Source organism: Leptospiraceae bacterium (genome assembly GCA_015075105.1).
Classification (GTDB): domain Bacteria; phylum Spirochaetota; class Leptospiria; order Leptospirales; family Leptospiraceae; genus JABWCC01.
Genome location: JABTUZ010000001.1, coordinates 1,771,441 through 2,002,126, shown reverse-complemented (window position 1 = coordinate 2,002,126; position 230,686 = coordinate 1,771,441). Strand labels below are relative to the sequence as shown.

221 protein-coding genes, 2 tRNA genes and 7 pseudogenes (2 of these 230 running past the window's edge) are annotated in these 230,686 nt (G+C 34.6%); 124 read left to right on the top strand and 106 right to left on the bottom strand.

What is annotated here, in order from left to right; genetic code table 11:
- The 5 genes in view from HS129_09895 to HS129_09875 are tightly spaced (at most 45 nt apart) and all read left to right on the top strand, a layout consistent with a single transcriptional unit that may run on beyond the window.
- Window positions 1-1,249 carry the 3' portion of an ABC-F family ATP-binding cassette domain-containing protein gene (locus HS129_09895; protein ID MBE7412351.1) on the top strand. Its footprint begins 665 nt before the window's first position, so the window shows 1,249 of its 1,914 coding nt (coding positions 666-1,914); its start codon lies beyond the left edge, outside the window; it ends in the stop codon at window positions 1,247-1,249.
- A gap of 14 nt (window positions 1,250-1,263) precedes the next feature.
- Complete coding sequence (locus tag HS129_09890) at window positions 1,264-1,599, top strand: rhodanese-like domain-containing protein (protein MBE7412350.1); 336 nt, start codon at window positions 1,264-1,266, stop codon at window positions 1,597-1,599.
- Window positions 1,600-1,621: 22 nt separating this feature from the next.
- Window positions 1,622-2,509 (top strand): DMT family transporter, encoded by an 888-nt coding sequence (locus HS129_09885; protein MBE7412349.1) that lies wholly within the window; start codon window positions 1,622-1,624, stop codon window positions 2,507-2,509.
- 45 nt (window positions 2,510-2,554) lie between these two features.
- Window positions 2,555-3,385: a hypothetical protein gene (locus tag HS129_09880; protein ID MBE7412348.1), complete on the top strand. Its 831-nt coding sequence runs from the start codon at window positions 2,555-2,557 to the stop codon at window positions 3,383-3,385.
- Window positions 3,382-4,065 carry a hypothetical protein gene (locus HS129_09875; GenBank protein ID MBE7412347.1) on the top strand — a complete coding sequence of 228 codons (684 nt, stop codon included), beginning with the start codon at window positions 3,382-3,384 and terminating at the stop codon, window positions 4,063-4,065. Before HS129_09880 ends, HS129_09875 begins: the two co-directional genes overlap by 4 nt.
- A 1-nt stretch (window position 4,066) precedes the next feature.
- On the opposite strand, the gene HS129_09870 is transcribed toward HS129_09875, so the two are convergent.
- Window positions 4,067-5,365 (bottom strand): adenylosuccinate lyase, encoded by a 1,299-nt coding sequence (locus HS129_09870; protein ID MBE7412346.1) that lies wholly within the window; start codon window positions 5,363-5,365, stop codon window positions 4,067-4,069.
- Window positions 5,366-5,532: 167 nt separating this feature from the next.
- Here HS129_09870 and HS129_09865 point away from each other — a divergent pair, with 167 nt between their 5' ends.
- Together HS129_09865 and HS129_09860 are read left to right on the top strand one after the other, a co-directional pair.
- A complete protein-coding gene (locus tag HS129_09865) occupies window positions 5,533-6,570 on the top strand; it encodes a DUF2804 domain-containing protein (protein ID MBE7412345.1) in 1,038 nt (345 codons plus the stop codon).
- 12 nt (window positions 6,571-6,582) lie between these two features.
- Window positions 6,583-8,463 (top strand): ABC-F family ATP-binding cassette domain-containing protein, encoded by a 1,881-nt coding sequence (locus tag HS129_09860; GenBank protein MBE7412344.1) that lies wholly within the window; start codon window positions 6,583-6,585, stop codon window positions 8,461-8,463.
- On the opposite strand, the gene HS129_09855 is transcribed toward HS129_09860, so the two are convergent.
- From HS129_09855 to HS129_09845, 3 genes are read right to left on the bottom strand one after another with little or no spacing between them, the layout of a single operon-like run.
- On the bottom strand, window positions 8,457-10,199 hold the full coding sequence (locus tag HS129_09855) for a hypothetical protein (protein ID MBE7412343.1): 1,743 nt from the start codon (window positions 10,197-10,199) through the stop codon (window positions 8,457-8,459). The genes HS129_09860 and HS129_09855 overlap by 7 nt on opposite strands.
- A complete protein-coding gene (locus HS129_09850; protein MBE7412342.1) occupies window positions 10,196-11,521 on the bottom strand; it encodes a hypothetical protein in 1,326 nt (441 codons plus the stop codon). The genes HS129_09855 and HS129_09850 overlap by 4 nt, the downstream gene beginning before the upstream one ends.
- Window positions 11,512-14,520 carry a lamin tail domain-containing protein gene (locus HS129_09845; GenBank protein MBE7412341.1) on the bottom strand — a complete coding sequence of 1,003 codons (3,009 nt, stop codon included), beginning with the start codon at window positions 14,518-14,520 and terminating at the stop codon, window positions 11,512-11,514. Before HS129_09845 ends, HS129_09850 begins: the two co-directional genes overlap by 10 nt.
- A 149-nt stretch (window positions 14,521-14,669) precedes the next feature.
- Here HS129_09845 and HS129_09840 point away from each other — a divergent pair, with 149 nt between their 5' ends.
- From HS129_09840 to HS129_09795, 10 genes and pseudogenes are all read left to right on the top strand, one after another.
- Entirely contained in the window at window positions 14,670-15,629 is a 960-nt protein-coding gene (locus tag HS129_09840) for an AraC family transcriptional regulator (GenBank protein ID MBE7412340.1), read from the top strand.
- The gene (locus HS129_09835) at window positions 15,616-16,299 is read left to right on the top strand and encodes a hypothetical protein (GenBank protein MBE7412339.1); all 684 of its coding nucleotides are present in this window, start codon (window positions 15,616-15,618) and stop codon (window positions 16,297-16,299) included. The genes HS129_09840 and HS129_09835 overlap by 14 nt, the downstream gene beginning before the upstream one ends.
- 240 nt (window positions 16,300-16,539) lie before the next feature.
- On the top strand, window positions 16,540-18,042 hold the full coding sequence (locus HS129_09830) for an N-6 DNA methylase (protein MBE7412338.1): 1,503 nt from the start codon (window positions 16,540-16,542) through the stop codon (window positions 18,040-18,042).
- Entirely contained in the window at window positions 18,039-19,214 is a 1,176-nt protein-coding gene (locus HS129_09825) for a restriction endonuclease subunit S (GenBank protein ID MBE7412337.1), read from the top strand. The genes HS129_09830 and HS129_09825 overlap by 4 nt, the downstream gene beginning before the upstream one ends.
- Window positions 19,214-21,415: pseudogene (locus tag HS129_09820) on the top strand (AAA family ATPase). The gene HS129_09825 and the pseudogene HS129_09820 overlap by 1 nt, the downstream one beginning before the upstream one ends.
- A pseudogene (locus HS129_09815) lies at window positions 21,412-22,275 on the top strand (DEAD/DEAH box helicase family protein). The pseudogenes HS129_09820 and HS129_09815 overlap by 4 nt, the downstream one beginning before the upstream one ends.
- Window positions 22,267-23,938 (top strand): annotated as a pseudogene (locus HS129_09810) (DEAD/DEAH box helicase family protein). Before HS129_09815 ends, HS129_09810 begins: the two co-directional pseudogenes overlap by 9 nt.
- A 41-nt stretch (window positions 23,939-23,979) precedes the next feature.
- Window positions 23,980-24,303, top strand: a complete 324-nt coding sequence (locus HS129_09805) for a transposase (protein ID MBE7412336.1) — start codon at window positions 23,980-23,982, stop codon at window positions 24,301-24,303.
- A gap of 21 nt (window positions 24,304-24,324) precedes the next feature.
- Window positions 24,325-24,585: a transposase gene (locus HS129_09800; GenBank protein ID MBE7412335.1), complete on the top strand. Its 261-nt coding sequence runs from the start codon at window positions 24,325-24,327 to the stop codon at window positions 24,583-24,585.
- 484 nt (window positions 24,586-25,069) lie between these two features.
- Window positions 25,070-25,456 carry a hypothetical protein gene (locus tag HS129_09795; protein MBE7412334.1) on the top strand — a complete coding sequence of 129 codons (387 nt, stop codon included), beginning with the start codon at window positions 25,070-25,072 and terminating at the stop codon, window positions 25,454-25,456.
- 910 nt (window positions 25,457-26,366) lie between these two features.
- Here the strand turns inward: HS129_09795 and HS129_09790 are convergent.
- Window positions 26,367-27,575 (bottom strand): annotated as a pseudogene (locus HS129_09790) (IS256 family transposase).
- Here HS129_09790 and HS129_09785 point away from each other — a divergent pair.
- Window positions 27,569-28,975, top strand: a complete 1,407-nt coding sequence (locus tag HS129_09785; GenBank protein MBE7412333.1) for an N-6 DNA methylase — start codon at window positions 27,569-27,571, stop codon at window positions 28,973-28,975. The pseudogene HS129_09790 and the gene HS129_09785 overlap by 7 nt on opposite strands.
- A gap of 156 nt (window positions 28,976-29,131) precedes the next feature.
- On the opposite strand, the gene HS129_09780 is transcribed toward HS129_09785, so the two are convergent.
- The 3 genes from HS129_09780 to HS129_09770 all read right to left on the bottom strand — a co-directional run bounded on the left by HS129_09780 (window position 29,132) and on the right by HS129_09770 (window position 29,625).
- A complete protein-coding gene (locus tag HS129_09780) occupies window positions 29,132-29,311 on the bottom strand; it encodes a hypothetical protein (protein MBE7412332.1) in 180 nt (59 codons plus the stop codon).
- Window positions 29,312-29,413: 102 nt separating this feature from the next.
- A tRNA-Tyr gene (locus tag HS129_09775) sits at window positions 29,414-29,495 on the bottom strand.
- 57 nt (window positions 29,496-29,552) lie between these two features.
- Window positions 29,553-29,625, bottom strand: a tRNA-Thr gene (locus HS129_09770).
- A 157-nt stretch (window positions 29,626-29,782) separates the two neighbouring features.
- On the opposite strand from HS129_09770, the gene HS129_09765 reads away from it, so the two are divergent.
- From HS129_09765 to ilvD, 5 genes are all read left to right on the top strand, one after another.
- Complete coding sequence (locus HS129_09765) at window positions 29,783-30,601, top strand: transketolase (protein MBE7412331.1); 819 nt, start codon at window positions 29,783-29,785, stop codon at window positions 30,599-30,601.
- A gap of 68 nt (window positions 30,602-30,669) precedes the next feature.
- Window positions 30,670-31,566 carry a transglutaminase gene (locus tag HS129_09760; protein ID MBE7412330.1) on the top strand — a complete coding sequence of 299 codons (897 nt, stop codon included), beginning with the start codon at window positions 30,670-30,672 and terminating at the stop codon, window positions 31,564-31,566.
- A gap of 31 nt (window positions 31,567-31,597) precedes the next feature.
- Window positions 31,598-32,551 (top strand): polyprenyl synthetase family protein, encoded by a 954-nt coding sequence (locus HS129_09755; GenBank protein MBE7412329.1) that lies wholly within the window; start codon window positions 31,598-31,600, stop codon window positions 32,549-32,551.
- 180 nt (window positions 32,552-32,731) lie between these two features.
- Complete coding sequence (locus HS129_09750) at window positions 32,732-32,980, top strand: hypothetical protein (protein MBE7412328.1); 249 nt, start codon at window positions 32,732-32,734, stop codon at window positions 32,978-32,980.
- Window positions 32,981-33,001: 21 nt separating this feature from the next.
- Window positions 33,002-34,684 (top strand): dihydroxy-acid dehydratase, encoded by a 1,683-nt coding sequence (ilvD, locus tag HS129_09745; GenBank protein MBE7412327.1) that lies wholly within the window; start codon window positions 33,002-33,004, stop codon window positions 34,682-34,684.
- 5 nt (window positions 34,685-34,689) lie between these two features.
- Here ilvD and HS129_09740 read toward each other — a convergent pair whose 3' ends face one another.
- On the bottom strand, window positions 34,690-35,472 hold the full coding sequence (locus tag HS129_09740; GenBank protein ID MBE7412326.1) for a hypothetical protein: 783 nt from the start codon (window positions 35,470-35,472) through the stop codon (window positions 34,690-34,692).
- A gap of 193 nt (window positions 35,473-35,665) precedes the next feature.
- Here HS129_09740 and HS129_09735 point away from each other — a divergent pair, with 193 nt between their 5' ends.
- Window positions 35,666-36,274 carry a transglycosylase domain-containing protein gene (locus HS129_09735; GenBank protein MBE7412325.1) on the top strand — a complete coding sequence of 203 codons (609 nt, stop codon included), beginning with the start codon at window positions 35,666-35,668 and terminating at the stop codon, window positions 36,272-36,274.
- A gap of 10 nt (window positions 36,275-36,284) precedes the next feature.
- Here HS129_09735 and HS129_09730 read toward each other — a convergent pair whose 3' ends face one another.
- Window positions 36,285-37,154: an alpha/beta hydrolase gene (locus HS129_09730; protein MBE7412324.1), complete on the bottom strand. Its 870-nt coding sequence runs from the start codon at window positions 37,152-37,154 to the stop codon at window positions 36,285-36,287.
- Between the two features lie 264 nt (window positions 37,155-37,418).
- Here HS129_09730 and HS129_09725 point away from each other — a divergent pair, with 264 nt between their 5' ends.
- Window positions 37,419-38,015, top strand: a complete 597-nt coding sequence (locus HS129_09725) for a Holliday junction branch migration protein RuvA (protein ID MBE7412323.1) — start codon at window positions 37,419-37,421, stop codon at window positions 38,013-38,015.
- Here HS129_09725 and HS129_09720 read toward each other — a convergent pair whose 3' ends face one another.
- Window positions 38,016-38,951, bottom strand: coding sequence for a hypothetical protein (locus HS129_09720; GenBank protein ID MBE7412322.1), 936 nt, complete (start codon window positions 38,949-38,951; stop codon window positions 38,016-38,018).
- 671 nt (window positions 38,952-39,622) lie between these two features.
- Between HS129_09720 and HS129_09715 the strand changes: the two genes are divergently transcribed.
- The 8 genes from HS129_09715 to lpxB all read left to right on the top strand — a co-directional run bounded on the left by HS129_09715 (window position 39,623) and on the right by lpxB (window position 47,695).
- Window positions 39,623-39,820: a hypothetical protein gene (locus tag HS129_09715; GenBank protein MBE7412321.1), complete on the top strand. Its 198-nt coding sequence runs from the start codon at window positions 39,623-39,625 to the stop codon at window positions 39,818-39,820.
- A gap of 391 nt (window positions 39,821-40,211) precedes the next feature.
- Entirely contained in the window at window positions 40,212-41,378 is a 1,167-nt protein-coding gene (sucC, locus tag HS129_09710) for an ADP-forming succinate--CoA ligase subunit beta (protein MBE7412320.1), read from the top strand.
- Between the two features lie 9 nt (window positions 41,379-41,387).
- On the top strand, window positions 41,388-42,263 hold the full coding sequence (gene sucD, locus HS129_09705) for a succinate--CoA ligase subunit alpha (protein MBE7412319.1): 876 nt from the start codon (window positions 41,388-41,390) through the stop codon (window positions 42,261-42,263).
- A gap of 38 nt (window positions 42,264-42,301) precedes the next feature.
- A complete protein-coding gene (locus HS129_09700; protein MBE7412318.1) occupies window positions 42,302-43,900 on the top strand; it encodes a TolC family protein in 1,599 nt (532 codons plus the stop codon).
- A 92-nt stretch (window positions 43,901-43,992) separates the two neighbouring features.
- Window positions 43,993-45,360: an SH3 domain-containing protein gene (locus tag HS129_09695; protein ID MBE7412317.1), complete on the top strand. Its 1,368-nt coding sequence runs from the start codon at window positions 43,993-43,995 to the stop codon at window positions 45,358-45,360.
- A 14-nt stretch (window positions 45,361-45,374) separates the two neighbouring features.
- On the top strand, window positions 45,375-45,650 hold the full coding sequence (locus HS129_09690) for a zinc ribbon domain-containing protein (protein MBE7412316.1): 276 nt from the start codon (window positions 45,375-45,377) through the stop codon (window positions 45,648-45,650).
- 1 nt (window position 45,651) lies between these two features.
- Entirely contained in the window at window positions 45,652-46,497 is an 846-nt protein-coding gene (locus HS129_09685; protein ID MBE7412315.1) for an LpxI family protein, read from the top strand.
- Between the two features lie 55 nt (window positions 46,498-46,552).
- Window positions 46,553-47,695 (top strand): lipid-A-disaccharide synthase, encoded by a 1,143-nt coding sequence (gene lpxB, locus HS129_09680; GenBank protein MBE7412314.1) that lies wholly within the window; start codon window positions 46,553-46,555, stop codon window positions 47,693-47,695.
- Here lpxB and HS129_09675 read toward each other — a convergent pair.
- The 5 genes from HS129_09675 to HS129_09655 form a co-directional block, all read right to left on the bottom strand.
- Window positions 47,664-48,044: a hypothetical protein gene (locus HS129_09675; GenBank protein ID MBE7412313.1), complete on the bottom strand. Its 381-nt coding sequence runs from the start codon at window positions 48,042-48,044 to the stop codon at window positions 47,664-47,666. The genes lpxB and HS129_09675 overlap by 32 nt on opposite strands.
- Window positions 48,029-50,248 carry a hypothetical protein gene (locus tag HS129_09670; protein ID MBE7412312.1) on the bottom strand — a complete coding sequence of 740 codons (2,220 nt, stop codon included), beginning with the start codon at window positions 50,246-50,248 and terminating at the stop codon, window positions 48,029-48,031. Before HS129_09670 ends, HS129_09675 begins: the two co-directional genes overlap by 16 nt.
- Window positions 50,223-50,888: a tetratricopeptide repeat protein gene (locus HS129_09665; GenBank protein ID MBE7412311.1), complete on the bottom strand. Its 666-nt coding sequence runs from the start codon at window positions 50,886-50,888 to the stop codon at window positions 50,223-50,225. The genes HS129_09670 and HS129_09665 overlap by 26 nt, the downstream gene beginning before the upstream one ends.
- Window position 50,889: 1 nt before the next feature.
- A complete protein-coding gene (locus HS129_09660) occupies window positions 50,890-52,893 on the bottom strand; it encodes a UvrD-helicase domain-containing protein (protein MBE7412310.1) in 2,004 nt (667 codons plus the stop codon).
- Between the two features lie 190 nt (window positions 52,894-53,083).
- Window positions 53,084-54,361 (bottom strand): citrate synthase, encoded by a 1,278-nt coding sequence (locus HS129_09655; GenBank protein MBE7412309.1) that lies wholly within the window; start codon window positions 54,359-54,361, stop codon window positions 53,084-53,086.
- Window positions 54,362-54,482: 121 nt separating this feature from the next.
- Between HS129_09655 and HS129_09650 the strand changes: the two genes are divergently transcribed.
- The 8 genes from HS129_09650 (at window position 54,483) to HS129_09615 (ending at window position 61,853) form a co-directional block, all read left to right on the top strand.
- Window positions 54,483-55,520 carry a serine/threonine protein kinase gene (locus HS129_09650; GenBank protein MBE7412308.1) on the top strand — a complete coding sequence of 346 codons (1,038 nt, stop codon included), beginning with the start codon at window positions 54,483-54,485 and terminating at the stop codon, window positions 55,518-55,520.
- A gap of 190 nt (window positions 55,521-55,710) precedes the next feature.
- The gene (locus tag HS129_09645) at window positions 55,711-56,580 is read left to right on the top strand and encodes a porin OmpL1 (GenBank protein MBE7412307.1); all 870 of its coding nucleotides are present in this window, start codon (window positions 55,711-55,713) and stop codon (window positions 56,578-56,580) included.
- Between the two features lie 18 nt (window positions 56,581-56,598).
- A complete protein-coding gene (locus tag HS129_09640) occupies window positions 56,599-58,191 on the top strand; it encodes a hypothetical protein (protein ID MBE7412306.1) in 1,593 nt (530 codons plus the stop codon).
- A 557-nt stretch (window positions 58,192-58,748) separates the two neighbouring features.
- The gene (locus HS129_09635; protein ID MBE7412305.1) at window positions 58,749-58,988 is read left to right on the top strand and encodes a CopG family transcriptional regulator; all 240 of its coding nucleotides are present in this window, start codon (window positions 58,749-58,751) and stop codon (window positions 58,986-58,988) included.
- Complete coding sequence (locus tag HS129_09630) at window positions 58,978-59,253, top strand: type II toxin-antitoxin system mRNA interferase toxin, RelE/StbE family (protein MBE7412304.1); 276 nt, start codon at window positions 58,978-58,980, stop codon at window positions 59,251-59,253. Before HS129_09635 ends, HS129_09630 begins: the two co-directional genes overlap by 11 nt.
- A 430-nt stretch (window positions 59,254-59,683) precedes the next feature.
- Window positions 59,684-60,442 (top strand): ParA family protein, encoded by a 759-nt coding sequence (locus tag HS129_09625; protein ID MBE7412303.1) that lies wholly within the window; start codon window positions 59,684-59,686, stop codon window positions 60,440-60,442.
- Window positions 60,435-61,112, top strand: coding sequence for a hypothetical protein (locus HS129_09620; GenBank protein ID MBE7412302.1), 678 nt, complete (start codon window positions 60,435-60,437; stop codon window positions 61,110-61,112). Before HS129_09625 ends, HS129_09620 begins: the two co-directional genes overlap by 8 nt.
- 36 nt (window positions 61,113-61,148) lie before the next feature.
- Window positions 61,149-61,853, top strand: a complete 705-nt coding sequence (locus HS129_09615; protein ID MBE7412301.1) for a hypothetical protein — start codon at window positions 61,149-61,151, stop codon at window positions 61,851-61,853.
- Between the two features lie 237 nt (window positions 61,854-62,090).
- On the opposite strand, the gene HS129_09610 is transcribed toward HS129_09615, so the two are convergent.
- Together HS129_09610 and HS129_09605 are read right to left on the bottom strand one after the other, a co-directional pair.
- On the bottom strand, window positions 62,091-63,122 hold the full coding sequence (locus HS129_09610) for a hypothetical protein (GenBank protein MBE7412300.1): 1,032 nt from the start codon (window positions 63,120-63,122) through the stop codon (window positions 62,091-62,093).
- 10 nt (window positions 63,123-63,132) lie between these two features.
- Window positions 63,133-64,098: a hypothetical protein gene (locus tag HS129_09605; GenBank protein MBE7412299.1), complete on the bottom strand. Its 966-nt coding sequence runs from the start codon at window positions 64,096-64,098 to the stop codon at window positions 63,133-63,135.
- Between the two features lie 176 nt (window positions 64,099-64,274).
- On the opposite strand from HS129_09605, the gene HS129_09600 reads away from it, so the two are divergent.
- From HS129_09600 to mtaB, 7 genes are all read left to right on the top strand, one after another.
- A complete protein-coding gene (locus tag HS129_09600; GenBank protein ID MBE7412298.1) occupies window positions 64,275-65,531 on the top strand; it encodes an ABC transporter permease in 1,257 nt (418 codons plus the stop codon).
- Between the two features lies 1 nt (window position 65,532).
- Window positions 65,533-66,207: an ABC transporter ATP-binding protein gene (locus tag HS129_09595; GenBank protein ID MBE7412297.1), complete on the top strand. Its 675-nt coding sequence runs from the start codon at window positions 65,533-65,535 to the stop codon at window positions 66,205-66,207.
- The gene (locus tag HS129_09590; protein ID MBE7412296.1) at window positions 66,179-67,120 is read left to right on the top strand and encodes a hypothetical protein; all 942 of its coding nucleotides are present in this window, start codon (window positions 66,179-66,181) and stop codon (window positions 67,118-67,120) included. The genes HS129_09595 and HS129_09590 overlap by 29 nt, the downstream gene beginning before the upstream one ends.
- Window positions 67,121-67,295: 175 nt before the next feature.
- Complete coding sequence (locus HS129_09585) at window positions 67,296-69,848, top strand: ATP-dependent Clp protease ATP-binding subunit (protein ID MBE7412295.1); 2,553 nt, start codon at window positions 67,296-67,298, stop codon at window positions 69,846-69,848.
- A gap of 5 nt (window positions 69,849-69,853) precedes the next feature.
- On the top strand, window positions 69,854-70,279 hold the full coding sequence (locus HS129_09580; GenBank protein MBE7412294.1) for a hypothetical protein: 426 nt from the start codon (window positions 69,854-69,856) through the stop codon (window positions 70,277-70,279).
- An 86-nt stretch (window positions 70,280-70,365) separates the two neighbouring features.
- Window positions 70,366-71,109 carry a tetratricopeptide repeat protein gene (locus HS129_09575; protein MBE7412293.1) on the top strand — a complete coding sequence of 248 codons (744 nt, stop codon included), beginning with the start codon at window positions 70,366-70,368 and terminating at the stop codon, window positions 71,107-71,109.
- Window positions 71,099-72,397: a tRNA (N(6)-L-threonylcarbamoyladenosine(37)-C(2))-methylthiotransferase MtaB gene (gene mtaB, locus HS129_09570; GenBank protein MBE7412292.1), complete on the top strand. Its 1,299-nt coding sequence runs from the start codon at window positions 71,099-71,101 to the stop codon at window positions 72,395-72,397. Before HS129_09575 ends, mtaB begins: the two co-directional genes overlap by 11 nt.
- Here the strand turns inward: mtaB and HS129_09565 are convergent.
- Entirely contained in the window at window positions 72,386-73,855 is a 1,470-nt protein-coding gene (locus HS129_09565) for a DEAD/DEAH box helicase (protein ID MBE7412291.1), read from the bottom strand. The two genes, mtaB and HS129_09565, sit on opposite strands and share 12 nt — an antisense overlap.
- A 2,481-nt stretch (window positions 73,856-76,336) precedes the next feature.
- Here HS129_09565 and HS129_09560 point away from each other — a divergent pair.
- Window positions 76,337-76,696 carry a DUF1564 family protein gene (locus HS129_09560; protein ID MBE7412290.1) on the top strand — a complete coding sequence of 120 codons (360 nt, stop codon included), beginning with the start codon at window positions 76,337-76,339 and terminating at the stop codon, window positions 76,694-76,696.
- Between the two features lie 9 nt (window positions 76,697-76,705).
- Here the strand turns inward: HS129_09560 and HS129_09555 are convergent, their stop codons facing one another.
- Window positions 76,706-77,485: a sterol desaturase family protein gene (locus HS129_09555; GenBank protein ID MBE7412289.1), complete on the bottom strand. Its 780-nt coding sequence runs from the start codon at window positions 77,483-77,485 to the stop codon at window positions 76,706-76,708.
- A gap of 104 nt (window positions 77,486-77,589) precedes the next feature.
- Here HS129_09555 and HS129_09550 point away from each other — a divergent pair, with 104 nt between their 5' ends.
- On the top strand, window positions 77,590-78,120 hold the full coding sequence (locus HS129_09550) for a hypothetical protein (GenBank protein ID MBE7412288.1): 531 nt from the start codon (window positions 77,590-77,592) through the stop codon (window positions 78,118-78,120).
- Here the strand turns inward: HS129_09550 and HS129_09545 are convergent.
- Window positions 78,112-79,476 carry an MBL fold metallo-hydrolase gene (locus HS129_09545; GenBank protein MBE7412287.1) on the bottom strand — a complete coding sequence of 455 codons (1,365 nt, stop codon included), beginning with the start codon at window positions 79,474-79,476 and terminating at the stop codon, window positions 78,112-78,114. The two genes, HS129_09550 and HS129_09545, sit on opposite strands and share 9 nt — an antisense overlap.
- Before the next feature lie 68 nt (window positions 79,477-79,544).
- Window positions 79,545-81,020 (bottom strand): hypothetical protein, encoded by a 1,476-nt coding sequence (locus HS129_09540; GenBank protein ID MBE7412286.1) that lies wholly within the window; start codon window positions 81,018-81,020, stop codon window positions 79,545-79,547.
- 75 nt (window positions 81,021-81,095) lie between these two features.
- Between HS129_09540 and HS129_09535 the strand changes: the two genes are divergently transcribed.
- Window positions 81,096-81,671 carry a hypothetical protein gene (locus tag HS129_09535; GenBank protein ID MBE7412285.1) on the top strand — a complete coding sequence of 192 codons (576 nt, stop codon included), beginning with the start codon at window positions 81,096-81,098 and terminating at the stop codon, window positions 81,669-81,671.
- Window positions 81,672-81,734: 63 nt separating this feature from the next.
- Window positions 81,735-84,011: a hypothetical protein gene (locus HS129_09530; protein MBE7412284.1), complete on the top strand. Its 2,277-nt coding sequence runs from the start codon at window positions 81,735-81,737 to the stop codon at window positions 84,009-84,011.
- On the opposite strand, the gene HS129_09525 is transcribed toward HS129_09530, so the two are convergent.
- The 4 genes from HS129_09525 to HS129_09510 all read right to left on the bottom strand — a co-directional run bounded on the left by HS129_09525 (window position 84,008) and on the right by HS129_09510 (window position 86,928).
- Complete coding sequence (locus HS129_09525) at window positions 84,008-84,790, bottom strand: hypothetical protein (protein ID MBE7412283.1); 783 nt, start codon at window positions 84,788-84,790, stop codon at window positions 84,008-84,010. The genes HS129_09530 and HS129_09525 overlap by 4 nt on opposite strands.
- 74 nt (window positions 84,791-84,864) lie before the next feature.
- Window positions 84,865-85,884, bottom strand: a complete 1,020-nt coding sequence (locus tag HS129_09520; GenBank protein ID MBE7412282.1) for a hypothetical protein — start codon at window positions 85,882-85,884, stop codon at window positions 84,865-84,867.
- A 38-nt stretch (window positions 85,885-85,922) separates the two neighbouring features.
- On the bottom strand, window positions 85,923-86,513 hold the full coding sequence (locus HS129_09515; GenBank protein MBE7412281.1) for a hypothetical protein: 591 nt from the start codon (window positions 86,511-86,513) through the stop codon (window positions 85,923-85,925).
- 43 nt (window positions 86,514-86,556) lie between these two features.
- Window positions 86,557-86,928, bottom strand: coding sequence for a DUF2784 domain-containing protein (locus tag HS129_09510; GenBank protein ID MBE7412280.1), 372 nt, complete (start codon window positions 86,926-86,928; stop codon window positions 86,557-86,559).
- A gap of 227 nt (window positions 86,929-87,155) precedes the next feature.
- Between HS129_09510 and HS129_09505 the strand changes: the two genes are divergently transcribed.
- Entirely contained in the window at window positions 87,156-88,427 is a 1,272-nt protein-coding gene (locus tag HS129_09505) for a hypothetical protein (GenBank protein MBE7412279.1), read from the top strand.
- The gene (locus HS129_09500; GenBank protein MBE7412278.1) at window positions 88,424-89,620 is read left to right on the top strand and encodes a tetratricopeptide repeat protein; all 1,197 of its coding nucleotides are present in this window, start codon (window positions 88,424-88,426) and stop codon (window positions 89,618-89,620) included. The genes HS129_09505 and HS129_09500 overlap by 4 nt, the downstream gene beginning before the upstream one ends.
- Here the strand turns inward: HS129_09500 and HS129_09495 are convergent.
- The gene (locus HS129_09495) at window positions 89,607-90,560 is read right to left on the bottom strand and encodes a metalloenzyme (GenBank protein MBE7412277.1); all 954 of its coding nucleotides are present in this window, start codon (window positions 90,558-90,560) and stop codon (window positions 89,607-89,609) included. The genes HS129_09500 and HS129_09495 overlap by 14 nt on opposite strands.
- Before the next feature lie 57 nt (window positions 90,561-90,617).
- Between HS129_09495 and HS129_09490 the strand changes: the two genes are divergently transcribed.
- The 5 genes from HS129_09490 to HS129_09470 all read left to right on the top strand — a co-directional run bounded on the left by HS129_09490 (window position 90,618) and on the right by HS129_09470 (window position 94,714).
- Window positions 90,618-91,544 (top strand): hypothetical protein, encoded by a 927-nt coding sequence (locus tag HS129_09490; GenBank protein ID MBE7412276.1) that lies wholly within the window; start codon window positions 90,618-90,620, stop codon window positions 91,542-91,544.
- A complete protein-coding gene (locus HS129_09485) occupies window positions 91,534-93,561 on the top strand; it encodes a hypothetical protein (GenBank protein MBE7412275.1) in 2,028 nt (675 codons plus the stop codon). Before HS129_09490 ends, HS129_09485 begins: the two co-directional genes overlap by 11 nt.
- 75 nt (window positions 93,562-93,636) lie before the next feature.
- Entirely contained in the window at window positions 93,637-94,119 is a 483-nt protein-coding gene (locus HS129_09480) for a tetratricopeptide repeat protein (protein ID MBE7412274.1), read from the top strand.
- Complete coding sequence (locus HS129_09475) at window positions 94,119-94,313, top strand: CopG family transcriptional regulator (protein MBE7412273.1); 195 nt, start codon at window positions 94,119-94,121, stop codon at window positions 94,311-94,313. The genes HS129_09480 and HS129_09475 overlap by 1 nt, the downstream gene beginning before the upstream one ends.
- Window positions 94,310-94,714 (top strand): hypothetical protein, encoded by a 405-nt coding sequence (locus HS129_09470; GenBank protein MBE7412272.1) that lies wholly within the window; start codon window positions 94,310-94,312, stop codon window positions 94,712-94,714. The genes HS129_09475 and HS129_09470 overlap by 4 nt, the downstream gene beginning before the upstream one ends.
- Here the strand turns inward: HS129_09470 and HS129_09465 are convergent.
- The 4 genes from HS129_09465 to serC are packed head-to-tail and all read right to left on the bottom strand — an operon-like array spanning window position 94,682 to window position 98,458.
- Window positions 94,682-96,259, bottom strand: coding sequence for a hypothetical protein (locus tag HS129_09465; protein MBE7412271.1), 1,578 nt, complete (start codon window positions 96,257-96,259; stop codon window positions 94,682-94,684). The genes HS129_09470 and HS129_09465 overlap by 33 nt on opposite strands.
- A 3-nt stretch (window positions 96,260-96,262) precedes the next feature.
- The gene (gene rpiB / locus HS129_09460) at window positions 96,263-96,691 is read right to left on the bottom strand and encodes a ribose 5-phosphate isomerase B (GenBank protein MBE7412270.1); all 429 of its coding nucleotides are present in this window, start codon (window positions 96,689-96,691) and stop codon (window positions 96,263-96,265) included.
- A 28-nt stretch (window positions 96,692-96,719) separates the two neighbouring features.
- On the bottom strand, window positions 96,720-97,328 hold the full coding sequence (locus HS129_09455) for a hypothetical protein (GenBank protein MBE7412269.1): 609 nt from the start codon (window positions 97,326-97,328) through the stop codon (window positions 96,720-96,722).
- Window positions 97,329-97,360: 32 nt separating this feature from the next.
- Window positions 97,361-98,458, bottom strand: coding sequence for a 3-phosphoserine/phosphohydroxythreonine transaminase (gene serC, locus HS129_09450; GenBank protein MBE7412268.1), 1,098 nt, complete (start codon window positions 98,456-98,458; stop codon window positions 97,361-97,363).
- A 413-nt stretch (window positions 98,459-98,871) separates the two neighbouring features.
- Between serC and HS129_09445 the strand changes: the two genes are divergently transcribed.
- The 4 genes from HS129_09445 to HS129_09430 all read left to right on the top strand — a co-directional run bounded on the left by HS129_09445 (window position 98,872) and on the right by HS129_09430 (window position 100,568).
- A complete protein-coding gene (locus HS129_09445; protein ID MBE7412267.1) occupies window positions 98,872-99,408 on the top strand; it encodes a Uma2 family endonuclease in 537 nt (178 codons plus the stop codon).
- Between the two features lie 243 nt (window positions 99,409-99,651).
- Complete coding sequence (locus HS129_09440) at window positions 99,652-100,113, top strand: transposase (GenBank protein MBE7412266.1); 462 nt, start codon at window positions 99,652-99,654, stop codon at window positions 100,111-100,113.
- A 48-nt stretch (window positions 100,114-100,161) separates the two neighbouring features.
- Entirely contained in the window at window positions 100,162-100,431 is a 270-nt protein-coding gene (locus HS129_09435; protein MBE7412265.1) for a hypothetical protein, read from the top strand.
- On the top strand, window positions 100,359-100,568 hold the full coding sequence (locus tag HS129_09430; protein MBE7412264.1) for a transposase: 210 nt from the start codon (window positions 100,359-100,361) through the stop codon (window positions 100,566-100,568). The genes HS129_09435 and HS129_09430 overlap by 73 nt, the downstream gene beginning before the upstream one ends.
- A gap of 106 nt (window positions 100,569-100,674) precedes the next feature.
- Here HS129_09430 and HS129_09425 read toward each other — a convergent pair.
- The 5 genes and pseudogenes from HS129_09425 to HS129_09405 all read right to left on the bottom strand — a co-directional run bounded on the left by HS129_09425 (window position 100,675) and on the right by HS129_09405 (window position 103,235).
- Window positions 100,675-101,882: pseudogene (locus tag HS129_09425) on the bottom strand (IS256 family transposase).
- A 140-nt stretch (window positions 101,883-102,022) separates the two neighbouring features.
- Window positions 102,023-102,394, bottom strand: a pseudogene (locus tag HS129_09420) (DUF86 domain-containing protein).
- The gene (locus HS129_09415) at window positions 102,387-102,680 is read right to left on the bottom strand and encodes a nucleotidyltransferase family protein (GenBank protein ID MBE7412263.1); all 294 of its coding nucleotides are present in this window, start codon (window positions 102,678-102,680) and stop codon (window positions 102,387-102,389) included. The pseudogene HS129_09420 and the gene HS129_09415 overlap by 8 nt, the downstream one beginning before the upstream one ends.
- 116 nt (window positions 102,681-102,796) lie before the next feature.
- A complete protein-coding gene (locus HS129_09410; protein MBE7412262.1) occupies window positions 102,797-103,096 on the bottom strand; it encodes a hypothetical protein in 300 nt (99 codons plus the stop codon).
- A complete protein-coding gene (locus HS129_09405; GenBank protein MBE7412261.1) occupies window positions 103,089-103,235 on the bottom strand; it encodes a hypothetical protein in 147 nt (48 codons plus the stop codon). Before HS129_09405 ends, HS129_09410 begins: the two co-directional genes overlap by 8 nt.
- Window positions 103,236-103,292: 57 nt before the next feature.
- On the opposite strand from HS129_09405, the gene HS129_09400 reads away from it, so the two are divergent.
- Window positions 103,293-103,460, top strand: coding sequence for a hypothetical protein (locus HS129_09400; protein ID MBE7412260.1), 168 nt, complete (start codon window positions 103,293-103,295; stop codon window positions 103,458-103,460).
- Between the two features lie 270 nt (window positions 103,461-103,730).
- Here HS129_09400 and HS129_09395 read toward each other — a convergent pair whose 3' ends face one another.
- The 4 genes from HS129_09395 to HS129_09380 all read right to left on the bottom strand — a co-directional run bounded on the left by HS129_09395 (window position 103,731) and on the right by HS129_09380 (window position 106,200).
- Window positions 103,731-104,138 (bottom strand): transposase, encoded by a 408-nt coding sequence (locus HS129_09395; GenBank protein ID MBE7412259.1) that lies wholly within the window; start codon window positions 104,136-104,138, stop codon window positions 103,731-103,733.
- 163 nt (window positions 104,139-104,301) lie between these two features.
- Entirely contained in the window at window positions 104,302-104,400 is a 99-nt protein-coding gene (locus HS129_09390; protein MBE7412258.1) for a transposase, read from the bottom strand.
- A gap of 126 nt (window positions 104,401-104,526) precedes the next feature.
- On the bottom strand, window positions 104,527-104,724 hold the full coding sequence (locus HS129_09385) for a hypothetical protein (GenBank protein MBE7412257.1): 198 nt from the start codon (window positions 104,722-104,724) through the stop codon (window positions 104,527-104,529).
- 444 nt (window positions 104,725-105,168) lie between these two features.
- Window positions 105,169-106,200 carry a putative Ig domain-containing protein gene (locus HS129_09380; GenBank protein MBE7412256.1) on the bottom strand — a complete coding sequence of 344 codons (1,032 nt, stop codon included), beginning with the start codon at window positions 106,198-106,200 and terminating at the stop codon, window positions 105,169-105,171.
- Window positions 106,201-106,565: 365 nt separating this feature from the next.
- On the opposite strand from HS129_09380, the gene HS129_09375 reads away from it, so the two are divergent.
- Window positions 106,566-107,009 carry a hypothetical protein gene (locus HS129_09375; protein MBE7412255.1) on the top strand — a complete coding sequence of 148 codons (444 nt, stop codon included), beginning with the start codon at window positions 106,566-106,568 and terminating at the stop codon, window positions 107,007-107,009.
- A gap of 76 nt (window positions 107,010-107,085) precedes the next feature.
- Here HS129_09375 and HS129_09370 read toward each other — a convergent pair whose 3' ends face one another.
- Window positions 107,086-107,325 (bottom strand): hypothetical protein, encoded by a 240-nt coding sequence (locus HS129_09370; GenBank protein MBE7412254.1) that lies wholly within the window; start codon window positions 107,323-107,325, stop codon window positions 107,086-107,088.
- A 363-nt stretch (window positions 107,326-107,688) separates the two neighbouring features.
- On the opposite strand from HS129_09370, the gene HS129_09365 reads away from it, so the two are divergent.
- The 3 genes from HS129_09365 (at window position 107,689) to HS129_09355 (ending at window position 109,790) form a co-directional block, all read left to right on the top strand.
- Window positions 107,689-107,880: a type II toxin-antitoxin system VapB family antitoxin gene (locus tag HS129_09365; GenBank protein ID MBE7412253.1), complete on the top strand. Its 192-nt coding sequence runs from the start codon at window positions 107,689-107,691 to the stop codon at window positions 107,878-107,880.
- Entirely contained in the window at window positions 107,877-108,260 is a 384-nt protein-coding gene (locus tag HS129_09360) for a PIN domain-containing protein (GenBank protein ID MBE7412252.1), read from the top strand. Before HS129_09365 ends, HS129_09360 begins: the two co-directional genes overlap by 4 nt.
- A 975-nt stretch (window positions 108,261-109,235) precedes the next feature.
- The gene (locus HS129_09355; protein MBE7412251.1) at window positions 109,236-109,790 is read left to right on the top strand and encodes an NAD(P)H-dependent oxidoreductase; all 555 of its coding nucleotides are present in this window, start codon (window positions 109,236-109,238) and stop codon (window positions 109,788-109,790) included.
- Between the two features lie 11 nt (window positions 109,791-109,801).
- Here the strand turns inward: HS129_09355 and HS129_09350 are convergent, their stop codons facing one another.
- From HS129_09350 to HS129_09320, 7 genes are read right to left on the bottom strand one after another with little or no spacing between them, the layout of a single operon-like run.
- Complete coding sequence (locus tag HS129_09350) at window positions 109,802-110,560, bottom strand: MCE family protein (GenBank protein ID MBE7412250.1); 759 nt, start codon at window positions 110,558-110,560, stop codon at window positions 109,802-109,804.
- A 34-nt stretch (window positions 110,561-110,594) separates the two neighbouring features.
- Window positions 110,595-111,389, bottom strand: coding sequence for an ABC transporter ATP-binding protein (locus HS129_09345; GenBank protein ID MBE7412249.1), 795 nt, complete (start codon window positions 111,387-111,389; stop codon window positions 110,595-110,597).
- A 36-nt stretch (window positions 111,390-111,425) separates the two neighbouring features.
- Complete coding sequence (locus HS129_09340) at window positions 111,426-113,384, bottom strand: hypothetical protein (GenBank protein MBE7412248.1); 1,959 nt, start codon at window positions 113,382-113,384, stop codon at window positions 111,426-111,428.
- Between the two features lie 33 nt (window positions 113,385-113,417).
- Window positions 113,418-114,365, bottom strand: a complete 948-nt coding sequence (locus tag HS129_09335) for an ABC transporter ATP-binding protein (protein ID MBE7412247.1) — start codon at window positions 114,363-114,365, stop codon at window positions 113,418-113,420.
- Entirely contained in the window at window positions 114,358-115,341 is a 984-nt protein-coding gene (locus tag HS129_09330; GenBank protein ID MBE7412246.1) for an ABC transporter ATP-binding protein, read from the bottom strand. The genes HS129_09335 and HS129_09330 overlap by 8 nt, the downstream gene beginning before the upstream one ends.
- Before the next feature lie 2 nt (window positions 115,342-115,343).
- Window positions 115,344-116,387, bottom strand: coding sequence for an ABC transporter permease subunit (locus HS129_09325; protein MBE7412245.1), 1,044 nt, complete (start codon window positions 116,385-116,387; stop codon window positions 115,344-115,346).
- A complete protein-coding gene (locus HS129_09320) occupies window positions 116,387-117,397 on the bottom strand; it encodes an ABC transporter permease subunit (protein MBE7412244.1) in 1,011 nt (336 codons plus the stop codon). Before HS129_09320 ends, HS129_09325 begins: the two co-directional genes overlap by 1 nt.
- Before the next feature lie 150 nt (window positions 117,398-117,547).
- Here HS129_09320 and HS129_09315 point away from each other — a divergent pair, with 150 nt between their 5' ends.
- From HS129_09315 to HS129_09305, 3 genes are all read left to right on the top strand, one after another.
- Window positions 117,548-120,211 (top strand): SpoIIE family protein phosphatase, encoded by a 2,664-nt coding sequence (locus HS129_09315; protein MBE7412243.1) that lies wholly within the window; start codon window positions 117,548-117,550, stop codon window positions 120,209-120,211.
- A 537-nt stretch (window positions 120,212-120,748) separates the two neighbouring features.
- Window positions 120,749-121,051, top strand: coding sequence for a DUF1564 family protein (locus HS129_09310; GenBank protein ID MBE7412242.1), 303 nt, complete (start codon window positions 120,749-120,751; stop codon window positions 121,049-121,051).
- A 359-nt stretch (window positions 121,052-121,410) separates the two neighbouring features.
- Window positions 121,411-121,782, top strand: coding sequence for a hypothetical protein (locus HS129_09305; protein MBE7412241.1), 372 nt, complete (start codon window positions 121,411-121,413; stop codon window positions 121,780-121,782).
- A 166-nt stretch (window positions 121,783-121,948) separates the two neighbouring features.
- On the opposite strand, the gene HS129_09300 is transcribed toward HS129_09305, so the two are convergent.
- From HS129_09300 to HS129_09185, 24 genes and pseudogenes are all read right to left on the bottom strand, one after another.
- Complete coding sequence (locus HS129_09300) at window positions 121,949-122,188, bottom strand: DUF2442 domain-containing protein (GenBank protein MBE7412240.1); 240 nt, start codon at window positions 122,186-122,188, stop codon at window positions 121,949-121,951.
- A 493-nt stretch (window positions 122,189-122,681) separates the two neighbouring features.
- Entirely contained in the window at window positions 122,682-123,050 is a 369-nt protein-coding gene (locus tag HS129_09295; protein ID MBE7412239.1) for a hypothetical protein, read from the bottom strand.
- Window positions 123,028-123,324, bottom strand: a complete 297-nt coding sequence (locus HS129_09290) for a hypothetical protein (GenBank protein MBE7412238.1) — start codon at window positions 123,322-123,324, stop codon at window positions 123,028-123,030. The genes HS129_09295 and HS129_09290 overlap by 23 nt, the downstream gene beginning before the upstream one ends.
- Window positions 123,311-123,856: an N-acetylmuramoyl-L-alanine amidase gene (locus tag HS129_09285; protein MBE7412237.1), complete on the bottom strand. Its 546-nt coding sequence runs from the start codon at window positions 123,854-123,856 to the stop codon at window positions 123,311-123,313. Before HS129_09285 ends, HS129_09290 begins: the two co-directional genes overlap by 14 nt.
- Window positions 123,853-124,239 carry a hypothetical protein gene (locus HS129_09280; protein ID MBE7412236.1) on the bottom strand — a complete coding sequence of 129 codons (387 nt, stop codon included), beginning with the start codon at window positions 124,237-124,239 and terminating at the stop codon, window positions 123,853-123,855. Before HS129_09280 ends, HS129_09285 begins: the two co-directional genes overlap by 4 nt.
- Window position 124,240: 1 nt before the next feature.
- Entirely contained in the window at window positions 124,241-124,660 is a 420-nt protein-coding gene (locus HS129_09275) for a hypothetical protein (GenBank protein ID MBE7412235.1), read from the bottom strand.
- 99 nt (window positions 124,661-124,759) lie between these two features.
- Complete coding sequence (locus tag HS129_09270) at window positions 124,760-124,984, bottom strand: hypothetical protein (GenBank protein ID MBE7412234.1); 225 nt, start codon at window positions 124,982-124,984, stop codon at window positions 124,760-124,762.
- A 207-nt stretch (window positions 124,985-125,191) separates the two neighbouring features.
- Window positions 125,192-125,815: a tail fiber protein gene (locus HS129_09265; GenBank protein MBE7412233.1), complete on the bottom strand. Its 624-nt coding sequence runs from the start codon at window positions 125,813-125,815 to the stop codon at window positions 125,192-125,194.
- Window positions 125,794-126,555, bottom strand: a complete 762-nt coding sequence (locus HS129_09260) for a hypothetical protein (protein MBE7412232.1) — start codon at window positions 126,553-126,555, stop codon at window positions 125,794-125,796. The genes HS129_09265 and HS129_09260 overlap by 22 nt, the downstream gene beginning before the upstream one ends.
- On the bottom strand, window positions 126,556-127,194 hold the full coding sequence (locus tag HS129_09255; GenBank protein ID MBE7412231.1) for a hypothetical protein: 639 nt from the start codon (window positions 127,192-127,194) through the stop codon (window positions 126,556-126,558). It abuts the gene before it with no gap.
- Between the two features lie 4 nt (window positions 127,195-127,198).
- Complete coding sequence (locus HS129_09250; GenBank protein MBE7412230.1) at window positions 127,199-127,600, bottom strand: hypothetical protein; 402 nt, start codon at window positions 127,598-127,600, stop codon at window positions 127,199-127,201.
- Between the two features lie 7 nt (window positions 127,601-127,607).
- On the bottom strand, window positions 127,608-128,324 hold the full coding sequence (locus HS129_09245; protein MBE7412229.1) for a hypothetical protein: 717 nt from the start codon (window positions 128,322-128,324) through the stop codon (window positions 127,608-127,610).
- A 34-nt stretch (window positions 128,325-128,358) separates the two neighbouring features.
- Complete coding sequence (locus HS129_09240) at window positions 128,359-128,922, bottom strand: hypothetical protein (protein ID MBE7412228.1); 564 nt, start codon at window positions 128,920-128,922, stop codon at window positions 128,359-128,361.
- Complete coding sequence (locus HS129_09235; protein ID MBE7412227.1) at window positions 128,919-129,182, bottom strand: hypothetical protein; 264 nt, start codon at window positions 129,180-129,182, stop codon at window positions 128,919-128,921. Before HS129_09235 ends, HS129_09240 begins: the two co-directional genes overlap by 4 nt.
- Window positions 129,179-129,760, bottom strand: coding sequence for a hypothetical protein (locus HS129_09230; GenBank protein ID MBE7412226.1), 582 nt, complete (start codon window positions 129,758-129,760; stop codon window positions 129,179-129,181). The genes HS129_09235 and HS129_09230 overlap by 4 nt, the downstream gene beginning before the upstream one ends.
- A 12-nt stretch (window positions 129,761-129,772) precedes the next feature.
- Complete coding sequence (locus HS129_09225) at window positions 129,773-130,318, bottom strand: hypothetical protein (protein MBE7412225.1); 546 nt, start codon at window positions 130,316-130,318, stop codon at window positions 129,773-129,775.
- 132 nt (window positions 130,319-130,450) lie between these two features.
- A pseudogene (locus HS129_09220) lies at window positions 130,451-130,948 on the bottom strand (hypothetical protein).
- Window positions 130,888-131,034, bottom strand: coding sequence for a hypothetical protein (locus HS129_09215; GenBank protein ID MBE7412224.1), 147 nt, complete (start codon window positions 131,032-131,034; stop codon window positions 130,888-130,890). The pseudogene HS129_09220 and the gene HS129_09215 overlap by 61 nt, the downstream one beginning before the upstream one ends.
- Window positions 131,021-131,308: a hypothetical protein gene (locus HS129_09210; GenBank protein MBE7412223.1), complete on the bottom strand. Its 288-nt coding sequence runs from the start codon at window positions 131,306-131,308 to the stop codon at window positions 131,021-131,023. The genes HS129_09215 and HS129_09210 overlap by 14 nt, the downstream gene beginning before the upstream one ends.
- 169 nt (window positions 131,309-131,477) lie before the next feature.
- Entirely contained in the window at window positions 131,478-132,578 is a 1,101-nt protein-coding gene (locus HS129_09205; protein MBE7412222.1) for a replication initiation factor domain-containing protein, read from the bottom strand.
- 186 nt (window positions 132,579-132,764) lie between these two features.
- The gene (locus tag HS129_09200) at window positions 132,765-133,166 is read right to left on the bottom strand and encodes a hypothetical protein (protein ID MBE7412221.1); all 402 of its coding nucleotides are present in this window, start codon (window positions 133,164-133,166) and stop codon (window positions 132,765-132,767) included.
- Window positions 133,167-133,170: 4 nt separating this feature from the next.
- Window positions 133,171-133,392, bottom strand: coding sequence for a hypothetical protein (locus tag HS129_09195; GenBank protein MBE7412220.1), 222 nt, complete (start codon window positions 133,390-133,392; stop codon window positions 133,171-133,173).
- Window positions 133,389-133,556, bottom strand: a complete 168-nt coding sequence (locus HS129_09190) for a hypothetical protein (GenBank protein ID MBE7412219.1) — start codon at window positions 133,554-133,556, stop codon at window positions 133,389-133,391. The genes HS129_09195 and HS129_09190 overlap by 4 nt, the downstream gene beginning before the upstream one ends.
- Window positions 133,553-133,807, bottom strand: coding sequence for a hypothetical protein (locus HS129_09185; GenBank protein MBE7412218.1), 255 nt, complete (start codon window positions 133,805-133,807; stop codon window positions 133,553-133,555). The genes HS129_09190 and HS129_09185 overlap by 4 nt, the downstream gene beginning before the upstream one ends.
- 262 nt (window positions 133,808-134,069) lie before the next feature.
- Between HS129_09185 and HS129_09180 the strand changes: the two genes are divergently transcribed.
- Both HS129_09180 and HS129_09175 read left to right on the top strand, forming a co-directional pair.
- Window positions 134,070-135,229 (top strand): IS3 family transposase gene (locus HS129_09180; protein ID MBE7412217.1). Its coding sequence is split into 2 segments (ribosomal slippage): window positions 134,070-134,346 and window positions 134,346-135,229, totalling 1,161 coding nucleotides; the frame shifts between segments, so codons are not numbered across the junction.
- A 516-nt stretch (window positions 135,230-135,745) separates the two neighbouring features.
- Window positions 135,746-135,913, top strand: a complete 168-nt coding sequence (locus HS129_09175) for a hypothetical protein (GenBank protein MBE7412216.1) — start codon at window positions 135,746-135,748, stop codon at window positions 135,911-135,913.
- A 38-nt stretch (window positions 135,914-135,951) separates the two neighbouring features.
- On the opposite strand, the gene HS129_09170 is transcribed toward HS129_09175, so the two are convergent.
- The 4 genes from HS129_09170 to HS129_09155 form a co-directional block, all read right to left on the bottom strand.
- Window positions 135,952-137,187, bottom strand: a complete 1,236-nt coding sequence (locus HS129_09170; GenBank protein ID MBE7412215.1) for a hypothetical protein — start codon at window positions 137,185-137,187, stop codon at window positions 135,952-135,954.
- Window positions 137,188-137,330: 143 nt separating this feature from the next.
- Window positions 137,331-137,645: a hypothetical protein gene (locus HS129_09165; protein ID MBE7412214.1), complete on the bottom strand. Its 315-nt coding sequence runs from the start codon at window positions 137,643-137,645 to the stop codon at window positions 137,331-137,333.
- 12 nt (window positions 137,646-137,657) lie between these two features.
- Window positions 137,658-138,809 (bottom strand): serine hydrolase, encoded by a 1,152-nt coding sequence (locus HS129_09160; protein MBE7412213.1) that lies wholly within the window; start codon window positions 138,807-138,809, stop codon window positions 137,658-137,660.
- Between the two features lie 53 nt (window positions 138,810-138,862).
- Entirely contained in the window at window positions 138,863-140,773 is a 1,911-nt protein-coding gene (locus HS129_09155; GenBank protein MBE7412212.1) for a sensor histidine kinase, read from the bottom strand.
- Window positions 140,774-141,030: 257 nt separating this feature from the next.
- Here HS129_09155 and HS129_09150 point away from each other — a divergent pair, with 257 nt between their 5' ends.
- Window positions 141,031-141,495, top strand: a complete 465-nt coding sequence (locus tag HS129_09150; GenBank protein ID MBE7412211.1) for a hypothetical protein — start codon at window positions 141,031-141,033, stop codon at window positions 141,493-141,495.
- 90 nt (window positions 141,496-141,585) lie between these two features.
- On the top strand, window positions 141,586-142,458 hold the full coding sequence (locus HS129_09145) for a hypothetical protein (GenBank protein MBE7412210.1): 873 nt from the start codon (window positions 141,586-141,588) through the stop codon (window positions 142,456-142,458).
- Between the two features lie 24 nt (window positions 142,459-142,482).
- Here HS129_09145 and HS129_09140 read toward each other — a convergent pair whose 3' ends face one another.
- Window positions 142,483-142,737: a hypothetical protein gene (locus tag HS129_09140; protein MBE7412209.1), complete on the bottom strand. Its 255-nt coding sequence runs from the start codon at window positions 142,735-142,737 to the stop codon at window positions 142,483-142,485.
- Window positions 142,738-142,794: 57 nt separating this feature from the next.
- A complete protein-coding gene (locus HS129_09135; GenBank protein MBE7412208.1) occupies window positions 142,795-143,004 on the bottom strand; it encodes a hypothetical protein in 210 nt (69 codons plus the stop codon).
- Window positions 143,005-143,129: 125 nt separating this feature from the next.
- Here HS129_09135 and HS129_09130 point away from each other — a divergent pair, with 125 nt between their 5' ends.
- Both HS129_09130 and HS129_09125 read left to right on the top strand, forming a co-directional pair.
- Window positions 143,130-144,596, top strand: coding sequence for an HDOD domain-containing protein (locus HS129_09130; GenBank protein ID MBE7412207.1), 1,467 nt, complete (start codon window positions 143,130-143,132; stop codon window positions 144,594-144,596).
- The gene (locus HS129_09125; protein ID MBE7412206.1) at window positions 144,580-145,386 is read left to right on the top strand and encodes an ATP-binding cassette domain-containing protein; all 807 of its coding nucleotides are present in this window, start codon (window positions 144,580-144,582) and stop codon (window positions 145,384-145,386) included. The genes HS129_09130 and HS129_09125 overlap by 17 nt, the downstream gene beginning before the upstream one ends.
- Window positions 145,387-145,440: 54 nt before the next feature.
- Here the strand turns inward: HS129_09125 and HS129_09120 are convergent, their stop codons facing one another.
- The 4 genes from HS129_09120 to HS129_09105 all read right to left on the bottom strand — a co-directional run bounded on the left by HS129_09120 (window position 145,441) and on the right by HS129_09105 (window position 148,615).
- Complete coding sequence (locus tag HS129_09120; protein ID MBE7412205.1) at window positions 145,441-146,604, bottom strand: acyl-CoA dehydrogenase family protein; 1,164 nt, start codon at window positions 146,602-146,604, stop codon at window positions 145,441-145,443.
- A 287-nt stretch (window positions 146,605-146,891) separates the two neighbouring features.
- Window positions 146,892-147,650 (bottom strand): 2-C-methyl-D-erythritol 4-phosphate cytidylyltransferase, encoded by a 759-nt coding sequence (locus tag HS129_09115; GenBank protein MBE7412204.1) that lies wholly within the window; start codon window positions 147,648-147,650, stop codon window positions 146,892-146,894.
- Entirely contained in the window at window positions 147,651-148,160 is a 510-nt protein-coding gene (locus tag HS129_09110) for a hypothetical protein (protein MBE7412203.1), read from the bottom strand. It abuts the gene before it with no gap.
- Window positions 148,157-148,615, bottom strand: a complete 459-nt coding sequence (locus HS129_09105) for a RidA family protein (protein ID MBE7412202.1) — start codon at window positions 148,613-148,615, stop codon at window positions 148,157-148,159. The genes HS129_09110 and HS129_09105 overlap by 4 nt, the downstream gene beginning before the upstream one ends.
- 80 nt (window positions 148,616-148,695) lie before the next feature.
- Between HS129_09105 and HS129_09100 the strand changes: the two genes are divergently transcribed.
- The 6 genes from HS129_09100 (at window position 148,696) to HS129_09075 (ending at window position 155,144) form a co-directional block, all read left to right on the top strand.
- Window positions 148,696-149,400, top strand: a complete 705-nt coding sequence (locus tag HS129_09100; protein ID MBE7412201.1) for an MgtC/SapB family protein — start codon at window positions 148,696-148,698, stop codon at window positions 149,398-149,400.
- Window positions 149,400-150,200 carry a class I SAM-dependent methyltransferase gene (locus HS129_09095; GenBank protein ID MBE7412200.1) on the top strand — a complete coding sequence of 267 codons (801 nt, stop codon included), beginning with the start codon at window positions 149,400-149,402 and terminating at the stop codon, window positions 150,198-150,200. The genes HS129_09100 and HS129_09095 overlap by 1 nt, the downstream gene beginning before the upstream one ends.
- Window positions 150,197-151,783, top strand: coding sequence for a DEAD/DEAH box helicase (locus HS129_09090; GenBank protein ID MBE7412199.1), 1,587 nt, complete (start codon window positions 150,197-150,199; stop codon window positions 151,781-151,783). Before HS129_09095 ends, HS129_09090 begins: the two co-directional genes overlap by 4 nt.
- A 47-nt stretch (window positions 151,784-151,830) precedes the next feature.
- Window positions 151,831-152,865, top strand: coding sequence for an N-acetylmuramoyl-L-alanine amidase (locus tag HS129_09085; protein MBE7412198.1), 1,035 nt, complete (start codon window positions 151,831-151,833; stop codon window positions 152,863-152,865).
- Window positions 152,840-153,682, top strand: a complete 843-nt coding sequence (locus HS129_09080; GenBank protein MBE7412197.1) for a hypothetical protein — start codon at window positions 152,840-152,842, stop codon at window positions 153,680-153,682. The genes HS129_09085 and HS129_09080 overlap by 26 nt, the downstream gene beginning before the upstream one ends.
- Window positions 153,683-153,752: 70 nt before the next feature.
- The gene (locus HS129_09075; GenBank protein ID MBE7412196.1) at window positions 153,753-155,144 is read left to right on the top strand and encodes a hypothetical protein; all 1,392 of its coding nucleotides are present in this window, start codon (window positions 153,753-153,755) and stop codon (window positions 155,142-155,144) included.
- Here the strand turns inward: HS129_09075 and HS129_09070 are convergent.
- Window positions 155,134-155,985 (bottom strand): hypothetical protein, encoded by an 852-nt coding sequence (locus HS129_09070; protein ID MBE7412195.1) that lies wholly within the window; start codon window positions 155,983-155,985, stop codon window positions 155,134-155,136. The genes HS129_09075 and HS129_09070 overlap by 11 nt on opposite strands.
- A 169-nt stretch (window positions 155,986-156,154) precedes the next feature.
- Between HS129_09070 and HS129_09065 the strand changes: the two genes are divergently transcribed.
- From HS129_09065 to HS129_09050, 4 genes are all read left to right on the top strand, one after another.
- Window positions 156,155-156,343 carry a hypothetical protein gene (locus HS129_09065; GenBank protein ID MBE7412194.1) on the top strand — a complete coding sequence of 63 codons (189 nt, stop codon included), beginning with the start codon at window positions 156,155-156,157 and terminating at the stop codon, window positions 156,341-156,343.
- A 332-nt stretch (window positions 156,344-156,675) separates the two neighbouring features.
- Window positions 156,676-158,577 (top strand): type I DNA topoisomerase, encoded by a 1,902-nt coding sequence (topA, locus tag HS129_09060; protein ID MBE7412193.1) that lies wholly within the window; start codon window positions 156,676-156,678, stop codon window positions 158,575-158,577.
- Window positions 158,578-158,639: 62 nt separating this feature from the next.
- Entirely contained in the window at window positions 158,640-160,412 is a 1,773-nt protein-coding gene (locus HS129_09055; GenBank protein MBE7412192.1) for a UbiD family decarboxylase, read from the top strand.
- A gap of 21 nt (window positions 160,413-160,433) precedes the next feature.
- Window positions 160,434-160,853 (top strand): hypothetical protein, encoded by a 420-nt coding sequence (locus HS129_09050; GenBank protein MBE7412191.1) that lies wholly within the window; start codon window positions 160,434-160,436, stop codon window positions 160,851-160,853.
- A gap of 23 nt (window positions 160,854-160,876) precedes the next feature.
- Here the strand turns inward: HS129_09050 and HS129_09045 are convergent, their stop codons facing one another.
- Window positions 160,877-162,034 carry a hypothetical protein gene (locus HS129_09045; GenBank protein ID MBE7412190.1) on the bottom strand — a complete coding sequence of 386 codons (1,158 nt, stop codon included), beginning with the start codon at window positions 162,032-162,034 and terminating at the stop codon, window positions 160,877-160,879.
- 292 nt (window positions 162,035-162,326) lie between these two features.
- Here HS129_09045 and HS129_09040 point away from each other — a divergent pair, with 292 nt between their 5' ends.
- The 8 genes from HS129_09040 (at window position 162,327) to HS129_09005 (ending at window position 173,237) form a co-directional block, all read left to right on the top strand.
- Window positions 162,327-163,823, top strand: a complete 1,497-nt coding sequence (locus tag HS129_09040; GenBank protein MBE7412189.1) for a porin — start codon at window positions 162,327-162,329, stop codon at window positions 163,821-163,823.
- An 11-nt stretch (window positions 163,824-163,834) separates the two neighbouring features.
- Window positions 163,835-164,314, top strand: a complete 480-nt coding sequence (locus HS129_09035) for a hypothetical protein (GenBank protein MBE7412188.1) — start codon at window positions 163,835-163,837, stop codon at window positions 164,312-164,314.
- Window positions 164,315-164,452: 138 nt separating this feature from the next.
- The gene (gene pdhA / locus HS129_09030; GenBank protein MBE7412187.1) at window positions 164,453-165,436 is read left to right on the top strand and encodes a pyruvate dehydrogenase (acetyl-transferring) E1 component subunit alpha; all 984 of its coding nucleotides are present in this window, start codon (window positions 164,453-164,455) and stop codon (window positions 165,434-165,436) included.
- A complete protein-coding gene (locus tag HS129_09025) occupies window positions 165,436-166,410 on the top strand; it encodes a pyruvate dehydrogenase complex E1 component subunit beta (GenBank protein ID MBE7412186.1) in 975 nt (324 codons plus the stop codon). The genes pdhA and HS129_09025 overlap by 1 nt, the downstream gene beginning before the upstream one ends.
- 2 nt (window positions 166,411-166,412) lie before the next feature.
- Window positions 166,413-167,729: a 2-oxo acid dehydrogenase subunit E2 gene (locus tag HS129_09020; protein MBE7412185.1), complete on the top strand. Its 1,317-nt coding sequence runs from the start codon at window positions 166,413-166,415 to the stop codon at window positions 167,727-167,729.
- Between the two features lie 262 nt (window positions 167,730-167,991).
- Window positions 167,992-168,864: an efflux RND transporter periplasmic adaptor subunit gene (locus tag HS129_09015; GenBank protein MBE7412184.1), complete on the top strand. Its 873-nt coding sequence runs from the start codon at window positions 167,992-167,994 to the stop codon at window positions 168,862-168,864.
- Window positions 168,865-168,870: 6 nt separating this feature from the next.
- A complete protein-coding gene (locus HS129_09010) occupies window positions 168,871-171,966 on the top strand; it encodes an efflux RND transporter permease subunit (GenBank protein MBE7412183.1) in 3,096 nt (1,031 codons plus the stop codon).
- Window positions 171,966-173,237 carry a TolC family protein gene (locus tag HS129_09005; protein MBE7412182.1) on the top strand — a complete coding sequence of 424 codons (1,272 nt, stop codon included), beginning with the start codon at window positions 171,966-171,968 and terminating at the stop codon, window positions 173,235-173,237. Before HS129_09010 ends, HS129_09005 begins: the two co-directional genes overlap by 1 nt.
- A 7-nt stretch (window positions 173,238-173,244) precedes the next feature.
- Here HS129_09005 and HS129_09000 read toward each other — a convergent pair whose 3' ends face one another.
- The gene (locus HS129_09000) at window positions 173,245-174,453 is read right to left on the bottom strand and encodes a polysaccharide deacetylase family protein (protein MBE7412181.1); all 1,209 of its coding nucleotides are present in this window, start codon (window positions 174,451-174,453) and stop codon (window positions 173,245-173,247) included.
- Window positions 174,454-174,852: 399 nt separating this feature from the next.
- Here HS129_09000 and HS129_08995 point away from each other — a divergent pair, with 399 nt between their 5' ends.
- From HS129_08995 to HS129_08975, 5 genes are all read left to right on the top strand, one after another.
- Entirely contained in the window at window positions 174,853-175,296 is a 444-nt protein-coding gene (locus tag HS129_08995; GenBank protein MBE7412180.1) for a hypothetical protein, read from the top strand.
- A 19-nt stretch (window positions 175,297-175,315) separates the two neighbouring features.
- Window positions 175,316-175,933, top strand: a complete 618-nt coding sequence (locus HS129_08990; protein MBE7412179.1) for a transposase — start codon at window positions 175,316-175,318, stop codon at window positions 175,931-175,933.
- A gap of 189 nt (window positions 175,934-176,122) precedes the next feature.
- Window positions 176,123-176,275 carry a hypothetical protein gene (locus tag HS129_08985; GenBank protein MBE7412178.1) on the top strand — a complete coding sequence of 51 codons (153 nt, stop codon included), beginning with the start codon at window positions 176,123-176,125 and terminating at the stop codon, window positions 176,273-176,275.
- A complete protein-coding gene (locus HS129_08980; protein MBE7412177.1) occupies window positions 176,265-176,555 on the top strand; it encodes a hypothetical protein in 291 nt (96 codons plus the stop codon). Before HS129_08985 ends, HS129_08980 begins: the two co-directional genes overlap by 11 nt.
- 1 nt (window position 176,556) lies before the next feature.
- Window positions 176,557-177,051, top strand: coding sequence for a hypothetical protein (locus HS129_08975; GenBank protein ID MBE7412176.1), 495 nt, complete (start codon window positions 176,557-176,559; stop codon window positions 177,049-177,051).
- Between the two features lie 788 nt (window positions 177,052-177,839).
- Here the strand turns inward: HS129_08975 and HS129_08970 are convergent.
- Window positions 177,840-178,331, bottom strand: a complete 492-nt coding sequence (locus HS129_08970; protein MBE7412175.1) for a DUF1564 family protein — start codon at window positions 178,329-178,331, stop codon at window positions 177,840-177,842.
- A gap of 665 nt (window positions 178,332-178,996) precedes the next feature.
- The gene (gene lpxD, locus HS129_08965; GenBank protein ID MBE7412174.1) at window positions 178,997-180,061 is read right to left on the bottom strand and encodes a UDP-3-O-(3-hydroxymyristoyl)glucosamine N-acyltransferase; all 1,065 of its coding nucleotides are present in this window, start codon (window positions 180,059-180,061) and stop codon (window positions 178,997-178,999) included.
- Window positions 180,062-180,379: 318 nt separating this feature from the next.
- On the opposite strand from lpxD, the gene HS129_08960 reads away from it, so the two are divergent.
- The 3 genes from HS129_08960 (at window position 180,380) to HS129_08950 (ending at window position 186,907) form a co-directional block, all read left to right on the top strand.
- On the top strand, window positions 180,380-183,478 hold the full coding sequence (locus HS129_08960) for a SpoIIE family protein phosphatase (protein MBE7412173.1): 3,099 nt from the start codon (window positions 180,380-180,382) through the stop codon (window positions 183,476-183,478).
- 103 nt (window positions 183,479-183,581) lie between these two features.
- Window positions 183,582-184,901, top strand: a complete 1,320-nt coding sequence (miaB, locus tag HS129_08955) for a tRNA (N6-isopentenyl adenosine(37)-C2)-methylthiotransferase MiaB (protein MBE7412172.1) — start codon at window positions 183,582-183,584, stop codon at window positions 184,899-184,901.
- A 5-nt stretch (window positions 184,902-184,906) separates the two neighbouring features.
- Window positions 184,907-186,907, top strand: coding sequence for a YjgP/YjgQ family permease (locus tag HS129_08950; protein ID MBE7412171.1), 2,001 nt, complete (start codon window positions 184,907-184,909; stop codon window positions 186,905-186,907).
- A 10-nt stretch (window positions 186,908-186,917) separates the two neighbouring features.
- On the opposite strand, the gene HS129_08945 is transcribed toward HS129_08950, so the two are convergent.
- The 4 genes from HS129_08945 to lon are packed head-to-tail and all read right to left on the bottom strand — an operon-like array spanning window position 186,918 to window position 192,129.
- Window positions 186,918-187,928 (bottom strand): NAD(P)-dependent alcohol dehydrogenase, encoded by a 1,011-nt coding sequence (locus HS129_08945; protein MBE7412170.1) that lies wholly within the window; start codon window positions 187,926-187,928, stop codon window positions 186,918-186,920.
- A gap of 2 nt (window positions 187,929-187,930) precedes the next feature.
- Window positions 187,931-188,629: a hypothetical protein gene (locus HS129_08940; GenBank protein ID MBE7412169.1), complete on the bottom strand. Its 699-nt coding sequence runs from the start codon at window positions 188,627-188,629 to the stop codon at window positions 187,931-187,933.
- Window positions 188,616-189,737 (bottom strand): DegT/DnrJ/EryC1/StrS family aminotransferase, encoded by a 1,122-nt coding sequence (locus tag HS129_08935; GenBank protein ID MBE7412168.1) that lies wholly within the window; start codon window positions 189,735-189,737, stop codon window positions 188,616-188,618. The genes HS129_08940 and HS129_08935 overlap by 14 nt, the downstream gene beginning before the upstream one ends.
- Window position 189,738: 1 nt before the next feature.
- The gene (lon, locus tag HS129_08930) at window positions 189,739-192,129 is read right to left on the bottom strand and encodes an endopeptidase La (protein MBE7412167.1); all 2,391 of its coding nucleotides are present in this window, start codon (window positions 192,127-192,129) and stop codon (window positions 189,739-189,741) included.
- Window positions 192,130-192,195: 66 nt separating this feature from the next.
- On the opposite strand from lon, the gene HS129_08925 reads away from it, so the two are divergent.
- Window positions 192,196-193,368 carry an amidohydrolase family protein gene (locus HS129_08925; GenBank protein ID MBE7412166.1) on the top strand — a complete coding sequence of 391 codons (1,173 nt, stop codon included), beginning with the start codon at window positions 192,196-192,198 and terminating at the stop codon, window positions 193,366-193,368.
- Window positions 193,358-194,776, top strand: a complete 1,419-nt coding sequence (gene lpdA / locus HS129_08920; protein MBE7412165.1) for a dihydrolipoyl dehydrogenase — start codon at window positions 193,358-193,360, stop codon at window positions 194,774-194,776. The genes HS129_08925 and lpdA overlap by 11 nt, the downstream gene beginning before the upstream one ends.
- A 410-nt stretch (window positions 194,777-195,186) precedes the next feature.
- Here lpdA and HS129_08915 read toward each other — a convergent pair whose 3' ends face one another.
- Window positions 195,187-195,660 carry a hypothetical protein gene (locus tag HS129_08915; GenBank protein MBE7412164.1) on the bottom strand — a complete coding sequence of 158 codons (474 nt, stop codon included), beginning with the start codon at window positions 195,658-195,660 and terminating at the stop codon, window positions 195,187-195,189.
- A gap of 45 nt (window positions 195,661-195,705) precedes the next feature.
- Window positions 195,706-195,876, bottom strand: a complete 171-nt coding sequence (locus HS129_08910; protein ID MBE7412163.1) for a class I SAM-dependent methyltransferase — start codon at window positions 195,874-195,876, stop codon at window positions 195,706-195,708.
- 93 nt (window positions 195,877-195,969) lie between these two features.
- Between HS129_08910 and HS129_08905 the strand changes: the two genes are divergently transcribed.
- A complete protein-coding gene (locus HS129_08905; protein MBE7412162.1) occupies window positions 195,970-196,122 on the top strand; it encodes a hypothetical protein in 153 nt (50 codons plus the stop codon).
- A gap of 318 nt (window positions 196,123-196,440) precedes the next feature.
- On the opposite strand, the gene HS129_08900 is transcribed toward HS129_08905, so the two are convergent.
- The 8 genes from HS129_08900 to HS129_08865 all read right to left on the bottom strand — a co-directional run bounded on the left by HS129_08900 (window position 196,441) and on the right by HS129_08865 (window position 204,247).
- Entirely contained in the window at window positions 196,441-197,118 is a 678-nt protein-coding gene (locus tag HS129_08900) for a hypothetical protein (protein MBE7412161.1), read from the bottom strand.
- Window positions 197,119-197,180: 62 nt separating this feature from the next.
- Window positions 197,181-198,758, bottom strand: a complete 1,578-nt coding sequence (locus HS129_08895) for a hypothetical protein (protein MBE7412160.1) — start codon at window positions 198,756-198,758, stop codon at window positions 197,181-197,183.
- A 137-nt stretch (window positions 198,759-198,895) separates the two neighbouring features.
- A complete protein-coding gene (locus tag HS129_08890; GenBank protein ID MBE7412159.1) occupies window positions 198,896-199,495 on the bottom strand; it encodes a hypothetical protein in 600 nt (199 codons plus the stop codon).
- Entirely contained in the window at window positions 199,492-200,904 is a 1,413-nt protein-coding gene (locus HS129_08885; protein MBE7412158.1) for a diguanylate cyclase, read from the bottom strand. Before HS129_08885 ends, HS129_08890 begins: the two co-directional genes overlap by 4 nt.
- A gap of 83 nt (window positions 200,905-200,987) precedes the next feature.
- A complete protein-coding gene (locus HS129_08880; GenBank protein ID MBE7412157.1) occupies window positions 200,988-202,127 on the bottom strand; it encodes a GDSL family lipase in 1,140 nt (379 codons plus the stop codon).
- Window positions 202,124-202,876 (bottom strand): hypothetical protein, encoded by a 753-nt coding sequence (locus tag HS129_08875; protein MBE7412156.1) that lies wholly within the window; start codon window positions 202,874-202,876, stop codon window positions 202,124-202,126. Before HS129_08875 ends, HS129_08880 begins: the two co-directional genes overlap by 4 nt.
- A 78-nt stretch (window positions 202,877-202,954) precedes the next feature.
- Window positions 202,955-203,872, bottom strand: a complete 918-nt coding sequence (locus HS129_08870) for a heme A synthase (protein MBE7412155.1) — start codon at window positions 203,870-203,872, stop codon at window positions 202,955-202,957.
- 12 nt (window positions 203,873-203,884) lie between these two features.
- Window positions 203,885-204,247: an aspartate 1-decarboxylase gene (locus HS129_08865; protein MBE7412154.1), complete on the bottom strand. Its 363-nt coding sequence runs from the start codon at window positions 204,245-204,247 to the stop codon at window positions 203,885-203,887.
- Between the two features lie 890 nt (window positions 204,248-205,137).
- Here HS129_08865 and HS129_08860 point away from each other — a divergent pair.
- The 3 genes from HS129_08860 (at window position 205,138) to HS129_08850 (ending at window position 209,355) form a co-directional block, all read left to right on the top strand.
- A complete protein-coding gene (locus HS129_08860; protein ID MBE7412153.1) occupies window positions 205,138-205,602 on the top strand; it encodes a DUF1564 family protein in 465 nt (154 codons plus the stop codon).
- Between the two features lie 224 nt (window positions 205,603-205,826).
- The gene (locus tag HS129_08855; protein MBE7412152.1) at window positions 205,827-207,218 is read left to right on the top strand and encodes a DNA gyrase subunit A; all 1,392 of its coding nucleotides are present in this window, start codon (window positions 205,827-205,829) and stop codon (window positions 207,216-207,218) included.
- A gap of 97 nt (window positions 207,219-207,315) precedes the next feature.
- Window positions 207,316-209,355 carry a DNA gyrase subunit B gene (locus tag HS129_08850; GenBank protein MBE7412151.1) on the top strand — a complete coding sequence of 680 codons (2,040 nt, stop codon included), beginning with the start codon at window positions 207,316-207,318 and terminating at the stop codon, window positions 209,353-209,355.
- Here the strand turns inward: HS129_08850 and HS129_08845 are convergent.
- The gene (locus HS129_08845) at window positions 209,352-209,996 is read right to left on the bottom strand and encodes a dihydrofolate reductase family protein (protein MBE7412150.1); all 645 of its coding nucleotides are present in this window, start codon (window positions 209,994-209,996) and stop codon (window positions 209,352-209,354) included. The genes HS129_08850 and HS129_08845 overlap by 4 nt on opposite strands.
- Window positions 209,993-210,181, bottom strand: a complete 189-nt coding sequence (locus HS129_08840; protein MBE7412149.1) for a (2Fe-2S)-binding protein — start codon at window positions 210,179-210,181, stop codon at window positions 209,993-209,995. The genes HS129_08845 and HS129_08840 overlap by 4 nt, the downstream gene beginning before the upstream one ends.
- Before the next feature lie 415 nt (window positions 210,182-210,596).
- Between HS129_08840 and HS129_08835 the strand changes: the two genes are divergently transcribed.
- Window positions 210,597-211,424: a citrate lyase beta subunit gene (locus HS129_08835; protein ID MBE7412148.1), complete on the top strand. Its 828-nt coding sequence runs from the start codon at window positions 210,597-210,599 to the stop codon at window positions 211,422-211,424.
- Window position 211,425: 1 nt separating this feature from the next.
- Here the strand turns inward: HS129_08835 and HS129_08830 are convergent, their stop codons facing one another.
- From HS129_08830 to HS129_08820, 3 genes are read right to left on the bottom strand one after another with little or no spacing between them, the layout of a single operon-like run.
- On the bottom strand, window positions 211,426-212,988 hold the full coding sequence (locus HS129_08830; GenBank protein MBE7412147.1) for a hypothetical protein: 1,563 nt from the start codon (window positions 212,986-212,988) through the stop codon (window positions 211,426-211,428).
- Window positions 212,969-215,143, bottom strand: coding sequence for a FecR domain-containing protein (locus HS129_08825; GenBank protein MBE7412146.1), 2,175 nt, complete (start codon window positions 215,141-215,143; stop codon window positions 212,969-212,971). The genes HS129_08830 and HS129_08825 overlap by 20 nt, the downstream gene beginning before the upstream one ends.
- 13 nt (window positions 215,144-215,156) lie before the next feature.
- Entirely contained in the window at window positions 215,157-217,811 is a 2,655-nt protein-coding gene (locus HS129_08820; protein MBE7412145.1) for a HAMP domain-containing protein, read from the bottom strand.
- A gap of 355 nt (window positions 217,812-218,166) precedes the next feature.
- Between HS129_08820 and HS129_08815 the strand changes: the two genes are divergently transcribed.
- The 14 genes from HS129_08815 to HS129_08750 form a co-directional block, all read left to right on the top strand.
- The gene (locus HS129_08815) at window positions 218,167-218,379 is read left to right on the top strand and encodes an AtpZ/AtpI family protein (GenBank protein ID MBE7412144.1); all 213 of its coding nucleotides are present in this window, start codon (window positions 218,167-218,169) and stop codon (window positions 218,377-218,379) included.
- Window positions 218,380-218,382: 3 nt separating this feature from the next.
- Window positions 218,383-218,766: a hypothetical protein gene (locus HS129_08810; protein MBE7412143.1), complete on the top strand. Its 384-nt coding sequence runs from the start codon at window positions 218,383-218,385 to the stop codon at window positions 218,764-218,766.
- Entirely contained in the window at window positions 218,759-219,793 is a 1,035-nt protein-coding gene (gene atpB, locus HS129_08805) for a F0F1 ATP synthase subunit A (protein MBE7412142.1), read from the top strand. The genes HS129_08810 and atpB overlap by 8 nt, the downstream gene beginning before the upstream one ends.
- A gap of 35 nt (window positions 219,794-219,828) precedes the next feature.
- On the top strand, window positions 219,829-220,119 hold the full coding sequence (gene atpE, locus HS129_08800; GenBank protein ID MBE7412141.1) for an ATP synthase F0 subunit C: 291 nt from the start codon (window positions 219,829-219,831) through the stop codon (window positions 220,117-220,119).
- A gap of 12 nt (window positions 220,120-220,131) precedes the next feature.
- The gene (locus HS129_08795; protein MBE7412140.1) at window positions 220,132-220,653 is read left to right on the top strand and encodes a F0F1 ATP synthase subunit B; all 522 of its coding nucleotides are present in this window, start codon (window positions 220,132-220,134) and stop codon (window positions 220,651-220,653) included.
- Window positions 220,653-221,231, top strand: coding sequence for an ATP synthase F1 subunit delta (gene atpH / locus HS129_08790; protein ID MBE7412139.1), 579 nt, complete (start codon window positions 220,653-220,655; stop codon window positions 221,229-221,231). The genes HS129_08795 and atpH overlap by 1 nt, the downstream gene beginning before the upstream one ends.
- A complete protein-coding gene (locus HS129_08785) occupies window positions 221,221-222,735 on the top strand; it encodes a F0F1 ATP synthase subunit alpha (protein MBE7412138.1) in 1,515 nt (504 codons plus the stop codon). The genes atpH and HS129_08785 overlap by 11 nt, the downstream gene beginning before the upstream one ends.
- Before the next feature lie 8 nt (window positions 222,736-222,743).
- Entirely contained in the window at window positions 222,744-223,616 is an 873-nt protein-coding gene (gene atpG / locus HS129_08780; GenBank protein MBE7412137.1) for an ATP synthase F1 subunit gamma, read from the top strand.
- A 31-nt stretch (window positions 223,617-223,647) separates the two neighbouring features.
- Window positions 223,648-225,051, top strand: coding sequence for a F0F1 ATP synthase subunit beta (atpD, locus tag HS129_08775; protein MBE7412136.1), 1,404 nt, complete (start codon window positions 223,648-223,650; stop codon window positions 225,049-225,051).
- A 3-nt stretch (window positions 225,052-225,054) separates the two neighbouring features.
- Complete coding sequence (gene atpC, locus HS129_08770) at window positions 225,055-225,438, top strand: ATP synthase F1 subunit epsilon (GenBank protein MBE7412135.1); 384 nt, start codon at window positions 225,055-225,057, stop codon at window positions 225,436-225,438.
- Window positions 225,439-225,499: 61 nt separating this feature from the next.
- Entirely contained in the window at window positions 225,500-225,814 is a 315-nt protein-coding gene (locus HS129_08765; GenBank protein MBE7412134.1) for an SLBB domain-containing protein, read from the top strand.
- Complete coding sequence (locus HS129_08760) at window positions 225,815-227,437, top strand: hypothetical protein (protein MBE7412133.1); 1,623 nt, start codon at window positions 225,815-225,817, stop codon at window positions 227,435-227,437.
- A gap of 5 nt (window positions 227,438-227,442) precedes the next feature.
- Window positions 227,443-229,539: a diguanylate cyclase gene (locus HS129_08755; protein ID MBE7412132.1), complete on the top strand. Its 2,097-nt coding sequence runs from the start codon at window positions 227,443-227,445 to the stop codon at window positions 229,537-229,539.
- Window positions 229,540-229,546: 7 nt separating this feature from the next.
- On the top strand, window positions 229,547-230,686 hold the 5' portion of the coding sequence (locus HS129_08750; GenBank protein MBE7412131.1) for an MBOAT family protein. It continues 270 nt past the right edge of the window; only the first 1,140 of its 1,410 coding nucleotides appear in the window; the start codon lies at window positions 229,547-229,549; its stop codon lies beyond the right edge, outside the window.

Genomic DNA, 230,686 nt, shown 5'->3' with positions numbered 1-230,686 from the left:
AAATAGAACTACAAATACAATTGTTGAAATTTCCAAAAAAGGTGTAACAGAATTTACAGGGACGTTAGACGAGTTCCTTGAAGAAAAAAATGAAATTCACGCAAAATTAAAAGAGCAATTCAAAAAGGAAGAATCCTACTTAAAAAAAAGATCAGAATGGATAGAGAGATTTCGCTCTAAAGCGACTAAAGCCAGACAAGTTCAGAGCGCTATAAAAAAATTAGACAAAAGGGAAAAGGTAGAAAACCCGGAAGAACTTTTCTGGAATAAAAAACCGGATTATAATTTTCGTTTTACTCCGGACGGGAAAATTTCTTTTCGTTTGGAAGATGGCTCTTTTCGATATTCTGAAAATTCTAAACCAATATTTCAAAATGCTTCTATGGAAGTTTCTTCAGGCGAAAAGATTGCCTTAGTCGGTCCAAATGGTGCCGGCAAATCTACACTTCTTCGCGCACTTGGGAAAAAATCCAAACTATCTTCAGGGTCGATTTATTATGGACCAAAAACTTCAATAGGGTATTTTTCGCAAACGCATGGAGAAGAGCTAAATTCTGAACTCAATATGTTGGAAAGCGTTCAGAAGAAATTTCCAGAAATCTCAGAAGAATCTATTCGAGATATTTTGGGGCATTTTGCATTTTCGGATGACTTGGTGTTTAAAAAAGTAAAATCAATGTCCGGTGGAGAGCAATCAAGACTCCGGTTGGCTCTTATGGTACTGAGTCCTTCCAATTGTTTGTTGTTGGACGAGCCAACAAACCACTTAGATATGGTGACACGAGATGCTTTAAAAAGGGCACTCGCAGATTTTCCGGGTAGTGTGTTAATTATCAGCCACGATCCTGATTTTTTAAAAGGTTTATGCTCAAGAACTTTCGAGCTGATTGGTGGAGAATTAAAAAATTTGAATTGTTCCTTCGATGACTATTTGAAATTTCATAAAGAAGGGGTTTACGAAGAACCAAAAAATTATAACCCAAAGCCAGACAAACCAAAGTCTCAAGATAAGAATAGAATAAAAAAAATTCAGAAAGAAATTTCGGAATTGGAAGGAAAGATTTCACTTTTAGAAAAAAATAAAGTCCGATTAGAAGAGCTACTTGCGGATCCAGGGTTTTATAAGAATAGAAGTTACCAAACTGAGTTAGACAATTATAGTGAAGTCAAAAAAAATCTCAACTCACATTCTGCAAAATGGGAAGCGCTTAGTGAAGAGTTAGAAAATCTGCAAGAGAAAAGGCCATGAGTCAAATACTTGAAATTTCAGCGTTAGAATTGAAAAGGAAGTTAGACGAAAGAGATACGGGTGGGGTCTCTTTTATTTTGCTGGATGTTAGAAATGAAAACGAAAGCGAAATATGTACAATTCATGGAACAGATTTTCTTATCCCTGTAAAATTATTGAAGAGTAGAATCTCTGAACTCACAGAAAATATTCTTTTAGACACTGAAATTGTTGTGTATTGCAAATCTGGCGTACGTTCGATTACAGGGGTAGAGATTTTATTAGAAACAGGTTTCAAGAAAGTATCTCACCTTGAAGGAGGAATACTTTCCTATATTCGGGATGTGGCTCCCGATTTACCGGAATACTAATTTGAAAGGAGTATATTTGATTTTGTCCTCATCATTTTTATTCAGTGTGATGGGGTTACTTGCAAAATTTAGAGGAAAAGAAGTCAGCTCTTGGGACAATGTATTTTATAGAAGTTTTTTTGCAGTGGTTGTGCTTACTCCTTTGTTTATCTATGATAAATTTATTGCAAAGAAAATTTCTGAGAAGGGTGGAAAGAAATTTTTTCTTATATCGAGAGGGCTTTCAGGCACTTTTTCTCTATTTTTATTTTTTTATCTGATTCAAAACCATTCATTGGGGCTTGCTGTAATTTCTGTGCAAACCTCACCGATTTATCTTACTCTATTTGAAATCTTAAAAAAATCAGAAAAGCCTGATTTGAAAACCATTCTATCTATCGTAGTTGGATTTATCGGAATACTTTTTACATTTCAAATATCTGCCGAACATTTTTTCGATTTTGGTATTGCTGGGATTTTATGTGGGATTTCAACGGCATACTCTTACAATTCTCTTCGTGAGATGAGGGGAATTTATAATCCACGAACAATCGTTCTCTCGTTTTGTATTCTTGGTAGTGCAGTGCCTTTTGTGTTAAAATTTTTCCAGCTTGGCAGTTGGTATTCTAAGTTAGGAAGTCCCTCTATCTCTTTACCGAGAAGTGAGACTGATTTCGTATTAATTCTTTCTATCGGTCTCTTTGCAATGCTTGGACAAATTTTTCTGACTAAGGGGTATGTGTATTTACCGGCATCGGAAGCCTCTGCACTTGGTTATTCTTATGTAGTGTTTGCTCTTGTTTTAGAGTTTTTCTTTGGAAATCATGTACCAAATAAGTTTCAGATTTTAGGAACTATTCTGATAGTTTTGAGCGGTATTATCATAGCTATTAAAAGAAGAAATACAAAAAAGATCTTATCAGAAAATTAACCGCTTGTATATAGTTTTATCTGAATATATTTTGGAAAGATGAAATTGAAAAATAAAAAAATAACTCTTTTTACGTTAATTTGCTTTTTATTCGTAAGCCAAACTTTCGCTGAAAAAAAGAAAGATTTCAGTATTGATTTTGTAAAAATTCCACAAGGTGAATTTCAATTTGATAATTCTTACTACAACCAATTTAATAGGGTCAATAAGAAAGAGATTCATTCTGACAAAGATGTGGTTACTGTAAAGATATCCGGTTTTCATATTTCTTCTAAACCGATTACAAGAATGGTGTGGGAAAAAATTATTGGTGACGAAAAATTTTCTCCTTGGTCAGAATATCCTGAAAAATGCCCTGAATGTCCGGCAGAGAATTTGTTATTCAAGGACGCTGTTTTGTTTCTTGATGCAATGTCTATGAACGATTTTGGAAAAAAAGCTGTTTATCGTTTGCCTACAGAATCTGAGTTGATTTATATATTTAGCCAATGTGAAAAAAAATCTTGCGATAAGATTAAGAGCTTTGGAAGTCAGATAGAGATTAAGATAAAGGGAAAATACAAGAACCAGTTTGGAATTACTCCTGATTGGAGTTCAGTAAATGAAGATGATTTTGGAGGAGTATATCCAAAGAAAAGCCCAAAGATTTATTTTTTTACGGAGGACTTCCCATCTAATAATTATCTTAGCTCTCTAAAATCAGAAAAACAAATTTTAACCGATCCAAAACCTCAACCGGATTCAAGCTTCAATTACGGCAGAACACTATTGAGTTTTTTTTTATTTGATGATAAATTTCAAATCAACAGACTTGGCCATTCTATTAATATGCTTCCCGAAAATTCAAAAGTTTATTTTTATGCGGTAAAGAAATGAAAAAATATTTATTTTTATTAATTCTCATTTTCACAAATTGTATTTCCTCATCATACTCTAAGAGGTTTGATCCAGTTCACTACTCGTATTCGCAAAATGAATATGGGAAAGTAAAGCCAGTGACACTTGGGAAAGAGGTTGATTCTTTCTCCAAGAATGGAGAGATAGTAGTTCAATTTGAAAATGTTTTAGAAGGAAAGGGAAGGATAATTTCTTATCGTATTAACCACGATGAGAAAAAGTATAAAATTACCGAGGCAGATCCTTCTTCAAAAGAGAAAAGAATCTCATTTTTACTATATAGGGTTGGACTTAACCTATTTGATGAGAATAAAAAAATCCCTGAAAGAAATTTGATTTCAGTGGGTATTAACAAAGAAGATATTAGAGATGAGATAGTCCTTATTTTTATGAGTGAGTTAAGCAGCAGGATACAATATGTTATTATTGAAAGAAAAAAAACTGATCCTGAAATTTTTGAAAAAAATTTCATGCCAAGAACTGTTCAATTGTATTCTGACGATCTCAAATGGGTTGTAAGAGACACTCCTACTTATTATTTTAAGAATACTCTTTATTATCTTGGGTTTATTATTACAGTTCCGTTAGATATAATCACTTCTCCTATTCAGCTGATAGGTGGAGCTTATATTTTGTTTTCTGGAGGATTTGTAAAATAGGTTATAGCCCAAGTCTTGCAAAAATAAATTCAACTCTTTCAAGATATGGTTTTATATCAAAAATTTTATCTAAGGCAGTTGAATTTAGAATAGAAGAAATTTCAGAGTCTTTTGACAACCTGTCTCGTAAATTTTCTTTTGAGTCTCCCCAAACTGCCATTGCGTGAGATTGTATTTTCTCGTAGGCTTTTTCGCGAGATAGATTTCCTTTTTCGATTAAGTAGAGCATGGCTTTTTGCGAAAAAATAAGTCCACGTGTAACGTCTAACGTTCTTTTTGTTGCATCGGGATAGACATGAAGATTTTTTAGTACATGATTCATCTTTACGAGTATATACTCTAAAGCAATAGTGGAATCAGGTAAAATGATTCTCTCTGCCGAAGAATGAGAAATATCTCTCTCGTGCCAAAGAGGCATATTTTGAAAAGAAACATTTACATTGGAACGAATGACCCGTGCAATTCCTGAAATTCTTTCGCACACTACAGGATTTCTTTTATGGGGCATGGCTGATGACCCTTTTTGACCTTTTGCAAAAGGCTCTTCTACTTCTCTGCCTTCCGTTTTTTGTAGAAGTCGAATCTCAGTAGCCATTCTATCCAAAGAGGATGCAGTAATTGCAATTGCACTCATATAATTTGCGTGTCGATCTCTGGTGATTACCTGAGTAGTGATAGGATCAACTTCTAATCCCAATTTATCACAAATATATTTTTCGATTTCAGGATCTATATTGGAGTATGTGCCAACAGCACCAGAAAATTTTCCTACTGCAATTTCATTTTTTGCAGTCTTTAGTCTTTCTAAATTTCGTTTCATCTCAGAATAGAATAATGCAAACTTTAATCCTAAAGTCATCGGCTCGGCGTGGATTCCGTGCGATCGACCGATGCAAGGGAGGTCTCTATATTCTTTTGCCTTTTCTGCGGTAGTATCAATCAAAGTATTTACTCGATCTATTATTATATCAACGGCTTGAACCATTTGGATGCAAAGCGCAGTATCTCCAATATCAGAAGAGGTTAACCCATAGTGAACGTGGCGTGACGCATCCCCAATGTAAGAGCCTAAATTCGTAAGAAAGGCAATAACATCGTGTTGCAGTTTTTCTTCTAATTCTAAAATTTCTGCAACGTTAAATTTAGCTTTAGATTTTATGTCAAAAAAATCTTTCTCAGGAATTTCTCCTTTGTTAAACCTCGCTTCACAAGCAAGAATTTCTATCTCAGTCCAGATTTTGAATTTATTTTCTAACTCCCAAATTTGTGCAATTTCAGGATTGCTGTATCTATCTATCATTTTGTTTCCTTTAGAATTTCATTGTTTTATTTTTCCAAATAAATGCAAATGAGTTTTTGTGTTTAGCTTATGTGAAATTTTATGGAAATGGGAAATAAGGGATTGAGATTTTCGACATTATTTTTACGATGAATTTTTTTAGAAAAAGTGCAATGGGGTGAGAGCTTATGAATCAAAATAATCATACAAATCAATTTGAAGAAAGAGAAATCAAAGAGGAAGTTTTTCTTTGCAATAAGAATGGGTTATTGAATTGGGATTCTGTCGGATGGTCAAGAAATCCTTTGCAAGTTTCAAATTTATCTGGAAATTGGCTACGAAAGAAAAAGTGGAATTATTGGTGTGTGGTTGGCAAAGACTATATGTTTTCAATTACTCTTACTGATTTGGATTATTCAGGGATGGTCTTTGCTTACTACTTGAATTATAAGACTAAGGAATTTTTTGAAGATTCTATTTTGATTTCTTTTGGTTTAAATTTAAAAATGGGGGAGAGGGTGGGTGACGATGCAGTCTATAAATCTAAAAAGTGCACTGTAGAGATGTTACCCAAAAATGGTTACACAGAATTGAAAATAGATTGGAAAGATTTCATAGGGAAGCCTTTAAAATCTGAGCTCAAGGTACACAACCCTAAAAACCACGAAACATTAAACGTTGTAGTCCCTTGGAGCGATTCACAATTTCAGTTTACTTCCAAACACCACACTCTCCCTACTGAAGGATATTTTATTCACGGTGAAAAGAAAATACAGTTTAGAAAAGACGAGACTCTTGGGTGTTTGGATTTTGGTAGGGGGATTTGGCCTCGGAGTATTTCTTGGAATTGGGGAGGTGTATCAGGTATGTCGGATAACGCATTAATCGGTCTAAATCTTGGAGCCAAATGGACTGACAATACTGGAATTTCTGAAAACTCAATATGCTTAGATGGGAAATTAGAAAAAATCAAAGAGCCTTTACAGTTTACATACAATACAAAAAATTTCATGGAGCCATGGAAAATTCAATCGACGATTTACAAAAATGTTGATTTAGTCTTTACTCCTTTTTATGAGAGAGTTGCTGTCTCCAATTTTTTAATAATTCAATCAGAGGTTCATCAATTATTCGGGCATTATAAAGGTAGAATTAATTTTCAAGGGAGGGAGTATTATTTGGAAAACTTAACAGGTTGGGCGGAAGAACATTTTGCTAAGTGGTGAAATTTTATATTTATGAATCTATTATCTATCAATAAAATATCCAAGAAATCGGGAGAAACAGAGCTTTTTCGAGAGCTTACATTTGGTTTGAACGAAGGAGAAAAAGTTGGTATCATTGGAGTGAATGGCTCAGGTAAATCTACTTTTCTCAGAATGATATTGGGCGTGGAAGAAGTCGATAATGGTGAAATTTTTAGAAATAGAAATTTATCTATTAGTTACCTTGAGCAAAATCCGACTTTCAATCCTGAGGATTCTATCTTGGGGCATATCTATAAAGGTAAGAGTCAGGCTTTGGGTTTAGTCAAGCAATACATGGAAATCTGCGAGAGAATGGAGGTTGATTCAAGCGAAGCCCTAGAAAAAGAAATGCACAAGATTATGGAGAAAATGGATTCGCATAACGCATGGCAATATGAAAATCGCATTACTTCTATCCTCCAAGAGCTTGGTATAAAGGGATTGAACAGAAAAATGTCAGAGTTGTCTGGTGGAATGTTAAAGAAGGTAGAATTAGTTCAAACTTTAATTGATGATTCCAATCTTTTAATTTTAGACGAGCCAACAAATCATTTAGATATTGAAACAATTCTTTGGTTAGAGTCATTTTTAATCAAGACAGACAAGGCATTGTTAATCGTTACACACGATAGATATTTTTTAGATTTAGTTGTAGATAAAATTTTTGAAATTTCTATACCCGATTCAATTTTATTTGAGGGCAATTACGATTATTATTTAGAAAAAAAAGTAGAGATAGAAGATGCTAATTTACGTAAAGAAGCTAAAAGAATAAGTTTTCTGCGAGTTGAATTGGAGTGGCTGAAACGACAACCAAAGGCTCGTGGCACAAAGCAAAAAGCAAGAACAGATAAAATTATAAGTGCAATGAACACTGAAAGGTTTTCAGTTCAGGAAAATTATTCTTTTCAAGTGGATCCAAAAAAGGTCGGGAAAAAAATATTAGAAGTTTCAAATATATCGAAAAGTTTTGATGGAAATAAATTGATAAATTCCTTCTCTTATACTTTCAAACATTATGAAAAACTTGGGATCATCGGTCCAAATGGTGTAGGAAAATCTACATTCTTAAATATTCTCTCAGGTAGGGTTCATTCAGATTTTGGAAGCGTTAGTCTCGGTGTAAATACTCATATTGGCTACTTTGATCAAACTAGTATAGAGCTTCCTTTGTATATGCGCGTTCTGGAATATATCCAAAAAAACGTTGGAGAATATATAAGTTTAGAAAATGGAGAAAAGTTAAGTGCTTCGAAATTGCTAGAGAGATTTCAGTTTTCTTCTAAATTGCAATCAAGTCTAATTGAAAAACTTTCTGGTGGAGAAAAGCGAAGACTATACCTTGTTCAGATTTTAATGCACAATCCGAATTTTCTCATTTTAGATGAGCCTACGAATGATTTTGATATTCGGACTTTATCTATTTTGGAAGAGTTTTTAATGGGATTTTCGGGATGCGTAGTTACAGTTTCCCACGATAGATATTTTATGGATAGGGTCGCTGACCATCTTTTAGTTTTTGATGGGCAAGGTGGAATTCATACATTTACAGGAACGTATAGTGAGTATTTAGCTCAGAAAAAATCCAACAATCAAGAAAAGTCTAAACCTTCCAATGAGAATGGTTATTCTTTTGGTAAAGAAGGGATTAAGAAAAAAAATCTAGCAAAAACGCAAAAAGAAATTCAAAACGTTGAATCTGAAATTGAAAAGTTGGAAAATCAAAAAAAAATAATCCATGAAGATATGGCGAAACACCGGACAGATTTTTTGAAGGTGAAGGACTTGAACGAGGATTTAAAGAAGTTAGACGAAACTCTTTTATTAAAATTGAATCGATGGGAAGAGTTAAACCATTCTGTAATTCAGTAAAATACACAGGATGGTTTTTGTATTTCCATGTTCTTTGAAAAAGACTGAAATACAGTCCACTCAGAAAGAAATTCTTCGATTGCATTTTTATTTGAGTCGCCATTTTTTTGAAAGCAAAAAAACAAGGTTTCATCGGGTAGTTCAATAAATGCGATTCCTGTTTTTTTGTAATTACTTCCAAGTGCAACATTTCCATACAAGACTTCATTTTGTTCGGCTGAATATTTAGAAAGCGTAGCGTAGTACAAAATATCTCCAGGAAAAAAAAGAGTGATTTTCTTAAACTCTATATCGTTTCTATTAGTTTGAAAAATTATATTTGTGCCGGTTAGGTCAAAAAAACTTATTTGGATAAAATTAATTGGTAATTTTTTTTGAAAAATTGAATCTTCTTCCCTATTTATATTTTTATAAACCTTTTCAGAATTTCGTTCAAATATATTGATATTATTCCAGAATTCATTCAAATCCAAAAATGAATTTGACTTTGGATAAGAAAAGTTAGAGGATACTATATGAAAATATTTTTTTGTGATACAGTGATTTTCTGGATTTGTTGGGTAGTATAGCAGTGTACGGAAAATTCCTTCGCCTAATTTTATGGTCGTCGGGCTTAGCAGCAAATCGGAGAAGCAAACTTCATCTGTTTTGTTTTCTATTGATGTGTTTAGATTTAACTTATTCGTAAAAAATTTTTCTGGAATTTCTCGGTAGGCTTTATTTTTTATTCTTTGGAACTCATTTTCAAATTCATTCACAAAACCGGTATCTTCAATTTGCATAAAGATTTCTTTATTGCTGTCACGAGCACTGGAAGAGTAATTATAAGAACCTGTTAGAACTTTTTTTTTGTCTATTATCATTGTTTTGTGGTGCAGTAATCCTCCTTCAGGAAAACTATCTGTTTCATTTTTATCTTCATTTCCATCTCGATAAATTCCACTCAAGAAACCATAAAAAGAATCTTTCAGATATTTTCCTTCTTCGTCTGTCGGAGAATCATAAACACCGATTACCTCTACCCCTCTTGAACTTGCTTCCTTTAAAGAATGTGAAATTATGGGATCGAAATGATCAAAGATCAAATAATGGATCGAGGTAGTGGAATATTGAATCTCTCTAAGTATTTGTGATTGAATTCTTCTGCCATCTTTTGGCGAAGTCATAAAAAACATTTTTTTATTTTTTAAAATTGGATTCGAGTAAGTATTTTCAAGAAGTGAAATAAAAGAATCCAAATTTTTTTCTTCAAGAGTAAATTCAATGTATCCGTTATGATCCTGAGTGAGACCGTAATTTGTAAAATTTCCAGTTCCAAAAAATACAAGCGTTCGATCTGAAATGATTACTTTTTGGTGATGAAGTCCGCTTGATCTCCAAACAGAATAACTTATATTTTTTTCTTTTAATGCGGAATAATCTTTCTCATTGTCGAGAGTGATTGAAATTTTAACTCCTCTATTTTTTGCAATTAAGATTTCGTCTATGATTTTTGGATCGTTCAAAGAATAAGCGTATATTTTAAGATCAAATTTTGTGTTTTGTAAAATTCGTAGAATAGCATTTCTTACATTTTCCTTTTTCTCTGTTTCTGTGTATCTCCCCGGATAAGAAAAATAAATTTTTGGGGATTGAATATCGGTAAAAAGAGAATACATATCTATAGAATTTGAATTTTTATTTGTACAGTGTATGTGTGAAATGGAAAACAAAACGAAGAAAAAATAATTTTTCATAGAAATCGGATTCCTGCCTGAAAATACAGAATAGTTGAGTCAATATTTAGTTCTTTGGAAGAAAATAATTTTGAGGCAGAGATTAAAAGAAAGTAGTTTGGGCTCAGTATCCGATCTGTGTGAATAGATAGAGTTAGTGAGGTTAAGGATTCTTTGGAATAGTCTCTCTTCTGAATTGAAATATTTCCTGTATCGTTATTTTTTTCTAACCTTGGAATCATTGTTTCTAAATCCAAAGATACGATCGTTTTAAGTACAGATAAACCAAACCCAGACTTGATGTATAAAGAATTTTTTCTACCGTTTTGAATCGAATCTGTTTTTTCTAAACCATTCGGTGTCACCCATGCGGATGGGTAGAAATTCATACTTTGAGAAATTAACATTGAGCGAATCGGGTTTGTCCCCATTCCCGTAAAACCGATTTCTAGAATTTCTCCTTCTTTATTTGTTTTGTCTGAGTCCGGTAAAAAAGTTTCAAATTGCCAAGACACTAACTCCCCTTTCCAATTTGTTCTCAATAGAAATAGCTCTCCACTAAATGGAATGGACTTTTCATTTCTTGCTGGATTCGAGGCTACTTTGTCCAATCCTCTTGAAAAAATTATTGAAGTTTGGATAGAGAATTTATTCCATTTTTTACCGATTTGAAATTCTGAATTATAAATGAAATCGCCATCGCCTGTTCCTCTCTGTTGATTAATTCTATCGTCTTCTGAAAATTTTCCCCAGCTTCCAAGATTTAGATATAAAATTTGAATATGTGCGAAGAGTCCATTTTTGATAAAATCAAATGATAACCCGTGTCTGGATCGTTTTCCTTCTCTGTTTGCTGAATTCTCTGAATTGAGAAGAAGATTTTTTTCGAGCAGTGGGTAGCCTCTATAGTAATCATAAAGATAGAAATACAATTTGAAATTTCTATGGATATCTTTCTCGATAGAGATTCCTTCTACCCCATCTTTATAATCAGACAGCAATGGCTCACTTGGGTGGAAGATTTTCCTTCCTATATTCAATTGAAAGATCGGGAAAAAAAATGTTATATGCGCATTCTCTTTTAAATAGAATGAGTCTTTATCCGTTCTACTATTTTTTTTTACTAAAATAAGATTTATATCTGCACCTGCAATTTCGCCTATGGTAGAATATTTTCCCGTGATCAGATAAGACTGAATTGAATTTTCATTGATAACTCTTTTTCCTTTTTGTAAAGAATCTTTTGACAATTTTCTTTCTTCTATTCCCAGAATATCGAAGTCGATAGCCGGCGATGCGCTGAGTGAAGTTATAATAAATAGAATATAGAAAATTATTGCCATAATTGAATCTCGTAATCCTCTGCGGTTTCCCCACTTTTTTTAGGAAGTAAAAGTATCACTTCATCTTTTTTCGAGTTGATGCTAAAAGGTGAGTGAGAGCGTTTATTCCCATAGGAGTGAATATGCACTCTTGAAGTTGGAGTGATTTCGTATAGATCTACTTTTTCATTATTCGATATTCCATTTCCAATTGCAGAAGTTGAGTCTATGGTAAAAATATTAGTAGGAGTAATACCAAAAGGCCTTAAGAAAATATTGTAGGCATCTGGATCGATTAAGTACCCACATTGATTGGATTTTAAAATAGTAGTATTGCCATAAAAGAATGCGTCATCCAAGCCCGATGGCAGATTTATTTTTTTTCTTTTGAAGTAGGATGTGATTTTGTCGGTTGCAGATTCGTCTTCTATTTCAAAATTTGTCAGGTCTTTATCTGTATCTGAATAATTGCAAAGCAAAATCCATTCATTTTGAGAGTTACTTGGATCAGGTAGGATTGCTTGTATAAAAATTCCTTCTCGTGGAATTATTTTAATCTCCTCCGAGTTTCCGATAGACTGATAAATCATCCCCCTTTCGCTAAGAGTGTTTCCTTGAAATATTGTTATTGGCTCAAACTCATAACTTGGTGTAATACTTATTTCTGAATTAAATTCGCTGAAAGGCTCAGCCGTATATTGTCGAATATTCAGAAAAGAAAATTTATAATTTTTTGGTTTTATAATCAAATAGTCTCTTGAGCCAAGAAAATTATTTTGTAATACGAGATAGGGAAAGAAAAAATTTTCTTTTCCCGGACTCATTTCTGTTTCTTCAAGGCAAGAGTAGAACACTCCACTTTCAGTATCTTTTGTACTATTTTTAAATTGATTCAAATATCCGGTTCGGGTGTAACTCCTTCTTAACTTGGGTGAGTTCGAATTCAGTCCGTGCCCTTTTGCAGGTTGAAATACAACTTCATCCAGTACTTTGTTATTTGAAAAATCTTTTAGTATTAGTCGTAGGTTTTCTGAATTTAATCTGAATGATGGACTTTGTATCAACCCGGCCTCTGAAAAACACTCAGGCTTGTCTTTTGCAATATAGCTGAATTTTTCCTTGTCAATGACCGGAAAAATTATCTTTTGATAGTTCGATTCTCCAATTATTTCTAAACTTAAAGTTCCGTTTCCCGTAGAATAGAATTCTATAAATTTATCTTTTGTGATAGACATTCCATCCTTATACGAGCCAAAAGGGTTTATTTCGTTTATTTTAGAGTAAATTGTATTTCTATATTTGTTGTGTATCTCCCCCGGGCTCATTGTATTTTGTCTTTTGGAATCAGGCCTTAGGTAAGAAGATGTAAACGGAGGATGAAACTGAAACGAATTATCTTCAAGAATTATCGAATGGGTTTCGCCTGACGCATTTTTGTTTATTAAGATAGTTTCTTTTTCTATGGCTTTGAATAAAACTTTCTCTTTTATTCCGTTGGATATTGAGACAGAAGAATAAGGAGACAGGCTGCTAAGGTCTCTTTTTATCAAATTAGTTAAATTCTGGAAAATATCTGAGTGTCCTATAAGGAAGGTCTGATTCGTTGTAATGTTTTGATTTTTTACAGAAAGTGGGGTATGGCTTTTCCCATTGATAATTTTCATAAAAGAAATATCGCATACTTCGCCCGTGTATTGTAATTCAATAAAATTGCCCTTGCTTGATAGCGTGTTATCAATTTGCACACCACCAAAATTTATTTCTGTAAGAAAGAATTTCTCCGGATCACAGTTTGAAATATCAGTGGTTTCAAAATATATTTCTGAACCGGGGCTTGAGCAAATGTTGGCACTTTTCTTGTAAAGAATCGGTGAAGTGTTGCAATGGAATATCCCGTCATTTCTAATGCTAAAAAAATCAGATTCGAAATTCATCTCTAATTTCTCAGGAAGAGACCATTCAAAGTTTGTTTGTTTGGTTGTAAATTCGATTGTGCTTTTATCTTTTATATCAGACCAAGAAAATTCTTTTTTCTGAATTCCTTCTAATTTAGAGTCTGCTTCTATGATTAATTTTACCGATCCAGGCAGCATAAATCCTGAAGTATTTTCAAACTCTGTTTTATTACTTTGATTATTGATTGAAAAATACGTTAGGCATATTGCTTTCTCAATATTTGGATTTTTAAATTCTAAAAATCGCTTTAATGGAAAATTAGAAAAATTAGCAAGCTCGGTAAGCTCTGGAGATAGGTTTGTACATGTATTTCTGAAATTTTCATTTTGAACCGGAATAGTGTTTATAAAAGCAGTGAATGCATTTATAAGCATTGTATTTTCTGTAGAAAAAAATATTCCGATATACATTTCACTATCAGAAGAAATATCAAGATTGTTTGGTGGAAAAAAGACAGTGAGTCCGTTCTCATCCAAAATATAAGTAGGATACCTTGCAGAATAGCTTGTTTCATAGTTATTTTCGGATTTGGAATATTTAGAATAGAATTTTATAGGTTTAAAAGTAGGATTACGAAAAATTTTATCGTGTAATTTTTTGTCTCCGATTAGAAGTATATTTTCTTCTGAAGAGATTGCGATTTCAGCTATCTCATTTGAGTTATAAAATTTTAATTCTGCTATGCCTTCCTTTGTCTGCAAACTGCTCTCTAAAAATATTTTAGAGGAGTCTGAATTTCTTAAATCAGAAATTGCAGATTTTAAGTTTTCTGAAGTATTGTTACTTGGAACAAAGCAAAACTTGGAAACAGGCCCCCACTCTGATAATTCTAATTCTATAGGGTGAGAATGAATACACACTTCAAATTCGGATTCTCTGATTTCCGGTTCAAAAAACACCCTGCTTTTATTTGTTTGTAAATTTGAAGTCTCACTTCTTGAACCATAGTTGAAGTAAAAATATTCTGATCTGGATAAATTCAAGTAGGATTCGCTTGACTTTTTCTCTTTGCAGGTCAAAATCAGGAATGAAATAAAACAGAATAAAGTAGTTATTTTTTTCATACATTGGATAAGGTAAAAATACATTTGAAAAAAATAAAAAAAAATGGGAAAATTACGCCTTTGCACGAATTAATTGAAAAAAACTGAACAATGGATAAAAAATTATTCTCTAAAAAATCAATAAATCCCGATAATTTCATTATAAAACCATGATGATACGCCTTGCACTTACATTTATTCTACTTAGCTTTGTAAGCCGGTTATTTGCAGTATCTCCGGATCAGACAAATCTTGGCATACTGATTTTAGAAAATAAAATTAATTTTAAGTTTATCAATGTATGCGTTAGTAATCTTGCGCCACCCTTACCGCCTGAAGAGGTTTCCAAAGATGCCAATGGTCAAGAGACTAAAACTCAAAAAAAGAACTTAGACCATATTTATTTTCAAGAATTGATGAAAGCAAATCAAATGGACTTTAACGGAAATATGTGGTATCTCCAGAGTAATTATAAATTGGCGTATAGACAATTGCGAGGGGCACAAGGGCAATTAAAAAATATATTTCAATTTACACTTGAAAAGTATAATGATTCGGCGAGGATATTATTGGAAGCCACTGCACCAATGATTATTCGAAGTAATGATGCGATAGCAAAGCACCTGTTGAAGTTGGGATTTAGAGATTTAAAGAATGCGGAAGATTTTTATACTACAGGCTTGAATTCTGCACCTCATCAATATAGATATAAGTTACTGCAATACAGCGAAGGATTAAAAACTGCTCGCAGAGCAAGACGTTATGCGCTACTTGCAATGATTGCAGCAAAGACTCCCGATGAAGATAAGTTGGAATATAAATTTAGAAGTTTAGACGATCTAAAAAAGACTGTGGTAGAGGAAAGCATAAAAGATTATGACAGGATAAGGCATACTCTTCGTAATTATATAGATAATAAATTTCTTGAAGAAAAAGTTGTGTCTCCTACTGATCCAAAGTCTCCTCCGATTAATATTCTTGAGGTTCACGATGATAATTATGGATACATTACTAATAATAGGTTGTCCTTGCTCGAAGAAAGCAATATGACTATTAAAAAAGACGATGCAAAACAAAGAGATTCCGTGCCTGTTCGTCCAGATCAATTAAAAGAAGATGAAAAAAAATAGTTTTCAACAAAAAAGTAGATCAGGGTTCCGGCATGTCTTTTTTGTATTTATCATTCTTTCAATATTAATATTCTCCTTATTTTCCGGGGAGAGACTTTTTTCTGAAACAAATCCGTCACTAAAAGAAAGAAAAAAAAGTTTTGAAAAAAAAGTAAAATTGATCGAAGAAATCCAGAGTATTTTTCCAGAAGAGAATTTAACTCAAAAAAAAGACAAATTAGAGAAATCAGCAAATGAGTTGAGCGAAATATATAAAAGAGGGAATGAAAGAGAGCGTCGGGAAGCCATAACAAAAGCAGAAATTACTCTCTTGGAAACACAGAGAGTTTTTGTTGAATATCTTTCTAATACTTCCAAAGAATTAATTCACAAAATTTCCATGACCAAATCTTATGCGGATGCCCATCGGGAAGAAGTGAAAGAAACTCGCAATTCATTAGAGAAAAAAGAGAAAGCAGCCAAGTATTTTACGATGGCAAAGGAAGAATACAATACGGCAGAGAAATTCTTTCGTGATGGAAATCTTTCTTACGCTCTTCATATCTACAAAAGGTCTATTCGGTATTCGTTATCTTCCATAAAAACTATAGGTGCATCAACCGAAAAAAAATTTGAACACGCTTCAGATAAATGGGTTTTTCTCAATTCAAAAGTAGTAGTAAACCCATAATTCTTAATAGTGCAATCTTTACGAATCTCTTGAAAATACTTTAAAATTCGTTTTGGAAAAGCTTAAGAAAATAGACTTGAAAATTATGATTCGTTAAGCGAAGTATACTATCTGTTATGTGAAATGCTTGGGTGGCGATGACAAAGAGAAAAAAAGATGAATATAAATATTTTTACCCCCGCAAAATGATGCCCGCCGTCCGTGGCGGGCAATTTGTGGTAAAAAGAGATAAATAATAACATGTTTGAACAGACTTTTAAAAATATAGACGACATACTTTACAAGGACGCAGGTGCAGACAGCGAACTGGACTACATTGAACAAACTTCTTGGGTTTTGTTCTTGCGTTACCTTGACCAATTGGAAAGTGAAAAAGCGGACGAAGCTGCTTTGGAAGGAAAAGAATATCAATACATTTTGGACGAGCAATACCGTTGGCCAAATTGGGCAATGCCTCTTCGACAGGCTCAGAGGCCGTCACCAAAATCCAGAATGAAGGACGGTGAGCTTGCCGAACTGGACCACCATAAAGCCATGACTGGACCTGACTTAGTGCAGTTTGTGGACTTGAAATTGTTTCCTTATTTGGCAAGCTTCAAGCAGAAGGCAATTGACAACCCGAAATCTATTGAATATAAAATCGGTGAAATTTTTAGTGAACTCAACAACAAAATAAAGAGTGGCTACAATCTTCGTGAGATTATTGAAATGACTGATGAACTGCCTTTCGGTAGTTCTAAAGACAAGCACGAACTCAGCCACTTGTATGAAACGAAAATCAAAAACATGGGAAATGCTGGTCGCAATGGCGGCCAGTATTATACACCACGACCTTTGATTCGTGCCATTATTGAAGTGCTGAATCCACAAGTTGGCGAAAAGATTTATGATGCTGCTTGCGGAAGTGCGGGCTTCTTGTGCGAAGCATACGCATACATGTATGACCGCATGGAGAAAAACACAGCCAACCTAAAAACCTTACAGGAAAACACACTTTACGGAAAAGAGAAAAAGAATTTGGCTTATATCATTGGTGTGATGAACATGATTTTGCACGGCATTGAAGCCCCAAACATCATTCACACCAATACGCTGACCGAGAATATCAGAGACATTCAGGAGAAAGACCGTTACAATGTAATTCTTGCCAATCCACCATTTGGCGGAAAGGAAAGGAAAGAAGTTCAACAAAACTTCGACATCAAAACCAGTGAAACGGCTTCCTTATTCTTACAGCATTTTATCAAAAGTTTGAAAGCAGGCGGACGAGCAGGTATTGTAATCAAAAATACTTTTTTGAGCAATGCCGACAATGCTTCTGTTTCATTGCGAAAACATTTATTGGAAAGTTGCAACTTGCACACCATTTTGGATATGCCCGCAGGAACGTTTTTGGGTGCAGGAGTAAAAACTGTTGTGTTATTTTTTACAAAAGGTGAGCCGACCAAAAAGATTTGGTATTACCAATGTGTGCCGGGCAGAAGTTTGGGTAAAACTTCTCCTTTGAATGATGATGATTTGAAAGAATTTAAGGAACTGCAAAAGACCTTAGCAGATTCTGATAAATCTTGGTCAGTAGATGTTTCAGCAATAAGCACAGCTAATTATGATTTGAGTGTAAAAAATCCAAATGGAAAAGTGGAGCAAACGTTCCGTTCTATGGATGAGATATTGGCAGAGATGGAAGCATTGGACGAAGAAACAATCGAAATTTTGAACGGAATAAAAGATATGTTTTCATGAGCCAATTAGAAATAACCACTTTAGGAAAATCGTGTGAGTTTTTCAATGGTAAAGCCCATGAAAAGAGCATTGACGAAAATGGAAAATACATTGTAGTCAATTCAAAATTCATTTCGCAAGAAGGTAGAGTTGTAAAACGCACTAAAGAACAAATGTTCCCATTATACAAAGGTGACATAGTAATGGTAATGAGTGATGTGCCCAATGGCAAAGCATTAGCAAAGTGTTTTATCATTGACAAAGACGACATCTATTCTTTGAACCAGCGTATTTGTTGCATACGAAGCAAAGAGTTTGACACAAAGTATCTGTATTACCAACTCAACCGACACGAACACTTTTTAGCTTTCAACAACGGAGAAAACCAAACCAACTTACGAAAAGACGATATTCTTGCTTGTCCATTGATTAAGCCTTCAATGGAAGAACAGAAAAGAATGGTTGCAGAATTAGATAATGCATATTCTATGATAAATGCAGTATGTAATAATCTTGAAGTCAACTATCAAAATTCCAAAGAACTTTTTAGAAGTGAGTTAAACAAACTTTTCACCACAAAAAATGAACATTGGATTGAGAAGGAACTTGCTGAAATTTCAAAAATAAATTACGGATATACAGAAAAGGCATCAAGCCAACCAATCGGCCCAAAATACCTTAGAATAACAGACATACAAGAAAATGGAGTTGATTGGGAGACTGTTCCCTATTGTAAATGTTCTGATGAAGATTATACAAAATATGCGTTGGAAACGGGTGACATTGTTTTTGCCCGAACAGGTGCAACTACTGGTAAAAGTTATTTGTTGGAAAATCCGCCAATTGGTGTTTTCGCATCATATCTTATTCGGTTAAAGATAAATTCCAAGGATGTAATTCTGCCAAAACTTATTTATTACTTTTTTCAGTCTGGTATTTATTGGAAAGAAATTAATGAAGGAATAACAGGTGCTGCTCAAGGTGGATTTAATGCAAGTAAGTTAGGTAAAATGAAAATTTCATTCCCTATCTCTACAAATGAACAAAAACAAATCATTGATAGACTTGACCAATTATTCATAATCACTAAAACACTTGGTGAAAAATACACTTCAAAACTTGAATCAGTTGAAGAATTAAAATCAGGTGTTTTAAAACGAGCCTTTGAAAACGAATTAATAGAAGCAGAATAATGATTACCAAAGTTACATTGAATGGCGTAGTCAGTTACAAGAAACCAGCTGTCTTGGAAACAGACATGAAGGTAAATCTTGTGTATGGCTTAAATGGAACTGGTAAAAGCACATTTTCTGATTTTCTAGACAAACAAGGCGACCCGAATTTCAAAGCATGTTCAATTGAAGGGCTTAATCCTGATGAAGAAATTTTGGTTTACAATCAAACATTCATTCAAGATAACTTTTATCAGCCCGAGAGTTTAAAGGGTATTTTCACTTTGTCAAAAGAGAACAAAGAAGCGGAAACCAAAATTTTAAATGCAGAAAAGGAAATCAAAAAGCTTGATGCAGAAAAGATTCAGAAATCTGCGGACTTAAAAAAAGAAACTGACTCTATTTCCGAAAAGCACGATAAAGCAAAAGACAAAGTTTGGGAAATCAAAAAGAACTATACAGGTGGCGACAGAGTATTAGAATTTTGTTTATAAGGTTATAGAAATGACGGCAACAAGCTATTGAGTTACATTGAAAGTTTAAAGAAACCCGATAGTAAGCCACCAAAAACAACTGATAACATAAAAGAAGAAGTTCAAGCACTTTCAGGCGAAAATGCTCAAAAGTATAATACACTCGACCCTATTGTTTTTGATGTCGCTAATATTGAAACGGAGCTAATATTTAAAAAGCAGATTGTTGGTAATGAAAATAGCACGGTTTCAGGATTAATAAACAAACTTGAAAATTCAGATTGGGTAAAAGATGGTTTAAAATACTTACCAACCGAAATTGAAATAGAGAATGAAACCTGCCCATTTTGTCAAGAGCAAACTATTTCAAGTCAATTGCTTCAAAGTATCAAAGAATATTTTGATGAATCGTATGAAGCTGACTTATCAGCAATAAAGGAATTTCGCAAGCAATACGCTGAAGCAATTGAACTAATACCAGACAAATCAACTTTTGAGAGCAATCCGAAGTTTGAAAATCACAAAAAGGACTTTGAAATCAACTACAACGCTTTCACAAAGCTTGCAGCAGAGAACTTAAAGCTAATTGATGATAAAATTAAAACGCCAAGCGTTCAAATCACATTAAAAAGTTCAGTTGCTTCTTTGAGTGAAATCAATGGAATAATTGAAAATATCAATAAACAAATAAAAGAACACAACACTAAAATAGACCAAAAGCAAACAGCGTTAAATGACCTGAAAACTGATTTTTGGAACATTATGCGTTGGGAGTATGACCAAACTATCAGTTCTTACATTTCTGACAAAGCTCAATCACAAAAAACAATTGCTGGCTTAAATCAAGCAATTGAAAAACTGGATTCAGATATTCAGAAACAAAGAGAAATAATTGTAGAACAGCAAAAGCAGACCGTAAATATCGAAGAAGCAATTGCCAACATCAACAACGGACTTTTAGACCTTGGAATTCATGATTTCAAAATAAAGCCACATGCTGATAACCTTTACAAAATAGTTCGAGAACAAAACGATAACAGAGTTTTCCATTCACTAAGTGAAGGCGAAAAAATGATAATTAGCTTTTTATATTTCTTGGAACTGTGTCGGGGGAAAAAAGATGCAACGGAAGCAGCAAAGAAGAAAATCATTGTCATAGATGACCCGATTTCCAGCCTTTCGCATGTTTATGTTTTCAATGTTGGCAGGCTGATTAAGAATGAGTTTTTTGGTAAAAAAGAAAAAAAGAATGGTGCAACTACTTGGAATTACAAATATGAGCAAGTGTTTGTATTAACTCACAGTCTTTACTTCTTCTATGAGATTACAGAAACAAAACATGATGAAAGGAAAGAAACTCAAAAGCTGTTCAGGCTGATAAAAAATGACACTGGCAGTTACTTTGAGAAACTAACTTACGAATCAATTAAAAATGACTATCAGGCATATTGGTATGTGATTAAAGACCAAAATCAGCATCCTGCATTAATAGCCAATTGCATGAGAAATATAATTGAGTATTTCTTCAACTTCATTGAAAACAAAGACCTGAATAATTTCTTCAATCAACCTACTATGCAAGAAATTCGCTATCAGGCTTTTTATAGATACATCAATAGGGAGTCACATTCCTTAGGACAGAATATTTTTGATTTTAAAGAGTTCAACTACCAAGACTTTAAAGATGCTTTTGCAGAACTTTTCAAAGTCGCAGGTTACGAAGAACATTACAAGAAAATGATTGCATGAACGAAACCGAAACAAGAGCAGAATATGTAGACCCTGCATTAAAAGCAGCGGGTTGGGGCGTTGTGGAAGGCAGTCGCATTCGCATGGAGTTTCCCATAAACAAAGGTCGTTTAATCGGGCATGGTCACCGTAGCAAACCCGACAAAGCAGATTATGTATTGCAATATAAAAACAGAAATCTTGCAGTAATTGAAGCCAAAGCAAGAGATAAATACTATACCGAAGGCGTTGGACAAGCCAAAGATTATGCAGGCAAATTACAAGTTCGGTTTACATACAGCACAAATGGTTTACAGATTTACCGCATAGACATGGAAGCAGGTCAGGAAGGCGATGTAACTTCCTATCCTACTCCGGACGAATTGTGGAACTTAACCTTTCCAAAATCAAGCGAGCCGAATGCTGAGCTTGCCGAAGCATGGCGAGACAAATTACTTTCCGTTCCGTTTGAAGACCGTGGCGGAACATGGCAACCACGCTACTATCAGGAAAACGCCATTACCAAAGTTTTAGAAGCCGTTGCCAATGACCAGCAACGCATTTTATTAACCCTTGCCACAGGAACTGGAAAAACAGCCATTGCTTTTCAAATTGCATGGAAACTGTTTCAGGCAAAATGGACGGTTCGGCAAGCTCACCGCCCACCTGCTAAATCGCAGGCTGAGGTTGCCGAAGCCCGAAGCCCAAGAATTTTATTCTTAGCCGACAGAAATATTTTGGCAGACCAGGCATTCAACGCTTTTTCAGCTTTTGAAGAAGATGCTTTGGTTCGTATCAATCCAAGCGACATCAAGAAAAAAGGCAGAGTTCCGAAAAACGGAAGTGTGTTTTTTACCATTTTCCAAACCTTTATGAGCGGGGGTTCGACAAGCTCACCCACCGCTCAATTGACAAGCTCACCCACCGCTGGCGAAGACGAAGAAATAGATTTCCCAGAAATAACGGACACTGAGCTTGCCGAAGTGGACGCATACGGATATATGTATATTCTTCAATGTGCTGATGGAAGCTTTTACACAGGAATTACAAAAGACTTAGCATTAAGAATTGAACAACATAAAAATGGTGAAGGAGCAAACTTTACTTCAAGTCATTTGCCAGTTAAATTAGTTTACTATGAGGAATTCACAAGAATTGATGAAGCTTTTAAAAGAGAAAAACAAATTCAAAAATGGAGCAAGGCCAAAAAAATCGCACTCATAAAAGGTGATATTGAAAAACTAAAGAAATTATCAAAAAGTAAGTCTCTTACTAAAACAAAGGATGGTGAGCTTGTCGAACCCTACTTTGGAGAATATCCGAAAGACTTTTTTGATTTCATCATTATAGACGAGTGTCACCGTGGCGGAGCCAATGACGAAAGCAGTTGGCGAGCCATAATGGAATATTTTAAACCTGCCGTTCAATTAGGTTTGACAGCAACACCAAAGCGAACCATAAACGCAGATACTTACAATTATTTCGGTGAGCCGGTTTATGTATATTCACTAAAAGAAGGAATCAATGATGGTTTCTTAACACCTTTCAAAGTCAAGCAAATTGACACAGCCATTGACGAGTATTTATTCACTTCGGACGACACCGTTTTAGAAGGAGAAATTGAAGAAGGTAAACGCTATACCGAAGCGGAAATGAACCGCATAATTGAAATTAAAGAACGTGAAGAATATCGGGTAAAGATTTTTATGAGCCTGATAAATCAAAGCGAAAAAACTTTGGTTTTCTGTGCCACACAATTACATGCCTTGGCAATTCGTGATTTAATCATTCAATACCATAATAGTTCGGGTACTGAGCGAAGCCGAAGTGCCGAATTATTGCCACCGAGTTACTGCACATGACGGAAAAATAGGCGAACAACATTTAAGAGATTTTCAAGACAACGAAAAAAGCATTCCAACCATTCTGACTACTTCGCAAAAGTTAAGCACAGGTGTTGATGCACCCGAATTAAGAAACATTGTTTTGCTTCGTCCTGTAAACTCCATGATTGAGTTTAAGCAAATCATTGGACGTGGAACACGTTTGTTTGATGGTAAGGACTATTTCACCATTTACGACTTTGTAAAAGCACATCATCATTTCAGCGACCCTGAATGGGACGGAGAACCCGAAGAACCTGAAACACCCACACCAAGCCCACAGCCACAATCATGTGATGTTTGCGGACAAAGACCTTGTATTTGTCCTAAACCAACTCCCGAACCATGCGAAGTTTGCGGATACATTGAGTGCCGTTGCGACACACCACCAAGACGAATGGTAAAAGTAAAATTGGCTGACGGAAAAGTGCGACAGTTTCAGCACATGATTAGCACATCATTCTATAGTCCAGACGGCAGACCGATTTCAGCAGAAGAATTTTTACGTTCCTTATTCGGAGCATTGCCCGAACTTTTCAAAAGTGAAGATGAATTGAGAACTATATGGAGCAAACCCGACACAAGAAAGAAATTATTGGAAGAACTAACTGAAAAAGGTTTTGCCAAACAACAGTTGATAGAATTTGGTCTTGCCCCCTAAAACTGGAATACAAAAAAAGGGGATAAAGGAGACTTGATAATATGATAAGAAGAAATAACTATGGCAAAGAATTTAAGGAAAAAATAGTAATGGAAATTTTGTCCGGGCAGAGTTCCGTTTCGCAAATAGCTCAAAGGGAAAAGGTAAATCCTCAAACAATCCGAAATTGGAGAAATGAGATAGATACAGGAAAGTTTGAACAAAATAATCAAACCGAATTTGCTTTAAGGAAACGAGTCGCAGAATTGGAAGGTGCACTTGCCAACCTTGCGTTAGATAATCACATTTTAAAAAAAAGCCCAAAAATATCTGCAAGACTGGAAGCAAAGAGAAATTATCAGGAAGTATCTCGCACCAGAATTTAATTGTAAAAAAGCTGTAAAGCTTTGGAGATCAGTATCTCTTCTTTTATTACCAATCGGATGCAAAGATTAAAAAGAAAACAGGAGGATAAGCAACTAATAGAAAAGATTAAGTTATATCTGGATTTAATGCCTCAATCAGGTTACAGGTCTATCATATATTTTCTGAGAAATGATATGAAAATCAATCATAAGCGAGTTTACAGGATCATGCATGAAAACCTTTTAAAATGCAGTCCGAAGAGGCTTATCATCATGCGACCACGGATTCAAAACATAACCTGAAAAATATCCAAATCTTCTTAAGGACAAGTCAATTAATCATGCACGAGTAATAGTTGGTGATGTTACTTTTTGATGTTCAGGGGAAAAATCATTATCTGGCATCACTAATGGATATGGAAAACAGAGAGGTCATCAAATACGAGCTGTTTCTGATAAACTTAATAGTGAACTTGTCAGGTCTGCATTTGAGTCGGCTCTCATGAACAGAGGAAGTCTCAGGTTACATTCATCATGATTCTGATAGAAGATATTGTTCGCATGAATATATAGAACTTTGAACACCAAATTTCAATGTGTCTTTGGTAATGCATATGAAAATGCAATACGCAGAATCTTTTAATAAACTATTCAAGTATCAAGAGATAAATATCTCCTGTTATGCTGATAAAATTGAAGCGTTAAAAGTATTTTCTATTTATTGATCAAGTACAATCAATCAGACCTCATTCAGCTTTAGGAGGACTATCTCCTCTGCAATTTAAAAATAAACAAAAAATATGATTTTTTTCTTTACAGTTTTAGGGGGGCACTTCAATTTCAAAAATTACTGAATGCTGAAAATAGCGACCTGTATGATGTTTTGGCTTATATCGCTTTTCATGCTGACATTTTAGAAAGAGCAACACGAGCAGACAAAGCAAAAATACACTTGGGCAACTACGATCCAAAACAGCAAGAGTTTTTAAACTTCGTTTTGAGCCAGTATGTAAAACAAGGCGTTGAAGAATTGGACGACACTAAAATAGGCGACTTGCTTGTGTTGAAATATCATGCTATTGGGGATGCAAAAAAGGAATTAGGTGATATACAAACAATAAGAGATTTGTTTATTGAAATACAAGAATATCTTTACAGTCGGAAGGTTGCTTAAAATTGCCTTCGCCATCCGTGGCTACGGCAAAAAGCTTAAGAAAATAGACTTGAAAATTATGATTCGTTAAGTGAAGTATACTATTCAGAGTTAAACGATGTATCCGAAAGAATAAAAAATTTAGCTGAAAGTTTGGCGAAAATTAGAATCCGGTCATTACCAATGCAATTAAAGAAAAAATCAAGCCGCTTTTCAAATACCTTAATTGGAATATCTCGAATGCAAGAATTAAAATCATGCTGAAAGAGAAAATTATTATTCAATACCGGTCAGTAAAGAAGCTCAAAAAGAGCCAGATCTAACCGCTTATCAAAATGGAATATTTGAGAAACAATGCTAAATATCGCTGCAAAACAATTCAAAAATATTATTTGGGTCGAAGGACTGAGGATAAAGGCATAAGTAAAAGAAAGAACAGATTATATTTGGCAAGCCTATTCTTTATTCAGGATATTAAAGCCACAAAAGAAGAACCATTAGTTACGAAAAGTCGATTTGTTAAGCATTTAACTGACTTTGAAGAGTTTCGTTTTTCGTTTTATTGCACTTTTGCTGTTAAAAATTCTGATTTAATTAATAATTATTGTGTCCTCGATTGACTTACAAAAGACTACATAGAAAATTTGATACGCTATGGGAATACTTTGAAAAAGAAAACGTTAGGCAAGGTAGCTTAAATAAATTATATATAAACGAAAAAAAGTAAAAGAGAATCGCATTCCTCCTGACAAAGCTTTCTTAAAAGATTTAGATGACGAGAAAGATGGATGGCGAATTAAACTTGCAAAAGATATATATAAATATAACCCCCAGCTTAAGCTGGGGGCGACTGAAGTTCTGCAGAATTTATCACCCAGGCGGTTCAATTAATTTGAGGGTGTAGGAAATTTTGTGTAAAATCCTTTTCCGTTTAAATTTCCATTCTCCCTTCAAAATTTATTGCAAACTGATTAATCGCAGCACCCCAATCCCGGATAGGCATGGTCCATTTTTTTGATGCATTCTGCAGAGCCAGATACAACAGTTTTTGCCGCATCATCATTGGGAAATGAAGCCCAGTTTTGATCACTTTTCAGAGCGTCATATTCAAAGACTCGATTGCATTGGTTGTGTAAATTACTTTTCTGATTTCTGCCGGATAGGCAAGAAAAGGAATTATCTCATTCCATCTGTTTTCCCAGGATTTTGAAATCATCGGATATTTTGAATCCATTTTTAGAAAATTCCTGAAGTTTTAATTTTGCTTCCTCAACGTTCACTGCATCCGATAGATTTTTTCAAGTCAGATGAAAGCTCTTTCGATTTTAAAGGAAACATACTTCAGAGAATTTCTGACCATATGAACGATACAAAGCTGAACTTCGGCATTTGGATAAATAGTTTTAATCGCTTCCGGAAAACCTGGTAAGTCCATCAACACAGGCAATCAATATATCCTGCAACCCACGGTTTTTAGTTCAGTCAGGATTTGGAGCCAGAACTTGGATCCTTCATTTTCAATCCAAGTAGCCCAAAACCTCTTTTAAAACCGTTCATATTGACGCCGATAGCCATATGAACAGCCTTGTTTTTGACCTGACCATCGTCTCTAATTTTGACCCTCAATGCATCAAGATAAATAATCGGATAGATTGAATCAATAGGTCTGGTCTGCCATTTTACTACTTCTTCGATTACACCATCTGTTACTGTGGAGATCAGATCAGGAGAAACTTCAACCTGATAGATTTCCTGAAGATGAGCCTGGATGTCGCGTGTCGTCATTCCTCGTTAATATAGAAATTATTTTATCATCAAATCCATTCAATGGGTCTGGTTTTTCTTATTATCTTCGGTTCAAATTCAGATTCCGGTCTCTGGGAACGTCGATTTGCAGGTTTCCAAAATCGCCCTTGATAGTCTTTTTCAAAAAACCATTGCGGGAATTGCCGGCACCATTTTGCCGAGAATGTTTTTCATAACCCAATTCATGGGTCAGTTCCTGCCGCATAGCCTTCTCGACTATAGCTTTGGTTAATTCTTTCAGAAGACCATTTTCACCGATCAATTCTTCAGGATTTTTGTATTCCTTGATCAACTCTTCAAGGAGCTCGTCTTTTCTGGATTTTGTTTTTGCCATATTCTTTACCCTCTTTTATTTTCGGAGTAAAAGATATTTACACAAAATTAATTACACCTTCATTAATTCTAGATCGTTTTATTTTTATTAAAGTATTATCAGATCGAGAAATCGAAGAAGACATTATTCACAATATAGTAAATAAAATCCAAAACATAAAAGAAAAATCCGCAGAGGCAGAAGATTCTTCTGCCTATTCTGTGTATGATGAATGCAAAGAAATTTTTGATGTGTTAGATAAGACATACAATGGAAGTATTTTCACAAAACGTTCTGAACTCGATTCTGTTAAGGTAAGCAATAAAGTCTTACTAGAAATTTTAAAAGACTTGCAACCGGAAAATTCTCGATATAACTTTAAAGTCATTCCTATCGAAATTCTCGGAACTATCTACGAACAGTTTTTGGGCAAAGTAGTAGTAACCACTGACAAACGTGCTAGCATTGATTATAAACCAGAAGTTAGGAAAGCAGGTGGTGTTTATTATACCCCTGATTATATTGTAAATTACATCGTAGAAAAGACGGTAGGCGAAAAGCTTCGTAGCCTCACCCTTCAGGGTGGGGGCTTGAACGACCTATTGGAAATAAAAATCTGCGATCCCGCCTGTGGTTCCGGTTCTTTTCTGTTAGCCGCTTATGATGCTTTGATAAAGTGGACTGTTGAGTATTATAAATCAAAAGTAAAAGGGGACGTAGGGACAGGTTTGAAACCTGTCCCTACGTCGTTGTCAAAGGAAGAGCGAAAATTAGTTTACCTAGACTCTGACGGACAAGTTCGCCTAACGTCTAAAATCAAACGAGATATTCTTCGTTCTTGTATTTACGGCGTAGATATTGACGCACAAGCTGTTGAAGTGACTAAGATGAGTTTGTCGCTAAAGGCTTTGGAGGACACTAATCACTATGAAGTCCATAATGAAAGGACTTTGTTTCATACTACAATCTTGCCTACATTGGAAGGAAATATTAAGTGTGGGAATAGCTTGGTGGGAACGGATTTTTATACAGATAAGGATATTTCTCTTTTTTCGATGGATTTGATGAGAAAGTTAAATGCTTTTGAATGGAATATAGAATTTCCTGCTATTTTAAATAATGGTGGATTTCATTGTGTGATTGGAAATCCGCCTTGGGTGAGACAAGAAATTTTGGAAGAAGATTTTAAGAAATACGCTCAAACCAATTCAAAACAAAAAGAAGTTCATGATAAAATAGTTTCTCTAGTGGATACTATGTTGTTGGCGCAGAAAGAGATTTCAGCCATCGGAACAGAATCAGAAAAGAGAGCTATTAATCAAAAGATTGATTTAGTTGATAGACAAATTGATAAACTTGTTTATGGTTTGTACGACCTCACTCCAGATGAAATTAAAATTGTGGAGGGGGAGAATGTCTGAACTGTGATTTAAATGATTGCCATGATTTTTTTTTAAGGAAAACTTTTCACAATACGAAATCATAAAAATCACAAATATCATAATCATAGTTCAGACAGCGGGTTTAAGATAAAAGAAGTCTACAAATATTCTGAGTTAATCTCTAAGGAGTTTAGCTCATTTTTCCATCCTGAAAAAATGCCCGCCATTACACTCCCTATGGGTCGTTAATGTCGGTCGCTTTGTTTCGCTTCGAATCTTAATTTTTGAAAATAGAAAAACTTGGGCAGGGGAGGATTCGCCATCGTTTAAAAAAACATCGTGTTTTTTTTTCACTCCGGCACGAAAGTCGCTCATTTTTCCATCCTGAAAAAATGCCCGCCATTACACTCCCTGTGGGTCGTTAATGTCGGTCGCTTTGTTTCGCTTCGAATCTTATTTTATGAAAATAGAAAAACTTGGGCAGGGGAGGATTCGAACCTCCGAAGGCGTAGCCGGCAGATTTACAGTCTGATCTCGTTGACCACTTGAGTACCTACCCATTTAGGGATAGTCTTTAATAAACAGTGGGTTTTTCCAAGGGTTACTAAAAACAAATAGCTGTCTAAGGGACTTGAACCCCCAACCGGCTGATTACAAATCAGCTGCTCTACCAATTGAGCTAAGACAGCAGGATAATTCCAGTTTTTGGAATGAATCCCTCTGGTCAAATGAAATATTTCATTTGATTTCTAAAAAATCTACAGAAACAGGGAAAATGTACTTAACGATTTCTTTGTTTCTATAGAATGGTATTTTTATCTGTAGTATGGAAAAGGAAATGGAATTATGACAAACACAATAGAATTAGAAGAAAGAGCCAAACAAATTAGAATTCAAATTATTAAAATGATCTCTGCTGCAAAATCGGGTCATCCGGGTGGTCCACTTGGGCTTGCAGATATTTTTTCTGCACTGTATTTTTCTATTTTAAAACATGATCCAAAAAATCCGGATATGGAAGACAGAGATCGATTAATTCTTTCTAATGCACATGTTTGCGCTGTTCGTTATGCTTCTATGGCTTTATCGGGTTATTTTCCTGTAGAAAAATTACTGACATTTAGGAATATCAAAAGCGATTTACAAGGTCATCCGTCCACGAGATACATGAAGGGGCTTGAATCCAGTGGTGGATCTCTAGGGCAGGGGCTTTCTGTAAGCGTTGGTTTAGCGCTTGGGGCAAGATTTCAAAAAAAAGATTATAGGGTTTATACTTGTATTTCTGATGGAGAGTGTGGAGAGGGAATGACTTGGGAAGCAGCACAATCCGCAGTACACTACAAATTGGATAATTTAACAGTATTTATGGATAGAAATTTTATTCAAATAGACGGCAATACCGAAGATGTTATGAGATTAGAGCCTCTTGGTGAAAAATTCAAGACTTTTGGTTGGAATGTAATTGATGCAGACGGACATAATTTTGATTCTATACTTTCTGGATTTGAAAAAGCAAAATCCGTAAAAGGTGTTCCCAGTCTGATTGTATTTCGTACGATTTTAGGGAAAGGCGTGTCTTTTATGGAAAATAAACCTGAATGGCACGGAACTCCACCTAGTATGGAACAAGAAAAATTGGCCTTACAGGAACTTGAGAAAGTGTAAAAAATATTTTTGTAAAATTTTATCAAATAGATTGACGAAAAAAAAATAAAATAAAAAAACATTACACTATGCGAGATAATTTACCATTTCCTATCATAGAAATTGAAGAAAAATTTTATCAACTCGATTTATCAGAAACCTTAGACGACAAAAATAGAACCATACGAGAAATTGCAGAGTTGATTCCTTGGCAGTATTCTATTATTGAAATTGTTGATTCTTTTAAAAATGCTTCTTTAAGAATCTCCAGTCGCCAATTTGCACTTGCCATCCAAATTCAAAGAACTAATTTTCGATTGAAAAGACTTGCAAAAAGAGGAAATGGGACAAATTACGATGATTTAGAAGAAGCCAGTTTTTTACTTTCAGGTATGGGAGATATATTTTCTTCTTATAGTGATTTTAAAAAAGAATTGGACAGGCTTGCATTTCGATTAAAAGAATTATTTGAATTGAACAAAGAAATTTTATCGGATGATGTAAAAGTGCACTTGCTATCAAGAGTTTTATTTCAAGAAAGTGGGTTTATAGGAAATCAAGATTCTTATGGGGATCCGAACAATTCTTATCTTACAAGAGTGATTCAATCTAAAAAAGGAATTCCGATTTCTCTGTCTGTTGTGTATCTGTTAGTTGCCAACCGTTTAAGACTTCCTGTTTATGGCACAAATATACCACTTCATTTTATTTTGCAGTATGAGTCTGAGAATTTTACAACATTTATAGATCCATTTCATGGTGGGATATTATTGGAAAAATCTACTTGTGAGAAATTTTTACGTGCAAATGGCTATGAAGATGTATCAAAATTTTTTGATAAAACAGGAACACTTTCTATTTTAAAAAGGATGTACAGAAATCTGATTCATATCTATAGAAAAAATGGTCAGCGTGAGATGGAAAGAGTTCTAACAAAACAATTGCAGATTTTGGAAAATAAAGAAGGAAACGCATTTACGGTTTAGATTTGAAATATATTTTTTCTTTTAAAAACTCATGTCTTTAAATCGTCTGAAGATTTCTTCTCTGATCGGGAAGTTTGATCAAAAACTGAGTGAAATAATTCACGAAGATTTAAAAATTATCAAAGATATAAAAACAAATGTGATTGAATCCGGCGGAAAAAGAATTCGCCCGCTTACCCATTATTTTTTTAGCGTAATGCTTGGTTATAAAGGAAGGGACAATATTTTAGTGGGCGTTGTTTCTGAGCTTATCCACGCTGCGAGTTTATTGCACGACGATGTTATAGATAAGGCTGAACTAAGAAGGGGAAAGCCAACTATAGGCAAACTCTATGGAAATAAAACTGCAATCCTGTCTGGGGATTTTCTGCTTGCTTGCGGTATCGAAAGTTTGAACAGGCTTCGTAACCCTCACTTGATGGATTCTTTTACACGAGTCATCAGAGATTTGTCTGTTGGAGAATTGATCCAGATGCAATGGGAGAGAAGTTTTGCCATTACGGAAGAAATCTACGGAAAAATAATTTATGGTAAAACTGCTTCTTTATTCGGTGCGGTTTGTGAAACTGCGGGAATTCTTTTTGGAGCTGATTCAAGGAGAGTTCAATCTTTGAAAAATTTTGGAATATTAATGGGAAATATGTTTCAGAAAAGAGACGACTATATAGATTATTTTTCTGGAGTTGCAAAAAATGGAAAAACGCCCTATAAAGATTTTTATAACGGATTATATACTTACCCCGTGATTGTACTTCGTGACCAATGCAACAAGACTGAAAAGAAAATTATTCAAAAAATATTTTCTAAGCCGGAAAGAACTTTAGAAGACACATCTGTAATAGAAAATTTTATGGACTATTACAAAATTGAGAAAACACTTCAAGACGAAATGAATTTGGAAAAACTGAAACTAATTACTTTTTTAAAAAAATTCCCGCAAAGTCCGTACAGAAAACTTATGATTGAAAGAATTGAAGATTTGTGAATACGAAGATTCTTGATGTTTCTACTTGCCACACCCGTAAAAAGTCCTTTTTGAAAATATTAACGTTCATATACATGAGAGAAATCACTGAAAGAACTATTTCTTATAAGCAAGCAATGTGTATTTTCTAATTTACACAGAATGCCGAAAAATAAAATTTATATTTAGAGGAGATTTTCTATGCCGGTTTACGAATACGAGTGTTTGACTTGTGGAAAAAATTTAGAGGTTTTGCAGTCCATGTCTCAAGTTTTTACAAAATGTTCTGAAATAGATTCTAATTGTAAGAATGACGGTAACTTGAAAAAGAAGTTGTCTAGTTTTGCGTTCACTGGAGCGACAGAATCGTCTAACGTATGTGGGCAGGGCGAGTCTTGCTGCATGAATGAACCGAGCAGTTTGTCTCATTCTGGTTGTATGTGTTGTTAATTTATTAATTAGGGGATATTCATGTCAGATAATCTAAAAAGAAGAAGTTCTATGACTACAGAGGGAGACAACAGAGCTCCCAATCGAGCCATGCTAAGAGCAGTTGGGTTTACAGATGAAGATTTTCAAAAACCTATGGTGGGCATTGCTTCAACTTGGAGTGAGATTACTCCTTGCAATATTCATATTAATCGTCTTGCTGAAAAAGTAAAAGAAGGAATTCGTGCGGCAGGCGGAATTGCTCAGACTTTTGGTACAATTACTGTATCAGACGGAATCGCAATGGGTCACGAGGGAATGAGATTTTCCCTGCCCTCGAGAGAGGTGATCGCTGACTCTATAGAGCTTGTGACGAATTCTATGAGATTTGACGGTGTAGTAGCCCTTGGTGGATGCGATAAAAATATGCCGGGTTGTCTCATGGCGCTTTGCAGATTGGACATACCTTCTATATTTGTTTATGGTGGTACAATTTTACCGGGTCACTGCGATGGACACGAAATAGACATTGTATCTATATTTGAAGCAGTAGGGAAATTCAATGAAGGAAAAATATCCAGAGAAGAATTTGTAAGAATAGAGCAAAACGCTTGTCCTGGTGCGGGTAGTTGTGGTGGAATGTACACTGCAAACACTATGTCCTCTGCGATTGAGGCGCTTGGAATGAGTCTTCCAGGCTCTGCTTCCATGCCTGCGGTAAGCTCCAGAAAAGAGAACGATTGTTATAAAACCGGATTCGCTCTACTCGAATTAATGAGAAGAGATATTACACCAAAACATATCCTCACAAAAGAGGCTTTTGAAAATGCGATCACTGTAGTGTTGGTCTTAGGAGGCTCTACCAATGCAGTTCTTCACCTGATTGCAATTGCAAAAGAAATTGGGGTCGGGCTTAGTTTAGAAGATTTTGATCGAATCAGTAAAAAGACTCCTCATCTCGCTGACTTAAAACCTGGTGGAAAATATGAAATGATAGAGTTGGACAAGGTAGGTGGAGTTCAAGCTGTGATGAAAACTCTATTAGAGAAAGGAATGCTCCATGGGGACTTGATAACAGTCACTGGTAAAACTATTGCAGAAAATCTAAAAGATGTTCCAGGGCTTGTAAAAGGACAATCTGTAGTTAGGTCATTTGACAATCCTATGCACAAGTCGGGGCCTCTTGTGATTTTAAAAGGAAATATTGCTCCAGAAGGCTCTGTTGCAAAAATTTCCGGATTGAAAAGATTTTCTATTACAGGGCCTGCTAGAGTATTTGATTCTGAGGAAGATTGCTTTGAAGCGATTGTATCTAATAAAATTAACAAAGGGGACGTAATCGTTATCCGTTACGAAGGCCCTAAGGGTGGACCGGGGATGAGGGAGATGCTCGCCGTTACCGCAGCAATCCAAGGAAAGGGTCTTGGAGAAGAAGTGGGCTTGATCACGGACGGAAGGTTTAGTGGTGGAACTCACGGAATGGTTGTAGGTCACGTTGCTCCTGAAGCCTCTCTTGGAGGACCGATTGCAGTATTGCAAGAAGGGGATAAAATTACAATAGATGCAATCCAGAATTTACTCAGTGTAGATCTGAGTGACGAAGAAATTAAAAAGCGCTTTGAAAAATGGGTAAAGCCTGAGCCAAGATATAAAACTGGTGTATTAGCTAAATACGCTCACTTAGTTCAGTCTGCAACCAATGGAGCTATCACAAATTTATTATAAAGTTTTTAATAGAACTCCAACATTTTACTGACCATAACTTTTCTGTCTAATTCGAGTAAGTAAAGTTTTTTCTTTACTGCTTTGTCAATGGATCGAACAATTACTTTGTATTTTTCGATTATGGATTTTTGTTTTTGAAAAGGTAAAAGATTTTCCGGGTCATTCAATTGGTTTACAAGGCTTGCTTTTTCTTTTTGAATAGGATTATCCGGCCAAAGTCCAGATCCTTCATTGCTTGTAAAATACTCCAAAGAAATATCGCTGTTGTCGTCCGGCTTATCTGTGTTTCCAGTTCTTGCAATGCTTTTTGGAGAAGGATTGATAAGTCTTCTCATTTCCCTGATAAAAACTTCTCCCTTAGAGTTTGTTCTCTTAAATTGAAGAATTAGCTTATCTATACTTTTTCCGTCTTGCCCGGGGTAGAGGTAAACCCTCGACTGGTATAGGTAAGTTTTTGGGTAATCAATGAACGACTCACCTCTTAAAAGCTCCAAGTCTAAATACAATTTTCCTTCCGAGTCTTTGGAGAATACGTCCGGGACAGTTTCAGGAAGATCGTTAATATAACGAGCGTGCTTTTTATCAATCCCCTTGTCCACAAATGCTTTAATTTTTCCGAGCGACTCCCCTATCGAGCCGTGCAGATTGTCGATTTCTATATCTGCAAAGCCAGCTTTGCGGAGTGCTTCTACTTGTTTGTTGAATTCCTGCTCTTCCAATGTAATCGTAGCCGGTGCAGCGGTCAGTGTAAGTGAGATTAAGAAACTGAAAAAAAATAAATATCGCATAGATTTTTCTCTCAAGGGTATAGAAATATTATCGATATTTTAACCCTTGTTTCTTTAGATAGCAATGATTTTTTTATAATTTTTTAATAAATGACTTTTTTTTCTGATTATGTCTTCTTAAAATTTACTTGTAGTGAAATATTTTAAAAAAATAAGTGAAAATACACTCTGGAAGTCTCAGGAGCGAAATATTATGCGAATCAGTAAAAAGTTTTACTACTCTTTTTTCTTACTCTCGCTCGCGCTATTTGGCTTACAATTTTTTGAGTTTAAGAATTTCATATTCAAAGATAGCGAAATTCTTTGGCTTAGAATGAATTATTCTTCTAAATCTCTAACCGAAAACTGGATCGGCTTAGATCGCTTGCCGGAGGATACCGTAAACACACTTATTCGTATTGAAGATAAAAGGTTTTTTACACACAAAGGCTACTCATTAAAAGATATTCATTCTTCTATTTTCAAGTTTATACTTTTTCATAGAAAATTAAGAGGGGCATCGACTATTACTCAGCAACTTGCAAGAACTCTATTTTTAACAAGAGAAAAAACCTTAGACAGAAAAATAAAAGAAATTAGAATTTCAGTAGATTTGGAAAAAGAGATTTCAAAAAAAGAAATTTTGGAATACTATATCAATACTGTTTATTGGGGGCATGGCAATTATGGATTGCATGCAGCGGCTTTGTATTATTTTCAAACTCCACCTGAAGAATTGGATATCTCACAAATACGATCGCTTATAGACATATTGAAAAAGCCCGACAACTACGATATAGAAGATTTTCCAGAAAATAGCTAAAATGCAAAATCTAATTTAGAAAGGCGTTTATTTCTTTTGCGATACATTCCGGTTTTTCTAAGTGGATGGCGTGCTTTGCGTAAGGAATCAATTTAAGTTTACTTCCCTTTATATAATTCGCCAGTGTATTCATCATTTTGGGAGTTGTAATCTCATCTTGAAGCCCGGAAAGAATGAGGGTAGGAATTTTAGCCTCCCCGATTTTATTTCCAAAAAATATTTCTTTCTCTCTTTTAATTGTATTTTCAGTTAAGTATTTGTATTCTGTAGAATTCCAAGCGTGAATCAAAATATTTTGAATAAAAATATTTGGCTCAGGAAATTTTTCGTAGTAGAGATGACGTAAAAGCCTTTGCAATTGAGGGCGATTTTCAGGAAAAAGAATTTCTTTCATTTCGTCTCTTTTCTTGTGTGGAGTCCCTCCGGATGAAATAAGAATAAGTTTTTTTACTATATTGTTTTTTTGTAATTTATCTTTGAGTGCAATGTGTTGAGAAATTAATCCTCCCATAGAATGACCAATTAGTGTAATATTTTTTAAGCCAAGATTTAGAATTGCCTCGTAGATTAGGTCTGCAAAAATATCCAACTGATATAAGTATTTTATTTTTGGCATCGGACTTTTACCGAATCCAGGAATATCGAATAAAAATATCTGGTATTCTTCTTTGATTAAAGGAACGATTTTTCGAAAACCGTAAGAAGCATCAAGTAACCCATGAATAAAAATGACTGGCTTTCCCGTATTTTGAGACTTGAAATAGGTCAGATGGTGGCCTCCGAGTACGACAGAGTTTTGAGATAGGTTAAGTGTATTCCTTAGATAGGAATATCTTTTGAATTCAAAATATTTAAAAAAAATTGTATAAAAAAATTTCATTGTATTTTAGAGTATAAATTTCTTGAATGATTTGGTGAATTTTCATTTGACTAAAATGCACTTTGTTATTTACTAATATTTTCTGTTAAATTATTTCAAGTAAAGAAATATATTCTAATAATAAATGGTACTTCTGTAAAAGATATTCCTATGATCGAAAATACGTAGAAACTCAAGTAAAATTCCATTGACTATCAATAAAAAAAATCGTTATTGAAATAATGCGATATATGGAATTGTAAATTTACAAGGTGAATAACAGACATGATTTGTGGCTTAAAAGGGAAAATTATAAAATTAGAAGTAAACTCTCTAAATATAGATACCGGGTGTATCGTTTACGAGGTATTGATTAGTTTTAAAACTTATTTTGAATTAAAAGAAAAAAATATCACTGAAGTTTACTTGCATGTCTATCATTCTATTTCAGATAGGGCTGAAAAACTTTTTGGATTTCTATCCAACAAAGATAGAGAATTGTTTAAAGTGATGAAATCTTTGAATGGGATAGGTGAATTGACGGCATTGAAGATATTATCTTTTATGAATTTTGAAGAATTGTACTTTGCGGTTGTAAATGAAGATAAAACAAAATTAGAAAAAATTCCAAAGGTAAAGGGGAAAACATCAGAAAAAATTCTTTTTGAAGTGAAAAGAAATATAAAGAGATTTGAAGCCTTCTTAGTTGAGGGTGAGAATTTTCAGGCTACGAAAGACGATAAGATTGAGTTGGCAGTCCTTGCACTTATTCAACTTGGATTTGAAGAAAAAACAGCCAGAAAAGAAATCACCGGTATTCTGAAAGAGAATAGCCTTACAGATACCGGAGAAATTATAAAAGCAGTTTTAAAGAAATTGTAACTATTTGTAAATTACGACTCCATCACTTCTCATAATCTTGGAAAAATCACCGGAGATTAAAATAGCTTTTGCATTAGAAAAATTTATCTGAATAATTCTCGCTTTTCCGAGTTCTTTTTTTTGCTCCATATTTATTATATCTACTACTGAACCAATGCGAACATCTTTTAGATATTGGCTTGTAATAATAATCTCCTTCGAGGCCGGCCTGACATCAAAAACTACACCAGAGAAAATGGGAAGTTTTGCAGGTTTTGCGTTTGCTCTTCCACCATCTGAAGATTCAGATTTCCCGACTCTTGCGTATCGTAAAATTCCGGCAGGCATAGTAAAAGAGGTACCTACTTGATTTACTTTATTTGGATCGTTTGAATCGACTTGCCAATAGGTAGCAATCCCTTTTTCAAAATAGATTTCTAAGTCTAATCTATTTTTTAGCATGTTAAAAGTAGATTTTTCGGCTCTATTCAATTGGAAATCTCTCCACTCACTATAAGGAGCTTGATAAAGAGCATCTTCGGAAGATGCAGTTCTTCTCCGAACTTTTTGCTTTTCAAAGTTGATTATAATTTCCATTCCGCTGACCTCAGCATAACCTTCATTGATCGCCTCGACTTGCTCTGTTTTTGCGAGATTTAACTTTAACAGAGTGCCTCGAAAAGGGTAGCGACCATTTGTATCGGGAGGAAAAATTTCTGTAGTTTCTTGGTAATATCCGTTTTCTCTTGGTTGAGATCCATCATTTGCCCACAGACCTAAAGGAGAAAAAAGAGGTGGTTCTTTTTTATTGAATACTGGTCGAACATATTTTGGGTCTATTTCTGGCTTGCTTTGGGATGTTGATGAAGTGTCAGTCTTCACTTTTTGTGGCGAAGAACAAGTGATAAAGAAAAATAATTGTAAAATTACAAATATTTTAGAAAAATTTAAAAACATAAATGTCTCCTTGAGATTTACTTTGTAATTTTGAGTAAATTTTTTTCCAGTATTTTTTGTATTTTAGTTTGAAATATTAGAATTAGTGGTAACTATTCTGAAGACTGATGACTGAAATAGAGAAGTTGGTAATTTTTTTTATTTGATTTATCTTTTACGAGTGGTTTTGAGCTTTAGAATAGTTCAGAGAATTATCTTTTTAGTACAGATTTTACACTTTTCGTGCAAAAATGTGGGATCTCCACTTTTTTCAGTAAAGTGCATGTTTTATACCAATTGTTCACCTTTCACGCAAAAATGTGGGAACTCCAATTCGGAGGACTGATGCCTGAAGTCTGAGGTCGGAAATCGTAGAGGTAGAATCTTTGCAAATAGGTTCATCTTTTAGGATGAGGTTTTGAGCTTTAGTAGAGTTTTTGAAATTTCGCATTTAGTACAGATTTTTCACTTTGTATGCAAAAATGTGGGAACTCCACTTTTTTAGGGAATTTCAAGAGATTACGCATTTAGTGTAGATTTGGGACTTTTTCTGTAAAAGCTAAAAAAATTTTCCAAAAATTGCAAAAATTTTTTTTCTAAAGCAAACTTTTTTTACCTTATAAAGGAGAGTAGAAAAATTTACTTTAGGAGAAATTTATGAACCACAAAAATTTACAGAAACCCAATCGAGCTTGCTTGTTCCAGCAAAATATATGGACGAGTTCAATAGAAGAACGACGGGTTTTTCGAGACGAAAATATTTGCACGCATTGCTGAACAGATACAGAAATGTGATTCTTTGGGGGGACTTTGAGAAGATGGAGAGGGTAAAGAAAGCGTATCAAGAGGTCGGGCAAAATTTGCAGAAGTTAAAGAATTTACCCAAATAACGAGGACTGGATTGAATTGGAGTTCTTGCAGACTGGCTTAGTATCAACAAAGACCGCTCTTTTTTACTCTTCTGTTGGTGCTTGACCTTGCCGAATGGGACATAATTCTCCCCAGCAGATTCTTCGAAATGGAGTTCCACCCTGTAACCACATGATTGCGGGGGAGCTTACCTCTCCAAGAGAAAAACAACCCGCTACAACAGACTAAAACGACAAAAACCGACGAAAAACAAAAAAAAACAAAAACGCAACCTAAAACTAAATTCAACATAGTAAGAAAAAATGCCCTTGATTTTATAAATGAATTCAGGATTATAGGAATGACAATAGGATTTACCCTAAAAAAGTCAAAAATTAAGAATTTGTAATAAGAAAAGGAAGCCTCCCGAATATGAAAATTCACGAGTTTCAGGCAAAAGAAATACTCAGGAAATACAACGTAAACACTCCATTCGGTGTTGTAATTGATTTAAAAGAAAAGGCAGATGGTGCATACAACGAGGTAGCAAAGCATTCATCTGTTGTAGTTGTGAAAGCTCAAATCCACGCAGGTGGTCGCGGAAAAGGAGGAGGGGTAAAAGTAACAAAGTCAAAAGATGAAGCAATTTCGGCAGTTAATAAAATTCTTGGGATGCAGTTAATAACTCACCAGACAGGCCCCGAAGGCAAGAAAGTCTTAAAAGTATATTTGGAGCAAGGTATAAATATTGCAAAAGAGTTTTATATTAGCATTCTTTTGGATCGATCTATTCGTAAAACAATCATCATGGCATCTACTGAGGGTGGGATGGAAATTGAAGAGGTCGCAGAAAAGCACCCGGAAAAAATTTTGAAAATTGTAGTAGATCCGGGTATCGGGCTTCAGGACAATCAGGCAAGGCAACTCGCCTATTCACTTGGATTGCCACAAGAGTCTATCAAGTCAGCTGTTCTATTTTTCATGTCTCTTTATAAAGCGTATATAGCAGAGGATTGCTCTTTACTTGAGATTAATCCATTGATATTGACTAAGGAAAACCAAATCGTTGCAGGGGATTGTAAAATAGACTTAGACGAAAACGCAGGATTTCGTCATCCGGACACTGTAGTTTACAGAGACAAGACTGAAGAAGACCCGTTAGAAGTTCAAGCTGGTGAGTTTAACCTAAACTATGTGAAGTTAGACGGAAACATTGGTTGTATGGTAAACGGTGCAGGTCTTGCAATGGCTACTATGGATATAGTTAAGTTAGCTGGAGCCGAGCCTGCAAACTTTCTCGATGTGGGTGGTGGTGCCAATGTTCATACAGTTACAAATGGGTTTAAATTAATTTTGAGTGATCCGAATGTGAAAGGTATATTTGTAAATATTTTTGGTGGGATAGTGCGTTGCGAGAGAATTGCTCAAGGAATTGTTGAAGCAGCAAAAGCTGTAAATATTACAGTACCTCTTGTAGTCAGATTAAAGGGTACAAATGCAGAGGAAGGGAAAAAATTACTTTCCGAAAGTGGGATCAAGCTTTTTGTCGCAGACCATGCGATGGAAGGTGCAGAAAAAATTGTTAGTTTAATTCGATAGGGATAGGATATGTCAGTATTAGTAAATAAAAACACAAGAGTAGTAGTTCAAGGTATTACAGGCAAAGAAGGATCATTCCATGCTTCTCAGATGATCGAGTATGGCACAAAGGTAATAGGAGGGGTTACGCCTGGAAAAGGGGGGCAAAAGTCTGAGCATGGAGTACCAATTTTTAATAGTGTCAAAGATTCAATTGATAAAGAGGGAGCCAATGCTGCGGTAATTTTTGTGCCTCCTGCTTTTGCTGCGGATGCAATTATTGAGTGTGTATTTGCGGAGATCCCACTTGTAGTTTGTATCACAGAGGGAATTCCTACCCACGATATGTTAAAGGCATGGAGTGTTTTAAAAAATTCTAAGACAAGACTCATTGGTCCAAATTGCCCGGGTTTGACTACACCTGGAGAATGTAAGATTGGTATAATGCCCGGGTTTATCCATGAGAAGGGAAGGATTGGTGTGGTGTCGAGATCCGGCACCTTGACTTACGAGTCGGTGTGGCAACTAACTTCTCTGAAATTAGGTCAATCCACTTGTATAGGTATTGGAGGAGATCCAATAGTTGGAACTACTCACACAGATGCTTTGAAATTGTTTAATGAAGACCCTGATACAGAAGGTATTGTAATGATTGGGGAAATTGGCGGTACAAGTGAAGAAGAGGCAGCCAAATACGCTAAAGAAAATATTAAAAAACCTATTGTGGGGTTTATTGCTGGTCAGACTGCACCACCCGGAAAAAGAATGGGGCACGCAGGTGCAATTATTAGTGGTGGGCTTGGCACTGCTGAGTCTAAGATGAAAGCGATGAAAGACGCAGGTATCCACGTATGTAAGTCTATTTCAGATGTTGGGATTACTATGAAAAATGCGCTTGGAAAATAACAATGTATCGGATTTGGTTAAATGAGTAGGAGGTTTTTATGAAAGTTTTTTTTAGAATTTGTTGTGTTCTATTGTATATTTTAAGCTATGGAGTATTTTCAGAAGATACAATTCAAGAAAAGACAAACACCTTAAAAGAAAAGATTTCTAAAGAGGAAAAAAAAGCACCTACGAAAAAAATTGATTTCCTTAGTTTGAAAGATGCTATCGTGACCGCACTTTCCAATAATGTAAATTTAAAAAATATAGAATACGAGCTTGTAAAATCTGACTCCAATCTATTGAAAAGCCAATCAAAATATACTTGGAGAGTTCTTGGAGGGTTAGACTCACAAAAGTCAGTTCTACCATTTAATCAATCGAACTTAATGACTGGAACAAAAACGCAAAATGACAAGATAAGTGTCGGAATAGAAAAAATCTTTATTACGGGTACTTATTTTAAATTAGAAGCAAGCACCACAAGATTTGACTCAAACGCATTTGAAGATCCGAGTACAACTCCTGCGGGATTTAGAGTTCTTGGAATTCCTCCACTTTATACAGGAGCGATTACTGCAACTTTAAGTCAGGAGTTATTGAAGAATTCTTTTGGGTATCAGGATAGAAATTTAGAAAAGATCTTAGAAAATCAAGCTGCTATTACAAGAGATGAGTTGATTTTTAAATTATCCGGGTCAGTGGTTCAGACTCTTGTGGATTACTGGGGATTTTCTGTGGCTGATGCAGCTTATAAAGCTTATGAGAAATTATGGAACAACGCAAAAAATATCAGAAATCTAACAAGGCAAAAACAAAACATCGGTCTATCCGAAAAATTTGAAGTCAACCAGTGGAGTGCACTTGTTTCTCAGGCAGAGAATCAAATGGAGAAGGCAAAAGTTGATAGAGAAGAAGCTAAAAGAAAACTAATTCGTGCAATGGGTCTTTCGACAGATTCAGATGTTACGGGGGCGGGAGAGTTATTTGACAATCCTCCAGAAATGAACTACGAAAAAGATTTAGAGTTCGCTTTTAAAAATAGAATTGATTTTAAAAATATGCAAAGAAAAAAACAAATTGTTGACTTGACAATAAAAAATGCAGAGAATAGTGCACTTCCTTCTCTCACCGCTATGGGCTCTTATTCTTCTAAAGGTCAAACCTTGATTTCACCTCAAGAAAATTTTACAAACCAAAATTCTGGGATTCCTACTTTTAAATTTGAAGAAAGAGTCGGACAGTTGAAGTTAGTGTACCCTGTGGCCGATCGCGGGGTTAAAGCTACGATTCGAGATGCACATATTTCTCTTAGACAAACATTGCTTAGTGAAGAAGATTTGAAAAAAGAGATTCGAGACGAGATAAAAACAAGAATTTCTTCTGTTGAAGCAAACCACAGAATCTTGCAGAATTCGATACAGTCCTATAGAGACGCTGAGTCCTACTACAATGGAATACTAAGCAGTTTCAGAAAAGGAAGGTTTACTGCAGTTGCCGTAAAGAATGCGTTGGACACAGTGATTCAAAATCAATTACAATTGACTCAGGCAAAAATCAATTTTAATATAGATGTACTTAGATATGAGTTGGCAAAGAATTCTTTATTTGATAAATACAAAATTGACGTAAATTCTCTTGTTCCGGATGTGAATTAAAATTTTTTCTATCGGAGAAATTTCTGAAAAAAAAATTTTTTATTAGCATAGGGCTTTTCTCTTTTCTTACTCTACTTGGAATTTTTTTTATATTGGATTTTCGTAGCAGAGTAGATAAGTTTCATTCCTATTTTCAAAAAGAGAAATACGAAAAAATTCTAAAAATTGCATACAAAGAAAAGAACCTTTCTGATGAAGAATTATCTTTTGCCTCTATGTCTATTTCAAGATTGGAAAAAAAAATCAACAATATAGGAAATAAAAATAAAAAAGAAATACAGAAAATGTGTTTTTGTTCTGTAGCAGAAACTTCAGAGGGAAGCCAAAAATATTGGAGCTTGGAAGACCCATACTTTTCAGAAATGAAAAAAAATGAATACTTTTATAATAGATCTTTGATTGAAAAAGTAATTTCCAGATCAAAAATGAAAGGAACAGAGCGAATCTTTCAGGAATTGCTATACATGGATCCGAGACCTTTCACAAAAGAATTTGTGAGTGCAATCTTTGACTATTTGAAATACAATTCTATTTCAGTTTTCTCTATCGAAAAAAAAGAAAAGCTCATCAATTTATTGCATTATTTTGCGAGTATGGAAGAAACCGATTTTAAAAACAGAATTCTTGTTTCCAAAGGAGAGAATATCAATCTTAGATCCGGCCCCGGTACTGAAAACCCGAATATTGGAAAACTAAAATCAAACGAATTTCTTTTTGTGATAGACAGTGATTTGAGAAGCTCTGTAATTTTAGGGAAGACTGGAGTTTGGCTGGAGGTTATAGATTTTTCTTCTGATCTGAAAGGCTGGGTGTTTTCTGCTTTTACTGAAAAGTTAAGTGTGGACAATCTAAGGAAAGAAAAGGTAGTTTCTCATTTTCCAAAAATCTTGGAAGGTAGTATTTGGGATTTTAACGAATGGAAAGAAGACTCTATCCCGGAAAATTTTACAGGAAACTATATTAAAACAAAATCTATAAATATTGACGGGAATGTCGGGTTTGTAGTTTGGGAAGGAGCGGATATATTTAAAAGGAAAATTTGTAAAAAAACAAATCTTTCTGCAAACAGCATCGATTTTCGGTTTAAGTATATTTCAGGCAAAGGGAGAGTTTTATTATTTCTATTGAATGCAATCAGTGGAGAAGATTCCTACCTTGCGTATAAGATAGAAGTTGACCCACAAGGGATTATTGTGAATGAGAATAGGGTGATACTCGAAAAAGAAAAAAATATTCATGAATTAGGGTTGAAGATTTTTTCCTATAAAGGTGATTTTTTTCTGACAAAACTTGAGGGAGAAGATATTTTATTGAATTTGAAATCTCATAAATTAGATAATTTATCCAACGACAAAAATTTAATATGGGAAATTTGTATTACCCAAAGTACAAAACAAAATACTTCCAGTGCAGCAATTTTTGGTTTTAAGTTTTTGGATAACCGGCAGTATAATAATTAATTTTTGGAGGGACTATGCCAACTTACGATTATAGGTGTGATGCATGTGGGAAAGAGTTTGAACATTTTCAGTCTATGAAAGAGGAGCCTTTGCAGGAGTGCCTTGTGTGTGGCGAAAAAGGGAGAGTCACGAGATTGATTTCGAGTGGTGGAGGGATTATATTCAAAGGTACTGGTTTTTACGTCACGGATTACAAGAAAGACAATAAAACAGGAAGTGTACCTACAGAAAAAAAGGACACCTCGCCTTCGAATAGTGCAACGGCTGCAAGTACACCGGAAAAAAAATAACTTGGGAAGACTCGGAATTTTAGCTGGTGGAGGAGAACTTCCATTTATAGGAATGAAAGAGGCTCTATCCAATGGTGAAGATCCGATTTTTCTAGGAATCAGGGAGTCTGATTTTCAAGCAAGAGAGTTTGAGGCAAGAACGGTTTATTGTTATATTGCTAAAATTGGAAAGCTCATTCAAATCTGCAAAAAGGAAAAAATAGACAGGCTACTACTTCTCGGGAAAATTAAAAAAGAGTTATTGTTTAGGTCGTTGAAGTATGACTTAAAGGCAATCACACTTCTTGCTAAAATGATAAATAAGCACGACTATACAATTTTTAAAATTATCTCTGATGAGTTTTTAAAAAATAAAATAGAAATTCTATCTCAAAAAAAATATCTACAGTCTCTATTGCTATCAGAAGGCAGATACACCAAGAAAAAATTATCGAAAGATACGTTATGCGACATTAAGTTTGGAATGGACTATGCAAAAAAATTAACCGAGCTTGATATTGGGCAGACAGTAGTAGTGTTCAATCAGACTGTTTTAGCGGTAGAGGCAGTTGAAGGAACAGATGAAACAATACTCAGAGGAGGAAAACTTTCCAATAAAAAAGGTGGTGTGGTTTGCAAAAGCGCCAAAAAAAATCAGGACGATAGATTTGACCTCCCTGGAATAGGGATTCATACTCTTCAATACATGAAAGAATCGGGTTGCTCTACTTTGGCTTTTCACGCAGGAGAAGCACTTGTTGTAAATCCGAAAGAAGTCATCGACTTTGCAGAAAAAAATAAAATCGATTTAGTCAGCTATGGCGAAAGTGGAGTTAAAATCTTAAATGGCAGTCAAAAAAACATTTAGCAAAACGTCGAAAAAACTAAAACAAGTTTCCAAAGTAGAGAAATTTCCTATTTTGATGATTGCGGGAGAGCATTCCGGTGATCTGCTGGGGGCACCACTTATAAAAGAACTGAAGTTGTCGGATCGGAAAATGAAATTTTTCGGGGTGGGTGGTCCTGCAATGATCTCAGAGGGTTTTGAATCTTTGGAAGACATGGAAAATCTTTCCGTTATAGGATTTTCTCAAATAGTATCTAAATACGGATTTTTAAAAAAATTACTAAATAGAATAGTTGATGAGGCAATAAAAAGAAAAACAGAGTTTGCTATTTTGATAGATTACCCCGGGTTCAATCTGCAATTAGCGAAGGCACTCAAAGAAAAAGGAATAAAAGTCTTTTTTTATGTTTCACCTCAGATATGGGCATGGAGATTTAAAAGAATTTTTTTCATTAAAAAATACATAGATTTGATGTTGGTCTTGTTTGAGTTTGAAAAAAAAATTTATGACGAGTATGGAGTCCCGTCTGAATTCGTAGGCCATCCTCTTGCAAAAAGAATTTCTGAAAAATTGCACTCCGAAGAAAAAATAAAATTTAAAACAGATTGTATTCGAATTTGTGTAATGCCCGGTTCTAGAACATCAGAGATAAAAAGAATTCTTCCGGTAATTATGAAATTTATTCCAATGCTCCATAAAGAAATAACTTCTCAAAATAAAAAAATCCAATTTCTCCTTCCCAATATAAATAAAAATGCAGAAGAAAAAATACAGTTTGAAATCGAAAAACTCAAAAGAGAATACCCTGAAATCGAAGTTTTGTATTTTTTTGATTTATCACTTAGGTGTATTCAAGCCTCTGATCTTGTGATTGTTGCATCGGGTACAGCTACTTTGGAAGTGGCGTATTTTGAAAAGCCGATGGTTATTTTGTACAAGGTGAGTTTGTTGACTTACTTAATCGGGTCGAGTGTGATTAAGGTTCCTTGGATCGGACTCGTAAATATTTTAGGTGGCGAAGAGATTTGCCAAGAGTTGTTGCAAGCAGAGTGTAAGCCTGAGTATGTGAAAGAAGAAGTTTTGAATATATTGGATAAGCCCAAGTACAGAAATACAATGATCGAGAAAATTCAAAAAGTAAAGAAGAGTCTGGGTAGTGGAGATAGTTCTAAAAAAAGTGCGAGCGCTATTCTAAAACGGATGAATTTTCTTCTTTAACTTTACTTAACTTTACCACTTCGTCTTCCAAAACACCCACCCAAACAGATTCTTTTTTTTCGCTGTGTACAAAATATCCGAATGCCTTTTCGTTCTCTAAGAAAATCAACCTCATTCCATAAGAATCCATTTGGATATTCAAAGGAATCGGATTCCCCCCGACAATAAGGATCGCTTTCTTGTCTCCATTAAAAATTATTTTTTTTCCTGCGGATGGACTAACGTCCCAAGTTCCTTGTAGAGATTTGTAGTAGGATTCGTCAAAAATAGGCTCTTTGTGGTTCACTTTTTTTTTACAAGAGAAAAGTGGAATTATGATGATTAGAAGAAATATTATTTTTTTATACATGATTCACCTGTATTCGTAACAGAATAGAAAACCGGTACTTTTTTGTAAATACCGGTGTAGAAGAAGTTTTCTGAATCTTCTTTAATCTGACTGTTGCCATTTATCTGAAACTCACTACCCTTTAGTTCAATCTTTCGCTTAAACCCTTCAAAAGCATAAACATCAAATTCATATCTATACGAAAAAATATCTTTTTCAAGCAAAAATGGTAAAGCAGAAATTTTATTTTCAGTTGCTTTGTTATGGAAGATAGAGCTATTTCTAAACTCCATCGTGCCCGTTACCCTCTTGGAAAGTAGGAAGTCCCAAAAATTATTCCCGGTGGTAACCAGTGAAAAATCTAAGTTGACTATATCGCTGTACATCGTGACTCCACAAATTGGGATGGTCTCATTCAACCAGAATATATCCCCGGTTTTGACTTTTAGATCAATGTAGGGAGATTGTATGCTTGTGTTTAGTTTCAATATGGCTGAGGATTGATTTTTGTCGCCACCGATTAAAGTAATATTAGCTTGCCCGCCCGCAACATTGGTTTTAATATTCCAGTTTCCAAGGTTGATATTGTCCTCTTGGACTTTTAGATTAGAAAAATTAAAATCAGAAGACAGTTTCATTTTTTCAAATAAGATTTTATATAGTGGAGTTTGAAAAATATAATTCACTGGAATTAATTTTTCTTGCCTTTCTTTGATGTCTGATTGCACCCATTTAAGTAGGTCGTCATAAATCGGTTTATAAGCAGACAAGTTGATGTCTTGTAATTGCAATTGCAATTTCGTGTCGGACTGGAGAGGGTAGTAAATATTCCCGTATCTGTCTCTAATTTTTGAAAATAAAATATTTCCATTGAGCTTACTGGAAAAATCCTTTCCGAAGCTTGTTCCTGTAGTCTCAGCTGTCAATTCTCCTTTTTTATTCAAAGTGGCATTCAAATACGAAAGATCGAGATTTACTTTGGAAGAATTTCTACTTTTAAAATTCATCCCCAACGAGGAGAGAGAGGCTTCCGTCTTAAACCAGTCGATTTCTTTTCCGGTTTCATTGAGTTCTAATTTTAAAACAAACCCTCCTTCCATTACAATACTTTCTGAAAATAAAAAAACTTTTGAAAATTTTTCTAAGTCGGTTGTATTTACAAAAAGTTGAATCTTGTTCAGCTTATCTACAGTCGTTACTTTTTCTAAATTGATATGAAAAAAATCTGTGACAATATCTCTCTTGGTAGAGAATTCGTACTTTGGAATTCCCTTCACCATTACGGAACTTCTTGTAATGTGAAAATTTTCTGAGAGAAAAAGGTTTTTAATTTTTGTGTCTTTTTGCATATCTAAAAATCCGTTGATTTCGTTTAAGTGGACTTGCCCAAAGACTCTAAACGAATTCTCTTCTTTTTGGATTTCAAAAGAAGAGTTCACTTTTCCAGATTCAGGCACTACCCCGATTAGCTCTGTAGAAAGACCTTGTAAATTTTCAGCAGGAAAATTTTGGAATTGAGTTGTAATTGTATAAGTTTTTTTTTTGAGGTTGATTTCTCCTTTGCCATAGAATTTAGAAAAAAGATTTTTTGGAATAGTGTTGTCCGAAAACTGAAAAATAACTTTGCCTTGCTCTTTCTTGAAAAAAAAGTTTACAGGTTTTTCGGTAGTGAATAGAATTTTCCCGTTTTGAATGACAGTGATTTCTGTGTTCTTTAAAGTGACTTCCGACAAAGAAAAATTCTGAAAATATTCTAATATAGAATCGCTTATTGGATCGTTTGTATCGATGGTTAGTTTAGAGCCGTAGATAGCTATTTTTTTTAGGAATGGGTCTTTCCCGAATAAGGTAGAGAATTTTAGAGCTATTTTTTTTGAAACAAAAAGAAACTTACCACTGGAAAAATCTTCATCAATCGATATTCTGAAATCTTCCATTGTAACGCCATCTATTAAATTAAAATCAATGACCCCAATATCTATAGCTTTTTTGAGTCTGGAAGAAATTAAATTTTTGGCTAATTTTTTGAAGTGAGATACATTGATGTATTCTTCCTTGAATTTTGAATTAAAATATTTATAGGAAGAGTTGAATACAAATGCTGTGATGAGGAGGGAAGATATAAGAAGCGAGGTTTTCTTTATAGTGGGGGCTGAAGATTTTAAAAAATCGAAGAAATCTTTTTGAAATTTTTTTATTTCACGATTTAATTTTTTTAGATTCAAGGTATGTCAGGCAGTCTTTTTTTATTTCCTGTAATACTTTGCTTTCAGGAAATTTCGTCAAGCCTTCTTCTGCAAAAGGAAGACTCCTCTGAATTAAATTCATCTTATAAAATCCGAGCGAAACCATTTCATAATATTCTAAATCTTTCACAAAATTCTTGTCTTGGGACGCTTTGCCAAGAATTGCCACTCCGGGGCCAAATTGGTTTTCCTGAAAGTAGGCTTTTGCCAAGATCTTCCTTTTTGAATCAGGCTCAAAAAGTGGGTCTTCACTGTCCGAGCGAATGAAAAATGAAATTGCTTTTTTATAGTCCTTGTCATAAAAATAGGCGAGTCCGGCGTAGTAGCTGATGTGAGGAGTGTGAATCCCTGACCGAGTTTGTAAAATTTCTGTTAGTGTTTGCAGTGCTTCTTTATAAGAGCCTAATTGAATGAATGCCTTTGCTTTGTTTAAAAGTATTCCATTTTTCTTTTCTTCCGTGAGACCGGTAGCGGAAAGCTCCTCATCTGCCTTACGAATTTCTGCTTTTAATGAGTTTTCAGATTCTAACTTTTTTAACAAGATCGGGTCTTGTTTGTTTCCTCCTGATGCACAAGAGCCTAAAATTACACTAATTAATACCAGATTAGAAAATTTCATATTAAACAATTTTTAGCTTTTCCAGTTCTGCAATAAAGTTAAAACCGGAATTCTCCTCTTCAGACTCTATCAAAAAGCGATCCAAATATTCTTGGTTGATTTCACTTAGGAAGCGGCTGGGAATACTCGGAACTGATTCTCCAAATTTTTTCCTACCCCTCGTACTTGTCAAATATAATTTTTTTTTTGCTCTGGTCATCCCCACATACATCAGTCTTCTTTCTTCTTCTTCTCCAGTCGGGAATTCCATCGACCTTGAAGATGGTATGATTCCTTCTTCTACACCTGTTAGAAAAACTGTTTCAAATTCTAAGCCCTTGGAGAGGTGCATGGTCATAAGGTTGACCTTGTTTTCTTCGGGAGAATCATTTGTGTCATCGTTTGTGAGTAAAGAAATTTTCAAAAGAAAGTCAAACAGAGTCGGCTTAGTTTCAGAGTCCCACTCCTCTTCAAAAAATTTCAACATATTCAGGATTTCAAATAGGTTTAAAATTCTTGCTTTTGCAATCTTTTCATTGTCTTCTTCCAATTGGATTTCTTTTTCAAAACCGATTTCTTTAATAAAATCTTTCAATACGAAAGACAGGCCTTCGTTTCCAAAAAATCTTTTTTTGTATTTTTCGATAGTCTCTAAAAATTCATAGATTTCGGAAATTACATTTTTTTTTAAACCCTCTACAAAACTATCGCTTTCGCATAACGCATACAAAACATCAATCGTGTGCAAGTTCTTCTCTACAGAGGCTTTGTGAATTTTAGAAATTGCAGTGTCCCCTATTCCCCTTTTGGGGTAGTTTAGAATCCTAAGAAGACTTAGCTCGTCTTTCGGATTTGCAAGAACTCTAAGATACGCTAAAATATCTTTTACTTCTTTTCTGTCAAAAAAATTGTAAGCACCAAAAAGTCTGTAGGGGATAGAGCGAAGTCGTAACTCTTCTTCAAAAGGTCTGGACTGGTAGTTTGTTCTGAATAAAATTGCGATTTCTCCACCTTTTCTTTTTTCTTTTAAAATCTCTCTTTCTATTTCATCTATTACAAAAGAGGCCTCGTCTTTTTCGTCTTCTCTTTCTACATACTTCACTTTTTCGGGGTAGTGAAAACTCGAGTACAATTCTTTTGAAACTCTGGTGGGATTTTTTTGGATGAGTGAGTTTGCGGCTTCCAGAATATTTTTTGATGAGCGGTAGTTTTGCATGAGTTGAACATTTTTCGCATGAGGAAAATCTTTTTCAAAGTTTAGTATGAGGTTTACGTCTCCTCCTCTAAACCCGTAGATACTCTGGTCGTCGTCTCCCACAACACAAAGATTGTCATTTTTCCCAAGAAGAAGTTTTACGAGTTCATACTGAGATTGGTTAGTGTCTTGAAACTCGTCCACCATGTAAAACTTGTACTTTTTGTGACAGTAGTCTTTTACTTCTTTGAAATTCTTCAGCAAAACTATAGGGAGTAAGATGAGATCGTCAAAGTCTATAGAATTTATACTTTTTAGTTTTTCGGAATAATTTTCAAAAATTGCTTCCACGTATTCTTCTAATTCTGAAATCTCTTGTTTTTGAAATGAGTTTGAATTTTTTCGGAAACTCAACTTGGAGAGAATGGAATAGATAGGAAATTTCTTAGGGTCTAACTTTTTTTCTTTTAGTAAACCTATCACAATAGGCTCTAAGTCGGATGGGGAAAGTAATGAAAAAGGATTTTTGTAGTCTAAATTTTCTATAAACTTTTTTAATAGTTTCAGACCAAAAGAGTGGAATGTGGACAGCTCTATCCCCTTGACTCCTTTTCTTCCGACCATAGAAAAAACCCTTTCTCTTAGTTCTTTTGCACTTTTGTTTGTAAAAGAGAGTGCAACAATTTCAGAGGGTTTGACTTTTTCTTTTGTGATCAGGTTTACAATCCTGTTCGTGATTACTCTTGTCTTACCGGAGCCGGCTCCTGCAAAGATAAGAAGGGGCCCCTTTACGTGTTCAACTGCTTTTTTTTGTTCAGAGTTTAGATTCATGCTAGATTAAAAAATACAATCATATAAAATAATTTTCAAACCAATATTATTAATAATTATCCAGCCCTTGTGTTGCAAGACAAAGGTATCGTTATTAAATGACGATTTCTCTTAGGAATTTGAGAGTGTATATTTCCAAAAAAGGATTTTAGCAGATGCACCCATAAAAAAATAAACTTACACAAAAGAACTATCTTTTTTCAATAGGTTTATAAGTTAAGCCCACTTTGCCAGTGTAAATTTGTCTTGGTCTTGCCTTACTCGTTTTTGTTTGTAATCTTAGTTGTCTCCAGTGAGCAAGCCAGCCAGGCAATTTCCCGATAGTCTGCATGACAGTAAACATGTTTTTTGGAATTCCGAGAGAGTGGAAAATCACACCACTATAAAAATCAAGATTTGGATAGAGGTTTTCTTTTATAAAATACGGGTCGTTTAAGACATATTCTTCCACTTTTAGAGCAGTTTCTGCGATTGGGTCTTTTGTATTTTTGTAGAAATTTCTAAACAACTCTTTTGCAACAACCGAGCGAGGGCTGGTACCTTTATAGGCTTCGTGCCCAAAGCCGTTAGAGTCGAGCTTTGCACCACCATTTTTGAACTTTTCAAAATAGTTTTTTACGTCTCCACCATTTTTTAAAATATCTTCTATCAACTCAACTGCGGCTACGTTTTTACCTCCTTCTCTGGAACCCCATAAAGCACTCATGCCGGCACTGATAGAGGCAAATAGATTGGCTTGGGTGCTGCCGATCATTTCTACTGTGGCTGCAGCTACATTCATCTCGTGCTCTGCATACATGATCCAAAATTGGTTTAAGATTTTGTCGTGTTCTGGTTTTACCTCGTAAGGCTCTGTAGGAATTGCAAACATCATCTGAAGGAAGTTGGTGCAATAGGGGAGTTTGTCTTGGGGATAGTTGAAAGGTTGACCTACCATTTTTTTGTAGATATAGGCTGCAATAGTACGAATCTTTGCGAGTAGCCTCGTAACTAGGTCGATACCTCTGTCGAGACTTTCTTCGTAATTGTCGGGGTAATAACTCGACAAACTCATTACCATCACAGAAAGAACAGCAAGAGGGTGAGCCTTCCCCGGAAAACCGTCGAGTAGGTTTATCATATTTTCATGGATTAGAGAATGCTTGGAAAGACGCTTGGAAAAATCGGACAATTCATTTTGAGTGGGGAGACTGCCATAAATCAGGAGATAGGAAGTCTCAACAAAGGTAGAATTTTTCACTAGGTCTTCGATGTGATAGCCTCGGTAGATTAACTCACCCTTATCTGCGTCTCTTTTGGAAATTTCTGAAACGCCAGATGCGGTATTAAAATACCCCGGGTCAATAGTTACAAGACCTGTCTTATTGTAAAGCTCTCCGATATGGATTCCTTGACTGCCGTCCGTACCCTCGGAGATAGAAAGAGGATAAGTCTTCCCGTCTAATAGAAGCTCAGCTTTTTTAATCATGTCGAAAAATCTCCTTAATGAAAGTTTTTTTTATGTGAGAATTTCGTCAATTTAAGTTCTTATAAGGGAAAAAGGAAGACAAAACTAAATCCTAAAGAAATTTTGAAGAAATCCAAGAATTATGAATGAATATTTTTATGATCTCACTCCCGAAAAAGTAATCCTTGCATGCGAAGAATGCGGATATTCTCCTACAGGAAGAGTTTTTGCCTTGAATAGCTATGAAAATAGAGTGTTTGACGTGTATTTGGAGGACTCTCAAAATATTATCGTAAAATTTTACAGACCCGGAAGGTGGTCAAAAGAAGAAATCCAAGAAGAGCACGATTTTCTATATGAATTGTCAGAAAACGAAATCCCTGTTTCTAAACCTATTCGATTCCAAAACGGAGAAAGTATCAGAGAAATATCCGGGATATATTATTCTATGTGGGAAAAAATTGGAGGAAGGTCTCCGGATGAGTTTACCGATACAGATTTGAAAATAGTTGGAAGACTAATTTCCAGAATTCATAGAATAGGAAGGTCTAAAAAATCGCTTCATAGACCCCATGTGAATTCGGAAGAATATGTACATAAACCATTAAGGTTTTTAACAGAAAAGAGCTTTTTGCCTAAGTCTTGCGCTGAAAGGTATATATTGACCGCAGAAAAAATTGCAGAAATTTATGATGAAATCTCACTTGGAGTTCCCACCCAGAGAATCCACGGAGACTGCCACAACGGAAATCTGCTGAACGGAAACTCGGGCTGGTTTTTTTTAGACTTTGATGATTTTAGAACAGGGCCTGTAGTGCAGGATCTTTGGATGCTACTCCCTTCTTCAGTAGAATTTAGGGAGCACAGAAGGGGAGTTTTTTTAGAAGCATACAGTGAATTTTCTGAATTTCAGGAAAATTGGCTGAATTTAGTAGAGCCGTTAAGAGCTTTCCGATATATACACTATTCTGCTTGGATTGCAAGGAGGTGGGAAGACCCTACTTTTCCTGCACTTTTCCCCCATTTCGGAAGTACGGATTACTGGGAAAAAGAAACCCAAGACTTAGAAAGCCAGCTAAAATTTATCTCAAAACCAAGACAGAAAAATATAGCCCTGCCCAAAATAGAAGATCAAGAAGAAAAACTTACAAACAAAGACTTTTTTTGGGATATGACCTAAGTTGTATGCAAAATAAGTCAAATTGTGACATTTTTTTTAAAAAAATTAAAAAAACTTAGTATATAGGTTGACAAGAGACTACATAAGCTAAGAGAATTGCCAATTGTGTCTAACTAATTATAAATATTCACTAAATCTTTATAATTAGTTAGGCTATAAAAAAACGAAAAAAATTAAGAAGAGGTAATGTATGATCAAAAAGATTATTAGAATCTTTTTAGCGATCGGTCTCGTAGCTTGTACAGGGTCTGCACTAAGTGCTAAATCCAGTATCATAGTGGGGGGCGGTCTTCAATTTGATCTAGGTCAGTTGGGTGGAACCATCATGAAAGATGGTCTTGATTCTACTCAAGTGACAAGAGACAGTTACGGTAACTACAACGGACAGCAAAAGCTGATTATCGCTGAAAACAAACTACAGGCTGCGGAAAACGTATCTGGTGGTGCACTCAACGTAAAAGGTGATGGTTCTATGACCGGTGGAGTTTTAAACTTTGGATACGAGCAGGATATAGGAAAGGCGTTCTTTTTCAGAGTAGGCGTAAACTATACCCAAAAAATTATGGGTGGTCGCACCACTTCTAATTTCATGGGATACAACTGGTATGACATTACTTGGAATTACCGTTCTATTATAGTTCCTGCTTATTTTGGTATTAAAATTGCTGTAGCTGAGTCTTCTGCGTTCTATATGGGTGCAGGTATCCACTACTACAATGGTGGTTGGGGAGTAAAAGGCAGAAACGACGGTGCCGGCTTAAACGCTGCATCAGGTGGACTCGGAAAATCTTTAGTATCTTCTGCTGCTGACCCTGCGGTTATCAATGAAGACGCTCAATTCCATGTTACAGGATTTGGTTTTAACTGGTTACTCGGTGCTCAAACCAAGATTTCCGACAAAGGCTCACTTTTCCTCGAATTGGAAACAATCCTAAGCGCGAAAATGGGAACTGCAGGAACCAAGTCTTATGGCGGTATGACAGGTATGTCTCCACTTCCAGCTTACCCTGTGGTACTCGGTGGACAGATTTACAGAATCGGCTACAAGCACGAACTATAATAGGAGGAATAGACGAATATGAAAAATCTTAAATTAATAACTTTAACATCCCTCCTTGCTTTTGGTATTTTTGCAAATTGCCACAAGCGTGAAATCGGAGGAAATCAAGTAAACGGGCTAATCCTAGGACAGCTAATCGGTGGACTTGGAAAGGGTAACTGTGCAATCAGCTTGAACCTTGCTTCTTTGTATGCAGGCTCTCTATACTCGGTTGCTGCAGGTAACTCAACAATTTTTACACAGGCGAATTATGAGGCTGCGTCCGGTAGTACTGTAACTGCTCAAGGTTTTAGCTCTTATGCTACTGTTCCATTTAACAGAAAGTATGACGCATTTGTAAGACCAGTAGATGGCTCTGCATTTACAACTGACAACAGAAACACTGCTTTAACCAGTGCAAAAACAACTGTAAATATGCTTGCTTATATGGGTGTACCGGTAGCAATTTGTGCAAAAAACCCTACTGCTACTACAATACTTGCAACTTCCTTGGCGGCGTTTAGAACAGGGAATTTGTCCACTGCTGAGGCTACTGCTGTGAATGCTGCGTTAATCGCTAACGGTATCGCCGGTGGAACTACAACAGTTGAGGGTGGATTTGGAAACTGTGGCGCGATAGCAGGTGCATTTGCTGCATTTTATGGTGCAGTTGGAACATCTAATGCTGCTAGTGCTTATATGACCAGATTGGCATACACTAAAGGTGGTGCACTATTAGCGTGCTCCAGAATCCCAAGAGCAAGTTGTTCTTTAGCTGGTATAACTACAGCTACTCGTACTGCTGCGATTGCAAACCAAACTGCAACGTTTGAAGCAATTATGGGAAACTCAGATTGCAGAAAACCTGAAGCAAATTTTGATGTGAAGATGGCTCGAGCTTTATTTTTGGGAATGCCAAAAGAAACTCAAGTTAGAACAGGCGCTATTACAGGCGGGATCTATACTAATCGTGTAGAAGATGAAGGCTCTACCAGCTCCTTTACATCGAATTCAATCCTACCAGAGCAAGCATACCCTGTATCAACTGCTCTTATGAGTATTTCTTCGAGCTTTGCAAACGCTTTCCCACTTGTAACAGGTACAACTGCTTATGGTGAAGCTAGTTTTAGAGATGGGTCAAATATCAATTTTTCTGTAGTTGATTCTTGTGAAGGAATCGGATTTTCACCTGCATTAAATCCATCTCCTGCAAGTACCACTCCAAAGCAATTGACAGAAGCTAAAGAGATCGCTTACTCTGTGTCAACAAATGGGTCTGCAGCAACAGCTTACTATACTTGGATGGCTACAAACTCTTCTTCCACAGCTACAAATGACGGTATTGCTTGTAACAGGTCTTTTAGAAAGAAATATGCAGTCCCTCAAGTTTTAGGTGGCGGAACTCTACCAGACTTAAACGTAGCTTATGGTGATGGTGGAACTACCGGTCTAGTGACAGCATGTACTTACGGTGGAGATGCAACAACACGTGCTTCAGTAACAGGTATTCTTGGAAGCACTCTTGGTGGACTTGCAGAGTGTCCTTTAGCTGCACAAGGTGTGTCCTCTTTGTTTGGAACAGGCATAGTTTCTTGGGATACTGCTTACCCGAACTCTAAGACAACTCCATAGAGATTTTCATTTTTTAGGAAGGCTTTGCCTTTCTTTTTTAGCAAAAACCCTCCGATTGCTCGGAGGGTTTTTTTTTGCCTAAAATGTGGGATCTCCAATTCGGAGGACTGATGTCTGAGGTCTGAGGTCGGAGGTAGGAAATAGTGGAGGTAGAATCTTTGCCAATAGGTTTATCTTGTAGGATGAGGTTTTGAGCTTACGCTTTTAGTGCAAAATCTGCACTTTTCGTGCAAAAAAGTGGGATCTCCACCTATTTCGGTGAATTTCGCTTTTAGTGCAAAATCTGCACTTTTCGTGCAAAAATGTGGGATCTCCAATTCGGAGGACTGATGTCTGAGGTCTGAGGTAGGAAATAGTGGAGGTAGAATCTTTGCCAATAGATTTATCTTGTAGGATGAGGTTTTGAGCTTACGCTTTTAGTGCAAAATCTGCACTTTTTGTGCAAAAAAGTGGGATCTCCAATTCGGAGGACTGATATAGAGGAATTAAAATTTTGTAAATTGAATAAATTATTGATAAATTGAATCTAATTGAATATGTTTGCTTTGAGGGACTTTATGAAAACCGTTACTGTTCGTGTAGATGATAATGTATATAATTTATTGAAAAAAGCTGCAGATGGAGAAAGGAGGACTATTTCTAATTTTATGGAAAACGCATCTTTATCCTATTTGACTAATGAAATTTATATTTCAGATATAGAGATGGAACAAATTTTAAACGATCATTCGTTAATCAAAAGCCTTAAAACGGGAATTAATGAAGCGAAGAAGGGAAAGTATAAATTTGTTAAATAATTTTGAAATTGCTGAAACGGAAAGTTTTATTTCAAAAATTAAAGAAACGAAATATAAAAAGATTTATAAAAAAATTCGAGAATACATTTATCCACAATTAAAATTGAATCCTTTTTTTGGAAATAACATCAAAAAGTTAAAGGGTGAATTTGAAGGTGTTTATCGGTATCGTATTGGCGATTATCGTTTGTTTTATCAAATTAAAAATAAGCAAGTATTAATAATCATTCTTGATATCTCCGAAAGAAAAGATTCTTACAGATAAGAAAAGAAAATATCGCAAGGCTTTCGTCTATGAGTATGAGGCTATCCCTTTTACACTTTACTGACCATTATCTTCCTATTGGAACTCCAATACGGAGGACTGATGCCTGAAGTCTGAGGTAGGAAATAGTGGAGTTGTATATCTTTTTCATTTAGATTTATCTTTCTGAGATAGAGGTTTTGAGTTTACGCTTTTAGTACAATATCTGTACTTTTCGTGCAAAAAAGTGGGATCTCCACCTATTTCAGCGAATTTCGCTTTTAGTGCAAAATCTGCACTTTTCGTGCAAAAATGTGGGAACTCCAATGTGGAGAACTGATGGCTGAGGACTGAGGTCTGAAGCGGGGGTTTTATTTCTTGACACTAAGAAAAAAAATTTCAAGACTAAAATTATGAGAAAAAAATCCACGCTGACACAATTACGGACTGCATGAAACAAATACTATGTATCACGAATCAAAAGGGTGGGGTAGGAAAAACTACTACTTCAGTGCATATCGCAGTCGGGCTTGCAAAAAAAGGGGAGAGGACTCTACTCATCGACTTGGACCCCCAGGGAAATTCGTCGAGTATTTTTGTTAGCAAGGAAACCGACTCAGAAAAAACTATTTACCCGGTGTTTAGGGACAAGATCGCTCCAATTCAAAATTTAATATCTGAGACTCGTATCGAAAATTTGAAGATTATCCCTTCTAACATAAAGTTATCTGAGGTTGACAGTATTTTGTCCGGCAAACTCGATGGGTTTTTCATGTTACGGGATTCCATGGAAATGATAAAAGAAGACTTTGATTATGTGGTGATTGATTGTCCTCCAAGCCTTTCAATGCTTACGTTAAATGCTTTAGTTGCAGGGACGGGGATAATTATTCCATTACAAGTGTCAAAATTTTCTATTGATGGGATTGAGGGGATTCTTGATATTTATGAAACTGTTACAAAAAGGTACAACCCGAATTTAAAAATATTTGGAGCTTTACTTTCTATGTTCAATCCCCGAACTTCTATTTCGCAGGCAGTTGTCCCTCAAATACAGCAATATTTAAAATTATTTCGCACAACCCTTCCGGTTTCTGTGGCAGTCGAGGAATCCCATCTTATGCAAAAGACTTTGTTTGAATACCAGAAGAAAAATAAGGTGGCCTTGGCTTATGAGGGGTTGGTAGAGGATATCTTAGAAATTGGCTAAAAAGGATCGACTATTTCAAGCGGCCGGCACTCAGATCAATAGGGCTTTAGGCAATAAAACGGATAACCCGGTGGAGGGTGTTCAATCTACAGTAGAAGTTTCCAAAAAAGAGCCGGTAGAGAAAGTGAATAAAAAAGAAATCGTAAAAAACCATCGCTTTGAGGGAAAAAACCAAGAAAAACTATTGCCCAAAAAAAGCACTCTTTACAACGTAAAAAGTGTTATGAGATTGGAAGATTATACCTCACCTAAGGGCGGCGAAAACAAGCCGAAAAAATATTTAATTTTAGGGGGCTTTATTGCGGCTCTCTGGTTGATTTGGCTTTTCTGGCCACAGAAGCACGCCATTTTTATGGATGTGAATAAGATGACACCGGACAAGGTTTCACAGATGGATCCTGACAAAGACTATGATTTTAAAGCCGGTCAAGATTTCTATGTTTATTATAGAAAAGGTTGGAGCACTCCAAAAACTTTGAGCTTGAAAATTTACAAGACAGAAGGTGGGAAGGAAGAAATCCACAGTTATGTACGTTCTTTTAAAAAGGATGCCGAAAAAGCGCAGACCTATTACGATGAGACTTTTTTTGATTCACCTGGAAAATACGAAGTAGAAATCAGAAATGAAAAAGATGAAGTCTTGGCGGTAAAGAAGTTTACGATAAACTAAATTTGTAATTTAGTTTATCTTACATTGAAGAGTTGTATGATTATTCAATCAGCTTTTTCTATTTTTTTAATTTTTATAACTATTGGTTGTAGTCCCAAAAAAAGTTTTCCTGATTCTATTTCTTCAAATGCAAAATTTGACAAGAAGACGAATCTCTATACTGCTATAGAGAACAACAAAAGATTAGCTTGGTATGATACAGGTGAATTGTATTCATCTTGTAAGGTAAATCCATTAGGAATTAACGATGGTGAATGTTTTCAATACACCAAGTCAAAATCTGTTTTAAGTTTTGGGAATTTTAAAAATGGGCAAAGAGATGGGCTTTGGGTTTGGAATTTTTTAAATGGAAAACCATACTGCAAACAATATTTTACCTATGGGAAAAAAAGAGTCTTTTGGATACAAACCGATATCTGGGGAAACGAGGATGGGTTGTATGAAAGATTTTACGAGAATGGCAATCTGGAAGAAAAAGGGTACTACGATAGCGGTTACAAGACAGGGAACTGGGAGAAATATTTTATAGACGGGAAAAAAGAATATTCCGGCTCTTACCATAAAGACCTGAAAATAAAAGAGTGGATTTTTTATTATCCATCCGGTTTGGTCGAAGCCAAAGAAACGTACGACATTACGGGTAAGTTAGTGCATCGAATAACGTATTTTGAAAACGGACAAATTCAGTGCCGTATTTTAGGCGAAGAAAAAAAGTCGGAGTGTTTCGGTAACAAAGGTTGAAAGATTTTTTCCTTTATCTTTACTATTTTTGCTATTTCATATTTGCCATTGTTTGTTTATATTCTTTTGGTATTTTAAATTTTATTGATTTTGACATTTTACAAAATTTTCTGCTTTCATTGATACTTTTACTCTCTTTGTATTTGATCTTTCAAAAAATTCCAAATCGGATTCATATTTTTTATTCCATTCTATTTTTCGTACAATTCTTTGTGATTGTTTTTATTCAGAAAAATATTACAGGCTAACTTGAGTTTGAAGCAGGAAGTTTGCACTTTTTAAAAAAAAACTATTGAAGGCGAGTAGAGAAAACAAAAGTGTAATAAAAAAAATCACGCCTGTGAGAGATAGAACTGTAAATAGGATATTTTTTATAAAACGAAATTGTAAAAAAGCAATGCTGGCAAGAATATTTTGAAATTTTGAGTAACCGATTTCCTTTCCTATTGTATAATAGTTTTTTATATAGAATAGAGATAGCCCGAAAAATAGAACAATCAAAAGAATTCCAAATTGAGCTGAAAAGTTTTTTTGAAGAGAAAAAAGTGGTATGTATAAAAAATTTCCGATTAGAATTCCCGAAAATATGATAACAGAAAAATGAAAAGCAAAAGTAATAAAGCTAATTGGGTCATTTTCTTGTTTTGTTAAATTTTCTTCTTCTGACTTTGATGCGTGGTAGAGAGCTTGGTATGTGAAATTGTCTTGTTTTTTCAATTTGCCAAATTTACGAAATATCCAAATCGCATACACAGAGGAGCTGAGGAAAAATAGAACCCCCAGTATTCCAAGAATAGGTTTTGTTTCTATTAGTCTGGAACTTTCAGACATATATGGCATGAATATGAAAATAGAAGAAATTGCTTGGAAACGATTCAGAAATGGAGAAAAGTAGGCTTCTAAATTCATAGAGATGAATGCACATATAGAAAGAGCGGCTAGGAATAGGTTTATAAAAAAAGCAATCTTTAATGAAAGTATTACTCTTTCTATTTTAGAAATAGTTTTTTCTACCTTTCCGTCGGAGGGAGAATTTGTGTCTTTTAGTGCTCTATGCAACTCAGAAAAAAAAGAGATTTTTTGAAATATTCCTTTCCCGATTTGCATTGGGATTGGTGTATTTTTTTCTTCTTTTAGAGTAGTGCTTCCTTCTTCCAAAGAAAATTTATATGGGTCAAAAGGCTTTTGGAGTTGTATATCCAGAAACATCATCTCTATTGTCAAAAGAAAGGTAACAAAAGGAAGTAGAATAAAAAGTATTTTTTTCATAAATTCTGAGTTACAATAGGAAAATGGTAATGAATGCCCCAATTATACCGAGTGCTCCGATAATTATAAGCACGCCTATAGGTAGAGAACCCGAATCTTCCTTAGTTTGTCTTGGTTGGATTGCAGGGGCTTTTCTGGTTTCTGTTTGAGGGGTCGAAACAGAGGATGCGAGAGTTTCGTTGCCTGCAAGTTTTACTTTGATAGAGGCTTCTTCTTCGGTGTATTTACCGAATATAGAGTCCGTTATTTTAATAATAGTTTCAGTACCTTTGGCAGTGTGATTTATGAAAACTATTGTGGCGGGAATAACTTTGATATTTCCTCCGTCGTCTCTGAGTTTTAGGAGGTTTATTGTATTGTTTGAATTTGTATCTCCCGGTACAATTTTTACCATAATCCGGCTGCCATCTTTCAACTCACTGACTTTGACTCCAGATACTGGAGAAAGTGCAAATTTAAAATTCACAACCATCGAGCCTTGAGGTATTATGTCTTGTGACCCGGTGTTCGACTCATCGGCGGAAGTATTAATCACTTGGTTGGTTTTTTCTATATCATTTCGCTCTATTTTTTCATAGAATAGCTCCATATTTATTTTGGCAGTGGCACCTAAAACTTGGATCTGTGGTTGTTGAAATAGGTAATTTAGTCTTTCGTTATCGCTTGTCTCTAAATAGTGTCTAAGTTCTTCTATAAAACTTTCTGATAAAAATCCAGTTTTATAGTTTTCTGAGAGGCTATTTGTGTAGTTTTTAGAAAAATCTCCCTTGTATTTGGAAAGCTGAATAGAATTAGAAAAGTCTTTAAATGTTGCTTGACTTGGGTTTGAAATAGATACATTACTTCCAAGAAGTATTTCAAATTGCTCAAATTTGCCGATTACAGGGTCAAAAATAGCACAAAATAGGCAATTCAACCCTGATTCTTCATCTTTTGCGATAAATCGGATAGAATAAACTTTATCGCTTTCACCCATAAAATCTCAAAAATAATCCTTTTTTGACAGATTAAGCTACCTTAGGAATATTGTCAAACAAGGATTATTTATAGCAATAAATTATGGGAATAGTTTTTTTAATTACATCGAGGTATTTGAGAGGAGCCAAGATATTCGGGCTACTGTCTTTAAAGTCAAGATTATCGTTTATCGTTATGGCAGTAGGCGTATCTTTATTGGTGATTGTATTATCTATCTTTAACGGATTCCAAAAACAGGTCAAAGAATCTCTCTGGTCGGGAGGCTCTCATGTTACAATTGAGAATAATTACGAATCTGGGGAAATTCAGAATTACCAGAAAATTATTGATCTTGTACTAAAAAATAAATATTTAAAAGAAAGGGTTGTTTCTATTCAAGGAAATATCACAAGCCACGGTCTTTTACAAAATAGTACATCTTTTATTCCGATAATGATTCGAGCAGTTCCTATGGAGGCTACAAGCTCGTCTGATCTGAATTTTACGAACCTACCTCATCTGACTTATTACAATAGAGACGAGGTGAGGTTAATGAATTCTAAAAATTATATTCTCATAGGAAAGGAAATGGCTTCTCTCTATGGCTATTCTTTAGGAAAAACTATTACAGTAGCAGTGCCGGGCGGTACTTTTACTGTCGGAAAAGGGGTAGAGGTGAATGTTGAGTCTTTTAGGGTTTCTGGTTTTTTTAGAACAGGGTATTACAACTACGACTCCAGATTTATTTTTCTTTCTCTTCCGGTTGCACAAAAACTTTTTAAACTGAAAGGCTCGGTCAATCAAATTATTATCAAGGTAAAGTCTTTAGATGATTTAGTAAGAGTCAAGTCCACTCTACTTGAGATTTTTAATGATCCTGATTTTGATCCTGAAATTAAAGTGCGAACATCTCTCACAGTCAGAACAATTGCAGAAGAGCAGGAAAATTTTCTGGCAGCTTTGAAATTGGAAAAAACAATTATTTCTATTATCGTATTTTTATTCATAGTACTTGCTGCACTTGGAATGGTGGCTACTGTATATTCGCTCGTGCGCTCCAAACAAAAATCTATCGGGACACTAAAAGCCTTAGGCTTATCTTCCAATTCCATACTTTTGATTTTTACTTTGAACTCCATGATTATAGGAGTTTTGGCTTCGAGTGTAGGGGGGATGATCGGTATATTCGGAGCCAACCAATTGGAGTCAATAATCAATGCGTTAAGCGAAATCATCAATTTAATCGGGTCTGCAATTTATCAAAGCGATTGGCGGACTGTTGAGTTAGTTCCAAAAGACATTTACTACTTTGATCACTTGCCTGTGGACATTGATATTTCATTTATATTTATGGTGACAACTGCTGCGACTATTTTGTCTGGAATAGCCGGGTATTTCCCTGCAAGGTGGGCAGCGAGACTCAACCCGATAGATACGATAAGGAACGAATAACATGGCTCTGGTAGAAATTAAAAATCTGAACAAGTCTTATTTCAAAAGCGAGAAAGGCGTTCCTATTTTAACCAATTTAGATTTTACTGTTTTAGCGAATGAGATTGTTTCTGTAGAAGGCTCTTCAGGTGTCGGTAAATCCACTTTGTTGAATATACTTGGTGCAATGGATAATTTTGAAAGCGGCAAAGTTGTAGTTTGTGGGGAAAGTCTGTCTGATATGAAAGAGAGGGAAAAAGAAAGATTCAGGAGAGAAAAAATTTCTTTTATTTTTCAACACCATTTACTGCTTCCTGATTTTACTGCTTTGGAAAATGTAATGATGCCACTACTCATTTCAGGTGTTAAAAAAAATAAGGCGAGGTCTCAGTCGTTAGAAATTTTAGAGAGAGTGGGGCTTATCTCAAGAACAGAAAATTATCCCTCCGAAATTTCAGGTGGAGAAAGTGCAAGAGTAGGAGTGGCAAGGGCACTGGTTGCAAAAAAGCAATTGATTTTGGCAGACGAGCCGACCGGAAATTTAGACAGAGAAAATTCTAGAAATTTAATGGGACTTGTTTTAGGACTTCAAAAAGAGTTTCAATTTTCCATGATTCTTGTAACCCACGACATGGAGCTTGCATCTTTGGCTTTCAAGCGAAATCGAATTGTTTCCGGAAAATTACAACCAATATAGTGGGATAGAATTTTGTCTCAGATGCGGATATAGTTTTCAGGAATTTCTGAAATCTGGAAAAATCGGGTGTGGGAATTGTTTTATATCTTTTCAAGATGCAATTCTTCCTTATAAAAAAATCGAAAAGAAATTCCAACATAAAAAATGGGAAGAGTTTCTATCTGATAAAAAAAAATTTTTTTTAAATATTCAAAAAAAAATTCCAGAAAGCGAAATAGAAAATTTTCATTTAGCTCTAAAAAAATTCACCTCCCAAAAATTTACAAAACTCATTGATCTCGAATCGCAGATTTTTCAAAATTTTCCAAATTCTAAAGTTTCATTCAGATATAGAATCGCAAGGAATTTGAAAGAGTTTGTATATCCTGTTTCAAAGTTTGGAAAAGAAACTTCAATTAAGACGAAAATCAAAACTAAAGTCTTGAAATTGTTTCAGTCTTCTGCCTCGGATAAAAATAAGGAAGATTTTGTGAGATTTGAGAGCAATCTGAATTGCATATTTTTTGACGAAGATCATTTTCGGTTAGAATTTTTTTCATTGAATGGAAAGTTTTTTAAATTCTTTAAAGAGTATGAAATATTTTTTCGATTGCTGAATTCAAAGAATCTTTTTGATTATTTTCTCGGAATCGGATATATAACTTCTTGCCCTACAAATATTGGTCTTGCGAATAAGTTATCGGTTTACATCGACCTTCCGAGTTTTCACGAGAAAGAGAATTGGATTTTAGAGAGCATGGTAGGGGATAGTTTTGATTTTGTTTTGGAAAATGTAAAAATTGCAAAAGAAGAGTATCCTAAGACTCGACTGTATATTTATAAAAAAAATATTTCAAAAAGGCAGATTTTTTCTTTTTATGAATTTGTCTATTTCTTATTAGAATTTGATAAAACCCGAAAAATATCGAAATAGTTTGGATAATTCTTGCTAATTTTTACGATAAAGATAATATAATAATTAAGAGTTCAAAAATCTTAGAAAATATAGTTTTTTGAAAGAAATTTTAGTCTTTTATATAAATTCTGGTGCTTTAGCCGGGTTTGGATTGGTTTTAGTCTAATATTTTAAGGAAAATACAGGGGGAGTTATGCTGGATTTTACAAAAAGAGCAAAAAGAGTCATTAACGAAATGGCTCAGGACGAGGCAAAAAGATTAGGAAGTGATTTTATTGGTCCAGAGCATATTTTACTCGGTCTTTTAAAAGAGGATGATTCTGTTGCAATTAAAATATTATCCAACTTAAATATCAATTTAAACGATTTAAAAAAGGAAATAGAAAGAAGAACTCGCGAAAATTCTGGAAACCTGCTACTCGATTTAAGTTCAGGTCAAGACAAGTATCAGAAGATAGTAGAAAGTGCAAGAGAAGAAGCGAAAAGGCTAAAACATAATTATGTAGGGACAGAGCATATACTTCTCGCACTCTTACGAGATAATAATAATATCGCTGGAGGGGCACTTTCTTCTTTTAGCGTAAATTATAATGTAATTAAAAGTGAAATTATGAGATTGTTAGGCGCGCCTCCCGTGAGTCCTGTAGGTGTTGCTGCGGGAGCCGGTTCCCAAACATCTCACTCTCAATCGACAAAAGCAGAAAAGAGCAAAACTCCCATATTGGATGAATTTGGCAGGGACTTAACAACTCTTGCAAGAGACGGAAAGTTAGACCCTGTTGTAGGAAGAAGTAAGGAAATAGAAAGAGTGATTCAGATTCTTTCTAGAAAAACAAAAAATAATCCAGTCTTAATCGGTGAATCCGGTGTTGGAAAAACTGCAATCGTAGAAGGACTTGCGCTTTCTATAGTGCAAAAGACTGTACCAGATTTGTTGTTTGAAAAAAGAGTGATTTCTTTGGATTTAGCCGGTTTAATAGCCGGAACAAAGTATAGGGGGGAATTTGAAGAGAGGTTAAAAAAAATTATGAAAGAGATCACCTCTTCAACAAATATAATTATATTTATCGATGAGCTTCATACTCTCATAGGTGCAGGCGCAGCCGAAGGCGCTGTGGACGCTGCCAATATATTGAAACCAGCGCTTGCGAGAGGTGAGTTGCAGTGTATCGGTGCAACCACAAATACAGAATACAGAAAATATGTAGAAAAAGATTCTGCACTTGAAAGAAGATTTCAAACAGTGAAGGTGGCAGAGCCTTCAGTTGATGATGCGATCCAGATTTTACAAGGATTGAAAAAGGCTTATGAAGCTCATCACAAAGTGCGATATACTCCAAGGGCCTTAGAGCAAGCGGTTAAGATGTCGCATAGATATATAAATGATCGTTATCTTCCTGATAAGGCTATTGATATAATTGATGAAGCAGGTGCAAAAGCAAGACTTGCCAATTGTGCAAGACCTCAAGAAATCAAAGAAATGGAAGAAGAGATTCGATTGTTGTCTTTGAAAAAAGAAGAAATGGTACGCTCTCAGGAATACGAGAAAGCAGCAAGTGTGCGAGACGAGGTGAATCGCAAAAAGATTCTAATAGACGAAAAAACCCAAGCATGGCAAGAAAAGATGGAAGGCTTTGCAGTATCTATTGACGAAGATGCGATTCTTTCTGTAGTTTCTATGTGGACAGGCATTCCTCTCGAAAAAATGGAAGAAACAGAAAATGATAAGCTATTAAAGATGGAAGAATCTTTAAGAGACCGAATCGTAGGACAAAAAGAAGCTATTGAAAATGTAGCAAGGGCAGTGAGAAGAGCAAGAACCGGATTTAAAAATGAAAGAAGACCTACCGGATCGTTTATATTCCTCGGACCCACCGGTGTAGGAAAAACAGAGCTTGCTAAGGCTTTGGCAGTATTTTTATTCGGGAAAGAAGACCACCTGTTGAGAGTTGACATGAGTGAATACATGGAGCCCCACTCTGTAAGCAGACTAATCGGTGCTCCTCCCGGATATGTGGGTTACGATGACGGTGGACAGTTGACCGAATTTGTAAGACGTAAGCCTTATTCGATTGTTCTCTTAGACGAGATAGAAAAAGCTCACCACGATATTTTTAATGTACTTTTGCAAATTATGGAAGAAGGAAACCTTACCGACACCAAGGGAAGAAAAGTAAATTTTAGAGATACTATTTTGATTATGACCTCGAACATTGGTGCCAAGGAAATTCAAAAAGGCGGTCGGTTGGGATTTGAAGACATAGAAGGCGACAAAGAAAAAGCGAAAAGCGAAATTACCCGAGATGAATTGAAAAAATACTTCAATCCGGAGTTTTTAAACAGAGTGGATGAAGTAATTTATTTTCATCCTTTGAAACCGGAGGAAATTGTATCTATCGTGGATATTATGGTAAAAGATTTTAATAAACGGCTCTTGGATCGAAAAATCAAAATTGATATGACTGATTCTGCAAAAAACAGAATGGCAAAAATCGGATACGACGAACAATATGGTGCAAGACCACTTCGCAGAATTTTTCAAAGAGAATTGGAAGACTATATGGCGATGCAACTTTTAAAAGGAGCGTATTCCAACCCGACTATTATCAAGGTGGATTGTGTAGAAGAAAGATTTTTGTATGAAGAAACTCAATGGACTGATTACAATTCTGTCGAATTAGTGAAAGATAAACCAAGCGAAGAGGGCTTGAATAATCCTGAAGAAAAAGAGCCAGTATTAGTCTAAGTGGCATGGAATTTATTTTACCTATTTTACTAGGGTTTATCTTTTTGTATTTGAGAAGAGTCTGGTCAGATAGTAGAAAAGTTAGAGCGATTGGATTTATCGATCGAGTTACTCTTTGTAAAATTCACCCGGATATAGTTTCTCCAGAAGTAGAAATTCGGTACAAATACTATTACGATTCTGGAGTGTATTTTGGGCTTGGGTATATTCTAATTACAGATTTTATCGGCAAGAAAGAATTTAACTTGTATTTCGATTCTAAAGAAAATGCAATTTTTGAGATGGAAGGGCTTAGGGTATTTTCTGAAGAGCACATAGAAGAGTATCTACTTAGAAATTATTCCTGCGTTCTGATTTTGTTGGATCCGGTTGAGCCTTACAGATCAGAGATTGTGGAAGTGAAAAAAGAAAAAATTAGTGTTATTTCTTGATAGTTTAGTTTTTTTTGAAATTACTTAAACATAAAATAAATTATTATTTGTTTCGGAGGCTCAATCTGAAAAGTCTAAATATTTTTTTGACTCTTTTAATTTTTTCGCAATCAATTTTTGCTGAAGAAGAAACACTATATCAAAATTCATTAAAGTTTTTTAAAACGGGAGACTACACTCAAGCGATTTCTAATCTTAATGAATTGCACAAGCTCGGAAAGGAATCTTTTGAATCTCGCTACCTTGCAGGCCATGCACATTGGAAAAAAGGAGACTACCCATCTGCAATAGAAGAATGGCAAATCTCAAAAAAAATTCAACCCAGGAATTTGAACGTAACCTTGGACTTGATAAAAGCCCATAGTTTTGTAGGACAAACCAGAACTGCATTTTTAATTTGTAGAGAGGCACTTAGAAAATTTCCAGAATCGAGAGATTTGAAACTTTCCTATTCTTCTCTTCTTATAAAAGTTAAAAGAGTTCGACAAGCTTTAGAAATTATTGAGAGCTTGAAAGCTGAGAATTCAAATGATTATAGATCGCTTGCTTTAGAATCTAAAATTTATTTTGATATGGGGAACTTTGAAAAAGCAGAGACGAGTATAAAATGGGCACTTGCTCTTTCACCCGAAAACCCGAACCTATTGAATAACCTTGCTTTGATCCTCGAGAGATTGGCAGATAGTAAAATTGCTGAAAATAATAAAGATGGAGCCAAGAAAAATTTAGAGGAAGCAAAAAAGCAATTAGAGATAGCTTTGAAAAAAGAGAATAGAGAAGTTTTTGCAAACAATCTGAAAAGAATAGGAGATAGTTTGAATGCTCTCTGAAAAAGAGAAAGAACTCTCTGTCTCTTTTTATACACTTGGTTGCAGATTAAATATTTCTGAATCTGACGGTCTTTTGGCAACATTAAAAAAATTCGGATATAAATCTGTTTCGTTGGAAGAAAAACCTGAAATTGTAGTAGTGAACACTTGCACTGTAACCAATAAAGCAGATTCTAAAAATCGTAATGTCATAAGAAGTGCAATAAAGTCGAACCCCGGATCTCAAATTTGGGTAACAGGATGCTATGCGCAAACAGACAAAGAAATTATAGAAAAAATTCCCGGAGTCACGGGAGTTGTAGGGAATACAGAAAAATCAAAACTTCCTTATTATATTATGGAAAAAAATTCTATAGAGTACGATCAAACTCTTAAAAGCGATTTAGATAAGTTTTCTTATTCGGATGCACTTCCCGAACTGCATACAAGAGCGTACTTAAAAATACAAGACGGGTGCAATAGAAAATGCTCGTACTGTAAAATACCTCAAGCAAGAGGAACCGGAGTTAGCAGGAATTACAAAGACGTAGTTGATCAGGTGAAATTTTTGCAAGACAATGCAATCGGTGAAATTGTGCTCACGGGTGTGAACATTGGCTGGTATAAAGATGAGTCTATAAAATTTATTCATTTACTTCATTCTATACTGAATATATTGGAATATTCCAGACTTAGAATTTCTTCCATAGAGCCAAGTGATGTCGGGGCAGAGCTTGCAGAGCTTTTTCATCACCCTCGGTTTTGTAATTATTTACACATTCCTTTGCAAAGTGGGAGTTCTAAAATTCTGAAGCTAATGAAAAGAAGCTATTTTACAAAATCGTTTAGAAATAGAATTGAAAAAATAAAAAGCAAATGCCCTGAAGTGTTTCTTGGAACTGATGTTATCACCGGTTTTCCAGGAGAAACAGTAGAAGATTTTTCGGAAACAATTGCTTTATTGAAAGAGTTAGAGTTTGCTAAAATACACGCCTTCCCTTTTTCTCTAAGAAATGGAACGATTGCAGAAAAATTTGAGAATAGGGTTTCGCATGACGTATCAAAAAATAGGGTAAAGGAATTGATGGAACTTTCTCGAAAACTTCACAAAAATTATTCTATAAAAAATTTTGGAAAGCGTAAGGAGGCAATTTTAGAGAGTGATGGATTTGCACTTACGGATAATTATCTGAGAGTAGATTTAAGAAATCAGTCGAATAACTTAGACGTAGGTCAGTTTATAGATGTAGAATTAAAGAATTATATAGAAGAAAATAATAAAGAAGGATTTTTTTCTTCACCATTCTAATAATTCTTGCAACTCTTGTCTTGTAATTTGAGAAGAAGTTGTAAAGTTTCCCTCAAAAATGGAATCAAAAATATCTTTCTTTTTTCTTTGTAACTCTAAAACCTTTTCCTCAATAGAATCTTCCGAATACAGCTTATACACAAATACTTTTTTCTTTTGTCCGATTCGATGCGCTCTGTCTGAAGCCTGTCTTTCAATTGCAGGATTCCACCATGGATCAAGGTGCATTACGGTATCTGCTCGATGAAGTGTGAGTGCAGTTCCACCTGCTTTAAGACTGATCAGGAAAATATGTTTTTGTCCCTCTTGAAATTCTCTTACAAATTGTTCTCTGTCTTTTATTTTTGTTGATCCGTCTAAATAGTAATAATCGTGTCCTAATTTTTCTAATAGTTTACCGCAGATTTTTAAAATATCGGTGAATTGACTGAATATTAAAATTCCGGACGAGCTGCCTACTACCTCTTCAATAACATCTTGAATATGTTGAAATTTACCGGATTGTAGTGGGTTTGTTTTTAATGGATTTCCTATTTCAGGGTGACAAGCAATTCTTCTGAGTCTCATTAGATGAGGCAAAAGTTTGATTAAGTAATCCCTGCCCGCATTTGCAAGCTCAATAATTGCTTGCTTTCTTGCTTCTTCATAAAATTTTTTTTGAGTTTCTGTCATTGCCACCGGAACTAATATTTCTGTTTTTGAAGGAAGTTCTGTTAATACATTTTCCTTTGTTCTTCGTAATAGAAATGGTTCAATTTTTTCTTTCAATAGCAGGTGACTATTTGTATTGGAATCTGAATATATTTTTTTGAAAGCGTCTTTTTTCCCTAGATACCCGGGAAAAATAAGATCAAATAATGACCAAAGATCCATTAAATTATTTTCTAATGGAGTTCCGGTTAAGCAATAGTACGATCTCGATTTTATTTCACGTGTAGCATGAGATGTGATAGAACGATAATTTTTTAAATTTTGAGCTTCGTCTAATATTGTAATATCAAAGGTGTAGTGGTCTTTCCAATCATCAAAATCACGGGAAAGAGTACCATAAGTAGTGAGAATTATTCCTTTATTTGGGAGTGGATTTTTTTTTCTGTCGCTCCCATGCCACAAGATAAGATTCAGTTCTTTGAAAAATTTTTCTGATTCCTTTTTCCAGACACTGATTGAGGCAAGAGGTCCTACGATTAAAATCAGCTTCGCTTTTTTTTGTGATAGAATTCTGTCGAGAAAAGTCAGGCACTGAATTGTTTTCCCTAAGCCCATATCATCTGCTAAAATTCCACCAAGTCCAATTTCAAAAAGGCTTTCTAAAAATAAAACTCCTTCTTTTTGATAGTTTCGAAGCTCACCAAGAAAACCCGACTGAAAATTTTTATTTTTCAGTTTTCTTTTATAGGGTAGATTTTTTATTTTTTTTGAGAGATTTTTGATTGCAGAATCGGTGCGAGTCTCCATTGAATACTCAATAGAAAATATCTGTCCTTTATTTAGATTTTTAATAGTGCCGTCGTCATGAACTTTGATTCCGAGATTTTCAAAAGATTGAAGAAGATTTTTGATTCCTATGCTTTCTAAACTTATCCAAGAGCCATTTTCTAATTTAATTATAATTTCTTTTTTCTTGTAAGCCTGTAGTGCTAACTTAAATTCCTTTGCTGATAGACCTTCGATTTTAATTTGTCCATCAAACCAATCCAACCCACTGGAGGTTGAATGAAAATCAAAAATACTTCGCACGACTCTGGAGTTTTCGAATAGCAAAATAAGGCTTTTGTGAATATTGATTTTCATTCCTGCAGCCTGCATCTTTGGGATGTGCTCATTGAGAAATTTTGAAATTTTAGATGTGTTGATTACAAAATCTTTACCTTTGATGGGGATTTCTAATTTTTTAAAGATTTCTACGTATTTTCTTTCTTTCTCTATATTTCTTTTTGCAATATTAATATCATCTTGTGCGTATTGCCAACGCGACCGAGTTATTAACGCTTTTATTGGAAATCTGGCAAAAAATTCTTGTTTGCTTGGGTCCAAGACGTTAGTTGCAATCCCTTCATCTGAATTAAAACTATTCTTAGAGTAAAAAAAATCAAATCTACCTTTAATTATTAATTCATCTGATGAAGGGTCAGGGAAAATTGAAAAAAAAGGTATTGGTCCGAACTCCAGAAGATTGTTTTCAAATTCTTTTAAATTCTCTATTTCAAAATTATTTAACCATTTTAGATTGAATATTATATTTTCAATTGAAAATAATTTTGTTCCACCAGTAGTAAATCGAAATAAAACACGAGTGGAGGCATTCAATCGTACAACATGGAAAATCTTATGCTCGTCAATATTGTTTTTTGGGAAGTGAAATTTTACAACATCAGTCGGGATTTCATCGTCGTCGAAGAATTCGATATTTACTTTTTCTCCTGAGTCTGGATCTAAATAGTAGGGTGTTATAGTATATGCAGTTTTATAGTCTTCAGATTTTTTTAATTCAAATTTAACTTTTAAACTTTTTCCAAAAAAAATCTCTTCTTCCTTTTTAGAAAAATATCGAATTTGTTTTTCATCTAAAGTATTGGAAAACATTTGATTTATCGGAGCGTCTTCAAGCATTTCCAAAAAAAATATTCCAAATTGAAAGGCATGAGTGGATTTCCCATTTTTTAAAAATAGTTTATTTTTAGGCAGTACGTTCTCTAATTTATTTGTTGCTGGGTTAATTTTTTTTAAGGCAATATGGTCTTCGTCTAAAATTTGATATACTACTTCATAAGAATTGTTTTCTTGCAAATGAATTTTAGATTTAGAGTTTTCTTTGGAGATCAAATTTGAATTATAGTGAATTGCAACTGCGACTAAATGCTTGCAAGGTTTAGATGCCAAGCAATCGCATTCTGCAGTTTTTCTTTTTAGGTCGATTTCGAAATTGTAAACCTCACTTCCTGCAACTTTTCCAAAAAGAAAATCTTCTTCTTGATGCAATTCTAAAACTCTTTTATTTTGAAAGTATGTTCTTCCTTTTTGAATTGAGTTTACACTCGCCTTTGATAAAATCCAACTTAGTAAGTTCATTTCTTTGTTTAGTTTGAAAATTGAAATTGGTCAAGAAAAAAAAGAATTTTGTATTGCACGATTGTACAATATTGGTAATCTTTTACGAAATTTTATAAATTTTTATAAAATTAATATTAATTTTTTTAGATTTATAAAGAGTAATGAATGGTATATTCTGGATTCTAATGAAAAGGAAATTATGAAACATGCTGTGTGAATCCTCCTTTGCAAACCCTAACAAAAAACGGGACATTTTTGAAATAGGGAATTTGACCTTTTTTTTATTTAGATTTCCTTTCCGATGTAATTTTTGAGCTTTAGTAGAGTTTTTGAAATTTTGCGTTTATTACAGATTTGGGACTTTTCATTGCAAAATGTGGGATCTCCACTATTTTAAGTAAAGTGCATGTTTTATACCAATTGTTCACCTTTCACGCAAAAATGTGGGATCTCCAATTCAGAGGACTGATGCCTCAAGTCTGAGGTCGGAAATCGTAGAGGTAGAATCTTTGCAAATAGGTTCATCTTTTAGGATGAGGTTTTGAGCTTTAGTAGAGTTTTTGAAATTTCGCATTTAGTACAGATTTTTCACTTTGTATGCAAAAATGTGGGAACTCCACTTTTTTAGGGAATTTCAAGAGATTACGCATTTAGTGCAGATTTGGGACTTTTTCTGTAAAAACTAAAAAAAAATTTTCTAAAATTGCAAAAATTTTATTTCTATCGTGATATTTTTTTACCTTATAAAGGAGAGCAGAAAATTTTACTTTAAGGAGAAATTTATGAACCCAAAAATTTACAGAAACCAATCGTGAGCTTGCTTGTTCCAGCAAAATATATGGACGAGTTCAATAGAAGAACGACGGGTTTTCGAGACGAAAATATTTGCACGCATTGCTGAACAGATACAGAAACGTGATTCTTTGGGGGACTTTTGAGAAAATGGATAGAGTAAAGAAAGCGTATCAAGAAGTCGGACAAAATTTACAGAAGAAAAATTTTACCCCGAATAACGAAGACTGGATTGAGCTTGGCATTCTTGCAGACTGGCTTGGCACCACAAAGACAGCTCTTTTTACTCTTTTATTGGTGCTTGACCTTGCTGAATGGGACATAATTCTCCCCAGTAGATTCTTCGAGAGTGGAGTTCCCACCCCGGTGACCACGATTGCGGGAGGATCATACCTCTCCAAGAGAAAAACAACTCGCTACAACAGACTGATACGGCAAAAACCTGACGAATAGAAAAGAACCCTAAAAAAAACTTTTCCTAGATTTAATCTCATCAAAAGATTCAAAATATTTTGGGTGATTTGTGCCCATGACTCGATCCCAAAAATTGAAGTAAAGCCCATAGTTATAATGAAAATATTTGTGGTGCATATTATGATGAGTTGCGGTGTTGTGCCATTTTCCAAACCAGTGCCGTACAAAATTTTTAGGATAGAGTTCAAAACCCAAATGGCCGAGCACATTCATAAATGTCATAAAGATCATAAAAGCCATAATCGCTAAAGAATGAACGGGAAGTATAAATACGAAAATCAAAACAATGATAGATTCTAAAAAAGATTCGGTTGGTTGAAAAGAAAACGATGCCCAAGGAGATGGATTCACCGATAGGTGGTGAACATTATGTAGAAATTTATAAAGAGGTTTGATATGCATAAATCTATGTGCCCAGTAGAAATATGTGTCATGAATAATAATCATTGCAATAATGCTGAACCAAAAGTAGCCAATTCCGTATTCGTTAATATCTGAATATATAAGTGTTTTGCCTGATTTTTTCAGATAGTAAATACCGAGTCCAATAAAAGCAAAAATAAACATGGAAGACATTGACCAATAAAATTCATTTATGATTTTTCTATTATCGGGATAGGGAATTTGAATTCTCTTGTGTTCCCAGTCTTTTTTCTTCCATACCCAGAATATCAAATAGGCGATTCCGGCGAATACAACATATCTAATGGTTAATATAAAAAAAATTATCCCCCAAACTCGAATTGCTTCTTCGATTTGAAAATTCATACAGACAGCTCTCCTTATTTACAGCAAGCCAAACGAATACTATAAATATTTCTTTAATATCTCTTGACCACTATAAATTTTAGAAAAATATAATTTTAATTAGTATGAATAGAAGAAGAACAGGCAGAGAAGCCATTACTTTAAGTTTGAAACAATATGATGAAATTTTTTCTGATTTTGATGTACGCCATTTTTCTGAAAGAGCTTTATCTGATGATTTTTTGTTTGAAGCCAAGAAGGCAAGTAGAGAAAAAATTTCCGGAGAATTAGAATTAAAATTTTCCATTCCAAAGAGAAAAAGAAATTTAAAGCATGAAGATATAATCATAAAGAGGCTTAAGGATCACTTTCACAAGCACCATCTACAAATTCAAAATGATATTTCTTCAACTAAAAAAAATGGAGCGATTATGACATTTTTTGGAATCGGAATGCTTGTAGTTGCCGGATACCTTTCTTCTTTAAAATCAGAAAAATTTATTATACACCTTACAAAAACTTTATTGGAGCCTGCTGGATGGTTTCTTTCTTGGACAGGAATGGATAATATTATTGACCAGTGGAAAACCTTGAAGAACGATCTTGAGTTTTATAAAAAGATGTCACAATGTGATATTGAATTTATTTCAATGTAGTTCAACTTCTTCTAAATAATCTGGAACCGTAGAATCCCATCCAAGCTCTTCTCTGATTTTTTTTCTCATTGTCTCACTGGCAGATGGTTCACCGTGAGTGATGTAGGTCGTCTTTGGTGGGTTTTGAAAAGTTTTTAGCCAAGTAATTATTTCTTCAGAATCTGCATGGGCGGACAAAGTGTCCAATTGAAAAACTTTTGCATTCACTGGAATTTGCTCTCCATGAATTTTTATTAATTTGTTTCCCTTTACCATAGCTTCACCTCTTGTCCCGGGAGCTTGGTAACCGGCGAATAGAATAGAATTTTTTGGATTAGGAGCGATTATTTTAAGGTGATGAAGAACTCTTCCACCTGTTGCCATTCCACTTGCAGAAATAATTATAGATGGAGTTTTGTCTTCACTTAAATTTTTGGAATCTTTCGCGCTTTCAATAAATTTTGCAATTCGAGAAAATTCCCTGCATTCGCTTTCTGGAATTTTACTTTCTTTTGAATAGTCTAAAAAAATCTTTGTTGCCTCGCTTGCCATAGGGCTATCCACAAATACAGGTATCTCAGGAATTGAATTTCTTTTTTGTAATTTATAAATAAGGTACAATATTTGTTGTGCTCTTCCCACCGCAAAAGATGGGATTAGAAGTCTTCCTCCTCTTTGAATTGTATCGATGATGATTTTTTCGATTACCTCTTCAGGATTTTCGTCCGAGTGCACTCGATCCCCATAAGTTGACTCTAAGATTAGATAGTCTGTGTTGGGAATAGAAGATGGAGGAAAATGAGTTGTATTTTTTTGCCTTCCAATATCTCCAGAAAAAGTTACAACAATTCCATTGATTGAAAGTCTGACTATACTGGATCCGAGTATGTGCCCTGCCGGAAAAAATTCTGCACTAATGTCTTTCGCGATTTTTACTTTTTTGTTGAACTCTACATTTTTTAGATACTTTAATGAAGTTCTTGCATCTTTCTCTGTATATAAAGAAAGGGCAGGGCTATGCTTGGAAAATTTATGCTTATTTGCAAATTCTGCATCTTCTTCTTGGAGATGTCCTGAATCTGGTAATAGGATGTCGCATAACGCATTTGTTGCAGGGGTGCAATAGATAGACCCTTTAAATCCATTTTTTACGATCAGAGGAATAAAACCGCTATGGTCTAAATGTGCGTGAGTCAGGACTATAGCGTCAATTTGATTTTCACGAAAAGGAAGAGGTTTTCTATTTCTTTCACGCATCACTTTTAGCCCTTGAAAAAGACCACAGTCAATAAGAACTTTTGATTCGTTGGTAGTTAATAGATATTTTGATCCGGTAACAGTTCCCGTAGCACCAATAAATTGAAGATTAAGTTTCATGGTTTTAAAATATAATTTACTTTAATGTGTGTAGCGAAAATTGCAAGATTTTTTTTAGAGTGTAATCTTTAAAATGCCAGTACTCCCGAAAAATAGAATCTTAAAAATTCTTGGTTAAATTTGGATTCTTTGATTTCATTAAAGAAAATATTGTTTTGTTTGTAGGTTTGAACATTTGCAATGCAAGCAGAAAATAGTAAAAAACTGTTTTTAAAATAGTTGAATTCTCCAAACCTATATTCTCCAAGAAGAATGATTTCTTTTCCGATACCGATTCTGGACTGGGAATGATTGACTAATACAGAAATTTCAAAATTTGAAGAATAGTGAAGTGTCATACTTAAATTTGTAATTTGTATTCCTTTATTTTCAAAATTACTTTTTTTTAGCTCACCTGCATCCGAAAAAATTTTTTCTTCCAAAGGCTCGATATTTTCATTAAGCAGAAAAGAAGACCTTCCTCCAAAAATTCTGGGGCTACTTAAAGGAGCCGAATATCCATTGCTCTCTCTGTCAGTATTAGAATTTTTATCTTTTGAAGATTTTAGTAATCCAATTCTAAGTTCAAATTTTTTAAGTTCAAATCTTTCTTGAAGATATGCGATATAGGCAGAGGTTGAAATTTTGCTATCGTATTTTTGATTAGAGTATTCTCCCATGTCCCTGAACCCTTTTACAGAGATAAAACCGATATCTGATTTTGCTAATTTTTGAATTGGTTCTGATTCTATTTCGATTCCCGAATACAGAAAATTTCCTAAAGGATAAAAATCTTGTTTTGCAAAATGAAATCCTTCTTGTCTTGCTACTTGCATCGGTTCGTAAAGTTTATAGGTAAATACAGACACCCAGTCGATTAGAGGTATTTCCCTGATTAAAATAGAGCTCCCATAAAGCTTGTTTGCTCTATATATATTTTCATAGGTTGTAGGAATATTGTTTCTTGATTCAAAGGATGCCCCTAAAAAGCTAAGGCTAATCTTTGGATTTTTTGCAAAGGAAGTTAAGCTGATGAAATTAGATATACCTGAAAAAAACAGCCCAAAGCTGTCTAATCTTTGAAACCCTCTTCCATACTCAAGGTTGAAACTATAAGATTGGAAATTTATTTGGATTCCTCCTAACGCTTCAAAATCATTTTTTTTCAGAACTTCTTTTTTTATACGATTTTTTTCCGTGTAGGATAGAATGGGAGACACTACAAGGTATGCGGTAAGTATATTTTTAGTATAGGCTAAAGTCCATTCGGGAGAGATATTCCCGGAAATAGAGTATTGTCTGGCTTTTTGCGAAGAGTCTCCCCCTTTTTGAGAATAGAAATTTGTATTCAGAAAATTCAAATTATAAAACCGAAACCCTTCATTAGAGCTTGAGGTATCGATAAATTCTTTGATGCTCGTCATTCTATTTTCTTGGGTGATTTTCTTTCTGCCTCCAGTTACATACAGTCTATCGTCTAACCTATGCCCTGAATAGGATTCTCCATTGAGTTCTAAAAGAGAGGGTGCAATCAATAGAAGGGAAAAAATTAGAAAAAATTGCATTTTGAGATAATGTTCGAAATCTTTTTTAAATGACAAACAGAAATTGTTCCGAATTAATAATTAGAGTATGTTTCTATGGTAATTAGAGAAAGATTATCCGCAAAAGCAATTTTCATAGTACTAATTTTTTCGGTTCAGACAAATCTTTTTTCAAATGAAAAAAAGTCTGACATGGAAGTTTTTGTGTCAACTCTCATTAGTGAGGATTTTTCTTCAGATAATGAACTTGAGAAGAGAGAAATTTCTCGTGCAATCGTGCGTTATTACCATACATTGCAATTGAAAGATAGTGTGCGAATTCAAAACGAAAGAGTAGATAAGCTAATATTTCTCGTCAGCATGATTAAGATACTGTCGAATTTTCAGAAAACCATGAAAGTTAAAAATTCTTATGGCTACATGGCAGTTAGCGATTTATCTATTTTAGAAGTGGAAAGAGAATTTCATTCTAAGGTTGACAAGGATTACGATATCTATGAGCCTACTATAAATATAAAATTGGGAATACGAAAATTAAACGAGATTGCCTCAGATACTGCAACACTAAAAGATATGTTTACTGAATACACGAAGCTATCGGGTTTGGTAGTTTCGTTTAAACAATTGGAAGAAGTCTATTCAGTTTATTTGCATAGGAAAAAATCAAGCTGAAGAAAATGAAATTTAGATTGAATTTATTATAGCTCCACATAACTTTTCTATAAACTATAAATTATGCCTGAAATTTCTGAAAACCTTGAAGCTGAATTTTTAGATGAGCCTACAGATGTTGTATCGAATTCTCTTGAGCCGATTTATATTCACACCTTGCAAACTCTTCCAGGGCTTTCTCCTGTTGCAAAGTGCATTATGGATGAGCTGAAAGACAGACATAGAAGGATTGCCAAGCAATCGGTTAAAGATATTCACCCTTCTTATTTACTCACACTTGATAAACTGAGTGAGTCTCTTCAAAAATATACAAACTTGAGCGTTCAAGCAAGAACAGAACAAGCTATTGATGTAGCGCTTAGACAGATTTTAGACTTAGATGGTAGGGGAGAAAATCGAATTGCCTATTTGTATCCTTTTTTGATTAGGGATGGAAATAAAATTGTTTCCAAGATTGCATTGATTGCTCCACAATCAGGTGATAAGACAGATATTCGTCCTTATAGGGAGGCTTGCTTTCGGGAATCTACAGAGCTTGTAAATTTAATTTTATCCAATAGAGCTAAAAAACCCAGAACGGTAGATGAAGAGAACCCCGGGCAATTTTTAATTCACCCTTCTAAAAAGGAGCCTTTGTGGTTGTATCCAAAATTTGGATCTTTGGAGTCAGAAATTATCTCTCTTTTGAAAAAAGGATTTCCTCCGTATTCTTATATCCCTATCCAAGATTTTATAGATGATTTTATCAGTTACGGTATGTCAACTAACGCACTTATTCAAGTTTTATCCGATTTTCATTTAATCATAGATGAATTGGATTTGACTGAAACCGGAGAATACAGAAAAATCCCTGAACTAATTACAAATTACCGAGCGCAAGCAGATGGTCTGGAAAAGTTTTCCATGCACTATTTGAAAAATTTTGCACAAGAGGCAAATTTTTCTTTCTATCTTACGAAATTGAATGATTTTGAAATAAAGTACATTCAAGGAGCCGAACCGGGTAGAAGGCAAAATCACGAAAAAGTAGTCTATCTCCTCGATTTAATTCGAGAGTTTCCATTTGAAACAAGTCAAACAGACCTTGCAAGAAGAGTATCCGAGACATGCCTATTGTCTGTGAAAATTTTAGACAAATTGATTATCGAAAAAGAAAGCCTGATACATAGGAGATCTGAATTTGCCTATAAAGTATTAGAAGAAAGTCTATTAAAAAAAATAACTGATTATACCAAAGAAGAGCTAAAATTATTCAATATAAATTTAGAAGAAGAAATAAGAAAAATCGGGATAAAAAGTGAAATTGAAATTGATACTTTTCAAAAAAAACTAAAAGAGAAAATTGTATCTGAATTTGGAACCCATGAAGCCTCATCAGAAAATGGGCAAAAAGTTTTTTATGTAGTAGATCAAGGATACATGGCGAGTGTTATAAATAAACTAACGTCTCTTACCTCTGTCGATAAACGATATAAAAATCAATTGGAGATAGCCAGAAAAATTAATGCGAAAATGTCCAACCCTAAGAATCCAAGATTGAATTCCAGTCTGAAACCAGACGTATTGATGAGGCTCTTAGAGGATTCCAGACGAATGGAAAAATTTGAAGAAGAAAAAATCAGAAAGGCAGAGTTTGCAAAAAAATTCAATCTTGTTGCAGGAATTTTTTCTTTTATTTTTTCATTCACTTTTTTTATGACAGTATCATTTACTTTTGACAGCATCCAATCTGCAATCATCGGAATCCCTGCGAGTTTGATAATTGCAGTTCTCTCTTCTATTTTTTTCAAGAAGAAGGAATCTATGGAAGATACACAATCTCGTGAATTGAAGGGACAAGATACGCCTGAAGAAAATTCAGTAGTTTCTGGAGACAAAAAAAATCTAAAGGAAAAAGAAGATAAGCTGAGTATAATATCCAAGGCGGCTGAAAATTTTATTTTTGGCGGGAAATTTAATAAAATTTCTGACAAGATTTTTGATTTGAAATCTATTAGAAAAAAAATAGAATACCATCTCACAGATATTCAGTCCTCTGTTCCGATACTTGCAAAAGAAACAGATCGGGCGAAAGTATCTTCTTCTATAGAATACGCTGTACTTCAAAATTCTGTTGTAATTGCAATTCCTGAAGATATAGTTCCAAGGAATAAGCCTAACTCTATCCTATTCAGTAAAAATGATTTTAAAGCTCCATTGATTCGTCAGGAAATTGCAGAATATTACAGGGCAGAGGCAGAAAAATCTCGCCATGACACAGAGCTTGTGAGATACTATAAATTTTTAATCAATACTCTTGAAGTAGAATACTACAAGTACTTGCCCAAAAAAGTTCGTTAATCTTTTCTTAAAATCCCTGGAAAATCTTTATAAGTATAACTAAAGGAATTTCTAAGCTCTTCCGGTAAAACTTTTCTGGACGTTAACTCCATCTCAAAGGCTTTTCTTTTTGGAACATATTCATTTGAAAGTGGAATTTCTAACTTCGCGGCGGTCTCATTGTACTTTTCACTGGAATACAGACTGAAAGAATGTTTGTCGATCCCGGTCTGATCCAAAAGGATTCCAACCATAGTAAGCCCCATGCCAGCTCCCTCTGTGTGGTCCCCGTGCTCTACATAGAAATCGAGTAAACTCGCAAAACTTGTCGCTTTGCCAAATTTATCTCGAATTCTTTTTTCTTCCATAGGCTCTAATTTAAAGTTATTTTTCACTTTAATATTCAACACATCGGGTGAATAGTAAAAAGTAGCCGTAACCGGTAAATTTTTTTCTTTAAAACTTTTTGCATATGATCTGATTTTTTTCTCACTTAGATTGGACCCGAAATAATTCATTCCTGTTTCATAATCTTTTTCATTTGCAATGTCCAAGGAAAGTCTTTCAAATAAAACTCGTTTCACATTTGCTTTGGAAGCGTTGATTACCAACTCTTTTGCGGAAGTATAGGCAATATCAATAAGGTCTTCTCTTTGAAATTTTTTTAAAATTGTACGGATGATAATGTCTAATTGTTTCTCTCCATAGTCACTCATCATATATGTAACTAAAGAAATAATTTTTCCTTTATCTACTGCATTTTGGACAATTTTTTGGATTTCTTCGTAGGATTTTCTCAACTGATTCTTCTCGCATAGTTTTCTTTTTAGTGTGCTTGATTACCTTTTTTGTGGTCAAGTCAAATTTAGTTGAATTAGAAAAGAATTACATATTTGATTTCGGATTTTCCTTCATTCAATCTGGCTAACGAAGAGATCGAGGGAATAGGAGGAGAAATATGAATATTCACTCCTTCAGTGACAATTTCCCCTGACGCTGTTTGAGTAATTTCTTTTGACCAGAAATATCCTTTGATCCCTGCGTGTATCAACTGAAATATATACAAACCGGCAGCTATTCTAAATGCGTTATGCTTCATCTTTGATGTATTTTGTAACTCATCATAATTTTTTGTGAAATTAGAAACCCCTTTCAACCTTTGCATCGAAATAAGTGAATAAGCCGGATTCGCCGGGTCACTAGAACCAGGAACAATAACCGAATACATGGCTGGTGTAACGATCAAGTCATCCACAAACTTCGATTTCAATTTTCGAGATTGTGATTTTTCTGAAGATTCTAAACCGATAGCGGTAGCCAAAGTAAACAAGGTTAAAAAAGTATATGCCTTTCCTATGTATCCTTCTTTTGCATATACGAGACCCCAACCTGGGAGTATAGCCGATCTCCACACAAGATCCCATGGGCTTCTTTTTCTTTTGTAGTAATCTTTCCAGTCAGATTGGATTTCTGTAAATTTTTCGAGTTCATTGAGTCTTGATTCCAGATCGTTTACTTTTTTGATTAATTCTTCGTTTGTTTTGATTTCGGGTTTTGCAAATTGAGCAAGCTCTTTTTCTAATTCAATTTGGCGAGTTTCTTCTTCTTTTTGAAGCTCTGCCTTATTTTTAGCTTCTTTTTCTTTTTTAGCGATCTGGAGGGCTTGGCTTTCTAATTGTTTTTTTTCTGCTTGAGTTACATTGAATCGAATTTTAAAAATTTGTTTTTTAGGAATTTCAAATTCTTTGTTATTTGAATTTACTCTTACAGATTCAGGTGATTGCTTAATAATTTTTCCTTCAATAGACTTACCGGATTTTAAAAATATAGTCTCAGAATAGAGAGAAAAACTAAAAAAAAACAATAATACTAGTTGAAATAGGTTTTTTTTCATAATAGTATCCTTTATATTTTTAATTATAAAAAAAGAAATCAAAATATTACTTCTTTAATAACGTCTCTGTAGCAGTCATTTCTCTCAGTGCCTAAAAAGATAGGCAGCTTAGAATACCATTTTCCTGAATCACTAAAAGCATCGATCCAATAGGTGTATAGTTTTGTAGAGCCATTTTCGTTTTGAATGGAAAATTCCAAAAATTCTGAAAGCCCTTCTTTTTGAAATACCGCATTATTGGTATATATCTCTACTCTTCGAGGTAAAAATTTATACAATTTTTCTTCATTTTTTTTCTTTAAAAATTTTCCTTCCCATGTAAGAATTCTAACTTTTGTTATTTCTGATAGTTTTAATTTTTTATTATAGGAAATCCCGTTTTTGTTATGGGAAAAATGTATCTCGTCTTTTTCGTATTCCCATTTTCCTTTTATTTCTCTGTTGTCGCAGAGTAAAATTTTCACTTCTTTTTCGACTTTCCTTTTTTCTCCTCTTGCATCTCTGTCGTTTGAATCTGTCAAGTTGGGTAGGCTTGGGAGTGTTGGCTCTTTTGGGTTATCCAAGGAGAGTAGAATAGAAGGAAGAAGTAAGCCTACAGTCAACCAATTTAGAAAAAATTTAGGACTCATCTTTTGGTAGTCTCTCCCTGAATAGTAAAGAATATTATTTTTGCTATAGATTTTTTTTAAAAAAGTTCATGTATATGGAAACAGCTAAAGCAAAAAAGAATAATCCGGCAGTTAAAATATCTACTGAAATTGGATTTGAGTCAATCTTAAAAATGGAATCTAAGAAATATTTTATAAAAGAATTTGGCAGATTCACTTCCCCCAACTTTTCCTTGACTGCCCATTGCCAGTCGGTGAAGGGACAATAACCGATCCCATAAAAATAACCAAGCCCGATCCACGAAAAAAGTGTAAGGCAAAGCAGAATTAAATTGAATTTTCGTAAACTTGGTACGACCCAACCAAACAAATTGAATAAGATAATACATAGATGAAGAGCCGTAAAAAGAGCATCTTGCAGGTTTAATGAAATCATTTCGCCTTATAGTTTTCTATCAAAAACTTGTCCTGAAATTTGCTGGAATCGCATATACGTATTTACGGGGAGAACTTTTATGGGCACGCCCCAAACCATACAGTTTATTGAAGGCAAAAATTAGAAATCTGGTCAATGATAAATCTTTCTATTACTACTAAATTGGCAGCAAAAAATATTTTGGAAGTGAAATTTTGTATTTTGATTGTCGATATGTAATAGTAGCTATGTCTATTTTAAAAAAATCGTTATATTATTTTTTGATATACGCTCTATTTATGTCAATTCAGGTCGGGCAAATTTATAGTGATGAAGTAAAACCCTCTGATGAATCTAAAACTGATAGCTTAGGACCGACTATAATCAAGAATCTTTCAGTAAGGATTTTACCTAACTTGAAGTCTGTCCGATTGGATTGGGAAGCGCCTGCTGAAGAGGGAGATGTCATAATTGCAAGGTCTTCTTCGATTATTGATTCATTAGAAAAATTGCACGTCGCAGACTCTCTTGGAAAATACCCAAGCAATAAAAAAGACGGGATTACTTCTTTCACGGATTATAACCTTAGAACTGGTAAATATTTTTATGCAGTTGTGCTGGCCAGTGATGTAAGAAAGGGAAGAGTAACTTTTCACCCGGACAATAACTATATTTCTAAACCGATAGTGATCGACAGACCTGTAGAAAATAACGATAATATTTCTTCTGAGGCAAATGAGAAAAATCCTCAAAAGAATGAGGCTGTCGATTATCAGATTCGAGCGCTTACCATTATTCAGGAAGGTCAATTTTTAAGATTGAAATGGGAGCCTCCATTGAATGCGGATTCTTTGTCCCCTAAATATACGATTTACAGATCCACCGAGCCTTTATCAAGTTTTGCAGAAATAAATAGAGCAGATCAAATTGTTGAAGTCAATCACCCGGATATAACTTTTTTAGATCAAGATTTACACAAATCGGAGACTCTTTATTACGGGGTATCTGTCACAGTGAATGGTAAGGAAACTCTTCCACTGATAGGCAATAGAAGTTTTTTGAGGGTGTTTTATGTAAAGGATAGAGGAAAAGCCTCTGATCCTGTAGTTGTAGATACCATAACAGAAAGCAAAAAAGAAGAAACACAAAAACGAGAAATTGAAGAAGAAAAAAAGAGAGAAAAAGAAGAAGCAGAAAAACAAGACCCAAGAAAATCCGATAAGATCGGTAAAAAGGATTATACCTATTCTCCAAACGATTTGTATGAAATCTTAAAGAATTCGTACTGGAAAAAGAAATACGGGTTAGCCGTATATTGGTTGAACCAATATATAGAAAAAGAAACAGAGATTTTTTCTAAGGGGAAGGCAATTTTTTACATAGGGCTTTCTTACTATAGAACAGGAAATTACAGAGAAGCACTGAATTCTTTTTTAAAAGAAGAAGCTAAAATTTATAATGAAGAAAGAGTAAATTTTTATATAAAAAGATGTCTGGAAGTTTTGGGAGCCGGAAAATGAATTTTAGAGTGGTCATAGTACTTGCAGGATTGTTACTAATAGGTGGTGGAGTTTTTACTGCGGTTTCACAGTCGATAATTTTTCAGGAAAGTGAAAAAAATAAATCGTTAACCGAAAAAATTCGAGAAGGAGAAGAGTTACTTCTTCAGTCCGCGAAGACCAGTCATGAGAAGGCTCTTTCTATATTCTCTGAGTTGAATTCTAAAGAGGGAAGTGAGAGGTATAGATTTCAGATTCAGTTTGGGCTTGGTCGTGCATTAGAAAAAAATAGCGATCAAATGCGGGCTTTGGAGATATACCAAGAACTGAATCAAAAACTTGTTACAGAAAAATGGACAGGTGAAAGAGAAAAGTTGTCTTACTCGTTGGGTTATTTGTTGTTAAAATTGAACAGGGAAGAAGAAGGGAAGGGGCACCTCGAAGAAGTATTGAAGAAGAGTAGCGATAAAAAGATTCGCTCTCTTGCGCTTAGCTCTCTGGGTGACTTTTTCTTTAGAAAAAAAGATTTAGAAAAAGCCAGAAAAAATTATTCTCTTGCGGTTCAAGAAGATGGATCGAATACTCACGCAAGGATCGGTTGGGGGAGAGTGCTTTTTGGTCAAGGAAAGGATTGGGCATCTTATGAGATATTTGATGATTATATTTCGGATGCAAAATACTTTGATATAGACGGGGACAAGAAAATTTCAGAGTATTCATCTGCGATTTTCCAAAGGGGAAAAGATCAATACAATAAGAGAGAATTTTGGAGAGCAATAGAGACATTTCAAAAACTTCTTTCAATGAAAGAATCTTCAAAAATTGAAGAGAGGTCTCTGTATTATATTTCTGAAAGCTATGCCTCCCTCGGAAGAGGAAAGGATGCTATCAAATACATAGACAGAATGTTGAATAACTCTGATACTTCCTTAGACCAATCTGCACTGTTTAGAAAAGGTACGATATATTTTAAGTGGGGCAGCTATGAAAAAGCAGCTTCAGTTTTTCAGACTATCATTCACAGGTATCCCAAAAATCATATTACGGATAGGGCTATTGCTTGGAAAAAAGAATGCTTAGAGCTTTTAACAGAAGATAATTATTTACGGTTTTCAGAGATTCGGGATAGAGGTAGGGACGAAAAAGAAATTCCGAGTGAAGACGAAGTTTTACGATACGATGTTCCAAAACCAGATTACCCTAAGAATGATTGAGGAATTCTTTTTGGTTTAGAAAAATATTCAGATCAAATACGGAGTAAATTTCCGGAACTATATCATAGAGGCTTTTGATTTTCTTACTCATACTGTCTGAATATTTTCCAAATAAAATAGTAGGGACTAAATTGGAAGTGTGTTTATTCGTGGAGAGGTCTTCTAAATTTCCATGGTCTGATGTTACTATAAGCTGGTCTTTGTCAGGATTGAAATGAGTAAGTATTCCTTGAAAAAATAATTCGAGTGTGGATATGACTCTTTCTGCATTTTCCCAATTCCGATCGTGTCCAACCTTGTCGGTTAAGAAATATTCAAATACTGCCAAGTCATAATCTTTGGAATTCTCGTATAGTCTTTCTCCCATTTGAAAAGGGTCTCGAGGTATCAGCAAATCATCTGTAGGATCTAAATAATTTTTGCCGATAACTCTTAGGAATTCGTGGGTAATATCCATATACAATCCTTTTCCGTTTCGCAGGTCTTCAATTGTTTTGAATGGAATTCCGGCTGCCATTTGGATAAGAGTTGATGCTGAGACTTGTCTTGGATTTTTTTTTATCTGTTCAAAATACAAAGGACTGTAGCAATTTAAAAATCCGCATTTTATTTTATGCTCTGTCAAAATTTTTAAAATAGAGTATTTGCTTATAATTTTTTTAAGTGTAAAAGTAGGATACCCACTAACATGCCTTTGGATGGCTGAGGGAGCATTTATCCCTGTCCAGATTGCAGTTTGACCTGTTGCACTTTGGGGTAATCCTTCTACTCCCATCGAAGCGTCGGTTTTTACATAAATCATCTCATGGAATTTAGAAGAGTTTGGAATTGTGATTTCGGCAAGAGGAGAAAAGAACTCAGTCGGAAACTTTGCAAATGGATTAGTGTCGGGTGTATTCTTGCCAAAGCCGATTCCGTCAATGAAGATGTATAGGATCATTTCTTTTTTTTAGTATGTAGAGAATTTTTGAATTTGATATACCGATAATAGAAGAAAATGCCAAAACTAAAAATTACAGTTTCTGCGATCATTATTTTGACTATTGTCGGGAGCATAATTTCCGGATGGATTGTAGTGTGTATTCATCCAAATTCCTTTCGACTTGTTCATTTTGAAAAATTTGCACCAGAAGTTATTAGAAATAAATTCCTAGTTACTAAGATAGAAAAAGAGATGAATAGTTCAACTAGAATTTTAGAAAATAGATATAGAATTAATATCGAACAAGGAAAGAGAAATTTTGGTCTTCCTTACGCTTCTACTCAATTAGGAAAGTTTTTACAAAACCGATTAGGGATGAAAAATTTACGAATTTACGATGAGACTTTTAGGTTGATCTACTCAGATTCTGTTAGCCGAGAAGTTTTTAACAAGGAGCTGAGGTTTTCTGAAAACTCTATTCTACCGGGTAATTTTTCTAAATTTGAAACTTCAGAAATTTATAGGTCATTAGACGGGATGAATTATTTTAGTTTCCGTTACCCCGAAAATTTTAGTGTTATAGAAAAGCTGAATGTATCTTTTGAAGGCAAGTATTGGGTCTATAATACGAGTAATAAAGTTTTAAGATTTACAAATGACCTTCGGATTTTGTCTGGCTCTGCATTCCAAGTGAAAATGGACGACTTTCTTCAAAAAGAAAATACTGAGATAAAAAAATTTTCAATCGGTAACTATTCCATATTCTTACAAAAAGAAGAAACACCATTGAGAGAATTTACGGAGATAGCTGTTCAATTTTTTCTTGGTGTAGTAATATTTTCCTGCGTCGGGTATTTTTTATTGTATAATTATTTAGATTGGGAAAAAATCAGAAAAGAAGAATTACAAGTTTTAGAATTTACAGAAAAAGAAAAACTCTCTCAAGTATTTAGTAGAATAGAAAAAAGAATAAACGGAGAATTGAGAAAACATGTTGAGTAAAAAACTGAAAATTTTCCTTTTTATCTTATTCATTGTTACAGTTTTTCTAAATCAAATAGAAAAATTTTTCCCTAATGACTCGTATTATAAAAATGAGCTATCTCGAAAAATATCAGATTTAGAAATCGAGCTTGGGAGATTTGAGTCATCTATTCGCTCCATCGAATCAAATTTGATGCAAGGGCAATCTAATAGCTTACTCGGTTTATACTACCCGTTTATAAACGAGGTGCTTTTATGGACACCGGAAAATTCTTCCTCGATCGGTTGGACTCTTGAGAATGATGAGAAATTTTTACTTCAAGAAATTTTAAAAAATAAAAATGGAAAATTAGTTCGATTGAAAGGTCGTTTGAGTTTCGCACTTCCTGTAAACGGGAAATTGATTGTAACCATTTTTAATGAAAAAGAGTTAAGAGGTTTTAGGAAGGAAGGCGACTTAGAGTATTTTTATCCCGAGATTTCTAAAATAAAAACAGATGAATTTCCGATACACACAAGCGAAGTTTTATCTTATTTGATTGGCAAGAATTCGAATTTCACTAAATCTAAATTTTCAATTCAAGGTAAAAAGTATGACTTGTACTACGGCTCTCCTGAAAAAAAGGGGTATGGATTTGTAGAAGAGTTTTTATTACTAAAATACAACTCAAATCGGTTGAGCTTTACGAGTGTACTGTTGTTGATTTTTGTTGCTATGGCCTTCACGGATACTTTGTTTTTTTTCAAAAGAAAAATAAAAGCTCTCCCGAAAACTACTCTTTCAATTGACGAAATTCAAACCAAAGAAAAAGAATTGTATCATTCCATAGAACAACCAACTACTCATCTTACTGAGATAAAAGAAAATGAATCTTTAAAAGTGGTACCTGATAAAAATGAAAATAAAACTCCAGGAAATTCAATATTTATTCTACCGTTTGATTTAGTTTCTGATAGCCACAAAGAGATATTTATCACTCCTCAATTTTTAAGAAAAATCAAAGAGGAAGAAAGAAATAAAAAAGAGATAATCATTACCGGGGTAAATACAATTCGAGAAAAAGTGTTTAGCCCCGAATTGGAAAAATTGATTAATAAAGTCGATAGCAAAATAATTTCTGATGAGAAGAAGTTAGACGATAAGTATGAGAAATTATTCCAAAAAATATTTTCTGATGGTAATGCCGAACTCTACAATTCTTTAAATGAGCTTTACGATAAAGATTACCATGAGCATGAATCTCTTGGATATTTAAAACGTATATCTAAAAAAGTGGGCTTGGAATCTGTTTGTGTATCAATATACAACAGGTCTATGGGTTGCTATATGGTTTCTCTATCGTTGGGAGTTGACGAGGAAACTAAATCAAATTTAATCTTCCAATGGAATGACCCATTTTTGCAGTTTGAAAAAGAAGAAGACCTTTTGGAAATTCATTTTAATAATAAATATCTATCAAACGTATTTTTCCGAAAAAAGTTTTCCGATTCTGCGCTTTCTAAATTTGGTGGGATTTTAGTCTATTCATTGAAAAAATATTCTGTGGACGGGTATTTGGTATTCTTCTTTGAAAAAAATGTTTATATCACACCTGAAAAATTAGACATAGTTTCAAAGTGTCTAAATCGAATGATTGCTCCATTTCTTCCAATAGTGAGCGGGATAGCAAAAGAGAAAATCTATCTCCAAATTCCGGATGAAGACATTCTTGCAAAAGTTTACCATGAGATGAAGGAAGCAACTAACGCAGGTTTAGAGCCTTGTAGTTTTGTAAAAATCAAAGTTTTAAAGTTTTTTCAAACTGAAGATTCAGAAAAAATTTTAGAAGATATAATCACTAATTCTAAAAACTATTTGAAAAAGGATGAAAGAATCTTACTTATTTCTCATGTGGATATATTTGTTATAATCAAAAATACGGATTCCCAAGAATTTCTAAAAGAGATTGACAAAATAAATAGAAATAGACTTCAATTAAATATCAAAGTTAATAAATATCCCGATGATGGTAAGAATTTTTACAATTTTCTTTAGTATGGTTGCTTTTACAGGACTAAACTCAGAGTCTAAAAGAATTGAGCTGAAAGAGCTAAAAAAAAAATTCTAAAATTGCAACAAGAGAATAAAAATACTGAAAGCATTCCGTATTTAGAAAAATATCTTGAGTTGAACGAGAGTGAAATCTATTTACGATTGCTTTATGCCAGAGCCTTGCTTTTCAGGACTGATTTAGAGACTCCTGTTCCGGGGGAAGGTATTTATGAGAGAACAGAAAAATTAAAAAAGATTAAGGGCAATTATAGAAAATCATCTGAAATTTTTTCTAAGTATGTTTTAATTTTACAAAATATCAGGCCAAGAGAGCCTTCTCTTGGGAAATGGTTTTTTTTGTGGGCGATGGCTGAATGGTTTTCCGGTCAGAAAGAGAAATCAATTTCCTTGTTTAAAAAAGCGATAAAATTGGATTTTACTTTAAGTAGCTCCTATTACAATATAGCTTCTATCTATGAATCCTTGGGACAAAGTCAAGATGCTAAAATTTACTGGGGACGTTATTTGAAAGCCGAAAAAGAATTTTTGGAGGAAAGATAGTGGCAAAAATAAACAAAAGATTTCATCTACTTTTAACTGACGAAGAATTGTTGTTACTGAAAAATGAATCTGAAAAACGAAATATCTCTGCCGGAGAATTGATAAGAATTAGTTTAAAAAATGAAATTATACAAAAGTCTTCCTATATGAGAATTTCTGCCTTGCAAACAATTTTAGGATTAGTAAAAAATTGAAATACTATCTCTCTTTTGATTTGGTGTATGATATGCTTTTTTCATGCGAAGAAAAGAAAAAAAGAATCGAAGAGGAGCTTATTTCACTTATAAAAATGGATTCTCGGTTTTTTACTTCTGCTGATGTGATAAAAAAAATCCAAATTTTGGGAAAATATCAAGAAATACTTCCGATTTTTTTAAGACAGTTAGAAGTTCTTTGTGATTCGGTTTTTTCACTTGAGTTTGACGATTGCAGATTGTCGGAACAATTATTTTCTGAGTACAACACAGATAGAGAATTGTTGTTTGAAATTGCAGTATGTATTCGTAATCAAATTGATTCATTTTTAACAAGTAGAGAAATTTGTATCAATCAGAAACTTATTTTAATCAAGAGGATTGCTTTCAAAGCTGAATGAAATAGGTTTAGAAGGTGAGCTTTTTTGATCGGGGGAGGTAGTCTGGTTAAACTTATTGTTAAAAGCAGAAACTTTAAAATAGTAAGTTTTTCCTTTTTCAAAAAAGGGGAGATTCTTTTCCATAGAGGGGTCTGAATTTATGTGGATTAGATTATTGTTCATACATAGGTTTGTAGAAGTGATAAATTCTTTTTTCTCGTTCTTGTAGAAAATTGTGCCTGCTATTTTTTCAGGGCTGAATCCATAGTGCACGATGTATCCGCCTTCATTTTTTACATTCTCTTCTTTGTTTGCATCCCATTCGAGACACAAGATAAGATCAGAGTGATTTCTATTCGTAATTTTTAACCCTGTAGGAGAGAGGGGTGGAGTAGTCTCTTTATAATTGAGCGATACAGAATATAACGAAGGTGATTTTTCACCGGAATAGTTAGATCGAAGTACAGCCATCCATTGAAAGTATCGAAAGGATTGTTTTTTTATTTCCGATATTTTTGTTTCGCTAACCCACTGTAAGTTGGTGTCGTCCTGTGAAAAAGGTGTATCGGATATTCTAATAAATAAATTCGACGAAGTGTCTTTTGGAATATTCCATTTCTTGGATAGAGATATTATGAATGAGTTTGAATATTTTGTTTTATATACTTCAGAAAATACTTTTCCATTTTTTTGAGAGGCGGTTGCATTTTGTTCATCGTACTCTAATCCGTAATAATTTTTTGAAGTAGCTTCAAAATCAGGTGATCCTTTACTCAATAAGAAATTGTCTAATTTTCCGTAATAGTTTTGCCCGATGATAAATGGTGTAGTGTCATTATTGTGGATTCCGAGCTGTGGTTCTTCTCCTTCCAAATCAGGGAAATGATTTCTGACTGACTCGATTCCGTCTTCATAGAGTATAACTTCTCCACTTTTTATCTTAAAAAAAATAATTATATGCGTCCATTTGGAAGAATTGATCGTCTTTGGGCTTCTTAGATACAACGATTTGGTTTCTTTTGATCTAAATGAAAAAAGATTTTCTATATTTAGCGATAATTTATTTTTTACGATTTCTAAATTCAGAGAATATTTTTTCCCGCGAGAAAAATATGTTTTTGAAAATATAGTGTTGTAACCTTCGAATATTTCCGGTTTTACAAATAGAGAGAAATAAAAATCTTCGCTAATCAACTCTTTTCCGAGTAGAGTATTTTTTTCGGCTTTTAAAGAGATAAAATGATTCTTACCCGTAAATCCAGCTATTCTTTTTCCTAGAATGCTTTCATTAGATTTTTCTACACTGTAGAATGAGGACTCTATTGTGTAGTGATGAAAAACATCTCTTAAATTGTTTGCTTCTTTATTTTCAAAGTTTAACAAGAATTCTGATTGTGGGATTTTTCTTTTAGATAATTCTAATTTGTATTGACCGTCTTTTTGTTTTACAAGAGAAATTCCGTTTAGTTTTAGTTTTTTAAAATCTGAGTTAGGACTTCCAAAAAAGAAGTCAGCCGGAAAAAGAACTTCTGCAAGAATTAGAAATACTACGGTGAATTTTAACATTTTTTATCCAAGCATAGATATACGTTTTTCATGTCGTCCTCCTTCAAAAGAAGTCTTCAACCAAATTTTAGCAATTTTCACAGCTATTTCTTTTTCCAAAACCCTTCCCCCGAGCACTAACACATTTGCATTATTGTGCTTGCGAGACATTTCCGCAGTAAACTCGTTGTGGCAGAGTGCTGCACGAATTCCATGAAGTCTGTTTGCTGCAATAGATGCACCAATTCCTGTTCCGCATAACGCAATCAATCTAGAAAATTCTTTTTTGAGTAATTTTTCACAAGCCTCTCGTATTATTATCGGATAGTCAACCGAATTCTCGTTAAATACTCCTAGATCTATGATCTCACATTCATCTTTTAAAGAAGATTTCAGGTATTCTTTTAGCTCAAATCCTCCATGGTCAGTTGCAATTCCGATGATTTCTTTCATAATATATTCTATACCCCTTATCTTGTCTTCATTGAAATTTTTTTATTATTGAATTTCTGTAATCTTCGGAGATTGCGTTGTAAAACTCATTGTGAAGTTTGAAAAGAGAAATGTATAAATAATAAAACTGTGAAGAGACACTTTCTTCTTTGTTGTCGATGTTTTGGAAAATCCATTCTTTTGTTTTATTGTGTAGTAGTAAATACAAATCGTATTTTGCTTCGTAAAATTTATCAATTTCTTTTTCGTCTATGGGGGTAATTAAATTATCCTGAGCAAAAGAATACAGCCATCTTCTGTAGATTTCTAAAAAGTCTTTTTGAATTTCAAAACCCATATCAATAGATTGGAGGATTTTGTTTTTTTCTTCCTCGTTGAAAGAAAAAGAATTTAAACAATTCAGGGAATCTATTCTTGATTTTGAGCCGGCTCTTGCAGATTCGATCATCTTATCTGCAAAGTTTTTGTAATCTTTTTCTTGGGAAAGAGGGTAGTAGGTGATTTGAGTCGAATCTAAAGTTTGAGTAAGGCATTTTTGAATAGTTTTAGATAAATCTTTTTCTGATTCTCTAAGCATTAAAAAAATCGGAGATGCGTTAAGCGGAACTGTAAAATAGATAAGTTCAGCAAAAAACAAGTAAAAAAAAATTCTTTTATAGGCAAACATAGTTATACAACGTGCTTATCCTCAAAATCTTTCATAAAATCAATCAGCTTTAAAACACCTTCTACCGGCATTGCATTGTAAATGGACGCTCTAAACCCTCCCGCGTCTCTATGACCACTAAGACCGTGTAGTCCATTCTTATCAGATTCGTCAGCAAAACTTTTTTCAAGATCTTTTTCCTTGATATGAAAAACTACATTCATTTCAGAGCGGCTTTCTTTTTGTACTGGGGCTTTATAGAGTTTAGAAGAATCTATATACTCGTAAAGTATTGAAGATTTTTTTTGATTGATTTCTTCTAACTTCTCGACTCCACCCATTTTTATACACCAATCAAAAACCAGCCTCGCCATATAAATTGCAAAAGTCGGTGGAGTGTTGTACAAAGATTTATTTTTTGCCATTACTTTGTAATCGAGTAGTATTGGTACTTCCTTTTTTTTGTATTCCAATAAATCGTTTCTGATAATTACAATGGTAAGACCTGAGGGTCCGATATTTTTTTGTGCACCTGCAAAAATAAGTCCAAAGTTTTCAATATTTAGCTTTCTACTCAAAATCTCGCTCGTCATATCTGCAACAAGTGGAGTATTTTTAAAAACAGGAAGACTTTTGTATCTTGTCCCGTAAATAGTGTTGTTGGATGTTATGAAGACATATTTTGCCTGTTTGGAAATTTGACTCTCGTGAAGAATTGGGGTAGAACTGTATTTGTCGATTTCGCCATCATAAATAGACTTTACAGGAAAAAATTTTTTGGCTTCTTGAAATGCTTTTTTAGTCCAAACACCGGTTATCGCATAGTCCCCTGATTCATTTTCATTCAACAGATTTAACGGAACTGCAGAAAATTGTAAGGTTGCACCACCGGGATAAAAAATAACAGAATAGTTTTCGGAGATATTCAGTAATCTTCTAAGATTTGATTCAGCGCTTTCAATAATTTCATGGAAATGCGTACCTCTGTGGCTCATCTCCATAACAGACATACCAGTACCTTGGTAATCCAGAAATTCCTCTTTTGCTTTTTCCATTACTTCAATCGGAAGCATGGCAGGCCCTGCATTAAAATTAAAAGTTTTGTTTTTTATTGTACTCATGAGGAAAGAATTTCTACACTCATTTTTATATCAAATACAAATTTTAGGTGTGGTGTATTGAATCGGATTTATTTAGAGCTTTGTTGTAACAAAAAATTTGGCTTGGAATTTTTTACTCCGATTTCACTTGCGAGCTTTGTCTTTCAGCTTTTTTGTATATTTCAACAAATCTGCAATTTCTTTAATCAAATCAAGTTCTCCAAAATCAACAATATTAATATAGATTTAAAAAACGAGTGAATTTTCTTATGGACAGTAGTCAGAAAAGATTGTGGATCGACTATTGTAAAGTTTTCATAAAAAATTTCTACAATGGAAATTTTTCCGTATTCCATATTTCCGATAGAATTTTTTCTAAACAAATGTATATAAATTGTCTTGACAGAATAACTAAAATACCAAAAATTTTTAATATGTCCACTACAATTCTTGACGACCCTGCAATCCGAAAAAATGTATTTTCTTTTTCTGTCTCCCAATACCACAATCTTCTTTCTACAGAATCAACCGAGCTCATCAAAGGCCAGGTAATCAAAAAAATGCCCAAATCCCCGATACATACTTTTTTCATTGAAGTACTTTCAGCCTATCTTAGAAAAATTGTACCAAAAAATTTTATCGTAAGACAAGAAGCTCCGATTTCAACGATCGATTCTGAACTAGAACCCGATATTTCAATTGTAGAAGGGCCTTTTGAAAAATATTTTTCAGATCACCCGACATTTGCTTTTCATATAATCGAAATATCGATTACGACCTTGGAGATTGACCGAGCCAAAGCAATGGTGTATGCGGAAGCAAAGGTTCCGGAGTATTGGATTATCCGTCCTGATGTGAAATTGATAGAAATTTATACCAACCCTAAAGATGGGGACTATCTTACGAAAAAAGAAAAATCTTTTGAGGATACGCTTTACATTTTTGAAAATGAATTTGGTCTTGCCCCCTAAAACTGGAATACAAAAAGGGGATAAAGGAGACTTGATAATATGATAAGAAGAAATAACTATGGCAAAAATTTAAGGAAAAAATAGTAATGGAAATTTTGTCCGGGCAGAGTTCCGTTTCGCAAATAGCTCAAAGGAAAAGGTAAATCCTCAAACAATCCGAAATTGGAGAAATGAGATAGAGTAGGAAAGTTTGAACAAAATAATCAAACCGAATTTGCTTTAAGGAAACAACGAGTCGCAGAATTGGAAGGTGCACTTACCAACCTTGCGTTAGATAATCACATTTTAAAAAAAGCCAAAATATCTGCAAGACTGGAAGCAAAAGAGATTATCAGGAAGCATCTCGCACCAGAATTTGGAATTGTAAAAAGCTATAAAGCTTTGGAGATCAGTATCTCTTCCTTCTATTACCAATCGGATACAAAGATTAAAAGGAAACAGGAGGATAAGCAACTAATAGAAAAGATTGAAGCATATCTGGATTTAATGCCTCAATCAGGTTACAGGTCTGTCACTTATTTTCTGAGAAATGATATGAAAATCAATCATAAGCGAGTTTACAGGATCATGCATGAAAACCTTTTAAATGCAGTCCGAAGAGGGCTTATCATCATGCCGACCACGGATTCAAAACATAACCTGAAAAAATATCCAAATCTTCTTAAGGACAAGTCAATTAATCATGCACGAAGTAATAGTTGGTGATGTTACTTTTTTTGATGTTCAGGGAAAAATCATTATCTGGCATCACTAATGGATATGGAAAACAGAGAGGTCATCGGACGAGCTGTTTCTGATAAACTTAATAGTGAACTTGTCAGGTCTGCATTTGAGTCGGCTCTCATGAACAGAGGAAGTCTCGAAGGTTACATTCATCATACTGATTCTGATAGAAGATATTGTTCGCATGAATATATAGAACTTCTGAACAATTCAAAATACAAATTTCAATGTGTCTTGGTAATGCATATGAAAATGCACACGCAGAATCTTTTAATAAAACTATCAAGTATCAAGAGATAAATATCTCCTGTTATGCTGATAAAATTGAAGCAGCCAAAAGTATTTTTCAATTTATTGATCGGTACAATTCAATCAGACCTCATTCAGCTTTAGGAGGACTATCTCCTCTGCAATTTAAAAATAAACAAAAAATATGATTTTTTCTTTACAGTTTTAGGGGGGCACTTCAATTGCAACTAACACAATTCCTGCCTAAGTCTCCGAAAGAGGGTGTAGGAAATTTTGTGTAAAATCCTTTTCCGTTTAAATTTCCATTCTCCCTTCAAAATTTATTGCAAACTGATTAATCGCAGCACCCCAATCCCGGATAGGCATGGTCCATTTTTTTGATGCATTCTGCAGAGCCAGATACAACAGTTTTTTTGCCGCATCATCATTGGGAAATGAAGCCCGGTTTTTGATCACTTTTCAGAGCGTCATATTCAAAGACTCGATTGCATTGGTTGTGTAAATTACTTTTCTGATTTCTGCCGGATAGGCAAGAAAGGAATTATCTCATTCCATCTGTTTTCCCAGGATTTTGAAATCATCGGATATTTTGAATCCATTTTTAGAAAATTCCTGAAGTTTTAATTTTGCTTCCTCAACGTTCACTGCACGATAGATTTTTTCAAGTCAGATGAAAGCTCTTTTCGATTTTAAAGGAAACATACTTCAGAGAATTTCTGACCATATGAACGATACAAAGCTGAACTTCGGCATTTGGATAAATAGTTTTAATCGCTTCCGGAAACCCGGTAAGTCCATCAACACAGGCAATCAATATATCCTGCAACCCACGGTTTTTAGTTCAGTCAGGATTTGGAGCCAGAACTTGGATCCTTCATTTTCTTCAATCCAAAGCCCAAAACCTCTTTTAAACCGTTCATATTGACGCCGATAGCCATATGAACAGCCTTGTTTTTGACCTGACCATCGTCTCTAATTTTGACCCTCAATGCATCAAGATAAATAATCGGATAGATTGAATCAATAGGTCTGGTCTGCCATTTTACTACTTCTTCGATTACACCATCTGTTACTGTGGAGATCAGATCAGGAGAAACTTCAACCTGATAGATTTCCTGAAGATGAGCCTGGATGTCGCGTGTCGTCATTCCTCGCGCATACATAGAAATTATTTTATCATCAAATCCATTCCAATGGGTCTGGTTTTCTTGATTATCTTCGGTTCAAATTCGGAATTCCGGTCTCTGGAACGTCGATTTCAGGTTTCCAAAATCGCCCTTGATAGTCTTTTTCGAAAACCATTGCGGGAATTGCCGGCACCATTTTGCCGAGAATGTTTTCATAACCAATTCATGGGTCAGTTCCTGCCGCATAGCCTTCTCGACTATAGCTTTGGTTAATTCTTTCAGAAGACCATTTTCACCGATCAATTCTTCAGGATTTTTGTATTCCTTGATCAACTCTTCAAGGAGCTCGTCTTTTCTGGATTTTGTTTTTGCCATATTCTTTACCCTCTTTTATTTTCGGAGTAAAAGATATTTACACAAAATTAATTACACCTTCTACCGAAACTCTAAAGAAGATATAGAACTTTAAACCAATTAAAACCAATAAAAGTTTTACCGATTTTGGGGCAGATGGATTAAAGGTTTTCTTCCCGTATTTTCCCAATGGTTTCTTTTAATTTGTCGAGGTCGTTTTTACATATTGCAAAGATCTCATCGGGGTCAATATTGAAATAATCATGTGCAAGTATATCCCTGACACCTTTCACTCCAGGTCAGTGTATTTCTGGATATTTTGATAATATCTTTCCATCAGTAATTTTATCGGTATTCTTAATATTTTCGCCTATGGAAATCAGCATCATGGCAATTGAATCAAGCAGATCAAGACCCTCATCGCTTTGTATGAAGTCTTCAGAAGCATGAATATTGGCTGATCTTCTTTCCACTCTTCTTATGGATTCTTCGACTTGCTCAACCAATTGCGATAGAAGATCTTGATCATACATACAAAGCTTCCAGGTCGATTCTTTTTTTTAAGTGAGGATTCATTCTATTTGAATAACGGATAACATCGACGTTGGTTCCTAAAAGATTTTCAAGTTCATACTTTAAAGAAGCACGCTTGAACAAATCAGGTTCCATTTCCACTACGATATCAATATCAGATTTGCTGGTTGCCTGATCTCTTGCAATCGATCCGAAAATACCAATACGTGTGACGGAATATTTTTTGGATAATTCTATAATATTTTTTCTTATCGTTAATAGAATTTTGTTTTTATCAGGAGTCATCTTTTTTTGAGCTCAATAAATGATAATAATTCCGTCTAAAATTTCAAGAGATTAATTTAGAGGATTATTTTTTTAAACAGACACAATAATTCCTGCAACTAACGACCATATCCTGATTAGACAGTGGGTTTAAACCCACTGTATAGGATAATGCAGTTTTTTTGATTCCCCTGCTTAATTTGGATTATTATTTCGCCATTTTGAGAAATTTCAAGACTCAAAGATGAGTTGCCTGTTTCTTTTGTTTTTATCGGTATCTCAATGAATCCATTTTTAGATATCGATACAGCTTCCTTTCTGTAGTGATATCCAAAAGCTGGTAGGCTGATCGATTTCTCTCTGCAAAATCCAGCTTGACTGTTCCCGCTTTCTTTCCACTTTTTGATGATCTCGTTCCAATTTTCTTTTTTATTCATTCTTGTAGAATAGCATAGTATTTATTTTTATAGAAGATGGGATTATTTGACGCTTACCGCAGACCTTTTTCAAGCCTGCGGAAATAATTTTTTCAATACTCATAAGCCCCAATTGACCATAAGCAAAATGAATTTTCACGGCGCAAAATCCGAATAGGCGCTTTTCGTTGAATTAAAACTGGCAATTATTGAATTATTGTTACTATTTATCGTTGTAGTAGATAAATTTGATGTAGAAACTAACGCTGACGGACTTGAACAATTACCAGCACTATATTGGAGATACGAATTTGCGATAGAGCCGCTTATTCCATATGAATTCACATTCACCGACGATCCGGTATTTGCACTGTTGCATACCTGATTGCTACCAGAATATGAATATGTATAAGAGGTACTGGCAATTAAGGAAGTCGGACTCGCACAGGAACCGCTCGAATACATATTGTATGATAGTTGATAGCCGTGACTGTCATAACTCGGATATTTTTCAATGAGCCCGCTACCCCATGCGCATGATAGATTATTACTTCCATCATAAGAATAATTCGTTAGGCTACTAAATGAACTTGGGGAAGAGCAGTTTCCTGCAAGATAAATTTGAAGTGCCCCCCTAAAACTGTAAAGAAAAAAATCATATTTTTTGTTTATTTTTAAATTGCAGAGGAGATAGTCCTCCTAAAGCTGAATGAGGTCTGATTGAATTGTACCGATCAATAAATTGAAAAATACTTTTAATTTCTTCAATTTTATCAGCATAACAGGAGATATTTATCTCTTGATACTTGATAGTTTTATTAAAAGATTCTGCGTGTGCATTTTCATATGCATTACCAAGACACATTGAAATTTGTATTTTGGAATTGTTCAGAAGTTCTATATATTCATGCGAACAATATCTTCTATCAGAATCAGTATGATGAATGTAACCTTCGAGACTTCCTCTGTTCATGAGAGCCGACTCAAATGCAGACCTGACAAGTTCACTATTAAGTTTATCAGAAACAGCTCGTCCGATGACCTCTCTGTTTTCCATATCCATTAGTGATGCCAGATAATGATTTTCCCCTGAACATCAAAAAGTAACATCACCAACTATTACTCGTGCATGATTAATTGACTTGTCCTTAAGAAGATTTGGATATTTTTCAGGTTATGTTTTGAATCCGTGGTCGCATGATGATAAGCCCTCTTCGGACTGCATTTTAAAGGTTTTCATGCATGATCCTGTAAACTCGCTTATGATTGATTTTCATATCATTTCTCAGAAAATAAGTGACAGACCTGTAACCTGATTGAGGCATTAAATCCAGATATGCTTCAATCTTTTCTATTAGTTGCTTATCCTCCTGTTTTCTTTTTTAATCTTTGCATCCGATTGGTAATAAAGGAAGAGATACTGATCTCCAAAGCTTTACAGCTTTTACAATTCAAATTCTGGTGCGAGATACTTCCTGATAATTTCTCTTTTTGCTTCCAGTCTTGCAGATATTTTTTGGGCTTTTTAAAATGTGATTATCTAACGCAAGGTTGGCAAGTGCACCTTCCAATTCTGCGACTCGTTTCCTTAAAGCAAATTCGGTTTGATTATTTTGTTCAAACTTTCCTGTATCTATCTCATTTCTCAATTTCGGATTGTTTGAGGATTTACCTTTTCCTTTGAGCTATTTGCGAAACGGAACTCTGCCCGACAAAATTTCCATTACTATTTTTTCCTTAAATTCTTTGCCATAGTTATTTCTTCTTATCATATTATCAAGTCTCCTTTATCCCCTTTTTTTGTATTCCAGTTTTAGGGGGCAAGACCAATTGTTTGCGTCGTTTTTAAATTAAACGCATTATAAGTATATTTTATGACACTTGATGTTACGTCGGTTCCATCAATACTACGCCCGCAAGTGATATTTCCAGAACCATCATATTCCAGGTATGTGATTGAAAAATCGGGTCGCCAAAGTGTATCCACCGATTCTTATTGTCATTTGAGTTATGCGCCCGGACGAATAAGAAAAAGATAGTAGCGAATCAGAGGCTGAACCAGATGAAACATCAGTTGCTCGACTCAATAATAATTATGTCGCGATATCATAAGTATCAATAATTACAGCATATATTAATCCCGAACTTGTTGTGCTTCCCGTATATTGTGTTTTAGTAACAGTGTATCCATTATTCGAATATGCGTAAGACGTAAATCGATCATTACTCGTGCCACTTGCATCCTTACTAATGCTAGAAATAACTGTAATAGTTGGAGTTCCGGGATTTACAGTAATATTAATACCAGCATTTGTGCTTCCATACGCATTACTTGCTGTAATTGTGTAGCTTGTAGCACCTTGATTTACCGTTGGAGTTCCGCTTATCGCACAGGTTGTTGCATTTATACTGAGTCCCGTTGGCAAAGCAGGGCTGGACGTGCAACTTGTGACTGTACCCGTTACAGCAGGAGTTTGGGTCGTAATTGCTAATCCATTCGTAAATGCAAACGGAGAACCGGAATAAGTGAGATTTGAAGGAGGGGCTATATTTACTAAAATATTAATACTTGCAGTTGTATTTCCATAAGCATTACTCGCAGTAATTGTGTAGCTTGTAGCACTTTGATTTACCGTTGGAGTTCCGCTTATCGCGCAGGTTGTTGCATTTATACTGAGTCCCGTTGGCAAAGCAGGGCTGGACGTGCAACTTGTGACTGTACCCGTTACAGCAGGAGTTTGGGTCGTAATTGCTAATCCATTCGTAAATGCAAACGGAGAACCGGAATATATGAGATTTGAAGGAGCTATTCCTGTACTAGAACCAGTCGGGGTTTCCGTGCTTGTACCGGTCGAAGTCGATGTACCCGTACTTGTTCCAGTTCCTGCAAGACCAAGCAATGCGAGAATTCCTAGATTATTTTCTTTTGGACACTCTGTTTTCAGAGTCAAAGTTTCAGCAGGACACTTTGTTAAATTTTGAATGCAGTTTGGAATAAAGCTAAAAACAAATCCCAGTGAAATTGCAAATACAAAGAAATTTGTCTTGACTTGTCTATTATAAATTTTTAATTTTCTGTCTGAAATACTTTTTTTTACCGGGGACATTTGTATAGTTGTGTTCATGTTTTTTAATCTATGCCTATTAGGCAGTGGGCTAAAGCCCACTGTTGACGACAAGGATAGATTCTCCTTTTTTAAATTTTACGAATTTTACCATAGGGTACAAAAAATATCCATCCCCCCTTGGTATGAGATGAGAAAAAAAAATGCGAAAAACCTGTTACTTAAGTAACAAAAGTGCAATTTTTTTTTGGAAATTTCATATAAATTTCTTTCAAATTTAGTTTTTTCTGTTTTCGATGAATTATTGTCCACGAGATTGCATGATTTCGGCTATCAACTTTAAGATTAAAATATTGTAATATTTTTTCTAAACAAATGTATATAAATTGTCTTGACAAATTGGAAAACTTCTTTATTTAAAGACTATGGCCTCATTAACGATAGAAGAGACTCGAAAAAAAGTTCATGTAATCGTTTCACAATTACAGAAAGGCTCGTTTGATGAGGCAGAAGAAAATCTTTCCGATGTACTTGTAACCATCCAAAAAGACTACCTGAGTTTAGAATCTAATGTTCCCAGAAACCACGACATTGCACTTTTGATTCAAGAGATGAGAAATGGATTTTCTACAATGAATAAACGTTTTGAGCAGATGGACAAGCGTTTTGACGATTTGATTCATCAGATGGATAAACGTTTTGAGCAAGTTGATAAACGTTTTGAGCAGGTTGACAAGCGATTTGATGATTTGATCCACCAGATGGATAAACGTTTCTCATTCATGCAATGGACTTTTGGAATTTTTTTGTCTCTAGTTGGAATCATGCAGGCACTTCTTCTGGGCATTCTTAGCGCCAAGGTTTTTTAAGGATAGTTTTTTTAAGATTGTCCGATTCTAGAAAATTCATATTATTATTTGCGAGGTGAATTTTTTTTCATGTCCATCAAAAAAAAATTAGCTTTTGTTGCTTGCTATTGTCTGTCGATTTTTCTTCTTCTTTTATTGTGTAGCGTTCGATTGTTTTTCGATAGATACTTTTTCTGTGGGTTTTTAACGTTGATAACTGTATATCCAATTCTTCACGAATTTCTTCACTCGTTTTACCTAAATAGATCATGTTGCAGATTTTTGCTTCAGTTTGAGTAAGCCCAAATTCTGATACAAGCCTCGTATAAATAGGCATTAAAGTTGTCGGGGTTAATGGAAGAATAATCCTGAACTGTAATAAGAATGAATTAGAAAACCAGAGGTATATTTGAAAAAATGAAATCATAACCATAAAACACAAGAAATGTCCATCCTTCCTTGGTATGAGATTGCAAAAAAAATGCAAAAAACCTGTTACTTAAGTAACAAAAGTGCAATTTTTTTTTGGAAATTAACAAATTTAGTATATTATCTGCTGGCTTTTAACAAATTTTTCCTCCAAATATTTTTTTGCCGGCTTTTTTGCTGGCTGGTCGTATAAAAACCTTTCCCTGTGTTCTAAAATACTATTTCCCATAATACTCCTTGACACACCCTATATATAAGGCATCTTTGTCTTATGAAAACATCTCTTTACATTTCTGATGAACTATTAAAGGAGGCTAAACTTTATTCTGGAATTGAAGAGAAAACTCGGTTAGTTCAGGAAGGTCTAAAGGCACTGATCCGAGAGAAATCCAAGGAAAGGTTGATACTTCTGGGAGGAAGTGATCCTAAAGCAAAAGCAGTAAAAAGAAAACGCAGACATTGAAAGTTCTGGTAGATACCTCTGTTTGGATTGATCATCTCCATAAAACAGATATCCTATTAGTTGAACTTCTTCGAAATTCTGAAATTGTAACTCATCCGTTTATCATTGGTGAATTGATTTTAGGGACAATGAAGAATAAAGAAAAATTTCTGCTGGAGTTGTCTCATTTATCTAAGACAATTGTAGCAACGCAAAAAGAAGTTATTTTTACAATTCAGAAATATAATTTATCAGGAAAAGGAATTGGATGGGTTGACGCTCATCTTTTATCGAGTGCATTGATTTCCAAATCTAAAATTTATACAAAAGATAAAAACTTAAAAAAAATTGCAGAAAAAATTAGTTTTAAGATTTCTTCTTTAAATAGATTCGCTAAGTGATTTTGTCCTAAACCAATACTAACTTTTCCATTCAATCCTATGTTTGACGTTCGTGAAAATAGCCTGAAACACAACTTGGATGGATTCTTAATGACTGGTAAGCGAACTAAATGCAAAGTATTTCCCGTGGTCATTTCATCCGAATGTTCTGGATCTCCCATGTGGTACAGTAGAGTATCATCAAGATATACTTGAAAAAGTTGATCGACCGAAAGAAAACGAAGCGTCTCTTCTTTTGAGCTTACGGGAAGTGTCGCTCTTTCCCAAAGAATCTCTCCAGCTTTCACTTTATCCGGCTGTAAAGAAAATGAAAAAGGCTCCCATCCACTTTCCATAGTTCAATGGATTTTTTCACCCGTGTTTTTCCAATCTGTATTCCCAGTTTTTCAATTGCCTTACCGAACTTTCTGCAGATAAAGAAATCGCAAACAATAGAATAAATAGTATGATTCTGATTAGCTTATTTGGTAGAATTTTATAAAACATTTTTTTATAGTGCTGGGATTATTTTAACATTAGAAAAATATTTATTCTTTTTGAAATTCATTTAGTATGTCCTTATCCCACCTTTACTACAAATTTTTATGAGAGAGTATTAGTAATATTTGTAAATAATTTTTTTTCGCTTCTGCTTCTATATTTTCATAAAAATGATCTTTAAAATTTACAGGCAGGAAGATGAGATTTATCATATTCAACCAACTGTAGTAACACCTTCTTCACAGTGCGTATTCAGATGAATGGAGCCAAGATAGATTGAGCAAATGAAACCAGAAAAATATCAAAAAAAGTTATTCTTTAAGCATTAATTTAAAGCTCATTTGAATAAATGGTTAAGAAAGCACAAATCTTGCATTAGATATTTAAATTTAACAGTCTAATAAATGTGTAGTTTTACTAAAGCTACGCGACTATACGGTTTTTTTCCCGTATTTGGAGTTCTAGTAGATTAGAAAAAATATGAGAGAAGAAAAAATGAAACCATACAAGATTTCAGTTTTAGTAGGTAGTTTACGAAGGGAGTCTTTTTGCAGAAAATTAGCCAAAGAATTGATTCGGTTGAAACCGGATACATTGGATTTAGAGATTGTAGAAATTAGAGATTTGCAATTGTACAATCAGGATTTAGATGAGGAGACCCCACCTGTAGAATGGAAAAACTTTCGAGAAAAAATTTTGTCTTCCAATGGAGTCTTATTTATTACTCCAGAATACAATCGGTCAATTCCAGGTGGGCTAAAAAATGCAATTGATGTAGGCTCTCGTCCTTACGGTAAAAATGTCTGGCAAGGTAAACCGGGTGCTGTAATGAGTGTTACGCCTGGGACGTTAGGCGCTTTTGGTGCAAACCACATTTTAAGACAATCCATGGTATTTCTCGATGTGCCGATGATGCAACAACCAGAAGCATACGTTAGTAATATTGCCTCATCACTCGACCAAGAATCAAGGTTGAATGAAAGCGTAGAAACATTTATGAAAGGATTTTTAGGCTCCTTTGTAAAGTGGGTAGAAAAACACAATTCTTAGAAAGAATTTTATTAAAATGCACTAAGTGCTGCTCTTATAAAACTCGTAACGGGTGCTTGTTCTCTTGTATCTTCTAAGCCCTCTCTAAGCTCTCTAAGTACGATTTGAGCGTCTGTCAATGTAGTGTTTACATTTGCGTGGATCTCGTCGTTATTGATTAGTTTTCCGAGAGTTCCCTTCCCTTCGTTGATTTTTACTGTGATGTCGGCTACATTGGATATTGCTTTTCTAATATCGCTTCTATTTTCTGCAATCAACTCAGAAAGACTGACTAATGGGTCTTCGCTGGTTTTTCCTTTTAGCTTTAGGTCTGAAGTATTTAGGTCGATTGGGGGCATGGATCTTGAGCCGAGTTTTACTTCTTTTGATTTTAGGTCAACCTCGAATGCGCTACCCGGGTCTATTGCAATCACTCTACCGGAAAGTAGGCTTTCATTTTTAATCGTGATTTGATAATTTTCATAGAGTTTTACCGGGCCTTGCAAGATTAAGGAAACTTCTACCTTAGTCATTACACCTTCGCCCTTTTCCAATACATTTCCCTTTTCGTCCATTTGGATTAGGCTTACTTTGGATACATAGCCATAAGGCACACCTTGGACAGTGACCTTGTTTCCGATTTTTATTCCTTCTGCATTTGGGAAATATACCTTTAATCCCTTTCCTTCTTTTTTGAGCGGGCCACCTTCTGTGATGATCGTGAAATAGGCAATCACGCCGATTGAGCCAAAAAATAATACGCCTACAAGTAATGTTGTCGTGAGTTTCATGCTTTCTATTATTATCGGCTAAAAAATATTCATTTTAGTGCTTTTGCTTTTTTAATTCTTCTTCGGAATGATCTAAAATCATGGGGCCCTTTGTTCTACCGTTTATAAATTGCTGTACAATTTCATTATTTGTAGATTTAATTTCTTCAGGTGAGCCACAAAATAGAACTACCCCTTCATAAATAAAGCTGATTCTGTTTGCAATCTTAAAAGCACTCTCCATGTCATGTGTAACCACGATGGAAGTAACTTTCAACTCTTTTTGAAGTCGTAAAATTAATTCGTTAAATACATTAGAAAGTACCGGGTCTAGACCAGAGGTTGGCTCGTCGTACAAAAGTATTTCCGGGTTGGAAGTCAAAGCCCTTGCGATCCCTACTCTTTTTTTCATACCACCGCTAATGTCAGAGGGTAGGTTGTCTTTTGCTGGGAGAAGATCCAACCATTTTAATTTTTCTGTAACAATTTTATCTAATTCTTCACCTTTGGCAATTTTATGCTCTCTTAGAGGGAGGGCTACATTTTCATAAACGCTTAGCCAATTGATTAGAGCACCCGATTGAAAAAGTACTCCCATTTTTGCTCTTAGGCTTCTACGAATTTTTTCGGAGCACTTGGAAATAGACTCACCGAAAATAAAGCAATCTCCCGCGTCAGGGTTTAATAGACCGGTGATGTGTTTTAGTGTAACGGACTTACCCGTGCCAGAGGGACCGAGGATCACCATAGTTTCACCTCTTTTAACGTCCATGTTCATTCCTTTTAAGATTTGTCTTTTCCCGAAGGCTTTATGAACATTTTTTAATTCTATTAAAATTTCGTTTGGCATTTGTTAAGAGTATTGAATATTATAGTAGTAGAAAATCTATTCCTTTTTTTCTTCTTTTTTTTTGGTGAATATTCCGGTGACCCCATCTAAAAATCCCCTAACATATTCATAGACTGCTGATCCTGCAATCCCCCCTCCGATTGGACCTCCAAACATACTTCCAGGAACCGATAAGATCGCACCACCAGCCACCGTGGCAAGCCAGATTGGGTCCACGTAGCCCCAGTTTTTAGGCATGACTCCTTTGTAGAAAACCGGTACTTTAATAGCCTTTCCTGCAATTCCGCTAAGCCCCGCAGTAAATCTCATATTGATTTCTTTGTTAAATCCGATTGTGCCTTGTCCGTCAATATCAATCCCCACTCCTTTCATTTTTATTTTTTTTAAATCAATTTCTTCTTCTGAAATAGAGTAGTCTGATTGTAGAAATTGAAACTCTGTACTCTTGCCTTTGGGTCCGAGAATATTAATCAGTTTTCCTACGGATGCGATAGGCTTAACAATATTGGCGTATCCGAGTAGTTCTCCTTTGTAAATCGTAAAACTTCCATTTGCTCTTAATGTCCGAAAAAGTTCTTGGGTAGTTTTGCCTACTAAAGAAACCTTTACAATCCCTTCAAACTGACCGGTGATGTATTTGTCTTTTGTGTAGTGAGCAAGAAATTTTTCTGTATCTACGGATGAATACGCAATTTCAAAATCATAAACCGGTATATGATCGAAACTCATTTTACCATGACCGATAATCTCCCCATTGAAAAATTCTGCCTCCAATCTATTTACAAAATAGATTTTATTAATTGAGCGAAGTTCTATTTTTCCTTTATTAATAGAAAATCCCCAGATTTTTAAGTTGGAAAGTGAGAGTTTGTAGTTTGCGATAAAGTTTTGATTTTTTTTTAATCCTGAAGCATTAAAATTAAAAAGTTTAATGAGTTTCATTAGTCCGTCAAAATTTAAAAAATCGCTTGTTGCATTGATAGAAAGATTTTCATCTGCGTGTAGCTTTAGTACACCATTTCCTCTTCCTTTAAAAATACCGGGTTGGTCTGCAAATATAGAATAAAATACAAATGACAAGGTTTTATGGTTGTAGTCAAAATCAGAAGTGATTCGAATTTGTGGAAGGTAATTCTGTCCTGCGAGTCCAAAGTCGGAAAGTGTGGCATTTTTAATTTTTACATGAAGAGTGTCCGGGGTTGATTTTTCTAAGTAGGAATTGATGCTGATTTTAGAATTTGTAAAATTTCCATTATAAAAAATTTTCAGGTATTTATTAAAATAGGAAAGATCAAAATCTTCTGCATCAATTTGCATGTTTCCCATTAAGGAAGCATAATCCCACGTTTTATTTTTGAAGCTAAAATTGCCATGTATCTCCAATTTATTGTTATCCAATTTTCCAAAAAAGTCGAGTTTAAAGGATTGGAAGTAATCAAGAATTTTTAACTGAGATTTGTGAATGTACAGTTTTTTTATTTCGGATGAATTTACTGTGTTGTATTCTAGATTGATATTCTCCATAGAAAGATTTTTTATGGAAACTAATTTTAAAAAAGAATTACTCCTTAGTAGAGAATTTTGTGTTGGAGCACTGTTGGGTTGTACTTTTTCATTTTGAAAAATCTGAATTGATCCATTTCTGATTTCAATTTCAGAAATTTGGATTTTCCGAAAAATTAAACTCATCCAAGAAAATACAACTTGCATCTCTCCAATCCTTGCAAATGGTAATTGTTCATCTTTGTTTTTATGGATTGTGATTTCGGATATTCTTAACTCTGGTCTGGGAAACAAAACAAGTGCAGAATGCTCTGCGTTTATTTGATAGTCTATTGATTTTTTAATTGTTTCTAATATTAAATTTTTGTACAATTCTCTGTCTATTAAAATCGAAACATAAAGAATTGTGAAAACGGATAAGGTTGCAATCAACCCTAAGGCGACCAATTTTTTCCACGTGGAGATTTTCCCTATTTTTTTGAAAGGTATCATACAATTTGTCGGTCGAGTAGAGATTGAAATAGGTCAGACAAAATGACAAGTTGTTTTATGCTCGTTTGAAAAAACTTTCCACTCGGGTGGGGTGGTCTTGCAAATTTCTTTTGCAATAGGGCAACGTGTATGAAAGTGGCATCCGGTCGGTTTATTCAAGATACTTGGGATTTCACCTTTTAGGATTTCTCTTTTTTTCTTTCTATCAAATATGTCGAACACAGACGAGAATAGAGCTTTTGTGTATGGGTGTTTTGGGCTTTCGGAAATTTGCTTTTTACTTCCAAATTCTACAATCTTTCCGAGATACATCACTGCGATTTTATCGGATATGTGCCGGATGATATTTAAGTCGTGAGAAATAAACAGATAGGAATATTTTCTCTCTTCTTTTAGGTCGATCAGTAGATTGATTACCTGCGCTTGTGTGGAAACATCCAATGCAGAAACCGCCTCGTCGCATATAATAAATTCTGGATTTACTATTAAAGCTCTTGCGATTGCGATTCTTTGTCTTTGCCCTCCCGAAAACTCGTGTGGGTATCTTTTTAAAATTGTAGAGTCGAGATTTACTTTTTTTAGAATGGCTACTGCTTTTTCTAATCCTTCTTTTCTTGAAATATTTTCGTGGGAGAACAATCCTTCCGTGACAATTTCTCCTATGGTCATTCTTGGATTTAGGGAAGAGTAGGGGTCTTGAAACACTACTTGGATTTTTTTTCTGAAAGGTCGCATTTCTTTTCTATTTAATTTCAACAAATCGGTATCGTAAAATTTTACAGAGCCGGATTCGACGGAAATGAGTTTTAGGATGGCTCTGCCGAGTGTTGACTTTCCGCAACCGGATTCTCCTACAAGTCCTATGGTTTCAGACAAGCCCACTTTGAAACTAACGTCTTCTACGGCTCTTAGTTTTTCTTTTCCAAAAAAAGAATTTGTTCTAACCGAGTAAGATACGTTTAGATTTTCTATTTCAAGCATTTTTTCCTGCCATAAAACATTCTACAAAATGGGTATCAGATATTTTTATTTTTTCGGGAACTTTTTCCAAACAGATAGGTATTTTCTTTTCACATCTGGTAGAGAATCTACATCCTTTGGGGTAATTTAAAGGAGAGGGAACAATCCCTTCGATAGTTTTTAATCTTTTCAACTCATGTCTCATAGAAGGTACAGACTGAATCAACGCTTCTGTGTATGGATGGGAAGGGTTGACTATCACCTCATCTGTTTTCCCTGTTTCAACTAACTTCCCTGCATACATTATAGAAATTTTATCTGCTATGGAGGCGACAAGTCCTATATCGTGAGATATAAATAAAATACTCATACCCATTTCAACTTTTAGGTTTTGCAATAATTCAATCAATTGTGCTTGTATTGTAACATCAATTGCGCTTGTAGGCTCATCAGCAATTAAAAGTGCAGGGTCACACATTAAAGACATAGCTATAGAAATCCTCTGGAGCATTCCTCCACTCATCTGATTTGGATAAGAGTTTAATCTTGAATCTAAGTCAGTTAGTCCCACTTTCGTAAGTAAGAACTTTGCTTTATCGATGGCTTCTTTTTGGTTTTTTGAAACGTGGAGCAGGTAGCCTTCTATAATTTGATCTTTGATTTTTTTTAAAGGGTTTAATGAAGTAAAAGGGTCTTGAAATATATAGGAGATTTCTTTTCCTCTAACATCTTTTAATTTAGAAGGTGTGAATTGCAAAACGTCTTGGTTTTTGAATAAAATTTTTCCTGAGTTATAAAAAAAAACTTCTTTCGGTAATAGTTTTGTAATTGCAAGTGAAGTTATCGTTTTACCACAACCAGACTCACCGACCACTGCGTGTACTTCCTTTTTTTGTACTTCAAAAGAAACGTTATCTATGACTGAAAATCGTAATTTTTCAGAGTATATGTCGATAGATAAATTTTCTACTTTTAGCAATTCTTCATTATTTGGCATGTTCATTCTAAAGTGATTTTTTCGTAAGAGTCGTAAGCATCTCGTAGCCCTTCGCCTATAAAAGAAGAAAGTAGAATCGTAAAAAACAAAGCGAAGGAAGGAAATGCAATAAGCCACCACGCACTGAGCCTTTCTCTTCCTTGACCAATCAGCTCTCCCCAAGAAGGATTTGGAGCCGGAATTCCGTAACCTAAGAAGTCTAAAGCTGAAAGAACGGAGATTGAGCCGATGAGAGTGAATGGGAGAAAAGTTACAATGGGTGTTAGTGCGTTAGGCAATATGTGACGGAAAATAATTTTGAAATCAGAAATTCCAAACGCTCTTGCTGCGTCCACGAACTGAAAATTTTTCAACCTGTAAAATTCTCCCCTCATGTAATAGCTTATGCCTATCCAACTGAGTGATCCGTAAGTTACAAGTAGAACCGTAAAGCTCCTTCCAAAAAATGACCCCATAATTAAGATTAAATATAAAAATGGAATAGAAGAAAGTATTTCGATGATTCTTTGTACGGAAATATCGAGAATTCCTGAAAAATATCCTTGAATTCCTCCTATGACTGTTCCTGCGATCATTTCAATAAGCACTAAGATTAGGCTGAATGTCATAGAAATTCTATAACCGTAAAATATTCTGGTGAATACATCTCTACCTCTGTCATCAGTCCCAAGCCAGTGTTTCAAATTAGGTTTGGAAGGTGGACTACTTCCCTCTTCTAAACTCTCTAGGTTATCTTCGTTGTACCCGTAAGGTATGGGAGGGAAAAGAATAAAATTTTTCCCGTTTATGAAATCTTCTCTTTTGCTTAGTTTTTTGTAAGATGGAGATGTCGCCTCACTTCCTCCAAAAGTTTTTTCGGAATAGAATTTTAGTTGAGGGAAATATAGTGAGCCTTTGTAAAAAACGAGTAGTGGCTTGTTATTTACTAAAATAGGTGCAAACAAAGAAAGTATATAAGTAGAAAAAATAATAAGAAATGAGTAATACGCCCTTTTATTTTCTTTGAACTTTTTTAGTCTTTTTTGTGTATCAGGTGAAAACATGATTAGTCAAACTTTATCCTTGGGTCGATCATTGTATAACAGAAATCAGAGAGAATATTTCCTATAAGAGAAATAAAACTTTGCACTAAAAGTAATCCCATCATTAAATCAGTGTCTCTTTCTGTGACTGCTTGAAAACTCAAAAGTCCCATCCCATCTATATTGAATACAAGCTCTATGATTAGTGAGCCTGCAAAAATCAGGCTCAAATTATTTCCAAAACCTGTTGCAATGGGAATAAGGGAATTTCTTACAGCGTGAGACTTGACTGCTTGGGGAAAGGAGAGTCCTTTCGATACTGCAGTTCTAAGGTAGTCTTTAGAGATTTGCTCCAATAGTGAGTTTTTCATTAAAAGTGTGAGAACAGCGAATGAACCTGAAATATAACATGTTACAGGTAGAAACATGTGGGTGAGCCTGTCGCCTAACTTCCCTAAAGTTGAAAGTTCTTCGTAGTTGTCTGATACTTCGTGAGCCAAGGGAAAAATAGAAAATACTTCTCCTGATGCAAATATATAAAGAAGTAACATGGCAAGCGCAAAAACAGGAATTGAATATGTAAAGAAAATAATTCCACTTGTGGTGATATCAAATTTTTCGGAGTGCTTCATCGCCTTGTAGATTCCGAGTGGGATGCAAATTAAATACGCCAGAAAGAACCCTGAAAGCCCAAATGTAAGGGAGACTGGAAATTTTTCAAAAATCAAGTCACTTACATTTTTGGAGTGAAGTCTTGACTCACCAAGATTCAATTTCAAAATTTCTTTTAACCAATAGAGATAGGCAATAGGGGTTGGTTTGTCTAAGTGGAGTCTTTTCTTTAAGTTTTCTACTTCTTCGCGGGTGATTTCTTTTGCTAAAGCACCTTTCTCATTTGCGATTCCTTTCAACTTTGCAAGCTCAGTCTCTAAGGGTCCACCCGGAGCCAAGTGAGCAATCAAGAACACTACAAACGTAATTCCAAAAAGAGTAGGAAAAATCAGTAAAAATCTTTTTAGAAAATAGGGCTTCATCTTTGGTTAATACGAATAAATAGATTCAATATTTAATACAAGAACAAAAATTACTTTTTTTCTCGTTTTCATAAACCAATATTAAAATATAATGGAATAGGTGAATTTTTTTTGAGAAAGAAGCTATTTTGAATGAAAGCCTTTTGCTGGATGAATAAAATAACTATAATATTTGTTTGTATCGTGTTTGTGAATATTCGGTGCAAAAATTCTTTTAGTTCTACCCCTGTTGCTGTTAAAGGAGTCTTAGACCTTCGTACAATAATTTCTCAAGACCTGCATTCTGAAAAAAAAAGTTGGGAATTTGAAAGAGACGGAAATTTAAGTCTTATGGGAGAGTGGGAATTTTATTGGAATGAATTTATAAACCCGATAAAATTTACAAGTCCAGTGGGCACTGCAAGTTCTAAAAATATTCCTGTAGATTTTTTTAAAGTGCCTAGTGCTTGGAATGGATACGAGCCAATTCAAAATGGACTTCGTGGGAAACCAGTTTCAGGAGACGGGTATGCAACCTATCATTTGAAAATTCTTTTAAATAAGCCCAGAGAGCTCTCCATGAAAATGCCGATTATTGTATCAGCGTATCGGCTTTATGCAAACGGGAAGTTAATCGCAGAGTCCGGTGTCCCAGGAAAAAATTCTAAAGAGTCCATTCCAAGATTTTTTACACAAGTAGTGAGGCTCCCTGCAAATATTTCCACAGAGGTAGATTTAGTTTTACATATTTCTAATTTTCATCATCGCAAGGGAGGTTTTAGAAATCCTATTTTGCTTGGATTGGATAAAGACATTCACGAAAAAAGGGAAAGGAATTTATTTCTTTACGGATTTCCTGCTGGAGCATTTTTAATTATCGGATTCTACCATTTCGGTTTATATTTTTATAGAAGAAGGGATAGCTCGGCTTTATGGTTTGGTTTGTATTCTGTTTTTATGTCCTTGAATACATTGTTAAGTGGAGAATACTATTTTCACCATATTTTTCCTAATCTGTCTTATGAGATTGGCAGAAAGGTTGAATATATCACTCAGTTCATGTCTATACCGACTTTGGTACTGTTCATAGAAAAGTTATACCCTGTATCCAAACAAAGATTATTTCCTGGGTTTATCAAAGGAACTTCTTATTTACTTGCACTATTTGTGTTGCTTTCTCCCGCAAAAATTTTTACTTACACATTCCCGGTAATGGAACCAATTATGTTGTTTGCATACGTCTATTGTATTTATGTGTTGAGTAGAGCATTTTATTTAAAGCAAGATGGAGCAGTCGCATATCTTTTTAGTTTGATCATTATTACAGGAATTTGTATTAATGATATTTGTCACTATCATCAAATCATCTATACGGGCTATTATCTTCCGATAGGAATGGTAGTATTTATTTTTTCTCAAACAATTTTTCTTTCGCGAAGATTTACTTGGGCACTGATTCAGTCTGAAGAACTCTCTATAGGCTTAGAAAAAAAGGTAAATGAAAGAACTATCGAATTAGAAAAGTCCAATATTCAGATTTCAAAAGAGAGAGATGAAACAGAGTCTTTAAGCAAATTGATTAAGAACCTGAATGAAAATTTAGATATTAAACGAATTATGGCAAAGATCCATGAATATATAAAAACAAATTATAATATACAATACTACGGGCTTGCGGTAGTAGATAAATATAAAGAAAGACTTCAAACCTTAGAGGCTTTTCCACCAGAGTCTTTAAGTCATGAAGACAGAGAATACATTCAAACTTTCTCTACGAACATTCAAGAAATGGTCTTTGGTTTTCATGCATATTCATTTAAGACGAAGAAGCCTTTTTTTGTAAACAGGATTATAGAATCGGCATTTACCCCGGAAGAAAACACCTATAAGAAGAAAGCAAAATTTGACTCTATTCTCACTATACCTTTGATCTTAGAAAATGAGCCGATTGGATTTCTCGATTTGTACAATGTAGGTAGAATGGAAATGACAGATATCGATATTACAAAATTGACAATTCTTGGTGAACAGCTTTCGGGGATTATTTATAGTTCGATTTTGTTTGGAATAATCAATGAGAAAACAAAAAAATTAAACAGCTCTCTAAAGCTGATTCAGCATGATCTGTCTGTCGCAAAAAAAATCCAGCAAAACATGCTCATTATTCATGATTCAGTTTTAGATAAATTAAAAATTATTCCGGAGTATATTCCTATGTCAGAAGTAGGAGGTGATTTTTATGGAATACATAAAGTTAGTAACCACCTATATAGAATTTTTCTTGCAGATGCAACTGGTCATGGAGTTCAAGCCGCTCTCATCACAATGGCGATTAAAGGAATATACGATTCGTTAAAGCAATTTGACTTAGAACCAAATGTGATTTTAGAAATATTTAATCGAGAATACGTTGAACGATACAATTCTTTGAATAGCTACGCTACTGCTATAATTGTTGATATTGACACTAAGAAAAGAATTTTAAAATTTGCGTCTGCCGGACACCCTAATTGTATTTTATTTAAAAATTCAAAAATTCATTTTTTGTCTCGCACGGGAAGTATGATTGGACTTGGAAAAAATAATATCTATGAGTGTGTTGAGTATGATTTTTGGAAAGAGGATAGATTGTATTTATTTACCGATGGGATTTTTGAAGAATTCGACAGTCAAAATAACGAGTTCGGTGAAGAGAGAGTGTATTCCATTTTTACAAAAAATAGAAATTTGAGTATTGAGAAGTCCATCCAAGAATTATTAAAGAACTTAGACGGGTTTTTAAAAGATAAACCTAAGCAAGACGACCTCACTATCTTGGGCATTGAGTATCAATAGAATTTTTTTGACTATTTGTTTTCCTTTTTTTAGGATGAGGTTTTGAACTTTAGTAGAGTTTTTAAAATTTCGCTTTTAGTGCAGTTTTTGCACTTTTCGTGTGAAAATGTGGGATCTCCAATTCAGAGGACTGATGACGGAGGTCTGAGGTCGGAAATTGTGGAGGTAGAATCTTTGCAATTAGGTTTATCTTTTAGGATGAGGTTTTGAGCTTTAGTAGAGTTTTTGAAATTTTGCTTTTAGTACAGATTTTGCACTTTTCGTGCTAAAATGTGGGATCTCCACTCTTTTCTGTAAAGTGCATGTTTTATACCAATTGTTCACCTTTCACGCAAAAATGTGGGAACTCCATCTTTTTCGAGGAATTTCACATTTAGTACGGGTTCAGAACTTTTTCTGTAAAAACTAAAAAAATTTTTCTAAAATTGTAAAAATTTTATTTCTATCACGATATTATTTTACCTTATATCAAGGGGCAGGGATAGTAGGTGGGGATCAGGGATAGAGGAATGAAGATTTTTATATTAGGAGAATACTATGAACCCAGAAAAATATGTAGAAACACAATCGAGCTTGCTTGTTCCAGCAAAATATATGGACGAGTTCAATAGAAGAACGACAGGTTTTTCAAGGAGGAAATATTTACACGCATTGTTGAACAGATACAGAAATGTGATTCTTTGGGGAACTTTTGAGAAAATGGATAGAGTAAAGAAAGCGTATCAAGAAGTCGGACAGAATTTGCAGAAGAAGAATTTTACCCCGAATAACGCGGACTGGATAGACTATACAAATATCCCACGTTATTCGGCAATAAACCCGCCGATTATGTCGTTTTAACTATGCCTTTTTGACATTCATCGGCGACATTCTTTTATCCAGATATTCCTGGCGCAGTTCTAAGCACTTTGACTTATCAGAATCATACATCTGCAAAATAAGTTGCAAATTGTCTTTGCAAATCATCATCAATTTTCATGGAAATCTTATTTACGATTGTCGCCATATTTCCGAAACCTCCTTGAGAGAGATTTCGGGTAGTTCTATCGTCAACCGCTTAGCGTTCCAATCCGAGACATACCCACATTATGACCATACAGAAAATTTCTGTCAAGCGGAAAAGTCTGACTTTCACTTTTTTTATAAAAAACTGGCAAAAATTTATTAACAATCTTAAATTTTTACAATATTTTTGAAATATGGAAAATCAACTAACGCCTAAAAAAGACCAAGATCAGCAACTATTTTCACTAATTCAAGCCGCTTCCGAATTGTTTAAAACTTTTGGACATGAAAACTTTGAATCCGAAAAATTACGATACGAACATGAAAAAGAAATGGAAAAAATGAGAATTGAATCAACTGGAAAATTCAATAAAAGTATTCTGATTCTCACAAGTTTTATTTTTACAGGACTATTTAGCTTTGCAATTATTCTCGTTTTCAAGAGTCAAATTCCTGAAAGTATGGAAATTGTTAAATTGATTGGCTCTCTTTTCGCTGGCGGTCTCGCTGGTTTTGGAATTGGCGTTTACAGTGGGAAAAAAGCTAATCCCAAAGAGAACCTATAAAATAAAAATTTGCAAACGCAAAAAGAAAAATCATCAAAGCCCCAAAATTGACACTATCAAAAAATTGTTCCATGCTTTCTGATATATACAGATAATTTAAAAAGTACAATTCTTTTTTTATGGGCTGGGAAAAAAATTCAGGGAATGGGTGTTTAGTGTGGCTTGGTTAATCTACTTTAATTGTCAAATCAGGATTTAAAATAAACATTTCATTGCATTTTTTCCAAGTGAACCAATTAAAATTTTTGTCTCCCGTAATAGTAACCTTTTTTCGTTCTGCTGGAGATAGTCTTTTAATCATCGGATAATTTTTTAAAGGATACAGCACTGTTCTTCCATCAGATAATTCAATGGAAAGAATATCCTTATTTCTTTTAAGTATTTGAATTTTCGTTATATCCGGCATAATATTACCTCAATGTAATCATCTTTACTTTTCCAGTTCTGCGAAAGTATTTATTTTGTGTCTTAACTTTTTCAAGATTCTTTTCAGTATTTTTGCAATAATGCTATATCTTTTTGTAAGATTTCCTGTCTCAAAAGTTCGATTTCGGTTCTATCCAAAACTTTCCAACTCTCCCATATTCCTGCGATTTTAAAACATGAACATGTATTCTTTCGTTAAGATCGGACGAAAAATAAAAAACTGAAAACCTCTATATTCTGCAATTTTGGCATTCTGTAAACCTACTCCCTTTATTTCTTTTTGTCAAGGGTTTTTTAAGCCCTTCGCAAACTTGACGAAACTGGAAGCCTTGTCGATTTTGTGGATCATGTTTTCGGTTTTGGCAAGAACGTAAAATTTTTTTTCCGTTTTCAGAAATGACTTTGCATTTTTCACAAAGTTCTGGAAATTTTTTCTTTAAAGATTTAATTTGTGTTTCAGTCATTGGTTTCTCCTAAAAAATATATTCAAGCTCTTCTTCTGTAATTTCTTGTAATGTAGTTATATAATAAGAATCATCTGGAATTTCATCCACAATGATTTCTTTTTTTCTTGACTCAACTTCTTTTTGTGTTCCACGCCTAACGCATGTTTTTCCGAATATACAATATTCCGGCAAATCTTCTATAAGTAAATCACGTTCGCATTTTTCTTTGTCAGGTTCTTTTTTGCATTCAGTCTTTACACTGTCCGCCCACTCTTTCACTGTGTCTTTATAATATAAGAATTTACCGCCACGTTTTCCATCTTTTCGTTTTACTCTTCCAGTAAAAACCTGAAAAGGACTTTCACGAATAAAATCATTTAGCTTTCTGTGTCGCATTTTTTATCTTACATCCTTTTTCTTCTATTTCGTGAATTCTATCATTTAAGGATTTTATTTTTCTGGAAAAATCTTCAAATCTTGTTTTAATTATTATGATTTCAGAGTCTAAATTCTTTGATACTGATTCGATTGTTTTTCTGAAATTTCTTAATTCTTCTGTTGTATTTTCTACAAGAATAGATAATTTATCTACCTGTGCTTTTAACGCAAAAAAAATTGTTACCGCTCCGATAATAATAGAGATTATTGATATAAAACTACCTATTTCCACTGATAACCTCTTTAATGTTCTTCCACTCAATAATATTCTCTACAAAATATTTAGGGCAATTTTTACCTGTAATATCATAATGTCGAAAAAGATTTTCAGTCGTTAAATTGAATTTGCTTAAAAGTTCTTGAGTCAATAAAACAGCATTTACAAGTGTTGCGTTGTTAATATATCCGTCATCTCTATCGTGACAAAGCTCAATTCCGATTGTGTAATAATTCGGGCTAATGTTTCCGAATGATTTTGCAATTTCAGTATATTTATTTTTCGTAGCTCCTACATGGTAAGCGACCTCGTCCGTTGGTATGATCTCGATAATTTCTTTTTCGTCAATCGCATAGTGTGCGGACGCTGAACGTGATTCCTTGTCAATTTGTTTTCTCAAATTATTGAAATAGTCTCGAATGTTTTTTGCACTCGCTTTCGGACAAGCTGTATAATGCCAAATAATAGCTTTTACTTTTACGAGTTTTTCCCCTGGACGAGAAAAAGGATTTTTTTCTATATGGTCAATTTTAATTTCTGGAATCATTTTTTACGTTTTCTACCAGTAAAAAATTTTAAAAAAAGTAAAATTGAAATTGCTATTATAGAATAATTTATAAATTGATTTGTTTTTTCTTTAATAAATTCAGTAGTTTCATCAAAATTTACATTTGTTTTTACTTCGGTTTTCCAGATTTTAAAATCTTTTTTTTTACTATTCATTAACTGAATTTCACGAATTAATAACCCAACTTGTGGATCAGAAGTTTTCCAATTATTATCAACGAGACTTTCAATCGTAAAATTCGCTTTAACTGGAATAGAAATATTTCTTTCGTTTTCATTAACTACAATACCCGGAAAATTAGGATAACCCAGACTCTCTCCAGATCCAATAGTATAGTAAATAAAAAATCGATCTTGGAGCATTTTATCTTCTTCTTTTTTTTCCTTTTTTATTTAAAAATAAAAAGGCTAAACCTGCAAGCCCACCAATTAGAAAAATGGAATTTGAACCAGTTTCTTGTTTTTGTGTCGGTGTTGTCGTCGTTTTTGGTGTCGTATTAATTGTTATAAGCGAATTAGTTTGAGGTTGTGGATCTACTGTAGGAGTAACAGTACTAGAACTAGTAGAATTTTTCTGTATTTCTGTCCTAACAATTTTTAAATTTTTATTTCCTAACTGAAAATCTCTAGTAAAATTTCCTTTTTCAACATCATTAGAAAAAAGAAATGATAAACGCTTTTTTTCTGAATTGTGTAAATATCCGTCATAATTAATACTATTAACAGTTTTCGGACTTATAAGTTTATCTGTTCCAGAATAATATATAAAAAATCTATCTTTCATTTCATAACCTCTTTAAAAAAATTTTTATAATAACATAAATTACACTAATTGAAATAATCGAAAAAATAACATTTCTGACCCCAAGCCACTTTCCGGCAGTCAAAGTATTTTTTTTAATTCAGTATTTTCTTTTTCTATTTGGTTTATTTTAGTATTATAGGCTGAAAAATTTTTTTGAGATTGTTTTAAAGCAATTTCAATAACTTTTTTTTCTGGAGATTCTGGAATTTTTTTTAAACTTCGGAAAGCTTCATCAATTGAAATTTCTGCAATAGAAGAAGCACAAAAAAAATTTAATAAAATTAAAAAAAATAAAGTTTTCATCTATTTTTCTTCTCTTTATAAATATTATATAATAATAACAAATAAGGAGCACAAAACATAACCAGACCCAAAAAAGATATAAACAAAAATCCCGGAAATTTTTGTTGAAAAATCTCAATATCTGAATTGGAATTTTTTAATCTTAAATAAAAATACCCGGAAGACGAAAATTTTTATCCGAAAAACTAAGTTTTGTTTTTTTAATATTCATATTGAAATTATTCCATTCAAATAAATATTTTTAGGACGTGATTCTGAGCCTGATTCCAGAATTGAAATATTTGTAGTTGCCATATTAGTTGAACGAGAAACATCAATAGAGCCACAATTCGGATAAACATTCAAATATCCGTTTGGAGCAAACGAATAAACACAATTATCAGCATAAATATGATTATGCCCCGGATCGTTCAATTCGTGAGAATGAACCCTGTTTTCATCATCCTGTAACGAACCTACATTATCACCAATATTACCGCCGTTTGTCCCTACTCGTAATAGAACATCAATATCTCTTCCTGTTCCATCATCTCTATACCTAATAAATCTACCTCGTAAATCAGGTAAATTGAACGTTGTAGAGGCATTCCCCACCCCGAAAGTAGTTCCAATTACAGAAAACAAATTAGAATAAGAATCACGACCAACCTCTGAACCGTCACAAAATAAAAACCCTATCGGTGGAGTAGTTCCGCCGTAAGAAAATATAATTCCTGAAGGAAAAGAAGCACTTACATTAATCGAATTAATTTGGTTTTGAATTCTATTAAATTCAGTTTTTAATCGAGAAGCAATTAATTCTAGAATATTCACAATAAACCGTTCTCGAATTCAGTTATAAAATCAGAATAAAAGCCTATTTCCGTTTTAGTATAATACTGTGAATCATGATTATGCGGCAACGGATTTCTTGAATCAGTCAGTCTTGAATCAAAAAAATCAACTTTACTTGCAAGAGAAGTATTAATTTCAGTTTTAGTATAATAACTATCATTATGATTATGTGGTAATGGATTTCTTGAATCAGTCAACCGAGAATCAGTTATATCAACTTTGTTAGCTATCGCTAATTCTATGTCTATTATTTCATTCGGAATTCCTTGTATATTATTCCAATGCGGTCTATTTTGTGATATTACCGGAATTTGTGGATTTGACGTATCAATTGTAATTCCTGTTCCGACCCCTGCTATAACAGTATTAATTTTCTCGGACAAAATTCCTATCATAAAATTTAGTCGTTGGTCTAATCCGTCTATCTGATCCGAACAGAGCATTTCATAAAAATCCTGTAAATATACCTGCCAACCATTCTCATCATTATCTACAGGGATATCGCCACCCGATATTAAATTGCTAATTCTCTGCGACAAATTGTTAGTAATTTCAAGTAATTCTAAATCTCTATTCTGCCTGATAATTTGCTCTTCGTTCATGTATTCGTATAAATCTGACTCACACACAATTCGATTATCAATATCAATATCGTTGTCATGTATGATCACATTAATATACGATTCACTATCAGGAAATTCTATATTTGGACGATCTCCGGCGGTATAACTAAGCATTTAAAAATCTACCTCAAAATTAATACGTCCTGATGATGCCAATAACGTTTTTTGAATCTTCGGAACAAAAGGAATTATGTATAAAAATTGAGATTGATTAGAATTCTTAATTAATATTTCTCTATTATCTGAAAATGTAGCTCCCTGAACTAAATAATATTGGGCAATTGTTTCATCACGTAACAATACATTTGCCGACGCATTAAAATAATTACTTTCTGTAACAGTTAAATAATCTTGTGGATCAGTTCCAAATTCCAACTGTGCTTGATAGCCAACTCTATACGGAAATGATCCGATCATGTCCTGCGGCGGTATATAAATTTCATATTCAGAAGGAAATAATTCAAATGTCCCCTTTGCAAAATCTATAATTTTATTAAACGGAGTAACAAGCTTTTCCTCTATATTATCACCACACAAAATGGCAAGATTCACCGGATTTTCAAGGGCTTGTTTAGATCTGAAAAAATACGCTTGAATAAGGACATTTCTTATTACAATTTCTTCGATTGACTCGATATAGATTTTAGAAATAGAAAAAGTTTCTGAAAAAATCGGAAATTCGTTAGGAGAATCTAACTCATCCACCCGCCGATATGATTGAGTAAAGACAAATGGATGAGAAATATTTTTCAAATTTTTACACCTTTTTTTCTATCACCAAACAAATTATAGATATATCTCTTTGAGCAATTGGCTCATTAAAAGTCTGAATTAATATATCTAAATTCTCACCTCGCTTGATCTCGCTTGTAGTGCCCGGTATAAAAAGAAATTCAAAATTGCCTGTGCCACGAACGACACCAATTCCACCAAGTTCAATCTGACCAAAAAATAATGGATCATTCTTGCTCGACGGAGTAGAAAAATCAATCAAGCAATCGTCTAAACCAGATTTGTATTTAATAATAAATCCTCGAATTACAACATCACTTCCCGTTTTATTCGGGAGTGTTATACAATTAGTCAATGATCCAGAATTTGCCGCAATTGATTTAGATACCCCGCACAAAACATAACTTTTCCCGGTATTATCAAACATTTTTAAACTACCTATTGGGATACTCAACGCATAACGCATTGAGCACAAGTAAAGAGTCATTCAAATCTGAATTTATTGAATATCCAGCAGGAGGTAAAAATACATTAAATTCTATTGTGTCGCCTGATCCATTTATAGTAATCGGTACAAAAAGAGAATGTTTAGAATTTTTGTTTTCTAAATTATTACTCTCTACCCTGATCGCATTTACTGGAGTACTACTATTAGACGGCTCTGTTCCAACAATCTTCGGCTTTAAAATTTGAGGAAGTGGCTCATGTAAAGAGGATACCAATCCTTCACGGAGAACGATTTTATTTTTCTTAATTTCGTATCTTAATTGATTCAGAAATTTACTAGCCTCGTTTAAATTTCCGTAAGCAGTAGATCCACCCGAAAAATCGAATTGAGCATAGTCTGCACCATACAACTGGAACCCAAAAGCTAAAATACTTCCCTTGCTTGCGTTTATCGGTGTCTTTCCATTAAAATTATAATGAGCTAAATGGGTAACTGACTTAGACGCCTCTGCACCCGAAAAATAGTTAAACGATTTTTCGGACGTTCCCAATTTCCAAACAGAAGTCAATTCTGTTACGATCCCGCCTTGTTTTTGCACCTGCTGAATAACTGAACCAGTTTTATTTAGTTCTCTCGATTCTGTTTTCCTATTTAATCTCATTGGATTAGTTTGTCTTTGTGTTGTTTGTGTAACTTCTGCCATTTTCTTTTCCTTAATTATTTATTTTGAATAAAATTTAAACCGCTTCTATAAAAATACTATCGTCTTCTTCGCTATATAAATCCCCATACAAAGAATCAATATCATCCTCAGGAATAACTATTCCATCCTCAATAACTGAATTATCAGTAATTAATAATGGCTCCTCGAGAATTGAATCCTTTATTTCAGTATATCCATTTCCAAATAGCTCACCCTGTAATTGCTGACTAGCAGTAGCAAAATCAAGAACTTCTTGTAAGTTATTTAAAGGAATTTCAATTTCATCAATATTATTATCTCCAGACAATCCAAGAAATTGAGTTTTAACGTTGTCTTTATCTACATAATCTAAGACAGCACCAGCGAGCACAATAACAGCACCGGTAGCAAGACCAATTGACTCCTGAACAAATTTTTTATTTTTTAGTAAATAAATTGCTATTGCTACAATTCCAGCAGGAATAAGCAATTTTCTAATTTTATTGTCCTTAATAACATTTCCAGTTTTATCTGTAATAACTTTTGAACTAGCTAAACCAACAATCCCAGAAACAAAAACACTAATTAATTGCTTTAAAGTATAATTTCCAAATTTCATTTTCTCCCTCTTCTTTTTTTATTTATTTTTTTAACTGAATTATTTTTCTTAACCGTTCTTTTTTTTAAGAAAGGATTTTTGATTCCTTCTACAAAAGTTTTTGTTCTTTCGATATAAGCTGTAGCTTCTTCATAAGGCTTCATCTTTGCGTCATTTCTTGCCTTAATTGAAAGTACTCTCGCCTTGTATCTTTCCCAAACTTCTGGGCTTGCCGTTGTTTTTGGCATTTTTGGATATTTTGACAATTTTGGTTTTTTCATTTTTTCTTTCCCTTGTTCATAAGTAAATATGCGCCACCTGCTAAAACAACTGCTCCGCCAATCAAAACCGCTTTATTTTCGAAAATAGACGGCTTTCCTTCTGTGGAATTATCCGATCTAAAATTTGGTGTTCCCGTTTTCATTTTAATTGAAGTTTGTCCGTTCGGTTTTTTCACAATTACAGGTTTTGATTTTTTCGGAACAGTTCTCAATTTTTGTAAAATATCAAATGCGTTTTGACTTGGTTTTTTATTATTATCGAATTGACTTAAAATATTCAAACCAAGACTCGCAACCTGTCCATAAGGAGAATTTACTTTTCCAGCAACATTAGAAAGTCCCTGTGCTATATCACCCCAACCATTAATTTCAGGAGGATTCTCCGGAATTTCTTCATTTTGAAAATTATCGTTCATGGCCTCACCTTCAGATATTTGCTCATCTGATTCTTCTTCCTGAGATTGTATATCTTCATTTAATTGCTCTTCTGGTTGTTCTTCTTCTTCTTGAGGCTGTCCTTGCCCTTGAGTAACAATAGAACCAATACCTTGAGTTAATTGACTACCAACTTGACCCAAACCTTTTGCAAGCTATGTCCCTGCACGACCAAGACCGCGACCGATTCCAGAATAAAATTTTCCAAGACTTTTACCGTAAGCACTAACTCCACGTGACAAACTCTGCCCTGTCCGAGACAATCCTTTAGAAACAGACTGAGTGCTTTTTGCTAAACCTCTTGACAAACTTCTTCCGCTTCGAGATAGCCCACGTCCCATCCTTGAAAGCCCTTTAGATAATCCGCCAAATGAACGACCAAGACCGCGACCAAAGCCACGACCAAAGCTAAATCCATTTAAAAATTCATCACCTGAAAGCGTTACATCCGGATAAATTTCTTTATCAATCGGCAAGGAAAAACCATCTACGACAAAATCGCCGTTAAGCGAAATGTCTTCCGTATCTGAGCCATTCAATTGGTTTATGTATGGATATTTTACAATAGAGGAATCGACGACTAACGTCCCGAAAAGTTGACCGTCAATAGATTCTTTGGGATAAAATTTCCCCGTAACCGAAACAATATCAGTTCCAGCCGGAAAAACTTTGTCGCCTTCTAATGTGATGAGTTCTAGCATATATGCAAGATATGACAGTTTAAAAAGAAATCGTACAAGCAAAAAAAAATCAGCCTTTCCGTATAAGGGACAGGAAAGTATCACATAAGGGACATTTTTTTATTTTTTTTGAAATTTGATTTTTGAAATCAGTTAAACATAAAATTCTTTTCTAAATTTTTCGTTGTATAGCTTTTTATCAAACAAACATCTTTCTGGATAAGTCGCATCTGCAACCATCCAGTTTCCTTTTATTTTTATTTCTGGATAAATATGGTGAGGTCTTTCAGTTTCTCCACAGACTACCGCACGCGCCGGTATTCCCAAAATAATAGCTTTAGACAAAATAGGCACAGTCTTGTCGTCGCAATCTCTCGCGCCAGTCCAATTTTTTTGCAAAGTATATTTAGGACGGCTTACAGTTTCTTTTCCTACCGGATCAGGAATATAGGAAAGTCGTCTGACATAATCATAAAAAGCGAAAATCGTCATCCCGTAAAACGGAATCAAATCTATTGTGTAATCTCTTGCAAGTCGTAAAACAGTTTCAACGGTTTGGTTATAGTCTTTTAAAGGAACAGTGGAAATTTTCATTTTGGCTTTTTGTATTTTTTTAATGTTTCACGAGTTAATTTTTCTTTCGATGTTTCTTCAATAATTCTATCAATTTCTTTCTGTTCCTTTTTGTTCGGAATTACATATTGAACATTAAAACTTTTATCTTTAATTACTTTCATAAAGTTCCTCGATTATTTCTATTTCTTCTTGGTCAATAATATCGTATGCCGTAATTATAAAATATTCATAAACAGACATCTTTCTGTAAACTATTTTTAAATATCTTTCAATGCTTGTTTTTCCAAAGGCCACATAGGATTTATCCCTTCTTTTCCAAAATACAAACTTTTTATTCTCAAAAAAATCAGTTATTTCCTCAATTGAAACATTATGCTCAGAAATATGAGTCTCTTCGATTCTTGGATCATAATAAATTGTAAAATCTTTACTCATTCCAATTCATCTTTTCCCATTTTCTTTTACTCCCGATAAATTTTATTCTAAAAGTATTGTAAAAATATTGCAAAACTTATTTTTACAATGCTTAAAAAAAATCTTTTTACCCGCTTTTTGGACGGTTTTTTCCCGCTTTTTACCCACATAAGCAACACTTTTTGAAAAATTACGCCACATCAGAAATATTTTCTTCGTGAATAAATTGATTTTTTTCTTGAAATTCTTTCAAAAGAATTTGATATTTTTTATTTTTCTCGAACTTCTCACGACCTTTCAAAAGTTTTTCGTGAGAATATTTTTCTCCATAGGTTTCTAAAAGCAAATAATCCGCACCGGAACACTGATTTATCTGCCATGCTTTAATTTCTTCGAGTCCTGTTTCATTTTTCGGAAGTCCTATTTTCTCACCTTCTCCAACTCTTAAAAAATTCACCCACCAATTGCAAACGTCCCAATGTCTTTTGTGTTTTTCCTGTAAATAATATATTCCATAGTCATCTATCGTTTGCATTTTAAACGAAGGATTTAAAAATTTTAAATAGTAATATACTGTTTTTGGAAAACTCCGATCCCCAAAAGACCCGTCAAATGATTTAATTTCTCCGGTTTTAAAATCAACCTTCATCGTAGGATTACAAAACTCATTCGCCACTTTATGCCGTAACTGAAATTCTACTCGATTCCAATAAGGAAGCTCTGACTTTGTTTGTTTTTTTTTGTCGTAAATTCTACAAAAAATATCTGAATGCCAATCACCAATATATAAGGTCTGACCGTTTTTCTGCTTTTTTGGATCCCGAAAAAGAGAGCCAAGCTCAAACTCCATAAACTGAGGATTAAAAAGTTCTACTTTCAAAAATCCCCTAAACCTCGTAGATACTTCTTGATTTTTTAATTTTTCTAAAATTTCCGGTAAATTCAAATAACCGTCATAGTCGTCTTGTGAAAGGTCAATTCTGGAAAATGTTCCACCTCTTTTAATAATCTGTCGAATTAAATCATGGATTTCAATTTTTCCGTTTAAATTGAATAAAGCCTTAGAAGACAAACTAATATGAATTTTCATAGCTTGCTTTTCTGGTGAAAAACCACAAATTGCACCTGAATCAGTCAAAAATGAATGAGAATAACCATTAAAGCCTTTTTCTAAATCCGTTCTCAAACCAAAAATTTCTTCAATCCATCCAAAGGTTATAGACTCATATTTCACCGAAAAACTCAACCAATCTACAAACGGAATGCGTAAATCCTGATCTGGAAGCCTCATTTTCGGTATTTTTCCTTTTATTCATAAAGTTTTGTCATTAGCAAGGGGGTGTTACTACCCCCCCCCCTGAAAGTTTTTAAAATCTAAAAAAAATGTCGGGCTATCCGGTTTTACCCGAAATAACCCGACATTTCTCTCCGTTCATCGCCACTTATTCGCCTCGCGTCCCCGCTTTAAAATAAATGCTCAATATACTTCATCCGGCAAATTTTCCTCTACCGTCTGAACTTCCTCGTCACGTTCCCGATCCCGAACCGTGACAACCTCGTCACCAGTCTTTTCGTTCTGGAAAACCGCAAAATTTAGCTTGTTTTCATTTGCACCAAGAAAGAAAATTGTCCCAGAACGAAACATTTTTTCCGTATTCGTTTTTTTGTCGGTATAGGTTTTATTCCAGATTGACCCTACAAGATTTTTCTGGAAAAAAACTAAATAGTCTGGTGATCTATCAGTCTTCTTTTCTCTGTTTTCGACACAGAAAAATTCTGATCTTGCATAGAAAGGAAGATTGATAACAAGATTCAAAAAACCTTTTTCTTCGCCCTTATCATTTTTTTGTATTCGTGACTCTAAAAAGCCTACATTCATCGGCTCATCTCCTTAATGTAAATTTTTTCCTCTCGACTACCGTCGAGGGATTTACGGCTGTAGCGATCCCAGAGAATGATCTCTGAGACGACGAACTGCCGGAAAGATATTTTCTGTTAAATTCTTGTAAAAAATACCTTTCCTCCAGATCGTTCCAAGTGTATGCGTTAACCTCTGTCCCGCAAAAAACTCTTTTTAACTCCATCGAAAAATGTTCTAAAATCATTTCCCGATTTCTCCCAAAGCTGTTTCAATCATTTGAGAATTTTCTTTCGATAAAAATTTTTTCAACATCGGAAATAAAATTTTCAAAATAGAAACCAGAATATTCATTTTTTTTTGTAAAACAATGATCTGGTTTCTTTGCTCTTTCAAATCTTGCTCTGTCATGCGTTAGCTCCGTTCGAAGGCAAAAAATCTTTCAGTGCATTCATTAGCTCATTTGAATTCATTCCAGATAAAACTGATTGATCTACTCCAAATAGTTTCCCAAGAAGAGGAACGGCTATCGGATGATTTAAAAGAGTCGATAAATCAAAATTATTATCCACCGGCTTTCTTGCCTCTGCTCGAATTCTTTTTTCTATCGCTTCGGTGACTCTTTTTCTGTCTTCTTCTAAAGATAATTGATTCGATTTCAATAAATCTAACTGAAATTCATATTTCTGCTTTTCACGTTCAAGCTCTGCCTTGTGTTCTCTCCGGATGGATTCAATTTCAATTCGATGGTTTTCGTCTTTTAATTTTAATTGTTCACGATAGGACTCTCTTTCACGCTCAAAAGCTTGCAGGTCCTGACTTCTTAATTGCAGTAGTAGGGACGTTGAATCCGAAGAGGAAGGAACTGAAATTGAACTGTACCCGAAAAAGTGTAGAAATTTTAGCCTTTAAAAGAGGATAAAAATGACCAAGGGACCAAAAACAAGGGAAACATATACAGAGGAATTCAAAAAGGATGCAGTAAATCATTTTATTTCATCCGGCAAATCAGCAAAAGAAATTGCTTCCAATTTAGGAATACGAAAAGATCTTTTGTATCATTGGAGAAAGAATTTACAATTCAAGAAAGGTGATATAATGGAAAAGAAAATCGATCCCAAAGATATTGAAATCCAACAGCTTCAGTATGAATTGTCCGAAGCAAAGATGGAACGTGATATCTTAAAAAAGGCTATGGCCGTTCTCTCAAAACTACAGAAATAATAGTATCTGTGATAAATGAAAACCGTAAGGAATATACGGTAGAGAGAATGTGCAGGGTTTTAGGAATATCACCCAGTAACTATTACAAGAAGCGGAGAGCCAATTCTTCTGAAAGAAAATTTCAAGATGGAATTCTGAAACGAAAGATATTGAATATTTACGAAGAGAACGAAAAAGTTTATGGAGCGAGGAGAATTGTAAAAGAGCTACATCAACAGGAAAATTTTATAGGGAAAAGAAGAGTAAAAAGACTCATGAAAGAGCTGAAAATACAGGGTATTCAACCTGCAAGATTTCAAGTCACAACAACTGTAACGAATCAAAATCTCCCAGTCTCTCCAAATCTCCTGGATCGAAATTTTTTTGCATATGCACCAAATAAAGTTTGGGTTTCTGATATTACATATATCAAAATAAAAAATGGATTTTATTATTTGTGTGTAATCGTCGATTTATATTCCAGAAAAGTAGTTGGCTGGTCGTTGAAAAACCATATGAAAAAAGAACTTGTGATTGATGCTCTCAGAAGTGCCATCAGAAAAAGGAAGCCTGCTTCGGGATTAATATTTCATTCGGACAGAGGTTCTCAATATCAAAGCAATCTGTTCCGGAAAATTTTATTCTGGAATGGTTTTGAATCCAGTATGAGCCGCAAAGGAGATTGTTGGGATAATGCAGTTGCAGAATCTTTTTTCAAGACAATCAAAACAGAATTGATTTATAGAAATAAATTTGAAAATTATGAAGAATTGAGAAAAGATGTTTTCAAATATATTGAAGTATTTTACAATAGGAAAAGACTTCATTCTTTCATTGGCTATCAAAGCCCTTCAAAGTTTGAAGAAAAATTTGTGGCTTAAAAATCTCTCCACTAAAACGGGTACACCTCAGACTATAAAAGTTAGTACTTAAACTAATTCCAAAGGAATAATGATCTGTAGCTGTCCAAACTTCAAAATATTTTTTCATGCGTTAGTTTCTACCTTCGTCTTATAAAAATCTTAATCGTTTAAAAATTTCACTTAAACAACTTGAACACAAGTTATATTGATACAGTTTTTTCTTTTGAATTTTACATTTCTCACAAATATTTTTCATACAGCTACCTTTTGAAATTTTGTTAAATCTATATTATTTAAAATTTTTTTTGGGGTTAATTCTTCTTTAGAAAATTCACTTTTATTGTATTTTCTAATAAATAGATCGTATTGTTTTTTTTCCTGTAAGCTCTAAAAAATTCATATTTGAATGTCGGAATTTAAACATCAAAAACTAAAAGCGACATAAAAACTTCATATAACGAGGACTGGATTGAGCTTGGCATTCTTGCAGATTGGCTTGGCACCACAAAGACAGCTCTTTTTACTCTTCTGTTAGTGCTTGACCTTGCCGAATGGGACATAATTCTCCCAAGCCGATTCTTCGAGAATGGAGTTCCCACCCCGGTAACCACGATTGCGGGGGGAGCTTACCTGTCCAAGAGAAAAATTACCCGATACAACAGACTGATACGACACAAGCCTGACGAAAAAAGAAAAACTTAGCTTACACAGCCTCAAACTGAAAAGTCCCTAGAAAAAAATTACCTTAGAGAAGACTCTAAACTTTCAATTACTTGAATTTTGTTTAAATTGTTTACTTTGCTAAATGCAAGTTTTGCTTGACTATAAATTTGTAGTAAATATCTGTTTCTGTCGCTATCAATTTGAGTGGGAAGATTAGAAGCGCAGATTAAAAATTTTTCTCCTGCATCTTGAAATTGACTTTTAGAGAATAGAATTTCGGCTTCGATAAAATTTTTCTTGGATTGAATCCAAGGCTTGCATTTAGGGCAAGGATGAGGATCGGAGAGCAGGAGTTCATAACTTTTTTCCATATTTCCACTGTCCATGCTTGCGTTCATTAAACAAGATTCTGGGTGATCGTAAACATCGGGGATTTGAAAAAACGCGTGGCCAAACTCATGAGCAAAAAAAAGCCCTCCGATGATTTTGTTTTTCTTTTCAGAATTTAACTGAAATGGATTTTTAATCCCATCAATATTGCCGTATTCTTCTAAAAAATTAATTAGAAGAGAGTTGCCAAGCATCGGATTTCTTTTCGGACTTTCAAAAGAAGAGCCTCCTACTTTTGCGTGTTTAACTACAGAGTGAGGGTAGGGGGTATTAATTGTATCTAGAACTATAATCGTATTAGTAAAAATAACATCGTATTTACTTTGATCGTACATAAAAGCCTTCCATTCTATGTAAGATTGATGATTTTTAAGAGGAATATTTAGCAGTGGCTCATTTTTATTTGTTTTGAGAGAGGTGAGCCAATACATTTTTTGGTGATAGGTTTTTAATAATTCAATTTCTACTTCTTTATAATTTGAGATTTTCTTATTTGGAAAAAATTTTTGTAATGATTCAATGCTCCAAGATTTTAAAAAATCCAATACTTCTTTTTTATATTCAGGATTAGAAAAAATGTTTGCTTTCTCCATTTGTTGAAAATCGTATTTATATTTTGTGGTATAATGATTTTGTTTCTGGTATTGAATGGAAGAAAATAAATCTTCTAATGAAATATAACCGTTATCGTGAAACTCTAATTCGATTTCTTCTCCAAATTTCATCGAGATAGTTTTTTTTCCTTCTTCAATAATTTTTTTCATATCTTCTTTAGAAGGTGCAGGGATCCTATGGTCTAAAGCAGTTACTGTCTCTAGTACAAACTTAGTTTGTTTTTTATTTTTACACGATGGAAGAAATAAGATTAATAGTAGTGTTGAATAGATAAGAAATACATTACGCCAAAAGTAAATTTTATTCATAAATAGCACACCTACCCAAAGTCTATCTTCAAATTAATAGACACAAATTATAAAGCATACCCACTGATCAAAGGCTAAAATCTCATTTGAGATTTTTGCAGTTCAACAAAAAACTATCCTCATAGAAATATTGAGTTGGAAATCTATAGAATTCCACACCCGGTTCTTTCGCTAATGTATCTTGAGGATATTTCTTGTCCCATCCCTTTCGTAGTGATAGTTTTTGTATTTTCGTCTATCGAATAGCTACTTATCGGGATCCACTGTCTTGCATAATTTTCGCAATATTCTTTTGATTGTTTGACTACAAAATAGCAAGAGCAATATTCTTTGGAATGGAAAGAAGGCAAAATTTTTGGAAAGTTTTTGATATGAGTCCAATTGAATATTCCCCAAACAACACCGATTGTAATAAAAATATCAACAGTAATAAGAGTGATTTTAAGTCTTTTGCTCATAGATATTTCCGCCTAACGTATGCTTTCTTTAATTAATTTCATAAAATGGTTTTCATCAAAACTACCGTCTCTGTCGTCTGCAACCCTCACTACTACCATGTCCCAAGAAGGAATTACAAATATTTTTTGTCCCCAGTGCCCCGATGCCATGATTGTGTCTTCTGGCGCGTCGGGTAATACTTTTTGGATTTTATTTTTGGTATCAGAAATATTTGCATACCACTGGGCTGTAAGTTGATCTTTATAGTTAGGCGTAGTGTAATAGGCAGGTGCAACTGTAGAAGTATATTTTACCCAGTCATCATCGAATAATTTTTCTTTCCCCCATACACCATTATTCAAATACAAATACCCAAATTTAGCCAGATCTCTTGGAGTAGCATAGATATAAGAAGAGCCAACAAAAGTGCCGGACTTATCTTTTTCCCAAACTACATTTTTCATTCCAATCTTATCGAATAATCTTTTCCAAGGATAGTTAGAGTATTCATTTTTTAAAATATTTTTCAAGATGCCCATTAATAAATTTGAATCTCCACTGGAGTAGTAGAGATGGGTGCCTGGTTTATGTACCATTTCTCTAGATGCAGTAAATGCCGCCATGTCTTCGTGTCCAGAAGTGTAAAGCATAGCAATTACGCTTGATTTGAGTGGAGAGGCTTCGTAGCCTTCACTCCAGTCTAAGCCTGAGCTCATTCTTAAAATATCATCGATTTTAATTTCCTTGTACTTGTCTTTGTCTAAACTTGGGTAGTATTTATAAGCATAGTCTTCTATTTTTATAAGGCCGTCTTTACGAGCAAAACCATACAAAGCATTTACAAAACTTTTAGTCACAGACCATGCTAAATGTAGCTTGTCTTTAGTGTAGCCTCTTGCGTATTTTTCATAGGCTAATCTACCATTTTTAATGATTACTATACCGTCTGTTCTAATTCCTTTTCTGTTTTTATCGTCTCCGGTAATAGTAAAAGCGTATTCGTCCAATTTTTTTAAGGAATTTTCGACTAAACCTACCTTAGAAGGGCTAATAGTCTGCCAATCTGTAGTTGGCCAATAGTCTCTTTTGGGGATTTTTTGGGAATTTCCGGGCTCTTTTGCAACAATTCCAATGGAAACTATACATTGTAATATAAGAATTTTAGATAAAAAATTAAATTTCATGGACAAGATTTTATACCCCTTATAAAAGAAGGCAAGCCAAATTTCAAAATAAGTTAGCGGGTCGGTATAAAAATTTTAAATTTACTTCCTTTCAGAATTTCACTTTCTACTTCAATTCTACCCCCTAATTGTAGAATAATTCTTTTTGCTAAAAATAACCCGATTCCCATTCCACTGACATCGTAGTGCAAGGAAGAGTCTATTCGATAAAATTTTTCAAATATTTTGGTAATTTCTTCTTTTTCAATTCCTATCCCGTTATCTTGTATTTCTATTTTTAGAATATCCCCGTTTTTAGAAGCAGAGACCATTCCATTTCTATTTGTAGGGCTATACATGATTGCATTTTTAATAAAAACTTCTAACGACTTTTTTAATAATTCGGAGTCTGAATTTATTGATATATTTACCGGGACATTTAATTTCATATCAAATTGATTTTTTTCGGATATTTTTTTTAGTCCTCTTAGTATATCTTTGATTAAACTTGAAACTTGAATTTTTTCTTTTTTAATATTCGGGATGCTTTCGATATTTGTGATAAGCATGATATTGTTTATATAGTCAATCAGCTCTTCTGTGCTATACAATATTTCTTTGTTGTAGTTTTTCACAGACTGAAGATTTTTTGGTTTTAATAGATCTATCAGTTCTGAAAATCCATAGATAGTAGTCAATGGGGTGCGTATCTCGTGAGAAATATTTGATAAAAACGCATCTTTGACTTGAGACATTTTTTCAAGATCGTTTTTCACTTTATGAAGCTCCTTATTCATTCGATTGATTCTGTCCGCTAATCCAAAAGATAAAAGAGTAATTTCTGCGGTAGAGCCGATGAGAAGGGACCAACTTGTAAAAAAATTATTGGGCAGAACTGTAAGTGTTTTTAAACTATAAACTAAGATAGCGCTCAACATAAAACCCCATGCGAGGATATAAAATTTTGCAGATCTATTTTTTTGAATCAGGCATTGTATTGCAACTATATTCATTCCGATTACACAAATTATGGAAAACCCGACTTGGATAGGAACGATAATATAGTATTTTTCGATAAAGGAAGCTACTCCTAAGATGAAAATGATTCCTGAAAATATTTTCATTGCGAGGTCAGTTTTTGGAAGAAATTGAGGAGTGTTCAGATAGTATCTTGTAAATTGAATGATCCAAAAAATAGAAGCCATCATAAATATCGGGATGCATATTTTGGCGAGATAGGTATTGTTTGGATATATATATTGAAAGCTGTGACCCGATAGTGTAGATTGAAAAATCCCGAAAGTAACAATTAACATAACGTAAACGAAATATACTTTGTCTCTAATAGATAAAAATAAAAATAGATTGAATAGAGCCATTACAAATAAAATTCCATAATAGCTCCCCAGAATAAGGCTTTCATCGGATAATTTTCCTTGAAGACTCTTCGGTGACCAGAGCCATATAGGAATCACCATAGAGCTTTCAGTTTCGATTTTCAGATAATAGGTTGAAATACCTGTTGGAGCTTTGAGAGAAAATAAAAAATTTCTGAAGGCGACTTCTCTCTTATGAAATGGAATTGAATCTCCTACAAACTTTTTTGTAATTTTTTTATTTTTTCTAATTTCAAAAAAATAAATTTTATCCAATAGAGGGTAAGCAATTTCTAGAAACATTTCTTTTTCTGTTTGAGTTTGATTTTCTATGGAGAATTTCATCCAATAAGCAGAATTAGTATATCCGAACCCGGGGGATTCTTGGGAAGATTTTTTCCAGTTGATTTTTCTTGAAGAAATAGAATCTACTTCGATAATCTGCTCAATATCGAATATTTTTTCTTTGTCTTCAAAATACTCTAAACTATAACCAAGGGATTTGCCTGTAAAGTCGGGTTGCAAAACAAGTGGCTCTATAGACTCAATACTTTTTAAAGAAAGAAACAGCATGACTAAATAAAAAATGTTATAATGTATCTTAAACATAGCGAGTGTGCATAAAGTTTTCTTTAAAATAGATTTCTTTCAAATCATAAGAAATCACCATTCAATATCGACGAAAAATCTATTTTAGTTCCTATTAGCTCCCTACTTCTAAGTTTTGAGACTATTGAATAAAATGAAATTTACTTGTTTCATTTTCTGGTCTAATAAAATATACATTAAATATAAATATAAGTAAAGAAATGCAACGAAATATTTTTTTTAAAGTCAGGAAAGCCAATCGAAATAGTAAATTTTTTTTGATTTCCAAGCTTGTATTTTTATCTACAGCTTTCTTTTTTTCCATTCAATGTGGGGTAGTTCAGGGGAATTCTGCCTCAAATAGCGAAGAAGTGGCTGCATTAGCTCAAACTACAGCTCTGAATTCACTGAATACAAATCCGAATTGTGGAACTGTCAAGGGGGCAGTCGGGAAAAATTCTAAATTCAGTGGAACTCTACTCGCAAATACTGCATCCGACATAATTCAGGTAAATTTAGGCGAAGAGACCGAGGTTACGATTCGTGCAATCCCCCGAAGTTGGGACATAAGTTTAGAAAGAATCAATCCTGCAAACTGTGAAGTCCTTGATACTGTGAATTCATTCGGAAACTCTGGCAATGAAGAGTTGAAAATTGTAGAAATTTCCGGAATCAGAAACACTGTACGGATTAGAAGTGGGGATGGGAGCGGAAGCGGGGATTATACTCTTGAAGGTTTTTAACAGAAACTTATAAAGAAATATAAATCTTCTCTAATCTTAATAGGTAAAAAATACGATATTTATAATAAGAATCCAGAATCGGTGGTAGGCATGAGAAAAGTCTTACAAATTTCCATATTATTAATTTTATCTTTTGTGGCAATCCAGGTGATGGGTCAGACCAATCAACCTGCCACAGCTGAAAAGAAAGATGAAGTTACGTCAGACAAGTACGGGGACTTGAAGGATTATTATCCTTTAGCGATATATGATTCTCGGTTTAAGGTGGGTAAAATTTCTTTCGTTCGCAGACACGCAGGAAATGGGAAGGGAGAATTTATGGATGCTCAAATTGAAATTGAAAATCATGTCTATGAGCCATTAAACCTTTCTATTTATGTTTTAGCGGTAAACGAATCTGACTCTATTGATAAAGATGCTAGAAATCTTGTTCCTTATCCGGCGTGGAGAAATTTTGATCCAAAGAAAGTGAATCATATCGTGAATTTTTCCAATTTAGTTCCTGAGAATATTGATGTAAAGGAAATCTGGGGAGAGAAACGCTATAATGAAAGAAAAGCAGAGATTGAAGCAAGGCAACTCCGAGGAGAAAAGGTAAAAATCGGAGAGCCGAGTTTATCGGAGTATGTATTGTATCTTTCCAGAAATCCTCAGAAATCAATGGCATTTACTCTTTACGGAGAAATGGGTCCTCCAAGCGATAAGATAATTCTTCACAATTTAAAATCTCCCGGAGAAGACGAAGAAAGAAGGCAGATCAATACGCAGGCAGATAAACACAATTATACAATTTACAACGCAAGGTACCAGACTACAATATTTAGTCACCACTACACACAATACAGACCCAACTATTTTACATTCAACAAGGTCGTAATTTTGATTTTTGATCAGGCAAAACAAACTAATAAATTAGTGTATAGAAACTTTTTAGATATTGGAAATCTAAAATTAACGAATTGATTCTTGAATTAAAGAATTTATGACCTAAATCGAAGAAATAGGGTTGTGAGAATAAACCCTATTTCTGAAGTCTTCAAGAAAATCCCACTCTTGGAGGTAAATATTTTTTTCTAACCAACCTTTTGAGTATTCCCATCGACCATCACTGTAATTGAATAGGTCCGGAGCAAAAAAAGTCGCCGTGTCCATATATCTATAAGATTCATAAGAGTCCAAAAAATCTCTTTTATTTTTCAACTTTTTCGATTTTGGAGCTAATAAACCTTTTCTCACTGCCATTCTTACAGAAAAACATTAATTCCCAAATCTGTCTATAAGAAATAGTTTGAAATCTTTCTAAAAAATAAATGGAATCTCCTTTAATACAATTTCTTGAGATTTTTTAGAAGAGATTTTTTTAGAAAATTTTCTTTTAAAAATTGGTGAGTTCTTGTTTTGTTCGTTTAATTCTACCAATATGGAATTTACGTGTTTTTTTAGCCCTAAGCAATCATTTTCAATGAAAAATGCCTCTTCTTGGAATCGGTCATGGTTAATTTGTTTCATAGAATTTTCTCCTTATGATTATATTACACCCTGACTCAGACAAAAGTAGCACAGAAATCAAAAATTTTTTGAAAAATCTACTATCTTTACTCTAAAGGAAATTATTTTATGTCTTCAATAAACCAATGTTTGATATAGATGAGATTCATTACAAACTGATAAACGGAGAAGAATTCTCTTTGGAGTTTTCTTTTGTAAGCGATGAAATCAATCAAGATATTTACTCACTTCTTCAAAAAGTAATGAGCCATTTAGACAACCTGTATTTATTGGAAGTCGTATATTCTATAATAAAAGAAGTCCTGACAAATGCAGGGAAGGCCATCGTAAAAAGAGATTATTTTTCCAGAAATAATTTAAACATAGAAGACCCTGTTCAATATCGAAATGGGATGCATAGTTTTTTTCAGGAGGTAACAGAGAAATGGAGCGAACAGGAAGACTTCCTAAAAAAATCTTCCTATAGAGTGATTTTTAAAGGTAAGTTGGAAAATCAAATACTGACTTTGACTGTTCAAAATAATTCCACTATCTTGCCGGAGGAGATGCGAAGAATTGAAGCAAGGATGGAGGCTTCTAAAAGATTTAAAGACCTATCGGAGGCTTTTTTAGAAATGTCCGATAATCAAGAAAGTGCAGGACTTGGTTTGATTTTGGTTCATCTCTTGCTAAAGAACACTGGAATTGGGGCTGATAAATTTAGTATCACAAGTTCATCCGGAGTTACAAAAGTTTCCTTATCAATTCCGAAAGAAATTGTCCCTGTGGAAGTTACAAATAGATTTAAAGTAAAAATCATGAGTGAGATCGAAGAGATTCCGCCATTGCCGGAGAGTTTAAACAGGCTAATAAGAATGTGCAATAACCCCGACTCGAATCTTAATATAATTGCAAACGAGATCGAGAAAAATTTATCTTTGAGTGCAGGGCTTTTAAAACTTTCTAACTCCAGCTTTTTTTCTAATCGAAATAAGGTCAGCACAATACTCGCAGCCGTCAAGGTTGTAGGATTAAAAAATGTACGCAATATGCTCTATGTTTCCGGTGTAATGAAAATTATGGATGGGCGTTTTGATAAATTGCAAAAGGTTTGGGATCATTCCAACCTTTGCAGTTATATCGCTCGATTGCTTGCGATGGATCACGGAAAAGGAAAATACTCTGATCTTGTTGCAGTAGGTGGAGTGCTACATGATATTGGAAAACTCGTTCTATTAACAATTGATAAATCTTTGTTCAGTCGAATGAGCAACTACGCCAATCAGGAAAGAAGTAATTCTACAGTTCTCGAAGAAATCGCTATCGGTATAAGTCATTCTACTATTGGGGCAATGCTGTCTAAAAAATGGGGATTCCCGGATGACTTAGTCGCAGTCATTGAATTCCACCATAGGCCTTTTTTAGCTCCACCACAGTACAAAGATGTTGTAGAGATAATCTACCTTGCCAATATGCTCTCCAACGCCATTGAAAACAAAGGGAATTTCTATTCTATGGATAGAAATATCTTAAAAACATTTTCTCTTGACTCAGAGGAAAAGCTAAATAAGTATTTAAAAAAAATAACTACTCTTTATGACGGTCAAGCGTAGCAAACAGTCCCTTAAAAAAATTATTGAACTCAAAGATATAATTTTTATAAGAAACCAAAAAATTATTCTAAACAAAATCAATCTTACTATTCATCAGGGAGAAAACTGGGTCTTTCTTGGAAAAAATGGATCCGGAAAAACAACTCTACTAAATATAATCTATGGTTCTCTTTGGCCTACATCAGGAGTTATCAAGGTCTTTGGAAAAGAATACGGCAACATTCCTCTAAATGAAATCCAAAAGAAAATCGGGATACTTCAAAGCGAACATCAATCAGAAAGGCTACAAAGAAATTTGACCATAGAAGATATCGTTTCTACAGGAATTTTTTCTACAATCGGAGTGTACTTTGAAATGGAAAAAACTCAAAAAAAAGTCGTTCAAAAAGTGTTGAAAAAATTCGGCTGGTTGAAAAGAAAAGAGGAAAACTATTCTAACCTATCTTCGGGAGAAAAAAAGAAAATCTTACTTCTTCGTGCAATTATTTCTAATCCAAAAATTTTGATCTTAGACGAGCCTTGCTCTTCCCTCGATATTTCTGCAAGGGAAGATTTTTTTGAGATATTAAATCAGATAAGAAAAAGAAAAAACTTTACTTCAATATTAATCACCCACAGACCAGACGAAATTCCTGAATTTTACACTCATGCTGCGCTAATCAAAGATGGGAGATTGATCTCTTCAGGAGAAATAGAAGGCCAATTTACGGATAAAAAATTATCGGAGATATTTTCGCTTTCACTAAAAGTATTAAAGAAAAATAGACGTTTTACAGTAGTGCCTAAATAAAAAAAATACGCCGAAAACTCGACGTATTTTTCTATTCATTCTTCAGAGGTTGGACTATTTGTTACTTGCAGAATCTCTGATTACGTAAGCGGCGATCTCATTTTTTTGGATTTGAGTAGTTCCTTCGAAAATGGTTAGAATTTTTGCATCGCGCATTAATTTTTCTACAGGGTATTCTTTTGTATAACCGTAACCGCCGAATATCTGCACTGCATCAGTTGCTACTTTTACAGCACTTTCAGAAGTGAAAGCCTTTGCAATAGCCGCAAATTTTGGTAGGTTTGGATCATTTGTTTCGGACATTCTTGCCGCTTTATAAGTCAATTCTCTAGCAGCCTCTGTAGTTATTGACATATCAGCTAACATATGTTGGATTGCTTGGAATGTAGAAATCTTTTTACCGAATTGCTCTCTTTCTCTTGCATACTTTGAAGCATGGTCTAGTGCAGCTTGGCATATACCCAAGCCCATTGCAGCTACAAAGGGTCTTGAAGCATTTAGGGTTTGTAGAGCATAAATAAAGCCAAGGTTTTCCTTTCCGATTAAGTTTTCTGCAGGAACTTCAACGTCTTCAAAAATAATCTGACGAGTGTCACTTGCACGAATTCCCAGTTTATTCTCTTTTTTTCCTAGGGATAAACCCGGAGTATCCCTTGGCACATAAAAACAGCTCACTCCTCTTGTGCCTCGGTTTTTATCGGTATAAGCAAAAACTGTGTAGGCGTTTGCATCTCCTCCACCGGTAATCCATTGCTTTACTCCGTTGATGATATATTTGTCGCCTTTTTTCTCTGCTCTTGTGACCATTCCCGGTACGTCGGAGCCGGCTCCAGGCTCTGAAAGACAAAAGGAAATTCCGTGATCCCCTGAAATCACTGGCTCTAGCCATTTTTTTGCCTGAGCAGGAGATGCCCCTTTTAAAATCGGTAGCTGCCCAAGCCCTGTGTAACCAAAGCATAGAGTGATTCCGAGACAACCTTTGGTCATTTCTTCGATCATGATACATTGTTCCATGGAGCCAAGTCCCAATCCACCGTATTCTACAGGGATAGTAACTCCATTCATTCCCAGCTCTTTACGCATTCTGGTAATTAATTCTTTAGGGTGTTCATTTTTCTCGTCCCATTCCATTGCAACTGCAGGGGTAATCTCCCTTTTGACGAAATCTCGAACAAGGTCTCTCATCTGAATTTGTTCTTCTGTGAAGGCTTGATACATAATTCTTATCCTTACGGTTATTATATTCAATTTTTTTAAAGGCATTCTGGAAGGCAAATAGAATAATAGGAAAATTTCAGCAATAGGAAAGGATAAGAGAGGATAGGTTCTAGTTCAATTTAGAGTTCAATTCAGTAAAAACATGGATTACAAAAAAATTCTCTTTCAATTTTTTTTAAAAAATTATAGAATTATCATGAAATCTCCACTTTTTGGATTTTTTACATTGCGAATCAATGGCAAATTGTATTGAATAGCAAGCGTGATTTTTTTTGCAGGTGCATCTATTATTGAATGTGTTTTCGAACCGAACAACCTCCACAATTTTTTGGATCAAAAGGATTTTTGCTTTCCCATTCTAAGAAAAGGTCGAAGAATTTTTCTGCTAAATTTAAGTCATCTTTGGTTGTAATTTTTATATTGAATGGGTTTGAGTTCACGATAGAAGTTTGCACCTTGGCGAGTGCAGTCCACGAACAAAGATCGGTTGGCTCTTTGTCTTGCGTAAAATCAATGTTTTGCAGTTTTTCTGTATAGAGTTCCATCTGTAGGGCTTGAGGGGTTTTGATTAAAAAGACAGAATTTCTGTTCAAGATAGATATCACGGTATTATTAGAAGATTCAACTACGGTTTCAGATACGTTAGTTGCAAGAGTAGACGCGCCGGTTTTTGTAGCCGATCTGCACACGTCATAAATTTCTGTGTTAGTAAAAAAAGGTCTTGCTGCATCGTGAAATACAAATATATCTGAGCTATCGAAAGAAATAGAATTTAAAGCTGACAATGTTGACTCATGTCTTGTAGCTCCACCTTCTACAATCCTATCTCCTTCGCGTAAGTATTGAGCGACTTCCTCCTCAGTTTCTTGGATAAACTTTGGGTGTGAAACTATGATAATAGATTTAAAAAAAGGAAAGCTATTCATTCTCTCGGTTGAATGGGAGAGTAAACTTCTTCCGTTTAATTTTAGAAATTGTTTAGGGAAATCATTCTTCATTCTACTGCCTGTTCCACCGGCGAGAACAACCCCATAAATACTGTTCAATTAAATTCTCACTTCCTGTGATTCATTGAACAAAAATAGAATCGTATTTATGACCCATGAGATAATAAAAATATAAAATGCAGAGTTAAATTCGTAATCTGTTTTTTTTAGGAATTCTACAAAGTAAAAATCGGAAAATAGAAAACTAATTAGAAAAATGGCAGCGCAAAAACCCTGAGATAGATAAAAAAGGTATTTGACCCAATGGCTTTTCCAGAAACCTACAAAGAAGAAATTGAAAAGGCTCGCTAAAATAAAAAAGGTATTTGATCGAACGGATACAGAAATTTCTTCTTTGATTTGATTAAAATTCACGGTGTAGTCAATCCAGCCTTGTGTGCTCACTATCAATTGAATTAATAGACAGAGAAATAAAACTTTTCCAACCAAAGATTTTTCGTTCCAAAATTCTGCGAACTTTGTGTAGGCATGAAAGGTCTTGATCACCCATCCTTTAAGAATGACTGGAAAAGCATTGAATAGAAACAACAACTCTTTAAGAAAATTCATCGTATTTCTGCAATTATTTCCAATTCAACAGGTGCGTCCAATGGAAGGGAAGGGACTCCTATCGCAAATCTTGCGTGGTTTCCAAGGTTCCCCCAGATATTGACCAAAAGCTCACTCGCAGAATTGGCGACTAAGTGGTGGTCAGTGAATTCAGGTGTGGACGCTACATAAACACCTATTTTAATAATTTTTGAAATTCTATCCAGACCTCCTAAAACACCGGAAATAGCAGATAGCCCGTTTAGGCATGCAATTTTAGCGCATTCCTTTCCCATTTCTAAATCGACTTCTTTGCCTAATTTACCTGTAAATTTTAGTTTTCCGTCTTTCATTGGAAGTTGACCGGATGTAAAGATTAGTTTGTCGGAAGATTTTGCAGGGATATAGGCTGCGATAGCTTTTGGAGGGGTCGGGAGTTCTAATTTGAGAGATTTTAGTTTTTCTAAAGGAGTCATGTGTCATGGCTAAATTCAGACAGTCTCTTTTCAATAAAAAATTGCTTGTACTTTTTCACTAATTTAAAAAAATAAGGCTTATGTTCGATATTGATGAGTTAAATACAATTTTGATAAAGTTAGGTCTGTCTTGTCTTTCCGGTGCTGTAATTGGATTTGAAAGAAAAATTTCGAGAAAGCCCGCAGGTTTGAGAACTAATATGCTCATCTGTCTTGGTGCAACTCTAATAATGATAATCTCTATTCATCTTTCAACTTCAGTTTCAAAAACACTTGGTGGAGAGAGCATTTCAAAAATTACCGGGGATCCGGCAAGGCTTGCGGCACAAGTAGTGAGCGGTATTGGATTTTTAGGTGCGGGTGCAATTTTGCAGAGTAAGGGAAGTGGGGTAGTGATTGGTCTTACGACTGCGGCAACAATTTGGACGAACGCTGCCATTGGTCTTGCTATAGGAGCTGGATTCTATGTGTTGGGTTTTGTTTCTACCGGATTTGTAGTTTTGATTTTGTTTGGAGTGAAATACTTAGAGCAGATAACTCAGGCAAAAAGCCCAAGGTTAAGAACGCTTAGATTGGTTTTGAAAAAAGCAAAAAAAGTCTCCCACTTAAAAAAGGAAATGTACCGAAAAGGGATAGTCATTGATTCTGAAATGATAAATAAGAGGGTGAACGAGGTGGAATATAGAGCAGACATTCATATTTCACCTGTTATGGAAGAAGAATTAATGAACGAGCTGAGTGAAGATGAGCATATTCTATCTTACAATGTAACAAAAGCTATTTAATGAAAAGAGTAAAAATTTTCGATTTTTCGGAAGATGAAAACTATCCAGAGTATTACAAGGTATGCCGAAATACCGGAGCGTATTATTTTTTACCGGCAAAGTCAAGAGTCTATGAAGATTCTTATTTTATGGAAGAATACAAAAGTCAGTACAAAAAAACGTATTATGAAGACGAATCTTTTTTACGAAAAATCGCCAAAGAAAGAATTCTACTCGTTCACAAATATTTAAAATCGGAAAGTCCTTCTGTTTTTGAAATTGGGTGTGCAGCAGGATTTTTTTTAGACGAGGCAAGGCAAAGTGGTTTTACTACAAAAGGAATAGAAATTTCTGAGAATGAAGTGCGTTATGCGAAATCACTTGGACTCAATGTAGTTTCAGGCTCTTTTGAGAATTATCAACCCAAAGAGAAATACGATCTTGTGTCTTCCTATTTTGTTTTAGAGCATTTTGAAAATCAAGAAGAGATTCTATGGAAGATTGAGTCCATGGTAAAAGAGAATGGTCTTTTTATGCTTGCCTGCCCTTCTTTTGATGGACCTACATTTAGAACTAACCCGAAAAATTGGTTTTTGACCCACCCAAAAGACCATTTTGTTGACTACGATCCTCTCTCTTTGTCTCGTGTTTTTGACAAAATGGGTATGAAAATCGTGTTCCAAAAGCCTTTTTCTTATCACAAACACAGAGACCTCGGCTGGAAGGGGAAATTTCTTTCAAATTTTGTTTATAAAACACTTGCAGATTGGACTTGTTATGGGGATACAATACAAATCATAGCGAAAAAAGTAAAAATATGAAATTTGAAGATTTACCAATAGATTCAAGAATTAAAAAAGCCATTTCTGACCTTGGTTTTTTAGAGCTTACTCCGATTCAGGAGAAGGCAATTTTACCCAGCCTCGAAGGAAGAGACATAACCGGATTGGCTCAGACCGGAACAGGGAAAACCATAGCATTTTTAATTCCAATCGTTCACAGAATACTGACTGATGACTCTAAACATCCAAGGGCTTTGATTTTGGCTCCTACAAGAGAGCTTGTAATTCAAATTGCAGAAGAAGCAAAAAAATTGCTGAAGTACTCTGAATCCAATGTTGCGACCATCATAGGTGGAGCCAATTACAAAGAGCAGGAAAAAGAGTTAAAGGATGCAAGTATCATTGTAGCGACACCGGGCAGGTTACTCGACCACATAAAAAACGAAAAAATAGATTTGTCTGGGATCGAGTTTTTCGTGTTGGACGAAGCAGACAGAATGTTTGATATGGGGTTTATCAAAGATGTTCGTTTTCTTATGAAGAAATGCCACTCTAATAAACAAACCTTTCTGTATTCCGCAACTCTTTCCTATTATGTAGTGAGGCTTGCTGCGGATTATTTGAATGATCCTGTAGAGATACAGATCGAGCCTGAAAAAGTTACGACTGAAAATATTGACCAGAAGTTGATCCATCTTGGCAGAGAAGAAAAAATTCCCTACTTGGTGAACTTAATCTTAAACGAAGAAAGCGAAGGATTGGGAATTATTTTTACTAATTTGAAAGTAATGGTTTCAGAAATAGTTATCAATCTTAGAAATTATGGAATTGCAGCCACAGGAATTTCTTCACTGTTGGATCAGAAAAAAAGAATTCGTTTGCTGAAAGATTTCAAATTGGGAAAGTACAGGTACATGGTAGCGACCGATGTTGCTTCACGAGGAATTGATATAGATAACATTAATTCTGTGTACAATTTTGATCTTCCCTCGGATTCGGAAAATTATGTACATAGAATCGGCAGAACTGCAAGAGCAGGGAGAAAGGGTACATCTATCAGTTTTTGTTCTGAAAGAGATTACACTGAGCTTGAAAAGATCGAAACTCTAATTGGTAGAAAAATAGCAATGTTGCAGGTAAGGGAAGACTATCTGAACTTTCCCAAAGGAGAATACAAAAAATTTATCATGGAAAACGAAAAAGAATTTTCTAAAAATAACGAGTTTCAAAATTCAAGGAATGGGAAAAAATCTACTCACAAACATGGAAACAAAAAAGGGAAAGGTAGATTTCAAGATAAAAAAGGAAAGCAAGAATACAAAAAGAAAATCGGTGGAGATGATAGACCTTATTCAAATTTAGAAGAAGCAGAGAACTATCTGAAAAAAGCAGATTCTGTCATCGGTGAAATGGGAAAGACCAATGTTAAAATTACAAAGCCCAAAGGTCATAGAAGTAAATTTGAGCATAAGCCAAAGCATCATTCTTCACGTACAACTGAAAAGAAAACTCATTACGATAAGTCGAAGAGAAATCTATTTGATATAAATGACGAATCCAATTCAGTAAAAAAGAAGCCAAATACGATTTGGAAAAAAATCAAGTCTGTATTCGGATTCTAGTATTTTTAGTATCTGTATTTTTCGCTTATGAAATTTTTGCGAAAAGTATTCAAATCCCCTTTGAGAATAATCAAAATTATATTTCGTTTGAATCTTTAAAAAAAAGATTTCCTGAATTGAATCTAAGCATTGATTATTCTACTTTGAAGGGGAAAATTCAAGGTAGAAAAAAAAGAGAAATACTTTTTCGGATTGGGTCGTTTTTCTATGTGTACTCAAAATCTTTGGAAAAGATCAGTCGTCCATTTTTGCACAAAAAGGGCAAACTATTATTGCCTCCGGATGTAGTAGAAGTGATTTTTATGTATTTGACAGAGAAAGAAGTTTCTTACAGTTTTAGAGAAAATTTTATAGATTTACAAATTTCTGATCCTGAAAAAATTTCTTCAGAAAAAATTTCTTTAAAGAACCTGATTATAGATCCGGGTCATGGGGGAAAAGATCCTGGCTCTTCCGATTCATCCGGGGTGCAAGAAAAGGATATTACTCTGAAAACAGCAAAAGATTTAAAAACCTACCTCAATAAAAAATACCCGAACTTAAATATCGTTCTTACAAGGAGTACGGATATATTTTTGGAATTAGAGGAAAGGTCAGAGATTGCAAACCAAGTTTTTCGGAAAAAAGGGGAGTCTATATATATCAGCCTTCACTGCAATTCTTCTTTGAGTACAGAGCCAAATGGATTTGAAATATATTTTCTATCGCAAACCCCTACAACAGAAAATGCAAGAGAGCTTGCAATTTTAGAAAATAAGCTACTTTCAGGGAAATACAGTAAGGATGTAATGAAAATTCGGGCGAGTCTGTTATCCTCTGTAGTGCAAAGGAGAAGTAAGAAACTTGCCGGGTTTGTGGAAAAAGGACTGGAAAAACAACTAAGCCCGAAAATTCTGAATCGTGGTGTAAAAAAAGCGGATTTTTCCGTACTTAGGGGGAGTCTTATGCCGGCAATTCTTGTGGAAATGGGATATTTATCTAATAGTAAGGAATCTAAACTTATTCAAAAAGAAAAATTTCGGATAAGATTATTAAAGGGAATTGCCGGAGGTTTGCATGACTATGCGAATGCAAAAGATTAAAAATTTTTTTATTTCAATAATCAATTTTTTTCGTTCATTGAGTGAGTCAAAAATTGTTCCAGTGAAAGACAAAATTCTTCAGGAAAGTGAAAAAGAATTAGAAAAGTCAGACAAAAAGTTTTTGTTGTTATTTTTCTCTTGGGCTGTATTTATACTATTTGTGTTTGTATTTTTTCTCGCCAGTAAAAATCCTCTAAAACTACTCGTCCCGTTTGCTTTATACGAAATTCCTCCAAAAGAAAAATTGGTTTTGGGTAAAGTGTATGTGTCGGATGGCTTGGGAAATGTATTTGAGTTAAATCGTAAGATGAATTTACTTCTTGATGACCCTGCGAAAAAAATAGTTACTCTAATTGGTGAAGTCGGAGGACCCCCTTTTTATGAAGAGTCTTTGGGTAACGAAATTGTTTTTTCTGTAAACCTAAAAAAACTACCCGATCTCCAGACCTCTGTAATTTCTTCTTGGTTTCGTGAAAATGAAAAAAAACTTATTATTGATTTTCGTGAATCTACGATCAGCGATGAAATCGAGGCTTTGAAGTTTAGGGTAGAAAATCCAAATCTTGGAGAAGAGTCCGAAGATTCAGACGAGGGGCATTTTTTTTCCAAGAAAGTGAATATTGACCCGGAAGAAAGAAAACGAGAAATCAAAAAAACTCGACTTTTAATACTAAAATCTACCTTCATGGCGATAGAAAAGACTATTTTTTCAAATTTTCCGGAGATCGACACCTTGGAGTTTCGGTTGGATGGGCAAAGAAAAGACTTTCCCGGACTCGAATATTCTTTCGTTCAAAAGAAAATCAGAGCTAAATAAGCTTGATGATTTTTATGACCGGATTAACATTAGCTAAATGATTTTATTCTGGAAATTTCGGAGAAGCAACATGTTCATTCTTTTTCTTTTTTTGACCGTATTTTTTTCTATAAATCTGGCTTCCGAGCCGGCTTTTCAATCTTCGCCTAATTTTCACAATATTACAGATTTTTCTATTGACCGATTGGCTTTTCATTACTCCAATCAGTTGGATTCCAAGAATCGACCCTTAAAAACAGCAGTTCTATCCAAAGACACCTCTGAATCAACTCTACTTGTGATTAAAGACGGAGAAATATATCTATTAAAAGACGGATACGATGATATAGTTGACGTAAAAAGAAAAAGAGACGAGTACAATGAGAAGTTGCGAAACTATGCAGAGAGAGTTCAGTTTATCAGAGAATTTGAAGAGTTGGATATTCAGAGAACAAAAAGAGCTGGTCAAGTAACAAGTTTTGGAAAATCTTTGGAAGAATACGACGATATGATTTATAAACTTTTGTATCGATACGATTCTATTTTACGCAATCTAAATATTTCTTTAAGACAGAGAGAAGAAGACGAACAAGTTCAGTTAAGAAGTGCAGGGCTAAATTCCTTCGCACATAAGCAAGCAAAACAAAAAACAGAAGAAGCAAGAACTAAGCACAAAGATAGATTGGAATTTTTAAAATCGGCTTTACGCAACCACGATAAACCAGACGCAAAAGAAAAATTGCCTGAAGTGAAATTTCCCGGCAATGAGGATGATCAAGATTTTTTTACAGTCCAGACCGACGGCAATCCAGACTATATCGCTTTTGCCAGAACTCATGGCGTGCCTGATTTTATGAAAATAGATAAAGACGGAAGAAATTTTGTACAAACCAATTATGGGAAAATGTTTACTGAGCTAAGAACAAAATTGATTCAATCGCACATAGATAAATACAAATTTTTATTAACTCATTTGAATGTGACCAACTCTACATTTTTTGTAGAAAACTTACCTGTTCAAAATAAACAGATTGAAGCGACAAATTCGGAACCTCAATCGGTTGAGCCTAAATCTGAAAAAGCCGCAGAAACCGGAAAGCAAGAGCCACTTAAAAAACAAACCGAGCCAGCAAAATCAGAAGTGGCCGTAAAAGAAGGAAGAGGAAAACGTCTTACTCTTGTAGGTGGGGACTCAACTCGTTATATATTGATTGATGCTGATGGGGACGGTCAAACAGAATCTTTCTATGTTCAGAATAACGATATTAAATTTCGATGGGATAAAGAAGTTCCAAACATCATCTCGATTCAGAATTGTAAGGATCCTGCAATTCTTGGTCTGATAAAGGACTTGTTGAGCCATTCTATAACAGGTGAATTTGGAAATATTGACGAATCCAAAAAACCTCAAATAACTACTTTTATACAGGCTCCCGAAGAAGAATTAGTAAGCGAAGTGGATACCTACTTGACTAAGAAGTAGCTTCAAATTCTACATTTTCTAGAGTTTGAAAAAATCCATTCTTGATTAGTGCCGAAAAGTCCGACATTTCGTCTAAGCTCAAAGATATACAATTTTCAAATGCGTAAGCTCTTAGAATGCACGACGCAGCTTCGGGCAACTCTTCTAAACGAGAGTGGATTCTGGCTTTTAGAATATAATCTGTGGGGTCTTGGTCTCCATAGATTTTGATATGGCGGTCTATATATTTTAGTGCATTTTTTGGGTCATTGATTTTTATGTGGCAAAAAGCCAATAAGTCATAGTGGTAAAATTCGTTTTCTTCTCCCATTCTCATAGACTTCTTCAAACATACAATAGCTGAATTGTAGTTGTTTCGGTCGTAGTACATGGATCCGAGTTCAGCCCACATATCTTTTCGTTTAATGGTTTTTCCGATAATCAAATTTTCTTTTGTAAGGGCAGATTTTAGTATTTCGATTGCTTCAAAAGAACGATTGGTACTCTTTAAAAGTGCCGCAAGAGACAGATACAGCTCTAATTGTTCTGGGAATCTTTCTAATGCTTTTGTTAAAATGTTTTTGGCTAATTTATGGCGACCTGTTCTTACTAAAAAATCGGCATAGCACTGAATTCCGTGTGGTGCATCAGGATACATAGAGCTGATCTTGGAAAAAATATTTTCAGTCTCCTCTTTGTTCCCTACTTGATATTGGCACCAAGCCATTTTTGTAAGAATTCTGAGTTGAGTTTTTGGAGTCGTGCAGGATTTGAAAGTGTCACTGTAAATATTGTATGCTTTTGCAAAATTCTTTTCAGATTCTGCCCGAATCGCATTTTTCAATAGATAGAAATATTCCATATAGATTTAGACTCTTTCAATCTTTCCCTATTTTATTGTCAGAGAAATTGTATTTCATTAACTTGAAAATAGAAAAACCCGATTTTTAAAAAAAATTGTGCTAAAGTTTTTTTCTATTTATCCGAATGTAGAAGTGGGGGGACAGAATAAATAAAAACAGGAGGCAGTTATGAATATTGCAAACCTTGGAAATACCATATCACCCGTTTTAAGTTTTGAGAGGATTGCCAATCTACCAAAGGAAATCTTTCAGGCACAAAGTGAACTGAATTCAAAACTAATCAAATTGAATGTACTTCAAAACGTTACAGAAAAGGAGCCTGGACAGGCAAAACAAATACTAGATATTTATGCGTAACGATTTTTCCGGCTTCTAAAAACTCGATAAGAAGCCGGATTTTTCTTGTAATTGATTTTTTTAAACTTTTCCCAACTCTTTCGTTTTTATATAAACTACAAGCTGATAGAATTATTGAACGTGTAATTTTAATAATAAGTGGCGTACCTGCAAAAAGTCGTTTTTTAAAAAAAGCAATTGTTCAAAAAGCCAATAGAATCGCCATTTTCTATCGTTGTAAAAAGCCCTGAAAGGGGTTTTTACAGTAGCGTCATAAGTAAATTTAAAAAATTCTATTGATCTTGATATACCATACTTTAAAGTGCATCTATCTAAGCAAAGTTTCTAATTGAATGGCTAAAGCTAATCCAACTTCTAAAAAATTATTTTTGGTCGAATCACCGACTAAGGCAAAAACAATTCGAGAATATTTGGGAAATGATTTTTTTGTAGAAGCAAGCTTTGGTCATGTTTTAGACCTCCCGGAAAAAAGACTTGGGATTTTAGTCTCAAAAAATTTTACTCCTGAGTTTGAAATCCCCAAAACTAAATCAAAGGTAGTGAAGCAGATTCGTGAAAAGGCAAAAGGAGTAACTGAGATATACTTGGGTGGGGACTCCGACAGAGAAGGTGAAGCTATTTGCCATGAGCTAAAAGAAATTTTGCAAAAAGAAAAAAAAGTTTTTTACAGGGTTAAGTTTAGAGAGATTAGTAAAGAGGCGATATGGAATTCTTTGGCAAATAAAGAGTCTATCAATTCTAATTTAGTGGAGTCTCAAATTGCAAGAAGGATATTAGATCGCTTGGTAGGCTATATGATTAGCCCTATCCTCTGGGAAAAAATTTCTGTTCAAGGATTGTCTGCGGGTAGGGTTCAGTCGGTTGTGCTTTCTTGGATTTGCAAAAGAGAACTAGAAATAAAAAATTTCACACCGGAAGAATATTTTACAATTGATGCTCAAGTTGAAACGAAAGATAAAATTCAATTTGATATGACTCTTAAAAAAATTTCTGGGGAAATTGCAGAAATTAAAACAAAAGATCATTTAGAAAAAATTTTAAAGGATTTTAGTTATGAACAAGATAAAAAAAATACTCGTGATGTATTTTTGAAAGTACAAGAAGTTCTTAAAAAGAAAAAAATAAAAAATCCGCCGTCTCCCTACAATACCTCTGCCTTACAACAAGATGCGTCTCAATTTTTACAATTTTCTCCAAAAAAAACTATGAAAGTAGCCCAAGAGCTATACGAAGGTTTGAATCTCGGAAAATTCGGGAAGTCGGGGCTTGTAACTTATATGAGAACAGATTCAAGGTCTGTGAGTTTAGAAGCAGAGAAAAGCCGGCAGAAGTTTATAGAAAATAAATATGGGAAAGACTATATCTCTAAAAATCCGCAAAAAAAAAGTGGGAAAGAATTTGCACACGAGGCGATTCGACCTACAGATGTATGGAAAAATCCTGAATCCATAAAAAGTTTTTTAAATATAGACCAGTTAAAATTGTACAAATTGATCTGGGAAAGATTTGTATCTTCCGGAATGAAGCCCACAGAAATCGAAAATACTACAATTTCAGCAGATTATAAAAATTATTCTTTTCAGTTCAGTTGTGACAAAGTATTGTTTCGAGGTTTTATGGAAGGCTTCTCTTTTGGTAAATTAAAGGAGTTTAAGGATTACGATAAAATTCAAGTCAGGAAAGGAGATGAACTAAAAGTAGTGGAAATTACTTCTGAAAAAAAAGAAACAAATCCTCCTGTACGTTATACGGAATCCTCAATAATCAGGAAAATGGAAAAGACTCGGATTGGAAGACCGTCCACGTACTCTACGATTTTTGAAATTTTAAAAAAAAGAAAATATATAGAAATAAAAAAGTCGTATATTTTTCCTACGGAGCTTGGGGGTGTAGTGGATGGGGTGATGGTAGAAAATTTTTCGGATTTTACAGATGAGAAATTTACCGCCGAAATGGAGAAAGATTTAGACAGGATAGAGAGTGGAGAGTTGAGTAGAGTCAAACTATTGGAAAAATTTTATTCTCCCTTTTCTCAAGCCTTATCAAAAGTGAAATCAGGCAAAAACAGTAAATTGGAAAACTTGAAAAACCCAGAATCTCTTGTCCAAAAAGAAAATCCATGTCCATTGTGTGGAGATGGAAAACTTGTACAAAACCTGACTAGAAAAAAGAGGCTCTATTACAGGTGCAGTAGATTTCCCTATTGTGAGTTTGTAAGTTATGAGAAACCTTGATTAGAATTTTACTGTTGTGTTTTTTTTTGTAGTTTTTTAATGGATGTATAGAGTCTAATAATATGAAAAACTTCCCAATCCGATCTACGAAAGAATTTACAGAAATTTTACAAAAAAATAATGAGCTCCTTTTCATTGATGAAGAAGTAGATCCCAAATTAGAGCTTGCAGAAATACAAAGAAGGGTGGTATCAAAAAAAGGCCCAGCTATTTTATTTACAAATGTAAAAGGAACTAAGTTTTCCGTAGCAACGAATTTATACGGGTCAGAAAAAAGAATTCGGATCGCTTTTGGAAATCGTCCGATTGAACTAATAAAAAAGTTAGCCGACACAGCTCAAAATATGATGCCCCCCAATTTTAGAAAAATTTGGGAAGCGAGAAGTCTTGCCTTTGAAGCATTAAAAGTTGGCTTAAAAAAAGTACACTCTCCCTTGGTTTTAGGTAAGTCTATTTTTCCTGTGGATAATTTTCAACTACCCCAATTAAAGTCATGGCCCAAAGACGGTGGAGCTTTTATCACTCTACCCCTCGTTTACACAGAAAGTCCACTGACCGGAAAATCAAACCTCGGGATGTACAGGATTCAATTCCACGACTCAAATACTACAGGTATGCATATACAAATCCACAGAGGAGGAGGGTTTCATTATTTTGAATCTGAAAAACTAAATAAGCCTCTTCCTGCACACATCTATGTAGGTGGACCTCCTGCACTGACCTTGGCTGCAATTGCACCTATGCCAGAAGATTTGAGTGAGTTAATTATCGCATCTCTACTACTCGGAGAGAGGTTAAAAATGTATAGAAATAAAAACATTAGCCCTCTACCAATTGTTGCAGATGCAGATTTTGTAATACTAGGCGAAATTCCACCAAAAGAAAGAAAACCAGAGGGGCCCTTCGGAGACCATTACGGATACTACGCTTTAAAGCATGACTATCCTATTTTAAAAGTTCGATCCATTTACCACAGAAAAGATGCAATCTGGCCTGCGACTGTAGTAGGAAGACCTCCTCAAGAAGACCATTTTATTGCAGAGTTTTTACAAGAGTTGCTATCTCCCATGTTTCCACTTGTGATGCCAAAATTAGAATCTGTCTGGGCTTTTGAAGAATCTGGAGTTCATACTCTAGCCGGTGCTATAGTAAAAGAGCGTTATCCGAAAGAGGCGTTCACTGCAGCACTTAGAATCTTAGGGGAAGGCCACCTTTCACTCACTAAGTGTTTGTTTGTTACAGATTGCAAAGTTGAGCTAAAGAATTTTAAGAAATTTTTTACTATAATTTTGGAGAGAATAAACCCGAATACGGACATTTATATCTTGAGTAATATTTCTCAAGACACACTCGACTATACGGGACCTGGTGTAAACCAAGGAAGTAAAATGATTCTTCTCGGTCTTGGAGAAAAAAAGAACTCTCTGAAAAAAAGTATAACCGGACATTTAAAGTGCTCTCTATTTTCTAATCCAAGAATTTTTATTGATGGGGCTTTGGTTATCTCCGGGAAAAAATACAAAAAGGGTGATAGGCTTCCTGAGAAACTGCTTAGTGAAAAAATTGTGCAGGGTTTTCTGTTTGTATTTCTTGTGGACGATTCAATAGATGCGGTAAGATCAGAGCATGATTTTATCTGGACTGTATTTACTCGTTTTGAGCCTGCGGGTGACCTTTACGGAAAATACAATGTGGTTAGAAATCATATTTCGTTTTCTGCACCTGTAATTTTTGATTGTAGAATGAAGGATTGGTATCCACCAGTATTAGAGCCGGACAAAAAAGTTCAAAAAAAAGTAGATGAGAAATTTGGAAAAATCATAGACAATTTATAAGTCTATGCGTAGATTTTACAGATGGCTAAGCCGGATGCTCACGATCTAATCTCTCAATTAAAAAATTCTAAGTCGGGTGATTATAGAGAAGAAGAACAAAAATCATTAGTTCAAAAATTTGACAAAGAAGAAATCAGTACAGAAGCAGAAAAAATTTATTCAGAGTTGAATCTAAAGAAAAATACCATCTTGAAAAAAGGTATTTTCTCTGCAATTTTGGGTGCGTTGTACGCATTCAAAGACAGGGAATTAGACCCCAAAAAAGCAAATCACTATATTTTGTTCAAAGAAATTTCCGAAGATATTTCTACTGCGTACCTTGAATTGGGTGAAGAAAATCTTACAAATGAAGATATTTGGCTATTTGAAACATTTGACTATGGAATTAAAAAAGTTTACTATCTTGATTGGACCTTGTACTTATCCAAGATTTGCTATTGAAAAAATGCACAATAGTTCAAAAATTATTCTAATACAATTATATCAAACGGTCTTAGTCCGACATCTATTGTAGCTTGGTTCAGTCTTCTGTTGTCATTGTTTGTGTCGTAAATCGCTACACCGGGCTTTGAAAAGTTAGATTCACCTGTGTATAATTTTCCACTTGAAGAAAGTGCTAATCCAGAGATATTTCCATAATTGGCAGGGAAGTAGGCTAATGTAGAAATTTTTTTTCCTGTAGAAGGGTTGAAACTTTGAATGTACTTATTTAGGCTCAAGTCTAAAACAAAAGCAAAACCAAGTGAGTCATTTTTTATTTTCACATCCAGTATGTCTCCTCCTGCCTCTGACTCTGAATACAAAAATTTTGGATAGAACGATTTTGTTTTTAAATTAAACCCTTCCACTCCTCCATCAATCTTACTCAAAAAACCTTGGCGATTCGGAAGAGCCATGATTAAGTGTGGGTCGCCGAATAGCTCCACTTTTTGAATTTTACTCATCGGGTTTCTGGATTGAAATGTATAGGATTGAATCACTCTATCTGTAGAAGTATCAATTTCGAGTAATTGAGAAGATGCGTTAGGCGCAAAATACCCGGATTCGTCGTTTCTGTCCAATCTTTGAACTTGAATATAGACCTTGCCTTCGTACAAATACATTTGATTCATTTCAGGGAGATTGTCCAAAATCGGTGAATTTGTTTCATTAAAACTACTTAGATCAATATGCCCGATAGGTGTGCCGCTTGACGGATTTACTATTAAAATAGAGGAGCGATTGTATCTGGAAATGTAGGCTTTCTCAGAATTGATTTTTATAAAATCCTGAGGGTTAGATCCTGATTCTGTAGAAAATTCTAACTCTGTTAAAAACCCAAGGTTTGGATTTAATACTTGAATGTTGTCTCTGTTCAATCTATTAATAACATAAACTTTCCCGTCGATGTATCTTGCTAATGCGTCTGAATGTACGTTGGAAAATCCTGTGGTGGATAAAAATACTTCAGAATTGATAACAGAAAATCTACCTGAAGCTCCATAGTCTGTGGAGATTACCCCTACTTTTTCGGAGCCTATGGAGAGTGTAGGAAAAAGTAGAGATTGCACTGGTGGTTTTTTTATATCCTGACAAAATAAAAAATTGTAAAAGGTGAGAAAAATTAAGACATTTCTATGCATCGCATCTATACTTCTCTAATACAAGATTTTTAGCAAATTCAAATTCGGTTTGTAAATATAGAAACTATTTAAGCCATAATTCAAGTATAATATTTATACAAATAGCTTAGCATTTATTTAATAAATTTTAAAATGCTTAATATTTAGGCATGTAGTCCTTTTATTGATTCTATCTTAATCTTTTTTTTAATTAAAAAGTGCATTAATTGTTTGAAAAGTGAGCATTTCCTTTATTTTGTTAAATTCTTATTTTTGGCACACATTTTGCATGAGATTGATTGAGGGTTAGGCTATGAAAAACAAATGTTACAAAAAAATAGTTTTATATTTTCCGTTTTTTCTCTTGTCTTATTCTGTTTTGGCAGAAGAAAAAGAGGAAAAAAAATGGTACGATACGGTAAACTATTCCGGTTATGTGGATGTGTATTATAAATACGCAACAAACAATAAACAAGGAAATCAGTATGACCCTTCCGGAACTTTCGATGGGTATAACAAACAAGTTACGATAAATAACGTTAAACTTGCGATAGAAAAAGTAGCTACAAAAGAAGAGCGTTGGGGTTTTCGTTTGGATCTTCAAAACGGAACAAATAACGTTTTCCAAGAAAGACCATACTCCACAACAAATAATATTTACAACATGAATATGTTGCAACAGGGCTATGTATCTATATATTTTCCTGTATTAAAAGGTCTTACAGTGGATATGGGAAAGATGGCTACTCATTTAGGCAATGAGGTGTTGGATTCTAAAGACAACATTAATTACACTATTGGGTATATATTCTTCAATACGATTCCGTTTATTCATACAGGTGCAAGAGCCACTTTGACAGTGAGCGACGATTGGTCGGCTGCGTTCTTTCTTTACAATAGCATCATGGGTACAGGATACAATAATCCTTATTCTTCGTATAGGGACCCGAGCATGACAAGAGACAATCCGAATAACGCATCCGGGAGCCCCACTATGCTTACGGATACTTCGAGGTGGAATGCGAACGATAGGCTGAGTAAAACTCCAGCTATCGGTACTCAATTGAAAGGTAATATAAAAAGAGACCGAATTAAATTGGTGTGGAATACCGGGTTTGGAAATGATTTAGATCAAGGAAGAATTTCAAATGAGGCTTACGCTATGGGTGAATATTTACAATATTCAGGAAGTAGTGCGAAACCGTCCAGACCAAATGTGCAGTTCAATAGAGACTACTGGTTTATCAATCACTCTCAATTGATCTTTACTCCAAGTGAGAAAATTTTTCTTTTATTCGATTGGACCTTTGGAGAAAAGTCCGGATCTGTTGCAGAATATTCTTACGCATACGTAAACGAAGGAAATAAGATTATTGATTTGAACAACGATGGAATAGGCGATATTTCTGTGAATAGAAGTAGCAACAAAGTAAAAAGAATCTACAACACTTACGGGGTATGGTTTAAATATACCTTCACAGAAAAATTTGCCTTAGCCATGCGTTATGAGCATATTGATGATAGTCGATATGGTGGACCGCTTGTTGTGAATGCGCCACTGTATGGGCAGATTCCTTCTGGAAGAATGGATTTGGATCCCAACTACAATAAAGTGAACTCAAAACCGGCAGGGAATCTCGGTCAAGTTAGAACCTATACAATCACTCCAACGTATATCTACAACGAGCATTTGATTGTAAAAGTAGATCTGCGACACGATAGAGGGCTTGGAGAACAGTTTGTTGATGAAAAAGGAAGACCCGCAAAATCTCAGAACTCTATAGTTCTGGGCGTTGTGGCAAAATTTTAAGGAGCACGAAGATGAATTTCAAGAAAACTTCAAATAGATTATTTTTCAGACTTGCAATCGTATTCGCATTGAGCATTGTTATAGCAAATTGTGAGAAGAGAGACTCAAACGACAGAGAAACGAAATCTACTCTTTTATCTTTAGCATTATCTGGAGGGTCGCCAAATGTAACTAACGCATGCAGGTGGGCAGTGTACGTATTAAACTCGTGTATTGCAGATGGATATGGATTTAACTACGCTACTATGTGTAACAAAGAGATTACAAAATATTTTACCGAATCGGATTACCATTCACTATCGGATTGTGCTACAAGTTTTAGAGCAGCGACTTCTTGTCATTTGAATCAAAACAAGTTCCCGAATGCTCAAAGCGCATTTAGCAACACATCTTTTGTTACAGCAGGCGTGTCCGGGACTACAAGTTTCAACTCATGCAATAAGACTGCAACAACTACAAACGATCAAACAATGAATATCATGGTGTATTAGTTGCATTTCCGGCTCAATTCTTCCGTATGAGCCGGATTTTTTTATGTTTTCACGAATATAGCAATAAAAATAAAGTGGACACAATTGAATTGAAGTTAAAGTATTTGAAGAAAACCATTTTTCAAAAAGAGGTCATCTGTGAGCAGTTCATTGAAATCAAAAGAAAGCATAGAAGAGCTAAGAAAGTTTTATGAAGAAATGCTTCTCATCCGTCGGTTTGAAGAAGCAGCGGCAAAGGCTTACAGTGAAGGCAAAATTGGCGGGTTTTGTCATCTATACATCGGGCAGGAGGCAGTAGGGGTGGGTGCAATCGCTGCTTTGGACAAAAGAGATTATATTTTTTCGACATATAGGGATCATGGTCATGCGATTGCAAGAGGTTTGAATGTAAATGCGCTTATGGCAGAGCTATTCGGTAAAAAAACGGGGGTCTCTCTCGGTAAGGGAGGGTCAATGCACTTTTTTGATAAATCTAAGCACTTTCTTGGAGGGCATGGAATTGTAGGGGGTCACATTGCACTTGCTGCCGGTGCTGCTTATGCTATTAAATATAGAAAAGAAGATGGGGTGTGTATTTGTTTTTTCGGGGAAGGGGCTGCCAATATGGGGGCTTTTCACGAGGCGTTAAATTTAGCCGCAATCTGGAAGTTACCCTTGATTTTGATTTGCGAAAATAACCACTATGCAATGGGAACTCCCGAGTATCGCTCTCTTGCCGTAAAAGATGTGTCTATTCGTGCAGTGGCTTATAATATAGCAAGGGATCATATCGAAGGAGACGAAGTAAGAAAAGTAAGAGACCACGTAAAAAATGCTGTAGATCGCGCGAGAAGGCAAGAAGGTCCTACTTTAATAGAAATTTCTACTTATAGATTTAGAGGACATTCCATGAGTGACCCGGCTAAGTACAGAACCAAGGAAGAAGTAGATATGTATAAAAAAAGAGATCCTCTACTTAGGGCAAAAGGAGATTTATTGGAAGGTGGTATTTCAGAAAAAGAATTAGATGAAATTGAATCGAGGGTAGTGTCCCAAGTACAGGAATCTGTGCGTTATGCGGAAGAGAGTGAAGAGCCACCACTCGGCTGGTTGTACAAACATGTTTATGCGGAGGATGTGTAATGGCTGTTATTTCTTATAGAGACGCTTTGAATCGTGCAATGTGCGAAGAAATGGAAAAAGACCCTAATATATTTCTAATGGGTGAAGAAGTGGGGCATTACCAAGGTGCGTATAAGGTTTCCCAGGGTATGCTTGCAAAATTTGGAGAAGAGAGGGTTATAGACACACCGATTTCTGAAAATGGGTTTGCGGGTGTGGGAGTTGGTGCTGCTATGCTTGGGCTTAGACCTATCATAGAATTTATGACTTGGAATTTTTCTCTTGTAGCTATAGACAATATAGTGAACGCAGCAGCAAAATTACTCTACATGAGTGGGGGGCAATTTCCAATTCCTATGGTTTTTCGAGGTGCAGGTGGAGTAGGCGGAAGGTTGGCTGCCCAACACTCGCAATGTTTTGAAAGTTGGTATGCTCATATTCCCGGGTTGAAAGTAGTAGCTCCATCTACTCCAAAAGATGCTTGTGGGCTTCTGAAAACTTCCATTCGAGACAACAACCCTGTAATCTTTATAGAGAGTGAAGTATTGTACGGTGTTACAGGGGAAATTCCTGATGAAGAATTTCTAATCCCGCTCGGAAAAGCAGAAATTAAAAAAGAGGGAACCGACATCACCCTTATCACTTGGTCGAGGGGTTATCTGTATGCAATTCAAGCAGCAAACGAATTAGAAAGCGAAGGAATTTATGCAGAAGTCTTAGACCTTCGCTCTATTCGACCCTTAGATGAAGATACGATTTACAAGTCTGTCAAAAAGACAAACAAGGTACTCATAGTAGAGGAAGGTTGGCCTGTAGCAGGTTATGGAGCGCATCTTGCTTACTTAATTCAAAAAAATGTTTTTGATTTTTTGGATCACCCTGTGGAAAGAATAACTCAAGAAGATGTGCCCATGCCCTATGCAGCAAATTTAGAGCAACTCTCTCTACCAACTGCGGATAAAGTAAAAGAAAAAGTCAGGAAAATTTTGGAGTAGATATGGCAAAGATTACTGAAATGACTCAACTTTCCCCAACTATGGCGGAAGGACTAATGGTAAAGTGGATTAAAAAAATCGGAGATTCTATTGAGCCGGGAGATATTTTGGCAGAGGTAGAAACAGACAAAGCAGTTATGGAGCTTGAGGCTTTTGACAGCGGAACTATTTTATCAATAATTGCAGAAGAAGGAAAAAAAGTAAAGGTCGGTCTTCCTATCGCCATAATCGGAAAATCCGGTGAAGATGTAAGTGCATTAATACAAGAGGCAAAAAAGAAATTAGAAGATGGATCTATCTCTAATCCAATCCCAGAACCCGCAAAGGCTTCTTCTAAGGCAATCGAAGAGCCTGTAAAGCCAAGTGTTCAGGTCGATCCCCCTCCTTCCTCAGTAAAGGTTTTAGAGCCACCTCCTAAGTCATTCGGAATTCCGGTTAAGGGAAAGCTAATTGCATCTCCACTTGCAAAATCCATTGCCTTAGATAAAGGACTCGACATTACGAAAGTAGAAGGAACTGGACCCGGAGGAAGAATTTTAAAGAGAGACGTGTTGGGTTTTATTTCTAATGGAAAATCTCAAAACAGAGGTCGGTTGAATTCTGCTGTAACAGAAGATGAGATCATTGAGATTTCAGGTATGCGTCAGGTGATAGCCAAAAGACTCCACGATGCAAAAAATAATATTCCCCATTTTTATCTGAACTTGGAATTTGATGCAGAGCCGGTTTTTGAGTTAAGAAAAAAAATTAATTCTGATTTGAAATCTCTTGCTGAAAAGAAAAAAGAAGAGCCTGAATCGGTTAGCATAAACGATATGATTACTAAAGCCTGCTCCATTGCACTTGTAAAAGTACCGGAAGCAAATTCTTCATGGAGAGGAGATCATATACTTAGGCATGGCAGAGTCGATATCGGAATCGCTGTATCTTTGGATGGGGGGCTCATCACTCCTTATGTGAGGGGAGCGGATAGTTTGAGTCTTCTTGAAATTCACCACGAAATTAAAGCGTTAGCCGACAAGGCTCGAAAGCGCAAATTGAAACCGGACGAATATACCGATGGAACTTTTACGATTTCTAATCTTGGGATGTTTGGGATTTCTAGTTTTTCTGCAATTATCAATGAGCCGGAAGGAGCACTTATGGCGGTAGGCTCTTTAGTAGAAAAACCTGTAGTGAAAAATGGAACAATCGTCGCAGGAAAAACTATTACTGTTACATTATCTTGTGATCACAGGGTGGTTGACGGTGCAGTAGGTGCAAAATTTTTAAGTGAATTTAAAGATTTAATAGAGCACCCGCATCAACTTTTAGTTTAAAAATCCTGTGTATTTGAATCAATTTGAAACTTTGGATTAATACTTGAAGCTCTACCTATATAAAAAAAACTAGACCTTGTAAAAATTGCATTTGTCTTAATTCCATAAATAAGATTCTTGCTTGGGTTTGGTTTATTAAAAATTGCTACACTTCCAGAAATTATTTATATCCAGAAAAATTAGTTTATTATTTTTCATTGTTCATTTTTTTCTATTTATATCGTACTGTAAAAAAGAAAGCGGACACAGCTCAGATGAGATAGTGAAATTAATTTCCGAGTCAAATGGTGCGATTATCAGAAAACAGGGGAAGGGCAGACTCCCTTCTGCAATTGTTATAGATGAAATTACAACAAAAAATCTTGGAGTAAAACTCACAGTACCGATTCGGGTAAGCGTTAGTTGTGTAGCCAATAGTCTTGGTGGAAAAGCCTACCTCTTTGAAACCCAAGAGCAGTCTGCTGTGTACACTGAATACTTGAAGAACAAGGCCGCTCTTTATGGCGCAAAAAAGTCTTACTCCAGATTAAAATATTTAGTAGAGAATCAAGCAGCACCCGGAAAAGAATTGTCTGACGCTCAAGTTCAATTGGAGCAGATGAGTGCAGCATTAGAAGAAAATAACAACCGATTGAAATTACTCGGAGTTCCAATTGAAAAATTGAATCGACTTCCTGTCGGCTGGGTGTTTGTCATTGCCGAGGTTCCAGAATCAAAAATGGATCAGATAAAACCTGGCAATCAAATCACTCTAAAATTCAGCGCATTTCCTTCAGAGACTATTAAAGCAAAAATCCAAGAAATTTCCGACGTAGTGGATACAATCAGTAGGACTACCAAGGTAAGAATATTACTTCAAAATACCAAACAACATTTAAAACCGGGGATGTATGGCAGCGGGCAAATAGAAGAAGTAAACATACCCGGGCTGGCTTTACCGAATGAAGCTCTTATATTAATCGGTGAAGACTCTTATGTATTTCGTGAAGAAGACGATGGATCTTTTTCAAGAGTAAAAGTTCAGACTGGGATTGAAGCAGATTTGTACACTCAAATTGTATCCGGTCTTGAAAAAGGGGATAGGGTCGTAGTAAGAGGAACAGGTTTATTAAAAGGAATAAGTTTCGGATACTAATAAAATATGAGCCTAATGAAATATTCTTTGAAGCAAAGGTTGCTTGTAGTTGCTGGACTTTTGTTTGTAGTGCTTGCCGGATTTTATTCTCTTACTCAGTTAAAAATTGAGGCTTATCCTGATGTAGCAGACACTGAAGTGATTGTGATTACCGAATTTCCCGGGCGTGCAGCTTCGGAGGTAGAAAGACTTGTAACTATTCCATTTGAAAGAACTCTCAACGGACTTCCAAAGGTAATCACAAGAAGGTCTCAAAGCATACTTGGACTTTCTATTGTAAGATTAACTTTTGATGAGAACGTGAATGATTATTTTGCAAGAACTTTGGTAACAGAAAAATTAAGTGAGGTGATTCTACCTGAAGGGGTTGAGCCACCGGTTCTCGGTCCACTTTCTACACCTGTAGGTGAAATTTTACGTTATGTAATTGAATCGGATGAAAAATCTTCTATAATGGATGTTCGAACTTTTCAAACTTGGGAGTTGATTCCGAGACTACTTCAATCTCCCGGTGTAGCTGATGTGATCACCTTCGGAGGGGAAATTAAGCAATACCAGATTGAGATAAATCCAATCAATCAAGATAAGTATGATGTCACATTAAAAGATATAGCTCATGCGGTTGAAGAAAATAATGCGAATACTGGTGGAAACGTTATTAGTCGCGGGAATCAAGGAATTCCTTTGCGTGCGATAGGCGCTATTGAGAATGAATCTGACATTGAAAGTGTTATTGTTACAACAAAAAAAGAAATCCCAATTTTTATCCGTGATATAGGAAAAGTAAAAATCGTACCGGCAACTCCAAAAGGAATTCTTGGATATTCCTTAAGTGACCCGGCTTTTACGCAAAGCAATGGAGTGCAAGGTTTAATCTTGATGAGGAGAGGAGAAAATCCGAGTGAGGTGATTCACAATATAAAAAGTAGATTTATTGAAATCGAAAAGCTACTCCAAGAAAAAGGAATGAAAATTCGATTTATCTATGATAGAGAAGAGCTTGTTTCTGTTACTTTAAAAACAGTGGTTAGAACGATGTTAGAGGGAATCTCTATCGTTGTGTTTATGCTGATATTTTTACTTGGAAGTGTGCGTGCTGCAATTGCAACTGCGATTACTATTCCAGTATCTCTACTTTTTGCATTTACTCTAATGCACATTACCGGGATTCCTGCAAACCTATTGTCCCTGGGTGCAATAGATTTTGGAATCATAGTGGATAGCTCTGTAGTGATTATTGAAAATATTTTTAGCCTTATCCGAAAGAATGATTTAAAGAAAAAAAAATCTGATATTGATAAGATCATAGAAACCTCATCGGGGTATGTAGAGAAGGAAGTGATTTATTCTATTGTAATAATTTTACTCGCCTATCTTCCGATTTTTTTATTTCAAAGAGTAGAAGGAAAATTATTTCGACCGATGGCTTTTACTTTGTTTTTTACTCTCCTTGGAGCTTTGATATTTTCTCTGACAGTTCTTCCCGTAATCATTGCATTCTTCTTTAGAAAGCCTATTCAGCCAAAAGAGTTTAAAATATTTGAGTGGATGAAAAGTTTATATATAAAGCATTTAGAAAAAATTCTTCTTCATCCGGGTAAGTTTTTGAGAATCGTCTCTGTTTCAGTCGGTACGATTTTAATTGTTTTTATTTTTATTTCCGGTACAGAATTTTTACCTGAATTAGATGAAGGCTCTTTAAACCTAAGGTGCATTTTGCCGTCTGGGGTTCATTTAAAAAGAACAGCAGAAATTGCAGAGGGACTTCGGACAATTGCAATGGAGTATCCTGAAGTAAAAGCAATGGTCACGCAAACCGGCAGAAATGACGACGGGACAGATCCTTTTGGCTCCAATAGAATCGAAGCACTTATCACGCTTATTCCTTATTCACAGTGGAAGACGGTTAATAAAAAATCCAAGCTGATTGAAATTCTAAAAAATAGAATGATCGCCGAATTTCCTGGAGTGAGATTTAGTTTTTCTCAACCTATTTTGGATAATGTGTCTGAAGCGGTCACCGGCTCTGCCGCAGACCTGTCTATACAGATTTCGGGAGCTGATGTAGTCGAACTTAGAAAAAAGGCAGAGGAGATTTTACATTTGATTTCTCCTTTAAAAGGAGTTGCAGGAATTGGGATAGAACAAGAAGGTCCTCAAACCGAATTAATTATTACAATGGATCGTGAAGCCGCAGCGAGAGCAGGAATAAATTTTTCTGATGTTCAAGATTTGACAGAAATGGCAATCGGAGGAAAAGAAATCAGTCGTTTGTATAAGAATAATCAAAGTTATGCAATCACAGTGCGTTATCCGGAAGAGGCAAGAGCAACAATACATTCTATCGGGAATTTACTCATTAGAAGTAAGACAAATAAAAAATACCCACTTTCTTCGATTGCAAAAATTGAATTGAAAGAATCTCCAAGTATGATAGCCAGAAAAAATGGAAGAAGAATGGTTTCTGTTTGGGTGAGTATAAAAGACAGAGATCAAGGAAGTTTTGTAGCTGAAGCGAAAAAAGTTGTATCTAAAAATATTGTATTTCCAGAAAACATGAACATAGAATGGGGAGGACAATTTGAAAATCTCACAAGAGCAGGGAAAAGACTTGTCGTGGTTGTCCCTATTACACTTCTACTTGTAATTTTTACTTTGTATAGTATGTTTAAAAATATTACCGACACTCTTTTGGTATTGTCAACGATACCGATTGCAATAGCCGGGGGTAGTATTTTTCTAATTGTAAGGTCTATGAATTTGAACGTTTCCGCAGGGGTAGGGTTTATTTCTTTATTCGGAGTTTCCATTATGAGTGGAGTGATTTATATTTCTCATTTTAGGAGTGAATGGAGAAAAAATACTCACCACCTTAACGAGTTAGTATTGCAAGTCTCTGCCGATCAATTCAGACCCAGACTACTTATGATGTCGGTTGCAATACTTGGGTTACTTCCAGCAATGTTTACTACCGCTATCGGATCTGATGTTCAACGCCCAATGGCGACTGTAATTGTCGGAGGATTAATTTTTGCACTCATATTAGGTATGTACACAATGCCGTTGTTAACTTTAAAATATTATAAAAGAACTTACAATTAATGAAAAAAATATTTAAAAGAATTCTTTTTCTTTTTGTAATCCTGAGTCATTCAGTTTTTGCAGAGAATTCAATCACGAGTATAAAACTTACGAATTTGAATGAAGCCTTGCAAATTGGTTTGAAAAACTCAAAGAGAATATTGGTCTCTAGGTATGAATTGGATAAAGCCAAAGGAGATAAAATTACTGCGTCTCTTCGTCCAAATCCGTATATCTCTCTAAATGCAGATGTTTTCCCTTACTACAAAGGCAAATTTGATCCCGAAGCCCAGCAGTATGGAATTAACCTTGGCTATCAAATTGAAACAGCCGGCAAGAGAGAAGCCCGCATGAATTTAGCCGACAAAAACATGAAAGTAACAGAGCTCTTATTTGCAGAAGCGGTAAGACAAGTTTATCTGATGATAGGTACTGTGTATTACGAGACTCTCGCTGCAAAAGAGAGACTCCTTCTTGCAGAAGATAATTATACTGCAATGAATCTAATTGCAGAAATCAATAAGAAGAGATTGTCAAAGCAAGATATTTCTAATTTAGAGTTAATTCGTTCCGAGGTTGCAAGAGATCAATACGCTACCCAAATCATTCAAAACAAAGTCAGCTACCTTCGTTCTAAGGCAGCTTTAACGGTATTGTTGGGACATGATTCTAATAAAATAGACATTCAGATCAATGAGAATTTAGCATTTCCCAATGATCCTCCTGAGATTCAGGTTGATACTGCAATTCAAAGTGCGTTACACGGAAGACCTGATTATTTGGCACTCATCGGAAATGAAGAGCTTTCTATTTCTAATATTCGTCTTCAGAAATCTCATGCAGTTCCTGATGTAGTGGTTGCGTTAGACGCTTTCAATCAACAAAATCAGAAATTTTATGGTGCTACAGTTACAGTTCCTATTCCGGTATTTTCAAGAAATCAAGGTGAAATTGCGAAAAGCATTGCAACAAAAAAACAAGCAGAAAAATCCAAAGAAGAGCTTTATTTGAATCTTACAAATGAGATTAAAATTTTAAGCGAAGAAATAAAAATACGTTATAGCGCCATAAAAAATATTAATCAAAATTCTATTATTAAGTCAACCGAGGCAATTAAGATTATGGAGCTTGCCTATAAAAGTGGTGGTGCGACACTCATTGAGTATATGGACACAAGAAGAGCGTTTAACGAGACAAGATTAATGCTGATAGATACACTTATGCAGTATGAAACTGTTCTATTTCGTTACAAATATTCTTTAGGATTTGACTTGAATCTAAATACCGAGTAAGGCTATTTTAGTCTTGCTTATCGTTTAAAACCTCTGACACTGTTACGAAGGAATATCCTTTTTTTTTCATTTCTGAAATAAACTCTGGAAGAACATAAAATAATTTATCAAATTTCCTTTTTGTTCCGAGGTGCATCAGGATAATGGCTCCATTCATTCCGTGTTTGTCTTTTTTTTCAAAATCAAATAGAATTGTTTTTGTTTCCGAGCTAGTCCAATAGTTTGGGTTTTTGATAAGCTCTTTCTTTTTTGTATTTGAATTGAATTTAGAAATGTAGGGATTTGTTATATAGTCAAGAATCGCCAGTGATAATTTTGGTCCATTCGATGACCAGAAAATATGTTTATCGTATCCAAGTTTTGCATAAGAATTTAAAATGAGCTGATTCATCGAGCCATAAGGGAGACGATAAATTTTGGAAATTTCTCTACCAGTAATTTCTTTGAATTTATTTTCAACTTTTAGAATTTGCTCACCCATAAGTTCAAAACTTAGAGGAGAATCTGAAAGATAACTATAGGCGAGTCTTTTTCTGAAAGATCTTTCAAACAAACTTCTATGGTGATTGAAATGACTCCAAGTGTGATTTCCAAACTCCACCTTTTCTCCAAGAGAAGCTAATTTTTTTAGCATAGAAATATTCTCTGAAAGAAATAACGCTCCAGTGAGATCCGAGTCCACTTCATTAGAAATAAATATTGTTGTGCGTATATCGTATTTTTGAATATAATCATAGAGGTTACGCAGATCTTCTCCAGAACTTAGATCAAAAGTTAATGCAATTTCTTTAAAGTTCACATTCCCTCTGGAAATATTGAAACCTGTCGCGCCTTCATTCATCAATCGTATGGATTCTATATTTTGTTTAATCACATCATTTAAGTCTATATCTGATTTTCCAATCTTTACCATAGACTCTTTTAGTTTCAGTAGCTCTTCCTCTTTGGATTCTTCCTGCAAAAGAAGGGAACTGTAGTTTTGTTCTAATTCTTCTAACTCTTGTTCTTTTTTTTCAATCTGACTTTTTAGATAATAGAAACTGCTGATTGTATAAATGAATATCGAAATCAATATCGCTGAGGCAAAAGTAATAATTCCAAAAAGGAATAGTTTTTTTCTTTTGATTTCGTATTCGTTGTATTCGGAGCTTTCTTTTGAAAATTCATTGACGATTTGTTGGACTGCTCTTTCTTCTTCTGTTAGATTCTCTTCCAAGTTTAATTACCGACTCTAATTCTATTATCGGAAAAATGTATAGCTCATCTAAAATTGGTCTAAATTGACTGTGAAAACTTATGTCACAGTTTTGTGAGTTCCATTTAAAAAATAGATGCGTTTCATGTTAAGGAAAAGAAGGAAAAAATTTAGAGAAATAAAATAATTTTTTAGGGATTTTAAAATGAAATCAAATGATAATTTTTGACTTATATTATTGTGTTTAGATTATTGTTCGTTATGCGATATTGGCACTTTGTATGTATCAGGACATAGGTAACGGTTTTAATTTTTTAAAATCATATTCAAAGAGCAATAGTTTCCTAAAAAAGCACTATTCCTCTTTTCTGGTATGAAAAAATATTGCAGATATTTATCCCGAAGATAAAGTTACATAGTATGGTACAAAGTGTCTCCAAAAGCCCTGAATATCAAATTTCTCTCGATGAAATAAACGCAAGATTTGAGAAAAAAAAAGAAAGTCTTCTTCGAAAAAGAGAAAAACTTTCAGATTCACTTTTTTCTTTCTCTGAAATTTCTACCAAAAAAATTTTTAATTCCTTTGGCGAACAATTAGTCCGAGTAGATGGTGATATACCAATTAAATTAGAAATTAAAAATGAAGATAGATTTTTATTTATAAGTTATGACCAGAGTTTTTTATCGCATGGGATTCACAAGTATCCTGCAAAATTTTTTCCCGAATTACCAAGATGGATTATCCAAAAATATTCAGAAGAAAAGGATATTATTTTAGATCCTTTCGCCGGAAGTGGCACAACTAATATTGAGGCGAATTTTTTAAGGAGAAATAGCGTAGGAATTGATATAGACCCGAGATAGTCCCAAAAATCGTTAGGGTTTGAAAAAAGAGGAACCAGCCAAAACTATGGTTTTTGGCAAAAAAATAAATAATGGAAGGTTCCCAATGAACAAACAAAACAAATCTCAATCCTCTGATCAATCACAAAAAATGAGTCTAAATTATTTTCGTACATATGCTGTGACTGAAATAGAACGTTTCGTGCGTGAAAGCGCCGTTAAACTGAATTCGAGAAAAATAGCAGACCGAAATTTTTGGGCCATAATGGTTGATGGCATCCACATTGGAGGTGATGTAGTCGTTGTTATTCTTGGTGTTGATACGTTAGGCGAGAAGCATTTTCTATCGATTTCTCAAGGTTCTACCGAAAATACAGAAGTAGTTCTTTCTTGTCTTGATCAGTTACGAGAAAGAGGAATCCTCTTTACTGAAAAGGTTGTTGCGGTAATCGATGGATCAAAGGCACTTAAGAAAGCTCTGGAAAATCATTTTGATAATCAGGTTGTCATCCAAAGATGTTTGAATCATAAATCATGGAACGTTGAATCAAAATTGGCAAAAAAATATCACTTCGAATTCAAGGAAAAACTTCGCCAGGCGTATGGACTCAATGACTATGATGAAGCAAAACGAGAATTCGAAAATCTTCATAATTAGCTGGGAAAGATTAGTCATAACGCTGCCGAAAGTTTCCATGAATGCATTGATGAGTTGTTGACTTTACATAAAATAAAAATGCCCCCATCTTTACGGATTTCCTTCTATACGACAAATCTAATTGAATCGGCATTCTCTAATCCACGCTTTAGAATGTTCAGAGTAAAACGTTGGATTAAGCAGGGAGACATGATTAAGCGTTGGGCTGGTGCTGCATTTCTACATCAGGAACAAAAGTTCCGGAGAGTGAAAGGTTATGCGACAATCGATGATTTTTTAAAGGTATTTGTAAGGACTGAAAAATATATTGACGAAAAAGAAATTATGCAACATGCTGTATGAAAATTCCTCTGTAAACCCTAACGAAAAATGGGACATTTTTATTCAAAACCTTCAAGAAGTTCATCGCGTACTAAAATATAATGGAAGATATATTGTAGTAGTAGGAAATAATAATATACGTGGTGAAATTTTTCAGTCTTGGCGTTACCTAATGGATATGGCAGAACTTATTGGATTTAAAATTGAAAATTATTTCGGTTCAGAGATAATAAAACATTTTATAAAAGTTCCAAGAAATGAGAGAATTAATACAGATTGGATTATTGTATTAAGGAAGTAGTATGGAGAATTCAGAGGAACGAGGAAGGCAGGCTTCCATAGATGGCTTCACCCATGAGCATATAGTAGTTGGTTTACTTATGAAAAAATATAGGAATATTTCCTTAGTAGATTTGCCACTATCACCTTACGATATCATCATTGCACTAAAAGATAAAGGTGAAGAGGAAGAAATAATTAGGTGTCAAGTAAAAACTGCTAGAACCTCAATAAGTTTTACCGGAGGTACAAGAGGAGGAGTTGATCGGGAATATAAATCTGATGTTAAAACATATATCCAATCAACAAAGACATCAGATATTGTCAATGGAATTCACCCTATAGATGAGAACACTTATGACTTATATTTTTTACCCACAATTATAATTGAGCAATTAGATCAAAAAAGTATAGCGATCTCAAAAGTTGAAAGGTTGAAAAATAATTATGAAATTCTGGAAAGGTGTAAAGATAAAAAATTTATAATTTCTAAGGCAAAGGAATGCAATATTTTATAATTCAAGTGCCAACAAACGCACAACATGAGCGTGATGAGCCGCGACCCCGAGAAAAGATTCAGGGTCTTGGGCTACGCCATATTTTTGTTCAGTCACGATTTTTGCAAACGGAAGCAAAAATACTTGCCTTCACAAAAACGTCTCATACGCTCTAACGTTATGCGATATTTCTGGTGAAAAAATTTATTTGTTCTTCCCAAAAATAATTTAATTTATGACGCTATTGTCCAGCCCTTGTGGACAAGAGCTGGACAACGCTAGAAAATGGCACTTTTATTGGTTTTTTGAACAATTGCTTTTTCAAAAAACAACTTTTTGCAGGTACGCCATTTATAGAAAAGAATCTGCTACACTTTTTATTCTTAGTGCTTCTATCTTTTCCCAAACAGGCCTTGTGGGCAAAGTGCCCAAGTTCCTTCATTGAAAATGGATTGAATGGTCTAATTTCAAAAAATTGTAATTCAGGCAAATATTTGAAGAGGTCAGAAATTTAAAATTGTATAACAGAGACTCTCGTCTCGAATTCTAATCATTATAGTTTTTCGCAATCTTTTTTTCCAATATGTCACGTAGCTCTACTCCAATTTCTTCAGTTTTAATAACCATAAATGAAATGTAACTCATTTCAGAAAAACAAGAAAAAGGGGTGAGAGATGGTATAGATAAGCCAATAAATATAAGGGGTATGGATATTTGCTTGGATTTAGATAGGCTCATTTTGGAAAATTTTTCTTTAATTTTGCACACAGTGTGCAAAATTATAAATTGAGACGTTAGGCGGAATAGGTTTAAAGTAGGTTAGGGGTTTTTGCTTCTTTTTCGTCGGGTTTGTGTCGTTTTAGCCTATTGTAGCGAGTAGTTTTTCTCTTGGAAAGGTAAGCTCCCCCCGCAATCGTGGTTACCGGGGTGGGAACTCCATTCTCGAAGAATCGGCTGGGGAGAATTATGTCCCATTCGGCAAGGTCAAGCACTAACAAAAGAGTAAAAAGAGCGGTCTTTGTGGTGCCAAGCCAGTCTGCAAGAATCCCAAGCTCAATCCAGTCTTCGTTATTCGGGGTAAAATTCTTCTTCTGCAAATTCTGTCCGACTTCTTGGTAAGCCTTTTTGACCCTCTCCATCTTCTCAAAAGTCCCCCAAAGAATCACATTTCTGTATCTATTCAACAGTGCGTGCAAATATTTTCGTCTCGAAAAACCCGTTGTTCTCCTATTAAACTCGTCCATATATTTTGCCGGAACAAGCAAGCTCGATTGTGTTTCTGTAAATTTTTGTGGGTTCATAAATTTCTCCTTAAAGTAAAATTCTCTGCTCTTCTTTATAAGGTAAAAAAAGTTTGCTTTAGAAAAAAAAATTTTGCAATTTTTGGAAAATTTTTTTAGCTTTTACAGAAAAAGTCCCAAATCTGCACTAAAGGCGTAATCCACCTAAAACGATGGAGTTCCCACATTTTTGCATAAAAGGTGAACAATTGGTATAAAACATGCACTTTACTGAAAAAAGTGGAGATCCCACATTTGTGTACGAAAAGTATAAAATCTGCACTAAATGCGTAATTTCAAAAACTCTACTAAAGCTCAAAACCTCATCCTACAAGATAAACCTATTTGCAAAGATTCTACCTTCACTTTTTCCGACCTCAGACTTCAAGCATCAGTCCTCCGAATTGGAGTTCCCACATTTTTGCATAAAAGGTTCACAATTGGTATAAAACATGCACTTTACTAAAAAGAGTGGAGATCCCACATTTGTGTACGAAAAGTGTAAAATCTGCACTAAAAGCGAAATTTCAAAACCTCTATCGTAAAAGATAAACCTAATAAAAAAGATTTCTAACTTCACTATTTCCATCATCATCTTCTAAATAGTTCCCGAAAGTAGGCTCGAAAAAATAAGGATTACCCCACGACAAGCCAAAGTCCATTTTTTGAGATAGTCTTAGAAAAGATTATTTTTTTTCTAAATCAGAAATTCTTTTTTTTATGTCTGAAATTTCTTTTTTCAAATCCGGTAGTTTTCTGAAAATCGCAGTAGTTTTCATGTAATCCGAGAGAGGCAGGGTTGGAAGACCAGCATAGATTCCGGGTTCTTTAATGTCAGACGTAACACCAGCTCTTTGAACAAGAACAACATCATCTGCAATAGTTAAATGGTCTAAAATTCCTGCCTGACCGCTTGCAATCATTCTGTTCCCAATCTTTGTAGAGCCAGCGACTACAAGCCCTGCTGTCAATAGACAATCTTTTCCGGTTTGGACGTTATGCGCTATGTGGCAAAGATTATCCATTTTTGTACCATTCCCTATAATGGTTTGTCCATAAGCAGCTCTATCAATACAATTATTTGCTCCTACCAATACATCATCTTCCAAGATTACCTTCCCTGTTTGAGGGATACGATAACTTTTTTTCTCTTTGTCTTGTGCAAAGCCATAACCCTCTGAGCCTATGATACTTCCCGGTTTTATGGTAACTCGATTTCCGATGATGCATTCGTATCCAACATAAACTCCTGGATACAAAATACAATCTTCACCAATTTTTACATCGTATTCAATCACAACATTTGCCATGATAACTGAATTTTTTCCAATGAAAACATTTTTACCGATAACGGCACAAGGACCAACGATTACAGATTCGTGAATTTTGGCAGTGGGATGAACGACTGAGTTTGGGTGAACTTTCCCCCATTCTTCGGTATCTCTAAAATTTCGATCTGCATATTTTTGGCGTATAAGTGCATGTGCAAGTCCGAGATTGGAAGCTACAATTAGAGAGGAAATTTCAGTTTCAGGAAAACTATCCTTTAAATCTGAATTAGTGATTACCACTGAGGGAGAATTTTTTAAAACTGAGTCGATATATTTTTTATTATCAACAAAAACCAAGTCCCCTTTTTTACAATCTTCCGCAGAAGAAATATTTTCTGCAATTATCTTGCCCCCTCTAATCAGTTGCAAGATCCCTGTTTCTTTAAAGTCTTGTATTATCTCGTCTGCTGAAATTTTCATTTAGATACCATTTGATATATTTTTTTTTATGATTTTGATTCTTTCAATTTGTGTCAAAGAAAAATTTTTAATCAATATATTTTTGACGCTATTTCCCAGTTCTTGCAACGCAAGTGCTTGGGTAGCTAGTAAATGGCGATTTCTCTTAAGTATTGGAGTGTATTTATTTCCAAGAAAAACTTTTTGCCGTTGCGCCATTTATTGATTTGACAAAATGTATTTCTAATAGTTCCATTCTCTATGGGATTTCTTGGTTTTCTTTTGAATGATAATAACCAATAAAACCTGCTTCATAAGTCAAAATAAGAAGGTATCCCAATGGATTTTTTCGATCGATTCTATTTTAATTTTTTTTCAGTAGGCTCTCTTATTCCGTTTTTTTATTTTTTATTGATTGGTTTATTCTTTTTAACCATTCCAAATCGCTCTAAGGCGAGTTTTTATATGGGCATGGCGTTTGTATTTTCTCTAGGTATTATGGGGCTTGCTTATTTTGTTGCTTCCAGCTATTACTCTCCTTTGGGTGCTTATCACAGATATGTGACAGTTGGGGGAACCTTATTCGGAATTTTTGCAATTTGTAAGTTTTTCTTTTATTTTCCTGATCCTAGAAATTTACGATTTTCTAGAATTTTTGGACTTGGGCAAGGGTTGTTATCTATTGTCATGCTGATTTTTTTTATAGTACAAACATTACAGTCAAAGATAACTTATAATTTTTCTGGTTTTTATTACGATTTTGAAGCAGAATCTGCAAATAAAATTTCTGGGCTTTTTATTTTACTCAATACATTTGTGATGATAGGGATTGGAATTTGGAGAACAATAGTGACTAAGACATGGGAGAGATGGGCGGTCTTTGCTATCATGATTTCTATTTTTATTATTGTAGGCTCGTCTGCTGTAGCTAACTCTCTTAGTAGAGAAGGTGCGTTAGAGAGGTCAACTTACCATACAATTTGGGATTTAACTTCCGTAATCGGTGGGTTTATAATTGTAGTAACGTATATAAATACTACAAAAGATAAAACAAGTTTTATGGTAAAGATTATCGGGATTAGCATTGTAACTCTTCTTCTTGCATTTTTATCTATTAGTTTTTACTCACTTCAAGATAGAGAAGAGTTTTATAGCAAGTCTCACGCAAATCTCTCAAAGTTATTTTATAGTCAAAACACTAAATCAGAAAAAGATTTAGAGTACTCAATTTATTTTGACCCCAAAAAGGACGAGTTAAAAAAGAAGATTTCTGAAAAAGAACTCGGTGAAGCAAATGAATCTTTAAAACTTGAGTTTCTAAATACAAGAATATATGAAAAAATGAAATCTCTGAATTCTTTTTCAGACATAGAAACTATTATTACAGACTCTCACTCTTATTTTGGAGGCTATCGAGAATTTTTAAAAAACAAATCTACTTCTGTTTCTCCTGAAGCTAAGATTTTTTTAACTCTAAAAAATTCTTTGGATTCTTTGGAGTCTTTCCTAAATTACAGAAGAATAAAAATAAAAAAAATGGAGAATCGTAATTTCAGAGGTCAACTTACGAAGTTTCTAAATTCTCAAAGTGGGGATTTTGAAACTTTTAAACAAGTCATGCTTACACATTTGCAAAAATCAAATTCGGAAGAAGAAAAACTAAAATCTGAAATTCTTTTGTACATTTTGCCAATGAATGAAGAGGGAACAAGGGTGTATAGGGGCAATCCATATTCAGAAAAACATTTTGTTTCTTTTGTAGTGTATGATGAAGAAAAGGATACTTTGGCAGAGTATGGTTATTCCACTAAAGCGTACAGAAGTTTTGTAACTGTTTCCGGTAAAAAAATGGTAATCATACTTACACTGTTTGTATTATTTATTACAGTCGGTTTTCGTTTTTTCTTTCTCGGTGCATTAATCAATCCTCTCGATTCCTTGCTTGCCGGAGTAAAAAAAGTAAACGAGGGAGACTTGGAAGTTGAAGTTCCAGTAAAAGTGGAAGATGAAATTGGATTTTTATCCAGATCGTTCAACAGTATGGTTAGCTCTATTCGAGACAGTAAAGAGAAATTAGAAGACTATGCCGAAACTCTTGAGATTAAAGTAGAAGAAAGAACTCAAGAATTGAAGAATACCTTAGATGAAGTGCAAGCATTGAAGCAACAGCAAGACGGAGATTACTTTCTTACTTCACTTCTTCTCAAGCCACTCGGAACGAACAAAACAAAAAGCAAGAATGTTCATTTAGAATTTTACACAAAGCAGAAAAAGCAGTTTGAATTCAGAAATAGACACGAAGAGATCGGTGGAGATATTAGTGCAGCTCAAAATATAATTCTAAAAGAGAAAAATTACATTGCCTTTGTGAATGCAGACGCAATGGGTAAGTCGATTCAAGGGGCAGGTGGTGCTTTAGTTCTTGGAGCAGTTTTTGAATCTATTATAGAAAGGACAAGAATCACTCATCAAGCCCAAGACACACACCCGGAAAGATGGATTAAAAATACATTTATCGAACTTCATAAAATATTCGAAAGTTTTAACGGCTCCATGTTGATCTCTCTTGTAATAGGTTTAGTAGATGAAGAAACTGGGCTTATGTACTATCTAAACGCAGAGCACCCGTGGACAGTTCTTTACAGAGACAAAAAAGCCGAATTTATTGAGAGTGAATTGTTGTTTCGTAAACTCGGTACCCACGGTATGGAGGGAGAAATTTCTATTCGTACCTTTCAACTTGAAGCAGGAGACGTTATCTACATCGGCTCTGACGGTAGAGACGATTTACTTCTTGGAACAGACGAGAATGGTGAAAGAATCATCAATGAGAATGAAACTTTATTTTTAAAAAATATTGAAACTTCAAACGGGGATTTACAACAAACAGTAGAAGAAATTAAAAAAGCCGGTGAAATCACAGACGACTTTTCTTTGATTCGTTTGAGTTATAAAGAAAATATAGAACCAACAGACAGTGTATCTTCATCTGAAGAAGTTTTAGAAAAAATAAAATCTTTAACTGAGAGTGGGGCTATAATTTCAGAGTTAAAACTTGCCCTAAAAGAAAATACATACCAGCCAGAATTATTGAGAGCGATTATCAAGGCGTATATAGATCAAAAGGAATATAAAGATGCAATTTCTTATATAGAAGATTTTATTTTTATCCAGCCCGGAGATACAGAAATGCTTTTTGTTGCTTCTTACTGTTATCGGAAAGCAGGTCTTCACTCCAAGTCAGTCGATTACGGTGAAAGAGTTAGACTACGAGATCCAGAAAAAATAAAAAACTTAGTTCATCTTGCTGAAACGTACTCTATAATCAAGCAGTACACCCGTGCAGAAAAAATATTAGAATCGGCACTTGCGAAAGATCCTCTTAATGCGAGAGGGTTAAAATTAAAAGAAATCCTAAAAGAGAAGGCAAGTATTTGACAAACGAATCAAATCGGCTTTACAGATTTTTTTGGTAAAATAATTTAGAATTGTGAATACTCAAGTACAAGAAATAACCACAGAAAGACTTTTAGATCGTGAGATGGGCAGAGTGTATATTGAAACTTACGGCTGCCAGATGAATGAATACGATTCGGGGCTTGTTTCTTCTCTTATGAAAGAGGCGAACTATAGCAAGGCCACTTCGGTAGAAAACTCGGATATAATTTTTATAAATACTTGTGCCGTGAGAGAAAATGCACACGCAAAAATTTACGGAAGACTACAAAATTTAGGCTACCTAAAAAAGAAAAATCCAAACTTGATCATAGGGATTCTTGGTTGTATGGCTCAAAACCTTGGAGAAGATTTATTTCATCTTGAGCTTCCTTTAGATGTAGTGGTTGGCCCTGACAATTATAGAGAACTACCCGGCATAATCCAAAAAATTCGATCTGGTGAAAGAAAAATTAGTCTTACTCGATTATCAAAAATTGAAACCTATGATGAAATCCAGCCAAGCATAATAAATAAAGTTCAATCTTTTGTTACGATTATGAGAGGTTGCAATAATTTCTGTACTTTTTGTGTTGTCCCTTACACCAGAGGAAGAGAAAGAAGTAGAGATGTTTCATCTATTGTAAAAGAAATCCAAGACTTATGCGAAAAAGGGGTAAAGCAAGTTACACTGCTTGGACAAAATGTAAATTCGTATAAATACGATAAGTTGGATTTTACGGATCTCATACAGGCGATTTTACTCGATACGGACATTTCGAGAATACGATTTACTTCCCCTCATCCAAAAGATTTTCCACTTCATCTTTTAGAGCTAATGGCTAAAGAAAAAAGATTTTCTCCAAATATTCATCTTCCCCTTCAATCGGGTAGCTCAAAGATACTCAAACTAATGAAAAGAAATTATTCAAGAGAAGAATATTTAGGTCTTGTAGAAAAAATTCGCAGTCTTGTGCCTGATGTAGGACTGACAACCGATGTAATTGTTGGATTCCCTGAAGAAACAGAAGACGACTTCCAAGATACTTTAGACCTAATCGAGAAGTGTAAATTTGATATGGCGTTTATGTTTAAGTATTCTGAAAGAGAAGGAACATTTGCTAAAAAGCACTTTACAGACAATGTTTCAGAAGAAGAGAAATCGGAAAGATTGACCAAGTTAGTAAATTTACAGACTAAGATTTCTCACTCACTCAACCAGCAAAAAATCGGAAAAACTTTTGAAATACTAGTAGAAGAAACTTCCAAAAAATCAAACAAAGAGGTCTCAGGACGAACCAATTGCGGTAGAATGGCTGTATTCCCGATTTTGGAAGGATTTCAAGCGGAGGATATGTTCGGAAAATTGGTAAACGTAAAAATTGAGTCTGCGACAAGCGCTACACTAAAAGGGAAATCCGTTTAGGCAAGATGCCAAAAAAGAAACCTATTACCAAAAAAAAATCATCCAAAGAAAAAACCGGAATCAAAAAGAATCCTGTCGTAAAAAAAGAATTCACTGGTTTACCAAAATCAAATAAAAATCCTACAGAAGATTTAAGAACTATACGGATTCAGTCCGGTGAAGATATGCCTAAAGGATTTATGACGCTACTGCAAAAACCCCTTTCAGGGCTTTTTACAACGCTAGAAAATGGCACTTTTATAGGCTTTTTGAACAATTGCTTTTTCAAAAAACGACTTTTTGCAGGTACGCCATTTATAATCCACACAGACAAAAAAAGAATTTTCCCATTTTTTCGATTTCCTATTTTGAATAAATATATTCTAAAAGAAATTGTCAGTCCGTTTCTTGTGGCTCTTGCTTTTTTTACGATGATCTATATGGCAATGGCTCTGCAAAAAATGGTAGGTCTATTTGTAGGGAAGGGAGTTGACGCACTTAGACTCTTAGACTATTTTGGGTATCTTCTTGGAAATACACTGCCGTCAACTATTCCTATGGCTTGTCTTATGAGTGGGATTATGGCATCCGGCAGGCTTTCCGGTGATTCTGAAATTACTGCAATGAGATCAGCTGGAATTAGTTTTACAAGAATCTATTCTAATTTTTTAATATTTGGTTTTCTTGCGGCAATTGTAGTGGGGTATTTAAATTTTTATCTTGCTCCTGAAAATACCAGAAAGTTAAATGAGTTCAATAATTGGATCATGGCGTACAATCCGATGATTGCAGTTACACCCGGACAGTTTAGTGGTGATCAAACTCAAGAAACTTTTGCTAAAAAAGGCAGGACTCTGTACACAGAAGGGATGAATCGTGATACAGGCCAACTGCAAGGTGTACAAATCAGAGAGTGGGAAATTTATATGGAGGGAAATGATTTTATTCGCCATAACAATATTGTAATCCCTATGGGGGGATCAAGGGTTACTCAAATTATTTCTGCAAAAGAAGGCACGATTGTAGAAAAGAAAAATTTAAAAGGGGAATATGAAAAATCCATTCGATTGAAACGTGGATTTGTATTGGAGTGGAACGAAAAAAAAGACGGATTCACCATCACAAATTTCTTGAACGGGGAAATGGATTATAATGTTCCTACTCAAAAACAAAAATCTATGATTGGTTTTAATATCAAACCGGAGACTTTTTCTTTTCCCATGCTTTTTTCAATAAAAAGGAGCATTGAATCAGAAGGGCTTGAAAATGTGCCCGGACTTGAAATGGTTAAGGAAATGGGGTTGTCCATAAAAGGAATCGGTGGGTTGAATTCTATGGTCAATCAGATGAAGATGGATATAATTACAGGTGCTCAAAATGGAACTCTATCTTCTGACGATCTCACTAACCGTTATGCGACACTCACTCAACTTTTAAATCTACTCAAAGACTCCCAAAAAACAGTTACGGCTTTTAATGTAGAGATACATAAAAGAATAGCTGCTCCAATTTCTTGTCAGATATTTTTCTTTTTATCTTTTCCGTTAGGTCTTGTAGTGAAAAGATCGGGGAAGGGAATGAGCTTTACTCTTGCGATAGTGTTTTTATTTATTTATTATTTGTTTTTTATTTTAGGGAATAGCATTTCTTATAAATCTAAAATTCCAAATTGGATCGGTCCTTGGAGTGCCAATATTGTAATCGCATCCATCAGTATCTATATAATGATGACAAGAACAGACATTCAACTACCTTTTGAAAAATGGTTTAAATTTATGACGCTACTGCAAAAAAAACCCCTTTCAGGGCTTTTTACAACGCTAGAAAATGGCGCTTTTATTGGCTTTTTGAACAATTTCTTTTTCAAAAAACGACTTTTTGCAGGTACGCCATTTATTAGTCCTTTTTTTCAAAAAGTATCTCCTTATCTTAACAAGGTAAAAATTATCCTAAAGCCAATGTATTTTGTATGGAGTAAAATAAAATTTATCGTTCATCGGATACGAAATAAACTGACCTCTAAATAACTGAACTTTTTTAAATGGTTATCACTATTTTTCCAAAGTGTTTACCATCTCTAAGGTATTCAATTGCGCGGCGAGTTTCTTCTAACGGGAAAATTTTATCTATTACAGGATGAATAGAATTTTCTGTGATTGCCCTATTCATTTTTTCAAAACTTTTTTTTGGTCCGATTACTATTCCTTGAATCTTGACCTGCCCCATTACGATAGGGAGTAAGTTTAAGGAAGGAGAAGAGCCACTCAAGACCCCGATTAGATAAATGCTTCCAAATAATTTTACCGATTGAATAGATTCGTCTAAGGTACCGGCTCCGCCAACTTCTACTATATGGTCTGCACCTTCTCCATTTGTAAACTCTCGAACTTTTTTACTCCACTTCGGGTCTGTTTTGTAATTGATAAGAAAGTCTGCGCCTAACTTCCTTCCTTGAGATAATTTTTCGTCTGAAGATGAAGTTAAAATTACCTTCGCACCGGCGAGCTTCGCAAACTGCAATGCAAAAATTGAGACTCCACCCGTTCCTTGAATGACTACAGACTCACCCGGTAGAACAGGAGATTCACCAAATAGGGCAGACCATGCGGTTAGTGCTGCGCAAGGTAGAGTTGCTCCTTCTTCAAAAGACAGATGGGATGGAATTTTCACTAAACCCGACTCCGGTAAAACAGCATACTCTCTCAAAGTGCCGTCGAGTGGACCACCGAGAGAGGCTCTGATTTCTTTCTTGGTTGGTTTTCCTGAATCCCAATTTGGTGCGAAAGTTGCACAAACCCTGTCGCCTACAGAAAAGTTTTTTATATTTTTTCCTATCTCTACAACTTCACCTGCTCCATCGCTGCATGGGATTAAAGGAAGAGGAAATTTTGGGTTGTATTTACCAGTCACTACAAGATAGTCGCGATAGTTTAAAGATGCCGCACGAAATCGAACCAAAACTTCAGAACTTTCTACAGGTGCCGGGTCTGGGATTTCTTTGTATTGGATATTTTCTAAGCCGAATGAATCTATTTGAATTGCTTTCATAATTACTCTGGAATAATGATCTGTTTTTTTTGTGTGATTACATTATAAAAAAGAAAAGCCGAAATCTCTTTCTCTTCTTTTTTTTGGGGACTCTTTTTTATAACTAAAGCGAGTGTATTTTTTTTGGTATTGTACAATATTCTTTCAAACCAGAAGTTATCTGGTATCACGGACGTAAGGTCTCCACCTAAGGGATCATAAACATATAGTTTTGGTTTATCTCTATTGTTTAAAAATCCGTCTTTATTCGTATCTTCTGTCATTGCTATTATAATAAGACGATTTCCTATATCAATAGAATCAAATTTAGCCTCATCTGAATTGATCTTGTTGTTTTTCTTTTTAAAGTTTCCCGAAAAATAATCCCAGATATACACTTTTTTTTGGAATAATTTTGTGTTTTCCCCAGTATTCAAATTTATAAAAGTCAGATTTTTCGCATGGTGAAGTGTTTCTTCCGGTCCAAACCCACCGGATTCTTTTACAAGACCGGTAGGGTAGATCAAAAAATTTTGCCATATAATTTGTGAGAATGACCCGGGGTCGTCTTTCCATTCGATTGATGTTTCTTCGGTTGCAATTTCTTCGTCTTTTAGTTCGATTCCTTTATCGAAAAAAAACCAGCTCTTGGAAAGTGTAAAAGTAAGAATTGCTAAAATCGAAAGCAGTACGATTACTACTGTGAGTCTAATCTTTTCCACTCTGAAATCCTGAGACTACTCCAATTACTTCCTTGAATTCTTCGTCTTTCATGTATGGGAATAAGGGAAGATTTAAAACTGTGGAAGAAATTTCTTGTGCATTTTTCCCTCCGAATCTGGCTTTTAAGAATTCTTTTGCACCCGGTTGATCACTCATAGCTCCTGGATAAATATTTCCGAATCCGATTCCTTTTTCTTTCAATAGAGCTTCTAATTTTGTCCGTTTTTCATTTGGGAAAAGAGTCACATTGCAATATCCATTTTCTTCAAAATCAGTGGGAGGAAGAATCCTATTCACCCCAAGTTTAGAAAGTTCATCGTGATATTTTTTTGCGATACTTTTTCTTGAGGCAAGTCTTTCTGGAAATCTTTTTAGAGATAGATTTAGGAATGCTGCTTGCAGGGAATCCATTCTGGAATTCCAACCGACAGCACCATGACCATAGTGAGAAGTTCTTCCGTGATTGGCTAAAATTCTAACCTTTTCTGAAAGTGCACTATCGTTTGTGAATACTGCTCCCGCATCTCCCGCAGCCCCAAGAACTTTTGCTGGATAAAAAGAAGTAGTAGAGATTACCGCATTTTTGTAAATTTCTTCTCCCTTGTATTTCACGCCAAAACATTGTGCCCCGTCTTCTATCAGTATAATATTTTTTTTCTTACAGAATTCTCTATAGTCGTTTAGTCTTTCCGATCCCCATCCGTACAGGTGAACTAAAATGGCAGCTTTGGGTTTTACTTCATTTGCGGCTTTTTCAAAGTCACTAAAATTCATTTGCAGGTCTTTCATGTCAGTGTCAACTGTGTAAGGGTCTGCACTGCAATTTACGACTGCTTCATAAGTTGCCCAGAAAGTAGAATCGGGCAGTAACACCTTGTCTCCTCTTCCAACGCCTACAGCTCGTAAGGCGAGCTGGATAGCATCAGTTCCGTTTGCACAAGAAATTGTATGCTTGACTTCGCAATAATCGGATAGATTTTTTTCCAAGTTGGTAACTTCTTCTCCACCGATGAAACCGGCTTTCGCGCTCAAGTTTTTTACTTTTTCGTTCCACTCTTCTAAAAATCCGCTCTCAAATCTTTTTATATCTATAAATGGGACACCCATATTATTTTCCTTTTTTGTTTAGTTTATTTTGTATTTTAATTTCACCAAATAATATTTTTATGATTTCAGAATATTTTGTGACCGGAAAAAAATGAACTCTATTTTTTATGTAGTTTGGAATTTCTGACAGGTTCGGCTCGTTGTCTTTCGGATAGATAATTTTATGTACCCCAGCTCTCTTTGCGGCTATGATTTTTTCGCGAAGCCCCCCGATGGGTAAAACTTCACCAGTAAGGGTAAGCTCTCCCGTCATGGCGTAACCGGGTCGTATTGCTTTCCCTAAAATTAGAGAAAGAATTGCGGTCGCCATAGTAATTCCGGCACTGGGTCCGTCTTTTGGAGTTGAACCATCTGGAACGTGGATATGGATTTTTTTGTCTTTGAAAAGTGAGTCATCTCCGAGTAAACTTTGGATATAGCTATAAGCAATAGTCGCAGACTCATTCATGGTTTCGCCTAACTTCCCTGTTACGAGTAAGCCTTCCTTACCCGAAATAAAAATAGCTTCGATTAAAAGTGTTGCTCCACCGATAGGAGTGTAGGCAAGACCGAGTGCAGTCCCGGGTAGTTTTGGCGTTGTCATTCTGTCATCGGTAAAAATGGGGATTCCAAGATAATCTTTTAAGTCCTTTTCCGTGATTGTGGTTTTGAAAGACTCGCCGGTTACGGTTTTGTACGCAATTTTACGCACAATTTTATTGGTCATTTTTTCGAGTCCTCTAAGGCCTGATTCTCTAGAATAAGAGTTGATTAGAGAGATTATTGCTTTTGTATCAAATTGGATTTTTTTATTTTTCAATCCACTTTTTTCTAATTCTTTTTTCCATAGATACTTTCTGAAAATTTCAACTTTTTCTTCGGTGATATACCCGGAAAGGCGTATAACGTCCATCCTGTCTAAAAGCACTCTGGGGATTGTGTCTAGATTGTTTGCAGTTGCAACAAACAATACTCTTGAAATATCGAATGGTAAATCTAAATAGTGATCTCTAAAAGACGAATTTTGTTCCGGGTCTAAAACTTCCAATAGTGCAGAAGCCGGGTCTCCTTGGCCGGTGGATAGCTTGTCTATCTCATCCAAGATAATTACAGGGTCTTTCTCTTTCAGTATCCTAAGTGCTTGGATGATTTTTCCCGGCATAGATCCGATGTAGGTTCTTCTGTGTCCTTTGATCTCTGCCTCGTCTCTCATCCCTCCGAGAGAAATTCGATAAAATTTTCTATGGAGAGACTCTGAAATAGATTTAGCAATGGAAGTTTTCCCTACACCGGGGGGACCTACAAGGCAAAGTATAGAGCCTTTGCTATTTGGGTTTAGTTTTTTCACTGCCAAAGATTCTAAGATTCTATCTTTTACATCATCTAATTTATAGTGGTCTCTATTTAAGATTTTTTTTGTTAATTGTAGGTCGATTTTTCTTTCAGGAGGATTTTCCCAAGGCAAGGAATTTAATAGGTCTAAGTAATTCCGACTAACATTCGTTTCTGCCGAGTTCATGTCTCCTGTGTAAAATTTTGTAATTTCTCTTGCAACTTCTTCTACTACTTGCTCATCCACATTTGCTTTTTTCAATCTTTCTAAGAGCGAATCGTATTTTTTTTCAGATTTTCCATCACCCACCCCAAGCTCATTTTGAATCGCTTTCAATTGCTCTCGAAGAAAAAATTGTCTTTGTTGTTTATCAATTTTTTCACTGATCTGACCTTGTATTTTTTTTTGAAGGCTGATTAGTTCGATTTCTTTAATTAGAAATAAAATCACCATTTCAAGCCTATCCTGAATATCGGTGGACTCTATAATTTCTTGGTAGTTTTGTTTTTCTAAATTTAGAATAGATGCAACGAAGTCTGCCATTTTTCCCGGCTCATCCATGTTTACTAAAGTGAGTTTCATTTCTTCTGTAAATAGAGGATTATTTTTTGCTAACTCTTTTGTAAGAATAAGTAGAGATCGCATGAGAGCTTTTGTTGTAGTTTTATTTGCGCTATTAATTTCTTTCGGATATTTTACTTTTGCGATTAAGTGGGGAGAATTGGATAGGATAGTTTCAATTTGAAATCTCGCAATCGTATTTGTAAGGATATTGATTCCTCCCTCAGGAAGGTTTACCTTTTTGAAAATTTTAGCTACCGTCCCAGATTGAAAAATATTTTCTACAGGGTCTTTTGTGCTTTTATCGTCTTTCAGAAGCACAAGACCAATATACCCGTTTGATTTTAAAACTTCTTCAATAGAATTTGTAAATTTGCCGGGCGGAATAAGAAGTGGGGTGATAATTCCGGGAAAAATAGGTCTGGACTTAATCGGAAGTAAAAATAAATCCGGTGGAAGTGCGTCCTCCAAAGGAAGGATTTGATTTTCCGTTGTATTTTTTCTCTCCCTTTTTGCCATAAGTATGAAAAATTTCTCTTTACGACTAAGATTTATATTCTATGTTTTACCTCAATGAAAAATAAATTGAAAATCCTTCTCTTTTTGTCTCTTTTTGGAAATGTTTTGTTTCTTGCTTACCAAATTCCTTATATTCAGATTAAGATGCGATTTTTACTTTTTGGAGCCTTAGGCTTTTCCGTGCCTAAAAATGTTCCTTACGTGAAAAAAAATGTACTAGTGACAGAGTTTTATCCGATTTCGATGCTTGAAATGAAAGACATACGATTAAAAAATTTGCCAACTTATCCTGTCTTTGAAATGCACGGTCATCTCGGTTTTCCATTTCAAAAAAATCCAGAAGAAGTTACGAAATTAATGGATGAGTTGAAAATTGTAAAGATGATAAATCTAAGTTTTAAAACAGGTGAGGAATTTCAAAAAATAAAAAGCTCATATAATGACCCAAGGATAATTCATTTCAGCACATTCAATTGGAAAAGAATAGATGAAAGAGAAAACTTTATCCCGCTAATGTTGGATGATTTAAAAAAAGATATTTCAGTCGGATCCAAGGGGATTAAACTTTGGAAAAATTTTGGTCTAATGCTAAAAAAAAGAAATGGTGAAAGACTGAAAATGAACGACTCGATTTTAGATCCATTATTTCAAGAGTGCGCAAAACACAATCTACCGATTTTTATTCATACAGTTGACCCAAAAAGTTTTTTTTCTCCGATTGACGAAAAAAATGAAAGATACGACGAGCTTGTTCGTCGTCCAGAATGGTCTTTTGCTTCCAATGAATACCCTTCTTTTGATGAAGTATTGCAAGAAAGAGATGAGTTATTTGGAAGACATCCAAATGTAAAATTTGTAGCCTTACATTTTGCGGAGTATTCTCACAATTTACAAAAAGCAGATAAATTATTAACGTCTAATAAAAATGTCTATATAGATATTTCTGCAAGGATTGATGAATTGGGAAGACAACCCTATAGTGCAAAAAAATTTTTTGAGAAGTTTCAAGACAGGATTTTTTTTGGTACAGACGGCCCTCCGGATAGAGGGAAGTACGAAATCTATTCTAGATTTTTAGAAACGAAAGATGAGTATTTTGATTATTACCCTTTCAATAAACCGAGAAAAGGTTTGTGGAAGATTTACGGATTGGGACTTAGCCCTGAAGTTTTAAAAAAAATTTATTACGAAAATGCAAATACATTTTTTGGAAAAATAGGAGTAGAATATGGCAAATGAATTTCAATTAGTTGTGATTGGTGGTGGGCCCGGAGGTTATGTGGCAGCGATCCGGGCTTCTCAGCTTGGATTAAAAACCGCAGTAGTAGAAATGGAAAAAATGGGTGGAATTTGTTTGAATTGGGGTTGTATTCCAACAAAAGCACTTTTGCAAAGCGCTCATCTTTTAGACGAATTGAATAAGGCAGGAGAGTTTGGAATCATTTCTGAAAAAGGGAAACCAGACTTTCCTAAAATTATTGAGCGTTCAAGAAAAGTTGCAGACCAGATGGCAAAGGGGGTAGAGTTCTTGATGAAGAAAAATTCAGTCACTCAAGTTTTTGGTAAAGCGGTTTTTAAAGATAAAAATACTATTTCAGTTTTCAAAGACGATAAAGAAGAAGAATTAGTTTCTGATTATTTTATAGTAGCTACGGGTGCTCGGTCAAAAGAACTCCCTATTTTACCATTCGATCAAGAAAAAATACTTTCGAGTAAAGAAGCAATGACTGAAAAAGAAATCCCAAAAACTCTGGGAATTATTGGTGCAGGTGCGATTGGAGTAGAGTTTGCTGACTTTTATTCTTCCATGGGCTCTAAGGTGCATATCGTAGAGTACTTAGACCATCTATTACCAAACGAAGACGAAGAAATCAGTAAAATCTTAGAAAGGTCATTCAAAAAAAAAGGAATCGAATTCTATCTCAGTACAGGAATTACGGGTGGAGAGAAAAAAAAGGATAGAATAGTTTTAAAACTAAAAGAAAAGTTAGAAAACGGTAAATCTTTTGACTTAGAAGTGGATAAGGTTATTGTAGGGGTTGGTCTTACACCGAATACAAATGGGATCCGATTAGAAGAAATAGGAATCCACTTAACAAATGGTTTTATTTCTGTAAATGAGCGTTATGCGACATCGGTTTCTAATATTTATGCTATTGGAGATTGTACAGGCCACCCTTTACTTGCACACGTTGCATCTATGGAAGGAGTGAGGGCATCAGAAGCTATTTCTATTCAAAATGGAAATCCACACAAATTACAGTTTTTGCCGATTAATTATGAGTATATACCCGGTTGCACTTATTGCCATCCCGAAGTAGCTTCTGTTGGAATGACTGAAAAAAAAGCGAAAGAGTCTGGCTTGAATTTTAAAATAGGTAGATTTCCATTTACTGCAAGTGGTCGTGCTCAGGCAACAGGAGACACTACTGGCATGATTAAATTAATTTCCGGAGAGAAAGGAGAAATCTTGGGTGCTCATATAATTGGTCCAAATGCAACTGAGCTAATTTCCGAATATGTCGTGTCTTCTGTTTCAGAGCTTAGAGTTGAGGATATTGGAAACACAATCCACGCTCATCCGACTCTTTCAGAAGGGCTAATGGAGGCTGCGTTAGACTCTATGGGAGAGGCAATAAATATTTAAGGGTTGGCGAATTTTTTTTCGTATCATCAAGTCTTCGATCAATCTCTGCTTTATAGGCATTCTCTACTTCAGGGAATAATTCGTTTTCTTCTCCAATAAATTCATCTTAGACTGCGACCACAACCTTATGTCTTCCGAGTTTTACTTCTCTCGGAAAATATAGCACAAACTTACGCTGAAGATTTACACTCGCTGGGTTTAACTCAATGTCCAAACTATGTGTGTGATTCTTTTGATTTCGCATTAGAGAAAATTTTGTCTTATAAAAAATCATGGTAAGCATTTAATCAAATAAATTAAAGTTCAGACATTTTCCCCCTCCACAATTTTAATTTCTTCTGGGGTGAGATTGTAAGATTTGCAAATGATTGCATTGATTTGTTTATCAATAAATTCTAATTTCTTTATTATTATACTGCTTGCAAATTATAGTCAATGCTAGCACGTTTGTCAGTGGTTACTACTACTTTGCTCAAAATCTGTTCGTAAATAGTTCCAAGGATTTCAATAGGAATTACTTTAAAGTTATAATGAGAATTTTCCGGTTGTAGGTCTTTTAAAACTTCCAGTAAGACTTTATTGACGACTTTAACAGAGTCTAATTCTGGACATTTTATAAGTATGCTTCCGTTATAGGTTTTATCTAACTTTTGAAAAATGCCTTTGTATTCATCATAAACAGTGTAGGCAGAAGAATCTTCTGTCCCTACGGATTTTTCTTTTCTGTTTTGGATTTTATTTACAAGACTATGAATAATGTCTTCTTCGATTTCTCTATCAGATAAAACTTTGATAAAAACAAATTTTTTGTTAGTGTCAAAACCTTTGTTTACAAGTTCAGTCCACCAAGATGAAGTTTCAAAGTTTACAGGAACGAAATGCAAATTGTCGGGAACATTGTAGCCGTTTTGAATTAATTTTTCTTCTGTTCAAGCCAACGTATCGGGTAGATCAATTTCATAAATGTCAACTTGCGAACTGATTTCTGTATTTCGTTGAGCGAAACTGTCAAATCCTGCATCAAGGAAAACGTATTGTTTTATTCCGTTCGCAATTTCTATTTTTGCAACATCTTCAACAAATCGAGCACGAGCAACAATATGAGAAACCTAACGGGATTTGATGTAATTTCAGCGAAATGATTTTTTCTGTGAAAGCCCTTTCCAAAAAGAAATAAAGGGAGATATATAGATATGAAAACGAAAACAAAAAGAAAAACTAAAGTTTTGCAAATACCTGAATACAAAAAAAAGAAATCTGCAAAAGGTGGGATAAGTGCCTCTGAATTTAAGAAAGAAATTCCTTTGTCGGAAAAGGAGATAAATATATTACTTGGAAGCAAATGAGATTATTCTTGATGAAGATTTCAACTTCTCTATTTCAGTATGCAGCCCTCTGATTTGGATCCCCACATTATTGCACGAAAGGTGAACAATTGGTATAAAACATGCACTTTACTAAAAAGAGTGGAGTTCCCACATTTTCACACGAAAAGTGAAAAATCTGCACTAAAAGCGTAAACTCAAAATATTTATCTAAAAAGAAAATCTAATTGAAAAAAAATTCCACCTCCACTATTTCTGACCTCAGACATCAGGCATCTGTCCTCCGAATTGGAGTTCCCACATTATTATACGAAGGGTTTATGATGATAGTGGATCTTATCAAATTTTTAAATCTAAAATAAAACCGGGCTTAGATGTAAATTGAGTTTGGACAAGATCTAAAGACTGGTTTTGGGTTTTATCAAGAGATTCTTTTAGCATTTCTTGAGAGTTTTCGATTTGAGTTTTTATTTTAAGATTAGAAAGTTCAATTTCTAACTTCTGCTTTTTTTCTTTTAGTTCTTTTTTTCTTTGCTCATCTTTTTTATCATAAATATTTTTTGGTTCAGGTTCTGTATAATAGTTTTTATTTTCTAAAAGATTTATTTCTGAATTAATATATTCTATCCTGTATAATAATTTTTTTTCTTCACTGGCTATTTTTTCTTTTTCAGGTTTTAATTCTAAATTATTTTTATTATCTTTTTGGTTATCTTCATTTTGTGCATTTGTTTCAGAAACGTTTGGCTTTTTTTCATTGGATCTTATTTTTGAGGTTGCGGTTGTTTTCCCACTTACAGCAACCAACTTCCCATCCCTAAATTCAAAATCAATTTTCATGTCGATGCTACGAATTTCAGCATTATCTCTGATTGCTTCATTTTTAAATTCAGCAATGTGATCTAATTCATGGCTAATAACATGTAATACAGACATTGATGCAGGAGAACTTTCAAGTTGTCCGTGTCCAATATATCCAATCGACTCGTTAGAATTATTACTTTTTTGGATTTTCATTTTTTTTAAACATTGAAAAATTTTTACAATAATTCATTTCGTTTTATTTCATATCATAAAAATTATTCTTTTATATTGGATAGACTATTTATCAGAGTATGAATTTCATCTAAAAATTCTAACAAGTTGGATAAATTCTCTATTGCAGATGCTTGCTCGCTTGCTTGACTTGAAATTTTTGTCACTGCTTGAGTTGTTTCATTCACTGCGGTTTCTTGCTCAGTGGTAGCAGTTTGGATTCCAGATGCTTGTTCACTGATTTTGTGAATAGATGTGTTGATTTGATTTTTATTTTTTTCAAATGAATTTAGAGATTCATTTTCAGTTTTTCTAATCTTCTCCATTTGCATAAAGTCAGACACAATAGTATTGAAAATCTCAGTTACGCTTTTCACTGATTCGTTTCCAAGTTTTACTTTATCTAATGAAAGTTTTACATTCTCAGTAATGTTTTTAGTTTGATTGGAAGATTTTTGTGCAAGTTTTCCTATTTCGTCCGCAACCACTGCAAATCCCTTTCCTGCTTCTCCTGCTCTTGCTGCTTCAATTGCTGCATTTAAAGATAATAGATTGATTTGATAAGCAATTTCTTTCATTACCAAAACAACTTTAGATATTTCATCCGAAGATTTTTTGATCTCATTCATTGAATTTCCCGACTCATTCATCACAGAAATTCCTCGGTCTATGATCGGATTGAGTTTGGCAAGAATCTCTTCGTTTTCTATAATTACTTTTTTTAAGTCACTAAATCTTGAGTCCATTTCTTTATTCAATTTGCTGGCTTCCACGCTAAGCTCTTTCTGCTTTTCTGTGGATGAACTGATACTTCTGGAAGCAGCTGCAATTTCTTCCATAGCCGCAGAAGTTTCTTCTGCTATTGAAGCCTGCTCCATTGTTGAATTTCTAAAAGTTTCAATTGTATCTTTAATTTTTATTTGAATTTCTGAAAGAGTGTTGCCTGATTCATGTAGTTTATCTATGATCTCTTTATTTTGGTTAAGGCTCGTATTAGCTATACTTTCATTTTCAATCGACTTAATTAGGTGTTTACTCGCAACAGAGGAAACTAAATAGGAAATATAAATTGTTCCTAAGTAAAAAAGATCGGTATTTATAATATTGCGTATCGGAATCTCTGTGGGGTCAGTTCCACTTTCCTTTCCTACAAGTTTTATGTTTCCAAACTGAAATGCTATTATTTCAAATACAATTTGTGATAAAGCCAAAAATATTCCATTCCCGATTGCAAATTTTATATTGAAGCGAAGAGGAGTCATGGTTATAAAAATAAATAGAATAGAGAATAAAACTTTTTCCTTAATTGAATATGCAGCTCCATTTGCGTTAATAAAAATAGGAATAACTCTAACGGAGGTAATTAAAAGAGCATCTATAAAAGCTGAAAAATATATAAAATAAATCGTGATTGATTTTTTTTTAATTAATACAATGGATAAGATTGTAGCAAAAATATAAATTGTGGTAGAGATTGTATATGTATATACAAAAGACGCAGGTTGTGAAAATGATGCTAAGACAGCAGCGACTATGAAAAGTACACACAGGGCAATTCTAACCCTGTTTACAAGAGTCTCTCCGAGAAAAATTGTATCTTTGAGTATTTCAGAATTGGTCATAAGAATAGCTTACTATTTGTATCGGTTTTGGGAGCTATAAAATTGATGAATGATGTATTGTAAAAAGATTTTTTAGGCAATTTCTATAAAATTTTTAAAAAAATATATCTGATTGCGTAAAAAACCAATGAAAAGAATCATTCTTCAAAAGAAATTTCGCTGATACACGAGCTGGTTTTTGAATTTCCTGTAATTTTTCCACGAACACCCAATATAAAAATATTTTCTGGAAAATGATTTGTTTCTTGGATAGAAATATCTTTTGCAATAGGTATTTTTTGGTCTAAAGAATCTGAGAAATCGACATCAATCTCTTTTAGGGATTTTTCTTTTGGCAATCGAAGTTCTTTATCTACATTGATTGCTTCTTTCTTAAAAATAGTAATTCGCAAGTTTTCGGGTTTCGTGATTTTTTTCTTTACATCCTCACACGCAAGAATTTTCAGGTACTTGTAGTTTTTCCTATGATAACCATTTTCAAAGAAATGCGTTAGACGTAACTCTATTTCAAAATCCGAATTTTTAGCGTCTCTTTCTTTGATCCAATGAGTGTTCGTTTTTCCGTCAGCTATAAATTGAATCTTTGACTGAGGGTTTAGCTTGTAAGATTCCGTAAAATCAGTTGCAAAAAAAGGAGGGTTGATATCGTACTCGGTTATTTTTGTCTCGCTATAAATAATTACATATAGATTGATAAAAAAAAGAGCTATTGGAATTGTAAGCGATGCTACCCTCAAATGATAATCTCATAAGGAATATTTTTTTCCCGAAAGCCTTGATTTTTTCCTTTTTGTTTTGCAGTGTATAGAGCCTGATCTGCTTTTTGAGTAAGTTCAACTGAATTCTGATAAACCGGATAACTAGACAGACCAAAACTAAATGTTGCCGTAAAATCTTTAATGTTCGTCTCATGAATTACTTTTGAAAAATTATCTCGAATAGAATCCAATACTCTAAAAGCAGTTGCCGGGTTTGTATTTACCATGATAACTGTAAATTCTTCACCACCATATCTGCCGACTATATCAGTTCTTCTTAGTCTTTGACGAAGAAGCCTTGACAAGCTTTTTATAACCTTATCACCATTCAGGTGTCCATAAGTGTCATTGATCGATTTAAAATTGTCTATGTCGATCATAGCAAGTGTCATGGGAGATGATTGCCTCTTGGCGCGTGCGATTTCTATGTCTAAACTTTCTTTAATCTGGGTATGATTGATGAGTCCCGTCAGACTATCACGGATCATAAAGGAGCGTAATATCCTTGCTCTTTCGGCTCTGATTCGAATCGACGAAATAATAAATTCAGGCGGAACTGTTTTGGAAAAGAAATCATCTGCACCTTTTTTGAGTGCTTCAATTTGCCTCATTTTATCTTCTTCTGAAGAAAGATAAACTATAGGTATCCCGACATAAGCGTCTTGTTGGCGTAATACGGATGCCAATTCTATACCGTTGCACCCCTCCATGTATAAATCTAAAAGTATAAGGTCTGGACGAAAATCAACAATAGTATGAACTACCTGAAATGGGTCTGTAACAATGGTAGTCACCATCCCGGCTTTTTGAAGTAACATAGAGTAAAACGAAGCTGTAGGTAAACTATCTTCAATTACCATCACTCTATAAGGATCCGGAATCGGACGAATGGTCAATTTATCAATTGTATCTATCAGTTTACCAATTTCGAGTGGCTTGGAAAAAAAAGCATCCCCACCGGAACGAACTGCTTGCAGTCTTGTGTTTATATCTGAAAAGGAAGAAATAAAAATTATCGGGATAGGGAATGTATGTAAATTTTTGATAAGAAGGATTTCATCTTTCTTTTCTTCATTAATATCTGTTATAAGCATTTCCATAATTATAACAGATGGTGTATATTTTTGAACTTCGGTTTTCATATCTTTTAGGTTTTTAATACTTTTGACTATATAACCATAGAAAGAAATTTGCGATTTCATGTCTTCTTCCAACTTAGGCTCTGAGATCATCAGAAAGACTGTTTTCTCGGTAGAAGTATCGATTATTTGAGAGAGGTATTTTTCTGTTTCTAATTTATTTGTTTTATCTTGCATAGCATCGCTTTGACCCGGAAGCTCTTCTGTAAGAATTTTTATATCATCTTTATTGATTTCAAATTTTTTCATTTTTCTCCTAGTAACTTGAATTATTTTAAATTAGACCTTTTTATCGAATTTTTTAAAAAAGCATATAACGTGGAAAACAGATTTTATGGGTTTTTCAAAAATTTTTCGTACAAAATTTCTGCAAGTACCTGATGCCCCTTTCGATTCAAATGAGCATCAAAAGGGAAATATAAGTTTTCCGGACTTCTTTCAAAAAAATCTTTCGTTAAAAAAGTGCAATTCAATTTTTCTTTCGTACATAATTGATATATCTGTAAATATAGCGGATTTGCCGATTCATAAGAAACGCTTGAATGAATTTTTTTATCACCCAAGATGCCTCCTTTGGCAAAAAATTCCTTTGCAGGGATGTATAAAAAAGAAATCGGAATATTTTGTTTTTTAGCAGTTTGAATAATTTGTGTCAAATAGATTAAATTTTTGCTCAACCTATTTTTCCACAAATCATCGCTTGAATCCTTGTAGAATCCGAATTGATTTCCATATTTTAAATTGATTTCCTTGCCCAAAGGAGAAAGTTTTCCGAATTTTAATATAGATTTCTCGTGGGTTAAAATTTCTATTTTTGGCTCTCTGCCTAATTTATAATATAGAATGGGAGAGGGTTCTTTTTTGAAAACTTTGATTAACTTAGAAAAAAATCTATAAATAGAAAGGTCTTTTAAAAAATTATACCCTTTTTCAGTTATTAGGTTTGCAAGAAACTTGGGTTTTGGTTTTTCTGCTTCTCCATTTTTATTAAACTGGATGAATCTTTCTAATTTCTCATTATCGTCCAAGTCGTTGTCAAATATTTGAACGATCACTTGGGTAGGTTTGTATTTGTTTAATACATAGGGAATCTGAATCGCATAAAGCGAAGGAGAAGATCCGTGAAGACCTGCGTTTATAAAAAAAATATCCTTTGTGAATGAATTTAATTTTTCTACATAGATTTCATTTTCCTCTACTCCCCAGCCTTCAGTGAATGAGTCTCCCATTATTAAAACTTTTTCTTGTGAGTCCTTTTTTATTTTTTGTCTGTATCCATCTGAGTTAGTTTCAACAGTCACAGAAAATTCCTCACTGGCTACTATCCCTTTTTTCTTGGGGTACATCCTAAAAAGCAATTCTTTATCAAATCCTTTTACAAAAATTTCTTCCGGGTCAAGTAGATACAGACCTATTTCTAAAATACAAATATTGATTACGATAAATATTGTAGTGAATATAAATTTTTTCATTTTCTCAAATCGTCTAAAATTTCTTTTTTCAATTCCATTCTTTCTTTTTCAGTCATGATTTTAATTTCCTGCTCTCTTATATTCCATTCCAACTCAAATCGCTCATCTAAAGGCTCTAATTCAATCAAACGAGAATACTCTTCTCCGTAAATCTCCTTTTTTGCTTTTTCTAAATGAATTTTCTTAGATCGTAAGTTATCGTTAGTGTGCTTTTTTAAATATCGTTTTGCATATAAAAAAAACTTTTCAATAGTTTCTGAATCTTTTTTTGGAAATAATTTTTCTTTTAAATTTTTCCCAAAAAATACTTCTCTATATTTTATTTTTTCATTCCATTTTTCAAAACTATCCAATTCCGAATGATTTTCCAAGGTCGATAAAAAAGACATATATTCACCATAAGCTCGAAAAATTTCCAGAATAACCCTTCCATTTTCTCCAGGAAAATCTTTTTCTATTTTTAAGCCAAATTCTTTTTTGGGATCGGAAGAATACCTGAATTCAATAAGTCCTTTTCTGAAATATTCAATTAATTCTTCAGGTCGAATAGATTGTAAATCTGCATTTTCCAAGAAGGTCGAATCTGTGTTTAATTTTTTAAGAGTTTCGCCTAACGTATATGGTTTTTGTTCTATAACGCTTTTCTTTTTAGGATTATTGAAATAAAAATAATAGACAACTATTAAAACTAAAAAAACCACAATAGGGGTAAGAATTACATAGATATTTTTCATGTGAAATAGTTGCATTTTTGTTTATATTTTACTTTGAAATAGTTTTTTATTTGCTGTTTTGGATATTTTGCAAAGATAACAATTTTTTGAAAATTATTTTTTCTCTATTAAAATTTGCCTGTAAAGACCGGAGTAAGTTAGAATAAATACTATGGCTCCAAAAGCAGAGTGAGAGGCAGTAATAAGCTCAGGTAAACGAAAAATTACATTCATTGCACCTAAGAATATTTGAAATAGCATTGCATGGAATGCTGATTTAAGGAATAATTTAGATTTATTTTCAAATGAAAATTTCTTGGAGAGAAAAAAACTAAGAGCAGAAAAAATTAGGGCGATATAAGCACCAAATCTGTGTTCTATTTGATAACGTACCATAATTCCCTGTCCTCTCGGAAAAAGAAAACCATTGCACGTTGGAAAATCAGGACAAGCAAGACCTGCATAGTGGGAGCTGACTCTTCCGCCAAAAAATAATTGCAGAAAAATAAAACCAAGGGCTAATAAAATAATTGTATTTCTTTTTTGGAATATCTTGGCAAAAAAATTTCCGCTTATCTCTCTTCCTTCTGTCAGGTACTGTGCCTTTAAAGTAATTGTAGAGAATATGGAAAGCAAGATGACTGCATTCAAATAATGAAGGTTAACAGTTGTCGGATCCAATAGTTTGGTAACAGTCAGCATCCCGAGTATAACTTGATTGATAATTACTAAGCTTGAGAAGATGTAGAGTAGTAAAAAATTTTTTCTTAGTATTTCTACCTTGAAGGTCCAAAAAATTAGAAGCAATAAAACTAAAGAAATTATTCCTGAGTATATCCTGTGCCCTACTTCCATCCAATTATTAAAATCATGAGGTGGTATTATTTTGCCATGGCATAGGGGCCAATCCGGGCAAGCTAAACCAGAGTCAGTTGCACGAACCAAAGGACCCAAAAATATATTTATAAGTACAAGTACACTCAAGAATAGATTAGAGTAAAAAAATCTTTTAATAACTAAATCGTTTTTCATGTAAGTAAAGGTCTATTTAACTTGAGACTTAATTTTATTATTGTCGTCTACCAAGACCACCTTGGGATGAAAATCCTTTGGTAGTTGGGATTCTTCAATCATTCCATAGGTCAGTATAATTACTTTGTCACCAACCGCACCAAGTCGTGCAGCCGCACCATTCAAGCAAATCGTGCCAGAGCCTCTCATTCCTTCTATTATATAGGTTTCTAACCTTGAACCGTTGTTTACATTTACAACAGATACGTGCTGGTAAGGCCTCATACCCGATGCGTCCAAAAGATCTCTGTCAACTGTAAGACTGCCTTCATAATTCAGGTTGGCATCTGTTATGGTTGCTCTGTGAATTTTTCCTGTGCAAAAAGTGAGTAACATAGTTTTTATCGTTATATAATACCGTAAAAATTTTTCTTGATAATGATAAAAGGCTTTTTTTTCTGAAAAAATTGAAAAACTAATGTTTAGACTTCGATTTTTCATTAAACTCATAGAAATCAGAAATTTTTCTTTCTAAATTGTTCTGTTGAAGCGACCAGGGATCAGGCAGTGGAAGAGGAGAGGGTTTGATCTTGGAGTTTTATATAAATTCAGAGGACGGAAAGACTAAGGGCTGAAGACTGAAATTGGGGAACTATAAATCTTTTTCAAATAGTTTCCCTATTCCGGAAGATTTTTTTATTTTTCGTATAGTTTATGACACTAGCCCAGCTCTTGCGTTGTATGAGCTGGGGTCGATGGGAAATAATGATTTTCTTAAGTATTTGAGGGTATTTATTTTCAAGTAAGACTTTTTGCAGGTGAGTATAGAGTCCGTATTTTATACTAATAGTGGACTTTTTACGATAAAATGTGGAACCCAATTCAGAGGACTGATGCCTGATGTCTGAGGTCAGAAATAGTGGAGGTGGAAATTTTTTTCAATTAGATTTTCTTTTTAGATAAATGTTTTGAGTTTACGCTTTTAGTGCAGATTTTTCACTTTTCGTGTGAAAATGTGGGATCTCCACTCTTTTCAGTAAAGTGCATGTTTTATACTAATTGTGAACCTTTTATGCAATAATGTGGGAACTCCACTTTTGGGGATTTCAAGAGATTACGCATTTAATACAGATTTAGGACTTTTCTGTAAAAAGCTAAAAAATTTTTTCTAAAATCGCAAAAATTTTATTTCTATCACGATATTATTTTACCTTATATCAGAGGGCAGGGATAGTAGGTGGAGATCAGGGATAGAGAAAAGAAAACTTTTATATTAGGAGAAATTTATGAATCCGGAAAAATTTGAGCGAACGCAGTCAAGTCTGCTTATTCCAGAAAAATTTATGGATGAGTTTAATTTGAGGACAGAAAATATTTCGAGAGAGGATTATTTGCATGATTTGTTAGAGAGGTACAGGAATGTTTTGCTGTGGAAGACTTTTGAGAAGTTGGATTGTGTGAAAACTTGTTACCAAGAAGAAGGGCAAAATTTGCAAAAGAAGAACTTTCGTCCGGAGAATGCAGATTGGATTGAGCTAGGCGAGTTTGCTCAATGGCTTGGTATTTCTCGAACGGCTCTTTTTACTCTTCTTTTGTTGCTTGACATTGCCGGATGGGACATAATCATCCCTGCCAAGTTCTATGACTTTGGAGTTCCACCCAAGGTCAGTTCGATTGCGGTAGGAGTCTATCTCTCAAAGAGAAAAACTATACGATACAATAGGCTGATACGACAAAAGAAGCTGGACTGAGGCAAAAAAACCGAAAAATAAAAACGAAACAAAAAAATCGCTGGCGAAGCTATAGAATAGAGCTGAAGACGGAAAAAGAAAGAATGATCGAGAAAATAGAGAGAATTCTTCTCTAAAATATCTTGCAAGAACGAGCAAAAACATCGCAAAATACGGCGAAATCAGGATGTCGGACATAATTTAGTTGACAAGAAAACTGTGTATTGTGTTCTTGCCCCAAAAATATGAAAAATTCAGAGAACACAGGCAAGCCCAAAGACAATTACCCGGAAACACCTTTTGAAGATCAGGTACACGATGATCAGAGAAAATATTCAAGATATGTGTGCGATTCAAGGGCGATTCCCCACGAAATAGATGGGTTAAAACCGGTTCAGAGGAGAATTTTATGGGCAATGTGGAATTCTGATGCCCGTAATCGTCACACGAAAACAGTTAAAGTAGCCGGTCTTGCTATGGGGTATCATCCACACGGAGACAGGTCTATTCAGGACGCACTTTCCGCGATGGCTCAAGATTTTACTTTTGCAAATAATATTCCCTTAGTTCATGGTGAAGGTACTTTTGGTGATGTGTTGGATCCAAGTGCAATTGCTTCTCCCAGATACACCGAGGTAAAATTATCTGACTTTGCAAAAGACATCGGGTTATTTGAGAGTCTCCCGGATATTGATTATGTGAAAAATTATGATGAAACAGAAGATGAGCCGATTCATTTCGTGGGAAAGATTCCTGTGGTATTGTTAAATAATATTCAAGGGATTGCCACAGGTTTTAGGTGTTTTATTCCGGGTCACAAGTTGTCTGACATTATCGATTCGCAGATTACATATTTAAAAACCGGTAAGTTAAAAAAAATAAAACCGTGGTATAAAAATTATAATGGTGAAGTTCGAACTTACAAAAATGAGAACGGGTCAGAAATTCTTGTAACTACTTTTGGTTTTAAGTGGGAAGGAGAAACTCTTTATCTGACGGATGCTCCACAAAATTGGAACAGAGAAAAAGTAATCAATTACATAGATGAAGTCTTAGACAGAAAAGACACTTGGTTAAAAGACTACATGGATCATTCCAGCCAAACTTTTAGGATTGAGTTGATTTATAAAAAAGGAGAGAGACCGACAGAAGCTCAAATTAAAGAAGTTTTTAGTAAAGAAAATAATGAAACATTAACTTTGAACGTGATTACCCATGAAGGTCGGTTGAAAAATTTTCCTACAGAAGAAATTATAAAAAGATTTTGTGATTTTAGAAAAACTCATCTGATTAGAAGATTCAAGCGATTAGCCGGATTGGAGCAAGAAAAAATTGAAAGAAATTCAGAGCTGATTCGATTTATTAAAGAAAAGTGGAACGAAAAAGTTGTGGGCATAAAATCCAAATCTGAGTTTGAAGCAAAATTAAAAAATTCAAAATTTGTATATTTTGAATGGCTTGCATCTATTCCGGTTTACAGAATGACTTTGGAAGAGGTAAGAAAGTGTGAGGAAGCAATCGTTGAAGCCAAAACAAAATTTGCAGAATACACTGGATTGTATAAACAGGATACCAAGTTGACAGGATTTATGGTTGAAGAGTTGGATGAGTTGAAGAATAAATGGGACAAAGCGTAATAGCATGAAAGAAGAAAAGAAGAATACAAAATCATCCAGTGGAGAAAGAAATTTTAAAAAACTTTCTAATGTAGAGCACGTTCGAATGAGGACTGGAATGTGGCTTGGGCAAAACTCTATGTCAACATTTGAGCAACATTTTTTTAAGAAAGATTCCGAAGGAAAATACCAAATATCCCATGAAGAGTTAAGTGATATTCCAGCCAAGTTGAAGTGTTTGGATGAAGCCTGTATGAATGCAGTAGATGAATACAGGAAAAATCAAAACGATAAAACCATACCGGACAAAGAGAAAATGTCTAAGTTGATTATTGCACTCTCTGTAGATCAAAAGAGGATTTCAGTAACCGATAATGGCAGAGGTATTCCTGCCAAGAATGCAGAAGGTGTTTTTTTGCATTTGATGTATGGAGAAAATTTTGATGATAAGGTGAAGGAAGACCATGTTGCAGGTCAGAATGGAGTAGGGATTTCCCTTGTTAGAATGGTTGCTACACATTTTAAAGTTAAGACAGAAAATAACAAGAGTTTATATTCTAAACTTTTTACTATTACAGATGAAGTAAGAAAGGTTTTGCGATCTTTTAAATTTTCTCCAGATGAATTAGAAAAAATATATTTATATTTTGATGAGCATGGAAACTTCAAAGACTGTCCTTCACTAAAACCGGAGCATTTTGCTAAGTTAGATCCGATCATGCAAAAAAATAATATGATTGAAATCGTTAAGTCTACAAACGGTGCGAGCCACGGTACAACAGTTGAGTTTGAATTGAATTCAAAATACTTTAATAATCTCGATACATCTTTTAATGTAGATCTTCTTAGGCAATATTTGCAAGATATTGCAATGACAAACCCGGGTCTTGAAGTTCAATTAATTTTCAAAGGGAAAACTGAAAAGTTCAAGTTTAAAAAAGGGTTAGAGGAAATTTTCCAGCAATCCGATCTTACTTTCTACAAGATGGACTATAGCGATCCATCGGCTCAATCTCAAATGAATTTAGAAACCTATTTTGTAATTGGACAGAATAAAACTCTGACTTGGGTGAATTCTATCTTTGCGGTTCAGGGTGGTTCTGCAATCGAATATCTTGAAAATCGTGTTTGTGATGAAATTAGAAAAAAAACGCAGATTGTGTCCTTAGAAAAAAAGTTAAAAACTCAGTGTACAAGAAACGATGTCAGAAATTGCTTTCACATGTATGTGAATCTTAGAATTTTAAACCCGCGTTTTAAGTCTCAAGATAAGTCGTATTTGATCAACGACTTAAATGAGGATATTCGAAAATCTGTAGATAAGCATTTAGACAAGCTGATAAAAAAAACAGACCTATTGGAAGAAGTAAAACTCCAGATGGAAAAAAGAACTCAAATGAAGGAGTTTGAAGATGCACAAAGAGGACTTAGGAAAGCGTCTCGAAATAATATTCCAAAGTTGATGCCACCTACAGGTAGGTCCGATGAATTCGGGAGAGTGTTGTTTGTTGCCGAGGGGGATTCTGCAATTGCAGGGCTTAGACCTGCGAGAAATCCAAAGATTCACGGTTTATTTCCATTGCGTGGAAAACCAATGAATTGTAAAGGGATGAGTCTTGCGAAGGCGCTTGCAAACGAAGAGTTGAAAAATATCGTTGCAATTTTGGGATTGCCATTGAACGAAAAAGTAAAATCGATTCGTGAGTTGAATTATTCAAAAGTGAGTATTATTACGGATGCAGACTTTGACGGATACGCAATTCGATCACTCATGCTATCTTTTTTTTATGAATATTGGCCTGAGTTATTTGAATTAGGATTTATCCATATTTCTTCAGCACCATTATATGAAGTGGACGTTAAGTGGAAAGATGGAAAGAAAAGTACCGAGTTTTGCATAGATGATAAAGATTACAATTCACTTGTTGCAAGGGTGAAAAAAGAAGGAGCCGAAATTACCAGAAAAAAAAGAAACAAGGGGCTTGGGGAAACAGGCAAAGAAGCAATGAAGTTTGCTGTCAATGAGTGTATGACTAAGATTACACTCACAAGTAAAAAGAGCGCTTCCAAAATTCAGAATTTGTGGTTTCATAAAGATTTTGCAGAAGAAAGAAGAAATGCTATTTCTGAGTATGCGATGAGTACGATTCAGGATTAGAAAATTTTTTCGTATTCAAGGAAGATTTCCTCTTTTTCTTTTTCGACTGAAATTAGTTTCCATTTTTTTTTATCAAAGTTTGTAAATTCACTGCTTCCATCTACAATTGCTGGAAGTGTATTTTTCCCAATGATAAATGGCACAATAGTCACGTACAATTTATCAACTAAGTCTTCGGCTAAAAATGAATAATTTAGTTTTGGTCCTCCCTCTAATAAAATTTTTTGATAATTGAGACCTACCAATTTTTCAATTACTAAAATCGGAGAAATTGCAGAGCTGTCTGAAATACAATGTATTTCTGATACGTCTCCTAATTCATCTTGAATTTTAGAATAGTTCTGTACCGTGCAAAAAATGATCGGATTGGTAGAAAAAATTTTTCTGTTTTTGGGAAGAGTGCTCTTTTGTAAAAGAATAATAGGTCTTGGAGGTTTAGGACAATATGTATAACGTATTGTAACTACAGGGTCATCATTTAAGATTGATGATTTTCCGACAATAATGGCATCGGCTTTGGCTCGGATTGTATCCATTTTTTTCTTATCTGATATTGTGTTCAGACCATACCATTTTCCATCTGGTCTTGAAACCTTTCCGTCTAACGTCATTGCCATATTAATGAATAGAAATGGCTTCATTTTATGATTAGTTTTTGTAGCTCTCTTTCTAAAATAGCTATTACTGATTTTGCACAAGATCCGCAACCTGTTGTAGCCCTTGTTTTTTCTACTAACTTTTCAAAAGTATCGCAGCCTGAATGGACAGCCTCAACCAGTTCGGATTCGCTAACGTCTTTGCAAAGACAAACTCTTTTGGGTCGCATATACGAGATGATGTATTTTTCGTTATTTTGATTTTCGTCCAAGAATTGCTCCTATATGATTTGAGTCTGCCTAAAATCCAATTAAAGGGTTACAAATTGCATCGGTTAAAATAAAAGTCTTGAAAGAATAAAAAATCTGAAAGACCTAATGAAATAAGAAAATAAAAACTTGCATAAGTCAAATAGAAAAAATTAGAAATTTGAGAAGACCTTGAAAAAATCTATAAAGAAGGCTTTTTGAAAATTCAATTGTACTTTTTTATATACTTTATTCTATTGGTAGAAAATACCGTATTTTGTAAAGAACCGTGGTTTGACTATTTTCTTATAAATTTTCAAGCCTGAATTCTTACAAATCCGTACAGATTTTATAAAAGATTCCGACAATTGGAACATAACGTATAAGGAAAACTCTATGAATAACCTAGAACTCGAAATGACCAAGATTTTAAAAAATTTGAAAGAAAATTTTGGAGTCACCGGTGTAAAAGCAGAATTTGAAGCCGAGGGAGTTAGAATTGAAGAACTAATGAGGCTGAAAGAAATTGCCATGGTTTCCGGCGTTGAGTTGACTTTAAAAATCGGCGGGTGCGAGGCAATTCGAGATATACACGATGCTAGAAATCTTGGAGTTCAGAGTTTGGTCGCTCCAATGGTTGAGTCTTCTTTTGCTTTAAAGAAATATATAAATTCGATTCAAACTTTTTTTCCAAAAGACGAATCTTCAAGGATTCAGTTTCTTATCAACATCGAAACGATTCAAGCATTTCAAAATTTAGAAGAGATCGTAGAAAGCTCTTATTTTGATGCGTTAGATGGAATTGTTATTGGTAGGGGAGACTTAACAGAGTCTATCGGTTTTGAGAGAAATCAAGTCAATAGCGATAAAGTATTTCAAATCTCTGTTTCCATATTGGAAAAAGTCAAAGAAAAAGGAAAGTCTGCCTTTATTGGAGGTGGGGTAGGGATTGACTCGTTAGAGTTTCTAAGAAAAATTCCAAAAGGATTACTCGACGGATTTGAAACAAGAAAGGTATGCTTTGCATGTCCGGATGCTCTAAACCAAGACACGGCAGAGGAAGGGATCGAAGGTGCGTTAAAGTTTGAGCTTCTTTGGCTTTCCAATAAAAGCATTTATTATAGAGCAATTTCTTTGGAAGATCAGAATCGGATAGACACTCTTTCCAAGAAACTTCCTAAAACAAATGTTGTAGAAATCAGAAAAAAAACTCAAGCGTGTTAATTTAGAATGTAAAAAGCATCATTACATTGTAATCTAACTTAGATTCATTGGGTAGAAATTTATTTGTCTGAAAAGAAGGAACTGCTGAAAACACAAGTCCGGCTGATATAATTTTACCGGGGGTGTATTCGGATAGTGTTGTATTTTCATACGCGTTCCCGGTAAAAAAAGAATGCAGTAGTTGGATTCCATAAATGGCTGCAACAATATTTATAGATTGGTGGTAAATTCTTTCTGCCCTGTGGAGATGGGATTGAAACTTTTTTTCCATTAGATAGGAAAGACTGTATTGGTTTGCGAGCAATCCCACTCCAAAACTCGTAGTTAGGTTGTTGTTGTAGGAAGATTTTTCTATTTGCAGTTTTTCTGTTTGCACTAAAAAATTTACAACTGAAAAGGTAAATAGAGTTAAATACGAATACCCTGTTTTTTTATTTCCAGCTTCTAATTGTCCCCAACCGGGCAGAAATGCTGCCCTCCATAGTACGCTCCACATTCTTTTGTCGTAATTTCTTGCTGAATACAGTGAGTGAATAAATTGGAGTAGATACAACCCACCTGCAATTCTTAAAGACTCATTGTATCTATTTTTATATTGGGAGTATTGGGATTGATGATAATTGTGAAGAGTGAGTCCAACCGGCCATGGATAGTTTGTTGCAATACTGGGAAAAATTTGACCTGCATAGTCCTCGTATTGCTTATCTGTGTACAATCTCCCTTGTCTGACTGCTTCTTTTCTTTTTACATACACATTCAGTATAGACGCTGCAAAAAGGCCCATATATGCGTACCCTTTGGTTTCTTCCCCTCCATATATAAGCCCCCAGCCAGGTAGTATGGCAGACCTCCACATTGCACCCCAGAAAGATTTTTTATAATTTACAGTAGCTTTGGATGGATCGGTTTCTTCAACTTTGGACTCTTGTGCAAGTAGCTTTTCTTCTTCTTTGGTTAGTTTCTCTCCAGATTGAACTAAAAAAAACTTTGTTTTTTTAGAGATTTTATTTTTGGGATTTTCTAATATAAGATCGTAGGCACCCGGTTTAGAATTTTTTAAGTTTACGAAAATTTTTAAATTTTTTCCGTCAGAAGATACTTCTGTTTTATTAACCTGAATTGTTTCAAGGTCACTTGCAAGTTTCACCTTTGTTTCTTCAAAAAAATATTTCCCACCTATGGAAAATTCAAACTCTTCATCACCTTTTTTGGATAGGATCTTCTTTTTTGTTTCGATAAATGGTGCAATTGCAACTACTACACTGATTGGGTTCCAGTTGGAGTAGCCGATTACTTTTGAAAATTTATTCAGAACTCCGATTCTATGCTCGTAATTTCCTGTACTTAGGGATATATCTATCTTGTTTGTCTTAATTATTTTTTCGATAATAATTTTCTTTGATTGGTCTCTTACCTCTACCTTGTAAGCGTAAGCTCCTTCTATCGGCTTCCATTCTAAGAATTGTTTTTCTGTTTCGGATCTAAGTATATTTGTCCAAAAAATAAAAATAACTAGAATTAAACGAAGAAAAAAGTAGGGCAATCTATTTATTTGATTTTTCATTCTGATCCACATATTGAGTTTTTGGAGAAAGTATTTCGATGTCCGAAGGTTTAATTTCTTTAATTTTATTGGTTAAGGTGATAGTGAAATCACTTGAAACTGGATTTCCTATTCTTTTCTTCTGACCTTTGTCAATGGAATTCGCATTCAGCGTCCAGCTAAATTTTCCTTCATCTAATTTGGAAAGATTTCTGAGAGTGTAGTTGGTAGAGTTTGTGTCGTCTGTGAGAATTATTCTCTTACCATTTTGTGAGGTTTGAAAAACCTCTATGGTATAAGATTTTGCTCGATCCATTTTTTCCCAAGAAAATGTAATCGAATCTTTATGTGCCATATCTATAATATCATGATTTTTAGGAGAAATCGGCACAGGATCAGAAATTTTTTCTAAAATTTTTATATTACGCGGAGCACTGATTAGTAGGTCTGTTTTGTCTTCGACAAGTTTGACTCTCCAATAGTATTCGCCTGATTTGTTGAAGTTGTAGAATAGAGAATACCCCATTGTAGTTCTGGAATCTAAAATTTTATGAAATTCTTTTGAATTGGAAATTTCTACAAGAAAACTTCCTGCTTGGTCTGCTCTTTTCCATGAGAATTGGATTCCTTCTATCCCTTCAGAAAAATCAAATTCGGCTCTGTCGTTTGGATTTAACAATTCTAATTTTTCATTTTCGGTTACGGAGAAAGTTCTCAAAGAAGAAAATTCTGTTTCTTTTCCATCGGAGCTGATTCCCTTGATTCTCCAAAAGTAATTACCTTGCCCTAAGGATTTTGTTACTGTAACAAAGTTCTGAGAAGAAGTATCGCTATAGGCTATGTTTTTAAAATCGGGATCAGTAGAGATTTGTATTTTAAACCTCTTGAACTCGGGGTTGTCTTGCCATAGAAATAGAGCTTTCCCTTTTGCAAAAAAAGCCTGACTGATTTTTTGATAATTTTCAGGACCCATAGGAATAGGCGGGTCTAAGACTTTTCTGTTTTCCAAGTAAAATACTTGTACAGGGCTATGTTGGGGAGATATATCGGGTAGAGAGGGCTTTGTTGTAATTCTCCAGTAATTTGCCCCGGGCGACATGGACTCCAATGAAATGCTATTGGAAACCGAGTCGTACGATTTTACATTGGAAGAGAAGTCTTTACTTGGTGAAATTTCTAACTTATACCCGGAAGCCAAGGAGCTTTTGCTCCAAGAGAAATTGATGATCGGCATAGAGGTAACGTAAATAGATTTGCTGCCGTTCGCAGGGGAGAATAATTGAACAGGGGAATCAGAAATAATCGCAAGTCTTCTTGTCTCGCTATAGTCAAAATTTTTTGTTTTTGGATTTCTTGTAGAAATTCTCCAGTAATAAGTTCCGGCTTGTAAGTTTAATTCTTGTCCGGTTGATCTTGTGTTTCGCTTAGCGTTTAAATTGGTAAATGCAGGACTCGTACTTACTTCTAAAACAACTTCAGGGTTTTGTTCTACTTTTTCCCAGTTAAAATTTATAGACTCAGTTTTTTTCATAGATACAAAAAATTTCTGATCGGGTGGGTTTAGAGGCTTTAGAGTAACTGGACGAATTTCAATTTTGTCTTTCCCAAGCTCGGCTTTTTGATCCTTTCCGATAACTTGATCTTTTCCGCCAATGTTGACTGTAGCTTGACCCTTATCCACGACCATACTCAAAGAAGTATTGTCTTGTCCTTTTGCAAACTTTACATCAGAGGATTCATTCAGCTTCACAGTTTGATCTCCTGACTTGATATTTAGAGAAGTTTTTTCTCCACCATCGGAACGCTTTGCTTGAACCGATCCGTAAGCGAAATTGATATTAATGTCCTTCCCTGAAAAATCGAGGAGTATCATACTGTTTTCTGCAAGTTGGATTTGAGTCCCGTCTTTTAAGGTGATGACTGCATCCGAGCCTTCACCAGATTTGATAGTATCTCTATTGGTCAGAGGGCCGTCTTTTTCGATTTCATCCCATATAACCTGTGAGTCATATTTTCTCTGGATAGTTTTGTTTTTGTAGGTAATGGTGGCTACAGTTTCTCCACCGGAAGACTTTGCTTTTTTAGTCATGTTCAGATACAAAAGTACAGAGAAAATCAAGATATTTCCAAGAAGAAAACCGGAAACATATTTTGGATTGTTTAAAAAAGCTGTCAATTTCTACTCCAAATTATTTATGTGTTCTTGTAAATACTCCATCCCAGTCATTTCCGGGTGGGTTTTTCTTGTAATCCTCGCACCTGTCAATCAGCTGGTGTGCGGCTTTATCTTTTTTGCCTTTTACTTTTTCGGCTTTTAATAATTTTTCTATTGCCTTGTCCCACTCTTGTTTTAAATAATGGTTTAGTCCTTCTTCGTACAACAAAGCAGACTCTGCAATTTTGTTTTCGATTTCTGATCTTTTTGCAATTAACTCGTATAGTCTTACAGGTTCATTTTTTCCTTTTACACGAACAAGGTCTAATTCTCTTGTAAACATTTCTTCTCTAACTCTCTCGTTTACTGTTTCGCTGATTAGAATATTGACACCATAGTCTTTTCCTGCGGCTTCAAGTCTTGCGGCAAGGTTTACCGTGTCCCCCATCATTGTATAAGAAGCTAATTTTTCTGTACCCATGAACCCGACTTTTGCAAGCCCGGTGTTTAGACCTATTCTTACGTCCATTTCTTGAGCGTCTTTGCAATACAAATTCTTTTCGACCCAATACTTTCTTTGAGAGTCCAATTTTTGGATCATTTCTAAGGAGGCTCTGGCTGCTGCAAGGCAATGGTTTTCTACGTCCACAGGAGCATTGAATATGGCAACTATTGCATCACCGATGTACTTGTCCAAAACACCTTCGTGAGATTTTAAAATTATAGTCATGGCTCCTAGATATTCATTTAGAAGGGCTGCGAGTTCGACAGAGGTTAGCTGCTCACTGATGGTTGAAAACCCTGCAACATCCGAAAAGAACGCAGTAATTTCTTTTTCTGATCCTCTTTTTAGAGCTGCGAGATCGACCATAGCTTCTTTCACCACAGTAGGATCAATCATACCTCCAAGGATACTCTTTACTTTTTCTTTTTCTTCTAAGCCCTTACCCATGTCTATGAATGAATTGGTGAGTATTCCAATTTCATCTCCTGATGCAGGGTGGATCGTGACCTGAAAATCACCGGATTCAATTTGTTTTGTAGCACCGAGTAGTTTCTGAATTGGTGTAGTCATTGACCTTGCAAAAAAATATACAATTAGAATTGCGAAGCAGACCGCTATAGCCATGATATAGATATTTCTTTTTTGAATATTATAAACAGCCTCAAATGCTTTATCTTCAGACACAGTAGAAACAATTCCTGCTCCCGCGATTCCTAACTTCTTGAATGAGCCAAGATTATAGACTCCATCTTTATCCTTGAATCTGGTTTGTCCGTTGTCGAGAGTGCTTGTCATCATTGCTTTTACAATCGGATTCTCAATTAAGTTAGAGCCTGACATTACGATTTTACTGTCGGGGTGCGCGACGATAGTTCCCTCGTCGTTCACCATAAATGTTTCTGTAATCCCTGAGGCTTGGAAAGCGGTCAAAAGTTTTTCCAATCGAATAAACATCACTATAATCATTGGCTCATTCGAGTCAGAAGGCAATGGAAGACTGATTCCGAGAATTGGAATTTTAAAACCAGGGCTTGCGTTATGCACCACAGCTCCACCATTGAAAGATTTCAGAAATTTACTTCCGTGCAAGTTGACTAATTTTTTCAAATCACTTTCACTAAGTTGGTTTTCGTTTAAAAATTCTGTGTTCACTACAACTTGAGAAGGCTCTAAACCGCTCCCACCTTTTTTGTAAATTCCGAGAGAAATCAAATCCTTATCGTTCTTGAAAAATAAATCTGTAAACAAGGATTTTTGTTCATTGGACTTGAATTCTTGGCGGATTGTGGTCGCTATTAGATTTGCTTTTTCTGCAAGTGCTGTAAAGTCAGTTTTTACTTTCATACTGATTACTTCTGTCAGCTTGATATTATTTTCTTTAACTCTGACCTCGTTGTCATTTTTAAAAAAGTAGGTAGCCAAGATAATGATCCCTGACATAGAAAAAACAATAATTCCAGAGATAATAGACATGAGCTTTAATTGAATTGTCCATCTGGATGCTTGAAAAATATCTTTGTTGGAGATTACACTTTTTGAATTTTCTTTAGGCTTTGTTATTTGTGTATTCGGAGTATTTTCTTTTTTCACTGGCTCTTCCTGCTGTTTTGAAGTTAACTTACTGTCCGTGGTGTCTTTTTCAACTTTTAAAAATTGTGATATATGTTCTGGAATTTTATAATTTTTATTAATATGTTTTTCAAATCCAAATAGTATAGAGTCTGCATTTTGGACAACCTCTTTTCCTGAGACATATTTTATTGCCTGTTCTGGTGAAATATCTTTCCGAATATACAAAATCAACCCTGCGGCAAATAGATAAACTGCTTCTTTATCCGAGTTAGAAAAAAGTAGTGCGAGACTTTCATTTTTTGCGATAGATATGATTTTTTCTATTGCTTCTAAAGTTTTTGAGTAATCTTGAAATTTTATGTCTTCTAAAAAAAAATTGATAACTTTTAAACCGGCGACAGAGCAGTTGTTTTGAATCTCAATAAGAGAAGAATTGGCTTTCCCCTTTTCGTGTATTATAAGGACTTGTCTTATCTTTTTATTTCTCCAATTGGAAACATGATCTGAAAAAGAATTTTTTTTGTTTGAAAATTCATCTAAGATATTTTCAAAATAGAGTTTATGGGCTGATTTCCCAAAACTTAAGAATGTGCGATGTTTAAGTGTTTCCATGTAAATATATATACAATATCGAACTAAAAATGTGTAAAATTCAAGTTTAGTTGTAATATAAATGTCTAATTATCTTCTTTTTTAGAGTATTTGTCAATAAAAAATTATTTCTATGGAAGCCTCGATTATTTTTAAGGATGGTGGAGTTGATTCTATTGTGGTTGGATTGCAGTCTGATTGTATTTTGAATTGACACTTACTGAAAATAGATTAGTTTTTCAAAAGGTCGAATAGAGTTGACCGGATTAGGGATGGGTAGTTTTGTAATAAACTGTACGACTGCGAAAGATAGTATTGGATAGTAAGTTTGTAAAAAAAATTGCAAGTATTGACTTTATTGGACTTATTGACTTAAATGATAGATAAACCTCCCCAAAAAAAAGAATTGAATTTATGGGATTTGTCCAGCCTCGGGGTGGAGTTTGCGTTTATTATAGGAATTTTTGTGTTTTCTGGAAATTATATAGACGAAAAGTTTTCAATTTCTCCGGTAGGCATATTGTTGTTCTCGGCTTTAGGTTTCGGGTTTGGGTTATATTATTTAGTAAAAAGAACTCAAAAAGAGTGAATAATGGATTTTGGGAAATTATCTCTACCTAAATTTTTTGGGCTTTGGTCTCTAATTGGCTTTATCGGGTTAATGTTTTTTCAGGGAAATCTTGGCTTTCATAGAATTGTAGTCGGATTTTTTGTTGGTTTTTTTGCCCAATCTGTGATTGTTTTGTTTCGAATTTTTATTGCTCGGGCAAATACTAAGCAAAAATTCTACAAACAAACTATTTTATCGTATCTATCTTTTTTTGTGGACTTTTGTATTATTTCTATTTTCTTTTTTTTGGAAGAGTCGAATTTTCTTTTGATTGGTTTTTTTATTGCATTTGTTGCGTATATTTCAAATTTGGTTATTATGACCTTTTTTGGAATCACCCGGAAAAATATAAGTAAAAATGATTAAAAAATCTGGAATTATACTACTACTCGCTCTTTTTTCAACTTTCGCACTTAATGCATCAGATTCAGGGAAATCAGGTGGTGCCGAAGAATTTGATTTAGCTGAGATATTAGTTCATCACTTGGCCGACCACGCTGAATTTCCTCTGAATATCGGGGGAGAAAGGGTCTATGAAGGTACTCCTGATTTTGATCCAGAAAATCATGGAATTTTTTACGATAAAGACGCTTCAAAGAGATACCATTTTAAAGGTGGTTTAGATCTTCATATTACAAAGCGAGTTGCGATGATGTGGTTGGTTGCCTTGGCTCTTTTTGCAGTATTTATTCCGGCAGGAAGAATCATAAGTAGAAATCCTTTCCGAGTTCAGTCTAAATTTGCCTCTTTTGTAGAAGTTTTTGTAGGGTTTGTAAAAAAAGACGTAGCCGATCAGAACATGCACGGTCACGGACACGCATATTACCATTATCTTTTGAGTTTATTTTTCTTTGTTTTATTTTCTAACCTTTTTGGGATTATTCCTCCTATTGGAGAAGTTGTATCTTTGTTTATGCCTCACCCAGAGTCTCTTCCCGGAATTCATGAAGCAGCTTTCCCTGCTAAAATATGGAACGGGATCACTGTTACGGGTGATGTTAGTGTGACTATGACCTTATCTATTGTGACACTTATTTTGATCTATGCCACTGGATTCTCTTACCAAGGTATTAAATTCATAGTTCACTCAGTTCCAAATGGAGTTCCGTTGGCTTTGTTTCCATTGATGTGGCCATTGGAGTTTATCGTTTCTCCTTTGGCTAAAGCTTTTGCTCTTACGGTTCGTCTTTTGGCAAATATGACAGCGGGACACGTTATTATATTGGCTTTACTTGGTTTTATATTTGAATTTAAATCTTATTATATAGTTCCGATTTCAGTAATCGGTGCAGGGGCTATCTATGTTTTGGAAATTTTTGTAGCCTTTCTTCAGGCTTTTATTTTTACACTTTTGACGGCACTTTTTGTTGGAGCGTCGATGCACAGGCACTAATTTAAAATAGTTAATATTTGGAATAGGAGAAATTTATGGATTTTGGTTTAGGTTACATAGGAGTTGGTTTAGGAGCAGGTCTTGCTATTATTGGAGCAAGTATCGGTATTGGAAGAATTGGTGGATCGGCTGTAGAAGGTATGAGCAGACAACCGGAAGCTGCGGGTCCGATTCAGACTGCAATGATTATTGCTGCAGCCCTTATTGAAGGTGCTACACTTTTTGCATTGGTGATTGCGTTTCAGGCAGGGGGAGTGCTGAATAAAGAGCTTCCAAAGTCGGTAGAGAATCAAAAGCCTCAAGCTGTTGCTCCTCAAGTAAAATAAGGACAAACTAAATTGATTAATTTAGCCGCAGGCGGATTGAACTTATTAGAAGTAAACCCCGGTCTGGTTATCTGGACTGTGGTGACCTTTCTTCTTGTTGTTCTAATCCTGAAAAAATTTGCTTGGAAACCGATTCTTGGGGCGTTAGATGCAAGAGCTGAGAAGATTCACGGTGATCTGGATAAGGCGAGTGAACTAAAGACCCAGGCTGAAGAGTTGTATAAATCCTACGAAGAAAAGATTCATAAGTCCAGAGATGAGGCTTTGTCTATTGTAGAAGAGGCGAAAAAAGATGCGATTTCCACAAAGAATAAAATTCTTGAAGAAGCGCATGCAGAAGCAAAGAGCATCAAAGAGCAAACTACTAAGGATATTGAGTTATCTAAGGTAAAGGCAATTCGTGAATTAGAAGAGCAGGTTGTGGAGTTGTCGGTTCTTGTTGCAGGACAGATTTTGGAAAAGAAGTTGAAAAGTGAAGACTATTCATCCTTTATTTCCGCAGAAATCGGGAAATTGAAAAACGCAAAAGCATAATGGATTCGATACAGGTTCAGATTTCAAAGATATACGCAAATGCAATGCTCGAAGTAGCTGTGGAGTCTAAAGCAGTTGAATCAGTCGAAAAAGAGCTATTGGGTGTGTCCGAAGCAATATACAGTGATTCAATGATCTGGGATTTTTTGGCTTCTCCAAAAATATCTAAGAGCGAAAAGGAAAAAGTGATTGAGAAATCTTTTTCAGGTATGATCAGTGGGGATACTCTTTCTTTTTTAAAGTTACTTTTAAAACGTGATAGAATTATATATATTAAAGAAATATCAAATCAATTTCTATTGGGACACGATGATTTGAAGGGAAGGATTCGTGCGTTTATAACATCGGCCCAAGCCCTCGAAGAAAAAGATTTGAAAAATATAGAAGCTGCCCTTGTTGACAGATACAAGGGTGAGTGCATATTGGAGCACTCTGTTTCTCCAGAGCTAATTGGAGGAATGGTCATCCGATTTAAAGACAATATTATTGATTCGTCTTTTAAAACCCGTCTTGGGAATATAAAGCGAAGACTACTCGAAAACAAGACACAATCATGGAGTGCGTTATATGAAAATTAAAACCGAAGAAATTTCTTCGATTCTAAAAAAAGAAATTTTAGCTTACAAAGCCGAAATGGCTGTGGAAGAAGTAGGTACTGTTTTGGAAGTAGGAGACGGTATCGCAAGGGTGTTTGGTCTCAAAAATGTGATGGCTGGGGAGCTAATCGAGTTTGAGAATGGGGTAAGAGGACAGGCTTTTAACTTAGAAGAAAATTCTGTAGGTGTGGTAATACTTGGTGAGTATAAACACATCGAAGAAGGATTTACCGTAAAAAGGACAGGAAAGATTTTTGAAGTACCTGTCGGTCCAGAGATGCTTGGAAGAGTTGTAAACTCACTCGGTGAGGCAATTGATGGAAAAGGGCCTATCGCTTCTAAAAAATCAAGACCTGTTGAGATACTTGCACCCGGTATTTCTAAAAGATACCCTGTAAACGAGCCACTTCAAACCGGTATCAAAGGAATCGACTCCATGATTCCAATTGGAAGGGGTCAGAGAGAATTGATCATCGGGGATCGTGGAACTGGAAAAACATCAATTGCATTAGACACAATTATAAACCAGAAAAATACAGGTGTAATCTGTGTTTATGTTGCTATAGGGCAGAAGGCATCTACTGTCTCTTCTACAGTTCAAAAATTAAAAGAATCAGGTGCTATGGATTATACTATTGTAGTATGCGCGACTGCATCAGACCCGGCACCAATGCAATACATTGCGCCATATTCTGGTTGTACTATGGCAGAATATTTTATGTATGAAGAAGGCAAGGCATGTTTAATCGTGTATGACGATTTAACCAAGCAAGCTGTAGCGTATAGACAAATGAGTTTGCTCCTTCGTCGTCCTCCCGGAAGAGAAGCGTATCCTGGAGACGTATTTTACCTTCACTCTCGTTTATTGGAAAGAGCAGCCAAATTGGATCAAAAATACGGTGGTGGCTCTCTGACAGCTCTACCCATTGTTGAAACACAAGAAGGTGAGGTATCAGCCTATATTCCTACAAATGTGATTTCTATTACTGACGGACAAATTTATCTCCAAGCCAATCTTTTTGCATCGGGTGTTCGCCCTGCAGTGGATGTCGGGATTTCCGTATCCCGTGTAGGTAGCTCTGCACAGATCAAAGCTATGAAAAAAGTAGCTGGAACTTTAAAATTGGATTTGGCTCAATTTCGTGAATTAGAGGCTTTTGCTCAACTCGGAACAGAATTGGATGCAGCCACACAGGCACAATTAGACAGAGGTTACAGAATTGTAGAAATTTTAAAACAACCTCAGGCTCACCCAATGCCTGTAGAAGAGCAAGTAGTCGTAATTTTTGCGGTTACAAAAGGTCTTATGGATACAATACCTGTTTCTAAGGTCAGAAGTTTTGAAGTATTTTTGTTAAATTCTATTCGCGATCACCACTCCGAATTTTTAAAAGGAATTCGTGAAGAAAAATTCATTAAAGATGAGTCAGCTCTTACCGGTACAATTAAAAATATTGCAACTGATTTTTTAAGAACAAACAAGTAGGGTTCGTTTTGGCATCTCAAAGAGAAATAAAGAAAAGAATCAACTCAGTAAAAAATACTAAGAAGATTACCCGTACCATGGAGATGGTGGCTACAGCCAAGTCAAAAAAAACGAGTGACAGGGTGAATGCCTCTAAACCCTATTCTGAAAAATTGAAAGAGTTAATGGGATCTTTATCTGATCTTTCCTCTAATTTGAATAGTCCTTATTTACGAAAACCTGATCAAATTAAAAAAGTCGGAATACTCGTAATCACTGCAAACAGAGGTCTTTGCGGGGGTTACAATTCTAATGTTCTTAAAATGGCAAAATCAAGACTTGCAGAATTAAAAAAGTCTGAAACCCAATACGATTTGTATGTAGTAGGAAAAAAAGGAATATCTTTCTTTAAATACCAAAAGGAAACAATGAAAGAAACCTATACAAATATAGACGATACATCGGGATATAGGGAAGCAGAGCATTTTGCGAATCTATTCTTGCAAAGTTTTGCGTTAGGAGAAGTAGATAGCGTAGAAATTATATCTACAGTTTATCAATCTTCTTCAATTCAAAATTCAGAAATACAAAAAATTCTTCCAATAGAGCCAAAGAAAACAGAGAATCTGAAAAAATCTGCAAAAGGCTCGACGATTTATGAGCCGAATCCAGAAAGAATTTTAGAATCTCTTTTGCCTCAGGTAGTTAGAACGGCTTTTTTGAAAGCTATACTCGAAGCTGTTTGCTCGGAGCAAATTGCTCGTAGAATAGCGATGAAATCAGCAACTGATGCAGCCAACGATATGATAAAGGTATTAACCAGAACTTACAACAGGGTAAGACAGGCAAAAATTACTCAGGAAATTTCAGAGATTGTTGCAGGTGCAGACTCTTTGAATTAGAAAGAAATTGTATATATTTAGAGGATGAAAAATGAAAAACGGAAAAATTAAACAAATTATCGGATCGGTTTTAGATGTAACTTTTGAAAGTGGTCATCTTCCGGAAATTTTTAATGCACTTGAAATAGAAATTACCAGAGAAGGAAAAAAGGAAAAAATCGTAGCAGAAGTACAACAGCATCTTGGGGATAGAACTGTTAGAGCGATTGCACTTTCTTCTACAGACGGAATGATCAGAGGTCAAAATGTTTCTGACACAGGAAATCCAATCAGTGTTCCTGTAGGTGAGGCGACTTTGGGTCGAATTTTTAATGTATTGGGTGAGCCTGTAGATGAGGGTCCTACAGTTCAGGTAAAAGAAAGAAAATCTATTCATTCCAATCCTCCTTTGTACGAAAACCTTCAACCTAAAACTGAGATTTTTGAAACAGGGATTAAGGTGATAGACCTTCTTGCACCTTATATTAAGGGTGGCAAGACCGGGCTATTTGGAGGTGCGGGTGTAGGTAAAACAGTACTCATTCAAGAGTTAATCAACAACATTGCAAAACAACACGGTGGATTTTCTGTATTTGCAGGGGTTGGAGAAAGAACCCGTGAAGGAAACGATCTTTGGAGAGAAATGAAAGAATCTGGAGTGATTGATAAGACTGTACTTGTATATGGGCAGATGAACGAGCCACCAGGAGCAAGACTTCGGGTAGCTCTTTCTGCATTAACTATGGCAGAGCATTTCAGAGATAGTGCTGGAACAGATATTTTGTTGTTCATTGATAATATTTTTCGATTTTCCCAAGCAGGATCTGAAGTTTCGGCTTTACTTGGGCGTATGCCCTCTGCTGTGGGGTACCAACCTACACTTTCAACTGAAATGGGCGCTTTGCAAGAAAGGATTACTTCTACTCAAAGAGGATCTATTACTTCAGTTCAGGCAATTTATGTACCTGCAGATGATTTGACAGACCCTGCGCCGGCTACAGCTTTCACTCACTTGGACGCTACTACTGTATTGTCTCGTGCAATTTCTGAAAAAGGGATTTATCCCGCAGTTGATCCTTTAGATTCTACTTCCAGAGTTCTAAACCCGGAAGTTTTAGGGGAAGAGCATTATTCTGTAGCTCGTGAAGTTCAAAGAATTCTACAAAGATATAAAGACTTACAAGATATTATCGCAATTTTGGGTATGGATGAATTGTCTGAAGACGATAAAATTTTAGTAGCCAGAGCAAGAAAAATCGAAAAATTTCTATCGCAACCATTCTTTGTGGCAGAGGCATTTACAGGAACTCCAGGAAAATACGTAAAACTTACGGATACAGTTCGCTCTTTCAAAGAGTTGATCAGTGGAAAATACGACCAATTGCCGGAGCAGGCATTTTACATGGTTGGTACAATAGAAGAAGCAGTCGAAAAATCCAAGAAATTGAAAGCATAGATTATGGGCGTAGATAAAATTTCTCTAACAGTTATTTCACCGGAAAAGATTCTATATACCGGGGAAGCAAATTCATTGAAAATTCCCGGAATTGACGGGTATTTTGGGGTACTCCCAAATCATGCGTCCATGATTTCTGAATTGGATATTGGAATTATGGAAGTAAATTCTTCCGATCAAAAGATTCAAATGGTGATTGAAGGTGGATTTGTAGAGGTAAAAACAAATCTAGTGAGTGTTTTGACAGGTGGTGGTGACTTGAGAGAAAGAATAGACTTACATAAAGCAAAATCCGATCTGGAAAAATGGGAAAAAGCCCCAATGAGCCCAGAAAGGTCTCTTGCTTTGAAAAAAGCCAAGACAAGAATCGCAATTCACGAAAATTAACCTCAAGTTTTCTGCATTCCTTATTAAATAATCCTTTTTTTTCTGCTTTCCTTTTCCGAAAATGATAGAGAGGGTTAGCTATATTTTATCCGGAAAAATAAGTTACTATCGAATTGCAATTGTTATAGCAATTGTGGGTATCGGTTTTTACTTGAAGGATAAAAGAGATTGGATAAAGAAAATTTATCCACCCAAAAAGATTCATGTCAGGATATCCGGGCAGGTTCAAAACCCGGGTGTATATGAGTTGGAGGAAGGAGCTAAGTATTCGGATTTGATTCAAAAATCCGGAGGGCTAAAAAATTATAATGAAGAAATTCAAGATATAGAATTAATTGATGGGCAGATTGTAAACATCGGAAAACAGGAAAAGTAAATGGCGGATAAAAAACAAGAAAAACTGAAAAATAGTTTTACCGATGCTGAAAATTTACAAACAGAGGAATCTGAAGATTTGGATTTAGACTTGTCTTTGGATGATTTTCCTGATATAGAAAATAATGGAGAAAATAAAGAAATTTCCTACGATGATATAGATCAAATGTTAAGCGATGATTCAGGAAATAAAAACGACGATAGTGGATTGGAGCCGCCTTCATTAGATGATTTAACCACTATTCCCGAGAATTCGGATTTTGGTGATGAATTATCTAATTTAGTTGCAAGTTCGGTTGATGATTCTATTGATAGTGAAGATTTTGAAGATTCGTATAATACTATAGACGAAGACAGAGATAGTTTTGAATTTGGGTCTAATTTAGAAGATGAAAATCTGGATTTGGATTTATCGGATAGCAATGACGATTTTTCAAATACATCTGCATTTGACGAAGACTTTGATCTCGACCTCGATGAAGCGATCCCTCTTGTAGATGATGAATTGAACCAAATTCTTGAATCCGATGATATTTCTTTAGATAAAGAAAAAGAAATTCCTTCTAAAAAAACTACAGATTCTTTCAAAACAAATTCTTCTATATTAAATAGCGAAGACGATGACGAGCCGATTGCACTTTCTCCGGATGAGCTTGCACATATAACTGAAGACGAGTCTTTAACAAAAGAAGAGAGCGAAGATATTTTTGGAGAGTCTGACGAAGATGGAGAAGTTGATCTATCTGATGATGAGTTAGGGCGTGTGTTGGAATCGGATGAGCCGATACTCTCATCTTCTTTTGAGGATGAGGGCGATGACGAGCCGATTGCACTCTCTCCGGATGAGCTTGCACACATTACAGAAGATGAATCTGTAACAAAAGAAGAAAGCGAAGATATCTTTGATACAGATAGTTTTGGAGAGCCTGACGAAGATGGAGAAATTGCACTATCTGATGATGAATTAGATCATATTTTAGAATCGGATGAGCCAATCCTTCAGTCACCACCAGATTCTGGAAGTGATTTAGGCAAAGACGAATACGCAGAAATTGAAGACGATTCTATTACGATGCCTCTTGATGAATTAGGACATATCTTAGAGACAGATTCAACAGAAAGTGATTTAGACAATTCAGTTAATTTGAGTGAAGACATTGCACTTTCTGATAATGAGTTAAGCAATATCTTAGAATCAGATTCTTCTATTGACAGAGAAAATAAAATAGAACCTTTGGGCGAACCGGAGTTAAACGAAATCATTGGAGATATTTCAGCAGAGGATACGTTAGAAGCCAAAAGTAAAATTGTAGATGAAGCCGAACATAGTGAGGCAGATTCCTTAGTGATTGATTTAGATGAATATGCGGAAGAAGGTAATTTATCCCCACTTGAAGAACTTCATGGGTATTCGGCAGATAAAGAAATTGAAAATATTCAAAGAGAAAAAGAAAGTGTCGGACTTCAAGATAAGTCAGAAAATCTTTCCAGAGAAGAAATGCAGAAGATGCTGTCTTACTTGGATAATCTTCTTGGTAACCTTCCTGAAAATGTAATAGCAGAATTTTCAAAGTCTGATTATTTCTCTTTATATAAGAAGATAATGAATGATCTGGGCTTGTAAAATTTATGGGTTTATTAGAGAAAGCCAAAACTGGTAGTCAAGTTAAGTCTCAACTTTCAGAAGATAAAAAAAAAAATTCACTATTACAAAAAGCAGAAAATATCTCAAAGGCAAGTCAAAAAGAAACAAGTGTAAATAAGGGGTTATTTAAAAGGGCACAAGAGTTAGAAGAAAAAAATCAATCTACTCAAAAAGGTTTTGAAATTAACGAAATTCATGAACCACTAAATTTAGAAGATGAACTGCCTCAGCCCGAATTAGAAACTTCTGAAGACGATTTTGGAATAGATGAGGTTTCTGCAAACTTTAAAGGTTTTTCTCCATCCCTTGACGAAAAACAATCAGATGAAAACGAGAATTTGGGTTTTTCTCTAAATGAGGATGATTCAACGGAGTCTGATTTGATACAATCAGAAGAAAAGGAAGAGCAAGTTACTCAAGAGGAAAAATTAGAAGAAAAAGAGAAAGAAAATCTGGGTAGTATTCCACCGGATGATTTGTTCAAGGATTGGGAAAAGGATGCAGAGTATGAGGCAAAAAAAACTCCATTTCGTCCAATCTCAGAAGACCCTATTGATGAAAAAAAAGATTTTTTGTTTGATGATGATTCTGACTTTACCACAGTACCTTCAGAAACACATATCGCATCAAAAAAGAAGATCGAAAATTATCTCGCTTTATTTGAATTAATCAAAGAAATATCGTTGGTTGAAAGCTATGATGATTTTTTTGAAGGGCTATCGTATTCTCTCACTGGGCAAATTGGTTGTGACTCTATAGCTATATTTTCATCAAAGCATGCTGAGTTTGAAACTCTGTATCTTGTTGATTCTCACGGGATTGAAGTAAATCCAGATTGGAAAATACATAGAGATGATGAATTGTATTCAATATTTTGTAATGAAATAAGTGTTCGATATTTTTTTGATATTGTTGCAAAAATTCCAACCAGAGAAAAAGATTTTTTAAATGAATTGAGTTCTGAAATAATTATGCCAATCCATTGCCACGAAAAACTCTATGGTTTGATTTTTGTAGGAAAAAATATTGCAGGCGAAGACTATACGGTTGATGATTTAGAGTATATAAAAATTGCAGGAGAACTGGCAGGTTCTTTTTTTGAAAAAATTCAAGAAACAGAAAAGAAGAATGCTCAGATTTCGAATCTGAATGAAGTGATTAAAGCAAATGAAATCATAATATCTGTTTCAAGAAAATTATCAGAGGTTCGTAACATTGACGGTGCGATGGATGAGTTGTTTGATACTTTCTCGAAAGAGTTGGGCGTTATGCGATATACTATTTTTATTTTTGATCGAGAAGGGGAGCGAGGATATATTCCATTTAGTTCCAATGTAATCTCTCCGGAAAGTATTCAAAAATTGCATATAGAGAGAGATTCAGAAATTGTAGGGATTGTCTCGAATATTCCGGGTGTTTACAATATTGAGAACTTTAGAGAAATTCGAGATTTAAAAAGACAAATTTCAAACGATGACCTTGGGTTTATAAAAGAGTTTATCGTTGTACCTCTGATAAATTTGAATTGGCTTGTAGGATTTATAGTTGTACACGAGACTTCATTTCCTTGGACAAATACGAATAGGGAAATTGCAGTAGGAATCTCGGAAGTTAGTGCCCCTGTAATTGCGAATGTAATGATGTTAAAAGAGAAAGAATCTGTATTTCGAGACCCATTCAATCCTATCGAAAAAAGATTAGAAGAAGAAATTCGAAAAAGTGAAAAACTTTCTGTATCGTTCTGTTTGGTAGTTCTGAAAATTCAAGATTCTTCCAGAATAATTAATCTTCTTGGTCAAGAATTCTTTGTGAATTTCGCAGATTTTTTAAGAAATAAAATTTATGAAAATATTTCGGAAAGCGATTTTCTTGTTAAAATCGGCAGAGGAAAGTTTGCGGTAATTTTGCAAGGAAAAGATACCGAAGAAGCAAACATAGTAATCAAAAAAATAAAATTAAAAATCTCCGAATACGAAAAATCTCCAAAAAACTTTACTCTCTCTGTGAATACTCATTCAATTGCATACCCTAAAGATTCAAAAGAAAAAACTGATTTTCTAAATATTTTAGAAGAGTCTTGAAAAAGGGATGCTTTTCAATTCAGTTCATTTTCTTATATTTTTTATAATTTTATATGTAGCTTATATTTCCGCAAAGTGTAGAATTCAAAATATCTTGCTTCTTGTTGGCGGATGGATTTTTTATTCCTTCTGGGATGTTAAGATGAGTTTTCTTCTTTTATTTTCTATTATATTCAATTTCTATCTTGGAAAGAAAATTTCTATCTCGAATGTCAAAAAACATTTTTTAGTATTTGGGATTGTAGTGAATTTACTTATTTTAATAATCTTTAAATACACTCTATTTTTGAGCCATGTATTTAACGATGTATTCTTAGCAATCGGGCAAGCTAAGCCAATTCCAATTCTAAGTATAGTTTTGCCAGTTGGAATTTCATTCTACACATTTCATAATATAAGTTATATTGTTGATGTATATAAAAATAGAATACTCCCTACCAACAGCATTATTACTTTTAGCATCTACGATTTATTTTTTCCTCTTCTGTTAGCTGGGCCAATTGAACGAGCAGAAAATTTAATTCCACAAATTGAAGAAGAAAGAAAATTAAATTTTTATAATTTTTATTCAGGGGGAATACTTTTCGTTTGGGGAATTTTTAAAAAAGTGTTTGTTGCAGACAACCTTTCAGGATTTGTAAATGCAAGCCTTGATCCTAACAACCAAATTCCAGAGGGAATGATTTATTATTCTGCATTTTGTTTTGCCTTTCAAGTGTATGCAGATTTTAGTGGATATACTGATGCAGCAAGGGGACTCGCAAAGATGATGGGATTTCGCCTATCGCATAATTTTTTAATTCCATTTATATCTTCTAACCCATCTGAATTTTGGAAGAGATGGCATATTTCTTTATCGACGTGGTTGAGGGATTATTTGTATATTCCATTGGGTGGAAATCGAATCGGTTTATTTAGACAAAATATCAATTTGATTATAGTTTGGGTAATTGGTGGACTTTGGCATGGGGCAACCTATGGGTATCTAATATGGGGTTTTTATTGTGGTATTCAAATTGTATTGTACAATCTGCTTTTTCGGTACGCTTCAACTTATTTTAAAAGTATTCCTAATTTTGTTCAGAAATTTACTAAATACGTGGGAGTCTTTCTGACCTTTTGGCTTTTTGCTCTTGGGCTGTTATTA

Coding starts and splice junctions, on each gene's coding strand:
- HS129_09875 (MBE7412347.1), top strand. CDS start 3,382: ATGAAAAAATATTTATTTTTATTAATTCTCATTTTCACAAATTGTATT.
- HS129_09870 (MBE7412346.1), bottom strand. CDS start 5,365: ATGATAGATAGATACAGCAATCCTGAAATTGCACAAATTTGGGAGTTA.
- HS129_09865 (MBE7412345.1), top strand. CDS start 5,533: ATGAATCAAAATAATCATACAAATCAATTTGAAGAAAGAGAAATCAAA.
- HS129_09860 (MBE7412344.1), top strand. CDS start 6,583: ATGAATCTATTATCTATCAATAAAATATCCAAGAAATCGGGAGAAACA.
- HS129_09855 (MBE7412343.1), bottom strand. CDS start 10,199: ATGAAAAATTATTTTTTCTTCGTTTTGTTTTCCATTTCACACATACAC.
- HS129_09850 (MBE7412342.1), bottom strand. CDS start 11,521: ATGGCAATAATTTTCTATATTCTATTTATTATAACTTCACTCAGCGCA.
- HS129_09845 (MBE7412341.1), bottom strand. CDS start 14,520: ATGAAAAAAATAACTACTTTATTCTGTTTTATTTCATTCCTGATTTTG.
- HS129_09840 (MBE7412340.1), top strand. CDS start 14,670: ATGATGATACGCCTTGCACTTACATTTATTCTACTTAGCTTTGTAAGC.
- HS129_09835 (MBE7412339.1), top strand. CDS start 15,616: ATGAAAAAAAATAGTTTTCAACAAAAAAGTAGATCAGGGTTCCGGCAT.
- HS129_09830 (MBE7412338.1), top strand. CDS start 16,540: ATGTTTGAACAGACTTTTAAAAATATAGACGACATACTTTACAAGGAC.
- HS129_09825 (MBE7412337.1), top strand. CDS start 18,039: ATGAGCCAATTAGAAATAACCACTTTAGGAAAATCGTGTGAGTTTTTC.
- HS129_09805 (MBE7412336.1), top strand. CDS start 23,980: ATGATAAGAAGAAATAACTATGGCAAAGAATTTAAGGAAAAAATAGTA.
- HS129_09780 (MBE7412332.1), bottom strand. CDS start 29,311: ATGAGCGACTTTCGTGCCGGAGTGAAAAAAAAACACGATGTTTTTTTA.
- HS129_09765 (MBE7412331.1), top strand. CDS start 29,783: ATGACAAACACAATAGAATTAGAAGAAAGAGCCAAACAAATTAGAATT.
- HS129_09760 (MBE7412330.1), top strand. CDS start 30,670: ATGCGAGATAATTTACCATTTCCTATCATAGAAATTGAAGAAAAATTT.
- HS129_09755 (MBE7412329.1), top strand. CDS start 31,598: ATGTCTTTAAATCGTCTGAAGATTTCTTCTCTGATCGGGAAGTTTGAT.
- HS129_09750 (MBE7412328.1), top strand. CDS start 32,732: ATGCCGGTTTACGAATACGAGTGTTTGACTTGTGGAAAAAATTTAGAG.
- ilvD (MBE7412327.1), top strand. CDS start 33,002: ATGTCAGATAATCTAAAAAGAAGAAGTTCTATGACTACAGAGGGAGAC.
- HS129_09740 (MBE7412326.1), bottom strand. CDS start 35,472: ATGCGATATTTATTTTTTTTCAGTTTCTTAATCTCACTTACACTGACC.
- HS129_09735 (MBE7412325.1), top strand. CDS start 35,666: ATGCGAATCAGTAAAAAGTTTTACTACTCTTTTTTCTTACTCTCGCTC.
- HS129_09730 (MBE7412324.1), bottom strand. CDS start 37,154: ATGAAATTTTTTTATACAATTTTTTTTAAATATTTTGAATTCAAAAGA.
- HS129_09725 (MBE7412323.1), top strand. CDS start 37,419: ATGATTTGTGGCTTAAAAGGGAAAATTATAAAATTAGAAGTAAACTCT.
- HS129_09720 (MBE7412322.1), bottom strand. CDS start 38,951: ATGTTTTTAAATTTTTCTAAAATATTTGTAATTTTACAATTATTTTTC.
- sucC (MBE7412320.1), top strand. CDS start 40,212: ATGAAAATTCACGAGTTTCAGGCAAAAGAAATACTCAGGAAATACAAC.
- sucD (MBE7412319.1), top strand. CDS start 41,388: ATGTCAGTATTAGTAAATAAAAACACAAGAGTAGTAGTTCAAGGTATT.
- HS129_09700 (MBE7412318.1), top strand. CDS start 42,302: ATGAAAGTTTTTTTTAGAATTTGTTGTGTTCTATTGTATATTTTAAGC.
- HS129_09690 (MBE7412316.1), top strand. CDS start 45,375: ATGCCAACTTACGATTATAGGTGTGATGCATGTGGGAAAGAGTTTGAA.
- lpxB (MBE7412314.1), top strand. CDS start 46,553: ATGATTGCGGGAGAGCATTCCGGTGATCTGCTGGGGGCACCACTTATA.
- HS129_09675 (MBE7412313.1), bottom strand. CDS start 48,044: ATGTATAAAAAAATAATATTTCTTCTAATCATCATAATTCCACTTTTC.
- HS129_09665 (MBE7412311.1), bottom strand. CDS start 50,888: ATGAAATTTTCTAATCTGGTATTAATTAGTGTAATTTTAGGCTCTTGT.
- HS129_09660 (MBE7412310.1), bottom strand. CDS start 52,893: ATGAATCTAAACTCTGAACAAAAAAAAGCAGTTGAACACGTAAAGGGG.
- HS129_09655 (MBE7412309.1), bottom strand. CDS start 54,361: ATGATTAAAAAAGCTGAGCTTCTATTAGACGGGAAGACTTATCCTCTT.
- HS129_09650 (MBE7412308.1), top strand. CDS start 54,483: ATGAATGAATATTTTTATGATCTCACTCCCGAAAAAGTAATCCTTGCA.
- HS129_09645 (MBE7412307.1), top strand. CDS start 55,711: ATGATCAAAAAGATTATTAGAATCTTTTTAGCGATCGGTCTCGTAGCT.
- HS129_09640 (MBE7412306.1), top strand. CDS start 56,599: ATGAAAAATCTTAAATTAATAACTTTAACATCCCTCCTTGCTTTTGGT.
- HS129_09635 (MBE7412305.1), top strand. CDS start 58,749: ATGAAAACCGTTACTGTTCGTGTAGATGATAATGTATATAATTTATTG.
- HS129_09625 (MBE7412303.1), top strand. CDS start 59,684: ATGAAACAAATACTATGTATCACGAATCAAAAGGGTGGGGTAGGAAAA.
- HS129_09615 (MBE7412301.1), top strand. CDS start 61,149: ATGATTATTCAATCAGCTTTTTCTATTTTTTTAATTTTTATAACTATT.
- HS129_09610 (MBE7412300.1), bottom strand. CDS start 63,122: ATGAAAAAAATACTTTTTATTCTACTTCCTTTTGTTACCTTTCTTTTG.
- HS129_09605 (MBE7412299.1), bottom strand. CDS start 64,098: ATGGGTGAAAGCGATAAAGTTTATTCTATCCGATTTATCGCAAAAGAT.
- HS129_09600 (MBE7412298.1), top strand. CDS start 64,275: ATGGCAGTAGGCGTATCTTTATTGGTGATTGTATTATCTATCTTTAAC.
- HS129_09595 (MBE7412297.1), top strand. CDS start 65,533: ATGGCTCTGGTAGAAATTAAAAATCTGAACAAGTCTTATTTCAAAAGC.
- HS129_09585 (MBE7412295.1), top strand. CDS start 67,296: ATGCTGGATTTTACAAAAAGAGCAAAAAGAGTCATTAACGAAATGGCT.
- HS129_09580 (MBE7412294.1), top strand. CDS start 69,854: ATGGAATTTATTTTACCTATTTTACTAGGGTTTATCTTTTTGTATTTG.
- mtaB (MBE7412292.1), top strand. CDS start 71,099: ATGCTCTCTGAAAAAGAGAAAGAACTCTCTGTCTCTTTTTATACACTT.
- HS129_09565 (MBE7412291.1), bottom strand. CDS start 73,855: ATGGAGACTCGCACCGATTCTGCAATCAAAAATCTCTCAAAAAAAATA.
- HS129_09555 (MBE7412289.1), bottom strand. CDS start 77,485: ATGAATTTTCAAATCGAAGAAGCAATTCGAGTTTGGGGGATAATTTTT.
- HS129_09550 (MBE7412288.1), top strand. CDS start 77,590: ATGAATAGAAGAAGAACAGGCAGAGAAGCCATTACTTTAAGTTTGAAA.
- HS129_09545 (MBE7412287.1), bottom strand. CDS start 79,476: ATGAAACTTAATCTTCAATTTATTGGTGCTACGGGAACTGTTACCGGA.
- HS129_09540 (MBE7412286.1), bottom strand. CDS start 81,020: ATGCAATTTTTTCTAATTTTTTCCCTTCTATTGATTGCACCCTCTCTT.
- HS129_09535 (MBE7412285.1), top strand. CDS start 81,096: ATGGTAATTAGAGAAAGATTATCCGCAAAAGCAATTTTCATAGTACTA.
- HS129_09530 (MBE7412284.1), top strand. CDS start 81,735: ATGCCTGAAATTTCTGAAAACCTTGAAGCTGAATTTTTAGATGAGCCT.
- HS129_09520 (MBE7412282.1), bottom strand. CDS start 85,884: ATGAAAAAAAACCTATTTCAACTAGTATTATTGTTTTTTTTTAGTTTT.
- HS129_09515 (MBE7412281.1), bottom strand. CDS start 86,513: ATGAGTCCTAAATTTTTTCTAAATTGGTTGACTGTAGGCTTACTTCTT.
- HS129_09510 (MBE7412280.1), bottom strand. CDS start 86,928: ATGATTTCATTAAACCTGCAAGATGCTCTTTTTACGGCTCTTCATCTA.
- HS129_09505 (MBE7412279.1), top strand. CDS start 87,156: ATGTCTATTTTAAAAAAATCGTTATATTATTTTTTGATATACGCTCTA.
- HS129_09500 (MBE7412278.1), top strand. CDS start 88,424: ATGAATTTTAGAGTGGTCATAGTACTTGCAGGATTGTTACTAATAGGT.
- HS129_09495 (MBE7412277.1), bottom strand. CDS start 90,560: ATGATCCTATACATCTTCATTGACGGAATCGGCTTTGGCAAGAATACA.
- HS129_09490 (MBE7412276.1), top strand. CDS start 90,618: ATGCCAAAACTAAAAATTACAGTTTCTGCGATCATTATTTTGACTATT.
- HS129_09485 (MBE7412275.1), top strand. CDS start 91,534: ATGTTGAGTAAAAAACTGAAAATTTTCCTTTTTATCTTATTCATTGTT.
- HS129_09465 (MBE7412271.1), bottom strand. CDS start 96,259: ATGTTAAAATTCACCGTAGTATTTCTAATTCTTGCAGAAGTTCTTTTT.
- rpiB (MBE7412270.1), bottom strand. CDS start 96,691: ATGAAAGAAATCATCGGAATTGCAACTGACCATGGAGGATTTGAGCTA.
- serC (MBE7412268.1), bottom strand. CDS start 98,458: ATGAGTACAATAAAAAACAAAACTTTTAATTTTAATGCAGGGCCTGCC.
- HS129_09445 (MBE7412267.1), top strand. CDS start 98,872: ATGTCCACTACAATTCTTGACGACCCTGCAATCCGAAAAAATGTATTT.
- HS129_09435 (MBE7412265.1), top strand. CDS start 100,162: ATGGATATGGAAAACAGAGAGGTCATCGGACGAGCTGTTTCTGATAAA.
- HS129_09430 (MBE7412264.1), top strand. CDS start 100,359: ATGTGTCTTGGTAATGCATATGAAAATGCACACGCAGAATCTTTTAAT.
- HS129_09415 (MBE7412263.1), bottom strand. CDS start 102,680: ATGACTCCTGATAAAAACAAAATTCTATTAACGATAAGAAAAAATATT.
- HS129_09410 (MBE7412262.1), bottom strand. CDS start 103,096: ATGAATAAAAAAGAAAATTGGAACGAGATCATCAAAAAGTGGAAAGAA.
- HS129_09395 (MBE7412259.1), bottom strand. CDS start 104,138: ATGGATATGGAAAACAGAGAGGTCATCGGACGAGCTGTTTCTGATAAA.
- HS129_09390 (MBE7412258.1), bottom strand. CDS start 104,400: ATGCCTCAATCAGGTTACAGGTCTGTCACTTATTTTCTGAGAAATGAT.
- HS129_09380 (MBE7412256.1), bottom strand. CDS start 106,200: ATGAACACAACTATACAAATGTCCCCGGTAAAAAAAAGTATTTCAGAC.
- HS129_09375 (MBE7412255.1), top strand. CDS start 106,566: ATGGCCTCATTAACGATAGAAGAGACTCGAAAAAAAGTTCATGTAATC.
- HS129_09370 (MBE7412254.1), bottom strand. CDS start 107,325: ATGCCTATTTATACGAGGCTTGTATCAGAATTTGGGCTTACTCAAACT.
- HS129_09365 (MBE7412253.1), top strand. CDS start 107,689: ATGAAAACATCTCTTTACATTTCTGATGAACTATTAAAGGAGGCTAAA.
- HS129_09355 (MBE7412251.1), top strand. CDS start 109,236: ATGAAACCATACAAGATTTCAGTTTTAGTAGGTAGTTTACGAAGGGAG.
- HS129_09350 (MBE7412250.1), bottom strand. CDS start 110,560: ATGAAACTCACGACAACATTACTTGTAGGCGTATTATTTTTTGGCTCA.
- HS129_09345 (MBE7412249.1), bottom strand. CDS start 111,389: ATGCCAAACGAAATTTTAATAGAATTAAAAAATGTTCATAAAGCCTTC.
- HS129_09340 (MBE7412248.1), bottom strand. CDS start 113,384: ATGATACCTTTCAAAAAAATAGGGAAAATCTCCACGTGGAAAAAATTG.
- HS129_09335 (MBE7412247.1), bottom strand. CDS start 114,365: ATGCTTGAAATAGAAAATCTAAACGTATCTTACTCGGTTAGAACAAAT.
- HS129_09330 (MBE7412246.1), bottom strand. CDS start 115,341: ATGCCAAATAATGAAGAATTGCTAAAAGTAGAAAATTTATCTATCGAC.
- HS129_09320 (MBE7412244.1), bottom strand. CDS start 117,397: ATGAAGCCCTATTTTCTAAAAAGATTTTTACTGATTTTTCCTACTCTT.
- HS129_09315 (MBE7412243.1), top strand. CDS start 117,548: ATGAATAAAATAACTATAATATTTGTTTGTATCGTGTTTGTGAATATT.
- HS129_09310 (MBE7412242.1), top strand. CDS start 120,749: ATGAACCCAGAAAAATATGTAGAAACACAATCGAGCTTGCTTGTTCCA.
- HS129_09305 (MBE7412241.1), top strand. CDS start 121,411: ATGGAAAATCAACTAACGCCTAAAAAAGACCAAGATCAGCAACTATTT.
- HS129_09300 (MBE7412240.1), bottom strand. CDS start 122,188: ATGCCGGATATAACGAAAATTCAAATACTTAAAAGAAATAAGGATATT.
- HS129_09295 (MBE7412239.1), bottom strand. CDS start 123,050: ATGCGACACAGAAAGCTAAATGATTTTATTCGTGAAAGTCCTTTTCAG.
- HS129_09285 (MBE7412237.1), bottom strand. CDS start 123,856: ATGATTCCAGAAATTAAAATTGACCATATAGAAAAAAATCCTTTTTCT.
- HS129_09280 (MBE7412236.1), bottom strand. CDS start 124,239: ATGCTCCAAGATCGATTTTTTATTTACTATACTATTGGATCTGGAGAG.
- HS129_09275 (MBE7412235.1), bottom strand. CDS start 124,660: ATGAAAGATAGATTTTTTATATATTATTCTGGAACAGATAAACTTATA.
- HS129_09270 (MBE7412234.1), bottom strand. CDS start 124,984: ATGAAAACTTTATTTTTTTTAATTTTATTAAATTTTTTTTGTGCTTCT.
- HS129_09260 (MBE7412232.1), bottom strand. CDS start 126,555: ATGCTTAGTTATACCGCCGGAGATCGTCCAAATATAGAATTTCCTGAT.
- HS129_09250 (MBE7412230.1), bottom strand. CDS start 127,600: ATGTTTGATAATACCGGGAAAAGTTATGTTTTGTGCGGGGTATCTAAA.
- HS129_09245 (MBE7412229.1), bottom strand. CDS start 128,324: ATGGCAGAAGTTACACAAACAACACAAAGACAAACTAATCCAATGAGA.
- HS129_09240 (MBE7412228.1), bottom strand. CDS start 128,922: ATGAAATTTGGAAATTATACTTTAAAGCAATTAATTAGTGTTTTTGTT.
- HS129_09235 (MBE7412227.1), bottom strand. CDS start 129,182: ATGAAAAAACCAAAATTGTCAAAATATCCAAAAATGCCAAAAACAACG.
- HS129_09225 (MBE7412225.1), bottom strand. CDS start 130,318: ATGCTAGAACTCATCACATTAGAAGGCGACAAAGTTTTTCCGGCTGGA.
- HS129_09215 (MBE7412224.1), bottom strand. CDS start 131,034: ATGAAAGTAATTAAAGATAAAAGTTTTAATGTTCAATATGTAATTCCG.
- HS129_09210 (MBE7412223.1), bottom strand. CDS start 131,308: ATGAGTAAAGATTTTACAATTTATTATGATCCAAGAATCGAAGAGACT.
- HS129_09205 (MBE7412222.1), bottom strand. CDS start 132,578: ATGAGGCTTCCAGATCAGGATTTACGCATTCCGTTTGTAGATTGGTTG.
- HS129_09200 (MBE7412221.1), bottom strand. CDS start 133,166: ATGAATGTAGGCTTTTTAGAGTCACGAATACAAAAAAATGATAAGGGC.
- HS129_09195 (MBE7412220.1), bottom strand. CDS start 133,392: ATGATTTTAGAACATTTTTCGATGGAGTTAAAAAGAGTTTTTTGCGGG.
- HS129_09190 (MBE7412219.1), bottom strand. CDS start 133,556: ATGACAGAGCAAGATTTGAAAGAGCAAAGAAACCAGATCATTGTTTTA.
- HS129_09170 (MBE7412215.1), bottom strand. CDS start 137,187: ATGAATAAAATTTACTTTTGGCGTAATGTATTTCTTATCTATTCAACA.
- HS129_09165 (MBE7412214.1), bottom strand. CDS start 137,645: ATGAGCAAAAGACTTAAAATCACTCTTATTACTGTTGATATTTTTATT.
- HS129_09160 (MBE7412213.1), bottom strand. CDS start 138,809: ATGAAATTTAATTTTTTATCTAAAATTCTTATATTACAATGTATAGTT.
- HS129_09155 (MBE7412212.1), bottom strand. CDS start 140,773: ATGTTTAAGATACATTATAACATTTTTTATTTAGTCATGCTGTTTCTT.
- HS129_09145 (MBE7412210.1), top strand. CDS start 141,586: ATGAGAAAAGTCTTACAAATTTCCATATTATTAATTTTATCTTTTGTG.
- HS129_09140 (MBE7412209.1), bottom strand. CDS start 142,737: ATGGCAGTGAGAAAAGGTTTATTAGCTCCAAAATCGAAAAAGTTGAAA.
- HS129_09135 (MBE7412208.1), bottom strand. CDS start 143,004: ATGAAACAAATTAACCATGACCGATTCCAAGAAGAGGCATTTTTCATT.
- HS129_09130 (MBE7412207.1), top strand. CDS start 143,130: ATGTTTGATATAGATGAGATTCATTACAAACTGATAAACGGAGAAGAA.
- HS129_09125 (MBE7412206.1), top strand. CDS start 144,580: ATGACGGTCAAGCGTAGCAAACAGTCCCTTAAAAAAATTATTGAACTC.
- HS129_09120 (MBE7412205.1), bottom strand. CDS start 146,604: ATGTATCAAGCCTTCACAGAAGAACAAATTCAGATGAGAGACCTTGTT.
- HS129_09110 (MBE7412203.1), bottom strand. CDS start 148,160: ATGAATTTTCTTAAAGAGTTGTTGTTTCTATTCAATGCTTTTCCAGTC.
- HS129_09105 (MBE7412202.1), bottom strand. CDS start 148,615: ATGACTCCTTTAGAAAAACTAAAATCTCTCAAATTAGAACTCCCGACC.
- HS129_09100 (MBE7412201.1), top strand. CDS start 148,696: ATGTTCGATATTGATGAGTTAAATACAATTTTGATAAAGTTAGGTCTG.
- HS129_09095 (MBE7412200.1), top strand. CDS start 149,400: ATGAAAAGAGTAAAAATTTTCGATTTTTCGGAAGATGAAAACTATCCA.
- HS129_09090 (MBE7412199.1), top strand. CDS start 150,197: ATGAAATTTGAAGATTTACCAATAGATTCAAGAATTAAAAAAGCCATT.
- HS129_09080 (MBE7412197.1), top strand. CDS start 152,840: ATGACTATGCGAATGCAAAAGATTAAAAATTTTTTTATTTCAATAATC.
- HS129_09075 (MBE7412196.1), top strand. CDS start 153,753: ATGTTCATTCTTTTTCTTTTTTTGACCGTATTTTTTTCTATAAATCTG.
- HS129_09070 (MBE7412195.1), bottom strand. CDS start 155,985: ATGGAATATTTCTATCTATTGAAAAATGCGATTCGGGCAGAATCTGAA.
- HS129_09065 (MBE7412194.1), top strand. CDS start 156,155: ATGAATATTGCAAACCTTGGAAATACCATATCACCCGTTTTAAGTTTT.
- topA (MBE7412193.1), top strand. CDS start 156,676: ATGGCTAAAGCTAATCCAACTTCTAAAAAATTATTTTTGGTCGAATCA.
- HS129_09055 (MBE7412192.1), top strand. CDS start 158,640: ATGAAAAACTTCCCAATCCGATCTACGAAAGAATTTACAGAAATTTTA.
- HS129_09050 (MBE7412191.1), top strand. CDS start 160,434: ATGGCTAAGCCGGATGCTCACGATCTAATCTCTCAATTAAAAAATTCT.
- HS129_09045 (MBE7412190.1), bottom strand. CDS start 162,034: ATGCATAGAAATGTCTTAATTTTTCTCACCTTTTACAATTTTTTATTT.
- HS129_09040 (MBE7412189.1), top strand. CDS start 162,327: ATGAAAAACAAATGTTACAAAAAAATAGTTTTATATTTTCCGTTTTTT.
- HS129_09035 (MBE7412188.1), top strand. CDS start 163,835: ATGAATTTCAAGAAAACTTCAAATAGATTATTTTTCAGACTTGCAATC.
- HS129_09025 (MBE7412186.1), top strand. CDS start 165,436: ATGGCTGTTATTTCTTATAGAGACGCTTTGAATCGTGCAATGTGCGAA.
- HS129_09020 (MBE7412185.1), top strand. CDS start 166,413: ATGGCAAAGATTACTGAAATGACTCAACTTTCCCCAACTATGGCGGAA.
- HS129_09010 (MBE7412183.1), top strand. CDS start 168,871: ATGAGCCTAATGAAATATTCTTTGAAGCAAAGGTTGCTTGTAGTTGCT.
- HS129_09005 (MBE7412182.1), top strand. CDS start 171,966: ATGAAAAAAATATTTAAAAGAATTCTTTTTCTTTTTGTAATCCTGAGT.
- HS129_08995 (MBE7412180.1), top strand. CDS start 174,853: ATGGTACAAAGTGTCTCCAAAAGCCCTGAATATCAAATTTCTCTCGAT.
- HS129_08985 (MBE7412178.1), top strand. CDS start 176,123: ATGATTAAGCGTTGGGCTGGTGCTGCATTTCTACATCAGGAACAAAAG.
- HS129_08980 (MBE7412177.1), top strand. CDS start 176,265: ATGCTGTATGAAAATTCCTCTGTAAACCCTAACGAAAAATGGGACATT.
- HS129_08975 (MBE7412176.1), top strand. CDS start 176,557: ATGGAGAATTCAGAGGAACGAGGAAGGCAGGCTTCCATAGATGGCTTC.
- HS129_08970 (MBE7412175.1), bottom strand. CDS start 178,331: ATGAACCCACAAAAATTTACAGAAACACAATCGAGCTTGCTTGTTCCG.
- lpxD (MBE7412174.1), bottom strand. CDS start 180,061: ATGAAAATTTCAGCAGACGAGATAATACAAGACTTTAAAGAAACAGGG.
- HS129_08960 (MBE7412173.1), top strand. CDS start 180,380: ATGGATTTTTTCGATCGATTCTATTTTAATTTTTTTTCAGTAGGCTCT.
- miaB (MBE7412172.1), top strand. CDS start 183,582: ATGGGCAGAGTGTATATTGAAACTTACGGCTGCCAGATGAATGAATAC.
- HS129_08950 (MBE7412171.1), top strand. CDS start 184,907: ATGCCAAAAAAGAAACCTATTACCAAAAAAAAATCATCCAAAGAAAAA.
- HS129_08945 (MBE7412170.1), bottom strand. CDS start 187,928: ATGAAAGCAATTCAAATAGATTCATTCGGCTTAGAAAATATCCAATAC.
- HS129_08935 (MBE7412168.1), bottom strand. CDS start 189,737: ATGGGTGTCCCATTTATAGATATAAAAAGATTTGAGAGCGGATTTTTA.
- lon (MBE7412167.1), bottom strand. CDS start 192,129: ATGGCAAAAAGGGAGAGAAAAAATACAACGGAAAATCAAATCCTTCCT.
- lpdA (MBE7412165.1), top strand. CDS start 193,358: ATGGCAAATGAATTTCAATTAGTTGTGATTGGTGGTGGGCCCGGAGGT.
- HS129_08905 (MBE7412162.1), top strand. CDS start 195,970: ATGAAAACGAAAACAAAAAGAAAAACTAAAGTTTTGCAAATACCTGAA.
- HS129_08900 (MBE7412161.1), bottom strand. CDS start 197,118: ATGAAAATCCAAAAAAGTAATAATTCTAACGAGTCGATTGGATATATT.
- HS129_08895 (MBE7412160.1), bottom strand. CDS start 198,758: ATGACCAATTCTGAAATACTCAAAGATACAATTTTTCTCGGAGAGACT.
- HS129_08885 (MBE7412158.1), bottom strand. CDS start 200,904: ATGAAAAAATTTGAAATCAATAAAGATGATATAAAAATTCTTACAGAA.
- HS129_08880 (MBE7412157.1), bottom strand. CDS start 202,127: ATGAAAAAATTTATATTCACTACAATATTTATCGTAATCAATATTTGT.
- HS129_08875 (MBE7412156.1), bottom strand. CDS start 202,876: ATGCAACTATTTCACATGAAAAATATCTATGTAATTCTTACCCCTATT.
- HS129_08870 (MBE7412155.1), bottom strand. CDS start 203,872: ATGAAAAACGATTTAGTTATTAAAAGATTTTTTTACTCTAATCTATTC.
- HS129_08865 (MBE7412154.1), bottom strand. CDS start 204,247: ATGTTACTCACTTTTTGCACAGGAAAAATTCACAGAGCAACCATAACA.
- HS129_08860 (MBE7412153.1), top strand. CDS start 205,138: ATGAATCCGGAAAAATTTGAGCGAACGCAGTCAAGTCTGCTTATTCCA.
- HS129_08855 (MBE7412152.1), top strand. CDS start 205,827: ATGAAAAATTCAGAGAACACAGGCAAGCCCAAAGACAATTACCCGGAA.
- HS129_08850 (MBE7412151.1), top strand. CDS start 207,316: ATGTGGCTTGGGCAAAACTCTATGTCAACATTTGAGCAACATTTTTTT.
- HS129_08845 (MBE7412150.1), bottom strand. CDS start 209,996: ATGAAGCCATTTCTATTCATTAATATGGCAATGACGTTAGACGGAAAG.
- HS129_08840 (MBE7412149.1), bottom strand. CDS start 210,181: ATGCGACCCAAAAGAGTTTGTCTTTGCAAAGACGTTAGCGAATCCGAA.
- HS129_08835 (MBE7412148.1), top strand. CDS start 210,597: ATGAATAACCTAGAACTCGAAATGACCAAGATTTTAAAAAATTTGAAA.
- HS129_08830 (MBE7412147.1), bottom strand. CDS start 212,988: ATGAAAAATCAAATAAATAGATTGCCCTACTTTTTTCTTCGTTTAATT.
- HS129_08820 (MBE7412145.1), bottom strand. CDS start 217,811: ATGGAAACACTTAAACATCGCACATTCTTAAGTTTTGGGAAATCAGCC.
- HS129_08815 (MBE7412144.1), top strand. CDS start 218,167: ATGATAGATAAACCTCCCCAAAAAAAAGAATTGAATTTATGGGATTTG.
- HS129_08810 (MBE7412143.1), top strand. CDS start 218,383: ATGGATTTTGGGAAATTATCTCTACCTAAATTTTTTGGGCTTTGGTCT.
- atpB (MBE7412142.1), top strand. CDS start 218,759: ATGATTAAAAAATCTGGAATTATACTACTACTCGCTCTTTTTTCAACT.
- atpE (MBE7412141.1), top strand. CDS start 219,829: ATGGATTTTGGTTTAGGTTACATAGGAGTTGGTTTAGGAGCAGGTCTT.
- atpH (MBE7412139.1), top strand. CDS start 220,653: ATGGATTCGATACAGGTTCAGATTTCAAAGATATACGCAAATGCAATG.
- HS129_08785 (MBE7412138.1), top strand. CDS start 221,221: ATGAAAATTAAAACCGAAGAAATTTCTTCGATTCTAAAAAAAGAAATT.
- atpD (MBE7412136.1), top strand. CDS start 223,648: ATGAAAAACGGAAAAATTAAACAAATTATCGGATCGGTTTTAGATGTA.
- atpC (MBE7412135.1), top strand. CDS start 225,055: ATGGGCGTAGATAAAATTTCTCTAACAGTTATTTCACCGGAAAAGATT.
- HS129_08765 (MBE7412134.1), top strand. CDS start 225,500: ATGATAGAGAGGGTTAGCTATATTTTATCCGGAAAAATAAGTTACTAT.
- HS129_08760 (MBE7412133.1), top strand. CDS start 225,815: ATGGCGGATAAAAAACAAGAAAAACTGAAAAATAGTTTTACCGATGCT.
- HS129_08755 (MBE7412132.1), top strand. CDS start 227,443: ATGGGTTTATTAGAGAAAGCCAAAACTGGTAGTCAAGTTAAGTCTCAA.